Raw genomic sequence first — 174,014 nt, 5'->3', positions numbered from 1 at the left:
AGGCCCCTGTCTGCTCGTCTGTCCCACGCATCTGACACTCCAATCCCAACAGAACCAGAGAATCAGATCAGCGCCCGTCATGCATCTAAATTTCCGCAACCTGCTAGATCATCCAGCGGCCGCCATCGATCAGGATGGTCTGGCCGGTTATGAAACGCGCCTCTTTGCTGCCAAGGTAAGCGACAAGGCCAGCGATATCCTCCGGCTCGGCGATGAAGCCAACGGGTGTGGACGCCCGGACTTGTTCGGTGACATGCGGCGGCATGTTTTGCTGCGCGAGAGTGCGCACGGCACCGGGTCCCACTGCATTCACGGTAACGCCGTGGGCCGCCAGCTCTCTGGCGAGCACGCGCGTAAAACCGACGAGCCCCATCTTGGCCGTGGCATAATCGGCAAGACCGACATCACCGACCATAGCGGCGTCGCTGATGATATTGATGATGCGACCATAGCCAAGGGCCTTCATGCCACCCGCAACAAGCCGGGTCATACGCATGCTGACCATCAGGGAGATTTCCAGCACGAACCGCCAGACAGCTTCCTCGGATTCCAGGAACGGACTGCCGCGTTCACGCGCACTTCTGCCCAGATTGTTGATAAGCGTGTCGCAGACCCCAAGCTTCGCCTCCGCGTCCCGCACAAAGGCCTCCAGAAACCTGGCATCCGTACAGTCGCCCACGGCCGCAAAAACCTGATCCGACGGCAAATCGGCAAAGCGGCTGGGAAGGGCCGCGTCTTGATCCACGACCGCGATACGCGCGCCTTCAAGTGCCAGTCGCCGCGCGCATCCCTCGCCAATCCCGTTGGCCGCACCGGTGATAATGGCGCATCGACCGTCGAAGCGGCCTGACCAAGTCAGCGGGTTCAATGGAAGGTTCTCCCGCCATCGGCCGCAAGCGCGACGCCCGTAATATAGCTTGCCGCGTCGCTTCCAAGGAACAGGACACTGCGGGCGATTTCTTCGGGCTCCGCGATGCGCTGCAGCGCGTAGCGATCCCGCACAAGCTGCCGCTCGGCTTCTTCGCCTGCGCCCGCAACGAGAGAGGAACGGAACAATGCCGTCTCAACGGCTCCCGGGCAGAGAGCGTTGACACGAATATTCCGGGGAGCCAGCTCCATGGCAAGGCATTTCGCGAGCATATTGAGGCCGGCTTTAGAGACGGAATAGGCCGAGCGTTCGTGCAGCGGCAGCAGACCCGCCCCTGAAGAGACGAGCGTGATTGAACCGCCATCGGCCGAGAAATGGGGAAGTGCCAGCCGGCAGAAGCGCATGGCACCGGTCAAATTGACGTCGAGAACGGTTTGCCAATCCTCATCCGTCATTTGCGCGAGGGGCGCCCGAAGATCGATGCCGGCTGAGTAGACCAGCATATCCAGACCGGACAGCGTGCGGGAGACTGCTGTCATTGCAAGATCTACCTCAGAAGCAATGCGCAGATCGGCTAGGAAACCCTCTACCCCTGCCGGAGGCGCCGAACGGTCGATCACCGCAACGGCAGCGCCGGCCGCCTGCGCCAGGCGCGCGGTCGCGAGACCGATACCGCTTGCGCCGCCGGCGACGACCAGGCGCCGGCCGCTCAGATCGCCGATCATGGTGCCGCTGCCAGCAGCCCTGGGCGCAGGTCGTCGGTGATTTCGTCACACCGCCCGATCCATACATTGCTGTGAGAAAGCGCATGTTCGATGAGCTTCTCAAGCACCCAAAGACGGGACGGCTGGCCAATGATCTGCGGATGGAAGCCGATCATCATCATACGGTCCTCGGCGTAGAGCATGTCGAACTCCGTTTTCCACGACTCAAGGACGGAAGACGGCGGATGCATGGTGCGACCCGGAAGCACGATAGAATATTGGAAGAAGGGCGCGTCATCCAGCACCCAACGAAAAGGCAGTTCCACGATGTTCGATCGCTCCCCACCGATGTTGAGCAAATACGGACTGTCGTCGTCGAAGAAGTTCGACGAGTAGTCGAATCCCCATTCCTTCAGAAGGTCGAGACTGATGGGGCTGAGTTCCGCCGCCGGCGACCGCCAACCCCGCGGGCCATACCCGGTCGCACGCTTGATCGCATCAAATCCCTTCTCCATCTCCTCGCGTTCTTCCGCTTCGGAGAGAGACAGAATCCAACGGTGACTGTAGCTATGGTGGGCAATCTCGTGGCCATCCTTCAAGATCGCCTCGATCGTCGCAGGCCGTTGTTCGACGACAAGACCCGGAACGAAGAACGTCACTTTCAGATTGTAGCGCCTCAGCAATTCAAGGATACGGGGAACGCCAACCTTCCAGCCATAGGCACCCTGAGACATCAGGATAGGCCGTTGCGCATAGGCGGGATCGCGCGCGGTCCACATCGTCTCGGCGTCAAGATCGAAGGTCAGAAAAAGAGGAAATCCGCGACTGGTCAATGGCATGATACGTCCTCACATGAGACGGCGCGTGCCGGCGAATCGTTCGAGAACGATCAACAGCAAAGCCGTGATGACTATGAGCAGCGTCGAAACTGCGGCGACCGAAGGATCACTGCCCTGGTCGATGGCTGTGAAAATAGAAACAGGAAGCGTTGCCGTTCCGGGCGGCAACAGGAAGATCGTGACCGGCACCTCATCGAAAGACGTGATGAGGGCAAACACAAGACCAGCGCTCAGGGAGGAGCGAATGGCCGGCGCCACGACATGAACGAAGGCCAGAAAGCGGTTGGCGCCCAATACCAAGGCCGCCTCTTCAAGGAACGGATCGAGGCCGGAAAAGCCGGCAAGCGCCGTTCTGACGATATAAGGTGTGACAATGACACTATGCGCCAGTACCAGGATGCCGAAATTGCCGCGCAGATCCAGGATGCTCACATATTGCAGCATCGCGACACCAATGACGATTGCGGGAAAAATCAACGGCGACATCATGAGATTGCCAATAAGCACCGCACACGGAACCCAACGTTGGTGCAAGGCGTAGCATGCCGGCAGTGCCAGGACCGTGGCGATCAACGTGGAAGCGATCGCCAGCTTGATACTCAGCCAGATTGCGGAGACATAGTCAGGGTCCGAGAACACTTCAGCAAACCAACGCAAGGTGAACCCGCGCGGCGGTATCGTCAGATAGGCGGTCGAGGTGAAGGAGGCCAGAACGACGACGATCACGGGCAATAACAGAAATACCAGCAGCAGGGTGCCAAGGATTTTCAGCCATAGGGCCAGAGGGCGATCACTCATCTTGCGGCCGTCCAGCGGCGGGTCAGATAGCCCGCACCACCAAGAATGACGAGTACGACCAAGGTAAGCGCAAAAGCGAGCGCGGCCCCGGTCGGCCAATCAAGCGTGCTGAGGAATTCGTCGTAGATCGCGGTTGCCATCACCTTATACGCAGGACCACCCAGAAGTCGCGGCGTGACCAACGCGCTGATCGACAGAATGAACACCAGGACGCTGCCGGCAAAGATGCCGGGTGCGGTCAATGGCAAGGTAACCGTCAGGAAGGTGATCGAAGGTCGCGCGCCAAGGGCCGCCGAAGCGGCCTCCACATCCCGCGGCATCGCGCGCAACGACGCGACCAGAATCATCACCATGAAAGGCAGGAAAATATGCGTGAGACCGATGATAAGACCGGTGAGGTTGAACATCATCCGGACGGGAAACTCGACCAATCCCAGGTCCAGCATTATTTGATTGATGATGCCTCTATTAGACAAGAGAGCTATCCAGCCGAAGGACCGGACGACGAGATTGAGGGTCAGCGGAAAGATAACCAGAAGCGTCAGCAAGCTGCGCATCATGCCATCGGACCGGGCCACCAGAATGGCAAGCGGATAGCCGAACAGGACGCAGAAAACAGTGACAGAAATCCCCATCACCAGGGTGCGTCCCAGCACCTCCCGAAAATACGGGTCCGCCAGAATTTGCGTGTAGTTATGCAGCGTCCAACCAGGCTGGATGCCGACGCCGGGATCGTAGATCTTAAAGCTGGTCGGCAACATCACGAGGATAGGCGCGACGAATACCAGCAGGAGCAGGAGAGCAAGCGGCGCGGTCAGCAGAAACCCCGCAAAACGGCCTTTTGGCGCCTCGGCCTTCATGACGGCCTGCCGCCCGCGAAGACAGCGGCCGGATTGATCGCGATGTCAACGCGCGTGCCGGGTGCAAAGTTGGCCGCCGGCAAATGGCTCGGAATTTCCGCGATAAGATCCATGTCTGTCGAAGCCCGGATCACAAGCTGAACTTGCGGGCCGGAAAACGATCTCAGAATGACCTCGCCCGAAAACTGATCGGGGGCCCCACTGGCGACAGACAAGCGAATTGCATCATAGCGGATGACAATATCAGCCTCTTGTCCCACGGACAGCGCCGAGACGGCGCTATGGATCATGGTCCCATTGGCTAGCCGGAGAATGGCACCATCCAGGCCAACCGAAACGGTCCGCCCTTGCAGGCGATTCGAGCGGCCGATGAAGCCCGCGACGAAACTATTCGCCGGATTCTGGTAAATGTCTTCTGGCGTGCCAATCTGCTGAAGGCGTCCTTGCCCAAGAACACAGACGCGGTCCGACATTGACAATGCCTCGCTGCGATCATGGGTCACGAAGATGCTGGTAATGCCCAATTCCTGCTGAAGCCTGCGAATTTCGATCTGCATCTCGTCGCGCAACAAGGCATCGAGATTGGACAGCGGCTCATCCAGAAGCAGCAAGCGCGGACGAGGCGCGATCGCGCGAGCCAGGGCCACGCGCTGCTGCTGACCGCCTGAGAGTTGACGAGGCAGGCGCCCGGCCAGATGGGTCATGCGCACAAGCGCCAGGGCCTCGTCCACGCGCCTGCGCAGGCCTTGCCCACGCAACCCCTGACGGCGCAGGCCATAGGCCACATTGTCCGCGACGTTCATGTGGGGGAAGAGCGCATAGGACTGAAAGACCAGTCCAAGACCCCGCTTATGGACCGGGACCCGCGTAATGTCCCGATCACCCAGCTTGATCTGGCCCTCGGACGGATCGACAAGGCCCGCGATGATGCGGAGGAGCGTCGTCTTGCCGCAGCCGGACGGCCCGAGCAGCGACAGGAATTCACCCGACGCTATCTGCAAAGAGACGTCAGAGACCGCAACCTGGTCGGCGTAACGCTTGGAAACACCGATGAGCTCAAGTTCCGCCATCACCGATTTCCTTAGTTCGCCACCTGCCGCTGCCATTCACGAATCCAGTCAGGCAGGTGTTTGGCCAATGTTTCCGGATCGGGAAACCAGAGGCGCTTGTAATTGTCGCCCGTGGCAACAATCTTCGAAACCTCGGGCGAGAGCTTGACCGTGGTATTCACGGGAGCAGCATATTCGCGTTCGGTGAAGCACGTCTGCGCCGGCGCGGATAACACCGTGTCGATGTATTTCAATGCAAGTTCGGGATGCGCATCCCCTTTCGGGATCACCAAAACCGGGCGAATACCGACAGCGCCCTCTTTGGGGTAGGCGACGGCCAAGGAATAGCCTTTGAGGATCGCAGCGCCTGCCCGGTCAGGATACCAGGGGGCAATGACGATATCACCTTGCTGGAACAAAGCCAGAAGCTGGTCGGCCTGGGTATAGAGCGTGACGGCACCGGGAATCAGGGTCTTCATCGCATCCATGCCGGGTTTCACATTGTCCAGTGTGCCACCCTTCAGGCGATTGATCGCCAGCATGGTCTGCATGCCGGACGTCCCGGTGATATCGCCCAGGGCCATGCGGCCGCGGTATTTCGGATCGAAGAGATCGGCCCAGGACGTCGGCGGCGTCTTGATGACGGTGGGATCATAGACGAGCGCGGTGGCCGAGACTTCGAACGTCACATAGTCATTGCCCGGGCCGAAAGCCGATTTGTCGATTTGCGGGTAGGACTGCAACTTGCTGACGTCCAGCGGCTGAAGAAGACCTTCGTTTTCGAGTTCCGTCGCCAGACTATTGTCCAGATAGACCACGTCATAAGCTGAACGACCGCCCATCGCCCGGATCGCGGCGGCGAGCTGAACTGAATTGCCCAGCTGAACGACGACCGGACTTCCCGTCGTCTTTGTGAAGGGCGCGATCACGCAGGTTTTGGTGTCGTTGATGAACGATCCACCAAAGGTTGCAATGGTAAGCTTATCCGCGGCTTTTGCTTGCGCAAAAGACAGGGCCAATCCGGCTAGGACAGTCAGGGTAAGACGCTTGAGCACGATATATCTCCCGCTTGACCGGCAGACTTAAACAGCGTTCCTAATATCTTTCAAGAAAGATATTTACTCTTTATAAAAAGCTATAATTATGTGCTATTGCCTAGATTCTGAGCTATCAGAGGTTTGAATGATCCGACCCGCCAAATCAGCGCCCGACAGCGGGGACTATGACCACGAGACAGGGTCGGTGCGTTTCGATCTTGTCGGTCGTGGGATGGAACAATGGCGGCAACAGCGTCCTGATATCGACTGCTCCGGAAAGGCCGTGATCGGGCGGGTGTTGATGCTGCAGGACATCATCCTGAAGCGGGTCAACCAGGCTTTAGCCCCTCATGGGCTGCGCTATCCTTCTTACGCCGTTCTCGCGACACTGCGTGTCGCAGGACATCCGTTCAGACTGTCGCCCAGCCGACTTCAGGCAACCATGCTCTTCACGTCCGGTGGCATCTCAAATCTTTTGTCGCGGCTGGAAGAGCAAGGTTTTGTCCGGCGGTCGTCCGACCCGGCAGACAAGCGCGGTGTGTGGGTGGAGCTGACTGACGAAGGTCTCGCGATCGTCGAGCCCGCGATGGTCGACCACGCAAAAGCAGAACGGGAGCTTTGCACAATGCTTTCGACCCCCGAACAGGAGGGTGTCGCGAATCTGCTGAGCCGCATGATCGTTCTGAACCGAGACCATATCAGTTAGAGCATCTTCGCACAGTCAGATGGAATCATCTGACTGTGCGAAGATGCTCGCAAAAGCAATAATCCAGAGCGGTCTCTGCGAGACTAAGCGAACAGGAAACGCTCTGGCGGAATTAACGTTTTGCTTGGGTGACTTGGCAAGGCGATGCAAAGCCCCCTACCCTGTTTTCTTCTTGGCTAAATCGGGAGCTCCGATTTAGCCCGGCTCCCAATGGGCGCGATCATTATTGGCTTATCGCGCTCGGCCGAACAGCGCGCGCCCTTATGTCGCCGGGCGCAGCGTGATCCGCGTCCGGGTCGCATCATCGACCGCGCCCTGGCTGAACAGAAGCGGCACATACTCTCCTTTGGACCAGGCTTCGGCCAGATCGCCGTAATGGGGTGACCGCACATCGCCGGACTGTCCCGGCGCGTTGATGCAGCGGCTATTGTCCCACGCGCCCACGTCCAGCACCATGCGGAAGGACGCGCCGAGCACAACGCGGAAATCCCCATAGCGATACATGGCGTTCATCGGTGTCGACTCGCTGCCGCCCATGGGCAGCGGCCCGACATTCCTCGACTTTGTCTGCGTGACGTCCGAGAGCGCGTGCTGGAAATAGCCGTGATGGATCAGGCCCCAGGCCCAGGATGCGGGATCATCCCCCATCCGCTCCACACATTCGGCATAGGCGTTCAGCAGCGTCTCCGTCAGCAAGGCATCGCGTGCGGCGGGGCTTGGGAAGAAGCCCTCCGGCTGTTCCAGCCGGGTCAGGATCGCGTCGACATCGCCCAGGCCCATCAGCGCCCGCACGGCAGGGTCGGCGACCTTCACGGCAAAGATCCCCGGCCGCAGATGCTTGGACCACCAGACTTCCGACAGGGCCGCCGCCGCACTTCCGGGCGCCAAGTCACCGTCCCAGTCCTGCAGCAGCGCCAACGCCGCCGATAGTGTCGCGTCATCACCCGTCACCCCGGACAGAAGAACGGACAAGCGGCGTGCGGGGATGGAGATCAGATCGGTCTGCAAGGCGCAGGAGGTCGCGACCGAATGCACCTTTGTCTGCGCAAAGGCTTCGGCGATGCGATTGGCCCGCGAGGATTCGATCCATTCATGGCCGATCTTCTCGGCCGGCAGGGACCAGTCCGGCGGCACATTCTGCTCATTCGCCGTCGCGACGAAACCCTTATCGGGATTGAGGACAAACGGCAGATCGCCGGCCCGATGAAAGCCCTGCCACTCATACCTGCCGTCGCCCGGCACCGGCAGCAGCCCATCCCAATTGGGTCGGATGGGGCTGAAGCCCGCGACCACCCAACCGATATTGCCCGCCGTATCGGCATAGACCTGATTGACGGCCGGCACCGCCCAACGCTGCATATCGCCCGCGAAATCGGTAAAGGTCTTCCGCCGCATGGAGGAGATGCTGACGAAATACGCGGCCGATCCCGGCTCGAACCAGACGGACCGCAAGGCATAGGCGCGGCCGGCCGCCTGATCCTCATGAATGACCGGTCCATGGCGGGTGAATTTCAACCGCAGCGGCTGATCAGGCGCGCCGCGGACAGCCGTCGTTTCCTCCACAATCCGCATCCGTTCCCACCCGTCCTGATAGCGATACAGGTCGCAGTCCTCCGGATGGGTTTCGTAGACATAAACGTCTTCCTGATCCGGCCCGAAGAACAGCGTCAGCCCGAAGCCGATCTGGCCGTTATGCCCGGCCATGATGCCCGGAACGACAGGCTCGCCCGCGCCGATACCGTCGAATTCCGGGCAGGTCAGGTGGACGATATAGCGCAGTGACGGCACCGCATGCGCGCGATGCGGATCATTCGCCAGGATCGGCCGTCCGCTCTCTGTCTTGCTGCCGGCAATCACCCAGTTGTTCGAGCCCTGGCCGTTGCTTTCCCGCACCACATCACCCAGCGGGGTGATGCGCCGCCAATCCCCGGCCTGCTCGATCGGCGCCGCCAGACGCGCGGCATCGAAACTCACCGGCAGCAGGCCAAGCTTGAACGTGTCGAGCACCGCCATGGGGATGGAGCCGATGTCCAGCCCGTCCGGCGCCGTCACGACTTTCGGCGGGTTGAGGTTCTGGCGCAGCAGATCGGTCTCGGCCCCCACTTTCGCCATGATATTGGCGCGCGTCACCTCGGACAGCGCATTGCGCATCCAGCCATGGCTGCGAATGCGTACCACGTCCTCGGTCTGCCATTTGGCCGGACGCGTGCCAAGTTCCGCGAATTCCACCGGCAGGCGCGCAGGGTCACGCGCCACGAGGTCGATATAGGCATTGATGCCGCCCACGAAGGCCGCACAGATATCCTGCGCGTCCGGGCTGTAGCAGGCCCATTCGGCGGTCATGTCGCCGCGATAGACGAACAGCCGGGCCGCGCGATCCTGCTCCAGATAGCCGGGGCCGAAATCCGCGGCGAGCAGCCCCAGACCCCGCTTCCGCCACAGATCCATCTGCCACAGCCGGTCCCGCGCCGCGTTGAACCCCTGGGCGAAGAACATATCCATCAGATTGCCGGCGCGGATATGGGGAATGCCCCAGCGGTCCAGCAGGATCGTCACCGGCTCCGACAGGCCGGGAATCGTCAAAACTTCGTCGCTCATCGCTCACTCGCTTCGCCCAGACAGGCACCGACAGAAATTGGACAAGCTATCGCGTCCGGGCGCAAGGCGGGATCGATCAACGCACGCCGATCTCGGGCGACAAGGACGGTGTCTTGCCGTCCTTCCACTTGCGGCAATAGTCGATCATCGTCGTGAAGTTCACGCCGGGCTTGTCCTTCACATGCTCGATAATGCCTTCCAGCAGCAGCAGCCGATGGGCGCGGCCAATGACCTGCGGATGCATGGTGATGCTGAACAGACCCTTGCCGATGCGCTCGTACATATAGTCGAACTCATCCTTCCAGATTTGCAGCAGGCTGCGCGGCGTCTGCACACCCTGGATGATGCCACCCTTGCTGACGACATATTCGAATTGCGGGAAGTCATCCAAATGCCAGGCGACGGGCAGTTCCACAAGATTGACCGGTTTGCCGAAAACGTAAGGGTCATCCATCGTGAAACTGTCGCCGACGCGGCACCAATAGGGTTCGAAATCCGTCGCCATCTGGCTGCTCTCATACTCGAACCCATATTCCAGCAGCAGCGGGATGGAGTTGGGGCTATTGTCCCAGGCCGGGGACCGATAGCCGGCCGGCCGCACGCCCGCGACCTCGTCCAGCGCCTTGAAACCCTTTTCCAGAATCCAGCGTTCGCGCTCGGCCGAGACGGTGACGGGGTTTTCGTGAATCCAACCGTGATGGCCGATCTCATGCCCAGCGGCCGCGATATCCTGCACCGATTTCGGGAAAGCATAGGCCGTGTGGCCGGGAATGTAGAAGGTGCCGGGAATGCCGTAGGTCTTCAGCGTCTCCAGAATGCGCCGCACGCCGATGACGCCGAATTCGCCGCGTGACGTCATGCTGGGGGATTGCGCGCCGAAGGTGCCGATCCACAGCGACATCGCGTCATAGTCGAAAGTGAGCGCGACGCCCACGTCCTTTTCAGTCATGGGAATTCTCCTCTATTACGGATCAGGTGCGCATACGGCGGGCATAGATGTCGAGCGCGACGGCGCCGATGACGATCACACCCTTGGCGACAAGCTGATAGTTGTTGTTGACGGCGAGTGCGTCGAAGACATTGGTCAGCGTGCCGATGATGAGCAGGCCGACGGCGGTGCGCCACATCGCCCCCTCGCCGCCCAGCAGCGACGTGCCGCCGATGACCACGATGGCGATGGAATCCAGCGACGTCGTGCCACCCATATCGGCCTGACCGACGCCGAGGCGCGAGGACAAAATGATACCGCCGATACCGGCGCAGATCGCGGTCATGACATAGGTGCTGCCCCGCAGCAGATCGACCGGAATGCCGGACAGGCGGGCGGCTTCCGTATTGCCGCCGATCGCGTAGATCGATCGGCCATAAACACTGCGGGCCAGGGCGAAAGCGCCGATCAGGAAGATGACGATCAGCAGATAGATCGAAATCGGCCAGCCGAACCAGTTTTCCGTGCCGATATACTGGAAGTTGAAATCATTCGGTACCTGCGGCGCCGAATGCGAATAGATGAAGGCATAGCCACCGAAAACCGATCCGGTGCCCAGCGTCGCGACAAAGGGGTTGACGTGCAGCTTGGTCACGATCAACCCGTTGATGACGCCACAGATCACGCAGGCGATCAGCACGGCGCCGGCCGCCCCCCACAGACCCAGCGGATCGGCCAGATGCGCGAAGACCACGGCGCCGAGCGCGAAGATCGAGCCGACCGACAGGTCGAAGCCACCGCCGATCATGACGAAGGTCATGCCGACCGAGACGATGCCCACGGGCGCTGCCTGGCTCAGGATATTCTTGAGATTGGTCGGCTCGAAAACGCGCGGATAGACGATCGCCGCACCGATCAGGACGATGACGAAAGCCCAAAGCACGCCGAATTGCAGAAAGGCATCCCTGGCCGGAAAAGACTTGCGGGCGCCCGCGACGGAAGCGGGTTGAACCGTCTGGGACTTACTCATGCGTCATCACCTTGAAGGCAGCGTTCAGGATATCTTGGACCTTGGCAGGCGCGGCACTTTGGTCGATCTCCGCCACCTTGCGGCCTTCCGACATCACGATAATGCGGTCGCTGGCAGCGACGACCTCCTCCAGGTCGGAGGAAACGACGATGATCCCAAGCCCGTCATCCGCCAGCCGGCGCAGCGTCGCCATGATCTCGTCCTTGGCACCGACATCGATGCCGCGCGTCGGCTCGTCCACCAGCAAAATCCTGGGCTCGCGGAAGCGCGCCTTGCCGAGCAATACTTTTTGCTGATTGCCGCCCGACAGATTGCGCACCGTGGCGCCGATGCGGTTTTCGGCAAAGCCGAATTCGCGCGCGACCCTTCGCGCACTCTCGGCCACCCGGCGGCCGGAGATGACACCGAAGCGGGAGACCTCGCTGAAACGGGCAATGGCGATATTGTCCATCGCACTCATGCCCAGCACCAGGCCTTGCGCCTTGCGGTCCTCCGGCACCAGCACAATCCCGGCGCGCAGCGCGGCCCTTGGCGTCAATGGCCAGGCGACACCCTCGCCGTTGACGGCAAGTTCGCCGGTGCTGCGCGGTTCAAGCCCCGCCAGCGCCCGCAGCAGGGATGTCCGGCCGGAGCCGACCAGCCCGCCGATGCCAAGGATTTCCCCAGGCTGGACGGAAAGATCCACCGCCTCGATCGCGCCGGGGACGGATACCGCCTTGGCCGAGAGCAGCGGTGCCGCGCCACGGGCCGGCGCCTTGCGCTCGACCCGGCGGTATTCCACGACATCATGCCCGACCATGGCGCGGATCAGCGACGGCTTGGTCCAGTCTGCCCGTGGCGCGGAGCCTGAAAGCTGGCCGTCCCGGAACACGGTCACGACGTCGGAGATATCAAGCACCTCTTCCAGATTGTGGCTGACGAACATCATCGTCGCCCCCTCGGCGCGCAGCTTGCGCATCAGGCGGAACAACGCCTCGCGCTCGGGCGGCGCCAAAGATGTCGTCGGCTCATCGAACAGGATCAGCCGGGCGCCGGATTGGACGCCGCGCATGATTTCCAGCATCTGCTGGTCAGCGACGGACAGCCGGCCCGCGACCGCATCCGGCCGGATGGTGACGGACATCTGGGCCGCAAGCTCCTCGAACCGGCGGCGCATCCCCCGCTCATCCAAAAGACCGGCCTGGGACAAGGGTTGGCCAAGAAAGACATTCGCCTGGGCCGATAGCGCCGGCACGATCGTCAATTCCTGATAGATCGTGGCGATGCCAAGCCGCCGCGCCTGGCGCGGTGCGCCAAACACATGCGGCTTGCCGAAAATCTCCACGGACCCGTTGGTCGGCACCACGCGGCCGGCGATAATGCCGAGAAAGGTCGATTTCCCGGCGCCGTTTTCACCCACCAGCGCATGGATGGTGCCGGTCTTCGCCTCCACATCCACGCCTTTCAGGGCGTAGGTGCCGCTGTAGCGCTTCTCGACACCGACAGCCCGCAGCGCCAGTCCCGTATCGTCGGTCGATTGCGTTGCGAGCGCTTGCATATTCATTGTCCGCGCAACATCAGGCGATGGGGGATGCGGGGACAGCCCGATACCCCATCGCGCTCGTCTGCATCAATACTGTGCCTTGAACTGATCGACATTGGCCTTGGTGATGTCATGAACATCCAGCGGCGTGGTATGCGGCACAGGCTTGCCGGCCCAGGCATCGCCCAACTGAATGACGCTTTCATACATCTCGGTATAAGGCAGCAGCGTGCGGGTCGATTCGATCTGGCCGGTCTGCACGGCATGGAAAGCCCAGATATTGCCGCCGCTGTCATAGATCTTGAGCTTGCCGTTATTCAGCGCCCCGGCTTCGCGGGCCGCCGCCACGGCACCGCGCGTCATGTCGGAATAGTTCGAAATCAGGATCGTCAGATCGGGATGCGCCTGGAACAGCGGCAAGGTCTTGGAATTGCCCTGGACGATGGAATAGTCGGTGCGCACCACGGCGACGACGTCGAAATCCGGATATTTCGCCTTCGCGTCCTTCAAAGCCAGATCGGTATTGATGGTATTGGCGTTCAGATCCGGCCCGGTGACGACGGCCACTTTCTGCGGGCCGGGATTCTCCTTCGCAATGTCCATGATCCAGTCACGGAAAGGCCCGCGCCCCTGCGATCCGCCGACGAAGTTCAGCGTGCCCGGCGCCCACAGCGCGTCGCCTTCGTTCGCCGCGCGATTGCAGATCGGCTCATTCGCGATCGCGACCAGCACGCCGTGCTCGGGCGCGGTCTCGGTCAGAATTTTGCAGGCCTGGTTGCCGTCGTTCATCTCGCCGACGATCGCATTGTATTTGCCGCTGGAAATGACGTTCTGCGCCTGATTGTATTGAACGCTCGGGCTCCAGTTCGGATCGAATACATCGATCGTCGCGCCGATCTTGGCAGCCGCCGCCTTGGCGCCTTTGATGGCGGATTGCAGATGGGTGTTGTTGGTCGCCGCCATCAGCAGCGCGATATGAAGCTGGCCGCAGCCGCCCATCATGGACTGGCCGTTGCCCAGCTCGATCTTATGCGGCTTGCAGGCATCGTCGGCATGCGCGGCACGGCTCATGAACGTACCTGCTGCAAGCGTGGTGCCCAGAGCCAGGGCCGCGACCGAAAGGCCGCGCATAGGTCGTCTGTCGAACATCGTCGTCATGATCCCTGTTCTACTGCACCAAGGCCGAGCCCTGGCGTCATTCATCGGGGATCAATAGAGCGCAAGGATTGTCCAGACCGCTTGACGCTTGAACACAAAGCGCGCGCCGGATCAGGGTCGCTTGAGCCAGGACGGCATCTGGAAGGCGCATTCGCCGTAAGGCGAGGGTGACAGAATGCGCTGCTGCCCATTCTGGATCTGAAAGATCAGATGCGCCTGCGCGATGGAAGGGTCTTGAGACGTATCCGGATAGGCTTCGGCCACCTGCCCTGGATTGTCGAGGGAATAGGCGCCGTTGACACCGCGATGGATGACAGCGCGGATTTCCGGTACCACCTTGTCGAAAGCGCGCGGATTATCCGTGCGCGTCCAGGCGCTGGCCAGGATATTGACGCGGTCATAGGCAAGACCAGCATGGGAATGGCCGGGCTTGCGGCCATGCATCCGCTCATAGCGTTCGGCGAAACCGCGGGCGATATGGTCCTGATACAGGCCCGTGGTGGTGGCCCAAATAACGCCATTCGCTTCCTGTCCCAATTGTTCGCGGTAAGCGGGGATGGAGGGACCGTATAGCGTATAGACCAAGGCGCGCGCGGGATTGCTCAAAAACTCCCGCAGGAAGGCGATATTCTCTTCCGGGAAGTAATAAGCCAAGAAGATCGCCGCCGGCGATTGGGCATGAACCTGCTGCATGACCTTGGCCCAGTCGATGTCGCGCAGCGGCAGATCGTCGAGAAGATCGATCTTCCAGCCGCCCCGCGCCGCGTAGCGTTCCAGACTGCGAAAGCCGATATCCATCCTCGACCAGCGCGGCTGAATAACCAGCACCCGACGGGTCGACGGCGTCCATTGCCGTGTGCGCTCAAGCTCGCTCAGAAACCGTATGAAGCGCGGGCCATAATGAATGTCGCTCGGGCAAAGTTGAAAGACGTTGCGCAATCTCCAACGATCCTCGCGCACCCGATCGACCATCGCCTCCATCGTCGCGCAATGAAGATAAGGCGCGCCATAATCCGCGACCAGATCCTGCACCTGTTCTTCCGAACTGGTATAGCCCGAGGTGATGGCATCGACCTCGCTTTCGATCAGGCTGCGCACGGCCTTGGTGACGGCCTCGGGATTCCCGATATCGCAGTCCACGACACGCAGTTCCAGCCGCCGGCCGGAAATGCCGCCGCGACGGTTGATTTCATCCACCGCAAGACGCGACCCGTTCAGCATCTCGGTCGCGTCCGCCGCCGCCAGACCGCTGAGCGACAGCGGTGCGCCGATCAGGATCGGGCGGCGCGGCAGCAGGGCCGACGGGATTCGCGGCCCGGTATGACGCTGCTCCGGCTTCAGGTCGACCAAGCCGGCCGTCAGCGGCAGCAGGTTGCGCCCGCCACCCGGCGTCGGCAGGCGCAGCAGCCCAAGATCGGTCGCGAGCGTCGCCGCCCCGGTGCGGCTCATCTGCCCGAGCTTGGCCAGAATGCGTTCGATATGGGTGGTGATGGTCCGCAGGCTCGTCTCCAGGCAGGCCGCGATATCGTGATTGCCCAATCCGCCCGAAATCAGCGTCAGCACGTCAAGCTCGCGCAGGGTCAAGGCGAAAGGCGGCTCGACGGCGGTCGCCGTGATCACCGCCCAGGCCTGATCGTCGGGCCTGAGATCGGCATCCATGCGCACCGAATACCAGGTCCGGTCAGGGTCGATCCAGACGAAGCGGACAAGCGCGCGACCGCTGGCCAGCAGCGCGCTTGCGAATGCGCTGAATTCCGGGCGCGCGCCAAAGAACCACACGGCCTCCCGGCTTTCGATCTGCTCCACCTGGCCGTCGGCCGCGATGGCGATCCGGTGCGAGGCCGGGACCTTGGTGCCGGGGCCTGAAGCCCGCGTCTTCGCTGTCACTGCCGTGGGTTCGCCCTCCCGCACCGCGATATTCAACCTCCAAAACCATCGGGACGTTTCAAGCAATCCCCGTGCCATTTTATCCTAAGCCCATGCCATCGGTCGGAATACGTATTTCAGACTTGTGACAGCCCCCTATCGTCACCGTCATCGCCATCCCGGGCCTAAGCGGAGGGACAAAAGGCGGCCCGGCCAGATCAATTGCAAAGGATAGGGATCATGGAGCGAACCGTTGCGACGAAGGTCGCCCGCCGGTCTTCCGGGCGCGCGGATGCCAGCGAAGCGCAGATCCTGCTGACCGCCATCGATGGCCTTCCGGAATTCCTGCACCGCCGTGGCGTCGACCCTCGTCATCTGCTGCGGGCGCGCGGCCAGAAGGAAGGCCACGCCATGCGGCTGGACCTGCCGCGCTACTGCGCCTTGATCGAACTGGCGGCCGAACATACGGGCAATGACAGTTTCGGCCTGCAACTGGGCCGGGAAGCAGCACCCGGACGGTTGGGCCTGCTGGGCGATGCCGCCCTCGCCGCCCCGACGCTCACCGGCGCGCTGGATGTCCTGGTCAGGCTGTTTCCCTTCTACCAGCAGAATACGGCCGCGCATTTCCGGCAGGAAGACGGGGTCTGTCGCTTCGAATACCGTATCCTCGACGGCCGGATTCTGGAGCGCCGACAGGATGCCGAACTCACCATGGCGACCATCCTCGGGCTTATCCGCGCTTGTCTCGGCAGCGCCTGGGCGCCGGATGAAGTCCATTTCGAGCATCCCCAACCGGCCGGTGTCCAGATGCACCGCCGCGTCTTCAACGCGCCCGTGTGCTTCAGCATGGAGACGAATGCGCTGGTTTTCCGTGACCCTGGCCTGACGCGAGCCATGCCGGGCGCGGATGCGATCAGGCTGCGCAGCCTGTGTGATGAGTTGATGCGCCTTGCCTGCGGCACCGGCACCCTTTGCCTCACGGATCAGGTGCTGGGCGAAATCCGGTCGCGCCTGGCGGCCGGCTATCCGCATATCGAGGATATCGCGGACGCGCTGCGCTTGACCCGCTGGACCATGCAGCGACGCCTGGCCGAGCAGGGACAGGTCTTTTCGGACCTTGTGGAAGCGACGCGCTGCCGCCTGGCCGAGATGCATCTGGGTGCGGCGCATATGCCGATCCAGGAAATCGCCGATGTGCTCGGCTATTCCGAACTCAGCGCCTTCACCCGCGCCTGCGTGCGCTGGTTCGGCAAACCGCCGTCCCTTGTCCGGGCGCGCATTCTGCGCGACCGAAGCGATGCCGCTGACCTGCCCAGTGCCGAGATGTCAATCGCGTCGGCCAAGACCGCTTTAATCTCCACGGCGCAGTTTGGTCTTGGGGAAGTGTGATGAGAGTTCAGGGCAAGGTCGCCGTCGTCACGGGCGCCTATCGTGGCATCGGCCGTGCCTGCGCGGAGCGTCTGGCGGCCGAAGGGTCGCGGGTTATCGCCGTCGATATCGCGGCCGGGGACCCCGGCTTCCATAATCCCGATATCGACTATCACCGGATGGATGTCGGATCGGAAAGCGATTGGCAGGCGCTGGCTGACCGCTTGGCCGCCGAGGCCAGACAGATCGATATTCTGGTCAATGCTGCCGGCATCGCCCCCACCAAGGCCGGCGCGCATGACGTCACGCTGACTGATTGGGAGCAGATCATCCGCGTCAATCAGACCGGCGTGCTGCTGGGCATGCGCATGGCGACATCCATGATGCTGGGCCGGGCGCCGCTGGCGATCGTCAATATTTCGTCGATCTGGGGGCAGGTCGGCGGGTCAGGGCAGATTGCCTATCACGCCAGCAAAGGCGCGGTGATCAATATGACCCGCAATGCCGCCGTCACCTATGCGAAGCAGGGCGTGCGCGTGAACGCTCTTCTCCCCGGCTTGATCGATACCGACATGGTGCGCGTCCAACCGCCCGAGATGAACGCCGCGACCCTCGCTTTGACGCCGATGGGTCGCATCGGCCTGCCGGAGGAGATCGCGGCCGGCGTTCTGTTCCTCGCCAGCGACGATGCCAGTTTCGTCACCGGCGCGACGCTCGCCGTCGATGGCGGCTTTACAGCACAATAACGGGTGCCTCAGCTTATGGTCGATTCTCTCGATAACCGGCCTCTGGCCGGGCGCGTCGCCCTTGTCACCGGGGCCGCGCGCGGCATCGGTGCCGCCATCGCCGCGCGCCTCATCGCGGACGGCGCGCTTGTCTATGCGGGCGATGTGCTGGAGGAGGAAGGCCGCGCCATGGCGGCCGGCCTCGACGGCGCCTGCAGTTTCCAACGGCTTGACGTGACGGACGAGGCGGAATGGGCGGCGATGATGGAACGCATCGCGCGGGAGACCGGGCGGCTGGATATTCTGGTCAATAATGCCGGGATCTATGGTCCCGCGTCTTTGCAGGACGAGTCCGCCGCCGGCTTCCGCCGCATGTTCGAGATCAATCAGTTCGCGATCTTCTGGGGCATGAAATGCGCCGTGCCGCTGATGACGCTGGGTGGGTCCATCATCAACCTCTCCTCCATCGGCGGCATGGTCGGCTATAAGGGCACCTTCGCCTATGCGGGGGCGAAATGGGCCGTGCGCGGCATGACAAGGTCAGCGGCGCGCGAATTGGCACCCTTGAAAATCCGCGTCAACACGGTCTGCCCGGGCGTCATCGATACGCCGATGTTCTACGAGAATGACCCCGCCCTGCTCAATCAATTCCTGGCGTCTATTCCGCTCGGCGCGCTCGGCAAGCCGAATGACATCGCTTCCGCCGTCGCCTTTCTGGCGTCCGACCAGTCGCATTACGTGACCGGCACAGACCTGCTTGTGGACGGCGGCATGCTTGCCTGAATGCCCACTTGAATAAGTGGAGATGACCCGGTCGCTAACCTGATCGGGTCATCTCCGCTTCGCCGGCATCGGCAGGCTGAATTCAAGCCTTCAGCGCGTCTTTCAAAGCCTTCGCCGGCGTGAACGCCACCTTGCGTGACGCCGGGATGTCCATGGTCGCACCGGTGCTGGGGTTGCGGCCCTGGCGTGCGGGGACGTCTTTGACCTTGAACTGGCCGAAGCCGGGCAAGGTCGCGTCTTCGCCCGCAATCGCCTTTTCAGTGAGCGTCGCGATCGACGTCTCAAGAATCATTTTCACGCCTTCCTTGGCCATGCCGGTTTTGCCGGAGACGTGAGCGATGAGTTCGTTGAAGGTCATAGGTTATCCTCGGTTCAGTGCCTGATGGCACCCGGTTAAACGTAGAAGGGTGGCGGGGATAGGCCCCTTCATTGGCCGACGCAAATAGCGCGTGTCAAAGCGACGCTCGGCAGCAAGGGTTGGTCCTGGCTCAAAGGGCCGCTGCGGGGAACAAGACGGATAGATGAGGCCTAATTCGGGCAAACGCGCCTTTCTTCACGGTTAGGCACGGTAAACTCACATAATCCTTGTCATATGAGCGGTAAAAGCCGGTTCTGACCCGACCACCCTGCCCTTTCAGCGCCCGTACCTTTATCATCGGTCGGCAAAATCCATCCTGTTTCAACAGCAAAAACCCGAAAATTGCCCAGCAAAAGGCAGGTCCGAGCAGGCTAGCGTACCCTTATCATCGGTCCCCGGACTCAGCCTTGGGTGAGCTTATCCAGAACCTCGTTGATCGCAGCCAGCAGCTGTTCGCGGTCTGCCGTCGCATTGCGCGGCACGCTGATGACGATATTGCTGCCGCGTTGCGGCCGCGTGCCGCGTGCCAGCAAAGCCCCGCTCGGAGCGCGCACGGCGAATTCCACGGCCCGCGCCGTGACCCGCGCGGCATCCTTCCGCCGCGTCGCCTGCTGCAGGCGCTTGACGACATCGGGCGCCGGGATCACCGGCTGCTTGGCCTGGGCCCGCTCGCTCTGCTCCTCCGCCACCAGCTGCGCCTCGGCAATGACCGCCACCTGCGACAACGGATGGCGCAATAGCGGCGCCAAGGTCGCGCCATGGCTGATCTTGATGGCATGAAGGCTGCCGAAGGCTGAGATCACGGTGGCGGGAAACGCGGCCAGATCCAGATAGCGGCTGAGCCAGCTTTGACTGACGGACAGCCGCTCGGCCATCCTGGCCTGATTGCCGCCGTAGTAGCGCGTCAGGGCGCCGGCATAATCCCGCGCCCGTTCGACATCCGACAGGTCCTGGCGGCTGCGGTTTTCCAGATCGGCGATGCGGAAGGCTTCCTCATCGCTCAACTCCCGCGGTTCGACCAGAAATCTGAAATTGGGCGCGTCATTGGCGCGGAGCCAGCTTGCCGTCCAATGCCGTCGCGCACCGCAGATAATCTCAAACTGACAGGCAGGGTCACCCAGGACGCGCCGAACGATCGCCGGCACTTCCTGCCGTCCCTGGGCACGGAAACTCTCGATCAGATCGGCGCAGCTTTCCTCGTTCAAAGCGCCGTAGTCGCGATTGTGAAACTCCCACACCCGGCACAGCGCCGGGTCCACCAATTCATGCTCCCGCGTCAGGGTCTGGCCGGAAGCGAGTTCCGCCAGCCGATTGCCACGGTTCTGCAGAACCCCGGTGCGAGGCGGAAGCTTGCCGGCGGGCGGTGATCCGCCGGCCAGACCGGCCGCAAAGCCTTTGTTTCCTAGAGCCATAAAATCATTCCAAATCAATCGGTTGGACTAATCTTGCAGACCTGCAAGCGGCTAGATCTTGCCTTCCGCCCTCAATTTCGCGGCCTGGCTGGGCCAGGTGGTCCGAATCTGCGTCTCGATTTCAGCGTTCACCCCGTTCAGATAGGCAAGGCCGCGATTATAGGTCTCGCGGGATGTTACCGGCGCCGCCAGCTCATAGATTGTCATCAGCCGGGCAGAGGCATTGTCGATCTCGGCGCTGTCCCGCATCACGGTGCGCAGCATCTTCTCGCCGAACAGATTGCGCATCAGCCCCAGCAGCTCGCGCTGCATGGATTTGCCTTCGTCCGCGCGAGTGGCCACGAAGCGGATCCAGGAAAAATCAACCGGAAAATGCCGCTCCTCCAGGATCTGCAAGGTCTCATACAGCATGGCCAGAAAGGTCGTGGTCGACGCGAAATCGACCACCGTCGGCGGCATCGGCACCAGCAGCGCATTGGCTGCCCGCATGACCGAGAGGGAAATCGTGCCGAGCGCCGGCGGCGGATCCAGCACGATGACGTCGAAATGGTCGGCGATGGAGGTCAGGCCCTCGGCCAGCCGGTTGAGCAGCCGCGGTTCGGAGCGTGAGATGCGAGCCGCCAGCTCATATTCCGCCGAATACAGCTTCAGATTGGCGGGGATGAGGTAAAGATTGTCCCAATGCGTCTCCCGCACGGCATAGGCCAGGCTGCTCATCTCCATATTCCGGAAGAACGGATAAAGCGTATCGTCCTCATGAATATCGAGGTCCGGGACATAGCCGAATAAGGCCGTGGACGACCCTTGGCTGTCGCAATCGATCAGGCAGACCCGATAGCCCTGAATCGCCAGATACTGCGCCAGATGGGCGGAGACGGTGGACTTCCCTACCCCGCCTTTGAAATTCTGCACCGCGATGACCGAAACCGGATCATCGGCGCTGCGCCATGGCCGGGTGCCGAAAGCCTCGCGCAGCTGATTGACCTCGGCCAGGGTATAGCCGATGCGGCGGCCGGAACTCGTCCGCTCCACGGCCGGAATACGCCCGTCCTTCTCGGCCTCACGGATCGCGGCCGTCGTCCGCCCGACCAGTTCGGCCACGCGGGTGATGGGAAAACGCGGCGACTGACGGACGCCGCTTTCATGCAAAGCCTGGTCGCGCAACCCTTCCAGGACATTGAGGCATTTTCCGTAGATCTCGCCGACAGACCGCAGGGTCTGGGATTCGGTGCGGGTATCGCTCATGGGCCTGTCACACTCGACGCTTTCCTGGTCACATCGACACGTATCTGCTCAAGCCCGATGGCGCGCGCGGCGCGGTCTAGCTGCAGCTGAAACTGGCCTCTGATATAGTCGCAATGGAACCGCCGCTCGACCAGCAGGAACCATTCGCTGTCCCTCAATTCCAGATTGGCCCGCTTGAACCAGGCGTTAAACTCGGCCTCTCCCAGATTTTCCTTCAGCTTCTCAAAGAACGCCGCGGCGAGATTGGGCGCGGCTGCGGCCTCTGCTGTGGCATCGACCGTACCTTTATCATCGGCTGTGACCAGACGCAGATTGGCGCCGGGAACCAGCTTTTGCTGCAGCGGCGCCGGCGATCCGTAAAGCCGGATGATGCTGGTATCGAATTCGGCCTTGGCCTCGGGATAGACGGCCGAGACATGGCGTTCCCAGGCGTCACGGATGGTCTGGCGGAATTTGCGGATATTGCGGCCGTCATTGCCGAAATGCACCGCCAGCTGGTCCCAGCTCAGGCTGGCGGGCCGCTTATTGCCGATGCGCGGCAGCCGGTAGGCAAGCCAGGTGTAAAGGTCGAGCGCGGTTGCCGAATCGCGTAGCTGACGGATAGCCACCTCGTTCAGCGGGACGGCATGGTCCTTGAGGTGATGGAAAAACCCGTCCGTCATCAGAATTTCGCGCTGAAAGCCTGATTTCGGCCCGTCCTGGCCGCGATATTCGTTGGTCAGCTTGATTTCGCGAATGCCGAATTCATGCTCGCCGCTCTTATCCACATTGTCCCAGCGGATCATCCATTCGCAGGAGAGCAACCGGTCCATCTGGTCGCGAATGAGCGTCGCTGAGCCGCGCGGCCCGTAGCTGACCGTCTTGAAGCCCATCCGCCGCATCCAATCGCTGAAATTCCGGCCCAGATGGATGTGGCGGGAATTGGCCTTCACGGCTTCCGTCATGATATGAATGAGGATCAGCCGGGGCAGCGAGCCGAAAGGAATGCCTAAGGATTGGAATTGCTGCTGGCCGTTCACCAGGTCCAGGCGCGGCTTGGGGTTGATGACCAGGGTGTATTGGCCGTCCTGGCGCATGATCGGCGCGAATTCGTCCTTCGGCCGTCGGACCGGCAGGGACATGGCGCAAAGGGCGGAGTGGAGAAAGCCTGGGCTGGGCGTCTCATCCTGGACAGCCTGCACACGCTCGAACAGGTCGGGCTGGCCGAGAGACAAGGCAAGCTGGTTGGCAGCGTCGGGGCCACGCTGCACCAGTTCCAGGTGGACTTGCTGCCCAAGCGGATAACGGGGGGCGGTCATTGTCTCTCCGACGAATCGTTCAGCCCGAAGGCGGAGGAAACCTAGGCTAACCTGGCTAGCTTTCGCAACAAAAACTCTTTTCTCCTTAAAATCGCAAATCTACCGATGATCTGGGTACGGTCTTTCTCAGGTGAATCTTAGGATAGAGTCTTAGGTATGGTACCTAAGTCATCGTTATTGCGGGGAAAGACGTACCCTGCTCATCGGTTTGGCCCGAGTCTCCGCACCATCATCATCGTTTAGCCGTACCAATATCATCGGTCCGTACCAAGCCCATCGGTCGCGGTGTGGCAAGCAATGGCGCGATCCGCTCAACCGTCATCCGAGCGTTTGTGCCGGGGAGCGCCCGCCGCATCTTGCAGATCCGCAAAATCCCGATAAGCGACTGAATTCAGATGGATTTTCGCATTACGGCCGAAAAGCCTGGTCAGCGACCGAAAATTCTGACCCGACGTTCAGCCCGGCCTGTGCGGCCGATTGCCGTAATTCGCCCGGATCCCGCCGCAAATAGCGTTGGAGCAGAAAGAAATAGGCGGCCAGGAACAGCGCGCCATGACCATCGCTGTCCCCCTCTACCGAGGAGGTGATGCTATGGGCCAGCTCATGCAGCAGGCACCAGGATGGCACGCGCGGCGCCAGCTCGATCGTCAGCCGGTCGGCCCGTCCGATCAGGGTCTTGGCCTGAACGGGCAGGGCCGCCACTTTCGGCGGGTAACGCAGGCCGATATCGGCCCAGATCGCATCGATCATCGCCTGGGCCTGCTCGCGCGCGATGCGCGTCGGGTCATGCGGGGCGATGACCCGCTGCTCCCAGGCATAGACGCGGCCGCGCTGATGGTCGCGGATCGTCCTCATCGCAGACGGGCGGGGCCTTGGTCGGTGACAGGGCGGGCGAGGTTGATGCCGTCGCCCGCCACTTCGCCGGCCGCATAGGCGCGCCGGTCGATGGCAATCACCGTGACGCTGCGCGCCCGCAGGCGAATCTTGGTTTCCCGAAAGGCATCGGCGACCACCGTCTGCTTGACCAGAACCAGCGCGGTGCCGCGCCCCGGGCCGGCGCGCAGGCTCTCCTCGCGGTCCCGATGCAGATCCTGAAGCCGGTCGTCCAAGCGCTTCACCAGCCCGTGCTGAAAGCTGCGTGTCGCCAGCCTTAGCGATGTCCCTTTCAAATGCGGGTGGGCTTGCTTGAATCGGGCTGTCTCGCTGGTGATCGCCTGTTCGATGATTTTGTAGAGATAGACCGCCATCTGCACATCGGCGTCGAAGCCGAAATAGATATAGTGCTTGGTGGGAACCCCCTCGGGGCCCGTCATGGTCTGGCCTTGGTCAAGCCAGACGATGCAATGGCAGAACCGGCCGATGGCGGGGACGCAGCCATCAATGGGGCCGCGCCGCTTGCCGGCCATGGGCACCTTTGCCTGAATGCAGGTCTCCTCGCGGACCTGCACCTCGCTCATCGTCAGCATATAGCGGTCGAGCAGCTTGCCCACCATTTCGGCGGCGGCGAAGGCTTCGGCATCGGTGCAACCGTTCTGCACGGTTTTCTCGGTCAATGCCCGGATGCGGGCCTTCACGCGGTCGATTTCGAGGATTTGGCTCATGGCGACAGGCTAGACCGCAGGCGGGCTGCGGCAAAGCCTCTCTGACGTTGGCGGTGTAAATGTCATGGGGGAGGGGTGGCAAATTGAGCCCTGAACGGGCTAAACAGATAGGGTGCTGCGGCGCGATCGCACCAGCAAATCCCTCCCAAAATCGCCTTTCAAGCCCAAACGGGCGAGGTAATCGCGTATTACCGTGCCTAACCCTGTGATTGAGGGCCCTTGCCTTGATTACGGCGCCTCTGCCAAGGTCGCGGTGCCGAAAGGGGAGGGGATGTGGAGTCGCGTGATAGGCCGCAGGCAGCCGCTCAAAAGCCGCTCTCTGCCACCACCCTGAAAATCTATGCCGATGACTGGCGGGCTTTCTGTGACTGGTGCGCGGCGCAAAACGCGTCCTATCTGCCGGCGCTATCCGCGACCGTCGCTGCCTATCTCACCATGCGGCAGAACAATCTCGGGGGCAGCGGGTTGCGCGTCGCGCACGCCGCCATCGCCTTTCATCATCGCCAAGCGGGTCTTGCCTGGTCCTCGACCGATCCCGTCATCGCGACCTTGCTGCGCGACGTGGCAAAGACCCAGACCCGAGCGGTAAGACCCGCGGCGGCGCTGACCGCGACCGAGATCGCGCTGCTGCTCAGCAGTTGCGATCATGATCCGGGCGGCCGCGCCGGGTTCCTCAATCTGCGCGACCGCGCGCTGCTGTCGATCGGCTTCGCCGGCGGCCTGCGCCGCTCGGAACTGGTGGCATTGGATTGCGAGGATCTGGATTTCACGACCGCAGGCCTCACGCTTCGTATTCGCAATCCCCGCAGCGATCAGCCGAGTGCCGCAGCGTCGTCGTCGTCGTCTCTGATTGTTTCCCGTGGAACGCAGGCCGAGACTTGTCCGGTCCAGGCGATGGAGATCTGGCTGCGCCGATCGGGGATTGAATATGGACCGATCTTTCCCCGTCTGACGGCCGCCGGGACGATCGAGGCGCGTCTCACCGGCAATGGCGTTTGGAAAATCCTGCGCCGCCGCGCGGCCCAGGTCGGGTTGCAGGCGCCGGCCGGTCAGCGTCTGTCTCCGCACGGCATGCGCGCCGGCTTCATCGCCGAGGCTTACGGCAAGGGGGCTGCCGAGGCCGAGGTCATGGCCCAGGCCCGGCAGAAGGATCGCAGCACGGCGCGACGCTACCGCCCGCGCGCCGGAAGCCCCGCGTGAACCGACAGGTGGCGGCGAAGGGGGCAGGGGCTGATCCCATGGCGCCGGCGCAGCCCGATTGGCTGCGGCATGATCTGGTGATCTCAGGGCCCGCGATCGACGTCCAGGCTTTCCAGTCGGCCGCCGCCGGGTCGGGGGCAATCCCCTGGCATTTGCCGGATCTGTCTCTGGCGGAGGAGGATCAGCTTCACGCGCTGCTCAATCCGCCGGACGGTTCGCGCGGTCTCAGCCTTGCGGCCGCGCGCATCCTGGCGCGCCAGTTGCGCAGCGCCGTGGAAAGCCAGGCCGACCGCGTGATACAGGCGGCCGGGCGCAGCAAAGCCTGTCCCTTCGATCTTCATGCCCTGCTGCCGATCCCGGCGATGATCCTGCAGCGCGGGCCGGATCACCCCGGCAGCCGCGCCTGGCTGCGGCAGCATTGGGGGGTCGTGCAGTCCCTGCGGCAAGTGCGGCAGGTGACCGGACTGCATGGGGGCAGTCCCCGACGATCGGCCAGGATCGCCTATGAATTCTGGTCGGCCGATTGGACGCCCTGGCCGGCTCTGGGCACGCTGCGCAAGACCTGGCCCAGCCTCGTCTTCGACTGTCGGCCCGATTATGCCCATGGATGATAAAGGTACGCCCCTGGTGGCGGCCGCATCGGATGACGCATGGGAAAGGCCCGAGCGTCTCCCCACCAGTCCGGTCCTTCATCTCGAAGGGTTCGACGGCCCCATGGACCTGCTGCTGGACTTGGTCGAGCGCCAGCGCATCGATTTCGGCGGCGTCTCCATCCTCGACCTCGCCGAGCAGTTCACGGCCGCGATGGCGCGTTTCGCGGGGCAAGTCAGCCTGGAGCGGCGGGCGGATTGGCTGGTGCTTGCGACGCGCCTGGTGCTGCTGCGCTCCCGACTGCTCTTTCCGGCGAGTCCTGAGGCAGCAGCCGACGCGGAGGCCGAGGCCGCGCAGGAAATCCGGCGCCTGGATGAGCGTATCGCCATGCGCGCGGCCGGCGCCTGGCTCGGCCAGCGTCCGCAGTTGGGGGTCGATACCTTCGCTCGCCCCCTGGCCGACCCGCCGCGCGAAGGCGGCTATGTCGCCCTGATGGAGGCTTGTCTCGTGGTCTTGCGCGGACCGGATGATCGGGGTCAGCCAGAGCCCGTCTATAGCCGGATCCTTCCGGACCTATGGCGCGTCAGCGATGCTCTGGTGCGCATTCCGGAACTGCTGGCGCGCCATCCGCAAGGCGGGGAGATCGCGGCGTTTCTGCCGCCCATCGCCCCTCATGATCCGGATCGTGACGAGAAGCTGCGCACGGCTTTCGCCAGCACCCTTCTGGCTGGGCTGGAATTGGCGAAACAGGGCGAAGTCGCGGTCGAACAGACGACGCCCATGGGCTTATGCTGGCTGCGTGGGGCTTGACGGCATAGCGCGAAAGGCTGTGGCGCTGCGCCTGTAGTTGCCCTATATATTGACCCAATTCAGGGCAAAGTATGGGGCAATCCCATGAACGATATGACGAGCTTCATTCAGGATACGGCGACGGCGGACGGGTTGATAGCGGTCGACCGGCTCAGCTCCATGCTGCATATCACGCGGGCGGAGCTTGCCAGCACGCTCGGCCTGTCGCGCGATGCCATCGCCAAAACCGCGCGGGTCGCGGCCCCCGCCACGCAATCGCGCCTGCGCGATATCGTGGAAATCCTCAATCGCCTGCGGCCCTGGGCGGGGTCGCCGCAACAGGCCTTCGCCTGGTACCGCTCGCAGTCCTTGCCCTCCTTCGGGGATCAGACGGCGGAGGCCCTGGTCAAGGAAGGCCGGGCGGAAGCGGTGAAGCGCTACCTGGATCGGATCGCGGTCGGCGGCTACGCGTGAGGTTTCGCGGTATCGTCTACCGCGCGCATCATCCGCGTTGGGCCTTTTCGCCATTATCGGGGGAGGGGGCGGCACGCTACGGCGGTCGCTTCAACCCGCTCGGAATGCCTGCCCTTTATACGGCGCTGCGGATGCAGACGGCCTGGCTGGAAGCGCAGCAGGCCTTCCCCTTCAAGGCGCAACCGATGACGCTTTGTGCCTATGAGGTAGATTGCGCGGATGTCGCGGATCTGACTGACCCTGCCGGTCTTGCGGCGCTCGGTGCCACGCCCGCGACCCTTGCCTGTCCCTGGGAAGATATCGCCAGCCGGCGTCAGATGCCGCCCAGCTGGGATCTGGCCCGCCGGCTGCAGGCGGCGGGGATTGCGGCCGTCATGGTGCCAAGCTTCGCGGCCGGCGCCACGCCTGAGGACGTGAACATGGTCTTCTGGGCATGGACTCCGGCGCCGCCCCATAGCGTGACGGTGATCGACGATCAGGGCCGCCTGCCGCACGATGACCGCTCCTGGCAAGGCTAGAGCATACGGGCAGGTCTAACGCTCGATCGAATGCCACAGGACGGGCGGCTTATGCGGCTCTGCCGGGTGGCCCGCCATATACTCGGCATAGAGCGCATCCAGCCGGCCGAGCAGGAATTCGCCGAAAGCCCGCGTCACGGTCCGGTCGATCGTGACGGTTGTGGTCGTCTCGGTCTGTGTGGCGGTCGCGATCGTCTGCCCGGCGCTGTTGCGGTAGCGGCGTGACGGCGATGGCTTGCGCTTCGCCAGGATCGCCGGCCGCGTCAGATGCCGATAGAGAAGGTCGAAACGCTGGTCGGATGGCGCATAGATGAAGCTTGCATCCTCCAGCAGCGGATCGACCGGCCGGTCCGCCGCATATTTGCGAAAGGCGAGGGAGAGCGCCATCCATCGATTGCGTCCGATCGCGGGCGCGGGCCCGATGGCCTCCACAATATCCGTGGGCAGTCGGTCGGTGACCCGGACCAGCCGTGACAGGCTTGCCTTGTCAAGGCTGAGCGCCTGCATGATCGTCTCCCGGCTATAGCCGCGGTCTTGCAGGGCGATGGCGAAGCGCCCTTGCTCGATAAAGGACAGATCGGCGCGCGCGCTGTTTTCCTGTCCCTGGGCAATGACCAGATCGCGGTCGGTGAGCGGCCTCACGATGCAGCGGACCGGTCGGCCCAGTTCGGCGGCGGCGCGCAGGCGTCGATGACCGAAGGCAGCCTGATAGCGACCTGGCTCGGCCGGGTGCGGCCTGATCAGAATGGGGGAGGTCTGACCTTGCGCGGCGATGCTCTCCCGCAGGCGCCGATAATTGGCATCCGTCGGTTCCATGCGATCTTCGATAAAGGAATGGTCGATCAAAGCCGGGTCCAGATCGCTGATTCTGTCGGTGCTACCCATCGCCGCTTCTATCCCGGGTTCGGTCTTGTCCTTGATGCGGTCGCGATCTGCCATGAGAGCAAGATTACAGCTAATTAATACGATAACGCAATGATAAACAACAATTGACAGCTGTCAACTTGTCTCGCTTCGGTCCCATTCCCGGTCTCCCACGTAACAGCGCCGGGGTTTGCGTGCGGCCGCCAGCCGAGTCATTTGGGAATCCCGCAGATTCCGCGCCCGCATGGCTTGGGCGGCGCCGTGCGACGCTGCGCCGCAGCAGCGCGCGTGACGACCCTGCCGAAGGGTGCCATCATCCGCATCATCACGTCACTTTCGAGGAACACGGCATGACCGTCGAACGGCCTACCTTGTCGCAGATGCAGGATATCGTCGACGACCTCGGCATGGACCTCTCGCCCGAGCGGCTGGAGATGTTCCGGGACCTCATGGACGGCGCCGTCGCGTCCTACCGGATCGTCGATGAATTGCCGGACGAGAAGCCCATCGTCACCTATCCCCGCACACCGGGCTATCAGCCCTCGGCGGCCGAGAATCCGCTCAACGCCTGGTATGTGAAATCGACCGTGAAGGGGGCGCCGACCGGTCCGCTCGCCGGCAAGACCGTGGCGCTGAAGGACAATGTCTGCCTCGCCGGCGTGCCGATGATGAACGGCGCCGCGACGCTGGAAGGCTATGTGCCGGATCAGGACGCAACCATCGTGACGCGCATGCTCGATGCCGGCGCCACTATCCTCGGCAAGGCGCATTGCGAGTGTTTCTGCCTCTCCGGCGGCAGCCATACCGGCGCGCTCGGCCCTGTCCACAATCCGCACCGCCGGGGCTATTCCGCCGGCGGCTCCTCCTCCGGCTCCGGCGCGCTGGTGGCAAGCGGCGCGGTCGATATGGCGATCGGCGGCGACCAGGGCGGGTCGATCCGCATTCCGGCCTCCTTCTGCGGCATTTACGGCATGAAGGGCAGTTGGGGTCTGGTGCCCTATACGGGCGTCATGCCGATCGAAAGCACGATCGACCATACCGGCCCGATGACGGCGACGGTCGCCGACAATGCGCTGCTGCTCGAAGTGCTGGCGGGGCCGGACGGGCTCGATCCGCGCCAGATGGGCTGCAAGCCGGCCAACTATACCGAAGCGCTGGGCCGTGGTGTCAAAGGGCTGCGGATCGGCATCGTCACCGAGGGTTTCGGCTGGGCCAATTCCCAGGCGGGCGTGGACGGCAAGGTGCGCAAGGCCGCGAAAAGGTTCGAAAGCCTCGGTGCGGTGGTGGAGCAGGTCAGCATCCCCATGCATCGCATCGGCAAGGATATCTGGTCGCCTATCGGCAATGAAGGTCTGCTGGCGCAGATGATGCTCGGCAACGGCATGGGCTTCAACTGGAAGGGCCAGTACAATGTCGGGCTGATGGACGCGCATGCGTCCTGGCGCGACCGCGCCAATGATCTGTCCGACACGCTCAAGATCTCGATGATGATCGGCGAGTATTTCACGCGCCATTACCGTGGCCGTTACTACGCCAAGGCGCAGAATATCGCGCGTCGTCTGACGGCAGCCTATGATACGGCGCTCGCCAGCTACGACCTCCTGCTGATGCCGACCTTGCCGATCGTGGCGAGCGAACTGCCGGACCGTGACGCCGATCTGCCGACCTATACGGCGCGGGCCTTCGAGATGATCGCCAATACCGCGCCCTTCGATGTTACCGGCCACCCGGCCATGTCCATCCCCTGCGGCCTCAGCGACGGGCTGCCGGTGGGCGCCATGCTGATCGCCAAGCATTGGGATGAAAGCACGATCTATGCGGCGGCCGCCGCTTTTGAGGCGGCCGGCGACTGGAAAAGCGTCTGATCGAAGGCGACTGCGGCCGGGGGGTAATCCTCCGGCCGCTTTTGTCTTAATCCCGCCGCTGGCCGTACTGCCCATCTCGGCCTAGGCTGCGGGCAAACAAGGGAGCAGCGACCATGACGCATGAGACGATCACGATCGAAACCGAGGATGGCGCCTTCTCGGCCTATCTTGCAAAGCCTGACCATCTGCCGGCGCCCGCCGTCGTCGTCCTGCACGAGATTTTCGGCGTCAATCGGGATATCCGCCAGACATGCGATGAACTGGCGGCGGCCGGCTTCATCGCCGTCGCGCCGGACCTGTTTTGGCGTCAGGAACCGGGGGTCGATCTCAATACCTTGTCCGATGAGGAATGGCAGAAGGGCTTCGCGCTCTATACCGGCTATGACCGCGATATCGGCGTGGACGATATCGTCGCGACGCTGGATGCGGCGGCGGAGTTGGACGACGGCACCGGCATGGTCGGCGTCATGGGTTTCTGCCTTGGCGGGTTGATGACCTATCTGACCGCCGCGCGGCATGACGTGGACGCGGCCGTCGCCTATCACGGTGGCGACACCGAACGTTATCTGGATGAGGCGGACGCGATCGGGGCGCCGCTGCTGATGCATCTTGCGGAAGAGGACGAGTATATCAACAAGGACGCGCAGGCCAGCATAGTCGATGCTCTGTCAACCGTGCCGGACACGACCGTCTACAGCTATGCCGGTCAGAACCACGCCTTCGCGCGTCACAACGGCGCGCATTACAATGCCGAAGCCGCAGCCCTCGCCAATGGCCGGACGATCGCCTTTCTGGCCGAGCATCTGGGCCTGAACGACGAAGACTGATTGCCTGGGATGGGCCAGCCGCTATGCGCCGGACAAGGCGCTTAGCCCTGTCACGAAATCTGAGACGAGCGTCCTCGGCCCGGCGCTCGTCACCCAATATTCGTTTTTTCCATCATTCCAATAGGTGATCGCCGCACCGCGATAGGTCTTTTGTTCCAGGCCATGCGCGGGCTCCTTGCCGGCGGGCCAGGCGCAAAGCGTGATGACCGAGCCGTCGCGGCGATAGGTCGCCACCAAAGCCTTGTGTCCCACCAGAATATCCGTGCGTGACGCGGCCAGCGTGAAGCCCGGCACGACGGGCGGGTTGATCGCCCCTGCCGGTGCCATCGTCTGCATCAGGGCGCTGCGCTGGGCCGCATCACGCACCGCCACGAAATCGGCCAGATGGTCTTTGCCTGGGCTTAGCGTCACGACGAGGAGAGCGGCAATGCCGGCGGCGATGGCCAGCATGCCGATCTGACGCCGACGCGGCCGGAACGGCAGAACCGCTTTCGGCATTGCATCATCGGTCATGGCCAGGATGCGCTGCTCCAGCGCGGGGGAGACAATCTCCCGGTGCAGCCCGGCGATCGCCGCGCGGATCGCCGCCAATTCGCCCAGGCGTTGCATGCAGGCGGGGCAGACGGCCAGATGAGCCGTCAGTACGGCGGCATCCGGGGCTGACAGCTCACCGTCCAGCAATGCATTGAGGTGTTCATGCCTGTCATCGCAGCTCATATCAGGGACTCATCATCGATATTCAGCCAAGCTTTGCGCAAATACTCGCGCGCTCGTGACAGGCGCGACATGACGGTGCCGACCGGCAAGGACAAAACCTGCGCAATCTGGGCATAGGACAGATCGCCGAATTCCCGCATCACCAGAACCTCGCGCAGCCCCTCCGGCAGTGCCGCGATCAGATCATGCAGATGCCGGTTCCGGTCCGCGTGCAGGATCATCTGTTCCGGGCTGGGCGCGGGGTCGGGTAGCGCGCTGAGGTCATCATCATCATCCATGGGCAAGGTGGTGTGGATCTGGTCGCGGTGCAGATTGCGCATGATGGCCGCCATCCAGGCCGCGAAATCCTCGCCCTGGTATGACCGAAAATATTTCAGGGCGCGCAGATAGGTATCCTGCACCAGATCATCGGCGCGGGATCGGTTACCCGTCATCGCCATTGCCATCCGATGCTGTTTCGGCAGCAGCGGCAAGGCCAAAGCCAGGAATTTGGCGCGCGACGGATCATCGGCCATCATGGGCTTCAGCCTATTGAACGATGATCGTTCCGCGCATGTCCGGGTGGATGGCGCAACGATAGGGATAATGGCCTGGCATCTTGAAGGTGAAGCTCCAGCGCGCGCCGGGGTCAAGCGTGCCTGAGTCGAAGCTTTTGCCGTCCAGGGCCGTAGCGGTGTGGGGGACGGAATCATTATTCTGCCAGGAGACAGTGTCGCCGGGATGGATCGTGATGCTGTCCGGCGCAAAGCTGTAGTCGTCGACGGTGACGGCCAAGGTCGCGGCCTGCGCCAGCGGGGCGATCAGCAGCGCGACGGAAAAGACCATTGCTTTCAACATGCCGCGTCTCTTTCAGGTGAGTGTGGTGTCGGTCAGGGCCAGGCGCGTCGCCGTGATATGGCTTGTCGCGCTGGTGATCCCGAGATAGTCGCCGAGGGTAGCCGACGTGATCGTCATGATCGGCCCCGGATGCGCGGCCGTGCCGGGCGCCGGCTGCGGAAAGGCCGTGGACCTTGCCGTATGAAAGGCGATGTTGCCCTCCACCTTCTGCACGATCTGGTGGATATGCCCGTTCAGAAAGGTGACGGACCCAAAGCGGCGGAACAGCGGCAAGGCGGCGCTGGCATCCGCCGTGCCCCAGCCCCATTTGGCGTAGATCGTCCATAACGGGATATGCGCGAAGACGATGATCGGGGTGGAGGCGCTGACCGCCCGCAGATCATCGGCCAGCCAAGCGATCTGGTCGGCGCCCAGCAGCCATTGCCCGTCCGGCCCGCTATGGGTGACATTGGAAAGACCGATGAAATGGACGCCATGATCGTCGAAGCTGTACCAGCCGTCACCCTTGGTCTTCTTGCCATAGCGCGCCAGATAAAGTTTCTTGCCCGGATCGAGCATGTCATGCTCGCCCGGTACGTGATGGATGTCGAGGCCGAGTTTTGCATTGATCGCATCGGCTTGCTCGAATTGCTCCTCCTTGGAGAAATGGCTGATATCGCCGGTATGCAGCATGAGGGAGGGATGGCGCGGCAGCGTCTTTGCCCGGCCGATCGCCGCCTGCAATGTGCCGGGCACATCCTGATAAGGCCCGGCTTTGAAGCCGATATGGTTGTCGCTCATCTGCAGAAAGGTGAAATCATCCTGCAGACCTTCGGCGGCGGCGCTGCCGATCAGCCCGACCGTTCGCGGCACCCCGCCTGACACCGCCCACAGAACGCCTGTGCCGATCCAGGCGGCACATTCCATAACGCGCCGCCGGCCGGGCTGACCGTCTTCCTCGTCTTGTCGCATGGCTTGGGTCTTCCTCTATTGACCCTCCCAAGACTGGAGCTTGCCCGATTTTATTCCCTGTCCGCGCAAATCATTTCAGCAGACGGGGTTTTGCCATGGATAGTCTACTGTTCAGCATATCGCCGGCACGGGCGTGAGCGGGGAGGTGCGGAGAATGCGCCGCTCGCCGAGCTGGCTGCCGACCGGATCTTCCTTGCTCGTGGTCGCGCTCGCGGCCGCTCTCTCCGCTACGGCCTCCGTCTCCGCCACCGCGGCGGCGAGTTGTTTGGACTGCAGCGGGCCGGGCAGAATCTCGACACAGAGGACGCTCAGCGGGGCATTGGCCGGCAGGCCCAATTGGCTGAGCACGCCGGCAATCGCCGATGCCGTGAAGGTCACCGTTCCGCGCGGCTCGCGGTTCTGACTGTGGGCCGTCACCGTCGGTTTGCCGTTCAAGGTCTGCGGCAGAAGTGTCGCGCATTGACGGGACAGCAAAATATTCCGCTGACTGGCGCCATCGGTCTGGGTCACCTGGGCATAGAGCATGAACCACAGCGCCGTCTGCGGGTCCCCGGCGCGCAGGTTCAGCGCCGGCTGCCCGTCCAACAGGGTCGTCGCGTAAGGGGCCGTCGCCGTCACGCCAGTATCATTGCGCCAGGTCGTGCAGGTCAATTGCGGCGGCGGATGCTGGATTCCGGCGACACGCAACGGCCGGCCGAAGCGGCCCTGGGCCGTGCTCCAGATTTGGCTATGGCCGACGCGGAATTCATAGGTCCAGAAGCCGAACAGGTCGAGCGCGTCGGGTGCGATGCCGGGCGGCAGCGGCAGCAGATAATGCAGACCGTCCGCAATTCCCGCGACCGGGATCGCGGCGATCAGCGGCGTCATCGCATCGAGCCCGGATTCGTCGGAATCCTCGCCGGCAAAGATGACGCGCACGGCTTCAGGGTCGATGCCGAGCGGCGGCTCCGGCGCGGTGACCGGCGCGGTGTCGGGTTCAAGCTCGATCGCGAGAAGGGGGTCCGGCCCGTAAGCCAGCACGCGGCCAAAATAGGCGTCGTCATCGCCGTCCGCGATCGGCGCATCGAATTCGATCCAAAGAAACCTGGTTCGCAGGGCGGTGCTGGAATAATCGGCAGCCGGGACATAGGGGCTTTCGATGATGCCTGTCGAGACGATCCGCGGCGTCTGGGCGGGGCGTGTCGTGATCGGCAGACGGAGCGTCGTATAGCTCTGGTACAGTGCAGGCGCGCTCGTGAAACTGGCGGTGACGACATAGCGAAGCTTGATCTCCCGTGGATAGTGGCCGGGCGACGGGTCCGGGCTGATCGCATCCAGAAACACCAGCCGGGTCATGCTACGATCGGCGGGATGTGACAGGTCACCCAAGGCGCTGCCGCCGATAACCGTCGGGAAAGTCAGATTGCCGATCGGGGTGCCGTCACGCGTGAGTGACAGCGCCTGCGGCGCGAATCCTTCCCAGGTCCAGTCGCGCGCGATATCGATGCTGAGCGCGACGATCCAATGATCGAGCAATTCGTTCGAACTGGCGAGCGTGACGGCGCTGCGATCCGGCGCGAGCGAGGCGCGTAAGGCGCCGGATACCGCGAAGACGGTGCGTTGGCCGGGTGATCCGCCGAGCGTCAATCCGTTCTGCGTCAGCCCGAAGGATTGCGCGAGCAACGCGGGCAGATTGCCGCCGGGCTGCAGCCAGCAGGCGCTGAGCTGCGTTTCCGGCTTGAAGGGGAATAGGTCCGCTTCGCTGGTCGCTTCCTTGCGCGTGATAAAGTCGGTGATTGCACCGGCGGGCGGTGTCGGCGTGCCGTAGTAATTGCTTTTGACCGCTGACAACGGGGTCAGCCGCAGGCGGATATCCCGCGCCGTCGGGATCGGCAATAGGGTCGCGCCATCGGGCGGCGGCGTCATGGCGCTGATATCCGGCGTATCGACGTAACTCAACGACAGTGTCACCGTGCCATCGGTCGCCGCCGGAAAAGTCTCGGTCACGGAATAGATGATCCGCCACTTGGCGCCGTCAAGCTCGCCCGGCAGGCTGCCCGCGATGCCGGTGTCATGGTCGGGAATCGCCGCCTCGACGGTGACCAGAAACCGATCGACGTCGGGATCGGGGACGCCGATGGCGCGACCGGATGCCAGCGCCACGTCGATCAGGCTTGTCAGGCTGGCGCCCTGAAATGTTGTCGGCGCAACGCCCGCGAACATCGCCTCGGGATAGCCGATGAACGGCCTCGCCACGACCAGCTTGGTGATGGTGCGCGACGCGAGCGGCTTCGCGGGCAAGGGCGGCGGCGCCGGGCTGGTGGTGACTTCCAGCGACTTGGGTGAGATGAAGCGCCGGAAGGGGCAGGTGGCGATCGGCACCAGGCCCGGATGCAAAGGCGCGTCGGCGACGGCCGGGCCGCCGCCCGTAAGATCCGTCAGCCGCACGCGAAACTGGTATTCATGGCCGTAGAGCGGCGGCGGCACCGGCACGCCGGACAGCGTGCTGAGCGGGGGCGGCGTGGTGCCGGCCGGTGCGGGCGGGTTAAGCTGCGTGACCGTGGGGTCGGCCGTGACCAGGCTGGCGCCACGCCAGGCGGCGAAATAAAGCGGCATCCAGCCGGGGTCCGCGGCTGCCGCTGCGGTATTGGAGCGTGTCGGCGCCGGGTTGATGAACAGCTCCCCGCTGGGCGTATTGCCGATGCCGGTGGCGGCAGCCCCGCTGAACGGCAGCGTGCCGGTGACCGCGCAAAGCGCGTTCCACAGCACAGCCCCGCTCTCGCGCGTATCGACGCGATAGCCCAGCACGCCGAGCGGTGATTCGGGATTGGTGGTGGTATTATTCGCCCGGTCGCGCAAAAGCCCCACCGAGCGGTCGAGCCAGACGGTGACTTGCTCATCGTCCCAGCCGATCTGAATCCCGGCCTCGGCACCAGGCGCCAGGCCCGTGGTATTGCCGGTTGCCGTATCAATGGTCGGCGGCTGATGACAGTGAGTGACCTGCGCGAAGCCGTCATCATAGATCTGGGCTTCAAGATCGGGTGTCGCAAGATTGGCGCCCGGCGCAGCGACGATCGGAAACAGCGCGGCCGCGAACAGCTTGCGGTCGGCGGCAAGCGCGGGAAGTCGGGCGGCATAGCTGCGAATGGCGTCGGGATTGGCAAGATCGCTGACGAAGGGATTGGCGGCGTTGCTGGTATCGATCGCGAAGCTGATCCAGCTCGTATCGGTCAGCAGCGCGGGCGGAATGGTGATCGCGGTCTGGTAGACGAAACCGCAGGCCTGGGCCAGCGCCGGCTGCTGCAGGATATAGGAGATCAATTGGCCCCAGGCGATATTCGGCGATGGTCTCGGCAAGGTCAGGCCCGGGTCCTGAGCTTTGACGGCGCAACCATAGCCGTCGCCGACGACGAAAAGCTCAGGGTTCAGGGGGCGGGAAAACGGAATGGCCTGGGTATAGCTCGGCGGCAGCGCTTTCTTGATGCGCAGCGTCGCCGGCGGCGCCTTGGCGGCTGTCACTTTGCCGGTGGTGATCGTGGCACCCGCCGGCAGTCTTGCTTGCAGACCTTGCAGCAGCGCGACGGCACCGGGCGGCGGCACGGCGGCAAAAGGCAAGGTCAGCGCAGCCGGATTGCCGCTGGCGGGCAGCGCCTCCCCCTGCATCAGCCGCAGGTTCAGGTTCAGCGTGGTGCCGGCGAATTTGGCAAGGCTGCCGACGGCGCCGAGCGGATTGCCGATCGGCAGAACCAGCAGATTGACGGCCAGGGTTTGCGTCGCGGCCGTCCAGCTTTGCGGGAAGGCCATAAGGCTGAGTTCAAGATCGTCGAGCATGGCGGGCTCCTAGATGTCTATCGTAAGGGCGGGCGTGCTGACCGATTGGGAAAAGCTCCAGGAGCCTTCGAAGTCGACGCTGATGACCCAACAGATCGAGATATGGATGCCGACAGCGACCGAGGCGAGGAAGGTGATCGTCTCCGCTGGAAAGCCCATGCTTGTCGATGTGATGACCGGCACCGGCGGGAAGGGCTGTATCGACACGCCGACGGCCGCCGTGAGCGACAGCGAGGCGGAGGCAAGACCCCCCAGAACATCGACCGAGGCCTGACCATTGAGAATGATGATGATCGTCAGCTCGTTGCCGCTGATCTCAAGCGAAACGGCGAGCGTGATCGAGGCTGAGCCTTCCGCGATACCGACATCGATCGAGAGGCCGAGGCCGATACCGCCCTGGATCAGAAAATCCGGCTGGCCCGCCTTGACCCCAAGATCGATGGCGCCATTGCCGGCGAGCGGGGAGACCACCCAGTTGAACGGATTGCCCGGATCGCCGATGCCGACGATGAAATCGGCCGAGAGCGGTGACAGACCAAGCGTCAGGCCAAGGTCGAGGCTGATATCGGACAGATTGCCGAGGCCAAGCGGCAGTGTCGGCAGCGCGAAGGTATCGCGCACGGTCAATTTCCCATTCGACAGGGATACATCCAATCCGGCGCCGAGGCCGCCGGGCAGGAAGCTCGCCAAAGCCTGCAACTTGCTGAGCAGGGTTTTGATCGTATCGAGGGCGGAACCGTAATCGATGGTGAGGCCGGTCAGGCCGGGTTTGCTGCGGTCATCGGCCGCAAAGCCGCCGATGATGGTCAGGATCGGGCTTGACCCGAATTCCGGCACGGTGACCGCGAAGGAGATCGGCGTAATCGTCAGCCACCAGTTGCGACCCTGGGAAGCCGGCAGCATATGCGCCGGATCGATGTTGAAACTGATCTCGGTCGGGGCCTTCCAGGTGCTGCCGTTTTGTCCCTTGCTGGTATCGGCATAGATGAGTGCTACCTGCAGCACGCCGAGATCGATCAGCGTTGTGGGGTCCTCATTGCCGGTAAAGGCGATATCCTTGGTGTATTGCAAACCCTGAGGAATGGTCTGCAATTGCTCGATGGCGCCGGTCAGGAAGGAGATCGCCTTGGCGATATCGGGAAACAATCCGGTGGCGCCGAGCAGGGAACCAAGATCGGCGAGGGCCGGCGCCACGCCGGCGGGCAATTGGATGGACGGCTGGCTGCCGGCCGGGGCGCCGGTCAGGTCCTTCACCGTCGGCTGCTCGAACAGGGTTTTCTGCGTGCCGGTATCCTGCAGAAGACCGTAGAAACTGGCGGGATTGGCCAGGCGCAGCAGATCGGCGATATCGGCGAAATGCCAGGTGCCGGGATCGGCATAGGCCTGCACCAGCGGCACCGGCTTGCCCGGCGGCAGCGCCTGGGGTGCGGTCGCCGTGGCCGCCCGTTTGCCGAAGCCCCAGGCGCCGTCGCTTGGCAGGACCGGGGAGGAGAGCAGGGCCGCCCCGAGCGTGGGGGTGCCCGGCGTCATGTCGAAAGACAGGCCGGAGCAGCGCAGCGCCGTGCCGGCCAAGCTGGCCGTGCCGCCGATTTCGGCGATACAGGCGAAGGCGTCGGTAATCGGCCCGACGGCGCCGAATAGCGCGGCAAGGTCGGTCGCCGCGGGATCGGCCCCCTCGGGCAGCATCTGGGCATAGCCGGTCAGGTCGCGCGCCGGCACCAGCGTGACGGGCTTGCCGAAAGCGTCCAGCAGGCTGGTGGCCATGCCGCCGGTCTTGACCTTGATCCGATAATCGAGCCCGACATCGGCGTCGAACAGAACCCGGCGATAGGTGAAACCGCCGGCCAGCACGGTTTCGAATTCACGGATGTTGCGAACATTGAAGACGCCGGCAATGGCGCCGCGATTGACCAGGTCCTCCGTGAAGCCAGAACTGGGGAAATGGTACAGCCCTTGTGACGCCGCAACCCAGCCGGAATCCTGGCGCTGGACCCAGCCGGCATTTTGCCGCGCGATCGTGACCGTGCGCACAAGCCTGACGCCATAGGGATAAAGAATCGTCTGAGCCTTGACGACCTCATAGGCCGTGCGGCCGGTCACCGTTTCGAACTGCACCTTGATGATGTGGGTGCCTGTGGCCGTCGGATTAAGCCATTCGCTCCAGATGCTCGCGCCATAACCCGCGAGGTCGGCGCGCAGCACCGGCACGCCGCCGCCCTGGCTGAACTGCTGTGCGAAGATGGGGGCGATATCGGTGCCGAGCACAGCCGTGCCATAGCCCGGCGGGGCGCCATCGGCGTAAATCGCCGTCGAACCGCCGAAGGTGGCGTTGGGCTGGTCCGGGTGCGGTGGTTTCAGCGTCAGTTGATAGGCGCCCCCGCCGGCCGCGAATTGCGGCTGGATCAAAGCGAAGACCCCGCCTTCGCTGCCGAACAGCGACGACCGCGGCTGCGTCAACGCCCGGTTCGTCTGCCCGATATAGGCGATCAGCCCGAAGGGCAGGCTGAACTGCGCCGAGAAGGACGCACCGCTGGCGACATTGCCAATGGTCCGCAGCAGAACCGGTTCCGGCGCCGCGCGCACAAGCCGCTGGGTTTGCGTCCCGGTAAGGCTGGCCGCATGCACCAGGGTCGGGACGCCGTCGGTCGCGGGGGCGGCCGCCAGCGCTTCGGGCGGGGTGGCGGCGTCATTGATCATCGGCTCCCACGAGACCTGCGGCAGCGCGAAGCTTTCGATGGCGGCGTCTGAGACGGCGAGGCTGAGGCCGAGGAAGCCAGCATCGACGGCAGGTCCGGCGGCGACCTTGTCGGAACTTGCGCCGAAGCGCACGCCGAACAAATCGACCCTGGTCGAGAGATCGAGCAAGGTCAGGGACTGCCTGGGCAGAATGGTCGCGGCATCGCTGCCCGGCAGCCCCGCCATGGTCAAGGTGAAGCTGACGGTCTCCGACGCTTCGCCCGTCCAGCCGAGCGCCAAGGTCAGCAGCCCGATGCTGCCGCGATCGAGCAGCGGCGCCGGATCGAAGCTGGCGGCATAAGGGTCCGGCAAGGTCGGCAGCAGCCAATTGGCTTTAAGTTGCAGGATCGTATTGGCTTCCAGGAACTGCGTCGCGGATAGATCGGCGACCGGTCCGGCGACGAAGAACAATTGCGGCGCCAGCACACCGATAAGCGCGTTTTCAAGCGCGAGCGAGAAGGATTGGGTCGGTGCCACAGTGGCGCGGGTGAGAATGCTGAGCGTGGTGCTTGTCGCCGTCGCGTTCAGGAACAGCGTGCCGGCACCCGTGATCGGCAATGCGCCGCCGTCGACCGCCAGCGGCCGGTCCAGGAAGACATTCGCGCTGCCCGTCGTCGCCAGCAATTCCTGCCCCGGCAAGGCGGTCAGGCTGGCGATGAACCCGCTCGGGTTGATCCAGGCGACCGTGCTGCGGACGGTCGCCGGCAAGGCCGGCTTCCACAGCGTATAAGGCGTCAGACTGGCGGGGCCAGTGCCGCCCGCGATCACGACCAGCTCCGTCGTATCAAGATCGATCAACCAGCCGCCGATGTTGGCCTTGCTGTTGTGACGCGCCGCGCAGGTGAGAGAGGCGCCTGTGCCCAGTTCCAGCACGAGGGAACCCGCGCCACTCGCCTCGCCCAAAGCCGTGACGGTGGTAACGGTGATCGGCAATGACCAGCCGCCGGCATTGACCTTGGCCGTGCCGGCTGGCGTGAACATCGTCGATATCACCGACGTGAAAGCGAAATTCGTGACGCTGGCCGCACAGGGGATAAGGATCGCGGGAAAGCCCGCGATCGCCTGCGCGGCGCCGTCGGCGAAGGTGAAGCCCACGGTGCTGCCATAGACCGTCAGGCTGGCATTGCCGAGCGACTGTACCTTGGCGGTTGTCGTCGTGAAGATGATCGTCACCGTCGTCGGAAGCGCAAGATCGGCGGCGGTGAAATCCTCGCCCAGCACGCCTGAACCTGACGCGACGGACGCGGTCGCTGGCGCCAAAGTTGCCGTCAGCGTCAGCACTGTCCCTGTGGGCGCGACATAGGTGCCGGATTGCAGCGCCAGGGCGGCGCTGGCGGTCAGCGTGCCGCTGGAAATGCGAAAGCCTGAGAAACTGCCGGCAGCGATGCCAGGCACCATCAGATTGGTCGCGAACCAGACGCTGCCGGCGCCGAGCGTGAAATGCGTGCCGCCGGCGGATGCTTGTCTGATCGGCATGACGCCGAATGGCGTGGCAGCGCTGCCGAAGGCAAAGGGGTGGGAGGTCGTGACAGGAAAATGGATGATGGTCCGGGTCAATCCCGTCATATCGATCAGAGGGCCGATGCGCTCCGTCTGTTGGATGCCGCGCGCCTGTGGCGCGGCCCCTGTGGGATTTTCCACAGTCGCAGACAGGGGATCATTGAACAGCGTGACCGTGCCGTCCGGCGGCGCGGATAAAAGCGCTTGCGCACGAACAGCCTGCGCAAGCGGCGTATCGGTGCCGGGCTTTAGGAGTAGCGGTGTGGCGACGCCTTCTTGATTGGGCTGGTCTGCCATGTCCAACTCCGGAACATTTCGGAATCATTCTATAAAGGAAGTTCCTGGTCACAGCTACGGATTTCGAGGCGTGATTTTTTTGGGTGCAGCACCCGGACGACAACGCCATCGCGCGGAAGCATGCGATTGGCAGACCAAAGGATAGGCCGCGACCGGGATCGCGAAAGGCCTCTTATTATTTATCCATGTCATAATTACAACGAATAGGCGTGACGGCTGATCCAGGCCCTGAGCCGACGCGGGTCGCGTTGATCGAGATCAAGGCCGAACGGCGCTGACCAGGGTAAGAGGCTTGGCCCGCCTCAACAAACCTCATTGTCTGTAAAGGATAAAGCGGAGGAGGCGGATATCTGCCCGAAACAAGACGCAAAGTGATAGTCGAGAACAGATATGTATTTCCTGGCTTTAGCGACGGATTATGACGGCACCCTCGCGCATGATGGTGTGGTCTCGGCGGAGACGATCGCCGCTTTGCAGCGCTTTCGGGCAAGCGGTCGCCGCCTGATCCTGATTACGGGCCGTGAAATACGCGACCTGAAAGCGGCGATGCCGGATCTGACCTTGTTCGATATCATCGTCGCTGAAAACGGTGCGCTGCTATACGACCCGAAGACGGGACGGGAGCGCTTGCTCGGCACACCGCCGTCCCCGGAATTTGTCGCGCGCCTGCGCGAGATGAAGGTCGCACCGCTCTCGGTCGGGCGGGGCGTGGTAGCGACCTGGCAGCCGCATGAGGCGACGGTACTCTCCGTGATCCACGACCTGGGTCTTGAGCTTCAGATCGTCTTCAACAAGGGCGCGGTGATGGTTCTGCCCTCGGGCATTTCCAAGGCGTCGGGCCTGAAGGAAGCCTTATCGGACCTCGGCCTTTCCGTTCATAACACCGTCGGTGTCGGCGACGCGGAGAATGATCACTCCTTCCTCTCGGTTTGCGGCTGCGCGGCGGCTGTCTCCAACGCATTGCCGCATCTCAAGGCCAGTGCCGACATTCTGCTCACCCAGGACCATGGTGCCGGCGTCGCTGAGCTGATCGACCGGATCATCCGGCAGGACCGCGACCTCGCGCCCGTCGCGAAACATGGCATCCTGATCGGTGTCGATGCCGAGGGGCGTGAGACGCATCTGACGCCCGAGGACGGCCTCGTCCTGATCGTGGGACCGTCCGGCAGCGGCAAATCGACTTTGGCGACGACGATCACCGAGCATATGATCGATCGCGGCCTCAGCTTCTGTGTGATGGACCCGGAAGGCGATTACTTCGAGCTGCAGCACGCTGTCTGCGTCGGCAGTGCTGCGTCGCCGCCCAATATGCGCAACGCGCTCAAGCTGCAGCAGGATGCCGGGGTCAATCTCGTCATCAATTCCCAGGCGCTTCCGCTCGCCGCACGGCGAAAGCTTTTCGCGCAGCTGGTGCGTGAGGCAACGACGCTGCGGGCACGGACCGGGCGACCGCATTGGCTGGTGATAGACGAAGCGCATGAGGTATTGCCGGCGGACCGACAGGGTGAGGCGCCGGATTGGCCGGGCGAAGCACCGAACATCATCCTCGTCACGCTTTATCCGGAAGCCCTGGATGCCGATGTGCTGAAGTCGGTTTCGACGATCCTCGCTTTCGGTGACAACCCGGCCAGGGCCTTGTCGCCCTTCGCGGCGATCGCGGGCCTGGCCTTGCCCTTGCCGCTGCCGGCGCCGCGTCAGGGGGACATGCTCTACTGGCAGCCCAAGGCCGGCAAGCCAGCTGCCCTGCTGCGCCCGCCACCGCCGCGCCAACAGCACAGGCGGCATATCGGCAAATACGCGACGGGCAATGTCGGCGCCTGGCACAGTTTCTACTTTCGCGGGCGGCAGGGTCAATGCAATCTGACGGCCCGCAATCTTTATGAATTCATCGACTGCGCCGACAAGATCGATGATGAGACCTGGGATTACCATCTCCGTTCCGGTCATTACTCTGCCTGGTTCCGCGATGTCATCCGTGACGACGGGTTGGCGCGTGACGTGGGCAAGGTCGAGCAGGATCACAGGCTGGATGCCCGCGACAGCCGCCGTATCGTCAGGAAGGCGATCTGGCGCCGCTACGCGGCCCCTTGCGAGCGCTTCGGCTCATCCCTCCAGGACGCTGCGACAGGGTCAGAGCAGGCGCTGTATCGCGAATAGCGCCGGGTGCGACGATGCAAATCCAGCGGACTAAGCCTTTAGTCCGGGGGGGCGGAAGTCAAGGAAAGCCCACCAAATCGACGTGGCGCCCAGGCCAATGAAACTTTGACCGGGAAACTTTTTCGTAAATGAAAATTCTTTTTGCTTCGGCCGCAAATCATATTCCACACGGCTTTGTGATCTGGTAGCGAGCTGAAGCGTCGCCTGTGACAGCGACAATGTTCGAGCAACTACATCGGACCGCCGAGGATCGCGGGTGCAGTCCAATTGCGTTGTAGTTTGAAACCTTATGATCAGGGCTGCTCTCGCAGCGCTTGGGGATAAGCCTGATATCGGCAGGAATTGTGACGGTTATGTTGCAGTGGCAAATGACCCGTCGCCACGGCGCAGTGATTGGCGAAACCTTTGGGATTTAACGATATTACGCTCGATGGCCAGTTCGAATTCACGGAAATGCACCGCCTTGCCATGCTGACCGATCAGGATGGCAGTCCTCGGTTTCGGCGGGTTGACAGCACGAAGACCCTTTCGACAGACGGTGCCGCCGCCATGACAATCGCAGACCAGCCCGCAGGCGCTTTGGACCCCTTCCGGGCGGGGTCCGGTCAGGATCAAAATCTCCATCTTCTTGTCGATGGTCAGATGATCCGCCCGGCGCAAGCTTTGCACATCGGCATAGAGCAGCGCTTTGTCTTCAATCTGCCGCTGGCGCTGCGCGATCATGCGGGCAGCTTCGATACGCGTCTGGCGTCGGGCAGCACGGTCTCGGCCGGCGTTCAGCGCGGCGTCATCGTCGAAAGCGTCGTCCTGTTCCATCATGCCGGCGGCGCGCCGCTCGTTCTGGACATGGCAGCGGACGATCTGCAGGACGGATGGTCGAGTGCGGAAGTCGTCGCGGGCCGGCCGTCACGCTGGACCAATGGCTCGGCCGCCATTCCGGTGACGTCAGGCACGCGGTCGGTCGAAGTGATCCTGGCGGCGGCGCCGGATTTCGAGACGGCGGCCGACTCGCCCGGTCTCGCGGCCTAGGTGCGCGCCGCGCATAGGCCAGCCGGTCTCGGGGACAGGTTTTGTCCGATCCGCACGGCGGCAGACGCAGTCTTATGATCAGACAGGCGCTTGCCCCTGACCGGCGGCACCGGACCATGCGGGTTGCCGGGCAGCCCGATCTTATCCTGTTCTCGCCCCTTGACCTGCCGCGCGCCGTCGATGTCGCGCCGGTCATCTCTCTGCTGGAGCTTGTGCAATATCGTTGCGGACGATTGGCCGCCAATCTGGAAGCGCTGCCCGACGCATCCGCCCTGCAGCGCCTGCTCAATCGTTGGGATGCCGTCATCCTGGGCGCGTCCGGCGACCGGCGCGCGGATTTTTGCGCGCTTCTGATCAGCGAGCAGCAGGGCGATGGCGATGGCGACGCGCTGACCATCCGGCAAGGGCGCAATTATGCGGCATTGTCAGATCAAATTCTGGAGCGAGCGACGCAATCCGATCCGCTGGCATCGCCCGCTCAGGTGGAAGCGCGGATCAAGGCAATGCATGCCAGGCTGTCCGCCAAAACCGCGGCCCAAGGTTTCGGCGGGTCCTTCAGAACGCAGGTGACGGTGGCGGGCGGGTTTGTGCTTGATCTCGGCCGGATCGCGCCGCCCCCGCCGGAGCATATCGCGGCATGCCTGACCGATGTGGCGATGTTCATAGCCGCGCCGCCGCCGATACCCTTGCTGCTGCGCATCGCCATGGTCTGGGCGCAACTCATCGCGATCGCACCTTTCGAGCAGGGCAATCAGATGCTTTGCCAGGCCTTGGCCGCCGAGATGGCGGTGCGGGAGGGATATGCCCCCTTGTTCAACGCGCAATTCGTCCTGCCGGAACAGGCGTGCGCAAGGAACGCGTTGCGCGCGGCCATTCTGGAAGGGGTTTGGGCGCCCTGGTTCTGCTATTTCCTGCAAGGCGTCAATAAAGCAATCGGTAAAGTGCAGGACGTCATCGAAAGCGTTCAGACGATCGCGGCACAGTGGGAGCGGCGTCTGGATGGCACCCGTCAGCATTCCTTCGCCCGTGCCACGGCCCAATGGGCCAGTTGCCAGCCGGCCCTGACGGCGAATGCGGTCCGGGCGAGATTCGACGTCTCCAGCCCGACCGCGCGCGCCGCTCTGGCGCGGCTTGTCGAGGTCGGTATTCTGCTTGGTCATAGTGAGAGCCGCGGCCGCCGCCTTTACGTCGCGCCGGACATCCTGGCTATTTTCTCCGATCAGGCCGATGGGCCGGCGTCGCCGGAAGCCGAGCCGATCTGCATGGTGGCGGCGACCGGCAGGCCGCGTGGGCTTTTTGTTTGACCGGCCAATGAAACATCCGAATGCTGGCGACGGCGCTTATCCCCCGGCTTTTGCGAAGGCGATATCATGACGGTCCTTCTCAAACTGGATTTTCAGGACCCGAAGGCGCGCAAAATGGAAGCGGACCGCTTGCCGGCCTGGGCCGTTTTCAATGCCGCCTGGTATAAAACGCGCTATCCCGATGCGCTGGCCCAGATGCGCGAGATCGGGTTGACCGACCCCGAGGTGTTTTATCACAATTACGGCGCGCGGCTTGGTCACTCGCCGAACATGTATTTTGACGAGGTCTATTATCTGCGGACCTACCGGGACGTCGCGACGCATGGGCGACGCGGCACCTTCCGCTCCGGCTTCGACCATTACCGCCAGCACGGATATCGCAAACTCTCCCCCCATTGGCTATTCTCGGGGGATTTCTATCGCAAGGCCAATCCGGATGTGACGCCGAGCCTATTGGCCAGCCTGGAACTGGCCAATAGCTATGACCATTACATCAGCTTCGGCGATCGCGATTACCGCAGCGGGCATTGGCTTTTCGACGCCACGCTTTACCGGGACAATAAGCCTGAGCAGGACCGGTCCGATCGCGGGGTCGGCGGTTCCTTCGCGCAGTTTCTGGCAGGCGGCTGCCAGGCCGGCAGTCACGCGATGCTGTCCTGGTATTTCGATCCGGTCTGGTATTTGAAAGCCCATCCGCAGGCCGAGGCCGCCATTGCCGCCCGGCACTATAGCTGCGCGCTGGAGCATTTCCTGTGCAATCCGACGCCCCAGCATTTTCAACCGCATGAGTGGTTTTCAGGCAACTTCTACGGCGAGACTTATCCGGACATGAGGGCCGCCGCCGCGGAGGGCAACTTCCGGGGCCTTTACGAGCATTTCGTGCGCCACGGCGCGGTCGAGCGGCGCAACCCGCATCCCGAGCTGGACCTGAAGCTTTATGCCCAGACGCCGTCGGCGCAAGGGGATCTGGCGCTGGGCCTGTTCCGCGATCCCTTCGCGCATTTCGTCGCGCGCGGCGGCCTGGCCGCACCGGCATTGCCGCCCGAGCCCGTCGATGAAGACCAGACCAAGCAGATTTTCCTGCGCGCGGCAGCCGCGATGATGCCGCAACTGGCCCGCAATCCGCTCGATTTCAGCTTGCCGGACGGCGCGCCGCCGGCTTTCAGCGTCATCATGGTGCTGCATAACCAGTTCACGCTGACCATGGCGGCGCTTGCCTCGCTGCGGGGAAATTTCCCGGGCCCGGTCGAGCTGATCCTGGTCGATTCCGGCTCCCGCGATGACACGCGCGGCATCGAGGACGCGATCATCGGCGCCAAGTTGATCCGCTTCCGCTACAATGCCGGCTTCGTCGAGGCCTGCAATGCGGCCATCCCGCATGTGACGGCGCCGGCCGTTCTGTTTCTGAACAATGATCTGATGCTGGCGCCCAATGCCTGCCGACAGGCCTTGGCCCGCCTGCTGAGCGACCCTGGCATTGGCGCGGTGGGCGGAAAAATCATCCGCACCAACGGCTTGCTGCAGGAGGCCGGGTGTCTGGTCTGGCGCAACGGCTATGGCGTCGGCTATCTGCGCAACGAAGACCCGAACCTGCCGGAAGCGAATTTCGTCCGCGACGTCGATTACTGCTCCGGCGCCTTTCTGATGATGCGCACCGATGCCGTCCGTCAGCTCGGCGGTTTCGATGACGACTACCGGCCCGCCTATTACGAGGATGCGGATCTTTGCCTGCGGCTGCGCAAGGCGGGCTATCGGGTCCTGTACGATCCGGCGGTCATGATCCAGCATCTGGAATTCGGGTCCGGCAGCACGGCCGGGTCTATGCAGATGATGCGGCGCAATCACAAGATTTTCGTGACCAAGCATCAGGACTATTTGCGCTATCAGCACCCGCCGCAGCCGCGCAATCTGGCCCGCGCGCGGCTGGCCCGTCCGCCATTGACCGATCAGGGTCAGGCGGCGGTCCGGCCTTTGCGCATTCTCTTCGTCGAGGACCGCGTGCCGCTGCGCAAGCTCGGTTCGGGCTATGTCCGGTCCAATGATATCGTCACCGTCATGGCGGCGGCCGGCCATACGGTGAGCGTCTATCCCATGGTCAAGCGGCATGACGGCCTGATCGACCTCTACCGCGACATGCCGGACAATGTCGAAGTCCTGCATGACCGCGCCTTGGCCGATTTCGGCAAGTTCATCAAGGACCGCCCCAGTTATTACGACATCGTTTGGATCGGGCGGACGCATAACCTCAACCAGCTTTTGCCGGCTTTGATCGATGTCGCCGATTGCCTGCCCGATCAGGGTTTCGTGCTGGATACGGAAGCGGTCGCGGCCAGCCGCACGGCGGCGCAGGATCGCGTGCTGGGCCGCGCGCCGGCCGAGCGTTTCGAGCGAGCTCTGGAGAGCGAGCTTGCCTGCGCCTATTATTGTCAGGCGATCGTCGCGGTGAATGAGGCGGACGCTCAGCTGGTGCGTCAGGCCGGGTTCCGCAATGTCTCCGTCCTCGGCCATAGGGCGCAGCCGCGGCCGACCGCCTCGTCCTGGGCGCAGCGCCGCGATCTGCTGTTCCTCGGCGCCATCCACCAGAAAGACGCGCCCAATTATGACAGCGTCGCGTGGTTCCTGGCCGAAATCCTGCCCTTGCTCACGGACCGCCTATTGCCTGACCTGCGCATTACCATCGCGGGGTATCTGCGGGAGGGTCTTGATCTGTCGGCCTTCGCCGAACACCCCAATGTCGATCTCATCGGCCCGATCAATGACCTGGCCCCGCTCTATGACCGCCACAGGGTCTTTGTGGCGCCCACACGCTTTGCCGGTGGGATTCCCTACAAGGTCCATGAAGCCGCCGCCCACGGCCTTCCTGTGGTCGCGACGGACCTGCTGTGCCGGCAGCTTGGCTGGACGGACAGGGTTGAGATCATGAATGGCGGGGACAGCGACGCAGCGCGCTTCGCGCAGGCGGTCGCAGCACTTTATCAGGATGCCGGTCTGTGGCAGACCGTCCGGGCCGGTGCCAGCCTGCGGTTGCAGCAGGATTGCGACGCCGAGGCCTATGCGGCGCAGATCGACGCCATCCTGCGCAGCGTGCTGCCTTAGAGTCTGTCAGGTTTTAATAGATAATTTGTCATCCGCGCACTTGTTGCGCGGACTACGCGCCCCGGACCTACCCGCCGCGGCGCCCAGCCGGCCGATTGCTTGCTCCGCCGGGTAGATGCGCGGGTCGGGGTGCGGCCGGCCAGGCCCGCGCACGACAGATTCAGTGGCGGTTCCAACTAAACCTGACGGACTCTAGACTTTGTTTAATTTTGACGGAAAGCGCTTCCGTCAGGCTGAGACGCGCCGATCGCCGATATCGGCGTTGTGCGCGGACAAGTCCTCCTCCAGCACCGCGACGACGCCCGGCGCGATAAAGGTCCGGTTGCGGCGATTGTCATGCAGGGGGCGTATGATGCCACGCTCGGTCAAGGCTGAGATCGCGTTATTCGCGGTCTGGAAGGACATGCTGTGATCCCGTTGAACCGTCTGCACGGTGAAGACGGGGCAATTCAACAGCGTATTGATGATCCGGTGCGCGGCCGAATCAGACCGCATGTCTTGCGTCTGTTCCGCCCAGGATTGTCTCAGCCGGCGCAATCCTGAGGTGATCGCCATCATTTCCTTGATCGACTCACGATAGCCGTCCAGGAAAAATTCCAGCCAATTCGCCCAATTGCCGCTAAGCTGTTGATCGAACAGCGCATCGAAATAAGCCTGATGGTATCTGTGTAGAAAATTGCTGACCAGAATAGGCGGCATGCCCTCGGCCGCCGCCATCATCGGGATCAGAATGCGCATCAGCAAATCCGACCCCAGGATATTGAAAGGCTGGATGGCTTTCACCTGGGCAGCGACCAGCGCTATTCTGATCACAATCGGCATGGACGCGGTGCGGCCGGGGCCGGGCGCCAGAAACGCGATCAGCTCACCCATGCATTTCTGGATATAGTCCGGCGGCGGCGGCACCACGCGCGCCATCTTGATCCGATGGCCCTTGATCCAGGTCTGTTTGGTACGAAACTCTCCGGCCGGCGCAAGGTCGGCCAGGCCTTGTGCGCAGATTGCATGAATCTTCAGCAGATTATCGAGCGTGAAGACATCGCGGCCCTGCTGCCGGGCCAGACGCACGGCGTGGTCCAGCGCATTGCGGAAGGCAATGGGCAGCTTGAGATTGCCGCGCGTTTGGCTGGAATCCTGCGGTGCGAAACGTTCCACTAAGACATCCGTCAGCGACACATCGGCCAGATTCACTTGCCCGCTGATGGAAACCTCGCGGCAGAACAAAAGATCTAGATGAGTTTGAAAGGTTGCCGGGTCATGCAGCTCCGACGCATAGGTACCGAGCGAGAAGGTCGCGGATTCTACCAGATTCATAACGCCGGTGATGTCCAATCGGTCGGGTAGCGACGGCGGGACAAGGGCGATGAGATCGGGATAGCCGGCGGCCGGGACGGTGTAGCGACGCTGCGGTAGAGACAGATCAGCGACGCGCATACAGGACTGTCCGCATGAATTGGTTTCCTGGAATAGGATACTAGCCGGATAGGCTAATACCACGGATAGTGAGTGATAAGTCAATCACCTGCAACATCTTTATTACCAGTTCTGCTTTATGTTCCGAACGCATGACAGTGGTTCCCTTCTGTTACAAAAAGAAACGCATCCCTGGCGGATTGTCTGATCCCGCTTGACAAAATTGCCGAGGTTTATGCCCGGAAAAACTGCATGCTTGGCCAGGGTTCACGCCTTAACTGCATGGCAGCCCAGGCATTAGGCCGATAGGTCTAGTCTCAGGCCCGGACTCGACCCCGGCCGAAAGGCCAGGAGATAAGTTTGAGCGGAATAGCTTCCTGTTATACTAACTGCTCAAAAACACATAATTAAGATATCGAAAAGCTGCCTTCGCGCTTGTTAGTGGTTGCCGAACAAACATTGTCGGTCAGGTCGTTACGACTCTGATAGATGGGCTGAGAGGGCTGTGTTGTTATCCGGCCATGGATCAACACGCTTCCCCTGATGGGCTTGTCGCGACCGAGAACGAGACCTTATCCGAGGTCGGCCCGGTTACGTCTGTCGGCCCGGTTACGTCTAAAGTGCCTCAGCCGGCCGCGCCTCAGCCGGCCGCGCCTAAGCCGACCGCGCCGGCGGCATCCGAACCCGCCAAGTCGACCCCAACCTCATCCTTCCCGCCCGTCCCGTCGGTGCCGACGCAGCAGGGGCCGAACGGCATAAGCTTCGATTTCAATGAGGGTTGCCGCATCAGGGTGCCGGACGACCAGAATTATACCGTCCGCTTCCGCGACCTCGATAGCGGCAATATCCTGTACCAAAACGCCATCCGCAACGCCACGATCCAAAGTACCAAACGGTACTATGTCCGCTTCGGCATCGAGATAGAGAGCGCGGACGGCACCGTCAAGTTCAGGCACGACCATGATTTGCGGGACCGCGACGTGCTGGTGGCGCTGCCGGTGGGCACGCTGGGGGACCCCATCGCCTGGTTCCCCTATGCCGTCAAGTTCCAGGAAAAGCACGGGTGCAAGCTCACGGTCATGATGGGCGCGCTGATCATCCCGCTGTTCCGCGATGCCTATCCGACCATCACCTTCGCGACCCGGGATGAGGTCGATACCACACGGTTTTATGCCAGCTACTATCTTGGCCTGTTTTTCGACGATACCGAATGTCAGTGGCAGCCGACCGATTTCCGCCATGTCGGCCTGCATAAGACGGCCGCCTATATATTAGGTGTGGACCCGGCCGAGCATAAGCCGCTGATGCTATTGCCGGATGACAGCCGCCCGATCGCCGAGCCCTATATCTGCATCGCGGTCCAGGCCAGCACCCATGCCAAGAAATGGAACAATCCGCATGGCTGGGCCGATATCATCGGCCGCCTCAAAAAACGCGGCTATCGGGTGGTCTGTATCGACCGCGAAGCGGTTCATGGCACGGGTATCGTCTGGACCCATTTGCCGCACGGCGCCGAGGACCAGACCGGCGCGCGTCCGCTGGCGGAGCGTGCGCGTTGGCTGCGCCATGCGGCGGGTTTCATCGGCGTCTCCTCCGGCCTGGCCTGGCTGGCCTGGCTGGCCGATTGCCCGGTGGTGATGATCTCGGGCTTCACCCACCCGACGAACGAATTCGAAACTGCGGGTCGTGTCATCAACTGGCACGCCTGCAATTCCTGCTGGAACGATGTGCGGCATCGCTTCAAGCATGACGACTACTTCTGGTGCCCGCGCCACAAGGACGGTGACCGCCAGTATGAGTGTTCACGCCTGATCACGGCTGATCAGGTCATGGCTGCCTGGGATAAGTTGCCCGTCGCGCATGGGGCAATGGCTTAGCTCTCCTTTCTTAACGTTCAGTTGAAGGATGACGCCTTATGGCGACGACCAGTAGTATCACCAATACCTCCGTCACGGGGCTGACCGTCGTCAGCGCCGAAACCCTGACCGTGGTTTCCACCGGCGCTGTCATCAATACGACAGTCGATAGCGGCGGCAGCCTGAATATCTCCTCCGGCGGCGTCGGCAGCGCCACCACGATCCTGTCCGGCGGGTATGAGCGCGTTTTCGCGCATGGCACCAGCATCGACACCGTCGCCAGTTCCGGCGGCCATGAATATGTGTCGAGCGGCGGCACCTCCATCAGCGCCACCATCATCGGCGGCAACCTGGGCGACACGGCCGGTCCGCAGACCGATGATCTGACGCCGGGTACGGGCGGCGGGCTTGTCGTTTATTCCGGCGGTGACGCTATCGATACCGTGCTGACCGGCACCGGCATCACCACCATTGCCGCTATCGTCGAAGCCGGCGGCAGCATGAGCGGCGGCACGCTGAAAGACGTCCGTATCGACGTCAACGACAATGGTATTGTGAGCAATACCGTCATGAGCGCCGGCGGCTATCTCGTGCTCAACGGCTCGTCCTTCGGCGATGTGCTGAGCGCGGGCGGCACCGAAATTGTTGACCTTTTTGGCATGGCGAGCGGCACCACCGTCTTGTCCGGCGGGTCGCTGCGCCTTGTCTCCGGCGGCACGACCAGCGGGGCGATCATCTCCTCCGGCGGCACGGAACTCAACAGTTCGGGTTCCACGACCCTGAACACGACTGTCGATTTCGGCGGCACTCTGCTTGTGCTGGCGGGTGCCCTGAACAGCAATACGGTCGTCAGCTCCGGCGGCACGGAACTCATCAGCTCGGGCGATGGCGGCGCGTATAATGTCGACGTGCTGACGGGCGGCACCGCCATTGCCTATGCGGGCGCCGTTATTCACACCTCCGCCGTCACCACCAGCGCCATCCTGTCCGGCGGGCAGGAAAATACCGCTGCCGGCGGGACCTCCTTGGACGTCACGGTCAAGGCCGGCGGCATCGAATATGACGGCCTGATCAATTCCTTCGCCGGCGGTACCTCGATCGACGATATTATCGACGACGGGCATCTTTATGTCGAAGGCACCGCCGCGCGCGCCTCCGGCACGCTCATCGAGTCGGGCGCCAATGCCATCATTTCGGATGGCGGCGTGCTGAGCGGCGCGACGGTCCTTTCAAGCATTATCTACGTCGTCAACAGCGGCAATATCGGTTCATCGGTCAACGATTTCATCGGGTCCGGCGCGACGGAATGGGATGGTGAAACCAACGTTTACTCCGACGGCCTATCCCTCAACGATATCGTCAGCGGTGGTGAGATCATTGTCGAAGGCGGGGCCGTATCCGCAGGCGCCAGCGGCACGATTCTCGAAGCCCATGGCATTGCCCTCCTCGCCGGCGGCGGCAAAATGACGGGGGCGACCCTCAGCTCCGGCGGCACGCTCATCGTGTCCGAGATCAGCTCCACCGGCGGCTATGCCCTCAGCACCACGGTCTCGGCCGGTGGTGTCTTGTATGACGATCACGAATTTGGCAGCGCATCGGCCACGGTGGTCGATTCGGGCGGCACCAACTTCGTCTATAATGATGGTATCGATTACAATGCCACCGTCTCCGCCGGCGGCTTGATGGAGGTCACTGACGCTTTCGGCGATCCGCGCGGTGTCGCTTATAACACTAAGGTTATGAGCGGCGGCACGGGCATCGTATCGGGAGGATACGAACTCGCTTCCGGGGTCGGTCAGGTCGAAAGCGGCATGATCGTCCTAAACGCTGCGCTGAGCCTTACGACCACCACGGTCGGCGGGTTGACGGAATATGCGTTTGCCGCCGTTGACAGTGGTGGCCTGGTCGTGTCTTCCGGGGCAACCGCGGCGGACAATCTTTTCTCCGGCAATGCTGGCCCGAATGCGGTCGCGGCGCTGGTCATAAGCGGCGCCACATCGCTGAGCAATACGATCATCAACAACCGTATGCTGGTCGATCACGGCGGCGTCACCAGTGGTGACACCATCGGGCTTCATGGCATCCTAGAGGACGGATTGGCGGGGACGTTCTACGGCGGCACCTCGATCAACGATACCGTCAGCGGCGGCACATTGACGATCGAAGCCGAAGCCACCGGTTCCGGCACGATTGTTGAAGTGGGCGGCACCGCGATCGTCTGGAATAACTCGACCGACACCGGTGCGATCGTCAGAGTTGGCGGCACGCTGGAAATTTCCGGGACGGGCAGCGCGATCAGCACGGTTATTTCCGCGGGCGGCAAGGAAATTGTCACCTCCGGCGGTTCGGCGGTGTCCAATACCGTCAGTGCCGGCGGCACCGAGCTTATCAGCTCGGGCGGCAAGGCGGTGAACACCGTCATCTCCCTCGGCGGCACGGGAATCGTCAGTTCCGGCGGCCTGCTCAGCGGCATTACCGATGTCTATTCCGGCGGCACGCTGGTTGACTATGCGACCGTCGCGGTCACGGGTGCTTCGCTCGCCCTGGGCGATGCCACGGGTGGTGCTACCCTTGTCGTCAGCGGTTCCCCCGCGGTCGACGTCACCAGCATCGTTTCCGGCGACAATATCCTGTTCAACAATATCGGCTATACCGGTGTGCTGGTCACCGGCAGCGGCACCGAAACGCTGGGCAACGGCATTACGGTCACCGAAACCGCGGGCGCCGTGACGATCAAGGACGGTTCGATCACCGATACCGTCGATATCGCGGGCATTACCCAATACGGCTGGACCATCACCACTGAAAACGGCGTGCTGGACTTCGAGATCTGCTTCGCCGAAGGCAGCATGATCGCGACGCCGAACGGCGAAACGGCGGTGGAAGACCTCGCCATCGGCGATATGGTGACGACGCTGAACGGTGAAAAGCCCATCGTCTGGGTCGGCCATCGCTCGGTTGATCTGACCAAGCTGCGCAATGCCGAAAGCGCCCGCCTGGTGCGTATCCGCAAGGATGCTTTCGCCACCAATGTGCCGCATCGTGACCTGCTGGTGACGCAGGAACATTGCCTTCATGTCGATGGCGGGTTGATCCCGGCGCGCATGCTGGTGAATGACCGCAGCATCATCATCGACCGCACGATCAACGCCTATACCTACTACCATGTGGAGTTGGAGCAGCACGCCATTCTGCTCGCGGAAGGGCTGGAGACGGAAAGCTACCTCGATACCGGCAACCGCCCGAACTTCGCCAATGCCGAAACCACCGCGCTGCAGCCGGACCTTTCGGTCAATGCGACGCATAAAAGCTGGGCGACGGATGCGGCCGCGCCGCTGATGACCCAGCGCCATGTCGTGGAAGCGGTTTGGCGCAAGATGGAAGCCCGCGCCATCGATCAGGGTATCGCCGCCGTCACGGCGCCGGTGACACTGACCGAGGAGCCGGGGCTGCGTCTGGCGACGGATAAGGGGATGGAAATCCGTCCGCTGCGCAGCCAGGCCGGGCGCTATACCTTCGCGGTGCCGGCCGGTGCGACCGGGCTGCGCCTGCTCTCCCGCGCGTCGCGTCCCTCGGACGTGGTCGGGCCCTTCGTCGACGATCGCCGCATGCTGGGTGTGATGGTCGGTGAAGTCGCGATCTGGGATCTGCGCAAGCGGGTCCTGGCCAGCCAGCATCTGGAAGCGGGCGAATTGTCGGGTTGGTTCGACAGCAACAGCACGTCCAGCCGCTGGACCAATGGCAACGCGGCGCTGCCGATTGCCGTCGGTGACAAGCCGGTTCTCGTGGAAATCGAAATCCGCGCCGCCGGTCCCTATCTGCTGGCCGATGACAATGCGATCACGGCCGCTGAACGCTTGACGGCTTGATCCTTCCTCTGCCTAACTGAAGGTCGGTGCCCCGGAAGGGGCGCCGGCCTTTGGCGTTTTTAGATGGGCCGCTGGCCGTCGGATGTAGCAGATGAATCATATAGCGCCGATGACACAGACAAGCTTGCGCCTGGCGGGCAATGCGCAGGTGGCGGTGCCGGAACTGCCGACCCAGATCGGCCCCCATGGCATCCGTTTCGATTTCAACGAAGGCTGCCGGGTATTGTTGCCGGAGACAGGCCTGCGTGTGGAGCTGCACGACCTCGACACGCATTCCTTGTTGTTTAATCAAATTGGAACCGCCGGCGGCATGGTCGTCAGTTCCAAGAAATACTTCATCCGCTTCGGCATCAAGGTCTGGCGCGGCGATGAATTGATCTTCGCGCATAATTACGATGCGGCGGATCGGCCGGTTCTGGCGCGGATGGAAGTGGGGGGCCTGGGCGACCAGATCGCCTGGATCGGCCATGCGGCGGCATTCGCCGCGCAGCATCGCTGCCGGCTGACCTGCGTGGTCAAGCGGCCGGTCATTGCCTTGTTCCAGGACGCTTATCCGCATCTGCGCTTCGTGACGGTGGATGAGGTCGACGCCAACGGCTTCTATGCGACCTACAAGCTGTTCATATTCTATAACGACCATAATAATGACTGGCAGCCGACCGATTACCGCCAGACCGGGCTTTGCCGCACGGCGGCCTATATGCTGGGTCTGCCGGTCGAGGAGAAGCGACCCGCGATCGTCAGCGACAGCGGCGGCCCGCCGATCACGGAACCCTATGTCGTGATCGCGACCCAGGCCACGACGCAGAACAAATACTGGAATAACCCGCATGGCTGGCGCGAGCTGGTAGTTTTTTTGAAGAGTGCGGGCTATCGGGTTGTCTGTATCGATCTTGAGCGTACCAATGGCCGGGGCATGGTTTGGAACCATATGCCGCATGGCGTCGAGGATCAGACCGGCAACAGACCTTTGACGGAGCGGGTGCGCTGGTTGCGCCATGCGGCCTTTTTCGTGGGTCTGTCCAGCGGCCTGTCCTGGCTGGCCTGGGCCGCGCATTGCCCTGTCGTTCTGATCAGCGGCTTCACCCATCCGATCAATGAATTTTATACGCCTTATCGCGTCATCAACTACAATGTCTGCAATAGCTGCTCGAACGATATCCGCCTGCAGCTGGACCCGAGCGATTTTCTGTGGTGTCCGCGCCATAAGGACACCGCCCGCATGTTCGAATGCGGCAAGTCGATCTCTGTGGGACAAGTCAAGGCGATGATTCGCACCATTCCCCATTTCCTGGGCAATGGCGGCACGGTCTGACATGCATGGGTCTTCCGGGCATAAGCCGCGCGGCGCGGAAGACAGTATCGGGCGGCTGCTCGGCACCTTGCGGCATCAAAGCGGGCTGACGCAGAAGGATTTCGCGGCCGCCCTTGGCGTCGGTCGCAGCCTTGTCGCGCGGTGGGAGACGGATCGCGGCGGCGAGACCGCCTATTTGCCCCGCATCGCCGAATTGCTGGGCGTGTCGCCGGAAGTCTTCCTTAACCGCATGGTCTCGCAGACCACGACGGAAACGGTGACGATTGACGAGGCGGAGCTTATTCAGATCTACCGCACCTTGAGCATCAGCGATCGTGTTACCGCTTTGCGCCATTTCCGCGAATTGCGGGATCGGGCCGGGTCCTGATCCCGCAAGGTCAGCGTCAGGGTCAGCGCCACTGTCATCCTGTCTTCGGTCAGGCCTCTGCCCTCCATAACCTGGATCGCGCCCATGAATGACCTGCCTGCTCCGCCCAAGGTACCAGATACAGCACCGGTCAAGATGCAGATGAAAGCCGTGATCGATCACTTCGGCTTTCCCGCATTGGTAGGGGGTTGGGCGGTCAAGCGGGTAGACGGTGTACTGGCGGCCGATCTGCGGATAGAGGCGCTGCGGGGCGACAAGGTCATCGCCAGCGCCGCGCCCCAGGCGCCGCGCCGGGACGTGACGCAGGATGACGCGCATCCGGCGGGCTTCGTGCTGGATTGCTACGGCCTGGCCGATGTCGCGGAATTTCTGGACGGCAGCGTCACCTTCCGCGTCATCGACGCGGCGGGGCAAAGCGCCGGCATCGCGATCTGGGACAAGACGCGCGCGATCATGCAGGTGGAGTCTCAGCGGCCCGGCTGGCGCGGCCCGCCGAAGCCGCAGCTTGGCCCCAAGATCACCTTCATCGGTGCGGGCAGCACGGTTTTCGCGAAGAACCTGCTCGGCGATATTCTGCTGCAGCCTGCGCTGCAGGACAGCCGCATCTTCCTGTACGATATCGATGCCGAGCGGCTGTTCACCTCCCAGATCGTGGCGCATCGCATCTGCGATACTTTGGGCGCCACGGCTGGTGTGACGGCGACGCTGGACCTGGAGGAAGCGCTGGACGGCGCCCAATACGTCATCAGCATGATCCAGGTCGGCGGCTATCGTCCCTGCACGGTCACGGATTTCGATCTGCCCAAGACCTTCGGCCTGCGCCAGACCATTGCCGATACGCTGGGTATCGGCGGCATCATGCGTGCGCTGCGCACCATTCCCGTGCAGCTTGACATGGTGCGGGCGATGGAGCGGCTTTGCCCGGATGCGCTGCATCTGAACTACGCCAACCCGATGGCGATGAATTGCTGGGCGCTGACGCGCGCCAGCCCCATCCGCACGATCGGGCTTTGTCACAGCGTGCCGCATACCCTGGCCGAACTGGCGCAGGATATCGGCGTGCCGGTGGAGCGGATCGATTATCTGGTCGCCGGCATCAACCACATGGCCTTCTATCTGAAACTGCAGGCGGAGGGCGAGGATCTTTATCCCCGCCTGCATCAGGTGATCGCGCAAGGCCGTGTGCCGGCGCATAACCGCGTGCGATACGACATGCTGACGCGGCTTGGCTATTTCGTGACGGAGTCGAGCGAGCATTTCGCGGAATACGTGCCTTGGTTCATCAAACAGGGTCAGGCGGATCTGATCGCGAAATACAATATTCCCTTGGACGAATATCCGCGGCGCTGCGAAAGCCAGATCGCGGAATGGCAGCATCTGTCGACGGTTTTGACTGATCCCGATATTCCGCTTAAGGTGACGCAAAGTATCGAATACGGCGCGCATATCATCAACGCGATGCAGACCGGCGTGCCGACCTTGGTCTATGCCAATGTTCCGAATACCGGGCTGATCACGAACCTGCCCGAGGGCTGCTGTGTCGAGGTTCCTTGTCTGATCGACGGCAATGGCGTGCAGCCGGTCGCGGTCGGTGCCCTGCCGCCGCAATTGGCGGCCCTGATGCAGACCAATATCAATGTCCAGGCGCTGACCGTGGAGGCAGCGCTGACCGGCAAGCGGGAGCATATCTATCACGCCGCGATGCTGGACCCGCATACGGCGGCGGAGCTCAATCTCGATCAGATCTGGCAACTGGTCGATGCAATGTTGATCGCGCATCAGGATTGGCTGCCGCGCGTCTGACGTCAGCGCTCTGCCGCGGTTTGGGCTGCGGTGGGCTGCTCTCACGGCGGTCTGACAGTTTTAGCTGCGGTTTTGTCCCAAGGACGCCGGTTTTATTCCAGACCGGTCATGCCCCCAGCCATATGATCATCGTCAATCAGGCGTTTTTTGCATGGCTAAGGGCAATCCTTTCATGCCAGGGGCGTATTGCCGAGGTTGCGATGTTTTGTGAGACGTCAGGGTGTCGATGAAGGCCAAGGAGCGATATTCTCGGGTGAAGGACAAGCGGCCGGGCCTTCGCTTGTCGGATTCCACAGGCTAGTCGCGTGATCGCCGAAAGCGCGGTGCAGCGGATCCATCGCTTCGACGATTTCATCTTTGACGGCAAGCAGCGGACCTTGACCAAGGATGGCGCGCCGGTTCGCCTGGGCAGCCGCGCGCTGTCGTTGCTGGATATGCTGTTGCAGCGCCCGGGGCAGGTCGTTGGCAAGCGCGATATCTTCAGCCAGGTCTGGCCTGGGGTTCGGGTCGATGACGCTAATCTGCGCGTGCATGTGGCAGCCCTCCGCCGTGCCCTGGGGGATGACACCGCAAATCCTAAGCGCCTGCATACGGTGCCGGGCCTCGGCTATCGCTTCGTGGTTGATGAAGGGCCGCAGCCGGGACCGGGCAGTGCGTCCGATCACGCTGGCATGGCGGCCGGGGACATCATAGGCCGCAGCCAGGATATCCACGACATCGCGCAGCGTCTGGCCCGCCAGCGCTTCGTCACCATCACCGGCCCCGGCGGGATGGGCAAGACAACGGTTGCGCGCGCATTGGCCAGGACCCATGCGACAGGGGAGGATGGTACAGCCTATATCCTGGAACTGGCCGGGTTGAGTGAGCCGGAGCTTATCACGCCGATGCTGGCCTCCCTCCTCAACCTTCAGCTGGCGACGCCGTCATTGGCAGCCCTGGTGCTCGCTCTCAAACACCGTCGTCTTTTGATTGTCTTCGATAATTGCGAGCATCTCATCGATGGGGCTGCCACGGTCGCGGAAGCGCTCATCGCCGGGACGGAGGTTATCCAGATCCTCGCGACCAGTCGCGAACCCTTGCGGGCCGAGGGCGAATGGATCTATCGCTTGCCGTCGCTTGCCGTGCCGGGGACGGAAATCCCATCGGCGGCGGCCGCCCTGTCCTATTCGGCGGTCGCGCTTTTCATCCGCCGATCCATGGCCAGTGACGATCGCTTCGTCTTCACGAAAGATGAGCTGCCGGCGGTCATACAGATCTGCCGGCAATTGGACGGCATGCCGCTTGCGCTTGAGCTGGCAGCCGCCCGCGTTGTGTCGTTTCCGGTGAAAGAACTGGCGGCCCTTCTCGACAATCGGTTCGAAGTCCTGACGCGCGGTCGGCGCTCTGCCCGGCCGCGTCACCAGACCCTGCGCGCCACGATGGATTGGAGCTACGATCTGCTGTCGGATGTCGAGCGCATCGTGCTGCGCAGATTGGCGGTCTTCAGGGGAGAGTTTTCGCTTGCCGCGGCCCTGCGCGTGGTGATCTCCAACGACGTGCATCGCGCGGCCGCGCTCGACAGTCTTGCCGGGCTTGTTGCCAAGTCCCTGGCCGTCACGGGCAGCCGGTCGGGTAGCGTCACCTATCGCTTGCTTGAGACGACGCGCGCCTATGCGTCCGAGAAGCTGGCGCGGGTGGCGGAAACCGGTCTCGCAAACCAACGCTTCGCCGAAGCGGTGCAGGAGGTGGTCTGGGAGGCCGAGACGGATTGGCCTCTGTTCGACACGCCCACCTGGCTCGACAAATATGCCTGGCGATTGGAGAATTTGCGGGCCGCGATTGACTGGGCCTTGTCGCCGCAAGGCGATGGACAGCAGGCGGTCGCCCTTGTGGTCGGGTCCGCGCCGATCTGGTTTGCACTGTCATTGGTCAGCGATTATTGCGTGCTGATCGAACGGGCGCTGATGCATCCCACGGCCGGCAGGATGGACCGGACGCTGCGCTTGCGGCTTGAAGTCCTGCACGCGTCTGCCCTGTTCAGCACCAAGGGTCCTGTGCCGGAAGTCGCCGTCATCGCGCAGCGCGCCCTGACCGAGGCGCGGGCGCTGGGTGATACGGAGTCCGAGGTGCGCGCGTTATACCGGCTGGCACGCGAAACCTATGCCCGTGGCGAATACGCGAAGGCTGTCGATTTCACGCGCCAATTCGGCGCGGCCGTGGAGCGCCTGGGCGATCCGGCTTTGCGTCTCATCTACAATCGCATGCTGTCGCTGGGCCTGCATGCGATCGGCGACCATCGCGGCGCGCAGGACAATGCGGAGCGCGTTTTGTCGGACGCGACCCCGGTCGGACGGAGCATGAATAAAGGGCTTTACGAATACGACCATCAGGTCGCGATCCGCGCTCATTTCGCGAGAATTCTGTGGGTGCGCGGCTTCGCGGATCGCGCAGCCTTGCTGGCGGAAGAAGGCGTGGTGCGGGCGCTTGAGACCATGACCGCTGCGCCGCTCTGCTCCGTGCTCAGCAATTCGGCCTGCGTGATCGCTTTCTGGTCGGGCGATACGGCCGCGCAGGATCGCTATGTCACCTTGCTTGAGACGCATGCTGAAACGATTCTTTCAGACTATTGGCGGGCTTTCGCGCAAGCCTATCGCGCTGCGATCGACCTTCGGAGCGAGACCGACCCGGAAACCCGGTCCGTTCTCCTCGGCCGCATTCGTGGTGGTAGCATCAACGCATTCTACGTCGATACCATCGCGACCATCGGCTTGACCTTATCGACGGAGGCTGGCTTTAGCCGGGCCGATAAGGGGCAAGCGCCTTGGAGCGCGCCTGAGACAATCCGCGCGTATGGCGCCGCTTTGCTTGAGCGAGACAGCGAACCGGCGCTCGCGCGGGCCGAGGCGCTGTTCGATAGGGCGCGCGGGATGGCGGCTGCCCAAGGCGCGCTGGCCTGGGAATTGCGGGCGGCCATTGATCTGGCAAAACTATGGGCGGCACGCGGAGATGGCGTCCGGGCGCGCATGATGCTGGACGAGGTCTATGGTCGTTTCACGGAGGGTTTCGAAACCCAGGACCTGCGGCTGGCGTCCGCACTGCTCAAGACTTGGCGCCCCTAGCCCGGCCCATCGGCTTCGAGCAAGGCCAGTATCGCAAGGGCTAAGGCCAGCGGATCCAATACCGGGGAGGTGCCAGTCAACAGGTGAGCGGGTGTCGGCGCAACCAAGCTGTCGAACCCCGCGCTATGCAGGAGTACCACCGGTCTTCCCGCGGTGAGCAGGGCCTGCAGCACGGGCATGAGGCCGGCGTTTTCGCCAGATCCCGACAGGCCGACGCAAAAAGCGGCGGCGAAATCATCCGCGAAAAGCTCGTCGAACCGCAGGCTGTCGGAGAAAAGCTCTCGCGCGGCGCGATCCTGCACATAGCGCTCCAGAAATGGCCCTGTCGCCTCATCCGTCTTCATGGCGCGCGGCGGGCTCAGCGCCACATCGGCAATTGACGCGACGACAACCTCAGCCCCCCAATCCCGAAAGAGATAATAGGGCGCGATGATAAGGCTGAGGTCCTGCGCCGGATGAGACAAGGCGGCAGGGTCAGCCATGACGGCCATCAGAATCCGGGCCCGACAAGGCGCAGCATCGCTGGTCTTCATCGACAGGGTCGTGCGGCGAGAGACAATACCCCTGCCAGCCCAGCACAGATGGTCGTTTGCATCGGCCCTCTCGAACGCGTTCAGCCAGGCTAGCAGGACTCGCTCGTCCAGGCTTGGACGGGGCTTGCGGATTTGAACAATCATGCTGGGACGCTGCGCGCTCGGCCGTAAACGGGCCTTTTACGACTCTTTATTCACGTAAAGAATTCGCCGCTGGCACTCTCCCTTGCGGTGCGGTGATCGTGAGACCGGCACCGATGGTAATCGGGTGGTGAGCGACTTGGAATATCTTCCAGTATCGATAGGTCCCAGCCTGACGCCGGTCGATGCGCTCGTTCAGCTTTTCGAGCAGACCCTTCGTGGTGCGAAGGCATCGCCGGACCGTATCGACGTGATCCTGCAGGAAGCGACGGCTGCCATATCCGCGTTGCGCCGCGAAGTCACGCTGCGTCGGAAAGCGCAGCCGATCGCGCTGCTGCCTTGGCAGATGCGCAAGGTGCGCGACTTCGTGGAAGACAACCTGCACGCCGCTTTGCCGGTTGACAGCATGGCAGACGCCGTCCGGCTAAGTCGCGGTCATTTTTCGCGCGCCTTTACGGCCAGTTTCGGCTGCCCACCGCATGCCTATCTTCAGCAACGTCGGTTGGAGCGGGCGAAGACGCTTATTCGTACGACGGAAGAGTCGCTCGCGATCATCGCGACGGCCTGTGGGTTTTCGGACCAGTCGCATCTCAGCCGATTGTTTCGCCGCTGTCTGGGTGAAACCCCGAGCGATTGGCGCCGACGACAATCGATCCCGCTTTTTCCGCCGAACCGCCTGACCAGGCCATTGGCTTGAGCTTGAATACAGAACTGGAAAAAATATGAGTGTTTGCGCGAATGTCATCCTTGTTCACGGGGCCTGGGCCGATGGGTCCAGCTGGTCAAAAGTCATTCCGCTTTTGGCGCAGAAGGGCTTAAACGTTTCAGCAGTTCAGCTTCCGTTGTCTTCACTGGTCGATGATGTGGCAACCGTAGAGCGCGCGCTCGCATTGGTGGAAGGGCCGACCCTGCTGGTCGGTCATTCCTATGGCGGTTCGGTGATCAGCGAAGCCGGCCTGGACGCAAAGGTCGCTGGTCTGGTCTATGTCGCGGCATTCGCGCCCGACGAAGGCCAGTCCGCGGGCTCGCTCGGGGCTTCGGCCGCGCCCACACCTTTGGGCGCCTGCCTGGTGCCGGACGCGCATGGCTATCTCAAAATTACCCAAGAGGGTGTCTTCAAGTATTTCGCGCAGGATCTGACCGACGCCGAAAAGCTGGTTCTGTATGCGACGCAGACACCGGCCAATGTTCAGTCTCTCGGCGGCAATATTTCCGCGCCGGCTTGGAAGATCAAACCATCATGGTATATCGTCGCGTCAGAGGATGGCGCCATTCAGCCCTCGCTGGAAAGAGCCATGGCGGAGACAATCGGTGCTGAGACGACCGAGATTTCAGCGAGCCATGTGGTGATGCTGTCACATCCCGAGAGCGTCGCGGCCGTCATACTGAAGGCAGCGATGGGGTAGTTGACCGGGCAGCGTCACCGTCCTTATCAATCTGATGTGTATTATGCCGATGAAGACGGTGGAGTTGAGAGAATGGTCAAGCGCACAGGCTGGCTCGCGGGCGGGCTGCTTTCCACATTGACCGGTCTCGCTCTTCTGCCGGCCTGCGCTTTCGCGCAATCCGCGCAGGCGCCGCAATCCACTCCTGCGGACAGCTTCGCCAATCCGGAACATCTCTTCGGCGATTGGGGCGGCGTCCGTACCGATCTTGGCCGTCTCGGCATCAACCTGCTGCTTGACTATACGTCGGAGAGCGCCGGCAATGTTGCGGGCGGGACCAGGCGGGCGCTGGATTACGCGGATCAGCGCGCGCTGGAGCTTGACATCGATTGGCAAAAGCTGGCCGGCATTCAAGGTTTTTCGACCCATATGGTCATCGTCAATCGGGCCGGGAATAATACAAGCGCCGCCTTTGGCGACAATCTGATGCCGGTGCAGGAAATCTACGGCGCCGGCGGCAATGTCGCCTTCCACCTCGTCTATATCTATGGTGAGGAAGCCTTGCTGAATGGCCGCCTGGATATTGCCGGTGGCTATTTTCCGGTGGGGAATGACTTCGCAGCTTCCCCGCTCAATTGCAATTTCATGAATAACGGCCTTTGCGGCAACCCCAAGGAATTGTCCGGCGGTAATGACGGCTTCTCCGCCTGGCCGGATGCGACGCTCGGCGGCCGCCTGCGGGTGAAGCCGACCACCGATACCTATATTCAGGCCGGGGCCTTCGGCGTCGATCCCTACCTTTATAGCGTGCCGCAGGATCGCACCGGTTGGCAGATCGACGCCAGCCAATATAACGGCGTCGAAGTGCCGGTGGAGGCGGCGTGGGAGCCGAGTTTCGGGCCTGACCACCTCATCGGCCATTACAAGCTCGGCTTCGGCTATAACAGCGCGCCCTATGCCGCCTTCGAGAGCGACACGCCGGGCACGGCCGGGCCCGAGAAGCGCAATCGCTGGCAGTTCTGGGCGCTGGCCGATCAGATGCTGATCCGTCAAGGCGAGGGCGACCAGGCCGGGCTGATCGGCTTGGCCGGCTATATGCACAGCAATCCGGATACGCTCATTTATCAGGACGAGGCCTTTGCCGGTCTGGTCGATCAGGGTTTCTGGAAGGTCCGACCCCAGGACAGCATCGGCCTGCTGTTCATCTACCAAAAGGTGAGCGGTCAATTGACCAGCGCCGAGCGGCTGGATCAGGCATTCGGCCTGCCTTATACTAACAGCGACACCGGCGTGACGGCCACGGGGGTTCAGACCAACGAGGAAATCCTAGAAGCCAATTACGACATTCACGTCTATCGCGGCGTCAATCTGATGCCGGATTTCCAATATGTCATTCACCCGAATGCGCAGACCGATATTCCGAACGCCGTCGTGCTCGGCCTCAAGGCGCATGTCGAGTTCTGAATCAGGCGAGCATCTTCACACAGCCAGATGATTCCATCTGACTGTGATCTGCTCTAAGTGGAAGCGCCGGGCGTCAGTCCAGGACATTCCGACCGGCCCGAAGAATGCCAGATCGACGGTGCTGTCGGTCGAGGAAGAGGCAATCATCGTTGCTTTTCAACTGCCGGAGTTCGAGGGTGAGACGTCAGCCAAACACAAATTGAAGAGCTATCCGATCGGCTAGTTTCATAGCGACATTGCCGAAGTCCGGACAGCGCAGGGCAAGCTCTACTTTCTCGTCGTAATCGATCGAATATCGAAATTCGTTTTCGTGGAAATGCATGAGAAGGTCGCACGCAGCACCGCTGCTGACTTCCTGCGCCATCTCGTCGCCGCTGTGCCATACAAGATTTACACCGTCCTCACCGATAACGGCACCCATTTTACCTCGCCGGGTTACACCGCATCGGCAGCGCCTCTCATCAAGGCAGCGATCGAGGTTAGAGAGCGCTTCGGGGCGCACGCGTTTGAATATGCATGCTTGACCGGTCCTACGCGGCGATCTCTCTTTTTTTGAAAAGGGCCTCGGCATGCGCCATGAGGCGAATCCTTGTGTTGGCCGGCACCTGCCGATGGGACTGCGCCCGCGGACGAGCCATCTCGGCGATCGGTGCCTGACCATATAGCGCCTCATGTTCAGACCAATTGTCGAACGCCATGCGGTGGACGTTGTCCACGAAGCTCTCCGCCGCGGTTCCTTCCGCCAGGATCAGCGCATGCTCCGCCAGCTCGACGTGATAATAGACGAAGGTTTCGGGGACCTGGCTCTCGCGGGTAATCGAAACGCCGTTCACCAGCGCTCCGGCCTGGATCAGGATGTCATCGACCAGCAGTCCGTGCTCAGGAGAGACCAAGAGATCGCGTCTGGGAAGGCCCTCTCCAAGTGCGCCTGCCCTGATGCGAATGGGCAAAATCCGCAGTGGATCGCCGAAACGGGTGGAGACTGTATTGCGGCCGATCCACCTCACCGCCATGGCAGGACCATCTACCGTCTGCACGGTATCGCCGATACTTAGGTCTTCTACCGCCATCTCACCATGCGGTATTCCGATCCTCGTGCCGGGATAATAGCAAACCGCGACAACGATGTTTGTTCCACTTGCACCGTCAGACGTTAGATCAAATTCGTCGCCCGTATAATTTCCAGCTAGTTGGAAATTATACGCCACACCATGTTCCGTGACCGTGAGAACGTCCGTCGTACTATTAAGGCTAGCAGATCCATTCACATCGAAAGCAACAGCCGTGAGGTCAATTCTATCACCGATAGCGAAATTGCTGAGCGTGCCTTTCAGCTCCTCCGCGTCAGCACTCTCCAGAAGAGCACTTGAACCCTCGAATAGGATCGTCTGCCCTGCGGCGATTGCGCCCGACACCGAGAGACGCGCTACCGTCGCGCCGACTCCTTCGAGGTCAATTTGCCCACTGCCCGCGACAGCTCCGGCGGTCAGGGCACTGGAGGCTGTCGGCTGATTGCCGAAGGCGGTATTGCCGATCTGGATAAAGCCGCTGTTCGTCAGGGTATCGGCAACCGTCAGCAGCGAACCCCCGGTGGAGCCGTTCTGATCGACGAGGATCGTATCGCTGTTGTCGAGACTTCCGACTGCTGCGATGGTCGCGCCACCTTCGAGATTGAGGGTGCCGGCATTGCTGGACAGGCCGGTCAAGGCGCTGTTGCTTCCGGTCGCCGTGGCATCCGCGATGAAGGCATCGGTGCCGAGCAGCACCAGCGAGGCATCGCTTTCGATCGCGCTGATTTCCCCGCCGCTGAAACTGATATCCGCATCACCGGACAGGCTGACGTCGCCTGTCAGCTCATTTACGGTGCCAAAGCCTGCGGCACTTGCCACGGTGAGCGCCGCAGAAGTCGTGGTACTGCCTTCCAGGACGATGGAGCCGGTATTGTTCAAAGCTCCTGCGGTCACGGCACTCGAGGCTGTCGGCTGATTGCCGAAGGCGGTGTTGCCGATCTGGATAAAGCCGCTGTTCGTCAGGGTGTCGGCAACCGCCAGATGCGAACCCCCCGTGGAACCTTCCTGATCGACGAGGATTGTGTTGCTGTTGTCGAGACTTCCGACTGCTGCGATGCTCGCGCCGCCTTCGAGGTTGAGAGTGCCGGCATTGCTGGACAGGCCGGTCAAGGCGCTGTTGCCTCCGGTCGCCGCGGCATCCGCGATGAAGGCATCGGCGCCGAGCAGCACCAGCGAGGCATCGCTTTCGATCGCGCTGATTTCCCCGCCGCTGAAACTAATATCCGCATCACCGGACAGGCTGACGTCGCCTGTCAGCTCACCTACGGCGCCAAAGCCTGCGGCACTTGCCACGGTGAGCGCCGCAGAAGTCGTGGTACTGCCTTCCAGGACGATGGAGCCGGTATTGTTCAAAGCTCCTGCGGTCACGGCACTCGAGGCCGTCGGCTGATTGCCGAAGGCGGTGTTGCCGATCTGGATAAGGCCGCTGTTCGTCAGGGTATCGCCAACCGCCAGATGCGAACCCCCGGTGGAACCTTCCTGATCGACGAGGATCGTGTCGCTGTTGTCGAGATTTCCGAGTGCTGCGATGCTCGCACCACCTTCGAGATTGAGAGTGCCGGCATTGCTGGACAGGCCGGTTAAGGCGCTGTTGCCTCCGCTCGCCTGACCATTCTCGATGAAGGCATCCTCGATGAAGGCATCGGCGCCGAGCAGCACCAACGAGGCACCGCTCTCGATCGCGCTGATTTCCCCGCCGCTGAAACTAATATCGGCATCACCGGACAGGCTGACGTCGCCTGTCAGCTCACCCACGGTGCCAAAGCCGGCGACACTTGCCACGGTGAGCGCCGCTGACGTCGTGGTACTGCCTTCGAGGACGAGGGACCCGGTATTGTCCAAAGCCCCCGCCCTCACGGCACTCGAGGCTGTCGGCTGATTGCCGAAGGCGGTATTGCCGATCTGGATAAAGCCGCTATTCGTCAGGGTATCGGCAACCGCCAGATGCGAACCCCCGGTGGAACCTTCCTGATCGACGAGGATCGTGTCGCTGTTGTCGAGACTTCCGACTGCTGCAATGGTCGCGCCACCTTCGAGATTGAGGGTGCCGGCATTGCTGGACAGGCCGGTCAAGGCGCTGTTGCCCCCGGTCGCTGTGGCATCCTCGATGAAGGCATCGGCGCCGAGCAGTACCAGCGAGGCATCGCTCTCGATCGCGCTGATCTCGCCGCTGTTGAAACTGATATCGGCATCGCCTGACAGGCTGACGTCGCCTGTCAGCTCACCTACCGTGCCAAAGCCTGCGGCACTTGCCACGGTGAGCGCCGCAGAAGTCGTGGTACTGCCTTCGAGGACAATGGAGCCGGTATTGTTCAAAGCCCCTGCGGTCACGGCACTGGAGGCTGTCGGCTGATTGCCGAAGACGGTATTGCCGATCTGGATAAAGCCGCTGTTCGTCAAGGTAGCGGCAACCGTGAGCAGCGAACCCCCGGTGGAATCGTTCTGATCGACGTCGATCACGCCGGTATTGTCGAGACTTCCGACCGCTGCGATGGTCGCGCCACCTTCGAGATTGAGGGTGCCGGCATTGCTGGACAGGCCGGTCAAGGCGCTGTTGCCTCCGGTCGCAGCGGCATCTGCGATGAAGGCATCGGCGCCGACCAGCACCAGCGAGGCATCGCTTTCGATCGCGCTGATCTCGCCGCTGTTGAAACTAATATCGGAATCACCGGACAGGCTGACGTCGCCTGTCAGCTCACCCACGGTGCCAAAGCCGGCGACACTTGCCACGGTGAGCGCCGCTGAAGTCGTGGCGCTGCCTTCGAGGATGATGGACCCGGTATTGTCCAAAGCTCCGGCGCTCACGGCACTCGAGGCCGTCGGCTGGTTACCGAAGGCGGTATTGCCGATCTGGATAAAGCCGCTGTTCGTCAGGGTGTCGGCAACCGTCAGATGCGAACCCCCGGTGGAACCACCAGCGTCAACCAGCAGTTGCCCGCTATTGCCGAGGTTCTGGCCGACACTGACTGATCCGCCGTCTGCAAAGATGAGAGTTCCCGGATCATCAATCTCAATTGAGCGCACAGGTGCCACGTTCGAGAGTATCTCTGGAGCCCCCTCAGAGATCGCCACGTCATCCGACGCCCCTGGAACCGTTCCGCCCGACCAATCGGCGGCGATGTCCCAGTTGTCAGTTCCGTCGGTCCACTGAGTAGTTGCCACCGTCAACCTCCGAGCTTCGCTTCGCGTTTAAGCATGTTGATAAACTGACTATGTCGTTCAGTCGTTATTCAAGCAAGCCAAATCCACCAAACCCAAAGCCGGTCTGCAATCAAATAGCTTATATTACATAAGTACTACAACATTTTGCTAATGATACGACAAGACAATTCATAAACGTTTCTGTTTCTCTGAAAAATTAAGCAAGGTGTGATGGCGTTTCCGTGAAACCCCAGTCGTTCCTGCGCGGGCAAGCGCTGATCCGAGGCGCGTCAACAGTGATGGCGCCTAACAGCGTCTGGACTTTGCGGGTCCGGTTATCCGGCTGCCGCCTAAGCTGCATACAGTCTTGGCTCATACGGGCATAGGTGATGAATAAGTCTGCAAGATCAGGCGCGTCAGTTCATCGAGCAGGTGCTTCCCCTCGGCCAGCGTCAAGCCGATCTCCTCGGCCGTGAGCCCAACAACTCGTCGTTCGAGCCTGCCGACCTCAATCGTCTCCGCCTCTCCTCAGCCGCTTTGGGCCTCGAGCTTGAGCAACCATTCCCTGCCCCCTCTCATGTCGCCGAAAGGGAGATCTTTCCGATTGGATAGCTGTCTGACCAAATTGTTTACTCCCTTTTAAAGGGGCATCTTCAACAGGGTCTAGGTCAGTTGGACTGACTCTCGCAAACTACGCAAAAAATCTAGTTCTTTAGAATTACTCTCTATAACGCAACCATCCGACTGATCCAGGTTTATTGCTAATCGGTGAAAATTCTTTTTTTGATGCATCCAAACGACGAGTCATTTCGTATGGCACAGATTTTGCCAAAAAATCGGCCTTTAGTGAATTTGCCCAGTTTTATCTACGCCTAAAGCAGGGCATATTAACTGCAGATACAAAGTCCAGTCCGGTTACACTGGAGCTTTCTTGTTGATAGCTACCCCGCAGGAGAGATCGACGCCTCGCAAAATGACTTTGCTCCCGGGATGCAGGCATCGCGGTGGTTCCAAGGATCGCCAAATTGAACAAATGCTATGTGGCTTTCAGCCCCATTCGGTTGCCGCAATCTTAATTTAATTGCTAAATATTTGATTAATCAATATAAATATTTGCAGTCGCAAAGCAGACTTTCGGCCTCGTTCCGATCGAGAGTTCATCTTACTTAATGTAGTGTCAATCGGTAAATCCGTTCTGTTTCGGCGCAAAGACACAATTCGTTACAATTGTGCAGTTTATCAAAGTGGCTTTTGACCACTTGCCTAATTGATTATTCTTATACAGTAACGCATGATAAATTAGATTAGTTTGACAGCGATATTCTATCAAATTGGCCCTTCGGATTAGCGTAATGAGGTAGATTTGGCAGGAACGGTCGATATCGGCTTTTAGTCATCATAATTGAATATTCATTTTGGGGTAATGATATGCCTTCTCTCGAAAGCGACGAAACCTTCAATTATGATGATGAGGTAACGCAGAAAGTTACGGTTACTACCACCGGGATTTATCGAATTACCGGCGTCGGCGCCCATGGCGGAGCATCATCAGAAAACGGCAATCAAGGTGGCGAAGGTGCCGAAATCGTCGGTGATTTCACGCTCAATGCGGGCGATGTTCTTGACATAACCGTTGGTGGCTCGGGCGCTGACGGATATCTTGCTGGCGGTGGCGGCGGCGCCACTGAAGTTTTCGATGCGACAACGGGCGCGATTCTTTTAATTGCCGGCGCCGGCGGCGGCGCTGGTCAGGTCGGCGCCGGAGGAAATGCCAATCTTGCTCCTGGCGGTCATGCCGGCGGCGGCGGTATCAATGCGGGTAGAGGTGGCAGTGGCTCCAAACCCGGTGCCAGCGGCGGCGGCGGCGGCGGTGGTGATGGTGGCGGTGGTGGTGGTGCCGGATTTTTCACCTATGGAGGGGGTGGGGGCGGATCATATATATCGCCAACCGCAACGAAGACCGAAGCCGTGCTTGATTCGCGTGGCAATGGCGTTGTCGTGATCGATTCAGTGCAATGTTTTCTGGAAGGCACCCACATCGCCACGCCTAGTGGAGAGCGATGTGTCGAAACGCTGCAGATCGGCGATCTCGTCACAACATCTGAGGGCGCTGAACAGCCAATCCTCTGGATAGGCCACCGCACGCTCCATGCTCACGGAAGAGAAGGGCAAGCTGGTTATTTGCTTGCCGATCCGCTGAAGATTTACCCGATTCGCGTGATGGCGGGGGCCCTCGGCGACAATCTCCCAGCGCGCGATCTCTTCGTTTCGCCCGACCATGCATTACTCATCGACGGCATTCTCATCCAAGCGGGCGCGCTTGCCAATGGTGCGACCATTCGTCGTCTCATTAACCTGCCCGAGACTTTCACCTATTATCACGTCGAGCTAGCGGACCACGGGTTGATCCTCGCTGAAGGCGTCCCAGCGGAAACCTTTGTCGATAACGTGGACCGCATGGGCTTCGACAACTGGCATGAGCATGAGGCGCTTTACCCCAATGTCGAGCCTATCCGGGAGATGGACATCCCACGAGCGCAGTCCCGCCGGCAGGTGCCGAAGCACATACTGAATCGGCTGCATCAGCGTGCCGCAACGCTCTTTCATTCGACTGCCGCCGCCGCCTAGGATTAAAAAGACTGACACTTTCCACGGGGAAAGCGTCAGTCTTTGAGGAACCGCACTTGGATAAAGGTATTCACTTCATCTCGGGGCTCCCACGTTCAGGCTCGACCCTTCTGTCGGCAGTGCTTCTACAAAATCCGATAATCCACGCAGGCATCACCAGCCCGCTTGGTTCCATGACGAATGCTATGATGCGGGAGATGGGCCAAGGGAATGAGACCGCCGTCTTCATCGACGATCGTCAGCGGGAAGCGGTATTGCGCGGTCTTTTTGATAATTACTATGAGGCGATTCACCCGCGCCAAACGGTCATCGATACCAATCGTCTTTGGTGCACCAAATTGCATATGATCGCAGGTCTTTTTCCGCAAGCCAAGGTCATCTGCTGCGTCCGCAACATCGCCTGGATCATCGATAGCGTCGAACGGCTTGTTCGCGCCAATCGATGGGAATTGTCGAAGATCTTCGATTTCGACACGGCCGGCAGCGTCTATTCTCGCGCAGAAGGTCTTGCCAGCCGCAGCGGCATGGTTGGCTATGCCTATAATGCCGTGAAAGAGGCAATGCATAGCGACGAGTCTGACCGCCTTTTGCTGCTGCGCTACGAAACGTTGACGGAAGACCCCGGCGCTGCCATTGGTGCCGTCTATGATTTCCTTGGGCTTGAGCCATTTCTGCACGACTTCGATAATATTTTCTTCGAGACGCAGGAGTTCGACGCCCGGTTGGGCACGCCGGGACTACACACCGTGGGCCGCACCGTGCGCCGCAACGAACGAACGACGGTCCTGCCGCCTGACCTATGGAATCGCTATTCCGGCGACAGCGTCTGGCTTGATCCTGTCTTCAATACGAGAGGTGTTAGGATCATCTAGGTACTATCCTACCGCGCGAGTACTATAGGAATATCAGGTACTGTCAGGTTGCCGGGGTGGGGAGGCTAAGAAGGTCTCGATGATGGCGTTGCCATAACAATGGCCTCTGCCGGACATAGAGATCAGCGCGCCATGTTTCTTGAGCTCGCTCTGATAATCAATGGAACAATATTGGCTGCCGCGATCCGAGTGACAGATCAGACCAGGATCCGGACGTCGGATGGCAAAAGCCCGGCGGGGTGCGGCCAAGGCAAGATTGCGATGCAGTCTTCCCGCCTTGGCGAAAAAAACCTTGGCCCGCTTGAGGATATCGCGTTCTTGGCGAAGGATTTCATTCTCACGGCGCAGCCGCTTCAACTCCGCCGCCGCATCCTCGCAGGGCTGCCGCCGTTTCGGATCATCTATCTCCAGATCCCGGCTGCGGGACGCCCATCGCGTCAGCGTCGACAAGCCGACGCCGAGATCATTCGCTATCTCCCGGCGCGTCTGCCCACTCGTCCGAACCAGTCGAACCGGTTCGCCCTCAAACTCCTGCGTGAACCGTTGTGCCATAGCTGGGTAACTCCTCTATGCCAGTTGGAGCTCTACACTTTTCCGAAGCAAGTCCATCATGCAGGACGGCAATCTGGTGGAGACGATCTCCGCCGCAGACCTGCGCGCCTGCCGCACCCAGCATCCTTATACGAGCGAATTGCGGGCCTTGAGCGTGGAACTGGAAGACCCCGGAGAGGTCTAGCGCCTCAGACCCTCGGCAAATCCCGATGTCTTACTTTCGGCTGATTGGCGATCCATCCCGCTCTGCCTAGGCTCCCCCGGACCAATAGGCAGTGGGAACCCCATGTCCAGCTTGACGAACTCTCGCGATTCCAGTCTTCGCGAACGCGCGCGCGCCGTCGTGCCCGGCGGCATGTGGGGCCATATGAACGCGGTCGCACTGCCCGAGGGTTATCCGCAATTCTTCGCCCGCGGCGCCGGCAGCCGGCTATGGGACGTCGACGGCCACGAATATGTGGACTTCATGTGCAGCTGGGGCCCTATTATCCTGGGCCACCACCATCCGGAAGTCGATGCTGCTGCCCGCCGCCAATGGGACCAGGGCGATTGCCTGAACGGCCCGAGCGAAGCAATGGTCGAGCTGGCCGAAACCTTTGTTGAGATCGTACCGCATGCCGATTGGGTGCAGTTCCAAAAGAACGGCACGGATGCGACGACGACGGCCGTCACCATCGCGCGCTCCGGCACCAAGCGCCGGAAAATCCTGGTCGCCAAAGGCGCTTATCATGGCGCCGTGCCCTGGTGCTCGCCCTCTCTCGTTGGTGTCACCACCGAAGACCGCGCCCATATAATCACCTACATCTATAACGACATCGCCAGCCTGGAAGCGGCGGTGATGGAGGCCGGTGACGATCTCGCCGGCATCATCGTCAGCGCCTTCCAGCACGATTACGGTCAGGACCAGCATCTGCCGACGGTTAGCTTCGCGCAGGCTGCGCGTGCGATCTGCGATAGGACGGGCGCGGCGTTGATCGTCGATGACGTCCGTGCCGGCTTCCGCCTCAGCCTCGGCGGCAGTTGGGAGACGGTCGGCGTAAAGCCCGATCTTTCGGCCTGGAGCAAGGCCATCGCCAATGGTTTCACGCTGGCGGCCGTGACCGGCAATAACCGCTTCCGCGACGCCACATCCTCGATCTTCACCACCGGCTCCTTCTGGTGCTCGGCGATGTCCATGGCGGCGGCGGTCGCAACGCTGACGGTGCTGCGGCGCGATGACGGCGTCGGCCATATGACGCGCCTGGGCCAGTCGCTGCGCGACGGGCTGGCAGGCTTGAGCCAGCAATACAGCATGCCCATCCGCCAGACGGGACCGGTGCAGATGCCGATGGTGCTGTTCGATGACGATGCAGATCACCGCAAAGGCTTTGCCTTCTGCGCCGCGGCCATCCAGCAGGGCGTCTACTTCCATCCGCTGCACAATATGTTCCTCTCGGCGGCCCATACGGCAGAGGATATCGCCCGCGCGCTTGACGCGGCGGAACACGGTTTCAAGGCGGCCCGCGCGGTCGCTCCGGCTCACGACTGACTGACGCCTAAACCCTGACCACGACGTCAACCAACGGAGTCTTTGATGATGGCGACTGGAAATATCTGGCGGCGCGGTCTGTTCTCTGCGGCCTCCCTGATGATCATGGGCGCGAGCGCCGCGCTGGCGACCGCAGGGGCGGCTCGCGCGGCCGATAGCGAGATCGTGGTCGCGCGCGCCATGGACCTCAATTCCCTCGATCCCGCCCGCGCCTATTGCGATACCTGCCAGATCTATCTGTCGGCGGTCTATGATACGCTGCTGACGCTGGCCCCCGACAACAAGACGATCGTGCCCGATTTGGCGACGAGCTGGGAGGTCAGCCCCGACGTCACGACCTTCACCTTCCATCTCAATCCGGCGGCGACCTTCTCGGACGGTACGCCCGTGACGGCGACCGACGTCCAATGGTCGCTGGAACGGTTGAAGAATATCAAGGGTGGCGCTGCCTATCTGATGGATAGCCTGAAATCCATCGACATCAAGGACCCGCATACGCTGGTCATCACCACCAAGACGCCGAATTCGGAATTTCTCGGCATTCTGTCAGCGACCTATGTCGGTATCATCAACAGCAAGCTCGCCATGGCCCATGGCGCCAATGACGCCGACACTGCATCGACGACCGACACCGCCGATACCTGGTTTCTGTCGCATTCCGCCGGCAGCGGCGCTTTTACGCTGCAGAGCTACAAGGCCGATGATGCGCTGCGGCTGAAGCGCAATGCCAGCTATTGGGGCAAGAAGGCACAGGTCAGCGGTGTCATCATCAAGCAGACCGCGGACGCGGTGACGCAGGCGCAGATGTTGCAGTCGGGCGCGGCCGATATCGCGATGCAGATCGACCCCGATACGGCCAAGACGATCCATGACGCCAACATCGTTTTCACGACCGTGCCTTCGTACAACTATGTCTATGCGGCCTTCAGCCCCATCGCCAAGGGGTCGCCGGTGCCGCTGACCCATGACGTGCGTGAGGCGATGGCGCTCGCCATCGACTATAAGGGCGCGATCGACTTCACGGTTGGCGGGGCCGGCAATCTGCAGCCTTCCGCCATCCCGAACGGCTTCCCCGGCACGGCCGATCTGCCGGCGCCGGTGACGGATGTCGCCAAGGCCAAGGCGCTGCTGGCCAAGGCCGGCTATCCGAACGGCTTCAAGATCGGCCTCGAATTCCCGGCCATGGATGTCTATGGAATCGACATTTCGCTGCTGGCCCAGAAGCTGCAGCAGGATCTGGCCAAGATCAATGTCAGCCTGGTTCTGAAGCCTGAGACCTTCAATGTCTGGGCCGGTGATATTGACAGCCCCGGCGTGCCTTTCACCATCGGCTTCTTTGCGCCTGACTACTTCGGCAGTGCGCAATATGCCCAGTATTTCGGCATGATGGCCGGCATGCCCTGGGGCAAGCGCGCTGGTGTCGGCACCACGCCGGGGCTGGATGGCGCGGCTGAACTCGCCACGTTCAACAAGGCGCTGGCCGCGGCCGGCCCGGCGCAGGAAGCTGCTTACAAGGAAATCGGCCTGCAGATGATTGCGGATAAGATCATTCTGCCGATCGTCAGTCCTGATCTCGTTCTCGCCTACGCCAAGGATATCAGCGGCATGCGCTATAGCGCCTGCTGCAACCTGCCCTTGGCCGAGATTGTGAAGCACTAAGGCGAATAGGGCGATGCTCCGGGTCATTCTCAAGCGGCTCATTCTCATGCCGTTCCTGATACTGGGCATCGTCACGGCTACCTTCGTGCTGGCGCAGTTCACCAAGGGCAATCCGCTGATTTCGATCATCGGCGCCCGGGCGCTCGACAATCCGGATATCGTGGCGGCGGCCAAGGCGCGCTGGGGCCTGGATAAATCCGTGCCGCAACGCTACCTGATCTATGTCGACAACCTTGCCCATGGTGACCTCGGCACGTCGTTCCGAACCAAGCAGCCGGTGCTTGACGATTTGGCCGACCGTCTGCCCGCGACATTGGAACTGGTCATCTGCGCGATGATCGTGGGGGCCGTCACCGGCATTCTGCTCGGCGTCATCTCCGCGCAGTTCCGCGATACGCCGGCAGACCATGCCGCACGCCTGTTCGCGCTGCTCGGCTCCTGCGTGCCGATGTTCTGGCTAGGTCTTCTGGCACTCTTCGTCTTTTCGGTGCAGACGCATCTGCTGCCCGGACCGGGTCGGCTCGACATCCGATCCGATCCGCCGAATACGGTGACCGGCTTCATGCTGATCGATACGCTGCTGGCCGGCGATTGGGATGGTTTCGTCGATGCCTTCCGCCATCTCATTCTGCCGTCGCTTGTGCTGGGTTGGTCCGTCACCGGGATTGTCGCGCGCATGGTCCGTGCCAGCATGCTGGACGTGCTGGGCCAGGATTTCGTGACCATGGCGCGTGCAAAAGGGGCAGGTGAGGGCAGGGTCCTTTTTAACCATGCTTTGCGTAATGCCTTGATCCCGGCACTGACGATCCTCGGCTTCACCTTCGCCTATCTCATCACGGGGTCGGTTCTGGTGGAGACGATCTTCTCCTGGCCCGGTATCGGCTCCTACGCGGTCGACGCCGCCCGGTCGCTGGACTACCCGGCCATTACCGGCGTCACGATCGTTGGTGGCCTGGGCTTCCTGATTGCCAATCTGCTGACGGATATCGCCTATGCGGCGGTCGATCCGCGCATGCGGTCGGCGGCCTGACCGCGATGTCCGTCCATACCATCGTCGCTGTCGGGCTGCGACGCGGGCTGTTTAGCCGTTTCGCCGGGCGCGTGAGCTGGCGCTCAGCCCCCGTCATCCTCGGCGCCGTCATCATTCTGGCCGCCATTGTCATCGCCATCACCATCCCCTGGTGGTCGCCCTATGACCCGATCGCTTTGGCCGGCCGCCGCCTGCAGCCGCCGAGCCTGGAGCATTGGTGTGGCACCGATGCGCTGGGGCGCGATGTGCTGGTTCGCACGCTGTATGGGACACGCTATTCGCTGACGATCGCGGCGCTGGTTCTGGCGGTCGGCGTCAGTATCGGCACGCTGCTGGGCGCGGTCGCCGGTTTCGTCGGCGGTCTGCTGGACAGCGCCATCATGCGCCTCGCCGATATCACCCTCTCCTTCCCGCCGATCCTGCTGGCGATGGCGATTGCCGCCTCGCTCGGGCCGGGCCTGGTCCATACGGCGGTTGCGCTGATCATCGTCTGGTGGCCGATCTATGCGCGGCTGATGCGGGCGCAGGTGCTGAACGTCAAAGGCCTGGATCATGTCGATGCCGCCGTCGTGTCCGGTGCCATGCCCGGCCGCATCCTGTTCAAGCATATCGTGCCGCTGTGCTGGAGCCCGATCCTGGTGAATATGACAATGGATGTCGGCCAGGTCATTCTGCTCGCCAGCGGTTTGAGCTTCATCGGCCTGGGCGCGCAGCCGCCGACCCCGGAATGGGGGCAGATGATCGCTGAAGGCGCCGGCAGCTTCTATTCCTGGTGGATCGCCATGGGGCCGGGCCTCGCTATTTTCCTGGTCTCCCTCTCCTTCAACTTTCTGGGTGACGGCGTGCGTGACTTCGTAGACCCCCGCTCGCGGGTTTCCACATGAGCGAGAAGCGCGACAATATCCTGGACGTGCGTGGATTGCGCATCGCGATCCCCGGCCAGGACGGCGAGCGAGTCGCGGTGTCGAATGTCGATTTCGAAGTCGCGCGCGGTGAAGTGCTGGGCCTGGTTGGCGAATCAGGCTCAGGCAAAAGCCTGTCCATGCTGGCCGTCATGGGATTGCTGCCGCACAATATGCAGGTCACGGGCTCGATCCGCTTTGACGGACAGGAATTGCTCGACCTGCCGGCGCGGCAGATGCGCAAGATCCGCGGCGGGCGTATCGCCATGGTCTTTCAGGATCCGATGACGGCGCTCAACCCTGTTCTGACGGTGGGCGCGCAAATTACCGAGGCGCTGCGGCTGCACAATCCGTCTCTGTCCCGCCGCGCGCTTCGCACCCGCGCGCTGGAATTGCTGGACCTGGTCTCGATCCCGATGCCCGAGCGTCGCTTCGACCAGTATCCGCATGAATTCTCAGGAGGCATGCGCCAGCGCGTGGTGATAGCGATCGCCGTTGCCAATGACCCCGAATTGCTGATTGCCGATGAGCCGACAACCGCGCTGGACGTCACCATCCAGGCGCAGATCGTCGAGATTTTCGACCGCCTGCGCCGCGAGAAGGGGCTGGCGATCGTGCTGATTACCCATGATCTGGGCCTAGTCGCCGGTCTCGCTGACCGGATCACGATCCTTTATTCTGGCCGGATCGCGGAACGGGGCGAGATCGAGGCGGTATTTCGCCGGCCGCGCCACCCTTATACCGCAGGGCTTCTGGCGGCGGTGCCGTCCATCGACAGCACGATCGCGCGGCTGCATGCGATCGAGGGCACGCCGCCGTCGCTCGCGGCCCGCCCCCCCGGTTGCCAGTTCCATCCCCGCTGCGCCTTCGCCTTGCCTCTCTGTGCGGAGCGTGACCCGGATTTCCAATGGTTCGGCCAATCCATGGCCGCTTGCCATCGGGCGGGGGAGGATCTGCCCATGATCGGGGGCGATGATGGACGCTGATCTCATGCAAACGGGCATCGTGAAAGCGGGCGCACCGCTGCTCAAAGTCGAGGGTGTGCGGGTCGACTTTCCGGTGACGAAAGGCCTGCTGTTTCAGCGCAAGGTCGGTAGTATCAGCGCGGTCGCCGATGTGTCCTTCGAACTCGCGGCCGGCGAAACGCTGAGCCTCGTCGGCGAATCCGGTTGCGGCAAATCGACTTTGGCGCGCGCGGTGCTGCGTTTGGGCAAGCCCAGCAGCGGGCGTATTCTGTTCAAGGGCCAGGATCTCTCGAAGCTCTCACCAGCGGAGATGCGGCCCTATCGCCAGCATCTGCAGCTCGTCTTCCAGAACCCCTATGCCTGTCTGCATCCGCGCATGACCGTGCGCGACATCATCGCCGAGCCTTTGCGGATGCTGGGGCTGGATCGGCAGGCGCAGGAGGCGCGGGTCGCGGAGGCGATGGCGAGCGTGCAGCTTCTGCCGGAACAGGCCGGGCGCTATCCTTTCGCCTTTTCGGGCGGGCAGCGCCAGCGTATCGGCATTGCGCGGGCGCTTGCGGTCAACCCCGATGTCGTGGTGCTGGACGAGCCTGTTTCGGCGCTGGACGTCTCGGTGCAGGCTGGCGTGCTCAATCTGCTCAAGGATCTGCAGAGCCGGCACGGCCTGGCCTATCTTTTCATCGCGCATAACCTCTCCGTCGTGCGGCATATCTCGGACCGTGTCGCCGTCATGTATCTCGGCAAGATCGTCGAGACCGCGCCGCGGGACAGGCTGTATCGCAAGCCGGCGCATCCCTATACCGAGGCGCTGCTCTCCGCCGCTCCGGTGCCCGACCCGGTGCGGGAGAAGCAGCGGCAGCGCATCGTGCTGCGCGGGGAAATCCCCAGCCCGTCGAACCGGCCGAGTGGCTGCGGTTTCCGCACACGCTGCCCGAAGGCGACGCAGACCTGCGCGGATATGGAGCCGCCCTTGCTGCCCATGGCCGAGGGTCATTTGGCGGCTTGCCATTACCCGACGCGGTAAAAGCGTAATTCAGTAAATTTGGTATGATACCTGCATAGCGGAATGACCACCTGGAAGGTCATCCATGCCGCAGGATCAGCGTCTGAATCCCAAGCCTCCCGATGCGCGGATCGACGAAGTTCGCCGTTTCGCGCATGAAGCGCTGCGCGCATCATGCTCGATCTTCTATTGGATCGACAATCGGCAGGAGATGCAGGACGTCGAACACTACGGATATACAGGCGCGAATTTCCCCCAATACCAGGGCGGCATGAAGGCGTTTGACCCGCTCAACATTGCCCGGCTGGTCAATTCCGGCAAACGCGTCGCGACGCTGAGGCAGGATCACGTTCTGGCGTCACCCGCCGAATTCGCCCATTACAGAACCTATCTTGAGGCAAGCCGCATTTCCGACGTATTGGACTTCATGTTCTGGAACGGGGATCGCCCCTTCGCGGGTCTCGGTGTTCTCAAGTCTCCGGAAGACCCGCCCTTCTGTGCCGATTCGCTCGGTTTCGCGGAAGCGATGCAGCCCTACATCGAATTCAATCTCGCCGCCCACCCCCGGCTGCGCAGCCAGAGGTTGACGGCGCATCTCAGCGGATCCTTCAAATTCACGCGGCGTGAAATTGAAGTGACCGGTCTTCTGCGCGCAGGCTGCACCAATCACGATGTCTCCGACGAACTCGGTATTTCGCTCGGCACGGTCAAAACCCATGTCATGCGGATTTTCGATAAGCTCGGCGTCGAGAATCGTGCGTCACTGGTGGCGCGTGTCATTCAGATGGAAGGCGAAATCGTCTTTTCCTGAGGGGCAGCGATCAGCACGCTTCGACAATGCTCAGCGTGTTTTGCAGTGACGTATCGAGATGGTCGCGCATGGCCGCGACCGCAGCCTTGGCATCGTGTTCGCTGAGTGCACGCGCAATCGCGCGATGCTGCGTTATCGTGACCTCACCCCAGCCAGGATGCGGGATAGACAGATAGCGCCCGCGGTCCATTTGCCCTAAGAGTGCCGTTCAAAACCGTTGTATACGATGGCGTCAATAGCGTCCTCATGAGCCTTAAGCTCAGCCCCCAAAGCCGTCAAAGACGGTGCAGCCCATGTCCAGGTAACCGACGCGTGGCGATTGAAGCGGTATTGCGTCACCTCGGGATGTTGCCTTAGCCCGACCTCAGGGCCTACTCACCCCTTCACTTGAAAAGAAATCTGTCGAATAACTACCCCGGCGTCAAAGATAGATTGTTTGCTTTATTTGATTATCAGAAAAATAGTTTTGCGCTGACAATAGTCAGTGTGGCGAACCCTGATGCAATGTGTGCCGGCCGTGTCGATGCGGGGCGTTTCCGCCGCATGAGGCTCAGAAACGTGCCGCTAGGAGCGTTTTATTGGATGTGTGGTAGAACCGAGGGCCTAATCTCAGCTGCCACACAACTAGGACAAGCCGCTTGCCCCCTAAGCCGAGGCTAAAGGCCACACGGATAACCTCACTGGCGCTCTTGCTGCCGTACCTGCGGCCATACCTGGGCAGAGTCGTTGGCGCTTCTGCTTCACTGCTGATCGCCGCTGGATTGGTTCTGGCTCTCGGGCAGGGTCTGCGCCGGCTGATCGACAAAGGCTTCGCTAATGGCAGCATGGCCCATCTGAACGGCGCGGCTCTCGCGATGTTCCTGGTCGTCGCGGCACTTGCCTGCGCCACCTTTATCCGCTTCTCCCTTGTCTCCTGGCTTGGGGAACGCGTGGCGGCCGACCTTCGGCGGGACATGTTCCAGCGCGTGCTCACACTGTCGCCAGCCTTCTTCGAAACGGCGCGCACGGGCGATATTTTAACCCGCCTGACGGCGGATATTTCGGTGCTGCAGGCGCTGATCGGCTCGGCGATCTCGCAATGGATTCGAAACGGCCTTCTGCTAGTCGGTGCCTTTACCATGCTGCTGGTGACGAGCCCCAAGCTGGCCGGCCTCGTGGTGCTTGTTGTCCCCTTTGTTGTGGCGCCGCTCGTCTTGTTCGGTCGCCGGGAAAAACGGCTTTCGCGTGCAGCGCAGGACCGTATCGCCGATCTCGGCGCCTATGCGGAGGAAACCATCAACGCTCTTCGCACCGTTCAGGCTTTTACACATGAAGCGGCCGACCTTGCCCGATTCTCGACGGATGTCGAGCATTCGGTGAATGCGGCGTTGCTCCGGATACGCACGCGCGCGACGCTCCTGCTGGTCGTGATTCTGCTTGGCTTTGGTGCGATCGTCTTCAGCCTCTGGGTCGGCGGACGCGATGTGATCGCCGGTCGGATGAGTGGTGGCGACCTTTCAGCCTTCGTTTTCTACGCTGTTCTGGTCGCAAGTTCCGGCATGCAGATGAGTGAGTTGTGGGGGGAGTTGCAGCGCGCTGGAGGGGCTGCCGAGCGGCTGAGCGAGTTGCTGGATGAACAGCCATCCATCACAGCGCCGGCTAAGCCGGCTTTACTGCCGCTCCGGCCTGAGGGGCGGGTAGCATTTGAAAACGTCGGCTTCACCTATCCGGCGCGACCGGAACAACCGGCCCTTTCAGGATTTTCTCTCATCGTGGAGCCGGGCGAAACAGTGGCGCTGGTCGGTCCCTCAGGTGCGGGAAAAACCACAGTGTTCCAGCTGCTGCTGCGCTTTTATGACCCCGAGAGTGGAGTTGTGCGTCTGGATGGTGTGGACATCGCCCAGGTCGAGCCATCCAACCTGCGTAGCCGCATTGGCATCGTGCCGCAGGATCCCGTGATTTTTAGCACCACTGCCTGGGAAAATATCCGCTACGGGCGTCCGGACGCGACGGAGGACGAGGTCCGCGCCGCGGGCCACGCCGCGCATGCCGACTTCCTTCACGATCTGCCCCAAGGCTATGACACCTATCTTGGCGAGAAGGGGGTGCGTCTATCCGGTGGGCAGCGGCAGCGTATCGCCATTGCACGCGCCATTCTGCGGGATCCGGCCGTGCTGCTTCTCGACGAGGCAACCAGTGCTTTGGACGCAGAGTCGGAACTGGCTGTGCAGACAGCCCTTATGGCCCTGTCTCGAGGCCGTACCACTCTCGTCATTGCGCATCGCCTGGCGACCGTGCGGCGCGCCGACCGCATTGTCGTGGTTGAGGCTGGTCGCATCGTCGCGACCGGCACGCATGAGGAATTGATGGAACAAGGCGCACTTTACGCGCGTCTCGCCCGGCTTCAGTTCACGGCCGAAGTTTAGGCGAGGCTAATCAGGCTTGGTCTGTTTCGGCTGAGCCTTCTCTGCTTGGGCGACCAGCCGCAACACGATGGGCAGCAGCCGATTGACTTCGATAGCGACGCCGGCCGCGTTGGGATGGAGCCCATCCGCCTGCGCGTATTCGGGGTGGCCGGGCAGACCCGCCAGGAAGAACGGATCGTAGATCAGACCCGGCCGCTTGCCTAGGTCGGTGAACACAGCCGTGTAGCGGTCATCGTAGTCTACACCGAGATTGGATGGCGCGATCATGCCGCTCAACAGCACGGGAATATGTCGCGACTGGAGCTTGTCGAGAATATAGCTCAGGTTGTGCTTCATCAGTGACGGATCGAGTGCCCGCAGGGCGTCATTTCCACCGAGCACCACGATTGCGGCGTCGATGGGACCGCCGCCAAGGGCCCAGTCTAGCCGTGCGGCTGCATCAGTTGTTGTGTCTCCGGATACCGCAGCATCAACCAGCGTAACATCGACATTCTTTGCCTTCAGCGCTTCCGCCAGCTTCGCCTGGAATCCGTCCTGGGTGGGAAGGCCATAGCCAGCGGTGAGGGAATCACCCAAGATCATCAGATGCACGGGTGCCGCGTCGGCCCGGCCTGTGGTCATCAAAGCAGCAACGGCAAATGCGGCAAGCCCGAGCGTCAAGCGCTGTCTAATACTTAAGCGAGGCCTATATGAGTGTCGCATGACCGAATTAATTCCCCCAGGTGCCACAGCACTCCTTCCGCCGATCATCAGCCTGCGTGACGTAAGGTTGAGCATCCCTGTTGCCGCCGCCAAGGTCGATATCTTGCGGGGAATCAATCTTGATGTCGGGACTGGGGAGACGATGGGCATTCTCGGTCCTTCGGGTTCTGGCAAGACCAGCCTGCTGATGCTGGTGGCTGGGCTGGAGCGGGCGACCGGCGGCGCTATCACCGTGGCCGGTACCAATCTTGGTGGATTGGATGAAGATGCGAGGGCCCAGTTTCGCCTTGCCAATCTGGGGATCGTCTTTCAGTCCTTCCACCTTATCCCGACCATGACCGCCGTGGAAAATGTCGCCATCCCGCTGGAGCTGGCGGGAAGGGGGGATGCAGCGGTAGTGGCCGCCGAGGCGCTGCGCCATGTTGGTCTCGGCCACCGTCTCATGCATAGGCCGGCGCAGCTGTCCGGGGGGGAGCAGCAGCGGGTGGCGCTTGCCCGTGCCTTCGCGTCCGGCCCGCGCATCCTGCTTGCAGACGAACCGACCGGCAACTTGGACAGTGAGACAGGCAAGCGGGTCATGGATATGCTTTTTGACCTCTGCGGCCAAACAGGCACGACCCTTTTGCTAATTACGCATGACGCGGCGCTTGCCGCTCGCTGCAGCCGTAGGGTGACGATGACCAATGGCGTCCTCGCGTGATCCGTGTGGCCTTGCGCATCGCGTTGCGCGATCTGCGCGGCGGCACCCGTGGGCTTATCATTGTGCTGCTTTGTCTTGGCGTCGGAGTCGCTTCGATCGCTGGTATCGGCTCGCTCCGCGCAGCCCTTGGTCAAGGGCTGGCGGAGGACGGCCGCGCCATTCTCGGCGGCGATTTTTCACTTTCCACCAGCCTCGCGCCCTTTCCGGCAGGATTGTCCGTCTGGCTAAATGCGCGCGGCGCGCAAGTGTCGGAGACGGTCGAGACCCGTTCCATTCTGGTCGCGCCATCGGGCCATCGGCTCCTGGTGGCAGCCAAGGTCGTCAGCCCTGGCTGGCCGCTGATCGGCAAAGTGACGACACAGCCGTCCGATCAATTCGCCAGGCTAGAAAACGGGCCAGATGGTCGTCCTGGCCTGATATTGGATCCGACCGCGGCGCAGACGTTGAAACTTCATCCGGGAGATGAGGTCACGCTTGGCGGTGTAAAGCTTGCCTATCGCGGGACGATCACAGATTCACCGGACCGGATCGCCGATAGCCGCCTCTTCGGGGTTAAGGCTTTCGTGTCGCTACCCGCTTTGGCCGGTTCGCCGCTCGTAACACCGGGCGGATTGGTCAACTTCAATCTTCAGGCGGCAGTGCCGCCGGGTGCGTCGGTTCAAGCGACACTGGCCGCCCTCAAGATGCAATTCCCGCATAATACGTGGCGGATCCGTACGACGGGCGACGCTGCGCCCGATCTATCCCGCTTCGTCGACCAAGCGGCCCTCTTCATGACGCTGCTTGGCTTGTCCGCCTTGCTCGTCGGCGGCATCGGTGTCGCCAACGGCGTAGAGGCCTGGCTTGCGGCGCGGGCTCGAAGCATCGCGACCCTGCGCTGCCTCGGCGGCTCAGCGCGCATGGTCAGTCTTATCCATGGGCTGCAGCTCGCTATACTGGGCATTCCGGGAATTCTGGCTGGCCTGATGGTGGGGGCAATTCTCCCGGCGCTTGTTCTCCCGGCTCTGCGCGACACGCTTCCAATTCCGCATCATGTTGGATTGTATCTGGGCTCTCTGGCTCTGGCAGGGACTTTCGGGCTGCTCGTCGGAATCATTTTCGCACTTGGGCCGCTTCGCCGAGCCGCCGCAATTCCAGGCGCGGCCTTGTTCCGCGCAGCGGCGCTCCCGCCACGGGTGCCATGGCGACCGCTATCGGCACTTATTCACCTGCTTCTGGTTGTTTTGCTAATGGCGCTCGCCGCGCTGTCGGTCCCACGCCCAATTCTGGCCCTTGGGTTCTGTGTCGGGGCCATTGCGACGCTTGGCATACTCCGGGGCGTCGCGGCCGTTCTGCGCTGGTTGCTTCCGCACCTGCCTAAGTCGCGCAATGCGGCGGTATCTTTGGCTTTGCGCCGCCTGCATGGACCAGGCTCGCCCTTACCGCTGATGTTGATGTCGGCGGGAGCCGGTCTTACCGTGCTCGTTGCGGTCGCTGAGATCCGGGCCAACCTCATGGCCGAATTCGCGGGTGAACTGCCTCAGGAAGCCCCTAGCTTCTATTTCATCGATATCCAACCGGCCGAGCTGCCGACCTTCGAAGCCGTCGTGCGAAACACCCATGTCGTTCATGATCTCAAGGAGTTGCCAAGTCTTCGAGCCCGCATTCTGGCGGTGAAAGGCGTTCCGGTGGCGCAATTCCGTCCCAAGGGGCAAAACGACTGGCCGCTCCGCACCGATGTCGGCTTTACCTATGCGGCCAAGCCACCGACCGGCACACAGTTGCATACCGGACAATGGTGGCCCGATGACTATCTGGGACCGCCAGAAGTCTCCTTCGACGCGCGGATCGCGGATGCCTGGGGGATCGGCGTCGGCGACACACTGACGGTGAGCGTTCTGGGCCGTCAATTTGATCTAAAAATTGCGAACCTGCGCGATATCCACTGGCAATCCCTCGGGCTGAATTTTCTGATGATCGGCACGCCGGATCCGTTTGCTGGCGCACCCCACACCATTATAGCCACTCTGAAGGCGGACCCTGGGCAGGCAGGGACGGTCCTGGCTGCCGTGACGGACGCTTTGCCGGGCGTCACGGGTATCGACGTGGGCCAGGTGCTGCAGTCGCTCAAAGGATTGCTCGGCCAGATCGGAACCGCCATCAGCCTCGTCGGACTTGTCGCGCTTCTGGCGGGTGGTCTTGTCCTCGTCAGTGCCATTGCGGCGGAACGCGAGCGGCGCATCGCTGAAGCCGTCGTGCTCAAAACACTCGGTGCGACCCGGTCCCAAATCCGCCTGTCTTGGCTGACTGAATTTGCGATTGCCGGCGGTATAGCCGGCATCGCCGCCGCGATCCTTGGAGACCTCGCGGCAGCGGTCACCATTCGCCAAGTTTTCCACACTGAATGGCATTTCCTGCCCGGCATCATGCTGGCGACGATCCTTGTGAGTATCTTCGCCATGATGGCACTTGGCTTCGTCTCGACCGAGCGAGTTTTGCGCCAACCCGCAGCGCCGCGGCTGCGGTTGGAAAATGGCGGATAGACAAAACGTTCAGCGAGAGCTTGGTCGCAGCGGCCGCAAATAAGGCAGATTGCAGGTGAGTATCGCTTCCAGGGCACCCTGATCAGGGCCTTCTACATCTCGGGCTGCACCTGATTGGTGGGCGCCGAGGTCTGCGCCGTTTTAAAGATTGCAAACCCGGGCGACGCAGCGACATGGCTCGATCTCGACGAAAAGGGTGTCGGTGTTACCGGGACGCTTTGGCAGCCCCCAGGCGGTCAATGTCGCGACTGAGAGCGTGACTGCCAAGCGGCCATCGCCCAAACTTGCCCGTCGTCGCCGCGGGCCACCGCGCCGCTTAGCCCCTACCCATTAACGCGAGCCTTGATCCTACGCTCGACGAGAATTTTTTCAGCGTCCGGTTCGGTCAGCTTACCCCGATGGAAAAGCAATATTTGCGCGGTATGACCGAACTGGGGCCGGGTCCCAGTCGTTCTGGGGCTATTGCAGCCCAGCTCGGCAAGAAGTCGGCGGCCGTCGCTGTCATCCGAGACCAGCTCATTGCCAAGGGTATGATATTCAGCCCGAATTTCGGCGAGACCGCATTCACGGTTCCATTATTCAACGAGTTTATGAAAAGAATAATGCCGTTTAGCACTCCGCAATAGGCGCGGATTGGCATCCCGCGGTGCTTCATACATGGGGATCGGCACGGACTGTTGTTACCCCTTAATATTCGGACAGTGCGCCCCACCAGTTGAAGTTTCTTTGAGAGAGCCATGAACTCCCGAGGGGATCGATAGCCGAGTGCGCGGTGCGGATGCAACGCGTTGTAATGCTCAAACTCATGTGCAGAGTTTGCCAGAGCCTCCCCATCCCAGCAACCTGACAGCACCCGCTGGCGGGACCCTAAGACTCACCAATGCAGGAGTGAGGTCAAAAGCTTGCCTTCTCTAGAGAAGCCGGATAAAAGCATCTTATTTTCTATTTGTGATGGCTTTATCCGACATGTCAAAGCGCCAGCAGTTTTTGTCAGGACCGGAGGAAGAGGAGCTGCGGCTGCTTGGCAATCGAATCCGCCTGGCCCGGATCCGGCGAAGCCTCACGCAGGCAGAACTGGCCGAGAGAACAGGCTTTCATCGTTCCACCCTGGTCGATCTTGAAGCAGGCAAACCAGGGGTTTCTATAGGTGTGATGGTAAGCGTGCTTTCGGCTCTCGGGCTCCAAGGTAGGCTCGCGGAAGTGCTGCAAAAAGATGAACTCGGTGAGGAACTCGAGATGGGCGCCCGGAAGAGGGCCAGAGGATCGAGCGATGTGGCAGATTTCTAAGGACGGCCGCATCGACCGACTCGTCGTCTATGCCCATCTGGCGGAAGGGCCAGCCCCGGTAGGCCTGCTCACGTTCGAGAGAGGCGGACAAAAGCGTCTATCGTGGTTTCGCTATGCCAAGTCCTGGCTTAGCAGGAACGACAGATTCGCCCTCGATCCCGCAATTTTGACGCTCAAAAGCAGTGCATTCAATGGCCTGCCACATGAGGTGCCACTGCCTTTCTACGATTCGGCCCCGGATGGCTGGGGCAAGTCAATTATCGCAGCGGCCTTTCCGAGCCAGACATTTGGCATGGGCGAGTTTTTGGCTGCGGCGGGCGATGAGCGGACGGGTGAACTGTCCTTTGGCCCGACACCGGGTAGCGGACCGCTACGCTGGCTGCCAGACGGGCAGCCGCTCCTCACACTGCCGTCCGGCGATGACACGCTGCCGGAGCTGTTCAAAGCCGCAGAGGCCGTTGAGGCCGGCCGCGCCACCACTCACCATCTGCAACGGCTGTTCCGGAATAGCGCTGACCAGGGAGGCGCAAGACCGAAGGCCAATCTGCTCCATGATGGCGTTCTGCACATGGTGAAATTCCCGGCCGCCGGTGATCGTTTTGACGACCCGAAAGTGGAGGCGACCTGCCTGTCGCTCGCCGCGGCGGCTGGTATCGAGACGCCGGCGCATGTAACCCAACAGATCGGAAACCGGACCATGCTGCTGGTCCGCAGATTCGATCGTGGCGGCAACGGCGAGCGTCGCGGCTATGCCAGTGCCAGCACGCTCCTCCAAGCTGATCCGACCCAGTTTTATGCGCAGTTCACCTACATGGATCTCGCGCGCCGAGCCCAGCTGGCCGGCGTTCAACCCTGCTGGCTCGATCTGTTCCGCCGCATGCTGTTCAATTGCTTCATCCACAACACCGACGACCATCTGCGCAACCATGGCTTTATCCGCGATCACGGCAAGTGGCGTTTGTCGCCGATCTTCGATCTGTCGGTTCATCAACCGCAGAGACTGGTCTTGGCGCCCGCGAAGGGTATTTCCCCGGAAGCCAATCCGGCGATCGCCCTACAAGCTCACCGTCATTTTGGCATTAGCCGCATCGATGCTGAGCTTATTTATGACGAACTCGTCGCCGCCATGGCCGTATTGCCGAAGATCTTGGACAACTATGAAGTCACCAAACGTGACCGAGAGACTTTGGCCGCGATGTGGGTGCATGCATTGAACCCACCAACGCTTGCGAGGGCGGGCGACTCATAAGTCCCGAGACCGCCCGTTCCGCGGCAGTGTCGGCTAAAGCGAGAAGCGCCAAGCAAAGATATATGGTGGTGTCCGTATTGCGAAAGGGCAAGCCTTAGAAGGGACCTTCCTCTCCGCTCATAGCCGTATGCACAGCCACTTCCAGCTCCGCCGCCATCTCATTCCCGCAGCCGATTATCGCTCCTTTCGTAAGGCGGCTTTCCGTGTCTGGCGGGATGTCGCTTGCATCACAATCACGCCGTGACTTGGCAATCGTTCATGTCCAAACGCACAAGCGCTCCAACAACTTGACAGCACCGCTTTAACCCCGCAACGCCGCCGCAATGCTGTCCTTCATCGAAGTTGTCGGCCGTCCGATCAGCTTCGAGAGGGCGCCGCTGTCGTGGAACAGCTCGTCGCGCGAGGCAGCGACATCGGCGTCGACCAGCAAAGCGGCGAAATCGTCCGGCAGGCCGATGCCCGTCAAGACGTTTTGGTAGGCCTCCGCGGACAGGTCGTTATAGACGACCGGTTTGCCCGATTGATGGGCCATCTCCGCCGCGAGGTCCGCCAGGGTGAACGCTTTGTCCGCCGCGAGCTCATAGGTCTTGCCAGCTTGATCGGGGGCGGTCAGCACCGCGACCGCGGCGGCGGCATAGTCTGCCCGCGGTGCCGAGGAGAAAAGCCCGTCCTTAGCCGCGCCCACGAAGGCGCCGTGCTCCAGCGCGGCGGGAAGCGCCATGAGGTGATTTTCAGTGTACCAACCGTTGCGAAGAATGGCAGCGGGTAAGCCGGACGTTGCAATCGCTTCCTCCGTTTGGCGATGTTCTAGCGCGAGCTGAGCTCCGGACGTATCGGCATGCAACATGCTCGTATAGGCGAGCAGCGACACTTTCGCCTTCTGCGCCGCCTCAATGACCGCGCGATGCTGGGGCAGGCGGCCGCTCACCTCGGTCGATGAGATCAGCAGCAATTTGTCGACGCCCGCCAAGGCGGTGGAGAGCGTCTCGGGGCGGGAGTAGTCCGCCTCTCGAACGATCACGCCGCGCGCCGCGAGATCCAGCGCCTTGGAGGGCGTGCGAACAGCGGCGACGATTTGGCTCGCCGGCACGGTCTTGAGAAGAAGCTCGATGGCGAGGCGCCCGAGTTGGCCGGTAGCACCGGTGACTGCATACATGGGACTATCCTGTCTGAGGGTTATGAGGAATGGATGGGAAAACGGCGTCGGAACGTGGCGTCGACACATCGCGCTTAGCCCCTGCCGCCGCTGACTTCACCACGGCAGGGTGCAGTGATCGTTGAGGAATCTACCTGTCTGGGTGGCGTCCTCCGAAATCGCTAGTTGGACGATGATCTCGGCGGCCTGCTCGACCGTCCGGTAACCCATCTGATTGGTGAAATCCGTCGCGGTATAGCCGGGGTCGGCGCTGTTAACGCGGATGCCGAACCGCGCAAGGGCCTTGGCGAACGACACTGTGACGCCATTGAGCGCGGTCTTGGAGCTGTTGTAGCCCAGGATGTTGACACCCCAGAACGCGCCGCCCGGATCACTTAACGAACTCAGCGAACCCAGTTCGCTGCTGACGTTGACGATGTTCGCCGAACCCGCCGCTTTGAGCAGCGGAACGAAGGCTTGGATCACGCTGATGGCACCGAACACATTGACCTCATAGACGTGGCGGATGTCATCCAGGTCTTGTTCCATCGGATCGACATACGCGCCGGAAATGCCCGCGTTGACAATGAGGGCGTCAAGCGTGCCGTCTTCCGCCGCGACGCGACCCGCGGCGGCTTTCACACGCACCGCGTCATCGACTGCGATGTCGATGGTGCGCACGTCATAGCCGTGAGCGCGCAACGCCTGCGCCGCGGTCTCGCCGCGCTCTGCGTCCCGGGCGCCGAGCCAGATACGATAGCCAAGCTCGCCAAGCCGGCGGGCGGTCTCAAATCCGATGCCCTTGTTGGCGCCGGTAATCAGAACAGTCTTAGCCATGGTCATTCTCCATTATGTGGAAGCGTGATTGAAGCGGCATGTCTGCCCGGGCAGAAGCAAGCCTCTCATTAGCCTGCTGGGACGATTGGCAAACCCTTTGCCATGGTGTCGACGCCAGCGGATAAATATGCTTCGTTCCAGTGACAACAAAATGTGTTGGAGGCCGCGCCGTCTCTGGTGGCGCCTTTCTCCCACCGCTGGAGAAATAGAGCCATGGCCGAACGGCTGGAAAACTTAACAGATCGTCCGGATGGAAGTGCCGCGACTTCTGTGAACAACGATTTGCTGTCGCAAGTCTTAGCACAAATTCGCCTAACAGGTGACGGCGTTGTTTTGACGACAGTTGCGAGCAGCGAAGCGCTCCCGCTCGCCTCCCATGCAGGCGTTGTCTGCTTGGTGACTGACGGCAACCTTCTCTTTGAAAGCGATGACGATCCGGCTGTTGACGTTGCGTCGGGCGATCTCCTGTTGCTCCCGCATGGTGGTGGCAATCGTCGGTTGTCGGCGTCTGGGGGCCCGGCCAATGCCGTAGTTTGCCGTTTCCGCTTCGATCCGGACAGCCTGCGTGGCATGATCATGGCGCTCCCGAACTTTATCCATATCGATGCAGTGGAAGGGGCAAGCTGGCTTGGGGGCCTCCTACATTTCATGATGATCGAGGCGAGCGACATCCAGCCTGGCGCGGGCCTCATGATCTCCCGCTTGATCGACCTCGGTGTCATTCGCGCGCTACGCACCTGGATCCAGCGCGGACAGACCAGCGGCTGGCTGGGCGGGCTGGCCGATGAGCGGATCGCCCGCGCACTGAAGGCCATCCACGACGCGCCCATGCAACGATGGAGCATCGACACCCTGGCTGGGATCGCTGGCATGTCGCGCTCGAACTTTTGTGAACGATTCGCGGCACTCGTGGGCCGTTCGCCGCTGCGCTATCAGAACGAGTGGCGTCTGACCCTGGCGCGCGACCTGCTCCGTCGGCGGCATGCGCGCGTTGGTGAGATTGGGTTGAGCATCGGCTATGAATCCGAAGCAGCGTTCAGCCGCGCCTATAAAGCTCTGTTCGGCCATTCCCCACGCGGCGACTACAACCTGGACGATCGTTCCGTTTCCACCTGACTACGTCACCGCTCGGAATGAACTTTGCAGATACTCATCATCCCTTATTTCGCGCGCAAGATCGCGGACAGGGAGGCATAAACGTGTAACCAAACTCACACTATGCGCAATTAGAGGTCGCTGACCGTATAGTGTGATATTGTAAGGCATAGCGGTGGCTGCGCTGGTCTAAGTCAGATTGTGCAAGAAGAAGCAACTGGGTTGTCAGTCACTAAAAATGAAATCAGCGCCCGAGCAATGGGCTCCGGATTGCCGCCACGGTCCATGTTCCAAGGTCCAGAATGGTCGAGGCCCTCGAATTCGATGCGCTGAGCATTGGGCAGCACTTTCTCAAGGGTGGTCAGCGCGGATTTTAGATAGTCCGGACTGCGATCACCACCAAGCAGCAGGACCTCTTTTTGCAAGGCTGCGAACGACGACGCTTCACCGTCCATGCTGCCGACGACGTTGAAATCGTATCGCATGGCAGGGATCAATTCGCTGAGAGGCGCGTAGCGTCCGGACCCCTGGCGTTGCTCTCGATACATTAGCCGTTGGGTCCCGAACCGGAGGATCCACTGAGGGACGTATGCCAGAATTTTCGGCCCAAGCTTGACGATCCTGCTGGCCTGGACGAGCGCCGCAGCCAATCGACCTTGCTCTACCAGTTCGTTGAATTGCTTGATCGCGGGGTGAGAAATGCCTTCCGGAACGAATGGCGGCTCATAAACAGCGGCCTTCTCGATCGGCCGCAGTACCGCCGCTGCGGCGAGCGCGATAATGGCGCCTGAACTCAAGCCGAAGATGTAAGGCGCACCGCTGTGATCCACCAAGCTTGCCAAATCCTCGATATCGCGACGGATCCTGTGTTCGGGGTTATAGGCGAGCGGGCTCATGCCTCGGCCCCGGCGATCGGGAAGATAGACCGTGAAGCTGGCGGCCAGAGACCGCGCCAACTCGTCGTAATTCGTGGCCGTGCCCATGGCGCCCTGAACAAGAATGAGGCCAGGACCCTTCCCGATCATCCGATAACCGATCGAGGTGCCGTCGGCCGAAGTCACGGAGCCGTAGCTATCGTTGAGCATGAGATTTGCCTGATCTATGCCGCTTTGGCGCCGAGTTGGCTAAGCTTGATCATTTGTTTGAACATGAATCCGGGCGCCACGCGGCTCGCGATCTTCAAAACGTTGGCGAGGCCAGGCCGGATCTCCGCCTTACCGGCCTCGATCCCGGCAATCGCGCGACGCACCAGCTGCGCCGGATCCATGCCCTTTTCGCCCTTCATCTCTTTTTCGAATTCGCCTCGGAACAGCGGTGTTTCCACGCCCGGCGGAGCAAGCTCGACGACGGTAATGCCAGTACCCGCGAGTTGCGCGCGCAGGCAGAGCGTATAGGCATGAAGCGCTGCCTTGGCGGCGCAATAGATCGGCGCGGCCGGGAAGGGCACGAAGGCCAGACCCGAGGACACATTGACGATGAGTGCGCTCTTCTGCTGCCGTAGATGGGGCAGAAACTGCTCAACCATCCACATTGGGCCGTTGAGTCCCACCTCGATCTCGCGCGTCACATTACGAAGATCGCGAGACTGCCCAAGTCTCAGATTGCGCATGACACCGGCGTTGTTGACGAGCGTGTCGAGCGCTGGGAAGCGGGCGAGTACATCCTGATGCAGCGTCTCGATCGCCTCTGGATCGCTCGCATCGCTCCGGAACGTATGGATACCAGGCAATGCTAATTGGACGGCTTCGAGCTTGTCCTGGGCCCGACCGGTGACGATGACCGTGTTGCCGCGCCCGAGCAGTTGTCGTGCCATTTCCAGGCCGATACCGCTCGTGCCGCCGGTAATCAAAACCGTTCTCTGTTTTAACATCATATGAATCTCGCAGGCCGGGGTTTTCGCTTGTGTCCTGAATATGTCTTGACTACTTTCGATTGGAAAGAAGGCACCAAAAAGTTCTATACTTACCAAAAGGAGAGCATCGTGGGTGGCTTGACCCATTTCACGGCGGAAGAGATTGCTAAGGCGCGGCGATACGCGATCGCCACCCCTCCAACTGATCTGGATCCTCGGATAGAGGCTCTGGTTCATGACCTCATCGGCCGTGTCGCCGACAAGTGGACGATGATGGTGCTGGAGGTCCTGGCCGAGCATGGCGAACTCCGCTTCACACGACTGAGCGAACTTGTCGGCGGCATCAGTCAGAAGATGCTCACCCAGACCTTGCGGCACATGGAGCGGGACGGCTTGTTAGTGAGAACGGTCTTTCCGGTCGTTCCGCCAAAGGTCGAATACAGACTGACGGGACTAGGCTTGAGCCTCGGCTCCGCATTCTGCGGCGTTTGGGTATGGGCGGCGGAAAATCTCCACCAGGTCGATCAGGCGCGCCAAGCCTTTGACGGCAAGGCCGTTTAGCCAGCGTCGCCCGTTAGGGTCCGTTGTTTGGATGAAAACTCCTGGCCCGGGCGACCCCGTTCCAAGGATCAATGCCTGGCAGGCGTCGCCAAGGGTGAGGTGAATGAGCCGCTGGGCGACGAGCGGCGCCATAGCGGCATCATATTTTTCCGCCAAAAGCTGTGTGATCGCGGCCCGGAGCGGTCGATGGCCCGCATCCCGCAATAAATGTCTCAACACCGGCGTTCTGCCGACCTCCCCCGACGATCGCGCGGAAGAGGTGAATGCTGTCCGGGCTGGTTAAGCCGTAGGTAAGCGCCAGCAACAGTTCCCGCAGCCGCTTGCCGATGGGCAAAGAACTCGGCGGCGGGTCGACCACCTCGGGCGGCACATCGCCTCCACCAGCGCTTCCTTCGACTGGAAATGGCGGTAAATCGTCTGCTTGCCGACGCCGGCTTCTGCGGCGACGCGCGAGCCCACACGAGAGCAAATCGCCATTAGCGAGACCTCGATGCTAGGTTTCCGGAAGAATGGACAAGTTTCTCAGCTCTTCCGTCATGGCCAAACTCCTCTCAGGGATAGAGAATTAACCTCATTAAAACAGCGCGGTCGTCTGAAAGCGTCACGCATTTAGGATGAGAATATCTATCACCGGCTTAGAGAAGCCTAGCAAAATACTTTGCGGATCTTCCTCCAAAGCCTTCAAACAGGAGCTTACAAATGAACCGTTCAACCGCCTCCAAAGGCACGATCGTTTTGATCCACGGATTGTGGCTAACCCCGAAGAGCTGGGATCAGTGGAAAGCCCGCTACGAGCGCGCCGGATACAGCGTTGTCGTTCCGGCCTTCCCCGGCATCAGCGACGACATCGCCGATCTGCGCAAGAACCCGTCGGGCTTGAACGGCCTGAGCATGGGGACGATCTTCGACCACCTCGCCAAAGTTATCGATGGCATCGTGGCGGAAACAGGCGAACAGCCAATCATCATGGGCCACTCGCTTGGCGGCCTCGCCGTCCAAATACTGCTCGACCGTGGATATGGAAAGGCCGGGATCTCTATCCATGGCGGCCAGTCGGCTGGCTTCGTCACGCTGCCGCTGAGCGTGCAGCGCGCGACGCTGACGATCTTCGGCAAGCCCTGGAACATGGGCGGCACGGTGCTGCTCAGCCCGAAGCAGTTCCACTATGCCTTCACCAACACGATGTCGCTGGAAGCGTCGAACCGCGTACGGAATGGAATGCAGGTGCCCGCGCCGACCTGGCCGATATGGCAAGCCGCGTTTGGCATGCTGCGCAACAAAGGCGACGCCAGGATCGATTACGCCAAGGCTGATCGCGCCCCGTTACTCTTCATTGCCGGGGGCGCCGACAACATCGTCCCCGCTTCGGTCAACCGCAAGAACGCCGCGATGTACAAGACCGGCGTGATCGAGGTGAAGGAATTCCCCGGCCGTTCGCACTTCACCTGTGGCCAGGACGACTGGGAACAGGTGGCGGATCACGCGCTCGCCTGGGCTGAGTCGCAGACAGCACAGAGGCCGAAACTCATCCACGCCGCCTAGTCACATCCGGAATGCCGCCCTGACAGCACCGCCCCGCGCCCTCATCACAGATAAACCGAAGAGCTGAGGCCTGGCAAAGCGTGAACTGCTGCCGGACGTCGAGCATCGAGAGAGCCGCTACCTGAACAACCGAGCAGAGAACTCACATCGGCCAAGCCGATGACGAGAGCGACAGATGCAGCGGTTCAAGTACGGGCGAGACGGTGGCAAAGGCGGCGGCGGAAGGCATCAGGCTGGAGGTCGTCAAACTGCCTGAAGCCAAGAGAGGCTTCGTTCTCTCGCCCAGACGATGGGTTGTGGAAAGATCCTTTGCCTGGGCCACGCGGTGCCGCAGACTGGTCAAGGACTATGAACGCGTTGCGACCACCTTGGCCGGGTTCCACGTCATCGCCTTCGTCGGACATATGCTCAAACAAGCCGCACACCTCATCCAGTGTGCATGACACGCTCTAGAGCAGATCCCGGTCAGATGGAATCATCTGCCGGGTAAAGATGCTCGCAAAAACAATAAACTAGAGCGGCACCTGTGAGCGTAAGCGAACAGGAAACGCTCTAGTGATCGGCAAGATATCGCGAATGTCGCTTTTCCACCGCCAGCATAGCCCATGGCCGCTGCGAATTCGGACAGATCAAATACTTTGCCGAAGGGCGTCCTAAAAAGTGGATTCTCGATGCAAGCTTCAAGGTCCTGCAACATGGCGGAGAGACGTTTTTTGTCTCTTACAGTCGCGCTTTCGAAATTGCTGAATCCGCGCTCTGGATCAGTTGGGCCTGCGCCTCGAGTACAGAGGAGAAGGTCTCGTCGAGATCGGGGGGCACCTGGTCGAGACTGCCGCTCCCGTCCGGCTGGGCCGGTATCCCGAGTGAGGCGCGAATCTGATAGACCTCGGCCAGGGTCTGGGTGAGTTCCGCGCCAGCCGTTGCAAGCTCCGCCTGCCGTTGGTCATAGATCTCCTGCGGCACATCGGATCTCGCGACGAGTTGCTGCGCCCGAGCGAATTCAACGCGCGCCAGCGCCAATGCGGCTTTGCTCTTCTCGACTGCGGCGACCCGCGCGTGCAGGAGCGCGATCTGGCTGTCGACCTGCTGTACCGCGCGTTGCAGGTCCCAGCGTCGGCTTCTTGCTTGGGCTTCGATTGCACGTACTGAGGCGATGGCGGCTTGAAGGTCTGCTTGCGCCTTATCGACAGCGGCCTGCTTCTCGGAAGCCGCGATCCGATAAGGCTCCTTGTTCAATTCGACGAGAAGTTCTCCCTTGTGCACACGATTGTTGTCATCCACCAGGACGCGAGAAACCTGCCCAGCGACGCGGGGTGCCACAAACGTCACGTGCCCATTCACATAGGCGTCGTCGGTGGAGACGGTGCTGAGCATAGCCTCGACCCAGGGGATGCCGACCACCAACAGCGCCACAAGCACGGCAACACCGAGCCCCCCGACAATAAGTCGTTTTCGGCGACCAGTCTTTCCGCTTTGCGGATTTGTCTGCGGGGCCTCTAGGTTCGGCGCAGCCGATGCCTCTTCTTTGTCAACTGGCTGCGCATTGGCCGGGCCCGCGTCGTTGTTTTGCTCGGTCATGTCGGGCACTGACGCGTCTTCGCTCAGAGTAAGCGGCGATCAGGCTGCGGCCGGCATACGGCGGAGCCATTCGTTCAAATCAATGTGGCCGAGCCGCGCTTGGCCCAATGGCACGAGCGAGAGCTCCTGAACCTGGGCGCCAAAGTATCGCGCCTCGGGGTCACTGACGACCTCTCGGCTGTCGCCGACCGCCCTGAGGTAGCGAGCGACGATTTCGTTGAACGGGGCGCGTTCCGGGCCAGCGATATCGATGATACCGTTTTGGGGCGCGGCGACCACCATATCGGCCAAGATCTCCGCCACGTCGTCCGCAGCGATGGGCTGAAACAGGCCGGATGAGAGCCTGACCACGGTTCCATCGGCACTTGAAGCGGCAATGCCGCTTAGGAATTCCAGAAACTGGGTCGAACGGATGATAGTATAGGGGGTAGTTGCACTCTGAATCACTGCTTCCTGGGCCAACTTCCCGCGCAAGTAGCCACTTTCCAGAAGGCGGTCGGCACCGACGACCGACAGGGCAACGTGGTGCCTTACGCCAGCCTCTGCTTCGGCCGCGAGCAGATTGCGACTGGATGTCTCGAAGAACGCTAGAATCGCCGCATCCTCGAAGGAGGGCGGGTTCGTCACATCGACCACAACCTGAGCGCCCGCGAGTGCTTCCACCAAGCCTTCGCCGGTCACGGTGTTTACGCCCGAAGTGCGCCCGGCCGCCACGACATCATGGCCGCCAACGCGGAGTATGGTGACGGTCCGCGATCCGATGAGGCCGCCTCCGCCAACAATGACGATCTTCATAGTTTATCTCCTGAGAAAGGGCGTTACAGAACGTGTTCGGGTCCGTCCGTGTCGCTAGGCGGCACGAGGAGAATTTTGCCAGGCTTGTGTTGGAGGCCTCCTAGCATTTCGTGCGCGAGACGGGCATCACTCAGTGGGATGATCTCCCCCACTCGGGCGACGAGACGACGCCTGCTCATTAGAGCGGCAATCTTCCCGAGCCGTTCGCTTGTCACCGCGACCAGCATAAAGGAGCCGCGAATGCCACGACGCGCTGCGACCGTCTGATCCGGCTCCTCAACGGCTGAGATAACGACGCCACCAGGCCGCACCGCCTCCATGGCCTCCGCCAGAGCACTGCCGCCCAGCGTATCGATCACAACATCGAGCCCGCCGGCGACCTGGCTGACGGCTAGCTCCACTCTGTCCGCGACCGCATCCGCGCCCAGGGTCCGGACGTCACCGAATTGAGTGCTCCGGGCGGTCGCGACCACCCGGGCACCCAGGTGGCGCGCCATCTGCACGGCAAAGGCACCGACATTGCCTGCTCCGCCCAAGACCAGGACGTTCTGGCTGGCCTTTGCCTCCGCGTGATCCACCAGCATCTGCCAGGCTGTTGTGGCGATCACCGGCACGGACGCCGCCTCCAGCACGCTGATCTGCCACGGTCTGTGGGCGATCATCGCCGCCTCCGCCACTGCGAGTTGGGCGTAGGCGCCGATGAAGCGGCCGTTCGTTACACCGAACACTGCATCTCCCACGGCAAACGCTTCCACACCGGGACCCACCGCCTCGACCACCCCCGCAAGGTCGGAGCCGAGAATCAAGGGCAGCGGTTGGGGAAGGACACTTCGACCCTCGCGAATCCAGACATCCCACGGTCCCACGCCCGAAGCCTCCACACGCACGAGAACCTGGCCAAGTCCTGGCTTTGGCCGTTCAACTTCCTCGTAGGTCAACACCTCGATGCCGCCAAAGCTGGCGATCTGAATAGCTTTCATTGGTCCAATCGGCTCCACTGAATTCGTCACAACTGTCATCCTTCGCATCGCCAACAGGATCTCTCTGCGGCGATCAATTTCCCTGTTGCGCCGTGTCTGGAACTGCGGAGGATGTCGTGTCGATCGATGTCTCAACCGAAAGCCCGACCTGCAGCAACTTGGCCGACGCCTGATGAGGAAGAAGCCGAATCCTCAACGGCAGGCGCTGCACGATCTTGGTAAAATTACCTGTGGCATTATCGGACGCGATAGCATCGAAGGTAGCTCCGGATGCTGGTGGCAGTGCATCCACCACGCCTCTCAGGTCGATCCCGTAAGCATCCACGTGAACCGATACGGGCTGGCCTGGCCGCACGTCCCTGAGCGCAATCTCGCGATAGTTTGCCACAATAAATCGCATCAAGCGGCACTAGAGCCATCAGCGGACTTCCTGGCGTTACAAAGTTGCCGAGTTGCACGATGAGAACGCCAAGAAGTCCGATCAGTTGTTGTATTTGAGTCATGCTCTCCCGGCGTTTTTGCAAATGGCCTGTGGTCGTCGAGGGCGCGGCTTAGTGATATCCGATATCGCCTCGCATTTTCCCCCGGAATACCCAGTAGGACCATCCCGTGTACATCAGTATGATCGGCAGGAGGACTAAGGTACCGACAAGCAGAAAGGCTTGCGTACCCGCCGACGATGCGGCCTGCCAAAGCGTGTAGTGGTAAGGCACGATCATTGGCCAGAGGCTGATGGCGATACCGAGATAGGACAGAAGAAACAATCCCATTGCCGCGAAAAATAGCGCGCTATCTCCGCCCCAGCCGTCGAGCGAGCGCCAAGCGGCATAAGCAAGAACCGCCGTCAGCAGCGGTATAGGAGCAAGATAAATGATGTTCGGCATCGCGAGCCAGCGCCGTGCGACCGCAGTGTCCGCCAGCGGCGTCCATACGCTCACGGCCAGGATCGCGACGACGACGCCGATGAGGCAAACACGGCCCATCCGGCGCGCCCAGGCTTGCAGCGCACCCTCAGTCTTGATCACAAGCCATCCGGCACCCAACAGCCCATAGCCGAGCATGAGGGCGACACCGGTCGTGACGGAGAAGGGTGTCAGCCAATCCCAGGACGTTCCGGCGAAAACACGGTTCTGGACGGTGAAGCCCTGAATAATGCTGCCAAGGACTGCGCCCTGCGCGAAGGCTGCGAGGCCGGAGCCCACACAAAAGCCTCGCGACCAAAAACGGGAGAGCCAGGGCTGCCGAAACCGAAACTCGAAGGCGACTCCACGAAATACGAGTGCCAGAAGCATCAAAAGGATCGGAAAATAGACCGCGGGGATGATGATGGCGAAGGCGAGGGGAAACACCGCAAGCAATGCGACTCCCCCTAGGATGAGCCAGGTTTCATTGCCGTCCCAGACGGGCGCGATGCTGTTCATGATTGTTGCCCGGTCATCCTTTGGCGCCAATCCGTAGAGCATCCCGACGCCCAGATCAAAACCATCAAGTAGGACGTAGAGAAAGACGCCGATGGCGATAATCGCCGTCCAAATCGGCACGAGATCGAGGAGTCCTCCACCCATCATTTTGACTCCGTCACGGTGGCAATGGGTGGGCGTGATTGCTGCCCCGCGATCGGCGGTGGCATCTCGTCACGTGCGGGTCCATTGCGAACCATGACCGCCATGACAGCGACTCCCACAGGGTACAGAATTAGATAGACGACCATGTAGAGCAGGAGCGATCCCATAACGTCCGCACCGCGCAGCGATGGGGATACTGAATCGGCCGTACGCAGCATGCCATAGACCGTCCAAGGCTGTCGTCCCACTTCGGTCACTGTCCAGCCTGCCAGCACCGCGAAAAAGCCCGCCGGTGCCGTCCATTGGCAGAGGCGCAGGAACCAACGGGTCTCGAACAAGCCGCCGCGAAGACGCAGGAACCAGCCAAGCATCACGACACCCAGCATGATGAAGGCGATCCCGACCATGATCCGGAAGGCGAAGAATACCGGCCAGACCGGTGGCCGCTCATCCGCCGGCCAGTCCTTCAATCCCCTGACCGCACCCGTCAACGAGTGCGTTAGGATCAGGCTTCCCAGGTATGGCACATCAACGTTGTAGTCGTTATGCGCTTCCTTTTGGTTGGGAATCGCAAAAAGCGTCAATGGCGCCGGTGATGCTGTGTCCCATCTTCCTTCCATAGCGGCCAGCTTGGCCGGCTGATATTCGCGCGTATTGAGGCCATGAAGATCGCCCAGTAAAAACTGAAGCGGCACGAAGATGGCCAGTAAGCTTAGCGCCATAAGCACGATCCGCCTTCCCTCCTCGCGAGCGTGATCGCACTGCACGAGATAGGCTCCGACGCCGAGCACGACAAAACCAGTAGTGAGATAGAAGGCGGTGACATTATGTGCCAGGCGATAGGGAAAGGACGGGTTGAAGACGATTGCCATCCAGTTTTCGGGAAAGAATCTTCCATCAAGCTCTACGAAGCCCGAGGGCGTTTGCATCCAGCTATTGGCAGACAAAATCCAGAAAGACGACATCAAGGTGCCCGCCGCCACCATGCAAGCCGCCAGGAAATGAGCCCAACGAGGGACTAGACCTCGGCCAAACAGAAGAACGCCTAGGAAGGTCGCCTCCAAAAAGAAAGCCATGAGATCCTCGTACGCCAACATGGGCGAGATCACATTGGCGGCGGCATCAGAGAAGCGCGACCAGTTCGTTCCGAACTGAAAGGGCATAATGATTCCGGTGACAACGCCCATGGCGAAGGCTACGGAAAAGATGCGCGTCCAGAAGCGCGAAATCCGAAACCAGATATTGTTTCCGGTGAAGAAGAACAGCCCCTCCAACACAGCAATGTAAGAGGCGAGGCCCACTGTAAATGCCGGCAGAAGAATATGCCAGCCGATGACCCAGGCCCACTGCAGGCGCGATAGGAAGACGGGATCCAGGCTCATCGGGGGATTTCCATTCCAGGAGAAGCCGAAGTGGGATCGGATCAAGTCGTTGCGTTATGCGGCTATACGCGGTAACCGATCCTTCCGTCTTTTCCCTAACTGCGGACCTTTTTCCAGATCTTGCTCTTACGCCCGCCGGTAGCCGCGCATTCGCTAAGTGCGGCGCCTCCGGTACTCCCCCGGTGATATGCCGATGATGCGGCTGAAGGCCCGTGTGAAATTCGCTTGAGAGGAAAAGTTTGCCATCGATGCGACATCGGTGATCGATAGCTCAGACGTTTCTAGAAGAAGTCTGGCGCGCTGAAGACGCCTTTGACTGATGAAGCGGTGTGGCGTGAGACCCGTCGCCTCCTTGAAGGCCCGTGAGAAATGGAACGGGCTGAGGCATGCGACGGAGGCAAGGTCATCAACCCCGACATCCTCATCTGTGTGCGCTTCAATGAAGTCGATCACGCGACGCAACCGTGTAATGTCCAAGCCGATCGCTGGCCGGGTGCGGGCTGCGTAGGGCAACGCCGCCTCGCCATGGCTGTGTAGAAGGCGTGCTGCGACGGTTAGGGCCGCTGTCTCGACGAGAAGGCGTCCAGACGACGTCTCTGCCGTCAGTTCTTCGAGAAGGACGGCGGCCAGTTGAAACAGCAGAGGATCTTGGAAGCCTGCCTTGTAGCGAATGCTTTGTCGCGTTACGTCTGAGAAGTTATCTTCCTTCGCTAGGGCAACAAATGTCGCCGCCGGCAAGTAGATATGCAACATTTCGGGGATAGCCGATGTGATCCGAATATTATCTTCGGCAACACCCTGCGGGCAGAGCCAAACGGTTCCTCGCGATGCGTGTGTCGCTTGCCGGACGCCGTTTCCCCGCCGATGAATGATAGCCCGGTGATTTCCTCGGACAGCGATCGCGATGACCATTCGATCCGCCACCATCTCAGGCACTTCCCCGGCACTATGGCGTCTGAGTTCGACGCCAATCCCCTTCCACTTGCGAGCCGCCGAGCTGGCGATCAGGTTGGTCGGCGGGAGTTTCCATCGTCCCTCGAGATCCATTCTGCGGTCCCTTCAGTAGCTCCGTTTGTGTTTTCTAAGTTCTCCAGGCAAAGACTGACCGATCGCCTCTAATAATACACCGTAACGTTCTATCCCATAAATGCAAAGTCGGTTCACCTCCAGGATGCATCTGCCTGACAGGGCAAGGGCAACTGGGTTGCCGACGATCGCGAGGCCCATCAGCGTGCCGCCGTTGAAAACGGCGCTATGGAATCGCCAAGCCGTGGGGATGCCGCAATGGGCGTGATGTCTGCTTATAAAACCCCGCACCTGGCCTGCGCTGGCATGTCCGAATTGGAGTTGCCCATCGAGTACCATGCCGGTGCAATCGTCGTCGGCCACGCGCCGAAGACGCCCGGAGGATCATAGTCGATAGCGCAATAACTTCGGAGGGGGCACAGAGCGGGCTGATTTCAGGCCGGCTCAATATTCGCCGATAGCGCGACGAGATCCCTTGCAATAATATCGATGTAGGGTTCGGGAGAATGATCAACTTTGGTTGCTGGTCCAATCTCAAAAGGTCTTGGGATGTAAGCCGTCCTGAAACCATTAGCCTTAGCGGCTTTTAGATCAAATTTGTGGGCCGCGACCATCATGATCTCGCTTGGTGGAAATCCGAGATAGGTCGATGCGGAGCGGTATACGTCGGGTGAGGGCTTATAGGAGTGAACCAACTCCCCACTTAAGACCGCATCAAAAGCCAGCCCAGCATGCTTAACAAGCCCGATTACTGCGGCCATGCCCGCATTAGAAAGCGTCGCAACTGTTACTTTCTGCTGGAGGCTTTTGATACCTGTAACGCTGTCATGCCACGGCACCATTCGGCTCCAGACTGTCATCAGCTCGACGCGGTCTGCCTCATCGAATTTGGCAGCTAACCCGCGAGCCGTAATGAGATTGTCGAGCGATTTGCGAAATACCTGACCGGGCGGAATCCATGAGCGTTTTTTTGTGATGACTTCCTGGATAATAGATCCTGCGCCCGCATTCCATTCAGCCAAGAAGCCCGGCCAGTTTTGGTGGATTGCCGTGCGGGAACCCACATCGGCGCTGATGCCGATGAACGGCGTATAATAGTCGAACAGGGTTCCCTGAATATCAAAAGTCATCGCCTTGATCCCGCGCAAGGCCGCTGGGATCTCCACTGCTCCATGTGCGACGTTCATCTGGACGGCGATGGGCAACGCAGCCGCTGCTGCGGCGAAGCCGAGGATAATTCTTCGGCCAATCGAATTAACTTTGATGTCTTCGTACTTCTCATTCATGTTGCGATACTCCTGGTAGTGAGGGCAGGAGACTCGCTCCCGCCCCTTGACCTCAGATTGCCGGATGAAGGTCGCGGACTGGGCTTACTTCTTCAAGGCGTAACGCGGCAGCGAACATCGTCGACTCTGCGAACCACGACGAAACGATCTGGACGCCGATCGGGAGACCATCCCGACTTGTCCCGAACCGCAACGTCATTGCTGGATTGCCCGTGAGGCTGAAGATCGCGGTCGCGTTCATGACCTGGAACGGCGAGAACGCCTGGCCGTCTATCACAACATCATCGAGCCCATGCTTTGTCGCCGGGAAAGGCGTCACTGGGCACAGCAGCACGTCATAGCGCTGAAAATACTCGGCGAAGGTGTCGCGAAGCCGCTCCATGATCTGCTCGCCAGCGACAAAATCTTCAATCGAAGTGTCAGGCGTGCCGAAGATTGCCTTCACATGATTAAAGACTTGATCCTCGTGACCGGCGGTAACCTTTTCGAACACCGAACGGGTTTCCATCTGCTGAAGCTTCCAGAAGATGGTGACGCCATCGGTTTCCTTCAGAATCGGCAGACTAACCTCTTCGACCTGACAGCCCGCGACGCTCAATGCCTTAGCCGCTTCCTTCACCGTCTTCGCCACTTCGGGATCGAGCGGCCCAAAGAAGTCTGTCAGCCAACCGACGCGCAGCGGACGGTTTGAAGTACCCGTGCCGGTATCAACGCTCGGGGCGATGGTGGAAAATCCGTCGGCACCGTCGGGACCGGCGAGCAGAGAATAGGCAAGCGCCACATCGCGAACGCTGCGCGCCATCGGGCCAATGTGCCAAAAACGGCGCGGAACCCGCGGCCAGTGTCCAGACGCCGGCACGCGACCGTGGGTAGCCTTGAGGCCGACGATGCCGGTGTGCGCTGCAGGACCCCGGGTCGAGATTGCGACGTCACTGCCCAGGCCGAGCGGGGACATCCCGGCAGCAATCGCGGCCGACTCACCTCCGCTGGAGCCGCCCGGGGTATAGTCAAGGTTCCAAGGGTTGTTCGTTCGGCCGGTCAGCAGATTGTCAGTCTCAACCGAGTATGCGAACTCCGGCAAATTCGTCTTTGCGATGAGGATGCCGCCGGCAGCCTTGATCCGGGCCACGGCGGTGGCGTCGGTATCGGGAATACGCCCCTTGAAGATCGGTGAGCCGCGTTGCGTGAGGACGCCTGCCGTGTCGATACTATCCTTGACCGTAAAGGGAACACCGTGAAGCGGCCCGAGCTTTTCGCCGGACATCAGCGCGGCCTCGGCTTTCTTAGCGGCATTCATCGCGCCATCAGCAAGCGTCACAATGGCGTTCACTTTAGAGTCGACCTCGGCGATGCGGTCGATGTGAGCCTGCACCACCTCGACGGGAGAAAGCTCGCGGCTCGCAATGAGTTGAGCGAGGCGGCTCGCGTCCAGACGTGTAATATTTCCAGTCATTGATTTATCCTACCTAACGTTTGGCAGGTTTGAGGACTAGGACCTTTCTTTTAGGCCGTCAATACCCTATCTAACAATTGGTAGATGAAATGGAATGGCTCGATGAGTGAGAATGCGAGAGAAGCTATCCTTGAGGCCGCGCGACGGAAGGCGCAGGCGCACGGGTACGGCGGCCTGAACCTCCGTGATATCGCGTCGGACGTTGGGATCAAGGCCGCGAGCATCTATTACCATTTTCCCGGCAAGGCCGAGTTGGGCGCTGCGGTTGCTAAGCGCTATTGGGAGGACACTGCAAAGAATCTCGAGGCCCTTACGACGCAGATCGGCGATCCCATTAAGGCGCTCAACGCCTATCCAGGACTTTTTCGACGATCCTTGGAAGAGGAGAATAGAATGTGTCTTTGCAGCTTCATGGCGGCTGAATATGATGATCTCCCCGATGCTGTGAAGACTGAGGTCCAAGCCTTCGCAGACATCAACGTTGCTTGGCTCTCAACGATGCTAGCTGCCGCCCTTATCCCCAAAGCTAAATGTCAAACAAGAGCCCGCGCGATCTTTGCCGCGGTAGCTGGTGCACAGCTCATTGCCCGAAGCCGTGCAGACCTGAGTCTATTCGATGCGCTGATTAATAGCTTCCGAGAAGCTGGACTGATGCCGAAGTGAATGTAACCATGCGGAGCGCCCGAAAATCGTCCAGCGCAAGTCACAACCAAGCTAGTTGTCACCCATGTTTTCATAGGACGGAACAACCTCATCAAATGAAGGGCGAGGTGTGATTGCCGGCACCAGCGAGCTGGCGGAATTACTGGGTTTAATTAAACCAGCAAAAATTTGGTTAGACAGGGGCCTAGTTCAATAGGCGCATGACGCCAGCCATTAGCCAAAAGACCACTAACGTTCTTTGACCAAGCATCACTCTCCATTTAGACGTGCATGGCGTTTGTCATGCTTGCACACACACCTTTGCATCATACGATCTTGGCTCTCGCAAATCATTGGATAAGGCTCGGGCCATTCGATGCTGACCTCCCTTCAGTCAGCATCTTGAATTACATCAACCCCGCGCCGGGGAATCAAAAATCCGATTCAGAACCAACCGAAAACGATCTAGCGACGATGTGCGTTTATCCCTTTTGCTCAAAGGCATCCTTCCGATAATCCCGCTGAGGGCAAATCGGAAGTAGCACATCGCCTGCGATTTCGTCGCTTATCGGGATCGCAACCGCGTCGAGCGCATGTTCAGTCGGCTCAAACAGATCAATCATAGCCGAGCCGTCACTATTTTGGTTGCCCGTGCAATCCGTAAAGGTTCAACAATTCCAGAAGACGTTCTCTGGGCGGTTTCCTGCTGAAATAATCACGGTTGGCAGGCGCCAGTCCTGTCAGCCGTCGCAGATCGACGGACAGTTCCGCAAGTTTGATTGTGGCGCCCAGCGCATCGATCACCGGCACATCGTCTATTCTGGAAATGCCGTGCCGGGCCAGCAACAGGCAAAGTGGGGCCTCGCCCGGAATGATCGCGTCGGCGCCGAGAGCGATCAACTTGCGCGCGGCGACCTGGAATTGATCGAGCAGCTTGCCCGTATCGTCATAGGCCGCGAGTACATCGTTGAAGGTAAAGCCGACGTCAAAGGCGCCCACGAACCGATCGCTGATGCCGATGCGTCTGGCATTGCGTTCGATGGCCGGCGCCATTTCGCGGATGAACATCAATACCCCGCAGCGCTGGCCGACCAACCCGCTGACGAGCATCGCACTCTCCCCATAGCCCACCACAGGAATATCGACGATGGCTCGGATCGCCTCGATCGACGGTTCCGGCAAGGTCATCATGGCGAAGGCGTCAAATCCCTGCTGCTCGGCCTCGATCGCGCCGAGGATGAATTGCTGGCTGTGAAGGGTCTGGAAATACGCGAATTGTATATCCTTGCCCGGGTAGTTGGTTTGATAGGTCCCCGGACGCATGCCGTGCAGCACGATCTGCGTATCCGGGCGCGCGATCTTGCGAAAATGCGCGTCAAGACCTTCCGCATAGGCCGGAAGCTGCGCTAACTCGGTAAAACTATGATGCCATATCTTCATAGCCATCCGATCTCCCTCCTTCATCAAACACAGGACCGTTAAGAATACCGGCGCTCAAGCTCGGTCATCTCCGCAAGCCGCAAGACCTGTTGCCGTTGCGCGAAGGGCATCACCGCATCCTCGTGACCGGCCAGCGATCCATGCGCGCGCAGGTATTGCAGCACGGTCGTCATGGCGAGCATGCCGGCCTGCAACGCGGCATTGGCGTATAGAACGCCGGCGAAACCCATCGCCGCCAGATCCTGCTGCGGCACAGGTTCGGTCTTGCCGCCGAAGACGATGTTGCAGATATGACGGCCAGGGGCCTGGCGGGGAATCTGCCGCAACTCCTCCGCGGTCTTCGGCGCCTCGACGAACAGAAGATCCGCCCCCGCCTCCTGGTACAGCATGACCCGATCGATCGCCGCCGACAGGCCCTCGATGGCATAAGCATCCGTACGCGCCAGCAGCAGAAAATTGGCGTCGCGGCGGGCGTCCGCGGCGGCTTGGATCTTCTGCACCATCTCGCGCGCGGGGATCACGTGCTTGCCCTCGAAATGGCCGCATTTCTTCGGGAAAGTCTGGTCTTCCATTTGAATGGCATTGGCCCCAGCGCGTTCGAACAGGCGGATAGTGCGCTGCATATTGATCGGATTGCCGAAGCCTGTGTCGCCGTCGGCGATCATGGGCAGGCTGCACGCGTCGCGGATGCGGGCGACATGATCCGCGACCTCCGTCACGGTGGTCAGGCCGATATCGGGCATGCCGAGATAGGTATTGGCGATACCGGCACCGGTCACGATCAGCGCCTCGAACCCGGCATCCTCAATGATTCGGGCCGTCAGCGCATTGGCCGCACCCGGCATCAGGACCGCAGCGCCGGGCTGGAGAAGGTCGTTCAGGGTCTTGGTCATAAATCCTCCTTATATAATCAGGCGGTGATCGTAGGCGCGCGGGCCAGGCTTCCGCCGACAAAAGGCAGAATGCCGCCGGCCTTGCACCAGGCCATTTCCCTGCTTGTATCAATACGAAGATGCAGCCTGTGGGCGTCGGTTCGACCAGAACTGCGATGGATGAGGCAGCAAACCTCGCCCAGTGGTTCGGCTGCGGACAGGCCGAGGATATCGAACGTCTCGTCGCCGTCCAGCGCCAGGCCGGCGCGGGTCGTGCCGGCCTGGAATTGCAGCGGCATCACACCCATGCCGACAAGGTTGGAGCGATGAATGCGTTCGAAGCTTTCCGCCAGCACGGCCCGCACGCCGATCAACTGCACCGCCTTGGCGGCCGTGTCGCGGGAGGATCCCATACCGTAATTTGCGCCGGCAACGATAATCAGCGGCGTCCCTTCGCTGCGATAGCGCTCGGATGCCTCGAACAAGCGCATAAGCTCCCCCGAAGGCTGGTGTGTGGTGACGCTGCCCTCGCTCCCCTCCGCCATCAGGTTGCGCAGCCGAATATTGCTGAAAGCGGTGCGGGCGACGATCTCGGCATTGGCGCGGCGTGAGGCCAGAGAGTCGAAAGCGTCCGGCGCCACATGGCTTGCCTGCAGATAGGCTGCCACCGCACTGTCGGCCGGAACGGCGCCCACCGGGGCGATGTGATCAGTCGTGATATCATCGCCAAGAATCGCGATCGGTCGGGCCCCGCGAATATGCGGTAATGCCCCAAGCGCCGGCCGGATCGCCGTATAGGGCGGGCGGCGCAGATAGGTGCTGGCGGCATCCCAAGGGAAAAGCGGCGTTGCCGGGCCGTGCAGGTCCCGCCACAGCGCGGGGCCGTGAAAAAGGTCGCGGTAACCCTCGGCAAATAGCGCGCGGGTGACGGCGGCCTCGGTCAATGCCGCGATTTCGGCATCCGACGGCCAGATGTCGCGCAGATAGACCGTTTGACCGGTCGTACTTTGCCCCAGCGGCTCGGTTTCCAGGTCAATCAGAATGCTGCCCGCGATCGCATAGGCGATCACGAGCGGTGGTGACGCGAGGTAGCTCGCGCGCACCAAAGGATGTACTCTTCCCTCGAAATTGCGGTTGCCGGACAGCACAGCGACAGCCGTCACCGCACGGCCATGGATCGCGTCCTCCACCTCTGGCGCCAGCGGGCCGGAATTGCCCATGCAGGTCATGCAGCCGTAACCGACCGGCTGAAAGCCCAGCGCATCGAGCGAAGCCTGCAGGCCGGTCGCCTCCAGATACTCGCTCACCCGCCGGGAGCCGGGGGAGAGCGAGGTCTTGACCCAGCGCCTCGGCCGCAGCCCCAGCGCCGTCGCGTTACGCGCCAGAAGCCCGGCCGCGAGCATGACGGCAGGGTTGGAGGTATTGGTGCAGCTGGTGATCGCGGCGATCACGATATCGCCGTTGGCCGGGTGCGGGTCTTGGGCCGCCGGGGCAGCTGCGAGATCCAGGAAGCTGCGGCTTGCGTCGGCCAGCCGCACGCGTTGGTCAGGTCGGCGGGGACCGGCGAGGCAACGCAGCACGGTCCCAAGATTAACCTCCAGGATGCGGTCGAAGGCGGGCTCCGCCCCGCCCCGCCAAAGCTGCTGGGCATGGGCATAATCCGAGACGCGTTGCACCTGCTCGGGCGCGCGGGCGGTTCCGGCCAGATAGGTGATGGTCTGACCATCGATCGGGAAAAACCCCAAGGTAGCACCCCATTCGACGGCCATATTGGCAATGGTCGCGCGGTCGGCGACCGGCAGGCCGTCCAGACCCGCGCCGCAGAACTCAACGAAACAGCCTGTCACCCCGCTGCCGCGCATCACCGCGGTCAGATGAAGAACGAGGTCCGTCGCGGTCACGCCAGGACGAAGATGACCCGTCAGCCGGCAGCCGACGACCGCGGGGATCAGCATCGAGATCGGTTGGCCGAGCATGGCGGAGGCTGCCTCGATGCCGCCCACGCCCCAGCCCAGCACCCCAAGCCCATTGATCATCGGCGTGTGGCTGTCGGTACCCACCAGCGTGTCGGGAATGGCCAGGACGCTTGTTCCCTGCCTCTCGACCGAGACGACGGTCGCGAGATATTCGAGATTGATCTGGTGCAGAATGCCGTTGCCGGGGGGCACAATCCGCAGGCCCGCGAACGCGGTCTCGGACCAGCGCAGCATGGCGTAGCGCTCGCGGGCACGGCGGAATTCCAGTGCCATATTGCGTGTGACGGCATCCGGCACACCGGCAAAATCGACCATGACCGAATGGTCGATCACGACATCGACAGGAATAACCGTGTCGATCAGGCGCGGATCCCCGCCTTGGGCCGCCACCTCATCGCGCATACCGGCCAGGTCGCAGATGGCAGGGACACCGGAGGAATCGGGCATCAAAACCCGGCTCGGGAAGAAGCCGACTTCCCGACTTGGCCGGCTGCCCGGCGCCGACCGGGCCAAGGCCTCGATATCGGCGGCAAGCACCGTATCGCCATCCTCATGCCGGAGGAGATTTTCCAGCAGGACGCGCAGGCAATAAGGCAAGCGGTCAAGCGTGATGCCAAGAGCCTTGGCAAGCTTGGGCAGAGAGAAAAGCCTTGCCTGCCCGTCGCCGTTGGCGAAGGGCGACAGCGTGCCGAAACTGTCGATGCTCACACTGATCCCCCTCAGGCGCGGGTGCCGAGCGGGTCCGTATGCCGAACCTCGATCATCTCGACATCGGCTTCCGTCTCGGTGAACGCAGTCTCGCGGAAAAGCCAGGCGACGAGGGCGAGCAAGCCGAACAGGCCGGCACTCAGGAAAACGACAGATTGATACCCGAAGCGCGGGATGAGGAAGGCAGCGATCAAAGGCGGGAAGAAAGACAGGCCGCGGCCGATCTGCAAGGCGGAGGAGACGGCCGTCGCGCGAATTTCGGCGGGGAAGGATTCGCTGAACAGCGCGCCGAAGACGGAGGCGCCGTTGGACCCGAAGAATAGGATGAAGAAGGGGATCAGAATCCACATCCGCCCCGTCAGCAATTGATGCCAGCCGAAGGCGAGCCAAAGCCCGCCGAAGCAGGCGCAAGCCGCCACGAAGGACAGCGACGCCCGCCGGCCGATGCGATCGCTCAGGAAAGCGACCGTGGCGCAGCCTATGGCCCCAGCGAAAGCGGTGAAGATAAGCCAATAGGACGCGCCGGCGATCGAGGAACCGTGGTGCACCAGATAGTTCGGCAGCATGCTGGCTGCACCGTAATAGGCAAAAAACTGTAGCGCCGCGGCCAGAACGCACAGGAGCCAGGTGCGCCGGTAGCGACGGCCGACGATGCCGGTGGGCAAGGCAAGGATAGCGGGCGTCTTCGCGCGCTTCTGGAGCCAAATTTCCGATTCAGGCGTATGCCGGCGAACCCAAAGGGCGCAAAGCACCGGCAGGCCGGACAGCACGAAGGTCAAGCGCCAGCCGATCACCGGTGTCAGATGGCCCCCCACCAGCGCCCCCATAACGATGCCCAGATAGGACCCGCCATAGAGGAAGGCGCTGAAGAAGCCCCGGCGACCACGCCGGATGGTTTCGGTGACCAGCGTCTGGCCGACGCCGTATTCGCCACCGATGCCAAGACCGGCGAAAGCGGTGAAGACCAGCAGCATCGCGTAATTCGCGGACAGGCCGCGGGCCATGGTGCCGATCGAATAGATCAGGATCGTGAGGATCAGAACGGATTTGCGACCGATGCGGTCGGCGAGCCAGCCGAAGAAGACACCACCAATCGCGAGGAACAGCAGCTGGATCGAGAAGATGAAACCAATCTCCTCCGTGCTGAGCTTGAATTCGACGGCAATGGGGACCACCAGAACCGATACGAGAAAGATCTCGTAATAGTCGAAAACCCAGCCGATCAGAGCCCCCAGGAAAGCGCCCCGTTCGGTCGGATCGAGCCGCCCGGTTTGGTCCGTTGCGTTACTCGACATTCCATCTCTCCGCCGTTTATTGTTTTTGCTTGCACGGTGTGACGAGCGATCAATCGGACCAGATGCCTCCGTTCACATCCAGCACCTCGCCTGTCACGAACGAGGCCTGCGCGCCCGCCAGGAAAAGCGCCGCATCGGCGACATCCTCAGCCTGGCCCATGCGCTTGACCGGGATCAGGGCTTGGATCGTCGCCGGCAGGCTGGTCGTCATGGCCGTCGCGATCGGGCCGGGCGCAATGGCATTGACCGTAATGCCGTCAGCCGCCAGTTCCCGCGCCAGATATGCGGTCATGGCATGCACGCCGGCCTTGGAGACGCCATAGGCGATATTCCCCGCCCGCTCCTGCTCGGCAGGGTCGATCCAGGGCCGGGCATTGCCGCCGTTCTTGCCGAGCACCGAGCCGAGATTGATGATCCGACCGTATCGCTGCTGTCGCATCGCCGGAATGACGGCCTGACAGCACAGGAAGCTGCCCTTCAGGTTGATGGCCAGCACGCGGTCCCATTCCGCCACGGCGAGTGTGGCGGCATTCCCCATCGAGGTGACGCCCGCGACATTCACCAGAATGTCCAGCCGGCCGAACGCGTCCAGCGTCCGGGCGACAAGGGCGTCAATCTCGGCCGGCAAGGTGACATCGACCGTCGCCATGATCGCGCGGCGGCCAAGGGCCGCAACCTCGGCCGCAAGCGGCGCCATCGGCCCCCGATCGGCGAGACAAAGATGGGCGCCGGCAGCGGCGAAGCAGCGGGCGATGGCGCTGCCGATACTGCCAGCCGCCCCGGTGATAAGGGCGACGCGCCCGTCAAGGCGCAGGCCGGTCATGGCGCATTCCGCCTCAGCGCGGCGTCCTGACCGGCGCGGCGGCCGAAGACCAGCCCCTTCAGGACGGAGGTCGCGCCGGTATAGGTGCCGTGGAACAGGCCGATGATCTCGCCGGCGGCATAAAGGCCGCGGATCGGCAATCCGTCACTGTCCAGCACCCTGGCATCGCTGTCCACCTTCAGGCCGCCGAAGGTGAAAACATTGGCCGAGATGATCGGATAGGCATGAAACGGCGCCTGATCGATCGGTAGCGCCCAATGCGATTTCGGCGGATGCAGGCCGACCGTCGCGACATTGTCGAGTTCCAGCGGCTTATACTGTCCCGGTCGACAGGCATCGTTATAGGCCGAGACAGTCGCCGCCAGACGGTCCGGAGGGACGGCAAGCTGTGCGGCCAGGCTTTCGACAGTATCGGCTTCGAATGGCGGCTTGTCGGTACGCAGCGCGAGCCGGTAATTCGGCACCTGCTTGTGCCGCGCGTCCAGGATCACATAGGCCAGGCCGTCGCGCTGCTCGTAGATGCGGCGGGTCACCCGCTCATAATGCGCGTCGACGGCGCCGGGGGCTTCGTCAGTGAAGCGTTCGCCTTCCTTGTTCACCAGAATACCATAGGGAAAGATGAAGATGGAGGGTTCGGAAACGCCTGAGCGCGGGTCCATCGGCTCGGCATGGAAGCTGCCGAAATCGCCGGCCCCGAGCGCCCCGATCGCCAGCGCCATCTGAATGCCCTCGCCGCGATTGTAATAGGCACCCTTGCAGATCGGGCGCAGATATTCGGCACGCGGGCCGATATAGCGCGTCTGCATCTCGCTATTGCCCTCAAAACCGCCGCAGGCCAGCACCACCTGGCCCTTCAGGCGGACGCGGTCGCCTTTGTGGCGCGCGCGCAACCCGATGACCTGCCCGTCCTCATTCTGCTCCAGACCTTCGGCCGTGGTGTCATAGAAGAAGGTCACGCCCAGATTCTCCGCCTGCGCGGCCAGCGTTTCGACCAGGGCCAAACCGCCGCCCACCGGCAGCAGGCGCGGCTGTGTCTTCGTCAGAAACTGTGTGGGCAAAAAATCGAAGCGCAGGCCGAAGCCTTTCAGCCAGGCGATGGTCGGACCCGCCTCGGTCGCGAAAGTGTGCAGCATATCGGGATCAACCATATTGACGGCGCGCGCGAAGCCGGCGCGGTCAGCGGCCGGGCGGCCCATTTCCTGCACCATGTCCGGGTCGACATAGCCGCTGCTGTTGTCGATGATGTGCTGCTCGAAATCATCCGTCACGTCATCGTGACTTTTCATGCGCAGATAGGCCTCGGTGTAGCGGCTCTGTCCGCCGCGCTCCTCGATCGGTGCGCGCTCAAGCACTGCGACCTTCGCCCCCTGCTCGGCCGCCGCGACGGCGGCGGAAAGGCCAGCGGCGCCACACCCCGCCACCACGACATCGAACTGCGCATTCTGCATCGATCCTATTCCCCCATCGGCCAGTACGCGCTGACCGGTGTTTTTTAATTTTGAGCAGTTTAGCGCTATTTGCGATGAGGATGAGCCTGCTGCCGACAAAGAGACTTTTCGGAATTCATGAAATATCGCATCACGTCTGGCAAAAGGAGAAAGCAGGCATGGACCGGCTGCGCGCGATGGAGGTCTTCGTCAAAATCATCGAGACCGGCAGCCTATCGGGTGCGGCCGCCCAGCTGCATCTTGCCAATGCCTCGGTCACGACAGCGCTGCGGCAACTGGAAACGCGGCTCGGCACTATTCTTTTGCAGCGCACAACACGGCATATTCGCATCACGGAGGAAGGCGCGGATTATTACGAGCGTTGCAAAGCCATCCTGGCACAAACCACCGAGGCGGACGCGGCCGTCAGCGGCGCGCGTCTTGTCCTCAGGGGCGAACTGCATGTCGAAATGCCGATCGCCTTCGGTCAGCTTGTGCTGGGTCCGGCGATGGACAATTTCGCGGCCCAACATCCCGAACTGCGGGTAATCGCGACGCTGACGAACGACGTCAATAATCTGATCAAGCGCGGCATCGACGTCGCGGTGAGGATGGATGAGGTGGAGACCGGCGAGCTTGTCGTCAGGCCTCTGTTCCAGTCACCGCATGTCCTTTGCGCGGCGCCAGCGTTTCTCGCCCGTCACGGCAAACCGGCCCACCCGCGCGAGATCAATCCCAAGCGTTGCATGGCCTTCCTGTCGCCGCCGGCCGGCTCGCCGAGGGACTGGGTGTTTCGTCGCGCTAACGAAACCCATACCGTCACGCCGGAAGGCAATCTGTTCTTCAACAGTACCGAAGCTTTGATGCAAACGGCGGCACGCGGCACAGCCCTTATCTATGTGCTCGATCTGCTGGCGGAGCGCTTCTGCGCCAGAGGCGAACTGGTGCCGCTCCTGGACGATTGGGAGACGGACGAGCAGATTTTCTACGCAGTCTATCCGAAGACCCGTTTCACACCTGCGAAGGTGCGCGCCTTCATCGATTTTTTACTGGCCAGCATGCCGGCTTCAAACCGGCAGAGCACGCAACCTATCCGAATTCGTCGTGGCTAATGAGATCTCACACGAGAACTTTAGAGCACCTTTCAAAACCATGATGTGAGTGCGCGCATACAGATCAAAGAGCATGCGATCAGAGTGAAGGCGAGATGAATGTTGGCTCTACGTTCGTAACGGACAGTGAGGCGCCGGAACCGAGAGAGCCAAGCAAAGGTTCGCTCGACGACCCAACGATGTTTTCCGAGGTCGAAAACGCGAGGGCGACCACCTTTCGGGCGGGAAGGAATGACAGGAAGGAGCGGTTCAATCACCGCCCAGAGTTCGTCGGAAACAAGAGGAGAAGCCATACAGCTTCATCCTTCTTTCCGACCTCGCGTACACAAGTTTTGAAAGGCGCTCTTAAATGGGATAGGTGGGCAACGGTATAGGCTAAACAGGAGTTAGGATGGCTTCCACCGCTGCTGCAATCGCGAAGAGAGCGGCGTCCTGGCCTTCGAATCCTACGATCTGCAATCCAAGGGGAAGTTTCTCAGACTGGAGCAAAGGCAGGGTCACCACGGGGACGCCTAGTATTGACCCTGGAACGACGAAGATTGGATTGCCGGTCGACCCTAAACCAATTGGTGCGGCGCCTGGCGCCGTCACGCTGATGATACCGTCACATCCCGCTTCCAATTTAGCATAGAGCTTTCGGATTTCGGATCGGCGGGTGATGGCCGTCGCGTAGTCATCCTGTGTCATGGCCATGCCAATATCTGCGCGCTCGCGCGCGGAAGAGCTAAGCGCTGCGGCGTTGCGCGCCATGAATGCATTCAACGGCCAGCGCCATTCCCAGGCGTTGATTCTCATGGTGATCGGCAGCATCTCCGCGGCCGTCTCTTCCACGGCTTCGAGGTCAGGCCAACTCGACCGGGTGACAACCTCGACCCCTGACTGAACCAATGTCGCGATGGCCCTGTCCAGGGCCTCCCGAGCCGATGGTTCTAAAATCGACCAGCCGGCAGTTTGCAAGAGGGCAAGCCGTTTTGGCTTGCTTGCCGGCGGTGGTGTCATGGGACCCGTAACACCGACATAGCCAGGGTCACCGCCGACGCGTGCTACAATTTCGCGAGTCATGACCCAGCTATCCGCCAGGCTGGCAGCCAAGACACCGGAGCAGCTCTGACTGAGCATATCGAGACTGCCGCCGCGATTAATGCCTCCGAGAGTCGGTTTATAACCATAGACGCCGCAAAATCCGGCGGGGCGGATTATCGAGCCCACAACCTGTGTGCCCATGGCTCCAGCCACCATGCCGGCGGCGACGGCGGCCGCCGAACCGCTGGACGATCCACCGGGTGTTCTGTTCAGATCCCAAGGGTTGCGTGTGCCTCGCGGCTCGGTCGAGGCAAATTCCGTCGTCACCGTCTTTCCCAGTATGACCGCTCCCGCCAGACGCAATGCGGTTGCGCTTGCGGCTCCGAAGAGTGGTCGGTGACCCGCATAAAGGTCCGAACCATGTTCCGTCGGGAGGTCATCGGTGTCGATGATGTCCTTGATCGCGACGGGCATGCCATCGATCCCGGAGAGTGGGCGGCCAGCTTTCCAGCGCAGTGTGGAAAGATCTGCGGCTTGCCGCGCACACTCGATGTTGACGACAGTGAAAGCGCCGACTTCCGGCTCGCGGTGCGCGAGGTCTTCAAGGCATCGCTCCAGGAACTGGCGTGGGGTATCGCTGCCCATTGTAAAGTTCGGCTGCGCTGACAGAAACGGCCGCATCCGGGTTTGAGCCTGTTGCATGAGCCTTTTTGCCTTTTAGGTCACAGTCGTCTGCGGGGAGGAGGGGATTCATCCAGCTTCCGCTAGAACAACCACCCTGGTTTCAACATCGCGCTCGATTGCGGAGAGGGTTTGGGCGAGGTGAGCGGCAGTTTTGGCGGCGACACCGTCCTCATCACGCAGCCGATAGAGCCGTAACAGTTCGGCGTGATCGCCATTATTCAGGGCCATTAATTCCGGCGTCGCGTGCATGGAGAGAGAGACGTATGAGCCTGCGGCTTCTGCCAGGCCCGCGACGATGCGGCTCATCCGCCCGTCCGCCGCTGCGACATTGAGAGCCTGATGAAAGGCCACGTTGAGGCTCGCCCAACGCTCGGGATCCTTCTCACCGCAAAGGCGAAGATGGATTGCCTCCGCCGCGTCAAGTTGGGTGGTGTCGGTGAGGCTCAAGGCCCGCACGGCGAGCATTGGTTCCAACACAATACGCAATTCATAGAGTTCGCGGACATCCGCAAGGGTAAGTCCACGAACAAGGACGCCGCGATGCGTGTCGAGGCCGATCAGGCCTTCCGCTAGCAGGTCCCGGAAAGCCTCCCGCACTGGGGTGGTGCTGACGCCAAGGCGTGAGGCAACCTCTTCCTGCCGCAATCTGGCGCCGGCACAATGTTCCCCCCTCAGAATCTCCGCCCTCAGCATTCCCAAGACGTACTGCCGTGCAGTCTGTGGTCGCTTTTTCTCCATTCGGTCTCGTCCTTGCTCGTCATCGCGTCGCATCTCTGCACGTCGTTAGATAGCGCGGGTGTGTCATGTCGAGCCAGACCGTACTGCCATGCCTCAACGCATTATGCATTGTGCATAATATCTAGGCATTGAGCGTGAAAAAAGTACCCTGGCATAGCCGCGGAAAGCGGACGCCTAAAAATATCGTTTTTTATCAGTATATTAAGAGAATTTTAGCGCTGGCACGTGGTTTGCGATGAAGGGATGGCAACCTGTGTTGGAGGACTTCCAGATGGCTGGCTTGCTCCCTAAATCTCTATCTCGTCGCCAAAGTTTTCAGCTCGTCGGTGCCGCCGCGGCGGTCACCGCCCTTGGTGCACCACGTATCGCGCGAGCTGCTGTAACGGATGTCGCCTTTATCGAGGCGGTGCATAATCTCGGCTATATCGACCTCTATGTCGGTCAGCATGCAGGCTATTTTGAACAGGCTGGCATCCATCTCAACGTCTCGGCGGCCGGCGGGGATGCCCAGACTTTCGCGGCCGTACTGGGGCAATCCGCTTTGTTCGGCATCGGCGACCCGACGATGGTGCCGATCTCGGTCGAAAAGGGTGGTCCCGGCAAGGTCGTTGGCAGCGTCGTTCAGCGTGCCTTCTACTTCGGTGTCTCCAAGACGGTGAAGCCAATCACCGATGTGAGGCAGTTCAAGGGCCTCCGCATCACGACCTCACCCGAGCCCAATACAAACTACAGCGTGACGAAGCGGCTTTTGAATCAGGCGGGGCTTGTCATCGGGCGTGATGTACAGATTATCCAGGTGAGCCCGGGCACGGAAATCGGCGCGATGCTGGCAGGGCAGGCGGATGTCGCTATCGCCTATCAGCCCAGTGTCGCCGAAGCGGAATCGCAGGGCGCCAAGATCATTTTCGACTTTTCCAGCGCCATTGGTCCGTTCTGTAATACTGGGATCATGGTTCTCAATGAGACGATCAAGAGTAAGCCGGAGATCGTCCAGGCGCTCTGCAACGGCTTTCAGAAGGCCATGCACCGTACCTATAGCGATCCGGCCTATGCTAAAATGGTCGCAAGGAAGGAGTTTCCTCAGCTCTCTGCGGCGGTCACTGACAGCGCGATCGACAGTGAGTTGAAAGTTCGTGTTCCGTCGGAATCCGTCGTGGTGGACCGTGCGCAGTGGGAAAACCTGATGGCTATGCAGATATATCTGAAGAACATCAAAGGCACGACGACCTTTGATCAGATCGTCGACAATAGCTTCGCTAACAAGGCGGCTGCAGCCTGAGCGCGCAAATGACAAGCTTGAAGCGGCCGGATACGCCGCTCCAAGCCCTCGATCTCGGCAAGGCCTTCCTGACCGATGCCGGCGAGGAACTGGACATCATTCGCTCGGTGTCGTTTACCCTGGAGCGCGGCGAGATCGTGAGCCTAGTGGGTCCTTCCGGATGCGGGAAGACCACCTTGCTGAACCTTCTGTGCCGATTGATCGAACCAAGCCAAGGCACCGTGCTGTGGAACGGGCGCGAGAGCGACGGCGTTCCGGCGGGTGTCGGCTATATGCTGCAAAAGGACCTGTTGCTGCCTTGGCGTTCGGCCATTCAGAACGTCATGCTGGGGCTGCAGGTGAAGGGCGGCACAAGGGCGGCGCATCGGGCGCGTGCGAAGGAATTGCTCGATCAGCTGGGATTGGGTGGTTTTGCGGATCACTATCCCTCGACGCTATCGGGCGGGATGCGCCAGCGCGTGGCACTTGCCCGGACCTTGGCGCCGGAGCCTGAGGTTCTTCTGTTCGACGAGCCGTTCTCTGCGCTCGATTTTCAGACGAAGATTCTGATCGAACGCGATACGCTGCGTCTCGTACGGGAAATGCAGCGCTCCCTGCTTCTCATCACGCATGATGTGGAAGAGGCCGTCAGCTTGTCCGATCGTGTGATTGTGTTATCGCGTCGTCCCAGCACCATCGTGTCCGAGCATCGCATCGAGCTGCCGGGTGACCGCAGCAATCTCATCGCGCTACGTGAAAGCACAGGATTTGCGCATTATGTCCGACAGATCTGGACCGAGCTTGACGTTCAATAGCGCGGATCCGCGCGCTTCGATCCACCAAGCAACGATGCAGGATCGTCGCACTGCGGCGATTCTAGCGCGACGCCGGCGGCGGATGCAAATTCTGCTATGCCAGATCCTGTGCTTCGTCGTCTTGATCGGCCTGTGGCAATGGCAGACGGCAACAGGACATGTCAGCGCCTTCCTCTATGGATCGCCCTCAGGCATCTTCGCCGCGCTTATCGCGACGATACGCGATGGTTCGGTCTGGACCGACCTGACCGCGACGGCGCTGGAAACGCTGGCGGGTTTCGCGCTCGGCAATATCATCGGCACAACCTTGGGGTTGTCACTCTGGTATTCGCGTTTCATCTCGCAGGTGCTGCAGCCCTTTATCCTGGCACTCGGGTCCATTCCGATCATCGCTTTGGCCCCGATCACGATTATCTGGTTCGGCACCGGCTTCGCGTCCAAGGTCGCCATGTCGACACTGTCGGTGGTCGTGGTCTCCATCATCATCGCCTATAAGGGTGCGATGGGGGTCGATCCGGATCAGATCAATCTGATGCTGTCGTTGCGTGCGAGCCGACAGAAGATTTTTCGCCTCATCGTGATCCCGGCTTCGATGACCGATATCTTTGCAGGCCTGAAGCTGACGGTGGGTTTCGCGCTTGTCGGCGCAATCGTCGGCGAGTTCATGTCCTCAACCAATGGCCTGGGCCATGAGATCTTTAAAGCCGGCAGCCTCTACGCCATATCGGCTGTCTTCGCCGAGCTTGTCGTAACCGTGATCCTGGCTCTTGTGCTCTCCAGCATCGTCACGCGCGTAGAGCGTTGGCTGCTGCCCTGGCGGCACGATCTTTCCTGACCTTCCTGATTGATAAGGGACAACTCATGTCGCGATTGATTGAGAAAGACGGCAACCTCAAATACGCGCTCGCGCAGGGCGAAGCTTGTGTTGAGACGATTTCGCCCGGCGAGATGATCAAGATCGAATGCGAGATTAACTGCAATGCGGGCGTGATTACTTCGACGGAGTCCAAGATTACGCCGGACAAGGTGAAGTTTCCCTTCGTTAATCCAGCCACCGGTCCGCTGTTCGTCACAGGTGCCAAGCCTGGCCAGGCTTTGGCTGTGACCATTCACGATATGGAGCTGGATGAGATCGGCTATACCGCACTCTTCCCGGGGGCAGGCATGTTTCCCGATTGGGTGCGCCGTAAAGAGTTTGGCCAGCATACCCGTGCGATGCGCGTGTCGGACGGTTTCGTTCATTGGAGCGATACCAAAAAATTGCCGATCAAGCCCATGGTCGGCGTTATCGGGGTGGCCCCAGTCCACGGCGCTGTCCTGACCGTCGATAACGGTGTTCACGGTGGCAATCTTGACGTGCAGGAAATCGGACCGGGTTGCACGATCACGTTCGACATACACCAGGAAGGGGCAGCTCTTTACATCGGTGATTGCCACGCGCTGCAGGGCGACGGGGAATGTGTCGGCATGGGGGCAACGGAGATTGGTGCGCGTGTGACCTTCAGCACGGCTTTGATCGACAAGCCGAAGCGCTTGACCTGGCCGCGGATCGAGACGGAAACTCATATTGCGACATTAGGCTGCGCCAGGCCGCTCGAAGACGCTATGCGCACCGCGTTCGAGGAAATGGTCTATTGGCTAGCGGATGATTACGGTTTCACCGAAGCGGAAGCCTATCTATTCCTGGGCCAAATCGCGGAGGCGCGATGCACGCAAATGGTCAATCCAAAATACACATATATCTGTAAGGTCGCGAAAAAACATCTTCGCTAAATTCTGATGCTTTAAATCGAAGCCGGTACTCGATATCCCTGTCTATGGTTTCGCGCTGTCTCCGCTCGATAGGACACCGATTCGGCTAACGGGCTCCCCGCTGTAATCACGCGGGTCAGGAGCCCGTGGTCCGACCCCCTAAAAGTGCGCCACCATTGATGTAGTTTTTGGGTGGAGGTGGATGATGCCGCGGAGAATTTATAAGCCTGAAGAGATCATTGCGAAGCTTCGTCAGGTTGAGATTTTGACCTCGCAAGGCAAGTCGGCTGTTTGATGCGATCCGTTCGATTGGTGTGACGGATGCAACGTATTACCGCTGGCGCCAGGAATATGGCGGGCTCAAGGTCGATCAGGTGAAGCGCCTAAAGGAGCTGGAGGCCGAGAATAATCGGCTGCGACGTGCGGTTTCTGATTTAACGCTGGAGAAGCTTGTTCTTAAGGAAGTGGCTTCGGGAAAGTTTTAAGCCCGGGGCGCCCCCGCGCTGGTATCCAGCATGTTGTTCCCACGGATCCGGATAAATACCTCATCGAGGTGCCATTGATCACCGGGTTTTGGGCGACGGCGCGTGAGAGCGGCCGCGTATTGCCGGCCAAAACGGATGCCCCAGTCCCGAATGCTCTCGTAGCTGACGGTTACGCCGGGCCGCCAGGATCAGTTCGACATCCCCCAGGCTAAGGCTGAAACAGTGATACAACCAGACCGCATGGGCGATGATCTCCGGCGGAAAACGGAAGCCTCGGTCGGGGTTATGGGATCGGCTCATGCGCAGAGTTTGCCCGCGCCGACCCTTCCCAGCAACCTGACAGCACCTTGGCCGGCAGGCCAGGGCGGCGCCCGGCTGAAGGCCGTCCTGCATCCGCACTGCCAGCAGGGCTTTGACCTGCTCGACCTCCGCGCCGCAAACCCGCAAAGGCGCTGCGCCCAGACTGTCCCATAGGAAAGCGGGGTCGGGCGTGAAATCCGCATGCAGCGCCACCACCCGGCCTGCCGAGAAGTTCTGCCGGGTTCCGGTGTCGAGATAGCTCTCGGCCGGCAGGCCTTCGGCGAGCAGAATGGCGTGTTGCGCCAATTCGATATGGTAGTAGGTGATGATGCCCGGCGCTTCCTGCCGGATGGTGTCGCCATTGATCAGATAGCGGATCGGGATGAGTACACCCTCCGCCAGGATCGCATGGTCGGGCGACAGCCGCAGGTCGCGGCTCGGCTGGCCGGGTCCGAAGGCCCCCGCCGCGACCCGAACCGGGGTCACCTGCCTCGGTGCCGGATGCCGCCGGCAATCCAGCCTGCGATAGCCGACCCAGATGACCGGCTGTGCAATGCCATCCGCCGTAAGAACCAGATCCCCGGCCCTCAGAGCTTCAACCGCCGCCTCGCCATCCGGCATCGCGAGACGGGTCCCGGCCACGAAACAGTTGGTGTCCCCCATCAGCGCAGCGACGGTCTCGTCACCATTGTCGAGGGTCACTCCGAGATCGGTCGCATAGGTTCCGAGCAGATGGAATTGCACCGCGACGGCCAGCACCTCCGCCGAGACAGCCGTGCCCCCGCTCGCATAGGCGGTCGCCGCCGTGGTGAGCAGGCTGCTGTGCCATGACGGACCGGTCAGGACCTGGCCGCCGTAATGCTGCACCAGGCTGTTCTGCACGATCTGGCCCAGATAGTCCGGCGCGTCGCTGGAATAATTGCCGACAGGATCGCCCTGCTCGACATAGTTGGTGAGCTGGCTGGGGCTGTCGAACAGGAGGTTGTTGATGCCCGGCGCGCCGAAGGTGATGCCGGCAAGACCCTCCTGCGTCGCGACATATTCGGCCTCGGCCCCGCCGAGGGAATGCCCCGCCAGAAAGACGTCGCTGGAAGCATAGCCCTGCGCCTTGGCGTCCTTCAGCACGGCCTGGGCGAAGGTGTCGGCCGTATAGAAGGAAGGGGCATTGACTCCGATGCCGATCGCGGCGTCGTCCGCGGCCTGCGCGGCGGTGAAGATCGCATCTCCCGTGAAGAGATTGGTGCCCTCGTAGGCGATGATGACCTGGCCGGCCGGCGTGACAAGTGCTGCGCCATAGAAGCCAGTATTCGCGTCATACTGCGTGACCGGATTGCCATTCTCCATGAGGTAGGTGAAGCCGTCCGGCAACGGGCTGCTGCCCTGGGAATAGCTCCAATTGGCGGCGTTCATCGCGTCGGAAACGGAGATATCGGACATGGCGTTCAAGAGTCCCGCTCAATCATTTTATTGATTATTGCGGTTGACGGAAGGTTAAGCAAGTTACCAGGCATTAACCGCCAAGAAGGGCATCCGGTTTCTCGCGCAAGGATTGCAGCCATTTCGCCTTGCAATGCAGGATGTGCTGCCCGAGGCGAATGTCTTCACTGGGACAGAAGGCGAAGGGTCGCCGCATCCCGCTCCCCCGCGCACCATCGGTCTAGCGCGGCGCCGAAGACGCCGCTTTCCTCCGAACCGGTCGCTTCGAACAAAGTCATGCAGGAGCGGAATTTCATGTCGTCCGGTGAGCCGAAAATCCCGTGCAGAGAGGCACCGTCGCTGTGAAGGACCGTTCGCGTGCAGAGGATGAGCCGCGGCCCCAGCAGCGTGTGATCGAGATAGGCCTGCGCTTCGTCGATCGTCTCGATGCCGTAGAGTCGCGCGGTGGGGGAGCGGCCGAGGCCGCGCAGCTGCGGGAAAACGAACCACATCCAGTGGCTTCTTTTTCGCGCGGCCTTCAGCTCCGCAAGCACCGTTTCGAAGACCGGGGCCTGTGCCGTCACGAAGCGTCGCAGGTCGAAGGGATCGGCGTTCATCGGGCAGTCCTCTCCGAAGGATTGCCCGCCGCCGTTGCAGCGGCGGGCGTCGCCTCCTCAATAAGGCGAGTAAGGATGATAGAACTCTACCGCATTCTGTTGCGAGCTATGGCCGAACCTGGGAGACGGTTCTGGTGTAAACTGAATGTTTGGTCGAGTGGGACAACGATATGGTCCCATCTCTTCATGCTTCCGGCACTGCATTCCAGGTGGCGGGCATGGCGGTACCTTCGATACGTAGATTTTCGACGTTGAACTGTCCGTTGTAAATACGGCGGATCAACTCAATCCCGGCATGTGTTATCGATGCCGTTTTAAAATGTTTGAAGCCGAGCATTGGCCCTGTTCGGGCCTTGATCCCACGAGGATCCTGTTCGATCAAATTGTTCAACTATTTTGATGACCGCAGCTTGGTGTCGGCCGGGAATATGCCGTCCTCCTTCATCGGCCGCACGGCCCGGTGGGAGGCGGCGTATCCATCCAGCGTGATCGTCTGCGGCGCAGATTTGTGACGTTTGATCGCTTTACTGAAGGAATGCCTTGACGCCTGACGATGAGGTCACGCTCGGCCTGCGTATCGCTGAGGGTATCGAGACGGCGATATCGGTCCTGCAGGTTGCGGGCTGGGCGCCGACATGGGCCGCAGGGAGTGCCGGCGCTATCAGCACCCCGGTTCTGGGCGCGGCTCCGCGCGCCCTTTGGACGCCCTGCCGGACTGGCCCTCCTGAAAGGGGCGCAGGTTTCTCTGTTTCGTCTTTGTAAAAACAGTTGGTTGGTCATGTTCGGAACGTACCATTTCCGCTGGGCCCTTGCAGCAATATTTCGGGCAATCAGCGGCAGGTGTGTTACTTTATCCCGACGCAGCCAAAGAGTCAAAACCTCTGTGACGAGGTACTAGCCGCTGCTCGTCTCTTCGGTTAGCCCATTCCATCCTAATTCTTTTGATACCGCTGTCGTGGTTTCAATTAGATCGGGAAGTAACTCTACAAGTCGGTCAATATCAGCAACTTCGCGGAAAGCTGTAATCGATATTGCGCCGACAACCATGTTAGAATAATCCCGAACGGGGGCCGCAATGCAATTGGAGATGGTTTCATATTCTCCACGATCACTTGCCCAGCCGTTTTTTCGGACTTCGACTAAGCGTCTCAAAAACCCATCCCGTGTGGTGATAGTACTCGCCGTCAGCTTTTCAAAAGTGGCATTTGCAAGTATCTGATCAACTTGCTTAGGCTCAAGAAAAGCTAAAATCGCTTTGCTCACACCGGCGGTGTGAATGACGACAAAGCCTCCGATTTTCGTATTTAAACTAATGGAATTTTGGGGCTCGATCTTATCAACATAAATAATGTGCGACCCCTGAGCGACGGCAAATTGAATGGTAAAGCCGATTTTCGCGCCCAGTCGCTCGATATGAGGATGCACAACAGTTCTCAGGTCAAAATTGTCCAAGGCTGTTTTTGCTAAACCGGCAAGCCGAAATCCAACGCCGTATGTGCCGTCCAGGTTTCTACGAACAAAGCCGGCATCTGCTAAAGTTTGTGCGATGCGGAACGCAGTCGAGCGATGCACACCCAGCATGTCCGCCAACTGCTTCAGGCTTCGCGGCGTCTCGCTGCAAAACTCCAGAATATCGATTGCCCGTCCGACGCTCTGAGCCATGTCCTTACACTTTGTTCCGAAGATCTTGATATGCCCGATAACGGGCTAGCTGGCCGAATGGCGTCCGGCTAGTGTCAAGGGCCTTCCTATCCGCGTGGAGGTCCACGAGCCGGGCGATATCGACCGCCGAAGAGATGGACCGAAGGACATTCTGCGAACGAGGGCCAGAAGATAAGAAAATCATATCCGCCTTCAAACCACCTTTGCTATTTCCGTAACCTCGGGATGGGCATCGGCGAATTTACCCTATCAGGACGCCGCCACAAGATTCTATGGTGCAATGCTGTTGCACATCTTGCACGACCTGTGCATTTTGCGCTACGTGTTTTCGGATTAAATGATAACTGCTGTCTAAGCAGTGCATCCTAGTTCGTGGCGAGACACGTCAATGCTTTGGATCAGGGTTTTTTGTCAGCCTGCCGTCGGTTCTTTTTTCGATAATGTCGGCCGCGTGGGTGAGGGCAGCTCGTGCTCGTCGCTAGGCTGCGCCAAATCAATAAGGACTGCAGTTGCGCCATTCTTTCTTCGTCTAAGCTAAAGCCAGGAAATTTAAGATCGGCCGTAAGAGCCGGGTCATAGGGAAGGATCAAAGATTGTGAAGCATCTTATTCTCGGCGCATCCATCGCGACGCTATTGGGCGCGACGGCCCTTTCGGCGCAGGCCGCGGACACCTCAAGCAAACGCATCGCTTTATCGAATAACTATGCCGGCAATTCGTGGCGCCAGGCGATGCTTCAGAGCTGGGCGCAGGCTGGCAAGATAGCGGTTTCTGGCAAGCAGCTTGCATCCGCCGATTCCTTTACGACGCCGGACAAGGAAGTGACGACTCAAGCGGGTCAGGTTCAGAATCTTGTCCTCCAAGGCTATGACGCCATCGCGATCGACGCGGCTTCGCCAGATGCACTGAACGGCGCCATCAAAGCTGCCTGCGATGCCCATATTGCCGTCATATCGTTCGACGGAGTTGTGTCCGAGCCTTGCGCCTATCGTATCATCATCGACTACAAAACGATTTCCGAGCGTCAGTTTGACTATCTGGCGACGAGATTTCCGAAAGGTGGCAATCTGCTTGAAATTCGTGGTGTCGCCGGCACCTCGATAGACAATGCGTTTCACGAGGGCATGCTGGCCGGGCTCGCCAAATACCCTCAATTCAAGATCGTCGGCAGCGTCGAAGGCGACTGGGATGAGGCGACGGCACAAAAAGCCGTGTCCAGTGTTCTATCGTCGCTTCCTTCTGTTGTCGGCGTCGTTGATCAGGGGGGGGACGGTTACGGAGCAGCGCAGGCATTTCAGGCCGCAGGACGGCCCGAACCGGTGATTATCATGGGTAACCGTCAGGATGAACTTGCCTGGTGGAAGCAGGAGCATGACAAGAATGGATATACAACATGGTCGGCGAGCAGCCCGCCCGGTGTGTCGTCGGCAGCCCTTTGGGTCACGCAGCAAGTTCTGGCAGGAAAAGCGGTACCGCATGATATAGTTGTGCCGCCACTCGAAATCACGCAAGCGACCCTTGATGAGGCTTTGAAAACAGCGCCGGTTGGCGGCGTCGCTAACGTGACCTACTCTCAAGAAGCGACTATCAAGATCATCGCCGCCAACACCCATAAGTAGACTGCCGGACAAGAAACATGGATCGTGGGATCATAGACCTCTCCGAGGTTACAAAGAGCTTCGGTGCCGTGCATGCATTAAGGGGTGTTGATCTCACGATCCGGTCTGGTGAGGCGCTTGGGCTGGTGGGCCACAATGGGGCCGGCAAATCGACGCTGATGCACATATTGACCGGCACTGTTGCTCCTACTGCGGGCATCATATCCGCCGATCAGAACCAGCGGCCGGATTACGATGTAAATATCGCGAAAATGCTCGGAATCCGGTGCGTTTTTCAAGAACTGTCGCTCTGCCCCAACCTGACGGTCGCCGAAAATACCTGTATTACGCACCGGCCCCTGAGCGGCCTCGGCTGGCGCAAGCGTGCCGGAAAACTGATCATCGGTAAGCTGGACGAGATCTTTCCGGGCCATGGCATAATGCCAGGCGCAATTGTCTCTGATTTGTCGATCGGCCGAAGGCAAATGGTCGAGATTGCACGAGCCTTCACAAAAACAGATATTATCCCGCGATTGATTATCTTGGACGAGCCAACGTCTTCGCTTGACCCCAGTACCTCGCAACAGCTTTTGTCCTTCATGCGACGTTTCGTCAGCGAAGGCGGTGCGACAATATTCATTTCCCACCTGCTGCAGGAAATTCTCGACTACTGCGACCGTATTGTCGTCATGCGCGACGGGCGGGTCGTAGCCGACGACATCGCGACGGAATTTGGTCGGTCAAAGCTCATCACCACAATGGGTGGGGCTGCGGGGGGACATCAGGTATCGTCGCCGGAGTCCGCCCGGAGCGCAAGTTCTACCGGAAACCTTCGTGTCCGGTATCGTGCGAAAACGCAACCCACCGGCATTGAGCTTTCCGTTCATGCCGGCGAGATTGTCGGCCTAGCTGGCCTTGCGGGCCACGGTCAATCTCTCAGTCTCATAGAGATATTCGAAGCTGCAGGCGGACGCCCAGGGCGCATTGAAGTGAATGGTCAGGTTGCCCTCGTCGCCGGCGACCGTCAGACAGACGGAATTTTCCCGCTCTGGTCGATCGCCGACAACATAACAGTTCGCTCGCTGACTGCGCTGACAAGAGGCGCACTCATCTCACAGCAGCGGGCAGGCGAACTCGCAAAATCCTGGAAAGAGCGCATTGGCATTCGAACGCCGGATTTGGATAATAACATTTTATCGCTCTCCGGAGGCAACCAGCAGAAGGCTCTTTTTGCGCGTGCCTTCGGCTCGAATGCTGAGACCATTCTGATGGACGACCCGATGCGGGGCGTTGATATTGGCACTAAGCTCGACGTCTATCGATTGATCGAACATGAAGCGGAACAGGGCCGTTGCTTCTTATGGTACACGACGGAAATGGACGAATTGGCGTACTGCCACAAGATATATATTTTCCGGAACCGGCAGATCGTCGCCCAACTTTCGCAGGATGAGCTAACTGAGGAGCGCGTCATCCACTCATCGTTTCAAGAGGCCGTTTGATGAACGCCGTTGTCAAATCAGGGCCGTCTAAATTGTGGACGGATCAGAACCGAAGATTCGACCCGCGTCGGCTTTTTCGCTCTGCCCTGCCGGGATTGTCGCTATTGATTGTTTTAGCAGCAATTTATGACTTCAATCCTAGAGCTATCAGCTACTTCGGCTTCAATTTGATGTTGAACCTTGCCGTGCCAGTGGCCCTTGCCACCGCGGCGCAGCTCTGCATCATTGCCGTCAGCGACCTTGATCTCTCCATTGGGGCTTACGTCGGCTTCATTGCTTGTGTAACGACGACTTGGCTCCCTACCACTCCTCTGCTCGGGACGGCTGCAATCCTGGCCTCCATCGTTGCTTACGGGGCGCTTGGCGCGCTCGTCCATTGGCGCCAATTACCCTCGATCGTAGTAACGCTTGGCATGAGCTTCGTCTGGTTGGGTCTCGCCCTGTTCGTGCGTCCGCAGCCCGGTGGTCTGTCACCGGTCTGGCTAAGTACTTTCATGGGTTTGCATGTCCCTTATGTGCCGTTTCCAATCGTGGCGGCGGTCGTGCTGGCGATTGTGCTGCATCTCGTTTTAATGAATACGGCTTTTGGAGCCGTCCTGCGCGGGGCAGGCGGAAATGCGACCGCGGTCGGCCGGTCGGGATGGTCCCTGCTGCGCATCAAGGCAACAGCCTATGCGATGGCCGGTGTTCTGGGCAGTTTGGCTGGTCTTTCTCTCGTCGGCGTCTCTTCGTCTGCCGACGCGAACATGGCCAACGGCTACACGCTCCTTTCTATTGCCGGCGCCATTCTGGGTGGTGCTGAGTTTATTGGTGGACGCATTTCCCCAATCGGAGCGGTCATGGGCGCGTTGACGCTCCAACTTGCGACGGTTGCGCTCAATTTCTTCCAGCTGCCTGAAGTCTTCCCTGGATTTCGTATCCCCCCCGAATGGCAGGTGGGCGCTCAAGGCATCATTTTGATCGTTATTCTTGCCATCCGCGCGCTTATTAACCGGGGGGAAGCATGAAATCGCTGAAAGAGTCTCTGATCCGGTGGCGGCGCCGCCCTTGGATCTGGTCCTTCCTGGGCGCCATTTTAATCTGGGTGCTTGCGGTAGGCCTTGCCGGCGGGCATGGCGGCTGGTCGGTTTTTACGACAGCCTTGGCCTTTTCGGCATTCACAGTTCTGGTCGGCTTGGGGCAGATGTTCGTCATCACCCTTGGTCCAGGCAATATCGACCTATCACTGCCCGCAAATATCGGTCTGGCAAGCGCCGTCGCCATGAAGGTGATGGACGGTTCTGACGCGCGGATCGCAATTGGTCTCGGAGCGGCAATTCTTGCAGGGCTCTTGATCGGACTTGCGAATTACGCGCTGATCCGCGTACTGCGCATTCCGCCGCTGATCGCTACTCTCTCATCGAGCTTCGTTATCCGCTCGGTCGGCATCAGCTACGGCCGTGGGCTGCAGATCAAACCGCCCCAGGCTTTTGCTGATGTCGTGTTGACGCGGATCGGTGGCATCTCGCTTCCGGCTCTTCTTGTGCTTCTGATGTCAATTTTTGCAGGCGTGGTTTTGGCACGAACAGTTTATGGGCGCTCGGTCCTTGCTGTCGGCCAAAATGCGCGCGCGGCCCGGTTGGCAGGACTTCCTGTTGGGTTAGTGCGCTTGGCGACATACGCACTGTGCGGAGCCTTAGGAGGTTTGTGCGGTGCGCTTCTGGCCGGGTTCACGGGCGGCTCATCCTTGGATGTCGGTGCGGAATATCTGCTGACCTCCATCGCGGTTGTCGTCATCGGAGGCACATCCGTCGCAGGGGGGCTGGCCAATGTCCCCGGTCTTTGGGGCGCCGCGCTCATGCTTTTCTTGACCGCAACGCTGCTGAACTCCTCGGGCCTCGGTGTAGATGTGCGAGATCTGATGACTGGGTTGATTATCATTGCCGTCATAACTCTGGCAGGTGGACGCCGTTCGCTGCGGTAAGGGCTCTGAGGATTAGGCGCCCATGCGCCTGTCAGCTTCCCGACACAAGAAGGAACACACAAATGGCGATCCCCCTAGTGTCTGGACGCTGTGCGCTCATTATCCAAGATATGCAAAATGACGTCGTGATGGATGGCGGGGCATTTGCATCCTCGGGCGCTCCAGCCCATTGTCGCGAACAGAATGCCATATCCAATATTGCCGCCTTGGCTGCCCACTGTCGGGGCTGCGGTATTCCGGTTATTCATGTCTGGTTCGTTGTCGAGCCTGGGGCGCCCGGTCTGACACTGAACGCGCCGCTATTCCTCGGGATAGTAGAAGAAAATGCAGTCGTTCGCGGGACCTGGGGAGCGGAACCGGTCGTCGGGTTGGAACCGATGTCCGGCGACCATATAATTACGAAGATGCGTATGAGTGCATGGCAAGGAACCCCCCTTCAAACCATTCTCATGGCTGAAGGGCGGGACACCGTCATCGTTACCGGCGCATGGACCAATATGTCGATAGAGCACACGGCTCGGACAGGCGCTGACATGGGCTACCGGATGATTGTTCCTGAAGATTGCTGCGCGACCATGAACGCTGACTGGCACAATGCATCAATCAATTACGCGCTCCAAAATGTGGCAAGAGTGACAAAGTCAGCTGATCTGATCGATTGTTTTGAGTGAACTCGATCCTCCCTGCCGCGAAGCAGAACCGGTGGCCGGGTAGGCAATCCGTTCGCCCATGCCAGTCGTTGGGCCAATCCGGCCAAGGCGAGCGGCGGGGTGCCCATCCGAGATCAAGACGCTGGATCCATACCCCGCTGCCGATAGGGCAGCGAGAATTTGCGGGTGGGTCTTGCGGCTGGATATGATTGCGCTAACCAAAATATTGACCACCATTGATGTCGATCACTGTGCCCGTGACAAAAGCAGAAGCATCGCTTGCGAGCCAGATCGCGGCGTTTGCGACATCGTCGGGGTTCCCGGCGCGCCCCACCGGGATCGTCGTGATTGTGGCCGTCTTTGATTCCGCTGAGGTAAAAGTGTCGTGGAACGGCGTTGCCTCAATAAAGCCGGGCGCCAGCGCATTGACGGTAATGCCTTCGGGGGCAAGTTCTTTGGACAGTCCGCGGGTAAATCCAAACAGTCCGGCCTTCGTCGTGGCATAAGCGGTGGCACCAGGATGGCCTCCGTTACGGCCAGCAAGCGAAGCGATATTGATGATGCGTCCGTTACCCCTGGCAAGAATCGGGAGCAGATGGTGGGTAACCAGGAAGGTGCTGTCGAGGTTCACGGACAACACGTCCTTCCAAAGCTCAAAAGGCATGTCGCTGATCTTTGCCCGCGCGACCAAACCGCCGACATTGTTGACAAGGATATCGAGCGTGCCGAACTGTTTTTGAATTTCGGCCGCGACAGCCTTTACGTTGGTCTCCAAAGTCGCATCAAGCTCGATCGCAAGCGGTGGTTTCCCGGAAATGTGGGCAAGCTTGGCGAGAAGCTGCTCATCCGGCTGGTGGGTGCGATAAGTGACGGCAACTCGTGCGCCTGCTGCGGCCAAGGCACTCGCAATGCCTGCCCCGATTCCGACCCCACCACCCGTCACCAGCGCGGTCTTCCCGTCAAGAGATCTGATCATACTGAGATGTTCCTTGCCTAAAAGATGAGCCGTCGGGTGACCCTCGAGCGCAAGTGTCCGTCTGGTCGATTGTGCCCATGGCCGTTGAAGGCGGCCTCGGTTGCGGCGCAACGGGGGCAGCAAAACAAACGGGCCCTGTCGTCACCTGTCGCTTCCTTGAGCAGGCCTATAACGGTGGGCGCGGCGAACACCGGAAACGATCTACATCCAGTAGCGCAGTACGCAATTATTGTGCAATATGTGCACAGCATAAACGTGTCTAGCAATTTTTACCGAAACTTCGCTGGTCCCAAGCCGGCATCCTCATTTCAGCATGTCGTTGCACAGATGGTTTCGCTGTAGCTATCGATCGATATCGGGGCCTGCTGCAGAACGGTCAGTGGCTCTGGTGCAAAATTCTGTCGGTGTGGTAGTTCCGGGGATAATGGTTGGATACGGATGCTGGTCTTGGATCGTTTGTTTTCGGGCCGTCATTTTGATCATGAGATCATCCTCCTCTGTATAAGGTGGTATCTGCGCTTCAAGCTCAATTTCCGCGATTTGGTAGAGATGATGGAGGAACTTGGCCTACCGATGGCGCACACCACCATCATGCGATAGGTGCATCGCTATACACCTGAATTCGAACGGCGCTGGCAGCGCTTTGCCATTCCGTTGGGGTAATCCTGGCGGGTTGATGAGACCTATATCAAGATCAGGGGAGACTGGGTGTATCTTTATCGGGCGGTTGATAGGTGTGGTCAAACCTTGAACTTCCGCCTGAGCCGCCGGCGCAATGCCATCCGGGAACGATGGAGCAATGATCAAGTCGAAGGCTAGATCAACCGTCTGAAGACGCTAAAGCGCTCCATGTACCGGCGCGCGAACACAGATCTCCTGCGAGCCCGCATGTTACCGCTCCTCAGCCCACGCTTTGAGGAAGACCCAGATCCGTGTGGAATTCAACAGACTTGCGAAGATCGCAGCAATTCATGCAGGCGTGACGGCGGTCCTCCATGTAGTCGGCGTTCCTGATGTGGACCCCAAGCTGAACTAGCTGTTGGATGCCCGCTGAAGCCGAATTTGATCTGCACCTTCCCACGAATGCCGTCTGTGCGTATCTCAAGCTGCGCCGCTATGGCCGGTGTTGCCAGGATAGTTGCCGCTCAAGGTTCAGGCCTGGAACAGAAAATTTGTCCCCATTGTAGCTGTTCAGCAAGGCGGCGCATCTCAGCTTGCCAGCTGCGGCATGGACGAAGCCTGTCTTGTACTGGACGTCCAGATCGCGGCTCAACTGTATTGCCGACAACCACTTCGAAGCGTTCACGAACAGACAGATCGCGCCGAGAAGATCGACGAACGAGAGCTTGTGCGACGCGAACATCGTCCCTGAGGTGGCGCTGAACTGATGGTGACAGGCCGCGCATTTGAAACGGCGACGCACCTTGAGGTCGTAAAACTCAAGGCAGCCGCATCTGGGGCACACAGGACGGCCATGTGTCTCTGGCCAACGCAAAGCGCAGAACCGTCGGTAAGCCTTATCCTCGCCGCCAGCGAAGATCGCCTTCAACGAAAGCGTACGCGCGTCGGCCGATAAGAGAAAATGCTGCGCCGTCGGGCATCTCCGGGCGACTTACGTTCATGAAATGTTCTATTTCCGACGTCGGCAAGAAAAACCCATAAAAACGATTCCACGTGTAAAATCAGCCGTTTGTGGGCGCTCTGGCGCGTCAAGCGGTCTAGCCTGATCGAGGACGTCCGAAGCCAAACCCGGAATGGCCCATACCCAGGGGTGGCAATAATAGCCCTATCGAATAGTATAAATAATAGCCTGATTTGCGTCGGGCAAATTTTTTCGTATAAAGATTGGTAAGGATAAGATTTAACGATAAAATTTTGTACAAAGGTCAGCATGACGCATGCTTTCGCAAGCCTCCTCGTTGCCGGCGCACTGGACACGCTGACGTTTTGGAGTCTGTCCTTTATGATCGCGGCGGGCTTGACGGTCGTCTTCGGGATGCTCGGCTTTCTGAATGCGGCCCATACCGCATTTTACATGCTGGCGGGCTACGCAGCCTATGCGATCGTCCGCCATACCGGCAGCTTCTGGCTAGCCCTGGCGCTCGCACCTGTCATCGTCGCGCTCATCGGGGTCGCGGTCGAGCGGCTTCTGTTCACACGGCTGTACCGGGCAAGCCACGCGTCTCAACTGCTGCTGACCATCGGCCTCGCCTATATCATTGCGGAAGGCGCCAAGATCATCTGGGGCGACAGCGCCTTCACCGTAGCGCCCCCGCCCATTCTTGCGGGCCGCTTCTCTCTGCTGGGCGCGACACTCCCCATCTACCATCTCTTCATCATCAGCGTGGCGCTGGTGCTGCTTTGTGTCATTTCGGTGCTTCTCGTCGGCACGCGGCTTGGCATGGTGGTTCGGGCTGCCGCCGTCTATCCCGAGATGGTCGGCGCCCTCGGCTTCAAGGTGCGAACCATCTACACGCTCGTTTTTGCCGTAGGCCTTTTCCTCGCGGCCTGCGCCGGGGTGGTCATGGCGCCGCTCGCCGGCGTCTATCCTGGCATGGCGGATGATGCGTTGGTCCAATCGTTTATCATCGTGGTGGCGGGCGGCCTGGGCAGCCTGCCGGGCGCCTTTATCGTGGCCGGGCTTCTGGGCGTCGTGCAGGGGTTCGGCAGTGTTTTCTTCTCCTCGTATGCGATCTTCTTTCCGTTCATCGTGCTGGGTGGCGTGCTGCTGGTGCGGCCGCACGGGCTCTTCGGCGGCCGCGCGGCCTGATCATGTCCCAAACCCTTCTCGCTCGGACGACGGCCGCTGATCGCGGGCCCCGCCTATCCTCCGCAAAGCGCGCCGAGACGGCGGCCACCGTGCTGCTGCTTGCCCTATTGATCGTGGCGCCGACCTTTGTCAGCCGATCGACAGTGAATGATCTCGGCCAGGCCGTCTGCCTCGGCCTCTTTGCCATCAGTTTCAATCTGCTGTTCAAATATTCCGGCCTGCTGTCCTTCGGCCATGCCGCCTTTTTCGGTTTCGCTGCCTATGCCGAGGCCTTGCTGCTACAAAGCTGGCCCGGGCTGCCGTTGCCGCTTCTGGTGGTCGGCACGGTACTGTCCACCGCGATCCTGGGGCTGCTCCTGGGCCAGGTCTGCGTGCGCCGTAGCGGGGCCTATTTCTCGATGACGACGCTGACCATCGGTGCTTTCTTTTATGCGGTCGCCTTCAAATGGCAGGGCGTCACTGGCGGCACCGACGGCCTCGATAGTTTCATGCCACAAAATCTTTTGCTCCTGCCGCGTTGGAGCCTCGACAATCCGGGAACCGCACAGACCTATTGGCTGATTCTGGCGATCCTGATTCCTGCCGCCTTGGCTGCTTGGGCGCTGTTGGAATGGACGCCTTGGGGCAATGCGGTCGTGGCGGTCCGCTCGAACGAAAAACGCGCGGCCTTTCTCGGCTATGACACGCATGGCGTGAAGCTCGCGAATTTCGTCCTGTCCGCGGCGCTCGCAGGGGTTGCGGGTGCGCTATGGGCGATCGACAATGGCTTCGTCTCCACCGACAGCGTTGATTTATCCTTCTCGACCACCGTGATCATTGTTGCCCTCCTGGGCGGCAGCGGCTGGTTCTGGGGACCGATGGTCGGTGCCGTGATCTATATCGCGGTCAGCGACCGGCTCTCCGCGCTGACGCCTCATTGGCAGATCTTCCTGGGTCTCGCCTTCGTGGGCATCGTGCTCTTCGCGCCACGCGGCCTGGCAGGGCTCGTGCAGTCGATCTGGCAGCGCGTGCTCACGCGCCGGGGCCGGCAGAATGTCTGAACTGCCAACCCTTCACCTGTCCCGCATCGCGAAAAGCTTCGGCAGCGGGCCGGTGCTCCAGGACGTCAACCTGAGCCTGCAGTCGGGCGAGCGCCGGGGGTTGATCGGCCCGAACGGCGCCGGCAAAACGACGTTGATCAATATCATCACCGGTGGTCTGGCGCCCGATTCCGGCGACGTGTTTTTTCAGGGGCAGCGTATCACCGGCCTCTCGCCTTATCGGCGCAATCGCATCGGCATCGGTCGCTCCTTCCAGATACTCAGCCTATTTGGGGAGATGACCGTGCGCGAGAATCTCCGCAACGCGCTGCTGCGGCACCGCGGACTGCATGTCCTGCCTTGGCGCGCGGCCGCCAGATTGGCGCCGATCGAGGATGAGGTCGCGCAAGCGGCTGAGCTTGTCGGCCTCGGTGACGTGCTGAAGGCCCGTGTCGATACCTTGCCCTATGGTATGCAGCGGCGGCTGGACATAGCCCTGGTGCTCGCGCAGGAACCGGCGCTGGTGGTGCTGGATGAGCCCGCGGCGGGGCTCTCAGGCGCAGAAACGCGCGACCTGATCGACTTGCTGCAGACGCGGCTCGGCGATCGGACGCTGCTGCTGGTCGAGCATGACATGGACGTTGTCTATTCGCTGTCGGATCGCATCACGGTACTCGACTATGGCCGCGTTCTGGCGGAGGGCAGTCCGGCTGAGATCAGTGCCAATTCCGACGTGCGTCGCGTCTATCTGGGTGAAGACGCCGCATGACGCTTCTCAGTATCGACAATATACAGGCCCGCTATGGCCGCAGCCAGGTGCTGCACGATGTCTCGATCAATGTCGGGCCGGGGGAGATCATCTGCCTTCTCGGCCGCAACGGCGTCGGCAAATCGACCACGCTGAAATGTCTGATGGGCCTGCTGCCGCCGAACGCGGGGGAAATCCGCTTCGACGGTCAGCCGATCACGGGTCTTGCATCTCATACGGTGGCGCGCAGAGGAATCGGCTATGTCCCCGAGGAACGGCTGATCTTTCCCAATCTGACGGTCGCCGAGAACCTGAGCATGGGTGTCTGGCAGACCGGCCGAGGTGCGGAGATTGTCGAAGCGACGGAGCGTGTGCTCACGACCTTTCCCCGTCTGCGTGATCGGTTGCGTGCCCGCGGCGGCACGCTGTCAGGCGGGGAACAGCAGATGCTCGCGATCGGGCGTGCGCTCATGGGGCGGCCAAAACTGCTGGTGGTTGATGAACCGACCGAGGGCTTAGCGCCTGTCATCGTTCGCGCGCTCGAAGTTGCGCTGAGAGAACTCGCCGCGACCGGCATGGCCGTGCTCGTCATCGAATCCAAGCTTGCCGTCGCGCGGCGCATCGCTTCCAGCATCACCGTGATGGCCAAGGGCCGCACGGTCTTTCGCGGCTCTCCGGCAGAACTGCTCTCCAATGAGGCGATCTGCCGCGAACACCTTCACGCCTAGAAAATCTGGCGTCCGTTCAACAAAGACGAGAGAAGAATATCATGCGAGGACTGCGTCTGTTCAGATACACGCTTATGGCGACCGCCGCGGCGGTCGGGCTTCATGTGGCAGCGGCGCGGGCCGCCGACGACAAGCCCATTGTCTTCGTGGCGGCCATTATCGAATCAGGTCCGTTCAAGGTAACCGACAACCAGAATCTGGCCGGTGTGCGCTACGCGGTCGACCAGATCAACAAAAGCGGCGGCATCAATGGCCATCCCATCAAGCTTGACATTGTCGATACGGAACTGAACGCGGCTGCCACGCGGCGCAAGGTGACCGATGCCATCCTCAATGACGATGCCAAGGCCATCATCGGGGCATCCGGATCGGACATCGTCAATGCCCTCGTCTCCGTCGGACAAAAGAACCATGTGCCGGTCTTCGCTTTCGCGGGTGAGGCGGATGACATGACGGGTGCGCGCTTCCAGCCGGCATTGTTCCGCTTCGCCTCTAATACCAGCATGCATGCCTCCGCGATTGTCTACGCGATGAAGCATTTCTATCCGAATGTAAAAAAGGTCTTCTTGCTGGACGAAGACTATGCCTTCGGACATGAATCCGAGGCCGGGTTCAAGGCGGCCTTGAAGACGGTGGCGCCGGGTGTGGAAGTTGCGGGCAGCGTGTTCCATCCGCGCGGCGTCGCCGATTTCTCGCCCTATCTCCAGCAGATTCAAGCTTCCGGCGCGGATTTCGTGCTGACAGCCGACTGGGGTGCGGATCTCGTCAAACTCATGACCCAGGCCCAGAGTTTCGGCCTGAAGCCGCGCATTGGCGGGACGTTCGTCGCCGATCCGGAAATCCTCAAAGGGATCGGCAATGCCGGCATTGGTGATATTGGTGCGGATGTCTATCAGCCGACCATAGACACGCCCGAGAACAAGGCCTTCGTCACTGCCTGGCATACTGGCCATGCAGGGTCTGACGTGCCTTGGCCGACCGCATCCGTGGGCAAGTCCTATATTACGACCGAATTGGCCGCAGCAATCTTCACTAAGGCCGGATCAACGGATTTCGATACCGTGGTCAAGACGGCGGAAGGGTTCAAGCTTGACTCCATCGCTGGTCCGCTCGTCATTCGCGCGTGCGACCATCAAGTTCAGATCGGGCAGGCGACGGGGCAGGTGGTGCCGACCAACAACAATCCCTATCCTTTCCCGTTCATCGGCACGGCCTTCATCGCGCCGCTAAGCGCCATTGCCGTCGCCCCTCAGGATACCGGCAATCCGCGTTGCAGTAGTGCGGCCGCGAACTGACATCGACAACGGCGCCTTATCGCAGTCGAGGCATCAACTCGGCTGCGAAACGGCGCATTTCGGCTTCGAATGGTTGAAACTGCAGCATAAAGAGTTCGATGCCTGCGGCGTGAAAGGCGCGCATGCGCTCAGCCACCTGATCATAGCTCCCCACTAGTCCCGCTGCAGTCCCGCCATTCGTACCGATCGTCGGCCTGTTCTGCGGCACTTGACTATGCTTCATGACAACTGCCGGGTCGGTATTCGCGCGTTGCCGCGCGCGGATTTCAGCATCCTGGGCGGAGAGCGCGACCAGCCGGTTGAAGGCGTCTTCCGCTTCTGCCGCCGTCGGCCGCGCAATGACGAAGGCAGAAAGGCCGAAGCCGAGCGGCTCACCTCGGCGCGGCAGGCTGCGGGCATTCGCGATAAGGCGCGCAACATTCTCTAGGCTCTGTCCGTTGATGAACCAAACATCGCCGTGGCGTGCGACCAATTCCTGGGCAGGCTGAGACTCGCCACCCACATAGATGCTTGGCCGGGCACGAAAACTGTCGCTTGGCCGGATTTGAAATCCATCGATCTGGAAATGACGGCCGCGATGAAAGACCCGTTCGCCACGAAGCAGTGCATCCACGACCGCAATCCATTCCTGGCCATAGGCATAGCGCTCGTCATGTTCGGCAAAATCGATGCCTGCCTTCTCGTATTCCGCGCGGTTCCAGGCATTGACGAGGTTGATGCCGAAACGCCCGCCTGAGACATGCTCAATCTGCTGCGCCATCTTGGCGAGAATGACCGGATGATAAAGCGGCGGTTTGACGGCGGTGATGATTTCGATGCGCTGCGTCAAGGCAGCTAGAGCCGCCGACGCGGTCCAGGCTTCCAGTTCATCCCAATCGTCGTCGTAGGGATTAGCGGTGTGCTGCGCGATGAGGGTGCTGTCGAAGCCGAGGGATTCAGCTTCCAATACTAGGCGCCGATTGCGGTCCCACGACGCATCGAAAGGCTCTTCCGGATCATGGAATGTGCCACGGCTACCATGGACAAGCGCCCAAATTCCAAATCGCATCGGGCTCATTTTTCCCCCCAGGCATTGCTTTGGCGAATGCGCATTTGGCTATCGTTGTATTTTTTTACGATTGGCCAAGAGACGCTTATGAATAAAATTACATGAACAACTTTGATAGGTTTAGCTGACACCGCCGACCATCCAAAAAGCCGGCGGAGTTGTTCCGTTCACGGCGTAGTCGCCCACGATCCGCTGCTTATAGATGAGCGGATTGTGGGAGGAGAGGGTGCGGGCATTGCGCCAATGCCGGTCCAGCGCGGTCGCGCGAATGGTAGCCGAGGCCCCCAGCGCATCGAACAAAGTTTCGGTTGCTTCCAGCACCAGTTTCGCGACGATGGGCTGGGCCTGATCGACGCCGATCTCGCCGACGATGGCAGCCTGAGCCGCGTCCTCCGGCTGACCTGCGACGGACAGCTCATAAACCACCTGCGCGCCTTGGGCCGCCTGAAGGGTGGTGGCGGCAGCGGCATAGGCCAGGCTGCGGACATGGCCCACGACCTGCAAGACCTGCGGATCGGTCTGCACAGTGCCGGCAGCACCATGGCTATAGGCGCGACGGCGGGCGGCCACCTGTTCCGTCAGATCGCGCGCGGCGGCGCGGCCGATGCCTGACAGGGTCGCCAGATGCACCAGCTGATAAAAGGCGGTGCGGTATTTCGAGCGTGCGTCGAAGGGAAACACATCGCCCGGATGCACGGGCGCATTGTCGAAGACCGTCGTGCCGCTGCCGGTAAGCCGCTGTCCGAAGCCGGACCAGTCATCATGGCGGGTGACGCTTTCGCCGGTCGCGGAGACGAGACCGCTCAACACCTGGCCGTCCTTCTCGGCCGCGAAATTGATCCAGTCGGCATAGAGCGTGCCGGTACTGTAGAATTTGGTGCCGCTCAGCCGCAGGATATCGCCCTCGGGCTTCAGCGTGGTTTCGAAGGAGCCGAGCGTATTGCCAGCGGCTTCGCTGAGTGCGCTGCCGACCAGATCGCCCGCCAGGAAGCGCGGAATCCAGCGCGCCCGCCGGTCTGGCGTGCCGGCGGCGAGAATATCCTCCACCGCGCCGAAATGCGCGCGTAGCGCCTGGGTAACATTGGAGTCAGCGGCCGACAGCTCGATCAGCAGGCCAAACAGTTCCGGGATGGTGGCACCCAACCCGCCGTCGGCGACGGGAATGCGCAACGCGCCAAAACCAGCCGCCTTCAGCCAGGCAATCGGCTCATAGGGCAGAATCCGCTCGGCTTCACGCTGGATGGCATCGACCGCGATGCGTTTAAAAATCGGCCGGAACCGCTCAGCCAGCGCCAAATAGCCGGGCGAAAACGGGGTAGGAAAGGCAGTCTCGGTTTCGGTCATCGATGCCTCAATAATAGCGAATTAAATTCGGTATTTACAAATCAAATTTATAATTTGCACTATCGTCTGGTTGTTTATCGTATCGCGCGTCTGACCATGCGTCTATGGCCGGCCGTGAGAAGGGGAGAGACGCCATGACCCATGCGTCGAGACAGATTCATCTCGCGGGCTTCCTGATCGCGGGGCCGGTGGTCCATAGCCATGCCGTCTGGCGTCATCCGCGCACCACGCGCCGCTTCACCGACCCCAAGCTTTACACGGAGATTGCCGACATTCTGGAGAAGGGGCTGTTCGACTTCCTGTTCTTCGCGGACCGGCTGGCGGTCTCCGATCAGGCGGACGGCAGTCGCGAGACAGCTTTTCGCTACGGCAGTCAGGATTCCGCCAGGCTGGACCCGTTGCCCATCGTCTCCTACCTTGCCGCCACAACGCGCTATATCGGTCTCGGCGTCACGCGGTCCACGACCTATTACCAGCCGAACCATATCGTCCGCAGTTTCACGACGCTCGATCACCTCAGCGGCGGGCGCGGGGCCTGGAATGTAGTCACCTCCATGAATGACAGCGAAGGTCGCATCTTCGGGCAGGACCGGCATATGGAGCATGATCTGCGCTATGACCGCGCGGACGAGTTTCTCGATGTCGCCTTCAAGCTTTGGCGCAGCTGGGAGCCGGATGCCCTGGTGCATGACAAGGAAGCGGGCTTCTTCGTCGATCCGGCAAAAATTCACCCGGTCGATCATCGCGGCCAGTTCTTCGCGGTCGAAGGGCCGATGAACATGCCGCCCGGACCGGGCGGCCATCCCGTCATCATCCAGGCCGGTGCCTCGGGCCGTGGCCGCCGCTTCGGCGCCCGCTGGGCGGAAGCGATTTTCGCCATCAGTCGCAGCATCGAAGACGGCATCGATTTTCGGGACGACGTGCGCCGCCTGGCGGTGGCGCAGGGGCGCGCCGCCGACAGCATCCGCATCCTGACCGCCGTGATGCCCTTCATCGGCCGCACCGAGGCCGAGGCGATTGCTCTACGGGACGCCCATAATGCGCTTGCCCGGCCTGAACTGGGCATAGTCACGCTGTCAGGTCAGCTCAATTTTGATTTTGCACCATATGATCTGACGACGCCAATAGCTGATCTTTCTGGCGACACCGCTTTGCCGGCGGCAGTCCGGGAGAAGCTTGGCACGTTAGGTGGCCCGGGCGCCACGCTCGATAGTGTCGGCCGCGAATGGGCTGCCAGCGTTCGCGTGCCGCAGCTCGCCGGTACCGGCCCGCAGATAGCACGAGTGCTTGCCGAGTGGTTCGAAGCAGGTGCCTGTGATGGATTTGTCGTGAGCCCAGCCTATCTTCCCGGCAGTTTCGCGGACTTTACGGCCGAGGTTGTTCCAGAGCTTCAGCGTCTTGGTCTGTATCGTCATGCTTACACGGGGACCACCCTGCGCCATCACTTGAGCGAACATGGTAGTTAGGCGAGGGTAGCAAAGGGTGCTGTCAGGTTGTTGGAGCGCTTGTGCGTTCGGGCATGAACGGTTGCCAAGTCACGGCGTGATTGCGATGCAGGCGACATCCCGCCCTCGGTCGGGGTTCTGGGATCGCATCATGCGCAGAGTTTGCCCGCGCCTACCCTTCCCAGCAACCTGACAGCACCCAGCCTCACGTGTCAATCATCGGGAGAGCCTCGAACGGATTCAAATCCCGGCTGAAAGGCCCCTCCGCCTGGGCAATACGCGCGCATCCTGGAGCTGGCCAAGAATCTCATCGAACATGGCTTCTGTGTCGACGCAATCATGAAAGCCGTGCTGGCGTGCTTTAATCGTGGACACCAGCGAGTGGCGCGGCACCGTACTGCCTTGCCGCAAAAGGTAGTCCATGAAGTCCCATGAATGGACGATGTCATCATATGCCAGCGGCATCAGATCATGTGACTTGACGATGCGATCCCAGATCGGACCCTTGTCGGCCATGGTGGCGGCCAAGGAGAAGGGATGTGATTGCCCGACAGAAAGGCCAAATCGTTCGGCGAATCCCGGCCATATCGTCGGCCAGGAGAAACAATCGCCATTGGCTATGTTGAAAATCTCGCCAAGGCAACTTGGTGTTTGGCCTGCCCAGAGAATTGCCCTGGCCAGCAAACGTGAATCGACGGCCTCCTGAAAGCACGCGGCACCGCCGGGAAAACGGAAGGGTTGCCCAAGTTCCTGACAGATCGCGGCGTAGGTGCCGATGGCCGTGACGGCGTTCATCGGATTACCTATGGCGAAGCCGCATACGATTTGGGGGCGCAACACCGTATAGCCCCGGCCTTCGGTCAGGACCTCACGCAGAAAATCCTCCTGCTCATAATAGAAGTTTGAAGCGATGAAGCGCGGATCGCTCTCCTTGGCCGGCATCTTGTAGGGACCATGATGCACGCCATAGGCTTTCGTGCCCTGCAGAAGCGTCACATGCCTGAGCGCGGAGGCTGCTGTCATGAAGGGCGCGATCGCGTTCTTCAACATGGCGAGGTTTAAGTCAATTTGTCGGCGTTCCGTCCAGCCACCGACAAGGTCGCGCTCTTCATATAGGGCGCAATAGACGATATGGGTGACGTCACCGACGCGAGGGGCAAGGCGTCTAGTACAATCTGCGGAGTCGGTTAGATCAATGCTCAGCCACTCGGCCTGAGTCTCAAAGCCTGGGGGACGGCGGGCCAGGCCCGTGACACGCCATTGCGGGAGAGTCTCGAAGAGCTGCAGGGCGGCGCAGCCCACCACGCCGCGGCCACCGAAGACGAGAACGGATCCACGGGATTGATCGGCAGGAAGGGTCATCACGCGGCCTCGACGCTCGATCGTGGGGTGCTGGAGAGCAGGCGTTCCAATTGGCGGAAGGCGGCATCGACCAGATCCAAGGTCGCTGGTGCGCCAAGGCAAAGGCGGACCGCATGGGGGATTGAACGGCGGTCCGCCACGAAACCATGCGTGGGCGCGATAACCACGCCTCGGCGCCTGGCCGCATCGACGAAATCCTCGGCGCGCCAGGGACTTGGCAGCGATATCCAGGCATGTGGGCTGGCGGGGTGGATGCGTGCGGTGGAGAGATGGCGGAAGGTCGCCATAAGATCGGCCCGGCGTCTGTTTTCCTGCCTTTGCCATTCGGTCATACGGTCCATATGGCCGGCTTCGATCAAGGCGACAGCGACCTCCGCGCACATCACCGTCGCTGTCCCCGTTGACATGCCGACGCCGGCCTGCGCGCGCGAACCTTGATCGGGCGGAGAGACGAGGCAACCGACCTTGAGGCCAGGCCCGGCAATCCGCCCCAGGCTCGTCAGGTAATAGGTTCGCTCGGGCGCCAGGGCAAAAATCGGCGGAGCGGGATCGTTCAAGATCGTGCCGTAAATGTCGTTTTCGATAATGGGAATGTCAAAGCGGCGGGCGATCTCCACCAGAGCCGCGCGACGCTCGGTCGGCAAGGTGACGTTGAACGGGTTTTGCAATCGCGGGGCGCAATAGAGAGCGGAGACCCGATGTTCCCGGCAGCTTTTTTCCAGGGCGCTCGGGATCATGCCCTGATCGTCGCAGGAAATACCCAGAAGCCGCCTGTCGAGGTAGCTTGCGACCGCCTTCATGCGCGGGTCGGTGAGTTCCTCGGTCGCGATGAGATCGCCGTGATGGGTCAAGGTCGCCAAGGCCGCCATATTGGCGTGCTGCCCGCCGTTGGTGATCGTCACTTGATCCGGCGACGCTTCGACACCTTGCCGTTTCAGCCATTTCGCGAGGACGGTCCTGTGCCGGAGCGTGCCGGCAGTCGGGCCACCGGCGAGGATCATTGCGGGGTCCTGAGCCGCCAGCGCTTCCAGCACCGATCGCATCGCTTCGGTTCCGAATGGCGGCACAGAGACGCGATAGGCAGCCATGTCGATCGGCCCAGCCTCCGCGTTGATCTGGATCGGCTGATAGCGGTCATCTGCGAAGGGGGATACCGCGACGAAGGTCCCGCGGCCGACATGGCTATTGATCAATCCGCGCGCTTCGAGCTCGGCATAGGCACGCCCGACGGTGGCGACGGCCGCTTTCATCCGGTGAGCGAGTTCACGTTGTGTCGGCAATTGCTCGCCGCGCTTGAGGCCGCCGCTTTCGATTGCCGTCGCGATGACGTCGACGATCTGGCGATACCCGGATCGGTGTCCGGATTGTAGCATTTCAAACTGCGCCATATGGTACAATATTCTTGTTGTGATCTTATCCAAGGTGGTATTGTATTGCTTACAGGAGCAATTCGCCAACCAAAATGTCAACCCTTCCAAAGGGTGACCAAAAATAAGCCGGATCCTTAAGAGAAACCGGCAGAGGGAGAGAACAGGGTGGGCTTTTCGAAGCGACAAGCTGTCGAAGTGCGCGCGACAGAGCAATTGAGTGAAATCGATACGCACGGCCTGATTGCCCGACGCGAATTGATGCGTCGAGGGTCTATCTTTGGTGCGGTCGCGACCTTGGGCACGTTCACGGGATTATTGAAGACCGCGTCCGCCCAGTCCTCTGCCGCGGGAACCGTGAAAGTGGGTCTGGACAGCGGGGCCTTCACGCCGATCCTGAAGACTTTTGCGCCGGAATTCAAAGCGGCGACCGGCCTGACGGTGGAATTCGAGTCCTATCCTCTCGGCAATATGTATGATCAAAATCTTCTGTCGCTGCGCCAAGGCAACGCGCGGTTCGATGCTTTTGATTTCTGGCAGAATTTTGCTGGAGATTTCGGGCCTTATCTGACGCCGCTGGAAGATGTCGGCTCGTTGGAGACGCTGAATTTCTCGGACGTCGCCAAGCCTTTTCAGTTGCTTAACTATTACCAGAACAAGCTTGTCGGCATCACCATCGACGGTGACCTGTTCGTCGACACCTATCGCAGCGATCTGTTCGATAATGCGGATGAGAAGGCGGCATTCAAAGCAAAATATGGCTATGATCTCGCGCCGGCAAAGACCTATAAGCAATACCGTGATATTGCCGAGTTTTTTACGCGTCCGGCAAAGAATTTGTATGGTGCGGTCGAAGTTACCAGCTTTTTCGTCTATGCTTTTTTCATGAATCACTTCGTCCAAATTGGCGCCGAAAAAGGGGTCAATTACGGCGAGATCTTTGACGCCAATATGAAGCCCAATATCGCCAATCCTATCGGCGAGGAGGCGATCCGCCGCTATATCGAAATGACCGCCTTCATGCCAAAGGACCTCGCCAAGGCAATGCCTTGGGATGTGGGGCGGCAGCTGTATTTCGCCGGGCATATAGCGCAGGCCAATTGGTGGACGGATATGGCCAAGGGCGCCTCTGATCCCGCGATATCGAAGGTTGCCGATGATATCCGATGTGCCCAAAGCTGGGGTGAAGTCACCATGCTTCCCTATGGCCGCGCCTTAGGCATCGCCGCCAATTCGCGGAACAAGAAGGGTGCCTTCACGGCGATCGCCTGGTTGCAACAATCCGCCAATGCCACCCGCTGGGTCGCCGAAACCTTCGCGCAATCGCTGATGGATCCCTGGCGCATCAGCATGTTCGAGAGTCCGAAGGCAACCTTCCCGTTGCAATCGGCTTCCGGATTCGCAGACAACTTTGCGCAGACCGGGCTTGCCGCCTTGCACAATCCGAAAATCTATCTCGATATCTCCATTCCCGGCACCAACCAATATATGAGCTCGATCATCCAGCATGTGCAGGCGGCCATCAATGGCCAGGTCTCACCGATGCAGGCTTTGCAGGCGATATCGAGCGAATTTGACGAAACTACCGAAACCTACGGCCGTGACTTACAGATTGCCCATTATGCCGAATATCGCGCGCGTATGGTCAAGAACGGCTATTGGACCTGACGCGGGCAGGCGGGTTTTATGCAGGATGTGATGAAGGGCCAGGGGCCCGCACACCGTCGGCGCGTCATGCCGCGCGCCGATGGTGGAGGTGGGGAGCGCGGAACCTGGCTGTTGCTGGGACCGGCGCTGTTGTTCCTGACGGTCTTTGCCGTCTGGCCTTTTTGCTATCTGATCTATGCATCCTTCACCTCCTATCAAATGGCGATCCCGGTGCCAATTCACTGGGTCGGTCTCGGCAATTTCGAGGCCCTCGTGAGCACCGCCCGCTTTTGGCATAGTTTGGGGGTGACGGCGGCTTTCGCCCTGGTCAGCGTGCCGCTGCAACTCTTGATCGGTCTCGGCATCGCGCTGTTGCTGAACGGCATCTCACGCGGGCGGGAACTCTACGCATCTCTGCTGCTGACGCCGATGATGCTGGCGCCTATCGTCGTCGGTTTTGCCTGGGAATTGTTCCTGAACCCGATCTATGGGCCTTTGAACGCGCTTCTGAAGGCCATCGGCCTCTCGCCACCTGCCTGGGCACAGTCCCCGGCATGGGCACTTCCTACCCTCGTGATCGTCGATATCTGGCAATGGACGCCGCTGGTCATGGTGATTCTGCTGGCCGGCCTGCGATCGATTCCGACACGCGTCTATGAAGCGGCGAAGGTTGATGGGTCGAGCGCCATACAAACCTTCCTCAATGTCGTCGCCCCAATGCTGCTGCCTTATTTCGCGGTCGCTTTCGTGCTTCGCTTTATCGACAGCTTCAAGGTCTTCGACATCATCTACATTCTGACCCGCGGCGGTCCGGGCACCATTACCCAGAACCTTGCCTATTACACCTATGATCTTGGCTTCGGGCGTTTTCAGTTCGGTCGATCCGGCGCGCTCAGCATCATCCAGCTTCTGCTTCTGACCTTCGGCACGATGCTGATCATCAAAGTCCTGGCCAAACGCAACGCCCCGCCCTCGGCTCAGACGGCATTGCCGGCCAAAGTCACGGAGCGCGTGTGATGAGCGCATTGACCCAGACGCTTCACGTTCCACCCAAGGCGAAGATCCGAACCGAGGGGTTGGTCGGCGTCGTCCTCCGCCATGCCGTGCTGATTGCGCTCGTCATCTTCTGTCTGGCGCCCATTGTCTGGTTGCTGATCACGGCCTTCAAGCCATATGGGGAACTCTTCTCCAGCCCGCCGACACTCTTCCCGATCCATCCGACACTGGTCAATTTCGCGGCCGGATGGTCTGTCGGCGGTGGGCGTGGCATTCGCGACAGTCTGATAGTTGCAACATCCTCGACGGTGCTTTGTCTTATCCTCGGTTTTCCGGCGGCCTATGCTTTGGCGCGACGCTTCGCGGCTCATGGCCAACTCAGCTTCACCATCCTGTCGCTGCGCATGTTGCCGCCAATCGTGCCGGTCATCGGCTTCTATCTCATGTTTCAGAAGCTGGGCCTTTACGACAGCTATATCGGCCTCATTATTGCCTATACTTTCATGAACCTGCCCCTTGTGATCTGGCTTCTGGCAGAATTCATCCGGCAGATCCCGCGCTCGTATGAAGACGCCGCACGGATCGACGGGGCGCCCTGGTTTCGGATGTTCTGCGATATCCTGCTGCCGCTATCGGCACCCGGCATCATGACGGCAGCCATTCTCAGCATGATGTTCGCCTGGAACGAGTTTCTTTTTTCGCTGGTTTTGACCGGGGACAACGTCATCACGCTGCCGAAGGCGCTGGCAGATTTCTTCCTGTTTCAGGAGCCGAACTGGGGCCAGCTCGGCGCCATCGGTATCGTCGCGATGGGACCGCTCCTCATTCTTTGTTATCTCATGCAGCGGTATCTCATCCGCAGCTTTACGGCCGAACTCGGCGGCCGCTGAAGACAAGAACCGTTCAGATCAGGACGAATACCATGGCATCCATCACGCTTGATCATCTCAACAAGTGGTTCGGTCCTTCCGTGCATGCCGTGCAGGATGTGAACATCCATATTGAGGATGGTGAGTTCTTCGGTCTGCTCGGCCCATCCGGGTCCGGCAAGACATCGGTGCTGCGCATGCTGGTTGGGCTGGAACGGCCAACGGAAGGCCAGATTCTCTTCGATGGCGTCCCCGTCCAGGACAAGACGCCGCAGGAACGCAATGTCGCGATGGTGTTCGAGCAGAACGCGCTCTATCCCCACATGACGGCGCGCCAGAACATCAGTTACCCGCTTCGCGTGCGCAAGGCATCCCGTGAGAGCATCGCCCATAAGGTGGCGGAGGTCGCGGCCCTGCTCAACATCGGCGCTTTGCTGGACAGGCGGGCGTCGCAAATGTCGGGTGGGCAGCAGCAGCGCGTCGCGATCGCGCGCGCCCTGGTGCGGGACCCGAACCTGCTTTGTCTGGATGAGCCGATTGCTCATCTCGACACATTGCTGCGGGCTCGTCTGCGTGGAGAACTCAAGCGGCTGCAACGCGCCCTGGGCACCACTTCCGTCATCGTGACGCATGATCCGATCGAAGCCATGACCATGACCGATCGTCTTGCCGTGATGCGGGACGGCGTCCTGCAACAGGTCGGCAGCGCGGACGAAATTCACAACCGGCCGGTGAACGCCTTTGTCGCGCAATTCTTCGGTCTCCACTCCATGAATGTTCTGACCGTCGAGTCCTGCGTCGATCAGGGCAGCCACATAGCCGGCCGATTGGGTGGTGAGCCCGCGCGCCTGCCGCAGACCGTCGAACGCTTCTTTGGCGGCAGCCGCCGTACCGCCTCTATCGGCGCGCGACCGAGCGGCGTCATCGCCCTGCGTGCGAACGAGCCAATCCCCCCCGTCGATGGATTCACCGCGGCAGGTCATGTCTACGTGACCGAGCAACTGGGTGACGCCCAACTTGTGACCGTCCAGATCGGCGATCAAAGCATCCAATGCCTGACCCCGGATCTTTACCCATTCGAGATTGACGAGCCCGTGCGGATCTTCATTCCGGACGATATTCTCTTCCTTTTCGACAATGACACGCATGTGACAAGCCGCTTCGCGAGCCGCAGTCCTTTGGACGAGGTCAAGGCCGCCAGGGTTTCGGCTGCGTGACATACCTGCTTGGCATCGACAAAGGAACCTCGGTCATCAAGGCCGTGGTCTTCGACGCGCTTGGCACGGAGTGCGGCAAAGCGCTGGAGCGCGTGGCCGTGCTTCGGCCGCAGCCGGGCTGGCACGAGGAGGACCCGGAAGCGACCTGGGCCGCCTGTGGGCGGGTCATTCGGGGCGCGCTGGAGCAGGCCGGAGTGGGTGGGGACGCGATCCACGCCATCGGTATTGCCGGGCACATGGGTGGTGCCTGGATTATCGACGCGGCCGGAGCGCCTGTCCGCAACGGCATAGGCTGGCCGGACAGCCGGGCGCAGGCGCAATTGATGCGCCTTCAGGAAGCGGGCTTGCTCTCGGAAATATTTGCCATCGGCGGCAATGGGCTGATGCCCGGCGTCACCGCGGTGCTGCTGGGCTGGCTTGCCAAGTTTGAGCCTGGAATACTCACACGTGCGGCCTTTGTCTTCTCCGCCAAGGACTATTTGCGTTTCCGACTCACCGGGGCCGTGGCGACCGAGCCGTCCGACATCAGCTTCGTGCCAGGTGATATTGACGGACGTCGGTTTTCGCAGCGTATCTTCGATCTCTGCGGGGCGGGCGCCTGGGGCGCGTTATTGCCCCCGGTCCTGCCGTCTGAGAGTATCGCTGGCGGCGTGAGCGAGCAGGCGGCGCAGCAGACGGGCCTGCGCCCGGGCACGCCAGTCATTCACGGCATGGGCGATGCCTGCGCAAATGCGATCGGTGTGGGGGCAGTGGCCGCCGGCGCGGCGATAACGGTGCTGGGCACCAGTTGCCTCAATTCTCTCGTTCTCGGCCATGCCAGCCGAGAACCCGCCGGCGTCGGCTTTCTGTTCGCGATGCCGGATCAACTCTACATGCGCATTTTGCCCAATACCTCCGGCACCATTGTGCTGGATTGGTATCTGGACCGTTTCGGTGGCCCGACCCAGGCGGATGGCGGCCGCGATTACGCGGAGATGGAGCGTCTTGCGGCCTCTGTGCCGCCTGGCGCCGGCGGAGTTATCCTATTGCCATACGTCAATGAAAGTGGGGTTCTTGCTCCGGTCTATGATACCCTTGCGCGGGGGTCATTCTTTGGCTTGAGCACGCATACGACCGAGGCGCATATGCTGCGGTCCGTCTATGAATCCCTGTGTTTTGCGACGAGGGATTGCTTCGCGGGGATGGCGGAACGCCCGTCTTGCATCACCCTCACGGGTGGCGGTGCGCAGAGCAAGTTCTGGGCGCAGATGTTCGCCGATGTCTGCGGCATACCGATCGAGGTGAAAGCCGTCCAAGAATCGGGCGCCCTCGGCGTCGCAATCCTTGCAGGGGTCGCGACCGGTGTCTGGACGACGATCGCGCAGGGCACGAGCGCGACGGCGCGCGCGGTGACGCGGTTTGAGCCCGATTCGGAAACCGCAGAACTTTATGACGGCTGGTTTGCCTTGTACCAGACCCTGCGCCGGATCTATCTCAGCTTTTCGGAGCGGCGGCACGCGCTGGTGCCTGCGCCGCTGACGCGGATATCCGCATGAAGGCGCTGCTTGGCATCGACAAGGGAACCACGACCACGAAGGCCGTGGTTTTTGCCGCCGACACCGGACGCGTGCTGGGACTGGCGCGCCGTGCGACGCCGTCCTTCCGCCCGCAACCGGATTGGCACGAGGAAGACACGGAACTGACCTGGGCGGGTGTTGCCATAGCAATCCGCGCGGCTTTGGCTGACGCGGGCTTGCCGGCCTCCGCTATCGCGGCCGTTGGTGTCAGCGGCCATATGGGCGGTCTATGGGCCCTTGATCGCGAAGGTGTGCCGTTCGAACGGGCGATCGCCTGGCCGGACGGCCGGGCGAGCGAACTGCTGCAGCGGTGGCGGACGAGCGGCGTCGTTGAGAAAGTCTATGACATATCGGGCAATGCCTTGATTCCCGGCATGCCGATTGTCCTGCTTGCCTGGATGCAGCTCAATCGACCGGATCTTTTCCGCCGGATCGGGCGGATATTCTGCGCCAAGGACTACGTGAATTATCGTCTGACCGGCGAGGTCGCAACAGACGAATCCGATCTGTCCTTCTTTCCCTGCGACATCAGGAATCGCTCGGTGTCAGAGGCCATTTTCGATCTTTGCGGTCTTGCCGGAAAATCCCACTTGATCCCGACCGTGCTGCCGATCGGCGCGCCGGTCGGCCGCGTCACCGCAAAAGCGGCCGAGGAGACGGGCCTTGTAGAAGGCACGCCGGTCACGTCCGGCGCCGGAGACGCCGTCGCGGCCGCGATCGGGGCGGGCGCCTTGTTGCCGGGTCAAGCGGTGACGGTAATCGGCACAAGCTTCATGAACAATCTGACGGTCGATCGCCCTGTCATGGAACCGGCCGGCGTCGGATTTCTTTTTCTTATGCCGAATGGTCGTTGGCAGCGCCTCATGTCCAATACAGGGGGCGGGTCCATATGCCTCGACTGGGTGATCGATGCATTCGGCCGCAAGGAGAGCGCGTTGTGCGAGGACGGCAGCCTGTTCGCGCGCATAGAAAGCGAGGCGCGTGCCTTGCCGCCATTGCCGGGCGGCCTGTTATTTCATCCTTATCTCAACACGTCCGGCATGACGGCGCCATGCCATGAGCCGTCCGCCAGAGGCAGCATCATGGGTCTGGGGATTGATACGACCCCGATGGCGCTATTGCGCGGCATCATGGAAGGTGTCGCGCTGTCGATGGTCGATTGCTACGCTGCGATTGACGCTCCCGTCAACGAAATCCGCATTACCGGTGGCGGTGCGCGCAGCCGTTTGTGGCGCGACATCTGCGCAGCGGCCATGAACCGCGAGCTTGCGGTAACGGAGGCCGAGGAAACCGGCGCGCTGGGCGTGGCACTATTGGCAGGTCAAGCGGCGGGCCTGTATCCGACACTGGAGGTCGGTGCCGCGCAACTTGTACGCGTTATCGAGAAGGTTCAGCCCAATCCGGCCATGGTGGCGCGGTACGGGGCCGCTTTTCCACTTTTCAGAGACATTCGCGAGGCACTTGTTCCGGCATGGGCGGCCCGCTCCGCCTGTCTTGAACTTAGCGCCCGGAGGAATCCAAGCTGATGCCGCCTATCCTCGTGGAGCACGTCATATTCGATCTCGATGGCACCTTGGTTGATACCCGCAAGGCGGTCGAGGAATGCTACCGCTATGTCTTTACAACCGTGCTGCGGCAGACGTTCCCGCCGTCAAGCATCGATGCCCATGTATTATACGCGATGCGGCCGCTTGAGGTCTTCAGCATCATCGCGCCCGAACTCGCATCGCTTTGCTTTGACGCCTACCAACGGCAATATCCCTCGGCCTCAGCCGAGGTGATCCTGTACGACGGTGCGCGCGACTTGATCCTCGCGGTCTTGGACGCCGGCCGCAAGCCCAGTCTTGTGACCAATAAGGGCCTTGCGCGAACCTTGATCGACCTTGATCGGGCCGGTATCGACCTTGCGTCTTTTACGGCCGTCGTAACAGCGGAGGATACGGCTGACCGGAAACCGCATCCAGCACCGATCCTGCTGGGGCTGCAGCGGGCAAAGGCGGCGGCCGCAGACGCTGTCTATATCGGCGACGCACCGCATGATGTTGCGGCCGCACAGGCGGCGGGTACGCGGTCCATTGCGGTCACCTATGGTTTCTACAGCAGGGCAGAGATGTCGGCCGTCGGAGCCGACCTTGTCGTGCACGATATTCCGGAATTGGCAAGCGCCCTCGGGCTTGATGTCAAGGCATCTGCGCCATGACGGTGTTTGACGTTCTGGCCGATGGGCTGGCCTTTCCCGAAGGCCCGGTCGTTCTTCCGGATGGCAGTCTGGTCGTGGTCGAGATCGGTCGGGGACAGATCACCCATATAGGTCCGCGCGGCAAGCAAATCCTGGCAAAACCTGGAGGAGGCCCAAACGGTGCGGCACTCGGCCCCGATGGTCTGCTTTATGTCTGCAACAATGGCGGATTCAGTTGGCATAGCGTGGATGGCACTCAACGGCCCGTTGCCAAGGCGATCGACAATACAGGTGGCCGGATAGAGCGGATCGATCTTGCGAGCGGAATTGTCGAAGTTCTCTATGACCGCTGCGGCGACCGTCTGCTCTCAGCGCCCAATGATATCGTCTTCGATCGCCATGGTGGATTCTGGTTTACCGATCACGGCCATCGCAGCGCACGACAGGTTGAATTTGGAAGCGTGTACTACGCAAGATCGGATGGCAGCAGCATCGTCGAGGCCGCGTTTCCGCTTGTGGGGCCGAATGGCATCGGCCTCTCCCCGGACGGAGACATCCTCTATGTTGCCGAGACATCCTCAGGGCGGCTTTGGTCTTATCCGGTCCTGACTCCGGGCGAGCTTGGCCTTGCATCCTGGCCGTCACCGACCGGCGGTGATCTCGTTTGCGGCCTGCCGGGATTTCACCGCTACGACTCGCTCGCTGTGGAGGCCGAAGGAAATGTTGTGATCGCGTCGCTCCGCTTTGGCGGGTTCGATGTCGTGTCGCCCGCCGGGACAATGGTGGAGCGTATAGACATGCCCGACCCTTATACCACGAACATCTGCTTCGGCGGTGCCGCGATGCAAACGGCCTATGTCACGCTGTCGTCAAGCGGGCGCGTTGTTTCCATGCCTTGGGCCCGTCCAGGACTGCGTCTCAATCACCAATCCTGACCTTGCCCTTATCTGAAGGACCCGATGATCACCATGAAGTCGCGTAATCATCCTCCCGAACATCCTGATATTGCGGCGCTGAAGTTACGCGCCCTGAACTTGCGACGTCTGATGCTGGACATGGCGAGCGGCAAGGGTGAGGGCTATATCGCCCAGGGCCTTGGCATTGCTGATTGTCTTGCGGCCCTCTATTTTCATGAACTTCGTTACGATCCGGCGGCACCGGATTGGTCTGATCGTGACCGCTTCGTGCTATCGACAGGGCATTATGCTATCGCCATGTATGCGGTTCTGGCGGAGGCCGGCTATCTCCCCATTCGCGAGCTCGCCAGCTATGGACTGAATGGGTCCCGGCTTCCCATGAGTACCTTTGACGACACGCCGGGTATCGAGATGGTCGGCGGTTCTCTCGGTCATGGTCTGGGCCAATCGGTCGGCATGGCGATCGGGCTAAGACTGGATGGCTCATCCGCACGGGTCTTCAATGAGTTGTCGGACGGCGAGCTTCAGGAGGGGTCAACCTGGGAAGCGGCGATGGGGGCGGCTACCTTCAAGCTCGACAACCTCGTCGCGGTCATTGATTGCAACGGCATCCAGGCGGACGGCCCGGTGACGGTCAAGATCGATCCCGTTGCGGACAAGTTCATTGCCTTCGGTTGGGAAGCTGTGGAGATCGACGGCAATGACATGCAGGCGCTGGTGACGGCGCTCGGCAATGCGCGTGAGGCGAATGGCAGACCGAAGGCGATCGTGCTTCGGACCTTGCCCGGCAAGGGCGTGCCGACGCTGGAACGCCGGGAGCGCGCGCATTTCGTGCGTGTCGCGAATGACGAGTGGGATTTGTTGAAGACAGAGTTGGAGACGCATCATGGCTGAGGTTGCACAAACCACCGCCGGCCGCACCCGTGGCATGGGTGAGTTGATCGACGTCGAAGGTAAAACCACCGAAATCGCGCCCTTCGGCACCACGCTCGCTGCTCTCGCCGCCGAAAGGCCCGAGATCGTGGGCCTGACGGCCGATATGGGACGCTACAGCGACATCCTGCCATTCCGAGATGCCTTTCCGTCCCGATTCTTCAATGTCGGAATGGCGGAACAGGATCTTATCATGATCGCCGCCGGTCTCTCAAAGGTTGGCAAGATAGCATATTGCACGACCTATTCGGTTTTCATCACGCGCCGGGCTTATGACTTCGTCGCCATCGCCTGTGCGCATTCCAAGGCGAATGTGAAAATCTTCGCGGGCATGCCCGGCCTCGTAAACGGCTATGGCGCAACGCATCAGGCGACTGAAGATCTTAATATGATGCGGGGCATTGCGGATCTCACCATTATCGATCCCTGCGATGCGACGGAACTCAAGCAAGTCGTTCGTGCCGTGGCCGATATTCCCGGCACGGTCTATGTACGCAGTCTGCGGGGCAAGGTTCCGGTGGAACTGAACGCTGACTATCGCTTCGAACTCGGCAAGGCGAAGGTGCTACGGGAGGGCAGCGCGGTCGGTATCATCTCCTGCGGCTATATGTCGATGCGTGCGCGCGATGCCGCTGACATTGCGGCCGGGCAGGGTGTTGATGCGGCGGTCCTGCATGTGGGCACAATAAAACCTTTCGACCGTGACGGCGTCGTTGCTTTCGCGGCCGGCTTCGACCGTCTTATCGTTGCCGAGAATCACAAAACGACGGGTGGGCTCGCAAGCCTGGTCGTGGAAGCGCTTTACGATGCGGGAATCATGACGCCGATGATCAAGATCGGGCTTGCCGACAGCTTTTTTGAATGCGGCTCGCAGGAATATCTTGAAGCGAAATACGAGGTCGATCTGCCAAGATTCGTCCGGGCCATTTTGGAGAATCGATGATGGGGGAATTGGAAGGCCGGGTCGCGCTGATCACCGGCGCCGGCAGCGGCCTCGGGCTGGAGACTGCGCGGGTTTTCGCTCGGGAAGGGGCGCGGATTGTTATCAACGACCTGCATGCCGAGGCTGCCGGAAATGCAGCACGATCACTGGGACCCGAGCATCATGCGGTGACGGGCGACGTCGCGGATGAGGCATCGGTCACAGCCATGGTGGCCGCCGCAGTCGCGCGTTACGGCCGCATCGATATCCTGGTCAATAATGCCGGCATTCCTGACAGTTTCGTGCCGACCGTTGACCAGACGCTCTCGCATTGGCAGCGCTTGATCGACGTTCATCTGACCGGCACTTACCTTGTCTCAAAGACTGTCGCGCCCCATATGATCGCCCAAAAATCCGGCGTCATCCTCAACCTCAACTCAATCGCCGGGGTTTTGGGTCTGCCGGTCCGAACGGCGTACAGCGCTGCGAAGGCGGGTATCGGCATGCTGACACAGGTGCTCGGCTGTGAATGGGCGCCGCACGGAATCCGGGTCAATGCCGTCGCGCCCGGCTATATGCTGACACCGCTGCTTGCCAAGTTGATTGAGGATGGCAAGGTCGATGGCGACCGCATCCGGCGCCGGACGCCGATGGGACGACTGGGCAAAGCCGCACATATTGCGGAGGCAATGCTGTTCCTGGCCTCCGAAAGATCGGAATTTATCACGGCCGTGACCCTTCCCGTTGATGGCGGCTATTGTGCCTGGGGGGCGCCCAGCGACGCTTATCCGCTGGAACATCTGCCACCACAATCATGATGACAGCCTGACCAATCAAGAGGGCTTCGCTTATGCGTCTTTTTGGTTCACCTCATCGCTATGTCCAAGGGCCGGATGTTCTCGACGACCTCGGACGTCTGCTCCTTCCCTATGGTGAGCGGCCTCTCATGATCATCGATCAGTTTTTGGTTGAGCGGCTGCGCGCGAGGCTGGAGCGTGCAGCGCGCAACGCCGGGCTTGATCCGATCCTGATGCCCTTCGGTGGGGAGATCACTTACGCAGCGATCGACCGATTGGCCGCGGAGGCCAGCAATGTGGCGGTTTCGGCCGTTGTCGGCATTGGCGGCGGCAAGGCGCTGGATGCCGCCAAGGGCGTGTCGGTGCATCTGGGCAAGCCGATGATCACCGTGCCGACGATCGCGTCGAATGATTCCCCCACAAGCGCCGCCATTGCCGTTTATGACGACCACCATGTCATGATTGCGGTCGATCGCATGCCCCGCAGCCCTGACCTTGTCCTTGTCGACACGCGACTGATTGCCGCGGCACCGGTACATTTCCTGCGGGCCGGTATCGGTGACGCGATCGCCAAGAAGTTCGAGGCGCGTGGCTGCGCGGCGGGAACCGGCAATACGCCCTTCGGCACACGTCCGCTCATCACGGCCGGTGTGATCGCGAACGCCTGCTATGTGACGTTGCGCTCTCACGCGGCCGCGGCGCTCGGCGCCGTGGGGGAGGGGCGGTTGACCGACGATGTCGAGGCAACTGTCGAGGCCGTTATTTTGATGAGCGGCCTGGGCTTTGAAAATGGAGGCCTGTCGATTGCTCATTCGCTGACGCGCGGCCTGGTTCAAGCGCGCGGTGCCAGGACAGCGATTCATGGGTTTCAGGTAGCCTACGGCACGCTGGTTCAACTGGCGGTGGAGGATCGGCCGCCGGCCGAGATAATGGACATGATGGGGTTTCTTCGTGGAATCGACCTGCCGACCTGCCTTGGTGAGCTTGGCATGAGAGACGCGACGTCCGAGGAGATTGCGGAACTTGCGCGCCTGACGCTGACAGCGCCCCATCTTGCTAATATCGGCCGTCCGGTGGAGCAGGTCGATATTGAGAGGGCGGTCATTCAAATTGAACAGCTTGCGGCATCCGGGCGCGCAGACCGTTGCCCGGCATGAGGCGTCGGCGGCCTCACCTTACGACAAGAGAGTCGGAGGATAAACAAGCTTGGATTTGCTGAATGGTCCGATTTAAATTCGGGTTGTTTGTAGTCACTCCAATTCAAATGTGAAGATGAGTGATGCGCGGAGCTCTTGCACTGACCGTTTGCTATACACAAATCGCCAAAACCAATTAGCGATGCATGAGAACGGCGTCAGCTGCCGCATGCGTTTTATCAGGCAGGAGACCTCCATGGCCGAGAAGACCAAAGCTCGCAAACTTGCCCAGGCGGCTCCGACATCAACACAGTTCAGTGATGCGACGGTGACGCGGGGACCGGGTGGAGAGACGCATCAGGTCTCCGAAGGCGGCGTGCCCGTGTTGACGACGGCTCAGGGCATTCCGGTCTATGACGATCAGAATTCCCTCAAAGTCGGTCCGCGCGGCCCGGTGCTGCTGGAAGACTTTGCTCTGCGCGAAAAGCTGTTCCATTTCGACCATGAGCGGATCCCCGAACGCGTCGTGCACGCGCGTGGTTTCGGCGCCCATGGTTTCTTTGAAATCACCGACCCTGCTCTCGCAAAACTTTCAACGGCGGATGTTTTTCAGCGCGTCGGTGAACAGACACCGGCCTTCGTGCGCTTCTCGACCGTCGCCGGCAACAAGGGCTCTGCGGATGTTGCGCGTGACGTGCGCGGCTTTGCCGTCAAGCTCTACACGCAGCAGGGCAACTGGGATATCGTCGGAAACAACATTCCGGTCTTTTTCATCCAGGATGCGATCAAGTTTCCTGATTTGATCCATGCGGCCAAGCAGGAGCCGGACCGGGGTTTCCCGCAGGCACAGACAGCGCATGACAATTTCTGGGATTTCCTGTCGCTGTCGCCAGAAGCGATGCATATGGCCATGTGGATCATGTCTGATCGCACCCTTCCGCGCAGCTTCCGCTTCATGGAAGGCTTCGGCGTTCACACCTTCCGGCTTATCGATGTCGCAGGCAAATCGACCTTTGTGAAATTCCACTGGAAGCCCAAGCTTGGCCTCCAATCCGTGGTCTGGAACGAAGCGGTGAAACTGAACGGTGCCGACCCCGATTTTCACCGGCGCGATATGTGGGATGCGATTACCGGCGGCGATTTTCCAGAATGGGAATTTGGCGTGCAGATCTTTGACGAAGCCTTCGTCGAGAGCTTTGACTTCGACGTGCTGGACGCCACTAAATTGATTCCCGAAGAGCTGGTTCCAGTGAAAATCGTTGGTCGGCTGGTGCTCAACCGCGTCGTCGATAATTTCTTCGCCGAGACCGAGCAGGTTGCATTTTCAACCGGGAATGTGCCGCCCGGCATCGGCTTTACAAATGATCCGCTTTTGCAAGGGCGTAACTTTTCCTATCTCGATACGCAGCTAAAGCGCTTGGGCAGCACCAATTTCACGCATCTTCCCATCAATGCCCCGAAATGCCCGTTCCATACGCTGCAGCAGGACGGGCATATGGCGATGATCAATCCTCGCGGGCGGGCCAATTACGAGCCGAATTCGTGGGGACCGGAGAAGGGCGGACCTCGCGAGTCTCCCACTATCGGCTACAAGCCGGCAGCTGAGCAAATCAGCGGCGATAAATTGCAGGCTCGCGGCGATCTTTTCGCGGATCACTATAGCCAGGCGCGGCAGTTCTATGTCAGTCAAACTGCGGTTGAGCAGCTTCACATCAAGGACGCCTTCGTTTTCGAATTGAGCAAGGTGGAAACGCCAGCCATCCGCGCCCGCATGGTCTCTCACCTCCTCAATATCGACAAGGGGCTGGCAAAAACGGTGGCGGATGGGTTGGGTCTGCTGGAGATGCCGAAGCCGGCCATACCGGCGCGCAAAGTTATCGAGACCCTGCCGCCGTCGCCTGCGCTGTCGATCATCCAAAACGGTCCCAAGCGCTTTGAAGGCCGCAAGCTCGGCATTCTGGTCACGGACGGCGTTGACATGGCGCTACTGGGCGCGTTGCAGAAGGCGGTGGAAGGGGCCGGTGGCTTGGTCGAGCTGGTGGCGCCGAAGGTCGGTGGCGTTGTATGCAGCGACGGCATGCTGATGCCCGCTAAGCAGAAGGTGAATGGCGGCCCCTCCGTGCTCTATGACGCAGTGGCGATCTTGCCCTCGGCCGAGGGCGCTGCCCTGCTCGCACAGGAAGCCACGGCGAAAGATTTCGTCAACGATGCTTTCGCCCATGCCAAGTTCATCGCTTATGGGCCGCACGCGACGGTTCTGTTCGACAAGATCAATCTGACCGCCGACCTTGATGCTGGCTGCTTGGCCCTCAAAAAGCCGGCCGACGCCGCGGCATTCATTCAGGCCTGCGGCGCACTGCGCTTCTGGCCGCGTGAAGCAAAAACCCATGCTGTGTGACGTCGTGATCACAATCTGAGTAGATAATTGGCGATTATGCCGGCGCGTGCATAGGATCTTGCCGATCGCTGGAGATATCGGGATCCGCAGGTGAATGGTTGACAGCACGCTCGGCAACCCGGTCAAGCAAGATATAACGTCCAGCCAATAAAATGACGTTGAGTTGCATCTGAGCGAGCGGATTGAGGCAGGCCGGGACTTCATTCACGCCCGGCCCGATCGCTTTGACGGCGCCCGGTGACCTTGTTGAGCATCATCACCCTGTCGTGAAACTCAGGCGGGTTTGAAGCATCTATCTACAGCAGCCGAGGTCGTTCCTGGTTGGCATACCAAAGAAAGGCCAGGCGGCCGTTCCAACGCCGGACAGCGTCACCAAGATGCTGTTGACGCCGCCGCCCTGCCGACCTGGGGGAGGCGGGGGTTTCTGAGAGCATGGCATTCCCATGTCGCGAGCTAGGTTGTTCTTTTCACGAAATTTTGTCAGATCAAATCGCGGCGGCGATCGCCTGATCTATGGCGCTCGCGACTGCCAATAGCTGACGATCGGCGTAGCGCGAACCGGTCACGGTTATGCCCAAAGGTAGCCCGGCCGCGCTTTTCAGGCCCGGTACGTTGATGCAGGGGGCGTGCAGAAGGGTCCACATGTGGTTCAGGGCGGGATTGCCGGCGCCGGAGCCTTTCGGTGCTTCGCCCGGCGCGCTTGGCGTCAGCACCGCATCATACTCGGCCGCGATGCTGTCGAAGCGGGTGCGGCAATGCGCGGCAAGATCATAGGCGGCCACCAGCATCTGATCGGTGAATCCGTCCCGGTTCTCGACCCGATGGCGGAAATCCTCGTGCAGAATTTCATGGTGCGCGCGGTAGAGATTGAGAAAAGCCGTGCGGCCTTCGCGAAAGAGTATCGTTTTATGCGCGGCCGGCAGTCCATTGAACGGCTCGGGCAGATCGAGCGTGGAGACATGCGCGCCGGCATTGCGCAGAATATCCTCTGCTCGGGCAAAGGCTTCGCGCATCGGGGGTTCCGTCGCCTCCCATTCCGGGGAGCGGCAGAAGGCGAGGCGCAGGCCGCTGACGGAAGCGGGGATCTGCTGTTTCTCACCAATGCCGAAGACCTCGGCCAGGAGATCAAGATCGGCGATTGATCGGCCATAAAGGCCGATCGTGTCGAGCGTTAGTGAATACACCTTCACACCCTCTCGGCTGATGGTGCCCCAGCTTGGCTTCATCGCGTGGACGCCGCAGAAGGAAGCGGGCCGGATGGTGGAACCGCCGGTCTGGGTACCGATCGACAGCGGAATCTGGCCGTCACCCACGGCCGCCGCCGAGCCAGCCGAAGAACCGCCGGAGGTCCGCGTCGGGTCGAACGGATTGCGCGTGCTCGGGTCGCGGCCAGCGGCGGCGAATTCCGTAGTCTCCGTCTTGCCGATGATCAGCGCACCGGCCGCGCGCAAGGTCTCGACCAACGGCGCGTCACCGCTCGGGCGATTGCCGACATAGATCGGTGAGTTGTGACAGGTCGGCATATCGCGCGTATCGATGATGTCCTTGATGCCGATGGGCAAGCCATGCAGGGCACCAAGGCTCGGTGTCTTGTCCAGTTCGCGCGCCTGCCGCAGCACCGCGGCAGGATCGACGTAAGCCCATGCTTTCAACACATCTTCCCGCGCTGCCATACGCTGCAGACAGCCGCGGGCGAAATCCTCGACCGTCATGGTCCCGTCGCGGATGGCCGCGGCCGCGCCAACCGCGGTCATGATGTCAAGGCTCTGGTTCACGAGATTTGACCTTTCGCGACAAGCGGCGGGATTTGCAGGTGGTGATCCGTAACGTCCTGAAAGCCGACGCTGACCGCAAGCAGCCTGGCCTCCGCCCATTGCGGGCCGACGAGTTGCAGGCCGATTGGCATGCCGTTCTGAAAGCCGCATGGGATCGATATTGCCGGCACCTCCGCCAATGCCCAGGGGGAGCAGAGCCGCGTCAGCCTGTGCGTCGCCGCGATCATATCGGGCGAAGCGGCGGCGAGTGGCGCGGGAAAACCCACGGTCGGCAGCGCAATCACGTCGACCGCCGCGAAGATTTCGGCAACCTCCTGTTTCCAGGCCAGCTGTCGCATCCTGGCATCAGCATAGGCGGGTCCTGTAATGGCATTGCCCAAGGCGAGGCGCGGCAGAAGATCCCCGCCAAAGCGGGTGGGGTTGCTCGCAAACCGTTCGCGATGAACGGCGGCGGCATCGGCCTGGGCCATTGTCTGCAGCGCCAGATTCAGGTCGCCGATCTCGGCGAGGCCGAGGCTGACGATTGTCATGCCAAGGCCGGCCAGCACCGCGGTCGCATCTCGGATCAGTTTGGCCACCGTGGGCGTGGACTCAACCTCCACCATTGACCAGGGAACGCCGATTTTCAGACCCTCGAAGCCGCCGGCATGCAGCCCGGCCCAGCTTTCAACCGGGTGGTTGACGCTCACGGGATCTCGGGGGTCGAAGCCCGCCAGGACTTCGTAGACGGCCGCCACGTGGCGCGCATGGCGCGCCAACGGCCCCACCGTGTCAAAGCTCGCGCTGACCGGCATGACGCCGTGATTGGAGATGCGGCCGACGGTCGGCCTCAGCCCGGAAACGCCGTTCAGGGCCGCAGGAATACGCACAGACCCGCCCGTATCGGTGCCGAGGGCGATCTCACTGAACCCTGCTGCGACCGAAACGCCGGCCCCGCCACTTGATCCGCCGGGAATGGCGGCCGGGTTCCAGGGGTTTCGACAGGCGCCGTGATGCGGGTTCTGTGACGTCGCACCAAAAGCGAATTCATGTAAATTGTCTTTGCCGATGATGATGGCGCCGGCGCGACGAATACGCTCCACCACCGTCGCGTCATGGTTCGGCATACGATCGGTGAACCAGTTCGATCCGCGCGTGGTGCGGATGCCGGCAGTATCGATATTGTCCTTGACCGAGATGATCCTGCCCGACAGGGCGCCCCCTGGGCGGTGCCGCTCGGTTTGCGACACAGCCTCCGCGCGGGCTTCAGGGCCGAGCACCGTGATCATGGCGTGGAGCGTATCGTTATGTTGCGCGATAGCGTCGAGATGGCGCTCCAGCCGTGCGATCAACGGTGATTCGATGTCCATGGACCTTATTATCCTCGTACAGCCGCAATAGCGGAAAGGATGCGTTGTATGCGCGAACAAGTAAATGTATAAGTTCGGACATACCGCAAACATTCCGCCGCTGAGGTCAATCCTTTAGGAGCTGCAAAAATTGGATCTGGGCATCTTCATTCCGATCGGGAACAATGGCTGGTTGATCTCGGAGGCCTCGCCCCAATATCGGCCGAGTTTTGCGCTCAACAAGAAGATCGTCCAGAAGGCCGAAGCCCTTGGCTTCGAATTTGCTCTCTCCATGATCAAGTTGCATGGCTTCGGCGGCAAGACTGAGTTCTGGGACTATAATCTTGAGTCCTTCACCCTGATGGCCGGGCTGGCCTCCGTCACCAATCACATTAAACTCTATGCTTCGACCGCAATTCTGACTTTGCCGCCGGCACTGGTCGCGCGCATGGCGACGACGATTGATTCCATCGCGCCGGGCCGCTTCGGCATCAATATCGTGACCGGCTGGCAGAAGCGCGAATACGAACAGATGGGACTTTGGCCCGGCGACGATTATTTCGGCAAGCGCTATGACTATGCCACGGAATACGTGACCGTCATGAAAGATCTCTGGGCGACCGGAGAGTCGAACCATCGGGGCGAATTCTTCACGATGGATGCCTGCATGATGAAACCGGTGCCCTCGGCCGAGATCAAGCTCGTGGTCGCGGGACAGAGCGGCCGCGGCGTTGACTTTGCCGCGACCTACGCGGATTTCAATTTCGTCAACGGCGTCGGCGTCAATACGCCCACCGCTTGCGCGCCGACCGCGCAGCGGCTGGTGGAGGCAGCCGCCGCCACAGGCCGGGATGTCGGGTCCTATATGCTGTTCATGGTCATCGCCGACGAGACCGACGAAAAAGCGCAGGCCAAGTGGCAGGCCTATCGGGACGGCGCGGATGTCGATGCGCTGTCCTGGATGGCGGACCAGGGCGGCAAGGATCATACGGCGGGTGAAACGAGCACCGCCCGCCACATCAATCTGCCGGAAGGCGCGGTCAACTTCAACATGGGCACGATCGTCGGGTCCTACGCCACCTGCGCCCGCTTGCTGGATGAGGTGGCGACCATTCCCGGCGCCAAGGGCATCATGATGACCTTCGACGATTTTCTTGTCGGCCTGGATGCCTTCGGGCAGCGCATCCAGCCGTTGATGGCATCGCGGTCGGACGTGGTCGCGCGGATCGCCGCCTGATGGCGGCCGACGGCAAGACGCCTGTCACCGTGCTGACCGGATTTCTGGGCAGCGGCAAGACGAGCCTTTTGCGTCTTGTACTGGCAGAACCCGATTTCGCCGATACGGCCGTCATCATCAACGAGGCCGGCGAAATGGCGCTCGATCACTTGCTGGTCGAGGCCGTTGATGAGCAGGTGGTGGAGATGCCGAGCGGCTGTCTTTGCTGCGTCCGGCGACTTGACATCGTCACCACTGTGCGGAGCCTGATCGACCGCCGGGACCGCGGCGAGCTACGCAGCTTCAGTCGCATTGTGATTGAAACAAGTGGATTGGCCGACCCCGCACCCATCCTCTACACGCTCGCCGCCGATCCGATGCTGGGCCATGTGCTGAGTTTCCGGGCTGTGGTGACGCTGGTCGATGCCGTGGCGGGCGAGGGGACATTGCAGCGTCATCCGGAAGCGGCAAGCCAGGTCGCGGTCGCCGATCGCATCCTCGTCACCAAATCCGATCTCTTGGCGCCCGCCGCGTCGCTGTTTGCGATGCTCGACGGTCTCAATGCCTGGGCCGAGCGCATTTCCTTGCCCGGTGACGACGATTTGGGCGAGCTGCTGTTCGGCGCCGTGCCCGCGGTCGCCACGCGGTCGAGATTTACCGCGCAAGCGGTTCAGCCGCAGGCGGCCCATACCGTGGGCATCACGACGCTGTCGCTGGTATTGACGCAACCGCTGACCCGGCTCGACCTCGCGAAATCGCTGGGCCGGCTGGCGTCGGACCGGGGCGAAGACCTGCTGCGCGTCAAGGGGCTGGTGGCATTCGCTGACCGGCCTGGACATGTCGCTGTCATTCACGCTGTCCAGCACACGATTTATCGGCCGGAATGGTTGCAGAACTGGCCGGGGGATGACAGGCGCAACCGTCTGGTCTTCGTCGTCCGCGATATCGCACCCGAGGTCATCATGGGGCATTTCGCGGTCGGCGGCCCGGTTCATTGGACACCCGATCTCATAGGCGCCGCTGCCTGACATCAGAAGGTATCTGGATATGTTCGATCTCGTCATAGCCCACGGACTGGCCGTGCTGCCAAGCGGCAGTGCCGTGGTGGATATCGCCGTCACCGACGGCATCATTTCCGCCATCGGCGCCCCCGGAACGCTGGCGGCGATCGGCGCCAAGCGTGTGGTCGACGCGACGGACCAGATCGTCATTCCCGGGGGGATAGACCCGCATGTGCATTCCGGGCTGACGCTCGCATCCGGCCCGGGCGGCACCACCATGACGAGCGAAATGCCGAGTGTGGTGAGCAAGGCCTGCCTGTTCGGCGGCACGACGACTCTGTGCGATTTCATTTTCTGGAGTGGCGGCAAGTCACTTCAGGCAGCAGCGGACGAACGGCGCAAGCTGTTCGATGACCTCTGCTACGGTGATTATACGCTGCATATCGCGGTCGAAAGCCCGATCTCGAACGAAATTCTGGCCGAAATTCCCGCCATGGTGAAGGCGGGCTATCCCACCATCAAGATGTTCACCACTGACATCACGCCTGGCCGCATGGCCCATCTCACCCATTACGGCCATATCTGGGAAATTTTGAAAATCCTCGCCAAGGAAGGCGGGCTCGCGCTGATCCATGCCGAGGACAATGACCTTGTCATGCATATGTATGAAAAGCTGATCGCCGAAGACAAGACCGGCTTTGAGCATCTGGCCGAAGCCCATACCGTTCTGTCGGAAGAGCTGTCCTTCAACCGCGTGATTGGCCTCGCGGAAAGCGTGCCGGGTGCCGCGCTCTATATGGTGCATACCAGCGCGCGCACCGGCGTGGAGGCGATCGAGCGGTCGCGGGCCAAGGGCTTCCCGATCTACGGCGAGACGCTTCATCAATATGTGCTGTTCAACGCCGAGGACTATAAGCGTCCGAACGGTCAGATCTATCACACCTATCCCTCGCTCAAATATCCGGAAGACCAGAAGGCCCTGTGGCGGGGGCTGGAATCCGGCGCGCTGCAATGCGTGGCGACGGATGAGTTGTGCTGCCCGCTGGACGTCAAGCTGATCGGCAACCGGATTGACGATACGACCGGCGGCAATAGCGGTGTCGAGCCGCGCGTCGCCTTGATGTATACCGAGATGGTGACGAAGCGCGGATTCCCGCTCGAACAATTCGTCGACCTCATATCGACCAGCGCCGCGAAGCTGATGGGGCTTTATCCGCGCAAAGGCATTCTCGCCGTCGGGTCGGACGCCGATATCGTGCTTCTGGACCCGAAGCTGGCCCATACCATCGACGGCTCCAATCTCCATTCCGTGGACTATTCACCCTGGGATGGATGGCCGGTGTCGATCTGGCCGAGCATGACCATCCTGCGTGGCAAGATCATGGTCGAGGGTGGCCAGTTCAACGGCGAACTCACCGACGGGGCCTTCATTCCCCGCAGCATCGCGCCCGAAATTCTGCAAGGGCCGGCAGTCTGACATGACGGACCTGCTGGGCCTGACGATGCGTGCGGCGTCGGAGGCGGTGCGGACAAGCGCTGTCTCTCCGGTCGCACTTGTCGATGCTTATCTTGAGAGGATTGCGTCTGTCGATAGCCACATCGGCAGCTACATCCTGGTCCTGGCTGCCGAAGCGCGGGCGGCCGCGAAGCGGGCGGAAGCGGAGATAGCGGCAGGGCGATGGCGCGGGCCGTTGCACGGTCTGCCCTTCGCGGTGAAGGATAATTACGACACGCGCGGCATCCGCACCTGCGCCAATTCGCGGTTGATGATGGATGTCATCCCGGATCGGGACGCGACCGTTGTCAGCCGGCTTGCGGCGGCCGGCGCCATTCTGCTCGGCAAGCTGAATACCTGGGAATACGGCACCAGCATGGGGGCGGTCTATGAAGACCTGCCCTATCCGCAGGCGCGCAACCCCTGGGACAGAACGCGGCTGACCGGCGGGTCCTCCACCGGGGCCGGCGCGTCCGTGCCCGCGCGCACCGCGATGTTCGCGCTCGGCAGCGATACCGGCGGATCCGTGCGGCTGCCCGCCGCCGCCTGCGGATTGCAGGGTCTGAAACCGACCTTCGGTCTCGTCAGCCGCCACGGCATGCTGCCGAATTGCTGGGCCTTCGACACCGTCGGCCCGCTCTGCTGGAATGTATGGGATTGCGCGGTCATTCTGCAGGCGATCGCGGGGAAGGACCCGCTCGACCCGGCTTCGGCCGGGGACATAGACGACTATACCGGCACGATCGCCGATGGTGTCGCGGGGCTAACGATCGGCGTCATTCTCGACGGCGATTGCGATGGCGTTCATCCCGATCCTGCGATCCTCGCCGGTTTGGAAGCCGCCGCGGCGATGTTTGAAGCGGCCGGCGCCCGGCTTAAACCCGTGACAATGCCGGCAAGTTTCATCCGCTACCGGCTTGCGGCCTCCGTCATCAACTGGGCCGAATCCTTTGCCATTCATGAGCGTGATTTTCGTGACAGGGCCGCGCTTATGGGTCAGGCCCTGCGCGACAAGATGATGGCGGGGCTCAGCCTGCCTGCCGTCGACTATATCGCGGCGTTAAGGGACAGACGCGTGCTGACCGAGATGAATGCGGCGCT

141 protein-coding genes and 12 pseudogenes (1 of these 153 only partly in view) are annotated in these 174,014 nt (G+C 61.1%); 82 read left to right on the top strand and 71 right to left on the bottom strand.

The window, feature by feature from the left end:
- Window positions 1-103: 103 nt before the first annotated feature.
- Genes ACELLULO517_RS21010 through ACELLULO517_RS20980 form a run of 7 tightly spaced genes read right to left on the bottom strand, consistent with a single transcriptional unit; the run spans window position 104 to window position 6,173 of the window.
- The gene (locus tag ACELLULO517_RS21010) at window positions 104-868 is read right to left on the bottom strand and encodes an SDR family NAD(P)-dependent oxidoreductase (RefSeq protein ID WP_227309379.1); all 765 of its coding nucleotides are present in this window, start codon (window positions 866-868) and stop codon (window positions 104-106) included.
- The gene (locus ACELLULO517_RS21005) at window positions 865-1,593 is read right to left on the bottom strand and encodes an SDR family NAD(P)-dependent oxidoreductase (protein WP_227309378.1); all 729 of its coding nucleotides are present in this window, start codon (window positions 1,591-1,593) and stop codon (window positions 865-867) included. The genes ACELLULO517_RS21010 and ACELLULO517_RS21005 overlap by 4 nt, the downstream gene beginning before the upstream one ends.
- The gene (locus tag ACELLULO517_RS21000) at window positions 1,590-2,405 is read right to left on the bottom strand and encodes a polysaccharide deacetylase family protein (RefSeq protein ID WP_227309377.1); all 816 of its coding nucleotides are present in this window, start codon (window positions 2,403-2,405) and stop codon (window positions 1,590-1,592) included. The genes ACELLULO517_RS21005 and ACELLULO517_RS21000 overlap by 4 nt, the downstream gene beginning before the upstream one ends.
- Before the next feature lie 15 nt (window positions 2,406-2,420).
- Window positions 2,421-3,308: an ABC transporter permease gene (locus ACELLULO517_RS20995; RefSeq protein ID WP_227309376.1), complete on the bottom strand. Its 888-nt coding sequence runs from the start codon at window positions 3,306-3,308 to the stop codon at window positions 2,421-2,423.
- Window positions 3,206-4,069 carry an ABC transporter permease gene (locus ACELLULO517_RS20990; RefSeq protein ID WP_227309375.1) on the bottom strand — a complete coding sequence of 288 codons (864 nt, stop codon included), beginning with the start codon at window positions 4,067-4,069 and terminating at the stop codon, window positions 3,206-3,208. Before ACELLULO517_RS20990 ends, ACELLULO517_RS20995 begins: the two co-directional genes overlap by 103 nt.
- Window positions 4,066-5,139 (bottom strand): ABC transporter ATP-binding protein, encoded by a 1,074-nt coding sequence (locus ACELLULO517_RS20985; protein WP_227309374.1) that lies wholly within the window; start codon window positions 5,137-5,139, stop codon window positions 4,066-4,068. Before ACELLULO517_RS20985 ends, ACELLULO517_RS20990 begins: the two co-directional genes overlap by 4 nt.
- A gap of 11 nt (window positions 5,140-5,150) precedes the next feature.
- Window positions 5,151-6,173: an ABC transporter substrate-binding protein gene (locus ACELLULO517_RS20980; RefSeq protein ID WP_227309373.1), complete on the bottom strand. Its 1,023-nt coding sequence runs from the start codon at window positions 6,171-6,173 to the stop codon at window positions 5,151-5,153.
- Window positions 6,174-6,300: 127 nt separating this feature from the next.
- Between ACELLULO517_RS20980 and ACELLULO517_RS20975 the strand changes: the two genes are divergently transcribed.
- Window positions 6,301-6,861, top strand: coding sequence for a MarR family winged helix-turn-helix transcriptional regulator (locus ACELLULO517_RS20975; protein ID WP_227309372.1), 561 nt, complete (start codon window positions 6,301-6,303; stop codon window positions 6,859-6,861).
- 261 nt (window positions 6,862-7,122) lie between these two features.
- Here ACELLULO517_RS20975 and ACELLULO517_RS20970 read toward each other — a convergent pair whose 3' ends face one another.
- The 6 genes from ACELLULO517_RS20970 to ACELLULO517_RS20945 all read right to left on the bottom strand — a co-directional run bounded on the left by ACELLULO517_RS20970 (window position 7,123) and on the right by ACELLULO517_RS20945 (window position 16,020).
- Entirely contained in the window at window positions 7,123-9,459 is a 2,337-nt protein-coding gene (locus ACELLULO517_RS20970; protein WP_227309371.1) for a penicillin acylase family protein, read from the bottom strand.
- Window positions 9,460-9,535: 76 nt separating this feature from the next.
- Entirely contained in the window at window positions 9,536-10,408 is an 873-nt protein-coding gene (locus tag ACELLULO517_RS20965; RefSeq protein ID WP_227309370.1) for a polysaccharide deacetylase family protein, read from the bottom strand.
- Between the two features lie 22 nt (window positions 10,409-10,430).
- The gene (locus ACELLULO517_RS20960) at window positions 10,431-11,417 is read right to left on the bottom strand and encodes an ABC transporter permease (RefSeq protein ID WP_227309369.1); all 987 of its coding nucleotides are present in this window, start codon (window positions 11,415-11,417) and stop codon (window positions 10,431-10,433) included.
- The gene (locus tag ACELLULO517_RS20955) at window positions 11,410-12,954 is read right to left on the bottom strand and encodes a sugar ABC transporter ATP-binding protein (RefSeq protein ID WP_227309368.1); all 1,545 of its coding nucleotides are present in this window, start codon (window positions 12,952-12,954) and stop codon (window positions 11,410-11,412) included. Before ACELLULO517_RS20955 ends, ACELLULO517_RS20960 begins: the two co-directional genes overlap by 8 nt.
- A gap of 72 nt (window positions 12,955-13,026) precedes the next feature.
- Window positions 13,027-14,097 carry a sugar ABC transporter substrate-binding protein gene (locus tag ACELLULO517_RS20950; protein ID WP_227309367.1) on the bottom strand — a complete coding sequence of 357 codons (1,071 nt, stop codon included), beginning with the start codon at window positions 14,095-14,097 and terminating at the stop codon, window positions 13,027-13,029.
- A gap of 111 nt (window positions 14,098-14,208) precedes the next feature.
- Entirely contained in the window at window positions 14,209-16,020 is a 1,812-nt protein-coding gene (locus ACELLULO517_RS20945) for an ABC transporter substrate-binding protein (RefSeq protein ID WP_227309366.1), read from the bottom strand.
- 183 nt (window positions 16,021-16,203) lie between these two features.
- Here ACELLULO517_RS20945 and qhpR point away from each other — a divergent pair, with 183 nt between their 5' ends.
- From qhpR to ACELLULO517_RS20930, 3 genes are read left to right on the top strand one after another with little or no spacing between them, the layout of a single operon-like run.
- The gene (gene qhpR, locus ACELLULO517_RS20940; protein ID WP_227309365.1) at window positions 16,204-17,352 is read left to right on the top strand and encodes an AraC-like transcriptional regulator QhpR; all 1,149 of its coding nucleotides are present in this window, start codon (window positions 16,204-16,206) and stop codon (window positions 17,350-17,352) included.
- A complete protein-coding gene (locus ACELLULO517_RS20935; RefSeq protein ID WP_227309364.1) occupies window positions 17,352-18,077 on the top strand; it encodes an SDR family NAD(P)-dependent oxidoreductase in 726 nt (241 codons plus the stop codon). Before qhpR ends, ACELLULO517_RS20935 begins: the two co-directional genes overlap by 1 nt.
- 15 nt (window positions 18,078-18,092) lie before the next feature.
- Window positions 18,093-18,839, top strand: coding sequence for an SDR family NAD(P)-dependent oxidoreductase (locus tag ACELLULO517_RS20930; RefSeq protein WP_227309363.1), 747 nt, complete (start codon window positions 18,093-18,095; stop codon window positions 18,837-18,839).
- A gap of 82 nt (window positions 18,840-18,921) precedes the next feature.
- Here the strand turns inward: ACELLULO517_RS20930 and ACELLULO517_RS20925 are convergent, their stop codons facing one another.
- The 6 genes from ACELLULO517_RS20925 to ACELLULO517_RS20900 form a co-directional block, all read right to left on the bottom strand.
- Window positions 18,922-19,197 carry an HU family DNA-binding protein gene (locus tag ACELLULO517_RS20925; protein WP_227309362.1) on the bottom strand — a complete coding sequence of 92 codons (276 nt, stop codon included), beginning with the start codon at window positions 19,195-19,197 and terminating at the stop codon, window positions 18,922-18,924.
- Window positions 19,198-19,598: 401 nt separating this feature from the next.
- Window positions 19,599-20,609 carry a ParB/RepB/Spo0J family partition protein gene (locus ACELLULO517_RS20920; protein ID WP_227309361.1) on the bottom strand — a complete coding sequence of 337 codons (1,011 nt, stop codon included), beginning with the start codon at window positions 20,607-20,609 and terminating at the stop codon, window positions 19,599-19,601.
- A gap of 51 nt (window positions 20,610-20,660) precedes the next feature.
- Window positions 20,661-21,854, bottom strand: a complete 1,194-nt coding sequence (locus ACELLULO517_RS20915) for an AAA family ATPase (RefSeq protein WP_227309360.1) — start codon at window positions 21,852-21,854, stop codon at window positions 20,661-20,663.
- Window positions 21,851-23,152, bottom strand: coding sequence for a replication protein RepA (locus ACELLULO517_RS20910; RefSeq protein ID WP_227309359.1), 1,302 nt, complete (start codon window positions 23,150-23,152; stop codon window positions 21,851-21,853). The genes ACELLULO517_RS20915 and ACELLULO517_RS20910 overlap by 4 nt, the downstream gene beginning before the upstream one ends.
- A 408-nt stretch (window positions 23,153-23,560) precedes the next feature.
- Window positions 23,561-24,007: a hypothetical protein gene (locus ACELLULO517_RS20905; protein ID WP_227309358.1), complete on the bottom strand. Its 447-nt coding sequence runs from the start codon at window positions 24,005-24,007 to the stop codon at window positions 23,561-23,563.
- The gene (locus tag ACELLULO517_RS20900; RefSeq protein WP_227309357.1) at window positions 24,004-24,753 is read right to left on the bottom strand and encodes a DUF2786 domain-containing protein; all 750 of its coding nucleotides are present in this window, start codon (window positions 24,751-24,753) and stop codon (window positions 24,004-24,006) included. The genes ACELLULO517_RS20905 and ACELLULO517_RS20900 overlap by 4 nt, the downstream gene beginning before the upstream one ends.
- 273 nt (window positions 24,754-25,026) lie before the next feature.
- Between ACELLULO517_RS20900 and ACELLULO517_RS20895 the strand changes: the two genes are divergently transcribed.
- The 5 genes from ACELLULO517_RS20895 (at window position 25,027) to ACELLULO517_RS20875 (ending at window position 28,325) form a co-directional block, all read left to right on the top strand.
- A complete protein-coding gene (locus tag ACELLULO517_RS20895; RefSeq protein ID WP_227309356.1) occupies window positions 25,027-25,953 on the top strand; it encodes a tyrosine-type recombinase/integrase in 927 nt (308 codons plus the stop codon).
- Complete coding sequence (locus tag ACELLULO517_RS20890; protein WP_227309355.1) at window positions 25,950-26,564, top strand: hypothetical protein; 615 nt, start codon at window positions 25,950-25,952, stop codon at window positions 26,562-26,564. The genes ACELLULO517_RS20895 and ACELLULO517_RS20890 overlap by 4 nt, the downstream gene beginning before the upstream one ends.
- Window positions 26,557-27,354: a segregation and condensation protein A gene (locus tag ACELLULO517_RS20885; RefSeq protein ID WP_227309354.1), complete on the top strand. Its 798-nt coding sequence runs from the start codon at window positions 26,557-26,559 to the stop codon at window positions 27,352-27,354. Before ACELLULO517_RS20890 ends, ACELLULO517_RS20885 begins: the two co-directional genes overlap by 8 nt.
- Before the next feature lie 84 nt (window positions 27,355-27,438).
- Window positions 27,439-27,807, top strand: a complete 369-nt coding sequence (locus tag ACELLULO517_RS20880; RefSeq protein ID WP_227309353.1) for an antitoxin Xre/MbcA/ParS toxin-binding domain-containing protein — start codon at window positions 27,439-27,441, stop codon at window positions 27,805-27,807.
- A complete protein-coding gene (locus ACELLULO517_RS20875; protein WP_227309352.1) occupies window positions 27,804-28,325 on the top strand; it encodes an RES family NAD+ phosphorylase in 522 nt (173 codons plus the stop codon). The genes ACELLULO517_RS20880 and ACELLULO517_RS20875 overlap by 4 nt, the downstream gene beginning before the upstream one ends.
- Before the next feature lie 15 nt (window positions 28,326-28,340).
- Here the strand turns inward: ACELLULO517_RS20875 and repB are convergent, their stop codons facing one another.
- Window positions 28,341-29,264, bottom strand: a complete 924-nt coding sequence (gene repB, locus ACELLULO517_RS20870; protein ID WP_227309351.1) for a plasmid partitioning protein RepB — start codon at window positions 29,262-29,264, stop codon at window positions 28,341-28,343.
- 275 nt (window positions 29,265-29,539) lie between these two features.
- Here repB and ACELLULO517_RS20865 point away from each other — a divergent pair, with 275 nt between their 5' ends.
- Together ACELLULO517_RS20865 and ACELLULO517_RS20860 are read left to right on the top strand one after the other, a co-directional pair.
- Complete coding sequence (locus ACELLULO517_RS20865) at window positions 29,540-31,054, top strand: amidase (protein WP_227309350.1); 1,515 nt, start codon at window positions 29,540-29,542, stop codon at window positions 31,052-31,054.
- A 113-nt stretch (window positions 31,055-31,167) separates the two neighbouring features.
- On the top strand, window positions 31,168-31,881 hold the full coding sequence (locus tag ACELLULO517_RS20860) for a dienelactone hydrolase family protein (protein WP_227309349.1): 714 nt from the start codon (window positions 31,168-31,170) through the stop codon (window positions 31,879-31,881).
- A gap of 21 nt (window positions 31,882-31,902) precedes the next feature.
- On the opposite strand, the gene ACELLULO517_RS20855 is transcribed toward ACELLULO517_RS20860, so the two are convergent.
- From ACELLULO517_RS20855 to ACELLULO517_RS20830, 6 genes are all read right to left on the bottom strand, one after another.
- The gene (locus ACELLULO517_RS20855; RefSeq protein ID WP_227309348.1) at window positions 31,903-32,598 is read right to left on the bottom strand and encodes an anti-sigma factor family protein; all 696 of its coding nucleotides are present in this window, start codon (window positions 32,596-32,598) and stop codon (window positions 31,903-31,905) included.
- Window positions 32,595-33,116 carry an RNA polymerase sigma factor gene (locus tag ACELLULO517_RS20850; protein ID WP_227309347.1) on the bottom strand — a complete coding sequence of 174 codons (522 nt, stop codon included), beginning with the start codon at window positions 33,114-33,116 and terminating at the stop codon, window positions 32,595-32,597. The genes ACELLULO517_RS20855 and ACELLULO517_RS20850 overlap by 4 nt, the downstream gene beginning before the upstream one ends.
- A gap of 10 nt (window positions 33,117-33,126) precedes the next feature.
- Window positions 33,127-33,435, bottom strand: coding sequence for a cupredoxin domain-containing protein (locus tag ACELLULO517_RS20845; RefSeq protein ID WP_227309346.1), 309 nt, complete (start codon window positions 33,433-33,435; stop codon window positions 33,127-33,129).
- Between the two features lie 12 nt (window positions 33,436-33,447).
- Entirely contained in the window at window positions 33,448-34,386 is a 939-nt protein-coding gene (locus ACELLULO517_RS20840; RefSeq protein ID WP_227309345.1) for a metallophosphoesterase family protein, read from the bottom strand.
- A 111-nt stretch (window positions 34,387-34,497) separates the two neighbouring features.
- Complete coding sequence (locus tag ACELLULO517_RS20835; RefSeq protein WP_227309344.1) at window positions 34,498-38,196, bottom strand: hypothetical protein; 3,699 nt, start codon at window positions 38,194-38,196, stop codon at window positions 34,498-34,500.
- Window positions 38,197-38,205: 9 nt separating this feature from the next.
- Window positions 38,206-42,729, bottom strand: a complete 4,524-nt coding sequence (locus ACELLULO517_RS20830) for a hypothetical protein (protein ID WP_227309343.1) — start codon at window positions 42,727-42,729, stop codon at window positions 38,206-38,208.
- Window positions 42,730-43,119: 390 nt separating this feature from the next.
- Here ACELLULO517_RS20830 and ACELLULO517_RS20825 point away from each other — a divergent pair, with 390 nt between their 5' ends.
- The 4 genes from ACELLULO517_RS20825 (at window position 43,120) to ACELLULO517_RS20810 (ending at window position 50,315) form a co-directional block, all read left to right on the top strand.
- Window positions 43,120-44,886 carry an HAD-IIB family hydrolase gene (locus ACELLULO517_RS20825; protein ID WP_227309342.1) on the top strand — a complete coding sequence of 589 codons (1,767 nt, stop codon included), beginning with the start codon at window positions 43,120-43,122 and terminating at the stop codon, window positions 44,884-44,886.
- Window positions 44,887-45,279: 393 nt separating this feature from the next.
- On the top strand, window positions 45,280-45,915 hold the full coding sequence (locus ACELLULO517_RS20820) for a hypothetical protein (protein WP_227309341.1): 636 nt from the start codon (window positions 45,280-45,282) through the stop codon (window positions 45,913-45,915).
- Window positions 45,916-45,989: 74 nt separating this feature from the next.
- Window positions 45,990-47,219: a Fic family protein gene (locus tag ACELLULO517_RS20815; RefSeq protein WP_227309340.1), complete on the top strand. Its 1,230-nt coding sequence runs from the start codon at window positions 45,990-45,992 to the stop codon at window positions 47,217-47,219.
- A 66-nt stretch (window positions 47,220-47,285) separates the two neighbouring features.
- Window positions 47,286-50,315, top strand: coding sequence for a glycosyltransferase (locus ACELLULO517_RS20810; RefSeq protein WP_227309339.1), 3,030 nt, complete (start codon window positions 47,286-47,288; stop codon window positions 50,313-50,315).
- Between the two features lie 228 nt (window positions 50,316-50,543).
- Here ACELLULO517_RS20810 and ACELLULO517_RS20805 read toward each other — a convergent pair whose 3' ends face one another.
- Complete coding sequence (locus ACELLULO517_RS20805) at window positions 50,544-51,749, bottom strand: Fic family protein (protein WP_227309338.1); 1,206 nt, start codon at window positions 51,747-51,749, stop codon at window positions 50,544-50,546.
- 500 nt (window positions 51,750-52,249) lie between these two features.
- Between ACELLULO517_RS20805 and ACELLULO517_RS20800 the strand changes: the two genes are divergently transcribed.
- The 6 genes from ACELLULO517_RS20800 (at window position 52,250) to ACELLULO517_RS20775 (ending at window position 64,036) form a co-directional block, all read left to right on the top strand.
- On the top strand, window positions 52,250-53,605 hold the full coding sequence (locus ACELLULO517_RS20800; RefSeq protein ID WP_227309337.1) for an autotransporter strand-loop-strand O-heptosyltransferase: 1,356 nt from the start codon (window positions 52,250-52,252) through the stop codon (window positions 53,603-53,605).
- A gap of 38 nt (window positions 53,606-53,643) precedes the next feature.
- Entirely contained in the window at window positions 53,644-57,453 is a 3,810-nt protein-coding gene (locus ACELLULO517_RS20795) for a Hint domain-containing protein (RefSeq protein WP_227309336.1), read from the top strand.
- 91 nt (window positions 57,454-57,544) lie between these two features.
- Window positions 57,545-58,768 (top strand): autotransporter strand-loop-strand O-heptosyltransferase, encoded by a 1,224-nt coding sequence (locus tag ACELLULO517_RS20790; RefSeq protein WP_227309335.1) that lies wholly within the window; start codon window positions 57,545-57,547, stop codon window positions 58,766-58,768.
- A 1-nt stretch (window position 58,769) separates the two neighbouring features.
- A complete protein-coding gene (locus ACELLULO517_RS20785; RefSeq protein WP_227309334.1) occupies window positions 58,770-59,135 on the top strand; it encodes a helix-turn-helix domain-containing protein in 366 nt (121 codons plus the stop codon).
- 84 nt (window positions 59,136-59,219) lie between these two features.
- Window positions 59,220-60,938 (top strand): alpha-glucosidase/alpha-galactosidase, encoded by a 1,719-nt coding sequence (gene melA, locus ACELLULO517_RS20780; RefSeq protein ID WP_319796444.1) that lies wholly within the window; start codon window positions 59,220-59,222, stop codon window positions 60,936-60,938.
- Between the two features lie 305 nt (window positions 60,939-61,243).
- The gene (locus ACELLULO517_RS20775) at window positions 61,244-64,036 is read left to right on the top strand and encodes an ATP-binding protein (RefSeq protein WP_227309333.1); all 2,793 of its coding nucleotides are present in this window, start codon (window positions 61,244-61,246) and stop codon (window positions 64,034-64,036) included.
- Here ACELLULO517_RS20775 and ACELLULO517_RS20770 read toward each other — a convergent pair.
- A complete protein-coding gene (locus tag ACELLULO517_RS20770) occupies window positions 64,033-64,518 on the bottom strand; it encodes a type 1 glutamine amidotransferase family protein (protein ID WP_227309332.1) in 486 nt (161 codons plus the stop codon). The genes ACELLULO517_RS20775 and ACELLULO517_RS20770 overlap by 4 nt on opposite strands.
- Window positions 64,519-64,840: 322 nt before the next feature.
- Here ACELLULO517_RS20770 and ACELLULO517_RS20765 point away from each other — a divergent pair, with 322 nt between their 5' ends.
- From ACELLULO517_RS20765 to ACELLULO517_RS20750, 4 genes and pseudogenes are all read left to right on the top strand, one after another.
- Entirely contained in the window at window positions 64,841-65,407 is a 567-nt protein-coding gene (locus ACELLULO517_RS20765) for a helix-turn-helix domain-containing protein (RefSeq protein ID WP_227309331.1), read from the top strand.
- Window positions 65,408-65,432: 25 nt separating this feature from the next.
- A complete protein-coding gene (locus ACELLULO517_RS20760; RefSeq protein WP_227309330.1) occupies window positions 65,433-66,116 on the top strand; it encodes an alpha/beta fold hydrolase in 684 nt (227 codons plus the stop codon).
- Window positions 66,117-66,188: 72 nt separating this feature from the next.
- Entirely contained in the window at window positions 66,189-67,559 is a 1,371-nt protein-coding gene (locus ACELLULO517_RS20755) for a carbohydrate porin (RefSeq protein ID WP_227309329.1), read from the top strand.
- A 52-nt stretch (window positions 67,560-67,611) separates the two neighbouring features.
- A pseudogene (locus tag ACELLULO517_RS20750) lies at window positions 67,612-67,989 on the top strand (DDE-type integrase/transposase/recombinase); the annotation flags it as partial.
- Between the two features lie 100 nt (window positions 67,990-68,089).
- Here the strand turns inward: ACELLULO517_RS20750 and ACELLULO517_RS28960 are convergent.
- Window positions 68,090-71,791, bottom strand: a complete 3,702-nt coding sequence (locus ACELLULO517_RS28960) for a Hint domain-containing protein (protein WP_227309328.1) — start codon at window positions 71,789-71,791, stop codon at window positions 68,090-68,092.
- Window positions 71,792-73,198: 1,407 nt separating this feature from the next.
- Between ACELLULO517_RS28960 and ACELLULO517_RS20740 the strand changes: the two genes are divergently transcribed.
- Together ACELLULO517_RS20740 and ACELLULO517_RS20735 are read left to right on the top strand one after the other, a co-directional pair.
- The gene (locus ACELLULO517_RS20740) at window positions 73,199-74,398 is read left to right on the top strand and encodes a Hint domain-containing protein (RefSeq protein ID WP_227309327.1); all 1,200 of its coding nucleotides are present in this window, start codon (window positions 73,199-73,201) and stop codon (window positions 74,396-74,398) included.
- Between the two features lie 56 nt (window positions 74,399-74,454).
- Window positions 74,455-75,270 carry a sulfotransferase family protein gene (locus tag ACELLULO517_RS20735; RefSeq protein ID WP_227309326.1) on the top strand — a complete coding sequence of 272 codons (816 nt, stop codon included), beginning with the start codon at window positions 74,455-74,457 and terminating at the stop codon, window positions 75,268-75,270.
- Between the two features lie 69 nt (window positions 75,271-75,339).
- Here ACELLULO517_RS20735 and ACELLULO517_RS20730 read toward each other — a convergent pair.
- Window positions 75,340-75,822, bottom strand: a pseudogene (locus ACELLULO517_RS20730) (transposase); the annotation flags it as partial.
- A 58-nt stretch (window positions 75,823-75,880) separates the two neighbouring features.
- Here ACELLULO517_RS20730 and ACELLULO517_RS28735 point away from each other — a divergent pair.
- From ACELLULO517_RS28735 to ACELLULO517_RS20695, 8 genes are all read left to right on the top strand, one after another.
- A complete protein-coding gene (locus tag ACELLULO517_RS28735) occupies window positions 75,881-76,006 on the top strand; it encodes a hypothetical protein (RefSeq protein ID WP_264481588.1) in 126 nt (41 codons plus the stop codon).
- A gap of 102 nt (window positions 76,007-76,108) precedes the next feature.
- Window positions 76,109-77,350 (top strand): aminotransferase class III-fold pyridoxal phosphate-dependent enzyme, encoded by a 1,242-nt coding sequence (locus ACELLULO517_RS20725; protein WP_227309325.1) that lies wholly within the window; start codon window positions 76,109-76,111, stop codon window positions 77,348-77,350.
- A 45-nt stretch (window positions 77,351-77,395) separates the two neighbouring features.
- The gene (locus ACELLULO517_RS20720) at window positions 77,396-79,009 is read left to right on the top strand and encodes an ABC transporter substrate-binding protein (protein WP_227309324.1); all 1,614 of its coding nucleotides are present in this window, start codon (window positions 77,396-77,398) and stop codon (window positions 79,007-79,009) included.
- Between the two features lie 13 nt (window positions 79,010-79,022).
- Window positions 79,023-80,039 (top strand): ABC transporter permease, encoded by a 1,017-nt coding sequence (locus ACELLULO517_RS20715; protein WP_227309323.1) that lies wholly within the window; start codon window positions 79,023-79,025, stop codon window positions 80,037-80,039.
- A gap of 5 nt (window positions 80,040-80,044) precedes the next feature.
- Window positions 80,045-80,923 (top strand): ABC transporter permease, encoded by an 879-nt coding sequence (locus ACELLULO517_RS20710; protein ID WP_227309322.1) that lies wholly within the window; start codon window positions 80,045-80,047, stop codon window positions 80,921-80,923.
- Window positions 80,920-81,927 carry an ABC transporter ATP-binding protein gene (locus tag ACELLULO517_RS20705; protein ID WP_227309321.1) on the top strand — a complete coding sequence of 336 codons (1,008 nt, stop codon included), beginning with the start codon at window positions 80,920-80,922 and terminating at the stop codon, window positions 81,925-81,927. Before ACELLULO517_RS20710 ends, ACELLULO517_RS20705 begins: the two co-directional genes overlap by 4 nt.
- The gene (locus ACELLULO517_RS20700) at window positions 81,914-82,930 is read left to right on the top strand and encodes an ABC transporter ATP-binding protein (RefSeq protein WP_227309320.1); all 1,017 of its coding nucleotides are present in this window, start codon (window positions 81,914-81,916) and stop codon (window positions 82,928-82,930) included. The genes ACELLULO517_RS20705 and ACELLULO517_RS20700 overlap by 14 nt, the downstream gene beginning before the upstream one ends.
- Window positions 82,931-82,994: 64 nt before the next feature.
- On the top strand, window positions 82,995-83,720 hold the full coding sequence (locus ACELLULO517_RS20695) for a helix-turn-helix transcriptional regulator (RefSeq protein WP_227309319.1): 726 nt from the start codon (window positions 82,995-82,997) through the stop codon (window positions 83,718-83,720).
- Window positions 83,721-83,730: 10 nt separating this feature from the next.
- Here the strand turns inward: ACELLULO517_RS20695 and ACELLULO517_RS20690 are convergent, their stop codons facing one another.
- A complete protein-coding gene (locus tag ACELLULO517_RS20690; protein WP_227309318.1) occupies window positions 83,731-83,910 on the bottom strand; it encodes an FCD domain-containing protein in 180 nt (59 codons plus the stop codon).
- A 448-nt stretch (window positions 83,911-84,358) separates the two neighbouring features.
- Here ACELLULO517_RS20690 and ACELLULO517_RS20685 point away from each other — a divergent pair, with 448 nt between their 5' ends.
- Window positions 84,359-86,125 (top strand): ABC transporter transmembrane domain-containing protein, encoded by a 1,767-nt coding sequence (locus ACELLULO517_RS20685; RefSeq protein ID WP_319796443.1) that lies wholly within the window; start codon window positions 84,359-84,361, stop codon window positions 86,123-86,125.
- Between the two features lie 6 nt (window positions 86,126-86,131).
- On the opposite strand, the gene ACELLULO517_RS20680 is transcribed toward ACELLULO517_RS20685, so the two are convergent.
- The gene (locus tag ACELLULO517_RS20680; RefSeq protein ID WP_227309317.1) at window positions 86,132-86,785 is read right to left on the bottom strand and encodes an arylesterase; all 654 of its coding nucleotides are present in this window, start codon (window positions 86,783-86,785) and stop codon (window positions 86,132-86,134) included.
- Between the two features lie 40 nt (window positions 86,786-86,825).
- Between ACELLULO517_RS20680 and ACELLULO517_RS20675 the strand changes: the two genes are divergently transcribed.
- From ACELLULO517_RS20675 to ACELLULO517_RS20655, 5 genes are all read left to right on the top strand, one after another.
- Window positions 86,826-87,527 carry an ABC transporter ATP-binding protein gene (locus ACELLULO517_RS20675; RefSeq protein WP_227309316.1) on the top strand — a complete coding sequence of 234 codons (702 nt, stop codon included), beginning with the start codon at window positions 86,826-86,828 and terminating at the stop codon, window positions 87,525-87,527.
- Window positions 87,524-90,049, top strand: coding sequence for an ABC transporter permease (locus ACELLULO517_RS20670; RefSeq protein ID WP_227309315.1), 2,526 nt, complete (start codon window positions 87,524-87,526; stop codon window positions 90,047-90,049). Before ACELLULO517_RS20675 ends, ACELLULO517_RS20670 begins: the two co-directional genes overlap by 4 nt.
- A 398-nt stretch (window positions 90,050-90,447) precedes the next feature.
- Window positions 90,448-90,675 (top strand): hypothetical protein, encoded by a 228-nt coding sequence (locus ACELLULO517_RS20665; protein ID WP_227309387.1) that lies wholly within the window; start codon window positions 90,448-90,450, stop codon window positions 90,673-90,675.
- Window positions 90,676-91,015: 340 nt separating this feature from the next.
- Window positions 91,016-91,336: a helix-turn-helix transcriptional regulator gene (locus ACELLULO517_RS20660; RefSeq protein WP_227309314.1), complete on the top strand. Its 321-nt coding sequence runs from the start codon at window positions 91,016-91,018 to the stop codon at window positions 91,334-91,336.
- Entirely contained in the window at window positions 91,320-92,585 is a 1,266-nt protein-coding gene (locus tag ACELLULO517_RS20655; protein WP_227309313.1) for a type II toxin-antitoxin system HipA family toxin, read from the top strand. Before ACELLULO517_RS20660 ends, ACELLULO517_RS20655 begins: the two co-directional genes overlap by 17 nt.
- 301 nt (window positions 92,586-92,886) lie before the next feature.
- Here ACELLULO517_RS20655 and ACELLULO517_RS20650 read toward each other — a convergent pair whose 3' ends face one another.
- On the bottom strand, window positions 92,887-93,741 hold the full coding sequence (locus ACELLULO517_RS20650) for an SDR family oxidoreductase (RefSeq protein ID WP_227309312.1): 855 nt from the start codon (window positions 93,739-93,741) through the stop codon (window positions 92,887-92,889).
- A gap of 96 nt (window positions 93,742-93,837) precedes the next feature.
- Window positions 93,838-94,557, bottom strand: coding sequence for an SDR family NAD(P)-dependent oxidoreductase (locus ACELLULO517_RS20645; protein ID WP_227309311.1), 720 nt, complete (start codon window positions 94,555-94,557; stop codon window positions 93,838-93,840).
- Between the two features lie 213 nt (window positions 94,558-94,770).
- Here ACELLULO517_RS20645 and ACELLULO517_RS20640 point away from each other — a divergent pair, with 213 nt between their 5' ends.
- Window positions 94,771-95,673 (top strand): AraC family transcriptional regulator, encoded by a 903-nt coding sequence (locus ACELLULO517_RS20640; RefSeq protein WP_227309310.1) that lies wholly within the window; start codon window positions 94,771-94,773, stop codon window positions 95,671-95,673.
- A 173-nt stretch (window positions 95,674-95,846) separates the two neighbouring features.
- Here the strand turns inward: ACELLULO517_RS20640 and ACELLULO517_RS20635 are convergent, their stop codons facing one another.
- Together ACELLULO517_RS20635 and ACELLULO517_RS20630 are read right to left on the bottom strand one after the other, a co-directional pair.
- Window positions 95,847-96,737, bottom strand: a complete 891-nt coding sequence (locus ACELLULO517_RS20635; RefSeq protein WP_227309309.1) for an alpha/beta fold hydrolase — start codon at window positions 96,735-96,737, stop codon at window positions 95,847-95,849.
- A gap of 14 nt (window positions 96,738-96,751) precedes the next feature.
- On the bottom strand, window positions 96,752-97,525 hold the full coding sequence (locus ACELLULO517_RS20630; protein WP_227309308.1) for an SDR family oxidoreductase: 774 nt from the start codon (window positions 97,523-97,525) through the stop codon (window positions 96,752-96,754).
- Window positions 97,526-97,570: 45 nt separating this feature from the next.
- Here ACELLULO517_RS20630 and ACELLULO517_RS20625 point away from each other — a divergent pair, with 45 nt between their 5' ends.
- Window positions 97,571-98,065, top strand: a complete 495-nt coding sequence (locus ACELLULO517_RS20625; protein ID WP_227309307.1) for a winged helix-turn-helix transcriptional regulator — start codon at window positions 97,571-97,573, stop codon at window positions 98,063-98,065.
- A 139-nt stretch (window positions 98,066-98,204) separates the two neighbouring features.
- Here the strand turns inward: ACELLULO517_RS20625 and ACELLULO517_RS20620 are convergent, their stop codons facing one another.
- Window positions 98,205-98,435, bottom strand: a complete 231-nt coding sequence (locus ACELLULO517_RS20620) for a hypothetical protein (protein ID WP_227309386.1) — start codon at window positions 98,433-98,435, stop codon at window positions 98,205-98,207.
- On the bottom strand, window positions 98,345-98,542 hold the full coding sequence (locus ACELLULO517_RS29065; protein ID WP_227309306.1) for a helix-turn-helix domain-containing protein: 198 nt from the start codon (window positions 98,540-98,542) through the stop codon (window positions 98,345-98,347). The genes ACELLULO517_RS20620 and ACELLULO517_RS29065 overlap by 91 nt, the downstream gene beginning before the upstream one ends.
- Before the next feature lie 222 nt (window positions 98,543-98,764).
- Between ACELLULO517_RS29065 and ACELLULO517_RS20610 the strand changes: the two genes are divergently transcribed.
- From ACELLULO517_RS20610 to ACELLULO517_RS20600, 3 genes and pseudogenes are all read left to right on the top strand, one after another.
- Window positions 98,765-99,607 carry an alpha/beta hydrolase gene (locus tag ACELLULO517_RS20610; protein ID WP_227309305.1) on the top strand — a complete coding sequence of 281 codons (843 nt, stop codon included), beginning with the start codon at window positions 98,765-98,767 and terminating at the stop codon, window positions 99,605-99,607.
- 31 nt (window positions 99,608-99,638) lie between these two features.
- Window positions 99,639-99,767: pseudogene (locus ACELLULO517_RS20605) on the top strand (IS6 family transposase); the annotation flags it as partial.
- Between the two features lie 46 nt (window positions 99,768-99,813).
- Window positions 99,814-100,050 (top strand): annotated as a pseudogene (locus ACELLULO517_RS20600) (transposase); the annotation flags it as partial.
- 277 nt (window positions 100,051-100,327) lie between these two features.
- Here ACELLULO517_RS20600 and ACELLULO517_RS20595 read toward each other — a convergent pair.
- From ACELLULO517_RS20595 to ACELLULO517_RS20550, 10 genes are all read right to left on the bottom strand, one after another.
- Complete coding sequence (locus tag ACELLULO517_RS20595) at window positions 100,328-101,194, bottom strand: HlyD family secretion protein (protein WP_456304397.1); 867 nt, start codon at window positions 101,192-101,194, stop codon at window positions 100,328-100,330.
- Between the two features lie 30 nt (window positions 101,195-101,224).
- Window positions 101,225-101,980, bottom strand: a complete 756-nt coding sequence (locus tag ACELLULO517_RS20590; protein WP_227309304.1) for an SDR family oxidoreductase — start codon at window positions 101,978-101,980, stop codon at window positions 101,225-101,227.
- Between the two features lie 23 nt (window positions 101,981-102,003).
- Window positions 102,004-102,960, bottom strand: coding sequence for an NADP-dependent oxidoreductase (locus ACELLULO517_RS20585; protein WP_227309303.1), 957 nt, complete (start codon window positions 102,958-102,960; stop codon window positions 102,004-102,006).
- Between the two features lie 73 nt (window positions 102,961-103,033).
- Window positions 103,034-103,348 carry an HlyD family secretion protein gene (locus tag ACELLULO517_RS20580; RefSeq protein ID WP_227309302.1) on the bottom strand — a complete coding sequence of 105 codons (315 nt, stop codon included), beginning with the start codon at window positions 103,346-103,348 and terminating at the stop codon, window positions 103,034-103,036.
- Window positions 103,349-103,511: 163 nt separating this feature from the next.
- Complete coding sequence (gene cydB / locus ACELLULO517_RS20575; protein ID WP_227309382.1) at window positions 103,512-104,525, bottom strand: cytochrome d ubiquinol oxidase subunit II; 1,014 nt, start codon at window positions 104,523-104,525, stop codon at window positions 103,512-103,514.
- Window positions 104,525-105,907 (bottom strand): cytochrome ubiquinol oxidase subunit I, encoded by a 1,383-nt coding sequence (locus tag ACELLULO517_RS20570; protein ID WP_227309301.1) that lies wholly within the window; start codon window positions 105,905-105,907, stop codon window positions 104,525-104,527. The genes cydB and ACELLULO517_RS20570 overlap by 1 nt, the downstream gene beginning before the upstream one ends.
- Before the next feature lie 153 nt (window positions 105,908-106,060).
- On the bottom strand, window positions 106,061-106,954 hold the full coding sequence (locus ACELLULO517_RS20565; RefSeq protein WP_227309300.1) for a helix-turn-helix domain-containing protein: 894 nt from the start codon (window positions 106,952-106,954) through the stop codon (window positions 106,061-106,063).
- 12 nt (window positions 106,955-106,966) lie between these two features.
- Window positions 106,967-107,296, bottom strand: a complete 330-nt coding sequence (locus ACELLULO517_RS20560) for an XF1762 family protein (protein WP_227309299.1) — start codon at window positions 107,294-107,296, stop codon at window positions 106,967-106,969.
- A gap of 71 nt (window positions 107,297-107,367) precedes the next feature.
- The gene (locus ACELLULO517_RS20555) at window positions 107,368-108,219 is read right to left on the bottom strand and encodes a haloacid dehalogenase type II (RefSeq protein WP_227309298.1); all 852 of its coding nucleotides are present in this window, start codon (window positions 108,217-108,219) and stop codon (window positions 107,368-107,370) included.
- Window positions 108,220-108,271: 52 nt separating this feature from the next.
- Window positions 108,272-109,672, bottom strand: a complete 1,401-nt coding sequence (locus tag ACELLULO517_RS20550) for an amidase (protein ID WP_227309297.1) — start codon at window positions 109,670-109,672, stop codon at window positions 108,272-108,274.
- A 102-nt stretch (window positions 109,673-109,774) separates the two neighbouring features.
- Here ACELLULO517_RS20550 and ACELLULO517_RS20545 point away from each other — a divergent pair, with 102 nt between their 5' ends.
- Window positions 109,775-110,335, top strand: a complete 561-nt coding sequence (locus tag ACELLULO517_RS20545) for a TetR/AcrR family transcriptional regulator (RefSeq protein ID WP_227309296.1) — start codon at window positions 109,775-109,777, stop codon at window positions 110,333-110,335.
- 615 nt (window positions 110,336-110,950) lie between these two features.
- Here the strand turns inward: ACELLULO517_RS20545 and ACELLULO517_RS20540 are convergent.
- Genes ACELLULO517_RS20540 through ACELLULO517_RS20515 form a run of 6 tightly spaced genes read right to left on the bottom strand, consistent with a single transcriptional unit; the run spans window position 110,951 to window position 118,975 of the window.
- Window positions 110,951-111,760, bottom strand: coding sequence for an aspartate/glutamate racemase family protein (locus tag ACELLULO517_RS20540; protein ID WP_227309295.1), 810 nt, complete (start codon window positions 111,758-111,760; stop codon window positions 110,951-110,953).
- Between the two features lie 32 nt (window positions 111,761-111,792).
- Window positions 111,793-112,647 carry an isocitrate lyase/PEP mutase family protein gene (locus ACELLULO517_RS20535; RefSeq protein ID WP_227309294.1) on the bottom strand — a complete coding sequence of 285 codons (855 nt, stop codon included), beginning with the start codon at window positions 112,645-112,647 and terminating at the stop codon, window positions 111,793-111,795.
- A gap of 17 nt (window positions 112,648-112,664) precedes the next feature.
- Window positions 112,665-115,310 (bottom strand): aconitate hydratase AcnA, encoded by a 2,646-nt coding sequence (gene acnA / locus ACELLULO517_RS20530; protein WP_227309293.1) that lies wholly within the window; start codon window positions 115,308-115,310, stop codon window positions 112,665-112,667.
- 11 nt (window positions 115,311-115,321) lie between these two features.
- Entirely contained in the window at window positions 115,322-116,605 is a 1,284-nt protein-coding gene (locus ACELLULO517_RS20525; RefSeq protein WP_227309292.1) for an MFS transporter, read from the bottom strand.
- Between the two features lie 49 nt (window positions 116,606-116,654).
- Window positions 116,655-117,428, bottom strand: coding sequence for an SDR family NAD(P)-dependent oxidoreductase (locus ACELLULO517_RS20520; protein ID WP_227309291.1), 774 nt, complete (start codon window positions 117,426-117,428; stop codon window positions 116,655-116,657).
- The gene (locus ACELLULO517_RS20515; protein ID WP_406566284.1) at window positions 117,425-118,975 is read right to left on the bottom strand and encodes an FAD-dependent oxidoreductase; all 1,551 of its coding nucleotides are present in this window, start codon (window positions 118,973-118,975) and stop codon (window positions 117,425-117,427) included. Before ACELLULO517_RS20515 ends, ACELLULO517_RS20520 begins: the two co-directional genes overlap by 4 nt.
- 59 nt (window positions 118,976-119,034) lie before the next feature.
- Between ACELLULO517_RS20515 and ACELLULO517_RS20510 the strand changes: the two genes are divergently transcribed.
- The gene (locus ACELLULO517_RS20510; RefSeq protein WP_227309289.1) at window positions 119,035-119,967 is read left to right on the top strand and encodes a LysR family transcriptional regulator; all 933 of its coding nucleotides are present in this window, start codon (window positions 119,035-119,037) and stop codon (window positions 119,965-119,967) included.
- 32 nt (window positions 119,968-119,999) lie between these two features.
- On the opposite strand, the pseudogene ACELLULO517_RS20505 reads toward ACELLULO517_RS20510, so the two are convergent.
- The 4 genes and pseudogenes from ACELLULO517_RS20505 to ACELLULO517_RS20495 form a co-directional block, all read right to left on the bottom strand.
- Window positions 120,000-120,158, bottom strand: a pseudogene (locus tag ACELLULO517_RS20505) (transposase); the annotation flags it as partial.
- Window positions 120,159-120,260: pseudogene (locus ACELLULO517_RS29060) on the bottom strand (IS5/IS1182 family transposase); the annotation flags it as partial.
- An 82-nt stretch (window positions 120,261-120,342) separates the two neighbouring features.
- On the bottom strand, window positions 120,343-121,692 hold the full coding sequence (locus ACELLULO517_RS20500) for an amidase (RefSeq protein ID WP_227309288.1): 1,350 nt from the start codon (window positions 121,690-121,692) through the stop codon (window positions 120,343-120,345).
- Window positions 121,693-121,740: 48 nt separating this feature from the next.
- Window positions 121,741-122,412, bottom strand: coding sequence for a GntR family transcriptional regulator (locus tag ACELLULO517_RS20495; RefSeq protein WP_227309287.1), 672 nt, complete (start codon window positions 122,410-122,412; stop codon window positions 121,741-121,743).
- A 271-nt stretch (window positions 122,413-122,683) separates the two neighbouring features.
- On the opposite strand from ACELLULO517_RS20495, the gene ACELLULO517_RS20490 reads away from it, so the two are divergent.
- The 5 genes and pseudogenes from ACELLULO517_RS20490 to ACELLULO517_RS20470 form a co-directional block, all read left to right on the top strand.
- The gene (locus ACELLULO517_RS20490; RefSeq protein ID WP_227309286.1) at window positions 122,684-123,691 is read left to right on the top strand and encodes an ABC transporter substrate-binding protein; all 1,008 of its coding nucleotides are present in this window, start codon (window positions 122,684-122,686) and stop codon (window positions 123,689-123,691) included.
- A gap of 8 nt (window positions 123,692-123,699) precedes the next feature.
- Complete coding sequence (locus ACELLULO517_RS20485) at window positions 123,700-124,485, top strand: ABC transporter ATP-binding protein (protein ID WP_227309285.1); 786 nt, start codon at window positions 123,700-123,702, stop codon at window positions 124,483-124,485.
- Complete coding sequence (locus tag ACELLULO517_RS20480; RefSeq protein WP_227309284.1) at window positions 124,448-125,320, top strand: ABC transporter permease; 873 nt, start codon at window positions 124,448-124,450, stop codon at window positions 125,318-125,320. Before ACELLULO517_RS20485 ends, ACELLULO517_RS20480 begins: the two co-directional genes overlap by 38 nt.
- Window positions 125,287-126,258 (top strand): acetamidase/formamidase family protein, encoded by a 972-nt coding sequence (locus ACELLULO517_RS20475; RefSeq protein WP_227309283.1) that lies wholly within the window; start codon window positions 125,287-125,289, stop codon window positions 126,256-126,258. The genes ACELLULO517_RS20480 and ACELLULO517_RS20475 overlap by 34 nt, the downstream gene beginning before the upstream one ends.
- 184 nt (window positions 126,259-126,442) lie before the next feature.
- A pseudogene (locus tag ACELLULO517_RS20470) lies at window positions 126,443-126,757 on the top strand (transposase); the annotation flags it as partial.
- 3 nt (window positions 126,758-126,760) lie between these two features.
- Here ACELLULO517_RS20470 and ACELLULO517_RS20465 read toward each other — a convergent pair.
- From ACELLULO517_RS20465 to ACELLULO517_RS20445, 5 genes and pseudogenes are all read right to left on the bottom strand, one after another.
- A pseudogene (locus ACELLULO517_RS20465) lies at window positions 126,761-127,022 on the bottom strand (IS6 family transposase); the annotation flags it as partial.
- Between the two features lie 258 nt (window positions 127,023-127,280).
- Window positions 127,281-127,685 (bottom strand): annotated as a pseudogene (locus ACELLULO517_RS20460) (Hint domain-containing protein); the annotation flags it as partial.
- 938 nt (window positions 127,686-128,623) lie between these two features.
- Window positions 128,624-129,055, bottom strand: coding sequence for a DUF1810 domain-containing protein (locus tag ACELLULO517_RS20455; RefSeq protein WP_227309282.1), 432 nt, complete (start codon window positions 129,053-129,055; stop codon window positions 128,624-128,626).
- Window positions 129,056-129,239: 184 nt separating this feature from the next.
- Window positions 129,240-129,446 (bottom strand): annotated as a pseudogene (locus ACELLULO517_RS20450) (hypothetical protein); the annotation flags it as partial.
- Window positions 129,447-129,949: 503 nt separating this feature from the next.
- On the bottom strand, window positions 129,950-130,717 hold the full coding sequence (locus tag ACELLULO517_RS20445) for an IclR family transcriptional regulator (protein WP_227309281.1): 768 nt from the start codon (window positions 130,715-130,717) through the stop codon (window positions 129,950-129,952).
- A 595-nt stretch (window positions 130,718-131,312) separates the two neighbouring features.
- Here ACELLULO517_RS20445 and ACELLULO517_RS20440 point away from each other — a divergent pair.
- From ACELLULO517_RS20440 to ACELLULO517_RS20420, 5 genes are all read left to right on the top strand, one after another.
- Entirely contained in the window at window positions 131,313-132,335 is a 1,023-nt protein-coding gene (locus tag ACELLULO517_RS20440) for a substrate-binding domain-containing protein (RefSeq protein WP_227309280.1), read from the top strand.
- Window positions 132,336-132,352: 17 nt separating this feature from the next.
- Window positions 132,353-133,816 carry a sugar ABC transporter ATP-binding protein gene (locus tag ACELLULO517_RS20435; protein ID WP_227309279.1) on the top strand — a complete coding sequence of 488 codons (1,464 nt, stop codon included), beginning with the start codon at window positions 132,353-132,355 and terminating at the stop codon, window positions 133,814-133,816.
- Complete coding sequence (locus tag ACELLULO517_RS20430) at window positions 133,816-134,823, top strand: ABC transporter permease (RefSeq protein ID WP_227309278.1); 1,008 nt, start codon at window positions 133,816-133,818, stop codon at window positions 134,821-134,823. The genes ACELLULO517_RS20435 and ACELLULO517_RS20430 overlap by 1 nt, the downstream gene beginning before the upstream one ends.
- Window positions 134,820-135,779, top strand: coding sequence for an ABC transporter permease (locus ACELLULO517_RS20425; protein WP_227309277.1), 960 nt, complete (start codon window positions 134,820-134,822; stop codon window positions 135,777-135,779). The genes ACELLULO517_RS20430 and ACELLULO517_RS20425 overlap by 4 nt, the downstream gene beginning before the upstream one ends.
- Window positions 135,780-135,841: 62 nt before the next feature.
- The gene (locus ACELLULO517_RS20420) at window positions 135,842-136,450 is read left to right on the top strand and encodes a cysteine hydrolase (protein WP_227309276.1); all 609 of its coding nucleotides are present in this window, start codon (window positions 135,842-135,844) and stop codon (window positions 136,448-136,450) included.
- Between the two features lie 193 nt (window positions 136,451-136,643).
- Here ACELLULO517_RS20420 and ACELLULO517_RS20415 read toward each other — a convergent pair whose 3' ends face one another.
- Window positions 136,644-137,405: an SDR family NAD(P)-dependent oxidoreductase gene (locus ACELLULO517_RS20415; protein ID WP_227309275.1), complete on the bottom strand. Its 762-nt coding sequence runs from the start codon at window positions 137,403-137,405 to the stop codon at window positions 136,644-136,646.
- A gap of 675 nt (window positions 137,406-138,080) precedes the next feature.
- Between ACELLULO517_RS20415 and ACELLULO517_RS29055 the strand changes: the two are divergent.
- Window positions 138,081-138,173, top strand: a pseudogene (locus tag ACELLULO517_RS29055) (DDE-type integrase/transposase/recombinase); the annotation flags it as partial.
- Between the two features lie 463 nt (window positions 138,174-138,636).
- Here the strand turns inward: ACELLULO517_RS29055 and ACELLULO517_RS20405 are convergent.
- Window positions 138,637-138,954: pseudogene (locus tag ACELLULO517_RS20405) on the bottom strand (transposase); the annotation flags it as partial.
- A 342-nt stretch (window positions 138,955-139,296) separates the two neighbouring features.
- On the opposite strand from ACELLULO517_RS20405, the gene ACELLULO517_RS20400 reads away from it, so the two are divergent.
- The 5 genes from ACELLULO517_RS20400 (at window position 139,297) to ACELLULO517_RS20380 (ending at window position 143,965) form a co-directional block, all read left to right on the top strand.
- On the top strand, window positions 139,297-140,175 hold the full coding sequence (locus tag ACELLULO517_RS20400) for a branched-chain amino acid ABC transporter permease (RefSeq protein WP_227309274.1): 879 nt from the start codon (window positions 139,297-139,299) through the stop codon (window positions 140,173-140,175).
- A gap of 2 nt (window positions 140,176-140,177) precedes the next feature.
- Window positions 140,178-141,215 carry a branched-chain amino acid ABC transporter permease gene (locus tag ACELLULO517_RS20395; protein WP_227309273.1) on the top strand — a complete coding sequence of 346 codons (1,038 nt, stop codon included), beginning with the start codon at window positions 140,178-140,180 and terminating at the stop codon, window positions 141,213-141,215.
- Window positions 141,208-141,963, top strand: a complete 756-nt coding sequence (locus ACELLULO517_RS20390; protein ID WP_227309272.1) for an ABC transporter ATP-binding protein — start codon at window positions 141,208-141,210, stop codon at window positions 141,961-141,963. The genes ACELLULO517_RS20395 and ACELLULO517_RS20390 overlap by 8 nt, the downstream gene beginning before the upstream one ends.
- Window positions 141,960-142,670, top strand: coding sequence for an ABC transporter ATP-binding protein (locus ACELLULO517_RS20385; RefSeq protein ID WP_227309271.1), 711 nt, complete (start codon window positions 141,960-141,962; stop codon window positions 142,668-142,670). Before ACELLULO517_RS20390 ends, ACELLULO517_RS20385 begins: the two co-directional genes overlap by 4 nt.
- Window positions 142,671-142,744: 74 nt before the next feature.
- Entirely contained in the window at window positions 142,745-143,965 is a 1,221-nt protein-coding gene (locus ACELLULO517_RS20380) for an ABC transporter substrate-binding protein (protein ID WP_227309270.1), read from the top strand.
- 16 nt (window positions 143,966-143,981) lie between these two features.
- Here ACELLULO517_RS20380 and ACELLULO517_RS20375 read toward each other — a convergent pair whose 3' ends face one another.
- Window positions 143,982-145,013 carry an LLM class flavin-dependent oxidoreductase gene (locus ACELLULO517_RS20375; RefSeq protein ID WP_227309269.1) on the bottom strand — a complete coding sequence of 344 codons (1,032 nt, stop codon included), beginning with the start codon at window positions 145,011-145,013 and terminating at the stop codon, window positions 143,982-143,984.
- A 120-nt stretch (window positions 145,014-145,133) separates the two neighbouring features.
- On the bottom strand, window positions 145,134-146,357 hold the full coding sequence (locus tag ACELLULO517_RS20370) for an acyl-CoA dehydrogenase family protein (RefSeq protein WP_227309268.1): 1,224 nt from the start codon (window positions 146,355-146,357) through the stop codon (window positions 145,134-145,136).
- A gap of 134 nt (window positions 146,358-146,491) precedes the next feature.
- Between ACELLULO517_RS20370 and ACELLULO517_RS20365 the strand changes: the two genes are divergently transcribed.
- Window positions 146,492-147,823, top strand: a complete 1,332-nt coding sequence (locus tag ACELLULO517_RS20365; RefSeq protein ID WP_227309267.1) for an LLM class flavin-dependent oxidoreductase — start codon at window positions 146,492-146,494, stop codon at window positions 147,821-147,823.
- Between the two features lie 219 nt (window positions 147,824-148,042).
- Here the strand turns inward: ACELLULO517_RS20365 and ACELLULO517_RS20360 are convergent, their stop codons facing one another.
- Window positions 148,043-149,164 (bottom strand): SDR family oxidoreductase, encoded by a 1,122-nt coding sequence (locus ACELLULO517_RS20360; protein WP_227309266.1) that lies wholly within the window; start codon window positions 149,162-149,164, stop codon window positions 148,043-148,045.
- Entirely contained in the window at window positions 149,164-150,552 is a 1,389-nt protein-coding gene (locus tag ACELLULO517_RS20355; RefSeq protein ID WP_227309265.1) for an aminotransferase-like domain-containing protein, read from the bottom strand. Before ACELLULO517_RS20355 ends, ACELLULO517_RS20360 begins: the two co-directional genes overlap by 1 nt.
- 240 nt (window positions 150,553-150,792) lie before the next feature.
- Here ACELLULO517_RS20355 and ACELLULO517_RS20350 point away from each other — a divergent pair, with 240 nt between their 5' ends.
- The 13 genes from ACELLULO517_RS20350 to ACELLULO517_RS20290 all read left to right on the top strand — a co-directional run bounded on the left by ACELLULO517_RS20350 (window position 150,793) and on the right by ACELLULO517_RS20290 (window position 166,098).
- On the top strand, window positions 150,793-152,199 hold the full coding sequence (locus tag ACELLULO517_RS20350) for an ABC transporter substrate-binding protein (RefSeq protein WP_227309264.1): 1,407 nt from the start codon (window positions 150,793-150,795) through the stop codon (window positions 152,197-152,199).
- Window positions 152,200-152,217: 18 nt separating this feature from the next.
- On the top strand, window positions 152,218-153,195 hold the full coding sequence (locus ACELLULO517_RS20345; protein WP_227309263.1) for a carbohydrate ABC transporter permease: 978 nt from the start codon (window positions 152,218-152,220) through the stop codon (window positions 153,193-153,195).
- On the top strand, window positions 153,195-154,064 hold the full coding sequence (locus ACELLULO517_RS20340; protein WP_227309262.1) for a carbohydrate ABC transporter permease: 870 nt from the start codon (window positions 153,195-153,197) through the stop codon (window positions 154,062-154,064). Before ACELLULO517_RS20345 ends, ACELLULO517_RS20340 begins: the two co-directional genes overlap by 1 nt.
- A 32-nt stretch (window positions 154,065-154,096) precedes the next feature.
- Window positions 154,097-155,260, top strand: a complete 1,164-nt coding sequence (locus ACELLULO517_RS20335) for an ABC transporter ATP-binding protein (protein ID WP_227309261.1) — start codon at window positions 154,097-154,099, stop codon at window positions 155,258-155,260.
- A complete protein-coding gene (locus tag ACELLULO517_RS20330; protein WP_227309260.1) occupies window positions 155,257-156,795 on the top strand; it encodes an FGGY-family carbohydrate kinase in 1,539 nt (512 codons plus the stop codon). Before ACELLULO517_RS20335 ends, ACELLULO517_RS20330 begins: the two co-directional genes overlap by 4 nt.
- The gene (locus ACELLULO517_RS20325; protein ID WP_227309259.1) at window positions 156,792-158,342 is read left to right on the top strand and encodes an FGGY-family carbohydrate kinase; all 1,551 of its coding nucleotides are present in this window, start codon (window positions 156,792-156,794) and stop codon (window positions 158,340-158,342) included. The genes ACELLULO517_RS20330 and ACELLULO517_RS20325 overlap by 4 nt, the downstream gene beginning before the upstream one ends.
- Window positions 158,342-159,016 (top strand): HAD family hydrolase, encoded by a 675-nt coding sequence (locus ACELLULO517_RS20320; RefSeq protein ID WP_227309258.1) that lies wholly within the window; start codon window positions 158,342-158,344, stop codon window positions 159,014-159,016. Before ACELLULO517_RS20325 ends, ACELLULO517_RS20320 begins: the two co-directional genes overlap by 1 nt.
- A complete protein-coding gene (locus ACELLULO517_RS20315; RefSeq protein WP_227309257.1) occupies window positions 159,013-159,930 on the top strand; it encodes an SMP-30/gluconolactonase/LRE family protein in 918 nt (305 codons plus the stop codon). The genes ACELLULO517_RS20320 and ACELLULO517_RS20315 overlap by 4 nt, the downstream gene beginning before the upstream one ends.
- A gap of 33 nt (window positions 159,931-159,963) precedes the next feature.
- Window positions 159,964-160,806, top strand: a complete 843-nt coding sequence (locus ACELLULO517_RS20310; RefSeq protein WP_227309256.1) for a transketolase — start codon at window positions 159,964-159,966, stop codon at window positions 160,804-160,806.
- Window positions 160,799-161,788 (top strand): transketolase family protein, encoded by a 990-nt coding sequence (locus ACELLULO517_RS20305; protein ID WP_227309255.1) that lies wholly within the window; start codon window positions 160,799-160,801, stop codon window positions 161,786-161,788. The genes ACELLULO517_RS20310 and ACELLULO517_RS20305 overlap by 8 nt, the downstream gene beginning before the upstream one ends.
- Window positions 161,785-162,585, top strand: a complete 801-nt coding sequence (locus ACELLULO517_RS20300; protein WP_227309254.1) for an SDR family NAD(P)-dependent oxidoreductase — start codon at window positions 161,785-161,787, stop codon at window positions 162,583-162,585. The genes ACELLULO517_RS20305 and ACELLULO517_RS20300 overlap by 4 nt, the downstream gene beginning before the upstream one ends.
- A gap of 32 nt (window positions 162,586-162,617) precedes the next feature.
- A complete protein-coding gene (locus ACELLULO517_RS20295; RefSeq protein ID WP_227309253.1) occupies window positions 162,618-163,721 on the top strand; it encodes a glycerol dehydrogenase in 1,104 nt (367 codons plus the stop codon).
- Between the two features lie 235 nt (window positions 163,722-163,956).
- Window positions 163,957-166,098: a catalase gene (locus tag ACELLULO517_RS20290; protein WP_227309381.1), complete on the top strand. Its 2,142-nt coding sequence runs from the start codon at window positions 163,957-163,959 to the stop codon at window positions 166,096-166,098.
- Window positions 166,099-166,583: 485 nt separating this feature from the next.
- Here the strand turns inward: ACELLULO517_RS20290 and ACELLULO517_RS20285 are convergent, their stop codons facing one another.
- The gene (locus ACELLULO517_RS20285; protein ID WP_227309252.1) at window positions 166,584-167,873 is read right to left on the bottom strand and encodes an amidase; all 1,290 of its coding nucleotides are present in this window, start codon (window positions 167,871-167,873) and stop codon (window positions 166,584-166,586) included.
- The gene (locus ACELLULO517_RS20280) at window positions 167,870-169,222 is read right to left on the bottom strand and encodes an amidase (RefSeq protein WP_227309251.1); all 1,353 of its coding nucleotides are present in this window, start codon (window positions 169,220-169,222) and stop codon (window positions 167,870-167,872) included. Before ACELLULO517_RS20280 ends, ACELLULO517_RS20285 begins: the two co-directional genes overlap by 4 nt.
- 130 nt (window positions 169,223-169,352) lie before the next feature.
- Here ACELLULO517_RS20280 and rutA point away from each other — a divergent pair, with 130 nt between their 5' ends.
- The 4 genes in view from rutA to ACELLULO517_RS20260 are tightly spaced (at most 19 nt apart) and all read left to right on the top strand, a layout consistent with a single transcriptional unit that may run on beyond the window.
- Window positions 169,353-170,438 carry a pyrimidine utilization protein A gene (gene rutA / locus ACELLULO517_RS20275; protein ID WP_227309250.1) on the top strand — a complete coding sequence of 362 codons (1,086 nt, stop codon included), beginning with the start codon at window positions 169,353-169,355 and terminating at the stop codon, window positions 170,436-170,438.
- Window positions 170,438-171,445 carry a CobW family GTP-binding protein gene (locus ACELLULO517_RS20270; RefSeq protein ID WP_227309249.1) on the top strand — a complete coding sequence of 336 codons (1,008 nt, stop codon included), beginning with the start codon at window positions 170,438-170,440 and terminating at the stop codon, window positions 171,443-171,445. Before rutA ends, ACELLULO517_RS20270 begins: the two co-directional genes overlap by 1 nt.
- Window positions 171,446-171,464: 19 nt before the next feature.
- Window positions 171,465-172,895, top strand: coding sequence for an amidohydrolase family protein (locus tag ACELLULO517_RS20265; protein ID WP_227309248.1), 1,431 nt, complete (start codon window positions 171,465-171,467; stop codon window positions 172,893-172,895).
- 1 nt (window position 172,896) lies between these two features.
- Window positions 172,897-174,014, top strand: partial view of an amidase gene (locus ACELLULO517_RS20260; RefSeq protein WP_227309247.1) — the 5' portion only. It continues 283 nt past the right edge of the window; the window shows 1,118 of its 1,401 coding nt (coding positions 1-1,118); the start codon lies at window positions 172,897-172,899; its stop codon lies beyond the right edge, outside the window.

It is taken from the genome of Acidisoma cellulosilyticum (assembly GCF_020621385.1).
GTDB classification, from domain to species: Bacteria; Pseudomonadota; Alphaproteobacteria; order Acetobacterales; family Acetobacteraceae; genus Acidisoma; species Acidisoma cellulosilyticum.
The sequence above is the reverse complement of the archived record's forward strand: the minus strand, read 5'-3'. Positions and strand labels throughout refer to the sequence as shown.

What these genes read in the sequence shown, in the direction of transcription:
- ACELLULO517_RS20975 (WP_227309372.1), top strand. Translation starts at nt 6,301, where the DNA reads ATGATCCGACCCGCCAAATCAGCGCCCGACAGCGGGGACTATGACCAC.
- ACELLULO517_RS20925 (WP_227309362.1), bottom strand. Translation starts at nt 19,197, where the DNA reads ATGACCTTCAACGAACTCATCGCTCACGTCTCCGGCAAAACCGGCATG.
- ACELLULO517_RS20350 (WP_227309264.1), top strand. Translation starts at nt 150,793, where the DNA reads ATGCGTCGAGGGTCTATCTTTGGTGCGGTCGCGACCTTGGGCACGTTC.
- ACELLULO517_RS20990 (WP_227309375.1), bottom strand. Translation starts at nt 4,069, where the DNA reads ATGAAGGCCGAGGCGCCAAAAGGCCGTTTTGCGGGGTTTCTGCTGACC.
- ACELLULO517_RS20610 (WP_227309305.1), top strand. Translation starts at nt 98,765, where the DNA reads ATGAACCGTTCAACCGCCTCCAAAGGCACGATCGTTTTGATCCACGGA.
- ACELLULO517_RS20880 (WP_227309353.1), top strand. Translation starts at nt 27,439, where the DNA reads ATGAACGATATGACGAGCTTCATTCAGGATACGGCGACGGCGGACGGG.
- ACELLULO517_RS20280 (WP_227309251.1), bottom strand. Translation starts at nt 169,222, where the DNA reads ATGGACATCGAATCACCGTTGATCGCACGGCTGGAGCGCCATCTCGAC.
- ACELLULO517_RS20420 (WP_227309276.1), top strand. Translation starts at nt 135,842, where the DNA reads ATGGCGATCCCCCTAGTGTCTGGACGCTGTGCGCTCATTATCCAAGAT.
- ACELLULO517_RS20905 (WP_227309358.1), bottom strand. Translation starts at nt 24,007, where the DNA reads ATGAGGACGATCCGCGACCATCAGCGCGGCCGCGTCTATGCCTGGGAG.
- ACELLULO517_RS20325 (WP_227309259.1), top strand. Translation starts at nt 156,792, where the DNA reads ATGAAGGCGCTGCTTGGCATCGACAAGGGAACCACGACCACGAAGGCC.
- ACELLULO517_RS20985 (WP_227309374.1), bottom strand. Translation starts at nt 5,139, where the DNA reads ATGGCGGAACTTGAGCTCATCGGTGTTTCCAAGCGTTACGCCGACCAG.
- ACELLULO517_RS20315 (WP_227309257.1), top strand. Translation starts at nt 159,013, where the DNA reads ATGACGGTGTTTGACGTTCTGGCCGATGGGCTGGCCTTTCCCGAAGGC.
- ACELLULO517_RS20270 (WP_227309249.1), top strand. Translation starts at nt 170,438, where the DNA reads ATGGCGGCCGACGGCAAGACGCCTGTCACCGTGCTGACCGGATTTCTG.
- ACELLULO517_RS20645 (WP_227309311.1), bottom strand. Translation starts at nt 94,557, where the DNA reads ATGGCTAAGACTGTTCTGATTACCGGCGCCAACAAGGGCATCGGATTT.
- ACELLULO517_RS20365 (WP_227309267.1), top strand. Translation starts at nt 146,492, where the DNA reads ATGACCCATGCGTCGAGACAGATTCATCTCGCGGGCTTCCTGATCGCG.
- ACELLULO517_RS20660 (WP_227309314.1), top strand. Translation starts at nt 91,016, where the DNA reads ATGTCAAAGCGCCAGCAGTTTTTGTCAGGACCGGAGGAAGAGGAGCTG.
- ACELLULO517_RS20640 (WP_227309310.1), top strand. Translation starts at nt 94,771, where the DNA reads ATGGCCGAACGGCTGGAAAACTTAACAGATCGTCCGGATGGAAGTGCC.
- ACELLULO517_RS20960 (WP_227309369.1), bottom strand. Translation starts at nt 11,417, where the DNA reads ATGAGTAAGTCCCAGACGGTTCAACCCGCTTCCGTCGCGGGCGCCCGC.
- ACELLULO517_RS20855 (WP_227309348.1), bottom strand. Translation starts at nt 32,598, where the DNA reads ATGAGCTGCGATGACAGGCATGAACACCTCAATGCATTGCTGGACGGT.
- ACELLULO517_RS20800 (WP_227309337.1), top strand. Translation starts at nt 52,250, where the DNA reads ATGGATCAACACGCTTCCCCTGATGGGCTTGTCGCGACCGAGAACGAG.
- qhpR (WP_227309365.1), top strand. Translation starts at nt 16,204, where the DNA reads ATGGAGCGAACCGTTGCGACGAAGGTCGCCCGCCGGTCTTCCGGGCGC.
- repB (WP_227309351.1), bottom strand. Translation starts at nt 29,264, where the DNA reads ATGGCAGATCGCGACCGCATCAAGGACAAGACCGAACCCGGGATAGAA.
- ACELLULO517_RS20305 (WP_227309255.1), top strand. Translation starts at nt 160,799, where the DNA reads ATGGCTGAGGTTGCACAAACCACCGCCGGCCGCACCCGTGGCATGGGT.
- ACELLULO517_RS20755 (WP_227309329.1), top strand. Translation starts at nt 66,189, where the DNA reads ATGGTCAAGCGCACAGGCTGGCTCGCGGGCGGGCTGCTTTCCACATTG.
- ACELLULO517_RS28735 (WP_264481588.1), top strand. Translation starts at nt 75,881, where the DNA reads ATGCAGGACGGCAATCTGGTGGAGACGATCTCCGCCGCAGACCTGCGC.
- ACELLULO517_RS20510 (WP_227309289.1), top strand. Translation starts at nt 119,035, where the DNA reads ATGGACCGGCTGCGCGCGATGGAGGTCTTCGTCAAAATCATCGAGACC.
- ACELLULO517_RS20825 (WP_227309342.1), top strand. Translation starts at nt 43,120, where the DNA reads ATGTATTTCCTGGCTTTAGCGACGGATTATGACGGCACCCTCGCGCAT.
- ACELLULO517_RS20385 (WP_227309271.1), top strand. Translation starts at nt 141,960, where the DNA reads ATGACGCTTCTCAGTATCGACAATATACAGGCCCGCTATGGCCGCAGC.
- ACELLULO517_RS20480 (WP_227309284.1), top strand. Translation starts at nt 124,448, where the DNA reads ATGTCCGACAGATCTGGACCGAGCTTGACGTTCAATAGCGCGGATCCG.
- ACELLULO517_RS20525 (WP_227309292.1), bottom strand. Translation starts at nt 116,605, where the DNA reads ATGTCGAGTAACGCAACGGACCAAACCGGGCGGCTCGATCCGACCGAA.
- ACELLULO517_RS20390 (WP_227309272.1), top strand. Translation starts at nt 141,208, where the DNA reads ATGTCTGAACTGCCAACCCTTCACCTGTCCCGCATCGCGAAAAGCTTC.
- ACELLULO517_RS20380 (WP_227309270.1), top strand. Translation starts at nt 142,745, where the DNA reads ATGGCGACCGCCGCGGCGGTCGGGCTTCATGTGGCAGCGGCGCGGGCC.
- ACELLULO517_RS20455 (WP_227309282.1), bottom strand. Translation starts at nt 129,055, where the DNA reads ATGAACGCCGATCCCTTCGACCTGCGACGCTTCGTGACGGCACAGGCC.
- ACELLULO517_RS20550 (WP_227309297.1), bottom strand. Translation starts at nt 109,672, where the DNA reads ATGACTGGAAATATTACACGTCTGGACGCGAGCCGCCTCGCTCAACTC.
- ACELLULO517_RS20885 (WP_227309354.1), top strand. Translation starts at nt 26,557, where the DNA reads ATGGATGATAAAGGTACGCCCCTGGTGGCGGCCGCATCGGATGACGCA.
- ACELLULO517_RS20785 (WP_227309334.1), top strand. Translation starts at nt 58,770, where the DNA reads ATGCATGGGTCTTCCGGGCATAAGCCGCGCGGCGCGGAAGACAGTATC.
- ACELLULO517_RS20340 (WP_227309262.1), top strand. Translation starts at nt 153,195, where the DNA reads ATGAGCGCATTGACCCAGACGCTTCACGTTCCACCCAAGGCGAAGATC.
- ACELLULO517_RS20860 (WP_227309349.1), top strand. Translation starts at nt 31,168, where the DNA reads ATGACGCATGAGACGATCACGATCGAAACCGAGGATGGCGCCTTCTCG.
- ACELLULO517_RS20500 (WP_227309288.1), bottom strand. Translation starts at nt 121,692, where the DNA reads ATGCAACAGGCTCAAACCCGGATGCGGCCGTTTCTGTCAGCGCAGCCG.
- ACELLULO517_RS20345 (WP_227309263.1), top strand. Translation starts at nt 152,218, where the DNA reads ATGCAGGATGTGATGAAGGGCCAGGGGCCCGCACACCGTCGGCGCGTC.
- ACELLULO517_RS20265 (WP_227309248.1), top strand. Translation starts at nt 171,465, where the DNA reads ATGTTCGATCTCGTCATAGCCCACGGACTGGCCGTGCTGCCAAGCGGC.
- ACELLULO517_RS20675 (WP_227309316.1), top strand. Translation starts at nt 86,826, where the DNA reads ATGACCGAATTAATTCCCCCAGGTGCCACAGCACTCCTTCCGCCGATC.
- ACELLULO517_RS20570 (WP_227309301.1), bottom strand. Translation starts at nt 105,907, where the DNA reads ATGAGCCTGGATCCCGTCTTCCTATCGCGCCTGCAGTGGGCCTGGGTC.
- ACELLULO517_RS20845 (WP_227309346.1), bottom strand. Translation starts at nt 33,435, where the DNA reads ATGTTGAAAGCAATGGTCTTTTCCGTCGCGCTGCTGATCGCCCCGCTG.
- ACELLULO517_RS20710 (WP_227309322.1), top strand. Translation starts at nt 80,045, where the DNA reads ATGTCCGTCCATACCATCGTCGCTGTCGGGCTGCGACGCGGGCTGTTT.
- ACELLULO517_RS20415 (WP_227309275.1), bottom strand. Translation starts at nt 137,405, where the DNA reads ATGATCAGATCTCTTGACGGGAAGACCGCGCTGGTGACGGGTGGTGGG.
- cydB (WP_227309382.1), bottom strand. Translation starts at nt 104,525, where the DNA reads ATGGGTGGAGGACTCCTCGATCTCGTGCCGATTTGGACGGCGATTATC.
- ACELLULO517_RS20965 (WP_227309370.1), bottom strand. Translation starts at nt 10,408, where the DNA reads ATGACTGAAAAGGACGTGGGCGTCGCGCTCACTTTCGACTATGACGCG.
- ACELLULO517_RS20770 (WP_227309332.1), bottom strand. Translation starts at nt 64,518, where the DNA reads ATGGCTGACCCTGCCGCCTTGTCTCATCCGGCGCAGGACCTCAGCCTT.
- ACELLULO517_RS20740 (WP_227309327.1), top strand. Translation starts at nt 73,199, where the DNA reads ATGCCTTCTCTCGAAAGCGACGAAACCTTCAATTATGATGATGAGGTA.
- ACELLULO517_RS20395 (WP_227309273.1), top strand. Translation starts at nt 140,178, where the DNA reads ATGTCCCAAACCCTTCTCGCTCGGACGACGGCCGCTGATCGCGGGCCC.
- ACELLULO517_RS20545 (WP_227309296.1), top strand. Translation starts at nt 109,775, where the DNA reads ATGAGTGAGAATGCGAGAGAAGCTATCCTTGAGGCCGCGCGACGGAAG.
- ACELLULO517_RS20490 (WP_227309286.1), top strand. Translation starts at nt 122,684, where the DNA reads ATGGCTGGCTTGCTCCCTAAATCTCTATCTCGTCGCCAAAGTTTTCAG.
- ACELLULO517_RS20810 (WP_227309339.1), top strand. Translation starts at nt 47,286, where the DNA reads ATGACGGTCCTTCTCAAACTGGATTTTCAGGACCCGAAGGCGCGCAAA.
- ACELLULO517_RS20630 (WP_227309308.1), bottom strand. Translation starts at nt 97,525, where the DNA reads ATGATGTTAAAACAGAGAACGGTTTTGATTACCGGCGGCACGAGCGGT.
- ACELLULO517_RS20565 (WP_227309300.1), bottom strand. Translation starts at nt 106,954, where the DNA reads ATGGATCTCGAGGGACGATGGAAACTCCCGCCGACCAACCTGATCGCC.
- ACELLULO517_RS20425 (WP_227309277.1), top strand. Translation starts at nt 134,820, where the DNA reads ATGAAATCGCTGAAAGAGTCTCTGATCCGGTGGCGGCGCCGCCCTTGG.
- ACELLULO517_RS20830 (WP_227309343.1), bottom strand. Translation starts at nt 42,729, where the DNA reads ATGGCAGACCAGCCCAATCAAGAAGGCGTCGCCACACCGCTACTCCTA.
- ACELLULO517_RS20650 (WP_227309312.1), bottom strand. Translation starts at nt 93,741, where the DNA reads ATGTATGCAGTCACCGGTGCTACCGGCCAACTCGGGCGCCTCGCCATC.
- ACELLULO517_RS20300 (WP_227309254.1), top strand. Translation starts at nt 161,785, where the DNA reads ATGATGGGGGAATTGGAAGGCCGGGTCGCGCTGATCACCGGCGCCGGC.
- ACELLULO517_RS20690 (WP_227309318.1), bottom strand. Translation starts at nt 83,910, where the DNA reads ATGGACCGCGGGCGCTATCTGTCTATCCCGCATCCTGGCTGGGGTGAG.
- melA (WP_319796444.1), top strand. Translation starts at nt 59,220, where the DNA reads ATGAATGACCTGCCTGCTCCGCCCAAGGTACCAGATACAGCACCGGTC.
- ACELLULO517_RS20355 (WP_227309265.1), bottom strand. Translation starts at nt 150,552, where the DNA reads ATGGCGCAGTTTGAAATGCTACAATCCGGACACCGATCCGGGTATCGC.
- ACELLULO517_RS20495 (WP_227309287.1), bottom strand. Translation starts at nt 122,412, where the DNA reads ATGGAGAAAAAGCGACCACAGACTGCACGGCAGTACGTCTTGGGAATG.
- ACELLULO517_RS20320 (WP_227309258.1), top strand. Translation starts at nt 158,342, where the DNA reads ATGCCGCCTATCCTCGTGGAGCACGTCATATTCGATCTCGATGGCACC.
- ACELLULO517_RS20935 (WP_227309364.1), top strand. Translation starts at nt 17,352, where the DNA reads ATGAGAGTTCAGGGCAAGGTCGCCGTCGTCACGGGCGCCTATCGTGGC.
- ACELLULO517_RS20900 (WP_227309357.1), bottom strand. Translation starts at nt 24,753, where the DNA reads ATGAGCCAAATCCTCGAAATCGACCGCGTGAAGGCCCGCATCCGGGCA.
- ACELLULO517_RS20375 (WP_227309269.1), bottom strand. Translation starts at nt 145,013, where the DNA reads ATGCGATTTGGAATTTGGGCGCTTGTCCATGGTAGCCGTGGCACATTC.
- ACELLULO517_RS20335 (WP_227309261.1), top strand. Translation starts at nt 154,097, where the DNA reads ATGGCATCCATCACGCTTGATCATCTCAACAAGTGGTTCGGTCCTTCC.
- ACELLULO517_RS20430 (WP_227309278.1), top strand. Translation starts at nt 133,816, where the DNA reads ATGAACGCCGTTGTCAAATCAGGGCCGTCTAAATTGTGGACGGATCAG.
- ACELLULO517_RS20700 (WP_227309320.1), top strand. Translation starts at nt 81,914, where the DNA reads ATGATGGACGCTGATCTCATGCAAACGGGCATCGTGAAAGCGGGCGCA.
- ACELLULO517_RS20540 (WP_227309295.1), bottom strand. Translation starts at nt 111,760, where the DNA reads ATGGCTATGAAGATATGGCATCATAGTTTTACCGAGTTAGCGCAGCTT.
- ACELLULO517_RS20950 (WP_227309367.1), bottom strand. Translation starts at nt 14,097, where the DNA reads ATGACGACGATGTTCGACAGACGACCTATGCGCGGCCTTTCGGTCGCG.
- ACELLULO517_RS20435 (WP_227309279.1), top strand. Translation starts at nt 132,353, where the DNA reads ATGGATCGTGGGATCATAGACCTCTCCGAGGTTACAAAGAGCTTCGGT.
- ACELLULO517_RS20865 (WP_227309350.1), top strand. Translation starts at nt 29,540, where the DNA reads ATGACCGTCGAACGGCCTACCTTGTCGCAGATGCAGGATATCGTCGAC.
- ACELLULO517_RS20955 (WP_227309368.1), bottom strand. Translation starts at nt 12,954, where the DNA reads ATGCAAGCGCTCGCAACGCAATCGACCGACGATACGGGACTGGCGCTG.
- ACELLULO517_RS20485 (WP_227309285.1), top strand. Translation starts at nt 123,700, where the DNA reads ATGACAAGCTTGAAGCGGCCGGATACGCCGCTCCAAGCCCTCGATCTC.
- ACELLULO517_RS20635 (WP_227309309.1), bottom strand. Translation starts at nt 96,737, where the DNA reads ATGCTCAACGATAGCTACGGCTCCGTGACTTCGGCCGACGGCACCTCG.
- ACELLULO517_RS20555 (WP_227309298.1), bottom strand. Translation starts at nt 108,219, where the DNA reads ATGAATGAGAAGTACGAAGACATCAAAGTTAATTCGATTGGCCGAAGA.
- ACELLULO517_RS20805 (WP_227309338.1), bottom strand. Translation starts at nt 51,749, where the DNA reads ATGCGCGTCGCTGATCTGTCTCTACCGCAGCGTCGCTACACCGTCCCG.
- ACELLULO517_RS20840 (WP_227309345.1), bottom strand. Translation starts at nt 34,386, where the DNA reads ATGCGACAAGACGAGGAAGACGGTCAGCCCGGCCGGCGGCGCGTTATG.
- ACELLULO517_RS20695 (WP_227309319.1), top strand. Translation starts at nt 82,995, where the DNA reads ATGCCGCAGGATCAGCGTCTGAATCCCAAGCCTCCCGATGCGCGGATC.
- ACELLULO517_RS20720 (WP_227309324.1), top strand. Translation starts at nt 77,396, where the DNA reads ATGATGGCGACTGGAAATATCTGGCGGCGCGGTCTGTTCTCTGCGGCC.
- ACELLULO517_RS20585 (WP_227309303.1), bottom strand. Translation starts at nt 102,960, where the DNA reads ATGAAAGCTATTCAGATCGCCAGCTTTGGCGGCATCGAGGTGTTGACC.
- ACELLULO517_RS20705 (WP_227309321.1), top strand. Translation starts at nt 80,920, where the DNA reads ATGAGCGAGAAGCGCGACAATATCCTGGACGTGCGTGGATTGCGCATC.
- ACELLULO517_RS20850 (WP_227309347.1), bottom strand. Translation starts at nt 33,116, where the DNA reads ATGATGGCCGATGATCCGTCGCGCGCCAAATTCCTGGCTTTGGCCTTG.
- ACELLULO517_RS20400 (WP_227309274.1), top strand. Translation starts at nt 139,297, where the DNA reads ATGACGCATGCTTTCGCAAGCCTCCTCGTTGCCGGCGCACTGGACACG.
- ACELLULO517_RS20795 (WP_227309336.1), top strand. Translation starts at nt 53,644, where the DNA reads ATGGCGACGACCAGTAGTATCACCAATACCTCCGTCACGGGGCTGACC.
- ACELLULO517_RS20360 (WP_227309266.1), bottom strand. Translation starts at nt 149,164, where the DNA reads ATGACCCTTCCTGCCGATCAATCCCGTGGATCCGTTCTCGTCTTCGGT.
- ACELLULO517_RS20445 (WP_227309281.1), bottom strand. Translation starts at nt 130,717, where the DNA reads ATGGCTCAGAGCGTCGGACGGGCAATCGATATTCTGGAGTTTTGCAGC.
- ACELLULO517_RS20970 (WP_227309371.1), bottom strand. Translation starts at nt 9,459, where the DNA reads ATGAGCGACGAAGTTTTGACGATTCCCGGCCTGTCGGAGCCGGTGACG.
- ACELLULO517_RS20725 (WP_227309325.1), top strand. Translation starts at nt 76,109, where the DNA reads ATGTCCAGCTTGACGAACTCTCGCGATTCCAGTCTTCGCGAACGCGCG.
- ACELLULO517_RS20520 (WP_227309291.1), bottom strand. Translation starts at nt 117,428, where the DNA reads ATGACCGGCCTGCGCCTTGACGGGCGCGTCGCCCTTATCACCGGGGCG.
- ACELLULO517_RS20920 (WP_227309361.1), bottom strand. Translation starts at nt 20,609, where the DNA reads ATGGCTCTAGGAAACAAAGGCTTTGCGGCCGGTCTGGCCGGCGGATCA.
- ACELLULO517_RS20665 (WP_227309387.1), top strand. Translation starts at nt 90,448, where the DNA reads ATGGAAAAGCAATATTTGCGCGGTATGACCGAACTGGGGCCGGGTCCC.
- ACELLULO517_RS20715 (WP_227309323.1), top strand. Translation starts at nt 79,023, where the DNA reads ATGCTCCGGGTCATTCTCAAGCGGCTCATTCTCATGCCGTTCCTGATA.
- ACELLULO517_RS20815 (WP_227309340.1), top strand. Translation starts at nt 45,990, where the DNA reads ATGATCAGACAGGCGCTTGCCCCTGACCGGCGGCACCGGACCATGCGG.
- ACELLULO517_RS20655 (WP_227309313.1), top strand. Translation starts at nt 91,320, where the DNA reads ATGTGGCAGATTTCTAAGGACGGCCGCATCGACCGACTCGTCGTCTAT.
- ACELLULO517_RS21005 (WP_227309378.1), bottom strand. Translation starts at nt 1,593, where the DNA reads ATGATCGGCGATCTGAGCGGCCGGCGCCTGGTCGTCGCCGGCGGCGCA.
- ACELLULO517_RS20370 (WP_227309268.1), bottom strand. Translation starts at nt 146,357, where the DNA reads ATGACCGAAACCGAGACTGCCTTTCCTACCCCGTTTTCGCCCGGCTAT.
- ACELLULO517_RS29065 (WP_227309306.1), bottom strand. Translation starts at nt 98,542, where the DNA reads ATGGCGATTTGCTCTCGTGTGGGCTCGCGCGTCGCCGCAGAAGCCGGC.
- ACELLULO517_RS20535 (WP_227309294.1), bottom strand. Translation starts at nt 112,647, where the DNA reads ATGACCAAGACCCTGAACGACCTTCTCCAGCCCGGCGCTGCGGTCCTG.
- ACELLULO517_RS20760 (WP_227309330.1), top strand. Translation starts at nt 65,433, where the DNA reads ATGAGTGTTTGCGCGAATGTCATCCTTGTTCACGGGGCCTGGGCCGAT.
- ACELLULO517_RS20310 (WP_227309256.1), top strand. Translation starts at nt 159,964, where the DNA reads ATGAAGTCGCGTAATCATCCTCCCGAACATCCTGATATTGCGGCGCTG.
- ACELLULO517_RS20590 (WP_227309304.1), bottom strand. Translation starts at nt 101,980, where the DNA reads ATGAAGATCGTCATTGTTGGCGGAGGCGGCCTCATCGGATCGCGGACC.
- ACELLULO517_RS20295 (WP_227309253.1), top strand. Translation starts at nt 162,618, where the DNA reads ATGCGTCTTTTTGGTTCACCTCATCGCTATGTCCAAGGGCCGGATGTT.
- ACELLULO517_RS20930 (WP_227309363.1), top strand. Translation starts at nt 18,093, where the DNA reads ATGGTCGATTCTCTCGATAACCGGCCTCTGGCCGGGCGCGTCGCCCTT.
- ACELLULO517_RS20915 (WP_227309360.1), bottom strand. Translation starts at nt 21,854, where the DNA reads ATGAGCGATACCCGCACCGAATCCCAGACCCTGCGGTCTGTCGGCGAG.
- ACELLULO517_RS20910 (WP_227309359.1), bottom strand. Translation starts at nt 23,152, where the DNA reads ATGACCGCCCCCCGTTATCCGCTTGGGCAGCAAGTCCACCTGGAACTG.
- ACELLULO517_RS20290 (WP_227309381.1), top strand. Translation starts at nt 163,957, where the DNA reads ATGGCCGAGAAGACCAAAGCTCGCAAACTTGCCCAGGCGGCTCCGACA.
- ACELLULO517_RS20835 (WP_227309344.1), bottom strand. Translation starts at nt 38,196, where the DNA reads ATGCTCGACGATCTTGAACTCAGCCTTATGGCCTTCCCGCAAAGCTGG.
- ACELLULO517_RS20790 (WP_227309335.1), top strand. Translation starts at nt 57,545, where the DNA reads ATGAATCATATAGCGCCGATGACACAGACAAGCTTGCGCCTGGCGGGC.